Annotated in this window: 160 protein-coding genes; 70 read left to right on the top strand and 90 right to left on the bottom strand. The window is 70.7% G+C overall.

Features of this window, described 5'->3' with window-relative positions:
- On the bottom strand, window positions 1-999 hold a 999-nt coding region (locus K8640_RS33480; RefSeq protein WP_223750783.1), incomplete at its 3' end, for a TIGR02266 family protein.
- A gap of 143 nt (window positions 1,000-1,142) precedes the next feature.
- Between K8640_RS33480 and K8640_RS33475 the strand changes: the two genes are divergently transcribed.
- Window positions 1,143-2,321: a hypothetical protein gene (locus K8640_RS33475; RefSeq protein WP_223750782.1), complete on the top strand. Its 1,179-nt coding sequence runs from the start codon at window positions 1,143-1,145 to the stop codon at window positions 2,319-2,321.
- Between the two features lie 213 nt (window positions 2,322-2,534).
- Window positions 2,535-3,950: a fibro-slime domain-containing protein gene (locus K8640_RS33470; protein ID WP_223750781.1), complete on the top strand. Its 1,416-nt coding sequence runs from the start codon at window positions 2,535-2,537 to the stop codon at window positions 3,948-3,950.
- 58 nt (window positions 3,951-4,008) lie between these two features.
- Here the strand turns inward: K8640_RS33470 and K8640_RS33465 are convergent, their stop codons facing one another.
- Window positions 4,009-5,460, bottom strand: coding sequence for a metallophosphoesterase (locus K8640_RS33465; protein WP_223750780.1), 1,452 nt, complete (start codon window positions 5,458-5,460; stop codon window positions 4,009-4,011).
- A gap of 232 nt (window positions 5,461-5,692) precedes the next feature.
- On the opposite strand from K8640_RS33465, the gene K8640_RS33460 reads away from it, so the two are divergent.
- On the top strand, window positions 5,693-7,300 hold the full coding sequence (locus tag K8640_RS33460; RefSeq protein ID WP_223750779.1) for a DUF3466 family protein: 1,608 nt from the start codon (window positions 5,693-5,695) through the stop codon (window positions 7,298-7,300).
- 57 nt (window positions 7,301-7,357) lie between these two features.
- Here K8640_RS33460 and K8640_RS33455 read toward each other — a convergent pair whose 3' ends face one another.
- From K8640_RS33455 to K8640_RS33445, 3 genes are all read right to left on the bottom strand, one after another.
- Entirely contained in the window at window positions 7,358-7,756 is a 399-nt protein-coding gene (locus K8640_RS33455; RefSeq protein ID WP_223750778.1) for an SRPBCC domain-containing protein, read from the bottom strand.
- Window positions 7,753-8,070, bottom strand: coding sequence for a helix-turn-helix transcriptional regulator (locus K8640_RS33450; RefSeq protein WP_223750777.1), 318 nt, complete (start codon window positions 8,068-8,070; stop codon window positions 7,753-7,755). Before K8640_RS33450 ends, K8640_RS33455 begins: the two co-directional genes overlap by 4 nt.
- An 84-nt stretch (window positions 8,071-8,154) precedes the next feature.
- Entirely contained in the window at window positions 8,155-9,525 is a 1,371-nt protein-coding gene (locus K8640_RS33445; protein ID WP_223750776.1) for a hypothetical protein, read from the bottom strand.
- Between the two features lie 269 nt (window positions 9,526-9,794).
- Here K8640_RS33445 and K8640_RS33440 point away from each other — a divergent pair, with 269 nt between their 5' ends.
- From K8640_RS33440 to K8640_RS33425, 4 genes are read left to right on the top strand one after another with little or no spacing between them, the layout of a single operon-like run.
- Complete coding sequence (locus K8640_RS33440; RefSeq protein WP_223750775.1) at window positions 9,795-10,823, top strand: MoxR family ATPase; 1,029 nt, start codon at window positions 9,795-9,797, stop codon at window positions 10,821-10,823.
- 6 nt (window positions 10,824-10,829) lie between these two features.
- Window positions 10,830-11,708, top strand: coding sequence for a DUF58 domain-containing protein (locus tag K8640_RS33435; protein ID WP_046716420.1), 879 nt, complete (start codon window positions 10,830-10,832; stop codon window positions 11,706-11,708).
- Window positions 11,705-13,807, top strand: coding sequence for a BatA domain-containing protein (locus K8640_RS42965; protein ID WP_223750774.1), 2,103 nt, complete (start codon window positions 11,705-11,707; stop codon window positions 13,805-13,807). Before K8640_RS33435 ends, K8640_RS42965 begins: the two co-directional genes overlap by 4 nt.
- A gap of 11 nt (window positions 13,808-13,818) precedes the next feature.
- The gene (locus K8640_RS33425) at window positions 13,819-14,715 is read left to right on the top strand and encodes a hypothetical protein (RefSeq protein WP_223750773.1); all 897 of its coding nucleotides are present in this window, start codon (window positions 13,819-13,821) and stop codon (window positions 14,713-14,715) included.
- A 6-nt stretch (window positions 14,716-14,721) separates the two neighbouring features.
- On the opposite strand, the gene dbpA is transcribed toward K8640_RS33425, so the two are convergent.
- Entirely contained in the window at window positions 14,722-16,104 is a 1,383-nt protein-coding gene (gene dbpA, locus K8640_RS33420; RefSeq protein WP_223750772.1) for an ATP-dependent RNA helicase DbpA, read from the bottom strand.
- A gap of 91 nt (window positions 16,105-16,195) precedes the next feature.
- Window positions 16,196-16,594 carry a DUF488 domain-containing protein gene (locus K8640_RS33415; protein ID WP_223750771.1) on the bottom strand — a complete coding sequence of 133 codons (399 nt, stop codon included), beginning with the start codon at window positions 16,592-16,594 and terminating at the stop codon, window positions 16,196-16,198.
- 231 nt (window positions 16,595-16,825) lie between these two features.
- Between K8640_RS33415 and nagZ the strand changes: the two genes are divergently transcribed.
- Window positions 16,826-17,890: a beta-N-acetylhexosaminidase gene (gene nagZ / locus K8640_RS33410; protein ID WP_223750789.1), complete on the top strand. Its 1,065-nt coding sequence runs from the start codon at window positions 16,826-16,828 to the stop codon at window positions 17,888-17,890.
- 285 nt (window positions 17,891-18,175) lie between these two features.
- Here nagZ and K8640_RS33405 read toward each other — a convergent pair whose 3' ends face one another.
- The 4 genes from K8640_RS33405 to K8640_RS33390 all read right to left on the bottom strand — a co-directional run bounded on the left by K8640_RS33405 (window position 18,176) and on the right by K8640_RS33390 (window position 20,938).
- A complete protein-coding gene (locus K8640_RS33405) occupies window positions 18,176-18,556 on the bottom strand; it encodes a hypothetical protein (RefSeq protein ID WP_223750770.1) in 381 nt (126 codons plus the stop codon).
- A 98-nt stretch (window positions 18,557-18,654) separates the two neighbouring features.
- Entirely contained in the window at window positions 18,655-19,140 is a 486-nt protein-coding gene (locus tag K8640_RS33400; protein WP_223750769.1) for a hypothetical protein, read from the bottom strand.
- A gap of 283 nt (window positions 19,141-19,423) precedes the next feature.
- Window positions 19,424-20,380 carry a thioredoxin-dependent thiol peroxidase gene (gene bcp / locus K8640_RS33395; protein ID WP_223750768.1) on the bottom strand — a complete coding sequence of 319 codons (957 nt, stop codon included), beginning with the start codon at window positions 20,378-20,380 and terminating at the stop codon, window positions 19,424-19,426.
- Window positions 20,381-20,437: 57 nt separating this feature from the next.
- On the bottom strand, window positions 20,438-20,938 hold the full coding sequence (locus K8640_RS33390; RefSeq protein WP_223750767.1) for a hypothetical protein: 501 nt from the start codon (window positions 20,936-20,938) through the stop codon (window positions 20,438-20,440).
- A gap of 57 nt (window positions 20,939-20,995) precedes the next feature.
- Between K8640_RS33390 and K8640_RS33385 the strand changes: the two genes are divergently transcribed.
- Window positions 20,996-21,643: a hypothetical protein gene (locus K8640_RS33385; protein ID WP_223750766.1), complete on the top strand. Its 648-nt coding sequence runs from the start codon at window positions 20,996-20,998 to the stop codon at window positions 21,641-21,643.
- A 73-nt stretch (window positions 21,644-21,716) separates the two neighbouring features.
- Here the strand turns inward: K8640_RS33385 and K8640_RS33380 are convergent, their stop codons facing one another.
- Complete coding sequence (locus tag K8640_RS33380; RefSeq protein ID WP_223750765.1) at window positions 21,717-23,045, bottom strand: response regulator; 1,329 nt, start codon at window positions 23,043-23,045, stop codon at window positions 21,717-21,719.
- A gap of 114 nt (window positions 23,046-23,159) precedes the next feature.
- On the opposite strand from K8640_RS33380, the gene K8640_RS33375 reads away from it, so the two are divergent.
- The 7 genes from K8640_RS33375 (at window position 23,160) to K8640_RS33345 (ending at window position 29,581) form a co-directional block, all read left to right on the top strand.
- A complete protein-coding gene (locus K8640_RS33375; RefSeq protein WP_141326516.1) occupies window positions 23,160-23,543 on the top strand; it encodes an MXAN_6627.5 family MYXO-CTERM protein in 384 nt (127 codons plus the stop codon).
- Between the two features lie 11 nt (window positions 23,544-23,554).
- Entirely contained in the window at window positions 23,555-24,598 is a 1,044-nt protein-coding gene (locus K8640_RS33370; protein ID WP_223750764.1) for a methyltransferase, read from the top strand.
- 75 nt (window positions 24,599-24,673) lie between these two features.
- The gene (locus K8640_RS33365; RefSeq protein ID WP_223750763.1) at window positions 24,674-26,119 is read left to right on the top strand and encodes a UbiA family prenyltransferase; all 1,446 of its coding nucleotides are present in this window, start codon (window positions 24,674-24,676) and stop codon (window positions 26,117-26,119) included.
- Between the two features lie 13 nt (window positions 26,120-26,132).
- Window positions 26,133-27,524, top strand: coding sequence for an FAD-binding oxidoreductase (locus tag K8640_RS33360; protein WP_223750762.1), 1,392 nt, complete (start codon window positions 26,133-26,135; stop codon window positions 27,522-27,524).
- Window positions 27,525-27,548: 24 nt separating this feature from the next.
- The gene (locus K8640_RS33355) at window positions 27,549-28,286 is read left to right on the top strand and encodes an SDR family oxidoreductase (protein WP_046716433.1); all 738 of its coding nucleotides are present in this window, start codon (window positions 27,549-27,551) and stop codon (window positions 28,284-28,286) included.
- A gap of 64 nt (window positions 28,287-28,350) precedes the next feature.
- Window positions 28,351-28,941 (top strand): Uma2 family endonuclease, encoded by a 591-nt coding sequence (locus K8640_RS33350; protein WP_223750761.1) that lies wholly within the window; start codon window positions 28,351-28,353, stop codon window positions 28,939-28,941.
- A gap of 49 nt (window positions 28,942-28,990) precedes the next feature.
- Window positions 28,991-29,581, top strand: a complete 591-nt coding sequence (locus K8640_RS33345) for a Uma2 family endonuclease (RefSeq protein WP_223750760.1) — start codon at window positions 28,991-28,993, stop codon at window positions 29,579-29,581.
- Between the two features lie 3 nt (window positions 29,582-29,584).
- Here the strand turns inward: K8640_RS33345 and K8640_RS33340 are convergent, their stop codons facing one another.
- Window positions 29,585-30,700: an aldo/keto reductase gene (locus K8640_RS33340; protein ID WP_223750759.1), complete on the bottom strand. Its 1,116-nt coding sequence runs from the start codon at window positions 30,698-30,700 to the stop codon at window positions 29,585-29,587.
- 90 nt (window positions 30,701-30,790) lie between these two features.
- On the opposite strand from K8640_RS33340, the gene K8640_RS33335 reads away from it, so the two are divergent.
- Complete coding sequence (locus K8640_RS33335) at window positions 30,791-31,702, top strand: LysR family transcriptional regulator (RefSeq protein WP_223750758.1); 912 nt, start codon at window positions 30,791-30,793, stop codon at window positions 31,700-31,702.
- A gap of 3 nt (window positions 31,703-31,705) precedes the next feature.
- On the opposite strand, the gene K8640_RS33330 is transcribed toward K8640_RS33335, so the two are convergent.
- The 3 genes from K8640_RS33330 to K8640_RS33320 form a co-directional block, all read right to left on the bottom strand.
- Window positions 31,706-32,482 carry an alpha/beta fold hydrolase gene (locus K8640_RS33330; RefSeq protein WP_223750757.1) on the bottom strand — a complete coding sequence of 259 codons (777 nt, stop codon included), beginning with the start codon at window positions 32,480-32,482 and terminating at the stop codon, window positions 31,706-31,708.
- A 129-nt stretch (window positions 32,483-32,611) separates the two neighbouring features.
- A complete protein-coding gene (locus K8640_RS33325; protein WP_046716438.1) occupies window positions 32,612-33,175 on the bottom strand; it encodes a regulatory protein RecX in 564 nt (187 codons plus the stop codon).
- Window positions 33,176-33,574: 399 nt separating this feature from the next.
- Complete coding sequence (locus tag K8640_RS33320; RefSeq protein ID WP_223750756.1) at window positions 33,575-35,302, bottom strand: alkaline phosphatase family protein; 1,728 nt, start codon at window positions 35,300-35,302, stop codon at window positions 33,575-33,577.
- A 106-nt stretch (window positions 35,303-35,408) separates the two neighbouring features.
- Here K8640_RS33320 and K8640_RS33315 point away from each other — a divergent pair, with 106 nt between their 5' ends.
- Both K8640_RS33315 and K8640_RS33310 read left to right on the top strand, forming a co-directional pair.
- Window positions 35,409-36,350, top strand: a complete 942-nt coding sequence (locus K8640_RS33315) for a LysR family transcriptional regulator (RefSeq protein ID WP_223750755.1) — start codon at window positions 35,409-35,411, stop codon at window positions 36,348-36,350.
- Between the two features lie 387 nt (window positions 36,351-36,737).
- On the top strand, window positions 36,738-38,093 hold the full coding sequence (locus K8640_RS33310; protein WP_223750754.1) for a hypothetical protein: 1,356 nt from the start codon (window positions 36,738-36,740) through the stop codon (window positions 38,091-38,093).
- 3 nt (window positions 38,094-38,096) lie between these two features.
- On the opposite strand, the gene K8640_RS33305 is transcribed toward K8640_RS33310, so the two are convergent.
- Both K8640_RS33305 and K8640_RS33300 read right to left on the bottom strand, forming a co-directional pair.
- The gene (locus K8640_RS33305; RefSeq protein WP_223750753.1) at window positions 38,097-39,206 is read right to left on the bottom strand and encodes an MBL fold metallo-hydrolase; all 1,110 of its coding nucleotides are present in this window, start codon (window positions 39,204-39,206) and stop codon (window positions 38,097-38,099) included.
- Between the two features lie 97 nt (window positions 39,207-39,303).
- The gene (locus K8640_RS33300) at window positions 39,304-40,347 is read right to left on the bottom strand and encodes an SDR family oxidoreductase (protein ID WP_223750752.1); all 1,044 of its coding nucleotides are present in this window, start codon (window positions 40,345-40,347) and stop codon (window positions 39,304-39,306) included.
- Window positions 40,348-40,437: 90 nt separating this feature from the next.
- Here K8640_RS33300 and K8640_RS33295 point away from each other — a divergent pair, with 90 nt between their 5' ends.
- Complete coding sequence (locus K8640_RS33295) at window positions 40,438-41,082, top strand: TetR/AcrR family transcriptional regulator (protein WP_223750751.1); 645 nt, start codon at window positions 40,438-40,440, stop codon at window positions 41,080-41,082.
- An 8-nt stretch (window positions 41,083-41,090) separates the two neighbouring features.
- Here K8640_RS33295 and K8640_RS33290 read toward each other — a convergent pair whose 3' ends face one another.
- The 5 genes from K8640_RS33290 to K8640_RS33270 all read right to left on the bottom strand — a co-directional run bounded on the left by K8640_RS33290 (window position 41,091) and on the right by K8640_RS33270 (window position 46,182).
- A complete protein-coding gene (locus K8640_RS33290) occupies window positions 41,091-42,188 on the bottom strand; it encodes an NAD(P)/FAD-dependent oxidoreductase (protein ID WP_223750750.1) in 1,098 nt (365 codons plus the stop codon).
- A 317-nt stretch (window positions 42,189-42,505) separates the two neighbouring features.
- The gene (locus K8640_RS33285; RefSeq protein WP_255653681.1) at window positions 42,506-44,212 is read right to left on the bottom strand and encodes a fatty acyl-AMP ligase; all 1,707 of its coding nucleotides are present in this window, start codon (window positions 44,210-44,212) and stop codon (window positions 42,506-42,508) included.
- Between the two features lie 44 nt (window positions 44,213-44,256).
- Complete coding sequence (locus tag K8640_RS33280; RefSeq protein WP_141332129.1) at window positions 44,257-44,535, bottom strand: phosphopantetheine-binding protein; 279 nt, start codon at window positions 44,533-44,535, stop codon at window positions 44,257-44,259.
- Complete coding sequence (locus K8640_RS33275) at window positions 44,528-45,103, bottom strand: isoprenylcysteine carboxyl methyltransferase family protein (protein WP_223750748.1); 576 nt, start codon at window positions 45,101-45,103, stop codon at window positions 44,528-44,530. Before K8640_RS33275 ends, K8640_RS33280 begins: the two co-directional genes overlap by 8 nt.
- Window positions 45,097-46,182, bottom strand: a complete 1,086-nt coding sequence (locus K8640_RS33270; RefSeq protein WP_223750747.1) for a type III polyketide synthase — start codon at window positions 46,180-46,182, stop codon at window positions 45,097-45,099. Before K8640_RS33270 ends, K8640_RS33275 begins: the two co-directional genes overlap by 7 nt.
- Before the next feature lie 263 nt (window positions 46,183-46,445).
- Here K8640_RS33270 and K8640_RS33265 point away from each other — a divergent pair, with 263 nt between their 5' ends.
- Window positions 46,446-47,531, top strand: coding sequence for an energy transducer TonB (locus tag K8640_RS33265; protein WP_223750746.1), 1,086 nt, complete (start codon window positions 46,446-46,448; stop codon window positions 47,529-47,531).
- A 54-nt stretch (window positions 47,532-47,585) separates the two neighbouring features.
- On the opposite strand, the gene K8640_RS33260 is transcribed toward K8640_RS33265, so the two are convergent.
- From K8640_RS33260 to glgC, 3 genes are all read right to left on the bottom strand, one after another.
- Window positions 47,586-49,019, bottom strand: coding sequence for an MXAN_6640 family putative metalloprotease (locus K8640_RS33260; RefSeq protein ID WP_223750745.1), 1,434 nt, complete (start codon window positions 49,017-49,019; stop codon window positions 47,586-47,588).
- A 44-nt stretch (window positions 49,020-49,063) separates the two neighbouring features.
- Window positions 49,064-49,945, bottom strand: a complete 882-nt coding sequence (locus tag K8640_RS33255) for an HmuY family protein (RefSeq protein WP_223750744.1) — start codon at window positions 49,943-49,945, stop codon at window positions 49,064-49,066.
- Between the two features lie 266 nt (window positions 49,946-50,211).
- Window positions 50,212-51,459, bottom strand: coding sequence for a glucose-1-phosphate adenylyltransferase (glgC, locus tag K8640_RS33250; protein WP_223750743.1), 1,248 nt, complete (start codon window positions 51,457-51,459; stop codon window positions 50,212-50,214).
- A gap of 304 nt (window positions 51,460-51,763) precedes the next feature.
- Here glgC and K8640_RS33245 point away from each other — a divergent pair, with 304 nt between their 5' ends.
- From K8640_RS33245 to K8640_RS43325, 4 genes are all read left to right on the top strand, one after another.
- Window positions 51,764-52,774, top strand: a complete 1,011-nt coding sequence (locus K8640_RS33245; protein ID WP_223750742.1) for an SIS domain-containing protein — start codon at window positions 51,764-51,766, stop codon at window positions 52,772-52,774.
- Window positions 52,771-53,937 carry an N-acetylglucosamine-6-phosphate deacetylase gene (nagA, locus tag K8640_RS33240; RefSeq protein WP_223750741.1) on the top strand — a complete coding sequence of 389 codons (1,167 nt, stop codon included), beginning with the start codon at window positions 52,771-52,773 and terminating at the stop codon, window positions 53,935-53,937. The genes K8640_RS33245 and nagA overlap by 4 nt, the downstream gene beginning before the upstream one ends.
- A 160-nt stretch (window positions 53,938-54,097) precedes the next feature.
- On the top strand, window positions 54,098-56,125 hold the full coding sequence (locus K8640_RS33235) for a glycosyl hydrolase family 18 protein (protein WP_223750740.1): 2,028 nt from the start codon (window positions 54,098-54,100) through the stop codon (window positions 56,123-56,125).
- Between the two features lie 205 nt (window positions 56,126-56,330).
- Window positions 56,331-59,336, top strand: a complete 3,006-nt coding sequence (locus K8640_RS43325) for an Ig-like domain-containing protein (protein WP_370640427.1) — start codon at window positions 56,331-56,333, stop codon at window positions 59,334-59,336.
- A gap of 64 nt (window positions 59,337-59,400) precedes the next feature.
- On the opposite strand, the gene modC is transcribed toward K8640_RS43325, so the two are convergent.
- The 3 genes from modC to modA are packed head-to-tail and all read right to left on the bottom strand — an operon-like array spanning window position 59,401 to window position 61,903.
- On the bottom strand, window positions 59,401-60,471 hold the full coding sequence (gene modC, locus K8640_RS33225; protein ID WP_223750739.1) for a molybdenum ABC transporter ATP-binding protein: 1,071 nt from the start codon (window positions 60,469-60,471) through the stop codon (window positions 59,401-59,403).
- The gene (gene modB, locus K8640_RS33220) at window positions 60,468-61,145 is read right to left on the bottom strand and encodes a molybdate ABC transporter permease subunit (protein ID WP_223750738.1); all 678 of its coding nucleotides are present in this window, start codon (window positions 61,143-61,145) and stop codon (window positions 60,468-60,470) included. The genes modC and modB overlap by 4 nt, the downstream gene beginning before the upstream one ends.
- Window positions 61,142-61,903, bottom strand: coding sequence for a molybdate ABC transporter substrate-binding protein (modA, locus tag K8640_RS33215; RefSeq protein ID WP_223750737.1), 762 nt, complete (start codon window positions 61,901-61,903; stop codon window positions 61,142-61,144). Before modA ends, modB begins: the two co-directional genes overlap by 4 nt.
- 119 nt (window positions 61,904-62,022) lie before the next feature.
- On the opposite strand from modA, the gene K8640_RS33210 reads away from it, so the two are divergent.
- Complete coding sequence (locus K8640_RS33210) at window positions 62,023-62,532, top strand: MarR family winged helix-turn-helix transcriptional regulator (RefSeq protein WP_141333126.1); 510 nt, start codon at window positions 62,023-62,025, stop codon at window positions 62,530-62,532.
- Window positions 62,533-62,634: 102 nt separating this feature from the next.
- On the top strand, window positions 62,635-64,143 hold the full coding sequence (locus K8640_RS33205; protein WP_223750736.1) for a trypsin-like peptidase domain-containing protein: 1,509 nt from the start codon (window positions 62,635-62,637) through the stop codon (window positions 64,141-64,143).
- Here K8640_RS33205 and K8640_RS33200 read toward each other — a convergent pair.
- Complete coding sequence (locus K8640_RS33200; protein ID WP_223750735.1) at window positions 64,124-64,774, bottom strand: YdcF family protein; 651 nt, start codon at window positions 64,772-64,774, stop codon at window positions 64,124-64,126. The two genes, K8640_RS33205 and K8640_RS33200, sit on opposite strands and share 20 nt — an antisense overlap.
- Window positions 64,775-64,809: 35 nt before the next feature.
- A complete protein-coding gene (locus K8640_RS33195; RefSeq protein ID WP_223750734.1) occupies window positions 64,810-66,171 on the bottom strand; it encodes a hypothetical protein in 1,362 nt (453 codons plus the stop codon).
- Window positions 66,172-66,331: 160 nt separating this feature from the next.
- On the opposite strand from K8640_RS33195, the gene K8640_RS33190 reads away from it, so the two are divergent.
- Window positions 66,332-66,715, top strand: a complete 384-nt coding sequence (locus K8640_RS33190; protein WP_194869560.1) for a hypothetical protein — start codon at window positions 66,332-66,334, stop codon at window positions 66,713-66,715.
- A gap of 110 nt (window positions 66,716-66,825) precedes the next feature.
- A complete protein-coding gene (locus K8640_RS33185; protein WP_223750733.1) occupies window positions 66,826-67,377 on the top strand; it encodes a hypothetical protein in 552 nt (183 codons plus the stop codon).
- Here the strand turns inward: K8640_RS33185 and K8640_RS33180 are convergent.
- On the bottom strand, window positions 67,364-68,206 hold the full coding sequence (locus tag K8640_RS33180) for an endonuclease/exonuclease/phosphatase family protein (protein WP_223750732.1): 843 nt from the start codon (window positions 68,204-68,206) through the stop codon (window positions 67,364-67,366). The genes K8640_RS33185 and K8640_RS33180 overlap by 14 nt on opposite strands.
- A gap of 83 nt (window positions 68,207-68,289) precedes the next feature.
- Window positions 68,290-68,913: an MXAN_6652 family MXYO-CTERM-anchored protein gene (locus tag K8640_RS33175; RefSeq protein ID WP_223750731.1), complete on the bottom strand. Its 624-nt coding sequence runs from the start codon at window positions 68,911-68,913 to the stop codon at window positions 68,290-68,292.
- Window positions 68,914-69,314: 401 nt separating this feature from the next.
- Between K8640_RS33175 and proS the strand changes: the two genes are divergently transcribed.
- A complete protein-coding gene (proS, locus tag K8640_RS33170) occupies window positions 69,315-70,748 on the top strand; it encodes a proline--tRNA ligase (protein ID WP_223750730.1) in 1,434 nt (477 codons plus the stop codon).
- Window positions 70,749-70,817: 69 nt separating this feature from the next.
- On the opposite strand, the gene K8640_RS33165 is transcribed toward proS, so the two are convergent.
- Window positions 70,818-72,062: an adenylate/guanylate cyclase domain-containing protein gene (locus K8640_RS33165; protein ID WP_223750729.1), complete on the bottom strand. Its 1,245-nt coding sequence runs from the start codon at window positions 72,060-72,062 to the stop codon at window positions 70,818-70,820.
- Between the two features lie 102 nt (window positions 72,063-72,164).
- Between K8640_RS33165 and K8640_RS33160 the strand changes: the two genes are divergently transcribed.
- From K8640_RS33160 to K8640_RS33145, 4 genes are all read left to right on the top strand, one after another.
- Window positions 72,165-72,689 carry a metal-dependent hydrolase gene (locus K8640_RS33160; RefSeq protein ID WP_223750728.1) on the top strand — a complete coding sequence of 175 codons (525 nt, stop codon included), beginning with the start codon at window positions 72,165-72,167 and terminating at the stop codon, window positions 72,687-72,689.
- Window positions 72,690-72,692: 3 nt separating this feature from the next.
- Entirely contained in the window at window positions 72,693-73,247 is a 555-nt protein-coding gene (gene thpR, locus K8640_RS33155) for an RNA 2',3'-cyclic phosphodiesterase (RefSeq protein WP_223750727.1), read from the top strand.
- A 343-nt stretch (window positions 73,248-73,590) separates the two neighbouring features.
- Complete coding sequence (locus K8640_RS33150; protein ID WP_223750726.1) at window positions 73,591-74,208, top strand: YiiX family permuted papain-like enzyme; 618 nt, start codon at window positions 73,591-73,593, stop codon at window positions 74,206-74,208.
- An 84-nt stretch (window positions 74,209-74,292) separates the two neighbouring features.
- Window positions 74,293-76,356, top strand: a complete 2,064-nt coding sequence (locus K8640_RS33145; RefSeq protein WP_223750725.1) for a putative metal-binding motif-containing protein — start codon at window positions 74,293-74,295, stop codon at window positions 76,354-76,356.
- 9 nt (window positions 76,357-76,365) lie between these two features.
- Here the strand turns inward: K8640_RS33145 and K8640_RS33140 are convergent, their stop codons facing one another.
- The 8 genes from K8640_RS33140 to K8640_RS33105 form a co-directional block, all read right to left on the bottom strand.
- Window positions 76,366-77,133: a methyltransferase domain-containing protein gene (locus K8640_RS33140; RefSeq protein ID WP_223750724.1), complete on the bottom strand. Its 768-nt coding sequence runs from the start codon at window positions 77,131-77,133 to the stop codon at window positions 76,366-76,368.
- A 125-nt stretch (window positions 77,134-77,258) separates the two neighbouring features.
- Complete coding sequence (locus tag K8640_RS33135) at window positions 77,259-79,478, bottom strand: sialidase family protein (protein ID WP_223750723.1); 2,220 nt, start codon at window positions 79,476-79,478, stop codon at window positions 77,259-77,261.
- Window positions 79,479-79,641: 163 nt separating this feature from the next.
- Window positions 79,642-80,415 (bottom strand): hypothetical protein, encoded by a 774-nt coding sequence (locus K8640_RS33130; protein WP_223750722.1) that lies wholly within the window; start codon window positions 80,413-80,415, stop codon window positions 79,642-79,644.
- 188 nt (window positions 80,416-80,603) lie between these two features.
- On the bottom strand, window positions 80,604-81,359 hold the full coding sequence (locus K8640_RS33125) for an ABC transporter ATP-binding protein (RefSeq protein WP_223750721.1): 756 nt from the start codon (window positions 81,357-81,359) through the stop codon (window positions 80,604-80,606).
- Window positions 81,356-82,240: an ABC transporter ATP-binding protein gene (locus K8640_RS33120; protein ID WP_370640426.1), complete on the bottom strand. Its 885-nt coding sequence runs from the start codon at window positions 82,238-82,240 to the stop codon at window positions 81,356-81,358. Before K8640_RS33120 ends, K8640_RS33125 begins: the two co-directional genes overlap by 4 nt.
- Window positions 82,237-83,301, bottom strand: coding sequence for a branched-chain amino acid ABC transporter permease (locus tag K8640_RS33115; RefSeq protein WP_223750720.1), 1,065 nt, complete (start codon window positions 83,299-83,301; stop codon window positions 82,237-82,239). The genes K8640_RS33120 and K8640_RS33115 overlap by 4 nt, the downstream gene beginning before the upstream one ends.
- Window positions 83,301-84,221, bottom strand: coding sequence for a branched-chain amino acid ABC transporter permease (locus K8640_RS33110; RefSeq protein WP_046716478.1), 921 nt, complete (start codon window positions 84,219-84,221; stop codon window positions 83,301-83,303). The genes K8640_RS33115 and K8640_RS33110 overlap by 1 nt, the downstream gene beginning before the upstream one ends.
- On the bottom strand, window positions 84,222-85,430 hold the full coding sequence (locus tag K8640_RS33105) for an ABC transporter substrate-binding protein (RefSeq protein WP_223750719.1): 1,209 nt from the start codon (window positions 85,428-85,430) through the stop codon (window positions 84,222-84,224).
- Between the two features lie 367 nt (window positions 85,431-85,797).
- Between K8640_RS33105 and K8640_RS33100 the strand changes: the two genes are divergently transcribed.
- Window positions 85,798-86,658, top strand: a complete 861-nt coding sequence (locus tag K8640_RS33100) for a YsnF/AvaK domain-containing protein (protein WP_223750718.1) — start codon at window positions 85,798-85,800, stop codon at window positions 86,656-86,658.
- A gap of 72 nt (window positions 86,659-86,730) precedes the next feature.
- Here the strand turns inward: K8640_RS33100 and K8640_RS33095 are convergent, their stop codons facing one another.
- The 5 genes from K8640_RS33095 to K8640_RS33075 form a co-directional block, all read right to left on the bottom strand.
- Window positions 86,731-88,206, bottom strand: coding sequence for a serine/threonine-protein kinase (locus K8640_RS33095; RefSeq protein WP_223750786.1), 1,476 nt, complete (start codon window positions 88,204-88,206; stop codon window positions 86,731-86,733).
- A gap of 144 nt (window positions 88,207-88,350) precedes the next feature.
- Entirely contained in the window at window positions 88,351-88,650 is a 300-nt protein-coding gene (locus tag K8640_RS33090; RefSeq protein ID WP_223750717.1) for a hypothetical protein, read from the bottom strand.
- An 89-nt stretch (window positions 88,651-88,739) separates the two neighbouring features.
- Window positions 88,740-90,563: a molecular chaperone DnaK gene (gene dnaK / locus K8640_RS33085; RefSeq protein ID WP_141326698.1), complete on the bottom strand. Its 1,824-nt coding sequence runs from the start codon at window positions 90,561-90,563 to the stop codon at window positions 88,740-88,742.
- A gap of 5 nt (window positions 90,564-90,568) precedes the next feature.
- On the bottom strand, window positions 90,569-91,471 hold the full coding sequence (gene grpE, locus K8640_RS33080) for a nucleotide exchange factor GrpE (RefSeq protein ID WP_223750716.1): 903 nt from the start codon (window positions 91,469-91,471) through the stop codon (window positions 90,569-90,571).
- A gap of 96 nt (window positions 91,472-91,567) precedes the next feature.
- Window positions 91,568-92,053: a transcriptional regulator gene (locus tag K8640_RS33075; RefSeq protein WP_223750715.1), complete on the bottom strand. Its 486-nt coding sequence runs from the start codon at window positions 92,051-92,053 to the stop codon at window positions 91,568-91,570.
- A 202-nt stretch (window positions 92,054-92,255) separates the two neighbouring features.
- Here K8640_RS33075 and K8640_RS33070 point away from each other — a divergent pair, with 202 nt between their 5' ends.
- From K8640_RS33070 to K8640_RS43320, 12 genes are all read left to right on the top strand, one after another.
- On the top strand, window positions 92,256-94,532 hold the full coding sequence (locus K8640_RS33070; protein ID WP_223750714.1) for a lamin tail domain-containing protein: 2,277 nt from the start codon (window positions 92,256-92,258) through the stop codon (window positions 94,530-94,532).
- Between the two features lie 276 nt (window positions 94,533-94,808).
- On the top strand, window positions 94,809-95,660 hold the full coding sequence (locus K8640_RS33065) for a polymorphic toxin type 50 domain-containing protein (RefSeq protein ID WP_223750713.1): 852 nt from the start codon (window positions 94,809-94,811) through the stop codon (window positions 95,658-95,660).
- Complete coding sequence (locus K8640_RS33060) at window positions 95,657-95,956, top strand: hypothetical protein (RefSeq protein ID WP_223750712.1); 300 nt, start codon at window positions 95,657-95,659, stop codon at window positions 95,954-95,956. The genes K8640_RS33065 and K8640_RS33060 overlap by 4 nt, the downstream gene beginning before the upstream one ends.
- A 93-nt stretch (window positions 95,957-96,049) precedes the next feature.
- A complete protein-coding gene (locus K8640_RS33055) occupies window positions 96,050-96,478 on the top strand; it encodes an ADP-ribosylation/crystallin J1 (protein WP_223750711.1) in 429 nt (142 codons plus the stop codon).
- A gap of 209 nt (window positions 96,479-96,687) precedes the next feature.
- The gene (locus K8640_RS33050) at window positions 96,688-97,383 is read left to right on the top strand and encodes an RNA polymerase sigma factor (protein ID WP_223750710.1); all 696 of its coding nucleotides are present in this window, start codon (window positions 96,688-96,690) and stop codon (window positions 97,381-97,383) included.
- On the top strand, window positions 97,380-98,126 hold the full coding sequence (locus tag K8640_RS33045) for a hypothetical protein (protein ID WP_194869257.1): 747 nt from the start codon (window positions 97,380-97,382) through the stop codon (window positions 98,124-98,126). Before K8640_RS33050 ends, K8640_RS33045 begins: the two co-directional genes overlap by 4 nt.
- The gene (locus K8640_RS33040) at window positions 98,123-99,853 is read left to right on the top strand and encodes a caspase family protein (RefSeq protein ID WP_223750709.1); all 1,731 of its coding nucleotides are present in this window, start codon (window positions 98,123-98,125) and stop codon (window positions 99,851-99,853) included. Before K8640_RS33045 ends, K8640_RS33040 begins: the two co-directional genes overlap by 4 nt.
- A 26-nt stretch (window positions 99,854-99,879) precedes the next feature.
- Window positions 99,880-101,820, top strand: a complete 1,941-nt coding sequence (locus K8640_RS33035; RefSeq protein WP_223750708.1) for a hypothetical protein — start codon at window positions 99,880-99,882, stop codon at window positions 101,818-101,820.
- The gene (locus tag K8640_RS33030) at window positions 101,817-103,709 is read left to right on the top strand and encodes a hypothetical protein (RefSeq protein ID WP_223750707.1); all 1,893 of its coding nucleotides are present in this window, start codon (window positions 101,817-101,819) and stop codon (window positions 103,707-103,709) included. The genes K8640_RS33035 and K8640_RS33030 overlap by 4 nt, the downstream gene beginning before the upstream one ends.
- 578 nt (window positions 103,710-104,287) lie before the next feature.
- Window positions 104,288-105,808: a hypothetical protein gene (locus tag K8640_RS33025; RefSeq protein WP_223750706.1), complete on the top strand. Its 1,521-nt coding sequence runs from the start codon at window positions 104,288-104,290 to the stop codon at window positions 105,806-105,808.
- Window positions 105,809-105,913: 105 nt separating this feature from the next.
- On the top strand, window positions 105,914-107,575 hold the full coding sequence (locus K8640_RS33020) for an FAD-dependent oxidoreductase (protein ID WP_223750705.1): 1,662 nt from the start codon (window positions 105,914-105,916) through the stop codon (window positions 107,573-107,575).
- Window position 107,576: 1 nt separating this feature from the next.
- On the top strand, window positions 107,577-108,599 hold the full coding sequence (locus K8640_RS43320) for an ATP-binding protein (RefSeq protein WP_223750704.1): 1,023 nt from the start codon (window positions 107,577-107,579) through the stop codon (window positions 108,597-108,599).
- Between the two features lie 3 nt (window positions 108,600-108,602).
- Here the strand turns inward: K8640_RS43320 and K8640_RS33010 are convergent, their stop codons facing one another.
- A complete protein-coding gene (locus K8640_RS33010; RefSeq protein ID WP_223750703.1) occupies window positions 108,603-110,150 on the bottom strand; it encodes an ATP-binding protein in 1,548 nt (515 codons plus the stop codon).
- Between the two features lie 229 nt (window positions 110,151-110,379).
- Between K8640_RS33010 and K8640_RS33005 the strand changes: the two genes are divergently transcribed.
- Complete coding sequence (locus tag K8640_RS33005; protein ID WP_223750702.1) at window positions 110,380-111,768, top strand: ATP-binding protein; 1,389 nt, start codon at window positions 110,380-110,382, stop codon at window positions 111,766-111,768.
- Between the two features lie 149 nt (window positions 111,769-111,917).
- Window positions 111,918-112,415, top strand: a complete 498-nt coding sequence (locus K8640_RS33000; protein WP_046716492.1) for a hypothetical protein — start codon at window positions 111,918-111,920, stop codon at window positions 112,413-112,415.
- Here K8640_RS33000 and K8640_RS32995 read toward each other — a convergent pair.
- Window positions 112,402-113,115, bottom strand: a complete 714-nt coding sequence (locus tag K8640_RS32995) for a DUF2238 domain-containing protein (RefSeq protein WP_223750701.1) — start codon at window positions 113,113-113,115, stop codon at window positions 112,402-112,404. The two genes, K8640_RS33000 and K8640_RS32995, sit on opposite strands and share 14 nt — an antisense overlap.
- Before the next feature lie 119 nt (window positions 113,116-113,234).
- On the opposite strand from K8640_RS32995, the gene K8640_RS32990 reads away from it, so the two are divergent.
- The 3 genes from K8640_RS32990 (at window position 113,235) to K8640_RS32980 (ending at window position 116,616) form a co-directional block, all read left to right on the top strand.
- Window positions 113,235-114,242, top strand: a complete 1,008-nt coding sequence (locus K8640_RS32990) for a Gfo/Idh/MocA family protein (protein ID WP_223750700.1) — start codon at window positions 113,235-113,237, stop codon at window positions 114,240-114,242.
- Window positions 114,243-114,337: 95 nt separating this feature from the next.
- Window positions 114,338-115,906 (top strand): AAA family ATPase, encoded by a 1,569-nt coding sequence (locus K8640_RS32985; RefSeq protein ID WP_223750699.1) that lies wholly within the window; start codon window positions 114,338-114,340, stop codon window positions 115,904-115,906.
- Window positions 115,903-116,616: a hypothetical protein gene (locus K8640_RS32980; protein ID WP_223750698.1), complete on the top strand. Its 714-nt coding sequence runs from the start codon at window positions 115,903-115,905 to the stop codon at window positions 116,614-116,616. Before K8640_RS32985 ends, K8640_RS32980 begins: the two co-directional genes overlap by 4 nt.
- A gap of 161 nt (window positions 116,617-116,777) precedes the next feature.
- Here the strand turns inward: K8640_RS32980 and K8640_RS32975 are convergent, their stop codons facing one another.
- The 19 genes from K8640_RS32975 to K8640_RS32885 all read right to left on the bottom strand — a co-directional run bounded on the left by K8640_RS32975 (window position 116,778) and on the right by K8640_RS32885 (window position 138,006).
- Window positions 116,778-118,070 (bottom strand): SH3 domain-containing protein, encoded by a 1,293-nt coding sequence (locus K8640_RS32975; RefSeq protein ID WP_223750697.1) that lies wholly within the window; start codon window positions 118,068-118,070, stop codon window positions 116,778-116,780.
- A gap of 141 nt (window positions 118,071-118,211) precedes the next feature.
- Entirely contained in the window at window positions 118,212-119,384 is a 1,173-nt protein-coding gene (gene larC / locus K8640_RS32970) for a nickel pincer cofactor biosynthesis protein LarC (RefSeq protein WP_223750696.1), read from the bottom strand.
- Between the two features lie 5 nt (window positions 119,385-119,389).
- On the bottom strand, window positions 119,390-120,142 hold the full coding sequence (gene larB, locus K8640_RS32965; protein ID WP_046716500.1) for a nickel pincer cofactor biosynthesis protein LarB: 753 nt from the start codon (window positions 120,140-120,142) through the stop codon (window positions 119,390-119,392).
- 24 nt (window positions 120,143-120,166) lie between these two features.
- Entirely contained in the window at window positions 120,167-120,766 is a 600-nt protein-coding gene (locus K8640_RS32960; protein ID WP_223750695.1) for a chemotaxis protein CheC, read from the bottom strand.
- Window positions 120,763-123,393, bottom strand: a complete 2,631-nt coding sequence (locus K8640_RS32955; protein ID WP_223750694.1) for a chemotaxis protein CheA — start codon at window positions 123,391-123,393, stop codon at window positions 120,763-120,765. Before K8640_RS32955 ends, K8640_RS32960 begins: the two co-directional genes overlap by 4 nt.
- Before the next feature lie 50 nt (window positions 123,394-123,443).
- Window positions 123,444-123,818, bottom strand: a complete 375-nt coding sequence (locus K8640_RS32950) for a response regulator (RefSeq protein WP_046716503.1) — start codon at window positions 123,816-123,818, stop codon at window positions 123,444-123,446.
- Between the two features lie 75 nt (window positions 123,819-123,893).
- Window positions 123,894-124,316: a chemotaxis protein CheW gene (locus K8640_RS32945; RefSeq protein WP_046716504.1), complete on the bottom strand. Its 423-nt coding sequence runs from the start codon at window positions 124,314-124,316 to the stop codon at window positions 123,894-123,896.
- Between the two features lie 15 nt (window positions 124,317-124,331).
- Window positions 124,332-125,216 carry an MmcQ/YjbR family DNA-binding protein gene (locus tag K8640_RS32940; RefSeq protein ID WP_223750693.1) on the bottom strand — a complete coding sequence of 295 codons (885 nt, stop codon included), beginning with the start codon at window positions 125,214-125,216 and terminating at the stop codon, window positions 124,332-124,334.
- Window positions 125,213-126,556, bottom strand: coding sequence for a methyl-accepting chemotaxis protein (locus K8640_RS32935; protein WP_255653669.1), 1,344 nt, complete (start codon window positions 126,554-126,556; stop codon window positions 125,213-125,215). Before K8640_RS32935 ends, K8640_RS32940 begins: the two co-directional genes overlap by 4 nt.
- Window positions 126,557-126,672: 116 nt before the next feature.
- Entirely contained in the window at window positions 126,673-127,623 is a 951-nt protein-coding gene (thiL, locus tag K8640_RS32930; RefSeq protein ID WP_223750691.1) for a thiamine-phosphate kinase, read from the bottom strand.
- A 28-nt stretch (window positions 127,624-127,651) separates the two neighbouring features.
- Entirely contained in the window at window positions 127,652-129,400 is a 1,749-nt protein-coding gene (locus tag K8640_RS32925) for a hypothetical protein (protein ID WP_223750690.1), read from the bottom strand.
- 110 nt (window positions 129,401-129,510) lie between these two features.
- Window positions 129,511-131,403: a Hint domain-containing protein gene (locus K8640_RS32920; protein WP_223750689.1), complete on the bottom strand. Its 1,893-nt coding sequence runs from the start codon at window positions 131,401-131,403 to the stop codon at window positions 129,511-129,513.
- A 191-nt stretch (window positions 131,404-131,594) separates the two neighbouring features.
- On the bottom strand, window positions 131,595-133,202 hold the full coding sequence (locus K8640_RS32915) for a hypothetical protein (protein ID WP_223750688.1): 1,608 nt from the start codon (window positions 133,200-133,202) through the stop codon (window positions 131,595-131,597).
- A 439-nt stretch (window positions 133,203-133,641) separates the two neighbouring features.
- Entirely contained in the window at window positions 133,642-134,133 is a 492-nt protein-coding gene (locus K8640_RS32910) for an SRPBCC domain-containing protein (protein WP_223750687.1), read from the bottom strand.
- Between the two features lie 16 nt (window positions 134,134-134,149).
- Complete coding sequence (locus K8640_RS32905) at window positions 134,150-134,491, bottom strand: helix-turn-helix transcriptional regulator (RefSeq protein ID WP_223750686.1); 342 nt, start codon at window positions 134,489-134,491, stop codon at window positions 134,150-134,152.
- A gap of 4 nt (window positions 134,492-134,495) precedes the next feature.
- Window positions 134,496-134,918 (bottom strand): VOC family protein, encoded by a 423-nt coding sequence (locus K8640_RS32900; protein WP_223750685.1) that lies wholly within the window; start codon window positions 134,916-134,918, stop codon window positions 134,496-134,498.
- Window positions 134,919-135,088: 170 nt separating this feature from the next.
- Window positions 135,089-135,676 carry an NYN domain-containing protein gene (locus K8640_RS32895; protein ID WP_046716512.1) on the bottom strand — a complete coding sequence of 196 codons (588 nt, stop codon included), beginning with the start codon at window positions 135,674-135,676 and terminating at the stop codon, window positions 135,089-135,091.
- A gap of 111 nt (window positions 135,677-135,787) precedes the next feature.
- Window positions 135,788-137,290, bottom strand: coding sequence for an ATP-binding protein (locus K8640_RS32890; RefSeq protein ID WP_223750684.1), 1,503 nt, complete (start codon window positions 137,288-137,290; stop codon window positions 135,788-135,790).
- The gene (locus tag K8640_RS32885) at window positions 137,287-138,006 is read right to left on the bottom strand and encodes an ATP/GTP-binding protein (protein ID WP_223750683.1); all 720 of its coding nucleotides are present in this window, start codon (window positions 138,004-138,006) and stop codon (window positions 137,287-137,289) included. The genes K8640_RS32890 and K8640_RS32885 overlap by 4 nt, the downstream gene beginning before the upstream one ends.
- Before the next feature lie 289 nt (window positions 138,007-138,295).
- On the opposite strand from K8640_RS32885, the gene K8640_RS32880 reads away from it, so the two are divergent.
- The 5 genes from K8640_RS32880 (at window position 138,296) to K8640_RS32860 (ending at window position 143,708) form a co-directional block, all read left to right on the top strand.
- The gene (locus tag K8640_RS32880) at window positions 138,296-138,832 is read left to right on the top strand and encodes an N-acetyltransferase (protein ID WP_141331932.1); all 537 of its coding nucleotides are present in this window, start codon (window positions 138,296-138,298) and stop codon (window positions 138,830-138,832) included.
- Window positions 138,833-139,117: 285 nt separating this feature from the next.
- Entirely contained in the window at window positions 139,118-141,142 is a 2,025-nt protein-coding gene (locus tag K8640_RS32875) for a type IV pilus twitching motility protein PilT (protein ID WP_223750682.1), read from the top strand.
- A 1-nt stretch (window position 141,143) separates the two neighbouring features.
- Entirely contained in the window at window positions 141,144-142,247 is a 1,104-nt protein-coding gene (locus tag K8640_RS32870) for a type IV pilus twitching motility protein PilT (RefSeq protein ID WP_223750681.1), read from the top strand.
- Between the two features lie 56 nt (window positions 142,248-142,303).
- Complete coding sequence (locus K8640_RS32865; RefSeq protein ID WP_223750680.1) at window positions 142,304-143,122, top strand: hypothetical protein; 819 nt, start codon at window positions 142,304-142,306, stop codon at window positions 143,120-143,122.
- A gap of 61 nt (window positions 143,123-143,183) precedes the next feature.
- Window positions 143,184-143,708, top strand: a complete 525-nt coding sequence (locus K8640_RS32860; RefSeq protein ID WP_223750679.1) for a GNAT family N-acetyltransferase — start codon at window positions 143,184-143,186, stop codon at window positions 143,706-143,708.
- Between the two features lie 22 nt (window positions 143,709-143,730).
- Here the strand turns inward: K8640_RS32860 and K8640_RS32855 are convergent, their stop codons facing one another.
- From K8640_RS32855 to K8640_RS32830, 6 genes are all read right to left on the bottom strand, one after another.
- Window positions 143,731-144,498 carry a hypothetical protein gene (locus K8640_RS32855; protein WP_223750678.1) on the bottom strand — a complete coding sequence of 256 codons (768 nt, stop codon included), beginning with the start codon at window positions 144,496-144,498 and terminating at the stop codon, window positions 143,731-143,733.
- 351 nt (window positions 144,499-144,849) lie between these two features.
- Window positions 144,850-146,613: a hypothetical protein gene (locus tag K8640_RS32850; protein ID WP_223750677.1), complete on the bottom strand. Its 1,764-nt coding sequence runs from the start codon at window positions 146,611-146,613 to the stop codon at window positions 144,850-144,852.
- A complete protein-coding gene (locus K8640_RS32845; RefSeq protein WP_223750785.1) occupies window positions 146,610-147,191 on the bottom strand; it encodes a hypothetical protein in 582 nt (193 codons plus the stop codon). The genes K8640_RS32850 and K8640_RS32845 overlap by 4 nt, the downstream gene beginning before the upstream one ends.
- A 419-nt stretch (window positions 147,192-147,610) precedes the next feature.
- On the bottom strand, window positions 147,611-148,417 hold the full coding sequence (gene map / locus K8640_RS32840; RefSeq protein ID WP_223750676.1) for a type I methionyl aminopeptidase: 807 nt from the start codon (window positions 148,415-148,417) through the stop codon (window positions 147,611-147,613).
- Between the two features lie 64 nt (window positions 148,418-148,481).
- A complete protein-coding gene (locus tag K8640_RS32835) occupies window positions 148,482-148,796 on the bottom strand; it encodes a hypothetical protein (protein ID WP_223750675.1) in 315 nt (104 codons plus the stop codon).
- 114 nt (window positions 148,797-148,910) lie between these two features.
- Window positions 148,911-152,138: a carboxypeptidase-like regulatory domain-containing protein gene (locus K8640_RS32830; protein ID WP_223750674.1), complete on the bottom strand. Its 3,228-nt coding sequence runs from the start codon at window positions 152,136-152,138 to the stop codon at window positions 148,911-148,913.
- Window positions 152,139-152,314: 176 nt separating this feature from the next.
- On the opposite strand from K8640_RS32830, the gene K8640_RS32825 reads away from it, so the two are divergent.
- Window positions 152,315-152,593, top strand: a complete 279-nt coding sequence (locus tag K8640_RS32825) for a LysR family transcriptional regulator (RefSeq protein WP_046718573.1) — start codon at window positions 152,315-152,317, stop codon at window positions 152,591-152,593.
- Here K8640_RS32825 and K8640_RS32820 read toward each other — a convergent pair.
- The gene (locus tag K8640_RS32820) at window positions 152,582-152,905 is read right to left on the bottom strand and encodes a hypothetical protein (protein WP_223750673.1); all 324 of its coding nucleotides are present in this window, start codon (window positions 152,903-152,905) and stop codon (window positions 152,582-152,584) included. The two genes, K8640_RS32825 and K8640_RS32820, sit on opposite strands and share 12 nt — an antisense overlap.
- A gap of 460 nt (window positions 152,906-153,365) precedes the next feature.
- Between K8640_RS32820 and K8640_RS32815 the strand changes: the two genes are divergently transcribed.
- On the top strand, window positions 153,366-155,279 hold the full coding sequence (locus K8640_RS32815; RefSeq protein WP_370640425.1) for a TonB-dependent receptor: 1,914 nt from the start codon (window positions 153,366-153,368) through the stop codon (window positions 155,277-155,279).
- 3 nt (window positions 155,280-155,282) lie between these two features.
- Here the strand turns inward: K8640_RS32815 and K8640_RS32810 are convergent, their stop codons facing one another.
- From K8640_RS32810 to K8640_RS32790, 5 genes are all read right to left on the bottom strand, one after another.
- Entirely contained in the window at window positions 155,283-156,686 is a 1,404-nt protein-coding gene (locus K8640_RS32810; protein ID WP_223750671.1) for a hypothetical protein, read from the bottom strand.
- Between the two features lie 102 nt (window positions 156,687-156,788).
- Window positions 156,789-158,138, bottom strand: a complete 1,350-nt coding sequence (locus K8640_RS32805) for a hypothetical protein (RefSeq protein ID WP_223750670.1) — start codon at window positions 158,136-158,138, stop codon at window positions 156,789-156,791.
- 102 nt (window positions 158,139-158,240) lie between these two features.
- Entirely contained in the window at window positions 158,241-160,238 is a 1,998-nt protein-coding gene (locus tag K8640_RS32800) for an ATP-dependent DNA helicase (RefSeq protein WP_223750669.1), read from the bottom strand.
- Window positions 160,239-160,377: 139 nt separating this feature from the next.
- Window positions 160,378-161,130 (bottom strand): hypothetical protein, encoded by a 753-nt coding sequence (locus K8640_RS32795; RefSeq protein ID WP_223750668.1) that lies wholly within the window; start codon window positions 161,128-161,130, stop codon window positions 160,378-160,380.
- On the bottom strand, window positions 161,127-162,122 hold the full coding sequence (locus K8640_RS32790) for a site-2 protease family protein (RefSeq protein ID WP_223750667.1): 996 nt from the start codon (window positions 162,120-162,122) through the stop codon (window positions 161,127-161,129). The genes K8640_RS32795 and K8640_RS32790 overlap by 4 nt, the downstream gene beginning before the upstream one ends.
- A 212-nt stretch (window positions 162,123-162,334) precedes the next feature.
- On the opposite strand from K8640_RS32790, the gene K8640_RS32785 reads away from it, so the two are divergent.
- The 3 genes from K8640_RS32785 (at window position 162,335) to K8640_RS32775 (ending at window position 164,343) form a co-directional block, all read left to right on the top strand.
- A complete protein-coding gene (locus K8640_RS32785; protein ID WP_223750666.1) occupies window positions 162,335-162,682 on the top strand; it encodes a hypothetical protein in 348 nt (115 codons plus the stop codon).
- 101 nt (window positions 162,683-162,783) lie between these two features.
- Complete coding sequence (locus K8640_RS32780; protein ID WP_223750665.1) at window positions 162,784-163,584, top strand: hypothetical protein; 801 nt, start codon at window positions 162,784-162,786, stop codon at window positions 163,582-163,584.
- A gap of 42 nt (window positions 163,585-163,626) precedes the next feature.
- Window positions 163,627-164,343: an HAD family hydrolase gene (locus K8640_RS32775; protein WP_141326661.1), complete on the top strand. Its 717-nt coding sequence runs from the start codon at window positions 163,627-163,629 to the stop codon at window positions 164,341-164,343.
- A 155-nt stretch (window positions 164,344-164,498) separates the two neighbouring features.
- Here K8640_RS32775 and K8640_RS32770 read toward each other — a convergent pair whose 3' ends face one another.
- Entirely contained in the window at window positions 164,499-164,969 is a 471-nt protein-coding gene (locus K8640_RS32770; protein WP_223750664.1) for a transcriptional regulator, read from the bottom strand.
- 163 nt (window positions 164,970-165,132) lie between these two features.
- Between K8640_RS32770 and K8640_RS32765 the strand changes: the two genes are divergently transcribed.
- The 3 genes from K8640_RS32765 to K8640_RS32755 all read left to right on the top strand — a co-directional run bounded on the left by K8640_RS32765 (window position 165,133) and on the right by K8640_RS32755 (window position 170,284).
- Complete coding sequence (locus K8640_RS32765; RefSeq protein WP_223750663.1) at window positions 165,133-165,993, top strand: calcium-binding protein; 861 nt, start codon at window positions 165,133-165,135, stop codon at window positions 165,991-165,993.
- A gap of 462 nt (window positions 165,994-166,455) precedes the next feature.
- On the top strand, window positions 166,456-167,361 hold the full coding sequence (locus tag K8640_RS32760) for a lipid kinase (RefSeq protein ID WP_324289149.1): 906 nt from the start codon (window positions 166,456-166,458) through the stop codon (window positions 167,359-167,361).
- Window positions 167,362-167,413: 52 nt separating this feature from the next.
- Window positions 167,414-170,284 carry a carboxypeptidase regulatory-like domain-containing protein gene (locus K8640_RS32755; RefSeq protein WP_223750662.1) on the top strand — a complete coding sequence of 957 codons (2,871 nt, stop codon included), beginning with the start codon at window positions 167,414-167,416 and terminating at the stop codon, window positions 170,282-170,284.
- Window positions 170,285-170,316: 32 nt separating this feature from the next.
- On the opposite strand, the gene hrcA is transcribed toward K8640_RS32755, so the two are convergent.
- Entirely contained in the window at window positions 170,317-171,348 is a 1,032-nt protein-coding gene (gene hrcA / locus K8640_RS32750; protein ID WP_046716540.1) for a heat-inducible transcriptional repressor HrcA, read from the bottom strand.
- A 260-nt stretch (window positions 171,349-171,608) separates the two neighbouring features.
- On the opposite strand from hrcA, the gene yedA reads away from it, so the two are divergent.
- Window positions 171,609-172,553: a drug/metabolite exporter YedA gene (gene yedA / locus K8640_RS32745; protein ID WP_223750661.1), complete on the top strand. Its 945-nt coding sequence runs from the start codon at window positions 171,609-171,611 to the stop codon at window positions 172,551-172,553.
- Window positions 172,554-172,669: 116 nt separating this feature from the next.
- A complete protein-coding gene (locus K8640_RS32740) occupies window positions 172,670-174,961 on the top strand; it encodes a hypothetical protein (RefSeq protein WP_223750660.1) in 2,292 nt (763 codons plus the stop codon).
- Window positions 174,962-174,996: 35 nt separating this feature from the next.
- Here K8640_RS32740 and K8640_RS32735 read toward each other — a convergent pair whose 3' ends face one another.
- The 5 genes from K8640_RS32735 to K8640_RS32715 all read right to left on the bottom strand — a co-directional run bounded on the left by K8640_RS32735 (window position 174,997) and on the right by K8640_RS32715 (window position 189,356).
- Window positions 174,997-177,519, bottom strand: a complete 2,523-nt coding sequence (locus K8640_RS32735; RefSeq protein ID WP_223750659.1) for a S8 family peptidase — start codon at window positions 177,517-177,519, stop codon at window positions 174,997-174,999.
- A gap of 20 nt (window positions 177,520-177,539) precedes the next feature.
- Window positions 177,540-178,523, bottom strand: a complete 984-nt coding sequence (locus K8640_RS32730) for an AAA family ATPase (protein ID WP_223750658.1) — start codon at window positions 178,521-178,523, stop codon at window positions 177,540-177,542.
- Window positions 178,524-178,776: 253 nt separating this feature from the next.
- Complete coding sequence (locus tag K8640_RS32725) at window positions 178,777-180,756, bottom strand: PAS domain S-box protein (protein WP_223750657.1); 1,980 nt, start codon at window positions 180,754-180,756, stop codon at window positions 178,777-178,779.
- A 122-nt stretch (window positions 180,757-180,878) separates the two neighbouring features.
- Complete coding sequence (locus tag K8640_RS32720) at window positions 180,879-188,045, bottom strand: HAMP domain-containing protein (protein ID WP_255653666.1); 7,167 nt, start codon at window positions 188,043-188,045, stop codon at window positions 180,879-180,881.
- A gap of 420 nt (window positions 188,046-188,465) precedes the next feature.
- Complete coding sequence (locus K8640_RS32715; protein WP_223750655.1) at window positions 188,466-189,356, bottom strand: hypothetical protein; 891 nt, start codon at window positions 189,354-189,356, stop codon at window positions 188,466-188,468.
- A gap of 136 nt (window positions 189,357-189,492) precedes the next feature.
- Between K8640_RS32715 and K8640_RS32710 the strand changes: the two genes are divergently transcribed.
- Entirely contained in the window at window positions 189,493-190,317 is an 825-nt protein-coding gene (locus K8640_RS32710; protein ID WP_223750654.1) for a hypothetical protein, read from the top strand.
- 83 nt (window positions 190,318-190,400) lie between these two features.
- The gene (locus K8640_RS32705) at window positions 190,401-191,306 is read left to right on the top strand and encodes a hypothetical protein (protein ID WP_223750653.1); all 906 of its coding nucleotides are present in this window, start codon (window positions 190,401-190,403) and stop codon (window positions 191,304-191,306) included.
- A 147-nt stretch (window positions 191,307-191,453) separates the two neighbouring features.
- Here the strand turns inward: K8640_RS32705 and K8640_RS32700 are convergent, their stop codons facing one another.
- Genes K8640_RS32700 through K8640_RS32690 form a run of 3 tightly spaced genes read right to left on the bottom strand, consistent with a single transcriptional unit; the run spans window position 191,454 to window position 192,880 of the window.
- Window positions 191,454-191,750 carry a cyclic-phosphate processing receiver domain-containing protein gene (locus K8640_RS32700; protein WP_223750652.1) on the bottom strand — a complete coding sequence of 99 codons (297 nt, stop codon included), beginning with the start codon at window positions 191,748-191,750 and terminating at the stop codon, window positions 191,454-191,456.
- Between the two features lie 18 nt (window positions 191,751-191,768).
- Window positions 191,769-192,002, bottom strand: a complete 234-nt coding sequence (locus K8640_RS32695) for a hypothetical protein (RefSeq protein WP_223750651.1) — start codon at window positions 192,000-192,002, stop codon at window positions 191,769-191,771.
- Window positions 192,003-192,034: 32 nt separating this feature from the next.
- Window positions 192,035-192,880, bottom strand: a complete 846-nt coding sequence (locus K8640_RS32690) for a 2-oxo acid dehydrogenase subunit E2 (protein ID WP_223750650.1) — start codon at window positions 192,878-192,880, stop codon at window positions 192,035-192,037.
- 113 nt (window positions 192,881-192,993) lie between these two features.
- On the opposite strand from K8640_RS32690, the gene K8640_RS32685 reads away from it, so the two are divergent.
- Window positions 192,994-193,923, top strand: coding sequence for a DUF1684 domain-containing protein (locus tag K8640_RS32685; RefSeq protein WP_223750649.1), 930 nt, complete (start codon window positions 192,994-192,996; stop codon window positions 193,921-193,923).
- Window positions 193,924-194,100 lie beyond the last annotated feature (177 nt).

Genomic DNA, 194,100 nt, shown 5'->3' with positions numbered 1-194,100 from the left:
CGGAGGCGGCGGCGCGGGCGTCTCCTCCACCACGTCACTGAAGTCGAACTCGAACGCGCCACCCGCGGGCTTCGCGGTGGCGGTGGGACGCGCGGGCGTCTCTTCCACCGCGTCACTGAAGTCCAGGTCGAACTCGGGTGCGCCCCCCTTGGGCTTCGCGGCGGAAGGCGCCGGAGCCCCGGTGGCCTCGGACATGTCGAGGTCGAACTCCATCGGGCCACTGGAGCCCGCCGACGAGGACGACTCGTCCTCCACGGAGAGACCGACTTCGATGGGCGCCTCATCGAGCATCTCGCCCTGCGCGAGCGGCGCCTCGTCGAGCGACAGCTCGAACCCGGGCAGCGGCTCGTCCATCAGCGGCGCGGCGGGCGGGGGCGGCGTGCTCGCGATGAGCTCCTCGAGCGGGATGTCCACGTCATCGGCGGGCGCGGCGGGCGGCGGGGAGAAGTCGAAGGGCTCGTCGAGCCCCGGAGCCGCCGGCGCGTCCAGGTCATCGAACAGCGAGTCCAGCGCGGGCCCACGAGGCGCCGCGGCGGGCTTCGCCACGGACGCGGGTGCGGGCCGGGCCTGCACGGGCGCGACAGCCGGCGCGATGGACGGGGCCAGCGGCGCGACGGACGGGGCGATGGCGGGCAGCGGCGAGACGGCGGCCGCGGGGGCCTCCGGCTTGCGCTGCAGGAGCATCATGTCCACCAGCGCGCGGCTGGCCGGGTCCAGCTCGTGGAACTGGAGCCCCATGCCGGGAGGCCCCGCGGGGTCTCCCACTTCACGGACCCAGCGCACGTCGGCGGTGCCGCGCAGCACGCGCACGCCTCCGGCGATCTGCACCTCGAACTTGACGGGTGTCCCCACGGGCTGCGGGGTGCGCGAGCGGATGAACATCCCGCCCGGGCTCAGGTTGGTGGCGAACTCCTCCGCGAAGCTCCCCACGCTTTCATGCTTGAGCTTCACCAACAGACCGACTGCCTTCCGGTCCGTGGTGCGCCTGCCTTGATCCATAACGCACCACCATCGCGGTACACCGCCCCCTTCTCAAGAGGGTTTTGGGGCCTCGGTTGGTTGGCAGGCCGAGGAACCAGGACAGGTGGGCCTGCGGCCTACCTGCACCTTCCTGTAATGTCGTGCGCCGCGAGGAGGCGTCCATGAGCACCATCCCTCTCACCGTCGCGGTGGCGCCGCGCACCGGCTGGCTGGTCGACCGACGCCACGACTTGATTTCCACGGTGGGCGGCGCCTGCGCGAGCCTCATCCTTGTCGGACTTCATGCCGGGGCGGGGGTGAGCAGCCTGGCGTTGTGGTGGGCGTGGGTGTTGGTGCTGGATGGGCCGCACCTGTTCGCGACGGTGTCGCGCACGTACCTGGACGCGCGCGAGTGGAAGACGCGCAGGCGGCTGCTGCTGGGGAGCCTGGGCTGGTTCGCGCTGGGGCCGGTGTGCTTCGGGGTGTCGTTGCTCGTCGGCAGCAAGCTGCCGTTCGTGTTGTTCCTCACCTTCGCCGCGCTGTGGGCGTACTGGCACGTGGTGCGGCAGCACTACGGGCTGATGCGGTTGTACCAGCGCAAGTCGGGGGAGACGTCGCGGGTGGACCAGCGGCTGGACAGCGTGACGCTCTACGTGGGGCTCGTCGCGCCGTTCGTGGCGTTCGCGGTGACGCATCCGGGGGCGCGCAAGCAATTGGGGCTGACGGGGACACCGAGCTGGGAGCCGGTGGTCGCCGCGGCGTGCTTCACGCTGGTGGCGGCGGTGGTGCTCTTGAGCGCGGGGCGTCAGGTGTGGCGCTGGCGGACGGGGCAGCCGGTGAACGGGCCCAAGCTGTTGATGATGGGGGCGGCGGTGGGGCTGTCGGCGGTGGTGTTCTGGCCGTCGGTGTCCGCGCGGATGGACTTCATCATGTTCGCGGTGGCGGTGACGGCGTTCCACAACGTGCAGTACCACGGCATCGTCTGGTTCTATCACCGCAATCGCTATCACTCGGCGGGGGTGGACCCGGCGTCCTTCGGCTGGGCGCCGAAGGTGAGCCAGCGGTTCATCTTCTATGCGGTGTGCGGCATTGCCTTCACCTTGGCGTACCGGGGCCTGGGGTGTGGCTTCGGCGCGCATCCGGGCTGCGGCGTGTTCGACGCGAAGCTCGCGCTGGGCACGGGGCTGACGCTGCGGGACTTCATGGCCGGCTTCATCTGGGGCTTCGCCCTGCACCACTACTACCTGGACCAGCGCATCTGGAGGGTGAGCAAGGATGCGGGGCTGAATCAGGACCTGAAGCTGGACGGCGCCCTTTCCGCTGCCGCACGAAGTCCCCGGCCTCCGGTGCCGCCGGGTTGAAACCCTGTCGTGGCACCCTGGCTTCCGACCTCCCCACGGGCAGTCCCGACGCCCGGATCTACCCGCCGCCCGGCGACCACACTCCCGCACCGGGAGACACATGTAATCCAGCAACCAAAGCAAGCCAACTGATGGTGCGTTCCACGGAATGTCAGACGGCGGGAGCAGGATGCGCCCCGGCTCACGCCTCACCCACCTGGAATCCCATCGACAATGCAGACACTTCCTCAGTCCCCCCGACTGGCGAGCGTGTTGCTCGCCTCCCTCGTCGTCACGCTGTTCGCCTGCGGCCGCGAAGATGACGCCGGCCTCGCTCCGGTGAAGGACCCGTGGCAGTCCCCCGGGATGGAGCTGGAGCCCGGCTGTGGAGAGGCCGACGCCGGCCCCGCCACCGACGCCGGCCCCTCCGAGCCCGACGCCGGACCTCCTGAACCCGACGCCGGCTCCGCCCTCTGTGGCGACGCCATCAAGCACCCCTCCGAGGAGTGCGACGACGGCAACTACAACCTGGGCGATGGCTGCACGCCCCTGTGCAAGCGCGAGCCCCGCTGCCTCAACGGCAGCTGCGAGGCCCGCTGCGGCGACGGCCGGCTCGAGCCCAACTCCTCCGAGACCTGTGACGACGGCAACACCGTGGCCCACGACGGGTGCTCGCCGACGTGCCAGCTCGAGCCGGGCTTCCTCTGCCAGGTCCTCGAGGCGCCGCCCCCTTCCGCGCTGGAGCTTCCCATCGTCTACCGTGACTTCCGCGGCTACGACCTGCCCGCCACGGGCGGCCTGCCGCGCGGCCACATCGACTTCCAGAACAAGAACGGCAGTGAGCGGGGCATCGTGGCCTCCACCCTGGGCCCCGACAACAAGCCCGTCTACGCGAAGGTCGGGGTGAGCTCGCTGACGACGCATGGCCAGTACGCGTTCGACCAGTGGTTCCGTGATGTGCCCAACGTCAACCTGCCGCTCGTCGGCAACCTGCAGCTCACGCGGACGCCTGACAACGAGTACCTCTACGACAACGCGTTCTTCTTCCCGCTCGACAACGCGGGGTGGGTCGCGGCGGGCCAGGAGCCCCTGCGCAACGACTACGGCGCCCCCGCGCGGCCGCGCAACTTCAGCTTCACCAGCGAGACGCGCCACTGGTTCCAGTACAACGGCACCGAGGTCATCCGCTTCCGGGGAGATGACGACGTCTGGGTGTTCGTCAACGGCCGGCTCGCGCTGGACCTGGGCGGCATCCATGGCCCCGAGACGGGCAGCGTCAGCCTGGCCGCGCTCGCCACCCCGCTGGGATTGAACGTGGGCGGCGTCTACCAGCTCGCCGTGTTCCAGGCGGAGCGTCACACCACCGGCTCCTCCTACCGGCTGGGCCTCCAGAACTTCCACTACCCCCGCCAGTACACCGCGTGCATCCCCCACCACCAGCTCCTGTGCGGCAACGGCACGGTGGACCCGGGTGAGCAGTGCGACGACGGCGTCAACGACGGCGGCTATGGCCAGTGCGCCGCGGGCTGCATCTTCGGGCCTCGCTGCGGGGACGGCGTCGTGCAGCTCTCCTCGGGAGAGCAGTGCGACGACGGCAACCTGAACAGCCAGGACGGCTGCAGCGCGTACTGCCAGCTCGAGCTGTTCTGAGTCCCGACGCCGCCGCTTCCGAGGCACTCATTCCTCGGAAGCGGTGGCGTGAAGTGCCTCAGCGCACCCAGGACACGTTGGTGACGGTGAACTTCGAGCCGTCCGTCTTCTCGACGTTCGTGTAGGGCAGGTACACGCGCGACGAGAAGGTGTTCGCGGCGGTGTCGATTTCGATGAGCCGCGTCGGGTTCGAGGACCCGTCGTGGTAGGTGGTCAGCATCTGATGGATGGTGTTGCCCTGCGTGCCCGTCACCGCGCGGTAGGCGTGCGTGCCCACGTGCCCGGAGAAGATGAACCGCACGTTGGGGTACAGCTTGAGCGCGTTGTCGAACACGTACTGGGGGCTGTTGTTGCCGTAGCCGCCGTTGCCCTGTTCGATGGCGCCGCCGCTGTTCTGGTGGGAGTGCGTCAGCACGATGACGTTGTGGTTCGGGTGCTGCGCGAGCACGTTCCGGGCCCACGTCACCGCGTCCGTGCGCGCCCACAGCTCCAGGCTGAGCACCAGCCAGTTCAGCCCGCCCGCCGAGAAGGTGTGGAAGGAATTGTCGCTCTTGCCCGCCTCGAACACGCCGCCCAGCCGGGTGAAGCGCGACGGCGGGAAGTAGGTGTTGAACGTGGTGGTGTTGCGCAGGTTGGCGTTCACGTTGCCGGGGCACGCGCTGCCGCCCGGGCAGGTGGCCGCGGTGTCGTGGTTGCCGATGGCGATGGCGTAGGGAATCCCCGCCGCGTCCAGCTTCTGGAAGGCGTTGCCCGCGCGGACGTACTGGATGTGGTCCGGCGTGTCCCAGTTGGCCATGTCGCCCGTGTGGCCCACGAAGCGGATGTCCAGCGCGGCCTTGTTGTCCGCGAGCCACTGCATGCGGTGGTCGATGAGCGTGGAGCTGGAGACGACCTCGTTCTGGGTATCCGGGACGATGACCAGCGTGAACTTCGTGTCCACCGGCTGCGGCGTCGCGGGGGCCACGTGGAAGCGGATGCCCTGGTCCACCCAGCCCGCCGCGCTGAGCGCCGCGCGCTCCTGGGCGGTGATGGCGAAGCGGTGCTTCCTCAGCGTGTCGTTCGCGTAGCGGTAGACGGGCACCAGGCACGGCGAGGCCGTCGCCGACGCGAAGAAGCCCACGCCCTCGTCGGTGGTGAAGCCGCCCTGCGTCACCAGCTGCTGCTTCTCCGCCGCGTCGATGGTCCAGAAGTGCTCGGTCCGACTCGGGCTGTAGATGCGATACACGGGCGACAGCCCCGTCCCCGTGATTCCCGAGGCCCGGAACGCCACGCCCCGGTCCTCCGTGTAGCCGTACGTCGTTCCCGCGTTCGTCGCCTCATTGGCGTTCAGCGTGTAGAGGCTGTCGCCATTGCTCGGCCGGATGCGGTGATACACGGGCGAACCCAGCGCGGCGCAGTCGAGCGCCGCCTCGCTGGACGCTGTCTCGGCGGGCTCCACGGGCGCGCCACCACCACACGCCCACAGCCCCGCCACCAGCGCCAAGGACCCCACGACTCTCCATGAACCCATGATGTCTCCTCTCGAAGGAACACGACTCGCTGCTCCTCGAAAGCCTCTTCGACCCGATTGACCCAGGCAACGACTTGATTCCTGGTCAATCCAAACATCGATGGCAAACAGGCCAAAACCGGACACGAGACATATGTGCAACACGGTTGCATCAACAATCCTCGCATGACATAACGCCCGTACCTCGAAGGCGCGTGAGCGCTCCGCCCTTCGCACCTCCCCGGGAACAGTCATGCATCCAAGACCCCTCCATCTGGCATTCCTGGCCGTCACGGCCGTCCTCATGGTGAGCTGCGGCTCCTCGGACGAGCCCGGGCCCGACGAGACCGCTGAGTGCAGCGGCCACGGCCACCTGCACGGCGACCACTGTCACTGCGACGAGGGCTACGTCGCGGACGGCCTCACGTGTGTCGTCGCCGAGGAGCCCGTCATCGAGTGCGGAGGCCACGGCCATCTGCACGGCGACCACTGCCACTGCGACGAAGGTTACACCGAGCAGAACGGCACCTGCGTCGTCGCCCCCGAGCCGGGCCTCGACTGCGGCGAGCACGGCCATGCACACGGGGACCACTGCCACTGTGACGAAGGCTACGTCGAGCAGGAGGGCACGTGTGTCGCGGCCCCCGTGACGGGGCCGGACTGTGGCGAGCACGGCCACGCGCACGGCGACCACTGCCACTGCGACGAAGGCTACGAGGAGAAGGAAGGCACCTGCGTGCCCCAGACGGAGCCAGTGCTCGACTGCGGCGAGCACGGCCACAGCCACGGTGACCACTGCCACTGCGACGCGGGCTACGTGGAGGTGAACGGCACCTGTGTCCCCGAGCAGCCGAACCCCGTGCTGCCCACGTACACCATCGTCCCCATCATGTACCCCTCGGGCAGCGGCAGCTTCGCGCTGGAGCTGAACGACGCGGGGCAGGTGGTGGGCAACGTGCGCTCGACGGTCATCACCGGCACGCCGCCGCCGCTCATCGCCTACCGCTGGAGCGAGGAGAGCATCACCGAGCTCGGCATCCTCCCGGGCAGCAACAACTTCAGCCGTGCGTACGGCCTCAACGCGAGCGGCGTGGTGGTGGGCGAGAGCGACAACAACACGCCCCGCGCCTTCCGCTGGGAGAACGGCGTGATGACCGACCTGGGCACGCTCGGCGGCGCGTCCGCGGTGGCGACCGGCATCAACGACAGCGGCGTCATCGTCGGCGGCGCGTCCAACGGCACCACCAGCCGCGCGTTCCGCTGGGTGGACGGGACGATGACGGAGCTGGGCTCGCTGGATGGCCAGGGCAACACGCTGGCCCGCGCGTGGGACATCAACAACGCGGGTGACGTGGTGGGGTCCTCGAAGAACGCGCAGGGCGTCACGCGCGCCACGCTCTGGACGGCCCAGGGCCAGCTGGTCAACGTCGGCGCGCTGGACGTGAGCCTCGCGAGCCAGGCCTACGCGGTGAACGAGTCTCGGCAGGTGGTGGGCTCCGCCGTCATCGGCGCCACGTCGGGCGGCTCGCCCATCTACAACGCCTTCACCTGGAGCGACGGCACCGTCCGGAGCCTGGGCACCCTGTCGAGCCAGCCCACCGCCATCCACAGCGAGGCGAAGGCCATCAACGCGTCGGGCTGGATTGTCGGCTACGTGGGCCAGTACCATGGCAACGCGTCGCTGGGCACCGCCGCCGCCGTGCTCTGGGTCGACGAGCGCATCCACGACCTCAACACGCTGATTCCCGCGGACAGCGGCTGGACGCTCCTGTCCGCCGAGGGCATCAACACCCGCGGCGACATCGTCGGCTTCGGCCGCTTCAACGGCACCAGCACCGCCTTCAAGCTCGTGCGCCAGTAGCCCCGACACAACACCGCGCCCCGTCCGACGACACACGCCGGGCGGGGCGCATGCGCGTCAGAGCTCTTCGGCCACCGGGGCGATGCGCGCGAGCACACCCGGCCAGCCGGGCTTCATCCCCTCGAAGGCGCGCCGGCCCATCGGCGAGTCCAGGTCGAAGCCCTCGTGCGTCAGCTCCAGCCGCGTCCCCGTGCCCTCCGACACCAGCGTCCAGGTAATGGTGGTGTTCAGCGCGAACTGGATGCGGAACAGCCGCTCGGGCTCCACGGCGAGCACCTCGCAGCGCTGCTTGCCCCACTGTCCCATGTCCATCTCGAAGCGGTGGCCCACCTCGGCGCGGATGTCTCCCGGGGCCCACCAGCGCGCCACGAGCGCGGGCTCGGTGAGCGCGCGCCACACCTTCGCCGGTGGCTGCGAATAGACATGGCTGACCCGAATCACTCCGGCTTCCTTCATGAAGCGTCCTCCTCGTCGAGAAGCTGTTCCAGGTCGCCGAGCCGCTGCTTCCAGTAGCGCTCGAACGTCTCCAGCCAGCCGCCGACCTCGGACAGCGGACGCGGGTCCAGGTGGTAGTAGCGCTCGCGCCCCCGAGGCTCCTCACGCACGAGGCTCGCCTTGCGCAAGACCTGAAGGTGCTCCGAGACCGCCGGCCGCCCCACGTCGAAGTGACTCGCCAGGTCCCCCACCTTGCGAGGCCCCTTGCGCAGCTGCACCAGAATCTCGCGCCTCACCGGATTGGCGAGCGCGGAGAAGACATCGACCTTCTGCATGCGCGAAGCAATACGTCGGAAACTTCCGACGCGTCAACTTCTTCCGACGCATCGCCTCGAATGCCCGAAGTGCGCCGGCTCAGGTCACCAGGGCGCGATGCGCCACAGGAGCGCCTCCTGGTTCCACGTCTCCCCTTCACCCTCGCGCAGCCAGCCCGAGGCGACCAGCCCCTGTCCCGGCATCGCCGCGAGCCCCGTCACCGCGAGCGTGCACTGGCCGCTCGGACACTCGCGCGCCCGCAGCACGCGCCTCGCCTGGTCCGAGCCGTCCATGGGATAGCGCGTGAGCACGTCGCCACAGGCCACGGAGACGGCGCCCGTCTCGTCCACGGCCGCGGCCACGCCCTCCTGGGCCTCCTCGCCGCACTCGGGCTGCTTCAGCCAGCGAACCTCGCCCTCCGCGCCCACGGCGAGCACGAACGGCCCCTGCGTCCCCAGCGACGTGCCGCCCCACACGAGCAGCCCCGCGAAGTCGCCCGCCACCGAGACGCCGCCCTGCGGCCCCACCGCCACCGCCGTCACCCGGCCCTTGGCCCCTGGCAGCTCTCGACCCCACACCAGCTTCCCCGCCTCATCGAACTCCAGCACCACGAAGCCGCGACGGCCCTTCGCGCCGAAGGACTCGCCATCCACCTCCAGCGTGTCCTCGAGCTGCCCGGCGAGCACCACGCGCCCCGACGGCGCCAGCGCCACCGCGTGCAGCGCCGTCTCCTCGCCCGTCCCGGTGAAGCGCCGCGTCCAGCGCACCGAGCCGTCCGCCGCGTAGTGCGTCAGCACCGGGTCCTTCAGCGCCCCCACCCACTCCTCACCCGCCACCACCACGCCGCCGTCCGCGTCCGCCACCACCGACTGGGCCTTCTGCCCCACGCGCTGCTGCCACGTCGGCTCGCCGTCCTCGGAGAAGCGCACCAGGAAGCCGTCCTGCGCCGGGCCCAGCCCGAAGTTCGCCGGGTACAGGAACGCGTTGCCCGTGAGGAACACCGCGCCGTCCGGCCCCGGTGACGCCGCCACGCGCAAATCCGACAGGCGCTCGCGGGGGAACTCCCGCGTCCAGCGCGGCGTCCCATCCGCCGCGTACCGCCCCAGCACCACCCCCAGCCGCTCCCCGGCCACCGGCTCGCGGTCCGCGTCCTGCCGGGGCGTCTGCGACACCACCAGCACCACGTCCCCGTCGCGCCCCACGGCGACGCCGGTCCCCGAGTCGTCCTGGGGCCCACCCACCCGGGCCTCCCAGGGCACCTGCGCGCCCTCGCCCTCGGAGGGCGGCCGGGTGCCCGACTTCGGCGGCGTGCCCGAGCCCGAGTTGTCCCCGTCCGTGCCCGGCGCGGCCTCCTCCCCGGGGGGCTCCGGGCTGCCCGGCTCCGAGCCACACGCCAGCCCCACGCCCCACAGGAGGGCCAGCGGCGCGAGCCACCTCCAGCCCTGGAACCAACGCCCCGCTCGCTCTGACCGCATGCGTGCTCCCCGAGCCGCCGCCGTCCTTCGCGAGCCGGCTCTCCGGAGACGGTAAGCAGCGTGTCCGGGACGTGGCATTCCCCCTGCCCCTCGGGGGGAGACACCCGCCCGGGGGGCGTGCAGGCGACTGGGGGCCTCGGGGCCCCGTCCCCCGAGTGTGTGACAGCGGAATAGGCCCCCACTCCAACGGTTGCCACCGCACGACTCGGCCGCTCGGAAGGAGGAAACCGTTGGTCCGGGCGCCGCCCGCGAATTAAGAGACTCCTTCCATGGAAAGCGCCGCCCCCGCCCCACGTCCCGTGCCCGATGCCTCGAGCGACGACCTCCGCGCAGTCGAGGAGCTTGCCCAGGCCCGTAACGCCATCGTCGCTCAAATCGAGAAGCGCGTCGTCGGGCAGCGCGAGGTGGTGGAGCACCTGCTCATCTCGCTCTTCAGCCGGGGCCACTGCCTGTTCGTCGGCGTGCCGGGCCTGGCCAAGACGCTGCTCATCTCCACCCTGGCGGACGTGCTGAACCTGTCCTTCAACCGCATCCAGTTCACCCCGGACCTGATGCCCTCGGACATCACCGGCACGGACATCCTGGAGGAGGACCGCACCACCGGCCGGCGCAACTTCCGCTTCGTGCAGGGCCCCCTGTTCGCCAACATCATCCTGGCCGACGAGGTGAACCGCACGCCGCCCAAGACGCAGGCCGCGCTGCTGCAGGCCATGCAGGAGTACCGCATCACCGCCGGCGGCCGCACGTATCCGCTGGCCCCGCCCTTCCTCGTCTTCGCCACGCAGAACCCCATCGAGCAGGAGGGCACCTACCCCCTGCCCGAGGCGCAGCTGGATCGGTTCATGTTCCTGGTGGACGTGGGCTACCCCACCGCCGAGGAGGAGATTCAAATCGTCAAGAGCACCACCGGCGGCGAGCAGCCGACGCTCGAGAAGATTCTGTCGCCCGAGCGCATCGTCGCGCTCCAGGACCTGGTGCGGCGCGTGCCGGTGCCGGACCACGTGGTGCGCTTCGCGGTGGAGCTGGTGCGCAACACCCGGCCCAAGGAGGCGGGGGTGCCGGACTTCGTGGCGAAGAACGTGTCGTGGGGCGCGGGTCCTCGCGCCAGCCAGTACCTGGTGCTCGCGGCCAAGGCGCGCGCGATTCTCCACGGGCGCTTCGTGGCGACGGTGGAGGACGTGCGCGCGCTGGCGCGTCCCGTGCTGCGCCACCGCGTGCTGCCCAACTTCACCGCGGAGAGCGAGGGAATCACGTCCGTGAAGCTCGTGGACCAGCTCCTCACGGTGGTGAAGGGCTAGCGCCGCGTGCTGCTCGATGCCCAGACGCTGGCCCGCCTCAAGGGCGTGAAGCTGCGTGCCCGCGCGGTGATGGAGGGGGTGCTGTCCGGCCTCCACAAGAGCCCCCATCAGGGGCAGAGCGTGGAGTTCGCCGAGCACAAGGAGTACGCGCCCGGCGACGAGCTGCGCCACCTGGACTGGAAGGCGTACGGCAAGTTCGACAAGTACTACGTCAAGCGCTTCGAGCACGAGACGAACCTGCGCGCGGTGATGGTGGTGGATGCGTCCGCCTCCATGGGCTACCAGAGCGGCGCCTTGTCCAAGCTGGAGGTGGCGACGACGCTCGCGGGCGCGCTGTCGTACCTGCTGGTGCGTCAGCAGGACGCGGCGGGCCTGGCGCTGCTCACGGGTGGCAAGTGGAAGGACGTGCCCCCGCGAGCGTCCGCGGGCCACCTGAACGTGCTGCTCGACACGCTGGATGCGACGGCGGCCGGCGGCACCACGGACCTGGGCAGCGCGGCGGACCACCTGGCGGAGGTGCTGCCCCGGCGCTCCACCGTCATCGTCCTGTCGGATTTGCTCGACGAGAAGCAGGACGCGCTCAAGCGGGTGCTGGCGCTCAGGCAGCGCAAGAACGACGTGTCGCTGTTCCACGTCGTGGACCCGGCGGAGCTGACGTTCCCCTTCGATGACCCCACGCTCTTCATGGACATGGAGGGCGAGGGCCGCATCGAGGTGAACCCGCGTGAAATCAAGGAGAGCTACCTGGAGGAGTTCCACGCCTTCCTGGCGAACGTGAAGGCGTCGTGCGCGGAGGCGGACGTGGACTACGAGCTGGTGCGCACGGACGAGAAGCTGGACGACGTGCTGCTGCGGTACCTGGCGCGGCGCGGGAGGCGCGGGTGACGTTCGGCAATCCGTGGATGCTGCTGGGCGCGCTGGGCGCCCTCATCCCCCTGCTGGTGCACCTGTTCGACCGGCGAAGGCCGCGTCCCCATCCGTTCGGTCCGCTGGCCTTCGTGTTGAGAAGCCAGAAGCGCACCGCCAGCCGCCTCAAGTTGAAGCGCCTGCTCCTGTACGTGCTGCGCACGCTCATCCTGCTGGCCATCCCCATCGCGCTCGCCAGGCCGGAGCTGACGCGCGACGCGCAGGCCGCGCAGGTGGTGAAGGGCCCGGCCGCGACGGCCATCATCCTGGACGCGTCCCTGTCCATGCGCTGGTCGGACGGCACGTCGCTCTTCGAGCGGGGCCGGGACGAGGCGCGCGACGCGCTGAGGGACCTGCTGCCCGAGGAGCCCGCCACGGTGGTGGTGTGCACGGGCTCGCCCGCGGCGCCGCCGCCTCCGGGGTTCGACCGGGCCCGGCTGCGCGCGCTCGTGGACGAGGCGAAGCCGACGTACGGCGGGGCGGACCTGTCGCGCTGCATGGACCTGGCGGCGCGCTCGCTGGAAGAGAACCCGATGCCGGCCAAGCGGCTGGTGGTGGTCTCCGACATGGCGGCCACGGCGTTCCGGCTGGAGGCCCCGCCGCCCACGGTGAAGGGGCCCACGGGCGCGCCGGTGAAGCCGGAGGTGGTGCTGCGCGACGTGGCCGAGGGCAAGGAGACGCTCGCCAACCACGCCATCGTCGACCTCAAGGTGGAGCCCGCGCTGCAGGCCGGCCCGCGCGCGTTCCAGTTCACCTTCACGGTGCGCAACTTCGGGACGGAGGCAGTCAAGGATTTGGAGGCCGCGGTGCGCACGGGCGAGACGACGCTGGCCAAGGGCTTCGTCGACGTGCCCGCCGGTGGCACCACGCAGAAGGCGCTCACGGTGCGCTTCCCGCAGGGCGGCACGGTGGTGGGCCAGGTGACGCTCGCGCCGGACGCGCTGGCGGAGGATGACCGACGGGCGTTCGTGCTGCCGGTGCCCCGCGCGCTCAAGGCGCTGGTGGTGAACGGCGCGCCGCACGCGACGCGCTACCGGGACGAAGCCTTCTTCGTGGACGCGGCGCTGACGGCGCCGGGCTCTCCGGTGGAGGTGGCCGTGCGCGACGCGGAGGTGGGGCTGCGCGAGGACTTCTCCACGTACGACCTGGTGCTGCTGCTCAACGTGGCGGCGCCGAACGCGGAGGAGGCGGCGCGGCTGTCCACCTTCGTGGAGAACGGCGGCGGCCTGTTCGTCAGCATGGGCGACCGGGTGAACACGGAGGACTACAACCAGAAGCTGGGCGCGGTGCTGCCCCGGCCGCTGCGCGTGCTGCGCACCAGCGCGGAGCGCGACACGGACCCGGAGGCGGAGACGAAGGCGGCGCGGCTGGCGCAGGTGAACCAGGAGCACGTGCTCTTCTCGCCCTTCACCGGGCGCGCCGAGGAGGGCCTCGTGGGCGCACGTTTCTACCGCTACATGCTGCTGGAGGCGGACAACCCCACGTCTCCTGGTGCGAGCCAGGTGCTGGCCACGTACGAGGACGGAGCTCCCGCGGTCGCGGTGATGCGCAAGGGCAAGGGCCGCGTGGCGCTGTTCACCAGCACGGTGGACCGCGACTGGAGCGACTTCGCCATCCGCACCAGCTTCCTGCCGCTGATGCAGCGCTTCGCGGCGTACCTCACCGGCTCGCTGGAGGAGCGCGAGGAGGTGCGCGTACGCGTGGGTGAGCTGGCGAGCTTGCGTCCGGAGGGCTCGCAGAAGGTGACGGCGGTGAAGGCGCCGGACGGCTCGGAGCTGCCGCTGAAGGAGCAGACGGAGGGCTCCGTCGTGGCGGGGCCGGTGCTGGAGCCGGGGGCGTACTCGGTGCTGGGCGCGGAGGGGAAGATGGTGCCCGCGCTGTCCTTCGCGGCGACGCTGGACCCGGCCGAGAGCGACTTGACGCGCGTGCCGCAGGAGACGCTCACCGCGTACTTCGGCGAGGAGACGGTGAAGGCGTCCAGCGGCGACGAGGACCGACCTTCGGTGCCGCTGTGGACGTGGCTCATCCTGGCCGCGTGCGTGGCGTTCTTCTTCGAGGGCACGCTGCTGCGCAAATAGACTTCGGGGCCATGATGCCCGGCCCCGACGTCGTCATCGCCTGTCCTCACTGTGGAGCGCCGCACCTGCTCCGCTCACTCGCCACCGGCAACACGCTGGGCATCGCGGGCTGGACGGATGGCTGGTGCGAGGAGCCGCCGATGGCGCTGCGCCCCCCGGTCTTCTCCCGCTGTGCTTCGTGTCACGCGCTGTTCCGGGCCGCCGGGTCACGTCGACTGGGAGAGCTCACGGAGCGCACCGTGCCTCACGAGGAGCCCGTCACCCGCGTCACGCTCGCCCACGCGGGCGGGCGCCGCGCCGAGGTGATGCACCTCTTGAGTCGTGAGCTGGGCAAGTCTCCGACCGAGGCCCGGCGGATGCTCGACAAGCTCCCAGCGCCGCTGGGGGCGTGGGCTGAGGACGTGGCGGGACGACTGGCCAGGCGCCTGGTGGAGCTGGGCGCGCGCGTCTCGCTGGAGTCCACGACAGCGCAGTCGACGCGCTCGTTGCTCCCGCGCGAGTGGAAGGAGGCGCCCAGGTTGGAGCACCCGTCCGAGGCGGAGCTCCAGTTCGTCCTGCGGGAGAACCTGCTGCGGCCCCCCGCGTGGGAGTGGGAGGCGCGCCAGCACCTGTGGTGGATGAGCAACGCGCCCCATCACCAGGGCGCATCCTGGCGCAGCCCGTGGAGGCGCACGCGGGCGGTGCTCAGCAACCTGCACGTGCTGGCCCACCTCGTGACCTCGGACTCGGACGAGAATCGGCTGCTGCGGGTGGAGGCCTTTCGCGAGCTGGAGAAGCGGGACGAGGCCCTCGCGCTCCTGGACTCGGCGCCCTTCCCCGCGCACCTGGCGTACATCGCGGACTTCCTGCGGGGACAGCTGCGCGAGTTCGACTTCGAGGTGCGCAGGCTCCCGCCGCCTCCGGCTTGAGCGCCGTTACTTCACGCGCTCAATCTTGTGCTTGCGGCCCTTGATGCGGCCCTCGCTCAAGCGCTGGAAGGCGATGCGGGACACGCGCCGGGCGACGGCGACGTAGGCGATGTGGTCCTGGATCTCGATCTTGCCCACGTCCGTCGCGGCGAACCCGCCCGCCTCGCCCGTCAGCGCGCCGAGGATGTCGCCCGGCCGCATCTTGTCCTTGCGACCGGCAGAGATGTAGAGCGTCTCCCACTCGGAGCCGAGCGCGCCGGGCTTCATGAAGGTCTCCTCCAGCGCGGCCTGGTCGCCCGTCTCCAGCTTCACGCCGAGGGCCTGTTCGATCTCCTCCACCTTGCGCTCGTCGCGCGGCGTCACCAGCGCGATGGCGAGGCCCGTGCGGCCCGCGCGTCCGGTGCGGCCGATGCGGTGCACGTACGGCTCGGGCTGGAAGGGCATGTCGAAGTTGACGACGGCGTCGAGCGCCTCCACGTCGATGCCTCGCCCCGCCACGTCCGTGGCCACCAGCACGCGCGTGCTGAGGTTGCGGAACTTCGCCATGACGCGGTCTCTCTCGAACTGCTCCAGGTCGCCCTGCAGCCCGTCCACGCTGACGCCCGCGTCGGAGAGCGACTTCGTCAGCTCCACCACCGTCGCCTTGTGGTTGCAGAAGACGATGGCGGACGCCGGCATGTGGCGGTGGAGGACCTTGAGCAGCATCGCCGGCTTGTCCTCCGGCGCGGAGTTGTAGCGAAGCTGGCGGATGGGCGGCGCGGCCTCGGTGTCCTCCACCGTCACGCGCACCGGGTCCTTCTGGAACGCGCGGCTCAGGGCCGCGATGTCCGGCGGGAAGGTCGCGGAGAAGAGCACCGTCTGCCGGCGCGACGGCATGGCGCCGAGGATGCGCTCCATGTCCTCGCGGAAGCCCATGTCGAGCATCCGGTCCGCCTCGTCCAGCACCACCGTGGCCACCCCACGGGTGTCCAGCGCGTCGCGGTCCAGCACGTCGATGATTCGGCCAGGGGTGCCCACCGCGATGTGAGCGCCCTTCTCCAGCGCCTCCAGTTGCGGGCGGATGGGCTGGCCACCCGCGAGCACCAGCACCTGGAGCCCCGGGAGCCTGCGGCCCAGCTTGCGGATTTCGCCCGCCACCTGCGCGCACAGCTCGCGCGTGGGGCACAGCACCAGCGACTGGACCCGACGGTCCTGGAGCCGCACCTGACGCAAGAGGGGCAGCGCGAAGGCGGCGGTCTTGCCGCTGCCCGTACGGGCCTGGCCGACCAGGTCCTTGCCCTGGAGCAGCACGGGGATGCTCTGCGCCTGGATGGGCGTGGCGGACTGGAAGCCGAGCTCCCCCAGGACCTGGAGCAGCGGGGGAGACAGCGCGAGCGTGGCGAAATCCATCAGGGCCTCGATTGAACGGAGGCGCGGAAGGTGCCTCGGAGCATCAGCGCGCCCTTGTAGCAGTCGCCCGGGGTGGAACAAGCCCCCCGCGTCAGTGCACCGTGGGACGACGGCGTGGGCGCCGCCTGGCCGGACGCCGCCGTTGCTTCTCCAGGTAGTCCTTCAGGACGACGGCGCTGTTGTGGTCCTCGTCGCGCGCGCTGTACAGCAGCGTCACGTCGCCCTGGCGGGCCGCCTCGAGGAGGGGCGCGAGCGCCTCGTCGTGCGAGGAGAGCTCCCGGGCATAGCGGCGCTGGAACTCCTTCCAGCGCGCCGGCTCATGGCCATACCACTTGCGCAGCTCCGTGCTCGGCGCCACGTCCTTGAGCCAGCCGTCGAGCTCGAGCCGGGTCTTCTGGATGCCCCGGGGCCACAGCCGCTCCACGAGGAAGCGAGCGCCGTCCGAGTCCCCGGGCTCCAGATGGTGATACACGCGCGCGAGCTGAATCATGGCCTGCCTGCCCCCTGGGTCGATGGATGCCCTCGTCTCACGGGTCCCCTGAGCAAGGTGGAGCGCCCGCGCGCGGACCGGCATCCCGATGGGCCCGGACGCCCCGGGAGTTGACGAGCAGACGACGCCCGGGGCGGCGCGTCGCATTCCGCTCCCCCAGCCCTCCCCGGGTAGTGCGACACTGCGCGGGTGACTGTCTCCGCCCTCTACCGCGACTGTGCCCGCCTGTTCATGGTGGGCTTTCCTGGAACCCGCGTCGACGCCGACCTGGCGTCGCTGATGGATGACGGCATCTACGGCGCCATCCTGTTCAAGCGCAACGTGGGCACGGCCCAGGAGACGGCGGCGCTGTGCCACGCGCTCAAGGTGCGCGCGGGCCGGCCGTTCATCCTCTCGGTGGACCAGGAGGGGGGACGCGTGGCCCGGCTGCGCGGCGCGCCGTTCACCACCCTGCCCCCGATGCGGGAGCTGGGCCAGCGCGGGGACGCGGACGTCGTGGAGCGCGTGGGACGGCTGCTCGCCCACGAGCTGCGCGCGGTGGGCTTCGACTGGGACTTCGCGCCGGTGCTGGACGTGGACACCAACCCGGCCAACCCCGTCATCGGCGACCGGAGCTTCAGCCGGGATGCGGAGGCGGTGGGGCGGCTGGGCGTGGCGCTCGCGCGCGGGCTCGAGGCGGGCGGCGTCGCGTCCTGCGGCAAGCACTTCCCCGGGCACGGCGACACGATGACGGACAGCCACCTGACGCTGCCCCGGCTGCCGCATGATCTGGAGCGGCTGCGGCGCGTGGAGCTGGTGCCCTTCCGGGCCTTCGCGCAGGCGCGGCTGGCGTCGTTGATGACGGCGCATGTCATGTTCGACGCGCTGGACAAGGAGATGCCCGCGACGATGAGCGAGCGCGTGCTGACGGGCGTGCTGCGCCAGGAGCTGGGGTTCGACGGGGTGCTCGTCAGCGACGATTTGGAGATGAAGGCCATCGCGGCGCACTACTCCGTGGAGGAGGCCGCCGTGCGCGGCACGCTCGCGGGGGTGGACCTGTTCCTCGTGTGCCATCAGGTGGACGTGCAGCGGCGCGCCATCGAGGCGGTGGTGAAGGCGGTGGAGTCCGGACGGATTCCGCGCGAGCGCATCACCGAGGCGCATCGCCGGCTGGATGTGCTCGCCGCGCGCTTCGCACACCCGGCGGAGGACCGGCTCGCCACGCTCGGCGGGGCCGAGCATCTGGCGCTCGCCCAGGGGCTCGACAGCGCCTTCGCGGGCAAGGACCCGACCGAGGTCATGCTCGCGTCGCGCTGAGGGCTCGCGGGTGGAGCCCGCTCGGCTCGCCCCCGCGGGCCGTCGCGCCACGCACGTGCCGACGAGGGCGCACGGGGAAGCCCCGTGAGGCCACGTCCAGCTCGTGCGGCCATTTCGCCCAGGGCGCTCGCGGACGAAGCCTTCTTGCGAGGCTACGTCCGAGGGGCGCTGTCCTTCGGATGAATGCTCACGGGCGGAGTGATGCGACCCTGCTCGCGCAGGGCGGCGACCGGGGGTGGACCCGGCTCCCGGGCCCAGGGGGCGCCCGGGCCTGGAGGCAGCGGCTCAGTGTGTGTTGTCGGGAGGTGGAGTCTGGGAGGGCGCTCGCGCCGGAGCGGAGTCCTTCGCCTCCTCGCGGTCCTGCCGGGCCTCCTTCTCCTCCTCACGGCGGATGGCGTCCGGGTCGCCTTGGGCGATTCCGGGCTGCACGCGAGGCGGCACGTTGTTCACGGCGGTGGGCGGAAGATTCTCGCCCACGCGGTCCTGCACCGGGGCGATGTTCGGGCCCGAGCCCCCCGTACCGGGACCGAAGCTGCTCAAGGGCTGGGCCTCGTTGGAGTTGCCCTGGTACCAGGAGCCACCCCAATCCCCGCAGGCGGTGCCCAGCGAGGTGATGACGACCAGGGCCCCAGGCAGGAGCCAACGGCGCGCGGTTCGGTGGTTCATGTGCAATCCCTCCGGCGAGCCATCCGAGGCTCCAGAGGGATGGATACGCATCCCCCAGCCCACGGCGGCGGGGGGATGGGCGAGGGCACGCCGGGCGCCTAGCGGCGCGAGTGGGCGTTGCGGTCCTGCCAGCCGAGCGGGCGGTAGCCCCAGGAGCGGTGGTGGTCCGTGACGGTCCCCGTCATGGCGCCGTCCTCGCCGCCCAGGCCCTGCGCCGTGGGGGAGTAGGTGGCGCTGCCGTAGCGGTCCTGCATCATCTTGCCCGAGTCATCCCAGAGGGACTTGTTCTGCTGACCGTCGAGCTTGGGCGTGCGCGGGTCGATGCTGGAGCCAATCTCCTTGATGGTGCCGTTGTGGCCCCGGTCCGCGGTCATCAACCACGGCGGAGACTTCTCGGGATGCACGTTGCCCTCCATGTCCAGCAGGGCGCTCGGCTGGATGCCACGCTGCGCGAACGCGCCGCCTCGCGGCTCGTCCGGCTGCTTGCCTCCCGTCTCGGGAAGCGCACCACAACCCACGGTCCACAGCGCGCCCATCGTCAGCGCCGCCACCTGGGTCCACCGTCGAAGATTCAGCTCGCGCATGTCCACTCCCTTTGAGGTTCCCGTTCATCGAAGGTGGACACTCGACGGCGTCCACCCACGAAACAGGTACATGGCGGCCCTCGGCCGCTTGCTCAATTAAACCCTCGTGAGCGCGTGCGAACAGTCCTCTTCATGACTTCGTCAGGCGAGGAGGTCCGCGTGACCATCCACGCTTCTTCCTGACAGAAGGTGTATTCGGGCGGATGCGAAGGGTTTGCGAGGGCGGGCCCGGAGCACGCAAGATTTGCGTGGATCGACGAGCCCGCCACTCAGCGAAGCGACTTCACTTCTTCTTCGCGCGAGCTGCCTTCTTCGCGGGAGCGCTCTTCTTCGCAGCCCCCTTCTTCACCGGAGCCGACTTCTTCGCGGCACCCTTCTTGGCGGGCACGGCCTTCTTCGCGGCCGACTTCTTCGCCGGAGCCCCCTTCTTCACGGGCGCGGTCTTCTTCGCCGGAGCCGACTTCTTCGCGGCACTCTTCTTCACGGGCGCGGCCGACTTCTTCGCCGGAGCCGCCTTCTTCGCGGGCGCGGCCTTCGTCACGGGCGCGGCCTTCGCCGGGCGAGCCTCGGGAGCCTCCACCTGGGCCGTGGCACCCGTCCCCGTGTCACGCGGCGCCTTGCGCTTCGGCGCATCGAACCGCGTCACCGGCACTCGCGCCGGAGCGGGCACCGGAGCGCTCGCGACCGGAGCCTCGCGCGCGTCCTCGTCACCCGCGCTCGACTCCTCCACGCTCGGGCTCGAGCCCGGCGCCGGTAACTCCCCCGTGGGAAGGCTCGTGGGCTTCGCGCCCAGCGCGGCGAGCACCTCCACCACGTGCCCGGTCACCTTCACCTTCGGCCACACCTGCTTCACCTTGCCATCCGGCCCGATGAGGAATGTCGCGCGGGTGATGCCCAGGAACTTGCGCCCGTACAGCGACTTCTCGCCCCAGACGCCGTACGCCTCCGACATCTGGTGCTCGGTGTCCGCCAGCAGCGGGAAGGGCAGGCTGAACTTGGTCGCGAACTTCCGGTGGCTCGCGGTGCTGTCCGCGGACACGCCGAGCACCACGGCGCCCGCGGCCTCCAGCGTCGAGTGCTCGTCGCGGAAGCTGCACGCCTCCACGGTGCACCCGGGAGTGTCATCCTTCGGATAGAAATAGAGGACGACGTTCTTCCCCGCGAACCGCGAGAGCGTCACGGTGTTGCCGTCCTGGTCCTGCAGTTGGAAGTCGGGAGCCGCGTCACCTGCTTGGGGCATGGGCATGCGCGTTCCATAGCCACAAACAGGGCACGTTCTCAATCTCCCCCACGCGCGCTACTTCGTCGCGGGCGCCTCATGGCCGTGCTCGTGGCCATGCTCCCCCGGCGGGTGGCTGTGCGACTCGATGCGCACCAGCTCCTTCTGACACTGCGTCAACGCCGCCTGCAGCGGCTCGCGCGCGGCGTCATCCGCCACGCCCAGCTTCTTCGCCAGCGCCTCGCACGCGGCGCGCTTGGCGTCGGAGTCGTCGGTGCCGGGGCCCGTCGCGCCCGGGGTCGCCAGCGGACGCGGGGGCAGCTTGCCCCGCAGGCCCCGGATGGCCGCCAGCCGCTTGTCGGCTTCCGGACGGGAGCGCGAGTCCTTGGGCACCGCCTCCAGCGCCGCGACGACCTCGTCCCAGGCCGGGTCCGTGGGACGCACGCCCTGGTCCACCAGGGCCTGGTACTTCACGTCGGCCTCGCGCAGCTTCTCGGGGCCGGAGTCACACCCGGTGGAGAACACCAGGCACAGGAGGATTGAGAGCGCGGCGGCAGGCCGCTGGAAGGCAGTCCACATGCTGCGTAGGTACCTCCTGCTGGCCTCTGGAGGGAAGCGCGGCTAGGGTGACGGGCCGTGCCGCCCATCCTCCTCGCCTTCCTGCTCGGTCTGTTCCAGGGCCTGCTCCATGCCGTGGGGCCGGACCATTGCGCCGCCGTGGCGACGCTCGGAACCCTGAACGGCGGCCGGCGCAAGGCGGCCATCATCACCGCCTTCCGCTTCGCGCTGGGGCACGCGGCCATGCTGGGCGGCATCGCCGCGGTGTGCCTGCTGGCCGGCGTGGGCCTTTCGGAGACCTTCGAGCGCTGGGCCGAAATCTTCGGCGGCGCCGTGCTGGTGGCGCTCGCCGTCACCGCCCTGCTCTTCCCCAACAGCCTGGACCACGGCCACCCCCACCTGCCCGGCCACGCGAAGGAGCCCCACCAGCACGTGCACACCGTCAGCACCGCCGCCGGCGCGCTGATGGCCGTCAGCGGCGTGCGCTCGCTGCTGCTCGCCCTGCCCCCGCTGCTCGTCGGCGGCAGCATGAGCCTGGCCGCGTGGACCTACCTGCCCGGCTTCGCCCTGGGCATCCTCATCGGCATGGGCGCGGTGGGACTGCTCTTCGCCGAGGGCCTCACCCGCCTCAACGCGCGCATCACCGCCTGGGTCCAGCGCGCGGTGGCGCTGGCCTCCGGCGCGCTCGGCCTGTTCTGGATCGGCTCCCGCCTGACGGGCGGCTGAGCACCTCCCGAAACTCCCTCGGGGCTCCACGGGCGTCCCCTCTCGTCGAGGACGACGCCCGGGCCCACGAGGCCTACGAGCGCTTCTCCAGGATGCCCAGCGACATCATCGCCACCAGGAACCCGTAGACGACGTGCTCGGGGCGGTTGGCGAACGCGAGCAGCTCCGCCACCGTGCGGATGCCGTCGATCTTCGGCAGCAGCTCCGCCTCCCACCGCTCCAGCTCCACCTCGTTGAACTGGTACGAGGGAGCCACCGCCGGGATGAGCCGGTCCTCGGGCTGCAACAGCCGACGCAGGCGCTCCGGCTTGTAGAGCTTCTTGATGCCGCGGACGATGAGGTTGCCGGGGTGCACGTCCAGCTTGATGGACTCCGCGCTGGCCTTCTCCCGGAAGCTCATCACGTACGTGGCTTCATCCCAGGCGAAGAGCGAGTAGATGACCGCCTTCACCTGCTGGCCCACGTAGTACAGCCGCTCGGTGTCCTTGAGCAGCCCGCGCTCCACCAGCACGTCGCCTGTGCGGCGGTTGGTCTGTCCCGCCACGGCGGAGGCGTCCTGGAGCTGCTCGGGCTTGATCTTCCCCACGCGGACCAGGAACTGGCCGAAGCGGTCCGCGAGCAGGTTGGAGAGGGCGAACACGGGCATGCCCTTCTCGAAGTAGACGACCTTCTTCACCTTGCCCTTCTGGATGCCCAGCTCGCCCGTCTCCCGGGACAGGTAGTAGGCGGTGAGCAGCGAGGGCAGGTTGTCCTTCAGCTCGCCCCGGCGGCTGCCCGGCGCGCCCGAGCCCGGGGGCGGCTGGTCCGGGGGACGGCCCGGCGTGGGCGGCCGCACCTGGGTGGCCGGCACCTTCTGCATGGGGCTGGCGGTGAGGTTGGCGCCGCGAATCTCCGCGGTGATGTTGCCGCCGCCCGTCACCTTGATGCGGCCCGTCAGCTCCATGACGTCCTGGGGGCCCTCCTCCTCCACGTCGATGTCCAGCTCCACCTCGAAGGCGTCCTGGAGCGAGCCCGCGGGTGGGGCCTTCTTCTCGGGGGCGAGGACCTTGGTGACGGCCTCCAGGAGCTTCTGCGCCTCGAAGGGTTTCTCGAAGTAGCCGGCCGCCTGGTACTTCTGGCGCGCCTCCAGCGCGTGCTTGCCGCCCTTGAAGACGCCGGTGATGAAGAGCAGCGGCAGCTGCGGGTTGTCCTTGCGCAGCGCGTCCGCCAGCGGATAGCCCATCATGTCCGGCAGCAGGATGTCCAAGACGGCCGCGCCGGGGGGATTCGCCTTGGCCACCTCGATGGCCTGCTTGCCGCGGCTGGCGCCGACGACCTCGTAGCCCGCGTCCTCGAAGAGCTGCGTGAGGAGGGAGAGAAGCTCCGGGTTGTCATCGACGACGAGGATTCTGGGGGCGGCCATCGCGGGCCGTACGCTACCAGATGCCAGCCAGGGGGTGGGACAATCTACCCCCGGCCTCCCCTTTCCACGGTGGATGCATCTGTGCCGCCGGGCGGTTAGGGTGACGACCCCGTCATGGCCTCTCTCCGTCACCTGTTCCGTGCCCGGACCCTCGGTCTGCTGGCGTGCCTGTCCCTCGTGTCCCCCGCGCTCGCGTGGGCCTGGTCCGCCGACGACGCGGGCGCCGACGGGGGCATCATCATCCCCCTGCCGGACGCCTCCTCCGGCGAGGGCGGGCCGGACCGGGACAACCCGGAGGGCGAGGACGGCACGGGGCGGGTGAACACCGTCTGCCGCCACAGCGGCGACTGTTCGGCGCGCTTCACCTGTGACGACGGGAAGTGCCGTTACACGGGTGTGCGCAAGGCGGAGCAGGTAGGCTGTCTGATGGGCGCGGAGGGTGCGCTGGTGCTGGTGGGTCTGGTCGGACTGGCCCGGCCCCGGCGCAACCGAGGATAGGGGACGCGTGCATGCGGCTGGGCCTCAAGGCGGACAACCTGCTGGAGCGCGTGGCGGACTGGCTCAACCTGGCCCCCAAGCCCCTGGCCCATGCCTTCTTCGGGATGATGGCCTCGCGCACGCTGATGGCGGGGGTGCGGCTGGGGGTGTACGGCGCGCTGGCGGACGGCGCGGCGACCTCCGAGGCGCTGGCCGCCCGGCTGAAGCTGTCCCCCGAGGGGATGCGCTCGCTGCTGGAGGCCCTCATCGCCTGTGAGGCGGTGGAGCGTCAGCGCGACGGCCGCTACCGGCTGGCGCCCCGCTCGAAGCGGTGGCTGGACCCGCGCTCGCCCCAGTACGTGGGGGCGTTCCTGGAGTTCAACTACGCGCAGTGGGACTGGTGGAGCCAGGTGGAGGGCGTGGTGCGCACGGGCGAGGCGGTGGACATCCACGGCTTCGCCCCCGAGGACCCGCGCTGGCGTGACTACATCCACGCCATGCACCAGCTCGCCCGGCTGGCGGCCCCCGAGGTGACGAGCGCCATCCCCCTGCCCCGGGGTGCGAAGACGCTCTTGGATCTGGGCGGGGCGCACGGCTGGTTCGCGGCGGAGATGTGCCGGCGCAACCGGGGCCTGAAGGCGACGGTGCTGGACCTGGAGGGCAGCGTGCGCGTGGGGCGGGACATCATCGCCTGCGCGGGGCTGAGCCACCTGGTCACCCACCAGGCCGGGGACATCCTCACCTCGGACCTGGGCGGCCCGTATGACGGGGTGCTGCTGTTCCAGGTGATGCACCACCTGACGCCCGCGCAGAACGTGGCGCTCCTGCGCCGCATCCGGGGGGCGCTGGCGCCCAAGGGGACGCTGGCGGTGCTCGAGTACCTGCGCGAGGACATCCAGGACCCCTCCAGCTCCGCGCCGCTCATCGGACTGCACTACTTCGTGACGTCGGGCGCGGCGGCGTACACGCCCGCCGAGGTGGAGGGCTTCCTGGACGACGCGGGCTATCGCATCGAGAGCAGCCGGCCCATCCGCCACCTGCCCCTGCAGACGTTGCACGTGGCGCGGCTCGACTGAGTCTCGTCCGGGCGGGCACGTCCTTCCGCCCCCTGGAGGAGGCGCCGATGGGCTACCCTGCGCCTCCCGTTGCCCATGGTTCCCGAGACTCCCCTCTCCGCTGATTCGCCAGACGTGGCGCTCGCCGTCGACCTCGACGGGACGCTGGTGCGCACCGACACGCTGCACGAGAACCTGCTCGTCCTCTTCAAGCGCGCGCCCTGGCTGGTGCTGCTCCTTCCCCTGTGGGTCCTCAAGGGCAAGGCGTACTTCAAGGCGGAGGTGGCCCGGCGCGCCGCGCTGGACGCCTCGCTGCTGCCCTATAACGAGGAGCTGCTCGGCTTCCTCCAGGAGGAGAAGGCGAAAGGGCGCAGGCTGGTGCTCGCCACCGCGGCGGACCAGCGCATCGCGCAGGCCGTGGCCTCGCACCTGGGGCTGTTCGCCGAGGTGCACGCGAGCGACGGCCGGGAGAACCTGTCCGGGGCGCGCAAGCTCGCGAAGCTGAAGGCGTCGCTCGGCACGTTCGACTACGCGGGCAACGACGCGGTGGACGTGCCCTTGTGGCGCGAGTCGCGGCAGGTGGTGGTGGTGCACGCGCCCTCGGGCGTGCTGAAGCAGGCGCACGGGCTGGGGCGCGCGGTGCACCGCGTCTTCGAGAAGCCGAGGACGAGCCCCCGCGTCTGGGTGAAGGCGCTGCGCGTGCACCAGTGGGCGAAGAACGCGCTGGTGTTCGTGCCGCTGCTCGCCGCGCACAAGGCCGCGTCGCCGGACCTGCTGCTCAAGGCGGTGTTGGGTTTCGTGGCGTTCAGCCTGTGCGCGTCCAGCGTGTACGTGCTCAATGACCTGCTGGATTTGGACTCCGACCGGCGGCACCCGACGAAGAAGAACCGCCCGTTCGCGGCGTGCACGCTGCCGGTGAGCGTGGGGGTGGTGATGGCGCCCCTGTTGCTGCTGGCGGGCGCGGCGGTGTGTCTGTTGTTGCCGCCCGCCTTCGCGGCGCTCCTGGCGACGTACTACGCGCTGACCCTGGCGTACTCGCTGCGGCTCAAGCAGGTGGTGATGCTGGACGTGCTGGTGCTGGCGGGCCTGTACACGGTGCGCATCTTCGGCGGCTCGCTGGCGGTGGGCGTGCCCACGTCGAGCTGGTTGTTGATGTTCAGCATGTTCCTGTTCCTGTCGCTGGCGCTGGTGAAGCGGCTGTCCGAGGTGCGCAGGCTGCGGCTGTCCAACGAGACCTCCGCGCACGGGCGAGGCTACCTGGCGCAGGACTACGAGCAGCTGGCCAGCCTGGGCGCGGCGGCGGGCCAGGTGTCGGTGCTGGTGCTGGCGCTGTACATCACCTCGAAGGAGGTGACGGTGTACTACGACCACCCCGAGCGGCTGTGGCTCTTGTGCCCGGTGATGCTGTACTGGGTGGGCCGCATCTGGGTGCTGGCGCATCGCGGGCAGGTGAACGAGGACCCGCTCGTCTTCGCGCTGAGGGACCGGGTGAGCTACGCGGTGGGGCTGGTCGCGGCCCTGGTGCTGTGGGCGGCCACGTGAGAGGGCTTGCGCGATGAAGGCACTGGAGTCCTGGGGACGCTATCCCCGAGTCGAGCAGCGCACGCACGCGCTGACGTGGCGCTCGGACGCGCTGCCCGAGGTGTCCGGCGCGGTGCTGCCGCACGGGCTGGGGCGCAGCTATGGCGACTCGTGTCTGAACGGGGGCGGCACGCTGCTGCTCACCTCCGGGCTGGACCGGCTCATCGCGTTCGACGCGGCGACGGGCGTGGTGCGCTGCGAGGCGGGCGTGTCGCTGGACACGCTCTTGCGTCTGGCGGTGCCGCGCGGCTGGTTCCTGCCGGTGACGCCGGGCACCAAGTACGTGACGGTGGGCGGCGCCATCGCCAACGACGTGCACGGCAAGAACCACCACCGTGGCGGGACGTTCGGCCGGTACGTGCGCCGCTTCGAGCTCTTGCGCTCGGATGGCAGCCGCCGGGTGTGCGCGCCGGACGAGAACCCGGATTGGTACGGGGCGACGATTGGGGGCCTGGGGCTCACCGGGCTCGTCACGTGGGCGGAGGTGCAGCTCAAGCCCATCAGCAACCCGTTCGTGTTGCAGGAGACGGTGCCCTTCGGGAACCTGGATGAGTTCCTGGTCGTGGCGCGCGAGTCCGAGGCGGACCACGAGTTCACCATGGCGTGGGTGGACTGCCTGGCGCGGGGCCGGAAGCTGGGGCGCGGGCTGCTCTACCGGGGCAACTTCGCGCCGCCGCAGTTCGACCGGCTGCCGTTGGCGAAGAGCCACCTGTCGCACGGCATGGGGCTGGCGGTGCCCATGGACATGCCGGCGTTCTGCCTCAACCGGCTGTCGGTGTCGGCGTTCAACTGGCTGTACTTCCACCGGCAGAACGGCAAGCCGAAGCAGCGGCTGACGCACTACGACCCGTTCTTCTATCCGCTGGATGCCATCTATGGCTGGAACCGCATCTACGGCCGGCGTGGCTTCCTCCAGTTCCAGTGCGTGGTGCCGTACGCGACGGCGCGCGACGCGCTGAAGGAAATCCTGGAGCGCAGCTCGCGCGGCGCGCTGCCCAGCTTCCTGTCGGTGTTGAAGACCTTCGGTGACATCCCCTCGCCGGGGTGGCTGTCCTTCCCGCGCCAGGGCGTGACGCTGGCCATGGACTTCGCCAACCGGGGGGAGAAGACGTACCGGTTGGTGGAGGACCTGGACAAGCTCACGCGCGAGGCGGGCGGCGCGGTGTATCCGGCGAAGGACGCGCGGATGAGCCCGGAGAGCTTCGCGGCGTACTTCCCGCGCCGCGCGGAGTTCTCGGGCTACATCGACCCGGCCTTCTCCTCGTCCTTCTGGCGGCGGATGAACCCGGTGGCCCTGCCCTTCTCGCTGGAGTCGGAGCGGAAGGGCGGAGCCGCCGCGCCGCAATCCCTGCTTGCGCTTCGCTGACCCCTCTTCGAGATTCCAAGCCCCATGAAGAAAGTGCTCGTCCTCGGCGCCACCAGCGCCATTGCCCAGGCGACGGTGAGACTGCTCGCCGCGCGCGGTGCCTCGCTGTACCTGGTGGGCCGCAACGTGGAGAACCTGGACGCGGTGGCGAAGGATGCCGCCACGCGGGGCGCCGCGAAGGTGGAGTCGAAGGCGCTCGACCTGAATGACTTCAGCGCGCACGAGGCGCTGGTGGACGGGGCGTTCCAGGCGCTGGGCGGGCTGGACGGCGTGGTGCTGGCGCACGGGGTGCTGGGAGACCAGACGGAGGCGCAGCGCTCGTGGGCGGCGACGGAGGCGGTGCTGCGCACCAACTTCCTGAGCGCGGTGTCGCTCCTGACGGCGCTGGCGAACCGCTTCGAGGCGCAGAAGGCGGGCACGCTGGTGGTGATTTCGTCGGTGGCGGGAGACCGCGGCCGGCAGAGCAACTACGTGTACGGCGCGTCGAAGGGCGCGCTGAACGTGTTCCTCCAGGGCCTGCGCAACCGGCTGGCGAAGTCCAACGTGGCGGTGGTGACGGTGAAGCCCGGCTTCGTGGACACGCCGATGACGGCGCACATCCCGAAGAACAAGCTGTTCGCCTCGCCGGAGAAGGTGGCGCGCGGACTCCTGAGCGCGGCGGACGGGCGCAAGAACGAGGTCTACGTCCCCGGCATCTGGGCGCTCATCATGCTCATCATCAAGAGCATCCCGGAATCCGTGTTCAAGAAGTTGAAGCTCTAGCTGTAAACGGACGCCGGGAGCGGCGCTGCTTGTCAGACGGCTTTGCTATCTCCACACTCGGGGCATGGCCTACGGCAAACGCGAAACAGAGGGTGTCGCGACCCTCGCCGACATCGAGGCTCTGCCCGAGGGCGTCGTGGGCGAGATCATCGAGGGAACGTTGTATGTGCATGCCCAGCCGCGTGCTGGGCATATGGACACGCTGGGCGGCCTGTTTGCCGCACTCCGAGGGCCCTTCCAGCAGGGGCGAGGTGGGCCTGGAGGTTGGTGGATTCAAGTGGAGCCCGGTATCCGACTGGAGGGCTCTCCTGAGTTCATTCCGGATGTCGCGGGGTGGAGGAAGGACCGGGTGGCGAGGATTCCGACGGGCTCGTGGCTCGTCGCGCCCGACTGGGCCTGTGAAGTCCTGTCGCCATCGACGCGCGCCTACGACCTGCGCATCAAGCGCCCCTTCTACGCGCGGATAGGCATCAAGCATCTGTGGTTCATCGACCTGGACGCACGCACCTTGCTGGTGAGCGAGCTGCGCGAGGGACAGTGGGTGGAGGTCGGGACCTACTGCGATGAGGACGTCATCCGAGTGCCTCCGTTCGAGGACCTCGAGTTGAGGCTCGGCGAGCTCTGGCCGCTCCTGGAGCCCACCTCCGGGACATAGCCTCCCACGTCGGCTTGTCAGACGACTCTGCTATCTCCACACTCGGGGCATGGCCTACGGCAAACGCGAAACAGAGGGGGTCGCGACCCTCGCCGACATCGAGGCGCTGCCCGAGGGCGTCGTGGGCGAGATCATCGATGGTGCGCTGTACACGCATGCCCGCCCCGGGGGCGGACATGTGTATCTGGGCTTGAGACTCTTCGGCGAGCTGGATGGTCCCTTCCAGCTCGGCAATCCCGGCCCGGGCGGCTGGTGGCTCATGGTCGAGCCCGGCATCCAGGCCGAGGGCTCTCCCGAGTTCATCCCCGACCTCGCCGGCTGGCGACGCGAGCGCGTCCCCACGCTCCCCGAGCGACAGTGGACCACCGTGCCCGACTGGGTCTGTGAGATCCTGTCGCCGTCCACCCGCTCGTACGACGTGCGCATCAAGCGTCCGTTCTACGCGAGGCTCGGAATCCGCCACCTGTGGCTCATCGACCTGGAGGCGCGCACGCTCACCGTGAGCGAGCTGCGCGAGGGCCACTGGAGCGAGGTGGCCGTCCATCACGAGCACGAGGACCTCATCCGCGTCCCGCCCTTCGAGGACCTGCCGCTGCGCTGGAGCTGGCTGTGGCGCTCGCTCCAGCGTCCCATGCCTTGAGGCTCAGCGCGCCGCCGGGCGGAACCACGTGGGCTCCGCTCGCACGGACGTGCCTCCCGTGAACATGCCGCTGGTGAAGAACTCGTTCTCGAAGAAGTGGTACGGGTGGACGAGCTCCGGACGGCTCGCCGCCTCCAGCTTCGCCGCCTGCGCCTCCGGAATCACCACGTCCAGCGCGCGCAGGTTCGCCTCCAGCTGCTCCGGCTTCGTCGCCCCGATGATGGTCGACGCCACGCCCGGCCGCCGCGTCACCCACGCCAGCGCCACCTGCGCCGGCGGCCTGTCCAGCTCCCGCGCCACCTCCAGCAGCGCCTCCACGATGCCCCAGTTGCGCTCCGTGAAGAGCTTCTCGAAGCCCGGGTTCCCTCCCCCCTGGATGGCCGCCACGCGCCCATCCCCCTTCACCACGCCGCGCTCCCGCGTGTACTTGCCCGACAACAACCCCGAGGCCAGCGGACTCCACGGCGTGATGCTCGCGCCCAGCTGCAACGCGGCCGGGATGTGCTCGCGCTCGATGTTGCGCTCCACCAGCGAGTACTCGAGCTGCAACGCGGCCACCCGCTCCCACCCCTCCTTCTCCGCCAGCGTCTGCGCCCGCGCGAAGTACCAGGCCGGCACGTCCGAGAGCCCGATGTAGCGGACCTTCCCCGAGCGCACGAGGTCCGTCATCGTGGACATCACCTCCTCGAGCGGCGTGATTCCGTCCCACGCGTGCAGCCAGTACAGGTCCACGTAGTCCGTCTTCAACCGACGCAGCGACGCCTCCAGCGAGCGCCGGAGGTTCTTGCGCCCATTGCCGCCCGCGTTCGGGTCCCCGGGAATCGTGTTCACGGTGAACTTCGTCGCGATGACGGCGCTGTCCCGTCCGCCGTGCTCCGCGAAGTAGTCCCCGATGAACGCCTCGCTCGTGCCGCCCGTGTACCCATCCGCCGTGTCGATGAAGTTGCCGCCCGCCTCCAGGTAGCGGGCCAGCAGCCGGTGCGCCGTGTCCTTGGGGCTGCCCCAACCCCACTCCGTGCCGAATGTCATGGCCCCCAGCGCGAGCGGGCTCACCCGCAGGCCCGAGCGGCCCAGCAGGTGGTACCTCGACAGCGTGTCGATGCGGTTCGTCGTCGTCATGCGTGCCTCCGTGGATGACCTCAAACTGCCGCCCACGGGCTTTTTCGAGAAGAGACTGGAATCGCAAACACTGTTTAGGATGGCTTCACAATGGCCCTGACACCCCTGAACGAGCTCGCCGCGTTCGTCGCCGTCGCCCGGCACAAGAGCTTCACGCGCGCGGGAAAGGAGCTTCGCGTCTCCACCTCCGCGGTGAGCCAGACGGTGCGCATGCTGGAGGAGCGCGTGGGCGGCGCCCTGCTCTCCCGCACCACGCGCAGCGTGTCGCTCACGGACATGGGGCAGCGCCTGCTGGAGCGCGCGGGGCCAGGACTGGAGTCGGCGCTGGGCGCGCTGGAGCACCTGTCCGCGGACGTGTCCGAAATCAGCGGCACGCTCCGGCTCACGGTGCCCGTGATGGGGCTCGCCACCGTCATCGAGCCTGTCATCCCCCGCTTCATCCAGGAGCACCCCCATGTCCGCGTCGACGTCCGGGTCACGGACCGGTTCGTGAACATCGTGACGGAGGGGCTCGACGCGGGACTGCGGCTGACGGAGTCCGTGGAGCGCGACATGGTGCAGCTGCGCCTGTCGCCCTCCTTCCGCTTCCTCATCGTCGGCTCGCCGGCCTACCTGAAGAAGCATGGGACGCCGACGCGCCCCGCGGACCTGGCGCAGCACGAGTGCATCGGCTACCGCGCCCCCACCACGGGCCTGCCGTACCACTGGGAGCTGGAGCGCGGGCGCAAGCAGCTGCGCATCGCGGTGAAGGGGCCGCTCGTCACGGACGACTCGCAGTTCACGCGGCGCATGGCCGTGGCGGGCGTGGGCCTGGCGTACCTCGCCGAGCCGGAGCTCACCCCGGCGTTGCGCGAGGGGACGCTGCGGGCCGTGATGGAAGACTGGGCACCCTCCGTCCCGGGCCTCTTCCTGTACTACCCCCACCGGGCTCGCGCCTCACCCGCGCTGAAGGCCTTCGTCGCGCTCGCGCGGAAGATGCTTCCCACGCCCACACGCGCCTGAGGCTCACCCCGTGGGCGTCGGCCCCGAAAGGAACGCCAGCGCCGTGCGGACGAAGACCTCACGCCACGCCCCGAAGAGCGGGACATGGCCTTCACCGGGGACGACCCACAAGCGGGACTCCGGAATGGAGCGGTGCAGCTCCACCGTCAGCTCCACCGGATAGAGCGGGTCCTGGTCTCCCTGGACGAGCAGCGTCGGCGCGCGCACCGTTCCCAGGTGCGGCGGCGTGAAGCTCATGTCATCGAAGCTGTCCGCGAAGCCTCGGACATGTCGCCACAGGGCTCGAATCTGCGCGTCTCCGTGTACGTGCTTCGAGCGCAGGTCCGCCCACTCCGCCTCCGAGCGCGACGCATCCGTGTAGGTCGCCATGATGCGGCGGGCCGACGCGGGGTAGTACGGCGTGCTGGAGACCAGCACCATCCGCTCCACGCGCGCGGGTGCTCGCGTGGCGACGTGAAGCAGCGTGTTGCCACCCAGGCTCATCCCGATGGCTCGGCACCGCTCGATGCCCAGCGCGTCCAGGAGCGCGAGGACATCCGTCGCGCACTGGCGCGTGGTGAAGTCCTCCGAGGGATTGTGGCTCCGGCCGTGGCCTCGCAGGTCGGGGATGACGAGCCGGTACTCACGGGCCAGCGCGTCCAGGTCGAACACGTGGCCCCAGTCCTCGCCCGCACCGGTGAAGCCGTGAAGGAGGAGCAACGGAGGCCCCTCGCCCAGCAGCGTGCAGTGCAGCCGCAGGTCCTCCAGCGTGACTGTGCGCGTCTCTCGCGTCGCGTTCATCCCATGCCCCCGTGCGTGACCGGAGACATTCCGGTCGCGCGGGGACGTACGGGAACGCGGCGCGACTTGATAGCTTCGTTCTTTCGCGCAAAACTGCTTCACGGCATCACGGGCCGCGCACGGCCATGCTCAGTCGAGCGACCCGTCGATGATCTTCTTCGCAATCCCGAACGAGAAGCCCGCGCGCGCCAGGGAGGCCAAATCCCTCTGACGGTTCTCCTCGCGCGTCGCCAGGTTCTTGCGAAAGGGGCCCAGGCGCTTCTTCCGGGCCCAGATGCGCGCGGCGTCCTCGTCGGAGACCTCCGCGGTGGCCTGCGCCAGCTTGCGCTGCACCAGGTCCGCGGCCACGCCCTTCATCCGCAGCTTCTGCGCAATCACCCGCGTGCTGCGCCCGGCCGCGCGCAGCGACTGCGCCTTCATGCCCGCGTAGGCGTCATCGTTGATGAGGCCGTTGCGGATGAGCTTCTGCGTGAGCGCGTCAATCCACCCGAGCGCCTCCGCGCGGTCCCCGCCGTGCTCCTTCACCGAGCGGTCCACGCGGCGCACCAGCACGCGCTTGAGCTGGCTCACCGTGGAGGCGTAGCGCTTCAAGTAGTGCAGCGCCGCGTTCTCCAGGTAGCGAGCGGACACCTTCCGGGGTCGCTTCTGCTTCCTCGGGGGCCTGCTGTCCTGTCCGGTCCGGTCGTCTTCCACGCCGCCCTATCTATCAGGGCGGTCCGACGAAGACGCCGCTCGGGTGATACCCCCAGCGAAACGAGGGCGGGCGGACGAGCAGGCCCCCGTCCGCCCCTCCACGGCCGAGGACGCGTGATGGCGGCTCCCGAGCCCCAGCGCGCCATCGCAGGAGGGCGGGCCTCCTGGCGGACCCGCGAAGTCACTGCCCCTCGAGCACCACCACCACAAGCCCTCTTTCTTCCACCTGGCGTGGAGCATCAGCGGGAGAGCGGGCCTGCGGAGTCACAGGGCCTGGAGCACCGCCGCGAACACTCCCCGCATCACGGCCTGGCCGCGCGCTACGAACATGAAGCAGGCGTGCCGATTCGTGGGGGCAGCGCCTCACGGTGGCTTCAGCATCACCGCGAGCCCCTCGCATCACCGTGTAGCCGCAGGCTCCGAGCACGAAGCGGGCGTGCCTGCGCGTGGGGGCAGCGCCTCACAGAGCGGCAGCCCCGAGGCCTCCGGCAGCGTCACGCCCAGCCAGGAGGCCAGCGTGGGCGCCAGGTCCAGTGGCGTCACGGCGCGCCCATGTCGCACGGCGGGCAGCCCCTGGCCGTAGAGGATGAGCGGCACGTGCGTGTCGTACTCGTAGGGCGTCCCGTGCGTGCTCGCATGGTCGTCATCCGGCGCGAGCAGCACATGCGGGTCCGCGATGAGCACCAGCTCTCCCGAGCGCGCGGGCACGTACTCCTGTCGCACCCTCCGGGCGAACCCCTCCGCCCGGTCCGCGCGCACATCCGCCGCGGACACCACCTCCGCGATTCCCGGCACGGCGCGCGCCGCCTTCTTCGCCACCTCGGCCGCCTTCTCCAGCGACACTCCCCGCGCCTTCAACCGCGCCTGTCGCAGATACAGGTGCGGCGCGATGAACGCCTCCACCCAGTCCTCCGCGCCGAAGGCCCCATCCATCGCCGCGTCCACCGCGCGCGTCACCGTCTCCGCCGGCAACCGCTGCTCGGCTCGCGCCGGCGCGGGTGCCATCCCGTGGTCCGCGCTCATCGCGACCAACACCTTCGACAACCCCACCTCGCGGTCCATCGCCTCCAGGAACACGGCCAGCGCCCGGTCCAACCGAAGGAGCATGTCCACCGTCTCGTGACTCTCCGGCCCGAAGCTGTGGCTCACCACGTCCACGCTCGACATGCCGATGGCCAGCAAGTCCCTCGCACCGGGGCGCTTGCCCAGCTGCTCCGCCTTCACTCCCGCGAGCGCGAGCTCGAACAACGTCTCCGCCCCCAGCGGCGTGTACAGGAACGCCTCCTCCGTGGTCAGCGGATGGGGGAACGTCCGCCCCAGTCCCTCGGGCGGGCGCTCGCGCGCGTCATCATCCGGGCCCAGCGAGCCATACACGGACGCCTCCGCACTCCGTGCCCACGCGCCTCCCCTCCGCGAGCCCAGGGCCTGATTGAACTCGGACACCCAGGTCGGCAGCTCGCGCGCATGGTGACGGCTCGTGGTGAAGCCCTTCGCGCCCCACCAGTACGCCTGCCCGCGCTGCCCGCCCAGCATGATGGCCGCGCGGTCCTTCAGTGACACCGACACCACGCGCGAGGAGCCACCGTGCGTCTCCAGCAAGCGGTCTCCCAACGTCGCCACCCGCAGCCGCCAGGGCGACACCCCCTTCCCCTTCGGGTCATCGAGCGGCGGGCTGGCCGGGTCCCGAACACAGCTCACGTCCGCGCCCGTCTCCCGCTCGTACCACTCGTTCGAGATGATGCCGTGCGCTCCGGGGAGCGCCCCTGTCGCGAGCGTCGCGTGCCCCGGACACGTCTTCGTCGTCGCGTACGGATAGCGCGCGGCATCGAAGACGGTGCCACCCTCCAGGAGCCGACGGAAACCGTCCGGCCCCATGCGGTGACGCCAGCGCTCCAGGTCGTCGTAGCGAAGTCCATCGAACACCAGGAACACCACCAGCGACGGCCTCGCCCCCACCTCCTCGCCCGGCGACACCACCGGCCGCGAGCCACCCCGCGGCGGCGCCACCTGCCGCCTCCCCACCCTGCCCGAGGACAGCTCCGACTCCCGCGCCTGCCCCGCTCCGGAGCCCAGCGCCCCCAGCAGACAGCCGACCGACATGAGCACCCGACTCAACGAAGCCGCCATGGTTCCGCCTCCACCACCGCGAGCACCGCGGCGTGGAAGGCATCCTGCGAGCCACGGCCCTCATCCATCCAATGGATAGACTGGATGAATCCCATAGAATGGTTGGATGGACCTGGACCCTCGCTATCTCCAGACCTTCTTCGTCGTGAGCCGGGAGCGCGGCTTCAGTCGCGCGGCGACCGTGCTCCACCGTACCCAGCCCGCGGTGAGCTACCAGGTGCGTCAGCTCGAGGAGCAGCTCGGCACCGTGCTCTTCGACCGCACCACGCGCACGCTCACCCTCACCGACGCGGGCGCGAAGCTGCATGCCCTGTGCGAGCGCTTCTTCGACGAGTTCGGCCGACTCGCGCGCGGACTGCGGACCGGTGACGCACCCGCCGAGCCCCTGCGCATCGCCTCCGTGAGCGGCTTCGGTCGCTACGTGCTCTATCCCCTGCTCGCCCGTCAGCGACTCGCGGCCCCATACTCCCTGCGCTTCCCCACGGCCGAACAGGTCTTCGAGTCCCTGGAGGACGGCGCCTGTGACGTGGGTTTCGTCTACCTGCCCCATGTGTCCAGCCGCCTGCTCACCGCGCCCGTGTGGCGAGAACAGCTCGTGCTCGTCGGGCCCCCTGGCGCCAAGGGGAAGACCTTCCCGCGGCTCGAGGCCTTCGAGGACCTGACCTTCGTCACCTATGACGAGTGCGAGTACGTCTTCGGCAAGTGGTTCGAGGGACACTACGGACGACAGCCCCGCTCGATGCGCGGCACGTACCACTTCGAGGAGCTGGAGGAGGTGGTGGGCACGGTGGCCGCCGGCCACGGCTGGTCCATCCTCCCCGACCACTGCGTCGCCCAGGCCGCGCGCCAGGGCACTGTCGTCATCGCCCCCGCGCCCGGCCGCAAGCAGGTCACCAACCTCATCTACTCCGTGCAACGGGCGAACGCGCCCGAGAACCCCTCGGCGCTCCGGCTCATCGACGCCCTGCGCACCGAGGGCGAGAAGCCCCTGACCGCCGCGCCTCGAAGCCAGCCGCGTCGCCGCCCCACACGACGCTCCGCTCGCTGAAGGGGTCCGACCGAGCAGGGACGGCGGTCTCTGGCGAGACGCCCCGCCGCATCGCGCCAACGCACCGCTCGCTCTCGACGACGAAGCCTCACGCGCGGGGTTCACAAGGCACCTCGGACAAGCCGCGTCGATGACGCACCACTCGCGCTCGACGACGGAGCTGCGCCCGTGAGGTCCCGAAGGCACCTCAGGCAAGCCGCGTCGATGCCACACCGTCGATGCAACCCCTCGTGAGCGCCGACGTCCTCCACCACTCCGAACCCACGTGACCGCCGACGCCCCAGCCCCCGCAACCGCTCGTTCACCACGCGTCGCGTCACCCCACCGGACAACCACCTTTTGAGTCCGCGCGACGCCCCTGGCTACGCTCGGCGGCCCGAGGCCGCCATGACCACCGCCGCCCCCGTCCCTTCCGCGCCCGAGCCCGTCGCGCCCGTGACGCCCACCGTCGCGCCCGAGCCGTCCCTTCCTCCGTGGAGCCTGGCGAAGCGGCTCGGCTTCCGCTTCGTCTGCGCCTACGTCCTCCTCTACGCCTTCCCCTTCCCGGTGTACGTCGTCCCCGTCATCGGCGAGCCCATCTCCGAGGCCATCTCCGACTTCTGGAACCTCGTGGTCCCCTGGGTCACCCGCAACGTGGCCGGCTACCAGGGCGAGCTCTCTCTCGCGCAGACGGGCAGCGGCGACAAGGCCATCGACTATGCCCAGACCGCCGTCTTCCTCGCGCTCGCCCTCGTCGCGACCGGCGTGTGGTCCCTCGTCGACCGGCGGCGTCCGCGCTACGAGAAGGCCCACGCCCTGCTGCACCTCTACGTGCGCTACCTGCTGGCCGTCCCCATGCTGGGCTACGGCTTCTCCAAGGTCTTCAAGTCGCAGTTCCCCATGGCGTCCGTCGAGCGGCTCACCCAGTCCCTCGGCGACTTCTCCCCCATGGGCCTGTTGTGGACCTTCATGGGCCACTCCCCCGGCTACAACCTCTTCACCGGAGGCGCCGAGGTGCTGGGCGGCCTGCTGCTGCTCGCCCGTCGCACCACCACGCTCGGAGCGCTGGTGGTCATCGGCGTCATGTCCAACGTCGTCGCGCTGAACTTCTTCTACGACGTCCCCGTCAAGCTCTACTCCACCCAGCTCCTGCTCTTCGCCGTCTTCCTCACGCTGCCGGACCTGCGCCGGCTCGCCAACGTCTTCGTCCTCAACCGCGCCACCCAGCCCGCGTCCCTCGAGCTCCCCTTCACCCTCTCCCCGCGCGTCCTCTGGGCCTCCCGAGCCGTGAAGGTCCTCTTCATCGGCTGGCTGCTCCACAACAACATCACCAGGGGCCACGAGCGCTACACCCAGTGGGGTGACGGCGCGCCCCCGCCACCCTTCGGAGGCCTCTACAAGGTCGAGTCCTTCACCCGGGACGGCCAGGAGCTCCCGCCCCTGCTGACGGACCCGCATCGCTGGCGCGCCGTGTCCGTCGGCCGCAATGTGGTGGCCGCCCGGCTGATGAATGACGTGCGCCGCTACTTCCCCGTGAAGGAGGGCGAGGCCGGCAAGTCCATCCTCCTCATGTCGGGACGGGGCGACGACGCCAAGCCCGTGGCCACCCTCCAGCGCGAGACGCCGGATGCGGAGCACTTCGTGCTCGAGGGCGAGGTCGACGGCGCGAAGGTCCACGTTCGACTCAAGCAGGTGGACATCTCGAACTTCGAGCTGCGCGGACGCGGCTTCCACTGGGTGCAGGAGAAGCCCTACAACCGCTGACGCCTACCGCTCCGCCGGGCACACGCTCGCCACCGCGGCGGGCGTCCGGGGCAGGGGCTCCACGAAGCGCCCCTCGCCGAAGCCCAGCGCCCAGAAGCGCGGGCGCACCTCCTCGCGCGCGAGCAGCCGCAACAGCAGGAACTTCGCCTCGTCCTGCCCGTCGAAGGCCATGGGGAAGGTGTTGTGGTGCATGGCCACGGACGTGGAGGAGCCGAGCACCTTGTGCGCATCCAGCGCCTCGCGCGGCCCCATGTGCACCGTGTGGAGCACGCGCGGCCGGTAGGCCCCGATCGGCAACACCGACAGCCGCATGGGCCCGAAGCGCGCGGCCATCATCGCGAAGTGCGGACCGAAGCCCGTGTCCCCCGCGAAGAACGCCGGCCCGCCCGTGGTCGACACCACGTACCCGGCCCACAGCGTCTCCGCCTGGTCCGTGAGCCCCCGGTTCGAGCGGTGCTGCGCGGGCACCGCCGTCACCGACACCTCCGGCGTCACCCGCGTGGCCTGCCACCAGTCCAGCTCCTCCACGTGCCGGAACCCCTCGTCATCCAGGAGCGCCTTGTTGCCCAGCCCGACGATGAAGCGCGGCTGGTGCGCCGCCTCCAGCCTGCGCAGCGTGGGCAGGTCCATGTGGTCGTAGTGGTTGTGGCTCACCACCACCACGTCGATGGGCGGCAGGTCCTCGAAGCGGATGCCCGGCGGGTGCACCCGCTTGGGCCCCACCCACGGCACCGGGCTGGGCCGCTCCGAGTAGATGGGGTCCGTCAGCACATTCACCCCGTCCGCCTGGATGAGCACGGTGGCGTGGTTGATGAGCGTGACCTTGAGCTTGCCCGGGCCCACGCGCTCGGGCGGGGGCCTGCCGGGGGGAAGGTCCTCGTACTCGCGCCACGCGCCGCGAGGCTCCTTCAGCGCCGCGCCAATCAGCTCGGACGCCGACAGCATCGGCGCGTCACCGATGTTCTGGAACTTCTCCCCGTCGAAATGCGCCATCGGCGGCCCCCGGTGGCTGGGGCCCGCGAAGAGGCAGCCGCCCACGAGCGGCGCGCAGGCGAGCAGGCCCCACAGGGCGGTCGACGAGGGAAACCAACGGGCCAGGGACGCCTGGGGCATGGGGGCGACGCTCCATCGAAGCCAACGGCCACGCCCTCCGGTCAGGGCGAGGGCGGGTCTCCATCGTAATGGCGGGCACGCGGCCGCGCAGGACTCTTCAGGAGGACGTGGCCACCCGAGGACGCTTCGCGGCGGACGCCATCTGGGGCTTGTGCTCACGCAGCCAGTCCACCGTGTCGCGCAGCGTCTGCTCCAGCGGGCGGAAGCGCACCCCCAGCTCCCGCTTCGCCTTGGACGAGTCCACCCGCAGCTTCGCGCGCATCACGCGCACCCCCTCCACCGTCAGCGCCGTCTCGCCCCCCGTCAGCCGGGCCCACGTCTGCCCCAGCGCGCCCAACATCAGCGCCAGCGCGTGGGGCAGCACCCTGCGCGGCGCGGGGATGCCCGACACCGCCTCAATCGTCCGCGTCAGCGTGCCCAGGTCCACGAACTCGCCGCCCACCAGGTAGCGCTCCCCCGAGCGTCCCTTCTGGGCCGCCACCACGGTGGCCTCGGCCACGTCGCGCGCGTCCACCAGGCACGAGCCCCCCTCGAGCAGGGCCGGCATCTTCCCCGCGGCCAGGTCCAGGATGAGCTGCCCCGCGGCGGTGGGCCCCGCGTCCCCGGGACCGAACATCCACCCCGGCAGGATGTAGACCACGTCCATGCCCGTGCGCGCGCTGAAGGCGTTGAGCTCGCGCTCCGACTCCACCTTGCTCTTGAAGTAGAGGTTGCCGGCGAGCAGCGCCGCGGGCGGCGTCGACTCGTCCCCGGGCGAGCCGTCCGCCTTGGCGCCCACCGTGCCCGAGGAGCTGATGTCCACGAAGCGCTTCACCCCGCGCTGCTGGGCCTCCTCCGCCAGCGCCACCGTGGCCGTCACGTTGATGGCATACAGCTTCGGCCAGTGGTCTCCCGCCGCGTAGTATTCGCGGAAGTACGCCGCCGTGTGGATGACCACGTCACAACCGTCCAGCGCGGCCGCGAAGCCCTTCACGTCCAACATGTCCCCTTCCACCACCTCCACACCGGACAGCCCACCGAGCACCTGGCGCGCCTTCGCCGGCGAGCGCGCCAGCGCCCGCACCGTGTGCCCCCCCGCCACCAACGCCCGCACCACGTTGTTGCCCAACAGCCCCGTGCTGCCCGTGACGAATGCGCGCATCCAGCGGCTCCCCGTTAATGTGAACGATGTTCAAATAAAGGCCGGTCTGAACACTGTCAAGATGAACGGGCGGGCAAGGAGGCTGGGGCAATGACGACCCGGACGAAGAAGGCGGCGGCGCCCAAGCGGCGCACGTACCACCACGGGGATTTGCGGCAGGCGCTGGTGGACGCGACGTTGAAGCTCATCGCGACGGAGGACGTGGGCGCGGTGTCGCTGCGGGAGGTGGCGCGGCGCGCGGGCGTCACGGCGGCGGCGCCGTATCACCACTTCCGGGACAAGGACGCGCTGCTGGCGGCGGTGGCGGAGGAGGGGTATCGGGCGCTCAACGCGCGGATGGACGAGGCGATGACGAAGGCCCGGGCGCCGCGCATCGACGGCCAGCTCAAGGCGCTCGCGCGGTGCTACGTGCGCTTCGCGGTGGAGCACCCGGCGCACTACCGGGTGATGTTCCGGCAGGAGTGGAGCGACGTGGAGAAGTACGCGGGCATCCACACCGAAGGCATGCGCGCCTACGCGCGGCTGCAGGAGCTGGCGCAGGAGGTCCGCGTGGCCTCGGGGGGCAAGGTGGAGATGGACATCCTGGCCTTCACCATCTGGTCCTGGGTGCACGGGCTCGCGTCGCTGTGGAACGAGGGGCCGCTGCGCAAGAAGAGCCAGAGTGACTCCATCGAGCCGCTGCTGGAGCGCTCGTCGGAGATGTTCGTCGGATGGGTGGTGGGCAAGGGGCCGTGAGGCTCGGCTCACCCGACGACGGAGTGGAGGATGCGCTCGAAGAGCCACGGGCTGTGGCCGAGCATCCGGACGATGGGGCGTCGCAGCCAGGGACGGCGCGCCAGCATCAGGAGTGAGCGCGTGGCCCAGGCGTACTTGCGGAACACCTGCTGGAAGCGCGCCTCGTAGGGCTGGAGCACGTCGCGCGTCGCTCCCCTCGCGAGCGCGTCCGGCAGGAGCTCGCCCAGTGACTCCGCGCAGGAGAAGGCGAGGGAGAGTCCTTCTCCGGTGAGCGCGTCCACGTAGCCCGCGGCGTCGCCCACCAGGGCGAAGCGGTCCGCCACGCGCACGCGGGCCACGCGCGCCAGCGGACCCGCGCCTCGCACCTGCGAGTCCGGTGTCGCGGTGGACAGTCTCGCCTCGAGCTTCGGGAAGCGCGACAGCAGCGTCTCGAAGCCCACGCGCCCCTCCACGCCTCCGTCCTCCCAGAGGAAGGCGAGCCCCACGCGCCGGGCGCCCGCGGGCGTGACGTAGGCCTCCACGCCGTTCGCGAAGTGCACCTCGACGTAGGGAGTCCAGGGTTCGAGCTGGAAGTGGCGGCGCAGGCCGAAGCGCCGAGGCCCCTCCGCGTCCAGCTCGAGTCCCTCCGCGCGCCGCAGGGGTGAGGCGAGCCCGTCCGCGGCCACCAGCATCCGCGCCTGGACCTCTCCGTCGACCAGCTCCAGCGTCACGCCGTCGCCGACGCGGCGATGCGACACCACGTGGGTGCGCTCGCGGAGCTCGGCGCCCGCTTCGCGCGCGCGGGTGACGAGCGCCTCGGCGAGCGCCACCCGACGCACGCCGAGCCCTCCTGGCGCGGGGAGGAGCCCCTCCGCCGTGCTGCCATCCTCCTGCACGTAGCGGATGCCCACGAACGGCGCGCTCTGCGAGCGGTCCAGGTGCGTGAGCGCGCCCAGCCGCTCCAGGGCCGCGAGCCCCGCGGGCATGAGCCCCTCGCCGCAGGCCTTGTCGGCCGGGAAGGAGGCGCGCTCCAGCACCACGGTGTTCAGCCCCCGCGTCGCGGCGTGGATGGCCACGGCGAGCCCGGCCGGGCCTCCTCCCACCACCGCGACGTCATACCGACTCATGGCGCGGACTCCGCCAGAGACCTCGCCTCCGCGCAATGGCGCCACATCCGGGAGCCGCGCGGTGCTCGTGCCCGGCCAGGGCCCCGCGTGATGCTCGGCCTCTCGCCACCTGTCGCGCAGGGGACGCTCGGGCGGGCGTCTCCCGCCAGGGCAAAGGCGGCGCGGCGTCTCACGAACAAAGCCTCTTGCCCATCCTCTCCGAGAGTCGACGGCTCACGTGTCGTGCTCCACCCGCGCCATGGCGAGCACGCCGTGCGCCATCTCCGCCGCAATTCCCGCCTGCCTCGGCGGCGACGGCGCTCCGGAGAGTCGACGGCTCACGTGTCGTGCTCCGCCCGCGCCATGGCGAGCGCGCTGCGCGCCATCTCCACCGCCATGCCCACCATGCCCACCTTCTTCGGCGGCGACAGCTCTCCGGAGAGGTGCCGCCGCAGCGCCTCCATCCGACGCAGCTTCCCGCTCGACGTGCGCGGCAGCGTCCCCGGCTCCAGCAGCTTCACCGTGTGCGGACGCACGCCCGTGGCCTCCACCACCGCCGCGCGGATGCGCTCCTCCACCACCTCGTCGGCGTCCGTCCCACCCCGCTCCGCGAGGATGAGCAGCGCCTCGTCCTGTCCACCCTCGGGCGTGAAGCCGAGCGCCACCGCGCACCCCGTGCGCACGCCCTCCACCGACTGGAGCGGCTCCTCGAAGGACTGCGGCGCGTGGTTCGCCCCGCGGATGATGACCACGTCCTTCGCGCGCCCCGTCAGGTACAGCTCCCCCTCCGCGATGAAGCCCAGGTCTCCCGTGTCCAGCCACCCGTCCAGCGTCAGCGCGCGCCGCGTGGACAGCGCATCCCCGAAGTAGCTGCTCATCAGCGACGGCCCACGCGTGAAGACCTTCCCCACGCGCTTGTCCGGCAACACCCCGCCCTGCTCGTCGCGAACCTCCACCTCGAAGCCCGCCACCGGCGAGCCCACGCTCACCAGCCTCCGCGCCCCCTCCTCCACCCGGCCCTCGCTCGCGAGCAGCCCCGGGTCCACGCCCAGCGAGCGGGGACCCCGGCCCTCCGGAGGGAACGTCACTGCCAGCGACGCCTCGGACAGTCCGTACACCGGGCGCAGCGCGCGCGCGGAGAAGCCCCACCGCTCGAAGCGCTCCACGAAGCGCTGCAGCGTCTCCGCGGACACCGGCTCCGCGCCGTTGAGCGCGTGCTTCCACGACGACAGGTCCACGCCCTCCAGCTCCGCGTCCTTCACCCGCTTCAAACACAGGCCATACGCGAAGTTCGGCGCCGGCGAGATGAAGCCCCGGTGCCTGGACACCGCGCGAAGCCACAGCGCGGGGCGCGCCAGGAAGGCCTCGGGCGGAATCAGCACCAGGTTCCCCGGATAGTGCAGCGCCGAGAGCAGACAGCCGATGAGCCCCATGTCGTGGTACAGCGGCAGCCAGCTCACGCCCACCCGGGGACTGTCGGGCGGCACCGGCATCGCCACCTCCAGCGCCCTCAGCTGCGCCAGCAGCGCCCCGTGCGTCAGCGCCACCGGCTTGGGGTCCACCGTGGAGCCGGAGGAGAACTGGACGAGGCCCAGCGCGTTGGCGCCCACCTCCACCTCGCGCCCCTCGTCGTCGCGCGAGACGTCCTCCACCGTGTGGCAGCCCAGGCGGGGACGGGACTTCTCCACGCTCGGGCCCAACAGCAGCCGCACCCGCGAGTCCGTCAGCACCAGGCACGCCTCCGTCACCTGGAGCATCCGCGCCGTCGTCCGGTGGTACTCGTCCAGTCGCCCCAGCCGCACCGGCGGATACAGGGGCACCGGCACCGCGCCCGCGAGCAACGCGCCGAAGTAGGCATCCATGAAGGCCGGCGAGGTGGGCAAGAGCAGCGCCACCCGCTCGCCCTCGCGCACGCCCAGGCGCGACAGCCCCGCCGCCGTGCGCCGCGCGCGTCGGTACACCTCCGCCCAGGACAGCGAGGTCTCCTTCTCGGCCGCGTCCACGAACGTCAGCCGGAAGTCCGTTTCGGCCGTCGACGCGAGCATCGCGTTCACCGTGGGGAACCGCACCGCGGGCAGCGTGGGTCCCCTCACGAACGGACCTCCGTCGCCACGCGCGCGGTGGACAGCACGCGCCGCTCCACCAGCTTCGTCAAATCTCCCACCGTGCGTACCCCCTGCGCGTCCTCCTCCGACAAGCGGATGCGGAAGCGGTTCTCCAGCCCCACCGCCAGCACCGTCAGCCCCAGGCTGTCGAGTTGCAGGTCCTTGAGGAGGTCGAGCCCGGGCTCCACCTCGCCCTTCCACTCCAGCTCCTCGGCGGCGATGCGACGAATCTCCGCCAGGACCTCCAGTTCGAGCTCAGCCACGGGGCACCTCCGGAAGGAAACGGGGACGATGGGAGAACGCCTTCGCGTACACGTCCCCCAGGGCCGCCTCCTCCGCGCGGATGCGCACGAAGAGCAACCCCAGGTTCCCCACCGAGAAGCACACGGCCGTCCACCACGCGCCATGGATGAGCGGCACACACGCCAGCTCCAGCACCACCGCGACGTAGTTGGGGTGGCGCAGGAAGCGGTACGGCCCCCCCTCCACGGGGGGCAGGCCCGGCACGACGATGATGCGCGAGTTCCACCGCGAGCCCAGCGTGGAGATGGCCCAGTAGCGAAGCCCCTGCGCCACGAGCGCGCCGCCGAGCGCCGCCCAGCCCAGCACGCCCGGGAAGGACCGGTGCAGGAGGAACACCTCCGCCACGCACGCGACGAGGAACAGCGTGTGGAACACCACCATGAAGCGGTAGTGACGCTGCCCCGTCTCCACCCCACCCCGCGCGAAGGCCCACGCCGCGTTGCGCTTGGAGAGCACCAGCTCCACGAGCCGCTCCAGCACGAGCGCGCCCATGTACCCCAAGAACACCCCTTGCGTGAGCGTCACCATCGCAAGAGCACCATCTCCGCGCAGAAGCCCGGCCCCATCGCCATCATCAGGCCCCAGTCCCCCGGCTTCGCGTCCGCCTTCTCCAGCGTCTCACCCAGCACGAAGAGCACCGACGAGGAGGACAGGTTGCCCACCTCGCGCAGCGACGCCCACGAGCGCGTGAGCGCCTCCTGCGGCAGCTCCAGGGCCTGCTCGAAGGACTCGAGCACCTTGGGCCCGCCGGTATGCGCCACCCAGTGGCGGATGTCATCGCGCTTCAAGCCGTGGCTCGCGAGGAAGGCGTCCACGTTGCCGCGGATGTGGTCCTTGACCAGGTGGGGCACCTTCGCGGACAGCACGACCTTGAAGCCCGAGTCCACCACGTCCCAGCCCATGGTGCGCTCGGTGTCCGGGTAGAAGACGGAGCGGGAGGCCACCACGCGGGGACCTCGGGCGCCGGGGGCCTGGGCGCCCCGGAGCACCGCGCACGCGGCGCCGTCGCCGAAGAGGCCGGAGGCGATGATGTTGGGGATGGACAGGTCCTCGCGCTGCAGCGTCAGCGAGCACAGCTCCGCGGACACCAACAGGGCGGTGTGCGTGGGGAAGGCGCGCAGGTAGTCGGCGGCGCGTGCCATGCCGGCCGCGCCCGCGACACACCCGAGCCCGAAGATGGGCGTGCGCTTGAAGTCCTCGCGGAAGCGCAGCCGGTTGGCGAGCCGCGCCTCGACGCTGGGGGTGGAGATGCCCGTCACGGTGACGAAGAAGACGTGGTCCACGTCCGTGGGCGTCAACTCCGCCTGCTCGAGTGTCTTGCGCACCACCGACTCGCTGAGGGCGGTGGCCTCGCGAATCCAGGCGTCGTTGCGTTGCTGGAAGGTGACGAGCTCGCGGTACGCGTCGATGGGGAGCGCCAGGTAGCGGCCTCCGACCTGGACGGCGCGGTGCAGGTCCTCCAGGCGCTCCAGGTTGAAGTGGCGCGTGGCCCACAGCTCGCGGAAGGCGGCGATGAGCTGTTCCTGCGAGGCGTAGTGAGGCGGGAGGGCTCTTCCCACGGAGCGGATGAAGGGCGAGCTGCTGTCCTGGCCGGTTGCGCTGTGCATGAAGGTCTCGGGTCCGTGCGGCGCTCAGGGGTACGCTTAGTCGGAAACGCGTGGAGGACGCGACACCTGTCCCCCCGACTGAACGAGTCCCGACGCCGCGGCGCCTTTCAGTGTCACACGGTAGACGGCGGGCTCGCGCGCGTGAAGGCACCGGGCTCCCCGTGTCGCGCGGAGGACAGCGGACCGCGTGCGCCGGGACGACCTTCGACACGCCTTGGGCACACCTTTATGCGCGAGGGCGGCCCGCGCTAGCGTGCGGCGCGATGAGATTCGCAAACTTCGTCCTGGGCGCCGTGCTGTCGGGGCTCTGCGCGTGCAGTCACTCCCGGCTGGGTCCCACTCTGCCCGCGAGCCACGGCCATCTGTCCCGGACCATGGCCCAGCACCTGGATCCGAAGACGGAAGGCCTGGAGGTCCAGGCCGCGCTGGGGGTTCCCTCGCACAGCGTCGAGACGAGCGTCGTGGTGGAGCCCGCCGAGGCACCGGCCATCTTCGCCGAGGCCGTGCAGGTGCTTTCGGGCAAGCCCACGGAGGAGCAGGTGCGGCAGGCCTCCGCGGACCTGTCCGCTGCGTGCGACGCGGCGCTGACACAAGCGTGTGACTACCTGCGCACGAACTTCCAGCCGCCCAGGCGAATCGCGGGTGAGCCGCCAGGGTTCCCCGAGGAGGCGATGCGGGAGCGGGCCATGGCGGTGGTCATTGTCACCTTCCAGCTGGGCGTGGACGGCCTCCCCCGCCATGTGCAGGTGCTGGAGTCGGCGCCGTATGGGCTCACCGAGGCGATGCTGACGTCGGTGAAGGGGATGCGGTTCCAGCCCGCGATGCTGGCGGGGCATCCCATCGAGATTCCGTATCAACTCCAGATGAACACGCGGTTCCCCGGGGCGAAGCTCACGCCCCAGGAGGAGCTGGAATGGGGGCGCACGCGGGCGGCGCACTTCCCGACCAGCCCGGCGGCCTGGGCACATGTGGCGCGCGCCTACGCACGCGACCTGCCCGAGGACCCGCAATACGAGCGCGCCTTGAGGAAGCTCACCGTCCTGGCCCCCAATTACTGGTGGGCCGCGACGGAGCTCGCGTGGTTGCATGCGCGCGCGGGCCGTTACGACGAGGCCGCGCCGCTGGCGCGCGTGGGTCGGAAGATGTCGTCCCACAATCCCTACGCGCTGGAGACGAGCGCCCTCGTCGCCTTCCACCAGGGCCGCTGCCAGCAGGCCGTCCAGGAGCAGCAGCAGGCCGTCGCGAAGCTGCCCGCCAAGTGGCCTCGCGAGGAGCAGGAGCGCTTCCAGCGCGTGCTCACCGACTACCAGCGCCAGTGCGAGACCGCACCCACGCCCGCGAGCCACTGACGCGGCCGCCCATCGCATTCGAGAGGCGCCCCACGAGGAGGCGCCTCACCGCCGCTACGACCGCCGTCGCCGTCCCAACCCCACGAACACCAGCGCCGCCCACCCCAGCGCACCGGGCGCGGCCGCGCAGCCACTGTCGTCATCGTCGGGAGTCTGGGGCACCTCGGTCTCGGGCTCCGGTGTCACCTCGACACACGGCGCGCCGGACGTCTCACCCGTGAGGCACAGCGTGCCGTAGCGGCCCGTGCCCTCGTGGCGGCCATCCACCACCGCGATGATGACCCGGCTCGCATCCAACGCCGTCACGTTCGCGGTCAGCGTCCCCGGCCCATCCACGCGCGTCACCCGCAGCACCGCGGTGTCCGTCACCGCCGCCACCAGCAGGTGCTGCTGCGACGAGTTCGCGACGTCCCGAGGCACATACCGAGCCCACACCCGCTCCGAGCCACCCGGCACCTCGAAGTAGCGCGCCGACGCCGTCGTCAACCGGACGCCCTCCTCCTGATAGGGCAGCGTCTTCACGGCCGGCTTGAGCCCCTCGTAACCGCCACCCCGCGCGTAGCCCTGTGACGCATTCGCCCGCGCGCCCGTGGACAGGTTCCACGTCGAGAACTCCGTGAACGCGGCGTCGAAGCTCAAGCTCCAGTCGCGCCCCAGGAGGCGGTCCACCACCACCGGCCAGCGCGCCTCCGGCGACGTGACGCTCTCCTCCCACAAGCGCAGGATGGCCGCGTCACCCACGCGCTCGCCCAGGTACTGGAAGAACAGGCTCGCGCCATAGCTGAACGACGCCGCCGGCCCCGTGGGGTCCTGCACCAGGCTGGAGTCCGTGCGCGACAGGTACGACGCGGAGAAGTGCTCCAGGTCCTCCAGCGACGCGTCGAACCGCTCGCTCGCCCACACCGCCGTGCCCTCCGTCACCACGCCGCCCATGCCCGTCCGGTACGCGGACTGCACCGCATGGAAGAACTCGTGGCTGGCGAGGATGTCCACCGCCGTCTCGTACGAGGGGTAGTCGTACCCCGCGAAGTCGTTCTCCTGGAGCATGTGCCCCACGCACCGCAGGCCCGACTCCGTCTCGCAGTCGCCCAGCCGGAACGCCCCGTCCGCGACGCCGGCGAAGTCCACCAGGTACACGTCGAACAGGCCGTCCCCGCCGTTGTCCGCCACCGCCGCGTCGCTGCCCGGCAACACGAAGCCCAGGCTCACGTAGAAGTCCGCGACGCGCTCATACGCGCGCCCGACGACCTCGACGGCGTCGGGCACGCCACTGCCATCGGCGTCCCCCGCCGGCACCGCGTTGAGCCCGACGCGGGAGAAGTGGATGCGGAAGCGCCCCTTCGGGGACACCACCGACTCCACCTGCTCACCCGCGCCGAAGCTCGGCGGCACCGCCAGGGGCGAGGTGGGGCGCGCTCCTGTCTGCTGCCCCTGTCGCCCCTCGGTCAACGTCTCCGGACGCTCGTGCGGCGCCCGCGTCGACTCCACGGGGCCACATCCCAGGGCAAGCAGCAGAAGCCACGCCCCGAGCCTCACGGCAGGAACGCCCACTTGATGCGGATGGAACCCGAGCCGCTCGGCGTCGGCGCCGCGCCCGTCTCGTTGCACGTCTGCTGCGCGGCGGGCTCGTAGTAGCCCATCACCTCCAGCTTCACGTGACGACCATCCGCCAGGCGCACCGCGAACACCTGCCCCGTCATCTGCACGCAGCGCACCGGGTACTCCCAGAACGCGCCCAGCGCCGTCTTCGGACCGTTCAGGCCCGAGTCATCCGGGATGAGCGTGCAGGTGCCCGAGGAGTCGTCCCACCACTTCTCCGTCTCGAACGTCCAGGAGGAATCCACCGCCGCCACCTGCGCGAACGTGGTGCCCTCGGCGACCTTCGCCACCGACACGCACGACGGACCCGACGTGCCGCTGTTGACGCGCATCGTGTAGCGACGCACCGCGATGTCCCAGTCCTGCGACACCAGCGCCTGGTGGTCGTGAATCTGGACCTGCTCGGCGCCCGTCGCCGTGAACCGCAGGTACGTATAGGACATCGTCGGGTTGAGACCGCCCGCGGTGGAGTCCACGAACGTCAGGAACTCGCCCGACGTCGTCCCCTCCTCACGCACCACGCCCGTGTTCACCACCGTGCGCAGCGACAGCGTGTCGATGGTCTGCTCGGCGCAGTTCACCGTCGTCGGGCCACACACCTGCGGCCCCGCGTCCGGCGTCCCTGAATCCGGCGTGCCCGAGTCCGGCGTGCCCGCGTCGTCCTGCTGGCCCGCGTCCGGCGTGGGGTTGGGCGTGGGGTCCTTGTCGTCATCTCCGCAGCTCGCCAGCAACGCCAACGACATGACCACGGCGACCAGGACCCACAGGCCCTGCTGTCCGGCGCGCCTCGGCAACGCCTGCTCGGTATGACTCATCTTCGTATCCCTCTTCCCTGAACGGACTGCGTGACGTGCCCACCGGAGCGGGGGCCCCGGCCTTCCTCGTCGAGGGCCCCCTTCACGCGCGCGCACACCGCACGCCCCGAGGGCTCCACCTCACTCGACAGGGCGGCACCCTACTTGATAACGATTCTCATATTCAATATTGGATTTTGAACCCAGAAACCCGGATGAAGACAGGACAAGCCCCGCGAAGGCCTCGGGAGGCCTCCTGGGAGGACGGGGAGCGGAGGCGGCGGGGGCTACTCGAAGCGGTAGCCCTTGGGCACCACGACGATGCCGCTCTCGGTGACGGTGAAGCCCCGGGCGCGGTCGGCGTCCAGGTCGTAGCCCACCTTCGCGTTGGGCGGCACGCGCACGCCCTTGTCGATGATGGCGTTCTTCACCTGGGCATGCCGGCCGATGTCGACCTCGTCGAAGATGACGGAGCGCTGCACGCTGGCGTAGCTGTTCACGCGCGCGCGGCGGAAGAGGATGCTCTCGCGCACCACGCCGCCGGAGATGATGCAGCCGCCGGCCACCATGGAGTTGAGCGCGCGGCCCACGCGGTCACCGGACTCGTGGACGAACTTGGCGGGCGGGCTGTACTCGCTGGCGGTGCGCAGCGGCCACTCGGCGTTGAAGATGTCAAACTCCGGGTTCACCGACACCAGGTCCATGGACGCCTCGTGGTACGCGTCCAGCGTGCCCACGTCGCGCCAGTAGGTGTTGGGCCCCGTCTGGCCGGGGATGGGGTTCCTGGCGAAGTCGTACGCGTGGATGTGATAGCCGTCCTTGAGCGCGCGCGGCAGCACGTCCTTGCCGAAGTCGTGCTGCGAGCCCTCCGACTTCGCGTCGATCTCCAGCAGCTCCGCGAGCACCTTGCTGCGGAAGATGTAGTTGCCCATGCTGGCGAGCGCGGTGTCGGGCCGGCCGGGGATGGGCTTGGGGTTCTTGGGCTTCTCCTGGAACTCCGTCACGCGGCCGCGCTCGTCCACCTGCATGACGCCGAAGCGGTGCGCGTCGGCGAGCGGCGTGGGGTACGCGGCGATGGTGATGTCGGCGCGCTGGGCCTCGTGCTGCTCCAGCATGTGCGCCACGTTCATCTTGTAGATGTGGTCGCCGGAGAAGATGGCCAGGTGCTCGGGGCGGTGGTTCTCCACCAGGTGCATGTTCTGGTAGATGGCGTCCGCGGTGCCCCGGTACCAGACGGGCCCCAGCTCCTCGTACAGGTACATCTGCGCGGGGACGAGCGTGATGAAGTAGTCCGACAACAACACCGAGCCGAAGCGCCAGCCGCGCTGGATGTGCTCCGTCAACGACTGCGCCTTGAACTGCGTCAGGACGTAGATGGAGTAGATGCCGGAGTTGATGAAGTTGTTGAGCGCGAAGTCGATGATGCGGAACTTCGAGCCGAAGGGCACCGCCGGCTTCGAGCGTCGCAGCGTCAGCGGCGCCAGCCGGGTTCCCTGGCCTCCGGCCAGCACCATGCCCAGGATTCGCGTGCCCATGTCGAGGTGTTGCCTCCCTGGCGCCGCAGTATAGGGGGCCCAGGGAGGTTGTCCGTTTTCGCGGCGCGCGGGCTCGGGATGTCCGCGTGCGTCAACGGGGCCGGACTCCCGCCTGGAGCGACGCCTGGAGGGCCGTCCATCGACGGACACTCGGTCCAAGGCGGATGGCTCACTGTCGAGCAGCCGGCCACGAGGAAGTGGAGCAAGTCCGCGTCGCGCCCTATCTCTTGAGCGAGGCCCAGGTGTCTTCGTGGAGTCGAGCGTGAGCGGGACATGGAGTCAGGAGTCGAGTCGATTGCCCATCATGGCGCGCGAGGCAGCGGAGGCTCCCGGGGTCGCCCGGCTCCAGCTGGCACGGAGCGAGGACATGTTCGTGGCGCTGGGGGAGCGGCTGCGGCGCCAGCCACCTCGCTTCGTCGTCACCTGCGCGCGGGGCAGCTCGGACCACGCGGCGGTCTACGGGAAGTACCTCATCGAGACGACGCTCGGCCGCGCGGTGGCCTCGGTGGGCCCCAGCGTGGCGTCCATCTACGGCGCGCACGCGCTGGACCTGCGCGACTCGCTCTTCATCGCCGTCTCGCAGTCCGGGCAGAGCCCCGACCTGCTGCGGCTGACGGAGGCGGCGAAGGCCTCGGGCGCGCTCGTCGTGGGGTTCGTCAATGACGCCTCCGCGCCGCTCGGCGCCTTGTGTGACGTGAGCATCCCCCTGGACGCGGGCCCCGAGCGCGCCGTCGCCGCGACCAAGTCGTACCTGCTCTCCGGCCTCGCGTTCCTGCGGCTGGCGGCGCACTGGTCCGCAAGCCCCGCGCTGCACGAGGCCGTCGCCGCGCTCCCGGAGGCCCTCGCCTCGGCGTGCGCGCTCGACTGGTGGCCCGCGCTGCAGACGCTCGTCGACGCGCAGAGCCTGTATGTCGTCGGCCGGGGCAGCGGCCTGGGCGCGGCGCTCGAGTTGGCGCTGAAGCTCAAGGAGACCTGCCGCCTGCACGCCGAGGCCTTCAGCGCGGCCGAGGTGGCCCACGGCCCGCTCGGCCTGGTGCAGCCGGGCTTCCCCGTCATCGCGCTGGGACAGGAGGACGGCTCCGCCGAGGGCACGCGCGCGGTGGTGCGCCGGATGATGGAGCTGGGCGCGGAGGTGCGCACGGTGCTCCCCGTCCCCGGCGCCGCGACGCTGCCCACCGTTCCTGGTGTTCCCCTGGCGATTGCGCCACTGTGCCAGGTGCAGAGCTTCTACCTGGCGGTCCACCGGCTCGCCACGGCGCGTGGAATGGACCCGGATGCCCCCGCGAACCTTCGCAAGGTGACGGAGACGGTGTGACCAGACACATCCTCACGGGCTCGCGCGTGTTCACCGGCGAGCGCATCCTCGAGAGCCACTCGGTGGTGCTCGACGCCGGACGCGTCGCCGCCGTGGTGCCGCGCCACGAGGCGCCCGTGGGGCTCTCCACCCGCGAGCTGCCCGCAGACACCCTGCTCGCCCCCGGCTTCATCGACCTCCAGGTGAACGGCGCGGGCGGGGTGCTGTTCAACGACTCGCCCACGGTCGACGCGGCGCTCACCATCGCGTCCACGCTGCGCCGCTCGGGCACCACGAGCCTGCTGCCCACGTTCATCACCGATGCACCCGAGCGCACGCGGCTCGCCTGTGACGCCGCGGCGCGCGCGCTGGAGCAGCCCGGGAGCGGCGTGCTCGGCGTCCACCTGGAAGGCCCGTTCATCAGCCCCGAGCGCCCGGGCGTCCATGCGCCGCAGCACATCCGTCAGCCCGGAGCCGAGGACCTCGTGTCCCTCGTCGCGCTCAGCGAGCGACTGGTTCGGGCTGGGGGCAGGTTGTTGATGACGCTCGCGCCGGAGCGCGTGGAGGACCTGTTCCTCCAGAAGCTCAGCGCCTCGGGCGCGGTGTTGTTCGCGGGCCACACGGCGGCGAGCTACGAGCGGACCGTGCAATCACTTGCGTCGGGTGTGCGCGGCTTCACGCACCTGTTCAACGCGATGCCTCCGGTGCAGGGGCGACAGCCCGGCCCCGTGGTCGCGGGCTTCGAGTCCGATGACGCGTGGTGCGGCGTCATCGTGGACGGCGTCCACGTGCACCCGGCGAACCTGCGCCAGCTACTGAAGGCCAAGCCTCGCGGCAAGGTCTTCCTCGTCACGGACGCGATGCCTCCCGTGGGCACGCAGGAGACGACCTTCACGCTGTATGGACACACCATCCTGCGGCGCGATGGACGACTGGTGACCGAGGACGGCACGCTGGCCGGCGCGGACATCGACCTGGCGTCGGCGGTGCGCAACACCGTTCGACTCCTGGGCGTGCCTCTCGAGGAGGCGCTGCGCATGGCCTCGCTCTACCCCGCCCGGTTGCTCGGTCTGGAGTCGCAGCTGGGCGGGCTCGCGCCTGGCCAACGCGCGAACCTCGCGCTGCTGCGTGACGACGTCAGCGTGCTCGCCACCTGGGTGGATGGAAACGAACAGTGGCACTGAGCAGGTGACGCTCGCGTCACTTCCGGTGGCTGCGTGTTCTTCCACTCACACCATTCATTGCGTGAGGCTTTGACCCGGAAAATCCGGTCCACGCCTCCTTCCTGGAAACGAGTTCCCGAGCGGTTCCGGACTCGCGTCCAACGAAGCGAGGAGAGCAAGCATGCGTCGCAGCAAGTGGTTCATTGGACTGATGGTCTCGGCCCTGTCCGCGACCGGGTGCGGAGAGGTCTCCCCGTCACACGGCGAGGGCCAGGGCAGTGTGATGCGCGCGCCGCTCGTCGCCGAGTGGGCGGCGGGCGTCGCCTACGCGACGGGCGCGCAGGTCACCTACGGTGGACGGCTCTATCAATGCCGTCAGGCGCACACCTCGCAGGCGGACTGGACGCCCGTGGCGGTGGCCGCGCTGTGGCTGGATTTGGGACCCGCGGGCGGCGGGGACACCACCGCGCCCACCGTCACGCTGAACGCCAGCTCGACGAACGTCACCGCGCCGGGGACGCTGACCCTCACCGCCACGGCGACGGACAACGTGGGCGTGGACCGCGTGGAGATTCTCGAGAACGGCACCGTGGTCTCCACGAGCCTGAGCTACTCGCGCAACTTCTCCGGCTCCGCGCAGAACGGCTCGTACACGTACACCTTCCGCGCCTTCGACCAGGCCGGCAACGTGGGCACGCGGCAGGTCACCGTGCAGGTGGCCATCTCCGTCCCCGGTGACACCACCGCGCCCACCGTCACGCTGAACGCCAGCTCGACGAACATCACCGCGGCGGGGACGCTGACCCTCAGCGCCACCGCGACGGACAACGTGGGCGTGGACCGGGTGGAGATTTTGGAGAACGGCGCCGTGGTGTCCACGGCGCTGAGCTACTCGCGGACCTTCTCCGGCCCGGCGCAGAACGGCTCGTACTCGTACACGCTGCGGGCGTACGACCAGGCCGGCAACGTGGGCACGAAGCAGGTCACCGTGCAGGTCGCGATTCCGGGACAGCCGGGTGGCGGCAAGCGCATCGTGGGCTACTTCACCCAGTGGGGCATCTACTCGCGCAATTACCAGGTCGCGAACATCCCCGCGGCGAAGCTGACGCACATCAACTACGCCTTCTCGAACATCTCGGCGGACGGGCGGTGCGTCCTCGGTGACTCGTTCGCGGACATCGACAAGGGCGGCGGCTGGCCGGGCGAGTGGAACCCGGGTGCGCTGCGCGGCAACTTCCGCGCGTTCCAGGAGCTGAAGAAGACGCAGTCGCACCTGAAGGTGCTCATCTCGGTGGGCGGCTGGACGTGGTCGACGTACTTCTCGCAGGTGGCGGCGACGCAGGCCTCGCGGGCCGCGTTCGTGAAGTCCTGCATCGACCTGTTCATCAAGGGCCAGTACCCCGGCGTGGACCCGGCGAACGGCGTGGGTGTGTTCGACGGCATCGACATCGACTGGGAGTACCCGGTGGGTGGCGGCCTGCCGGGCAACACCAACAGCCCCGCGGACAAGCAGAACTACACGCTGCTGATGGCCGAGTTCCGCAACCAGCTCAACGCGGTGACGGCGCAGACGGGCAAGCCGTACCTGCTCACCATCGCCACGGGCGCGTCGCCGGACCTGCTGACGAACAAGCAGGAGACGAAGAACCTGTCCAACATCCTCGATTGGATCAACGTGATGAGCTACGACTACCACGGCTCATTCGAGAGCACGGTGAACTTCCACTCGGCGCTCTACCGCGTGACGGGCGACCCGGCGGCGGGGACGGGCTTCTACACGGACGGCTCGGTGGCGAAGATGCTCGAGCTGGGCGTGGCGCCGGACAAGATTGTCGTGGGCGTCCCGTTCTACGGCCGAGGCTGGGGCGGCGTGCCGAACGTGAACAACGGCCTGTTCCAGAGCGGCGTGCCCACCAAGGGCACGTGGGATGACGGCCAGTCGGGCCTGACGGGCGTGTTCGACTACAAGGACATCAAGGCCAACTACGAGCGCGCGGGCTCGGGCTACACCAAGTTCACCCACCCCGAGGCGAAGGAGGCCTACGTCTACAGCCCGACGACGAAGGTGTGGATTGCGTACGACGACCCGTCCACGCTGAACGCGAAGTCGGACTACATCCTGAACAAGAACCTGGGCGGCGCGATGTTCTGGGAGCTGAGCGGCGACGACGGCACGCTGCTCGACACGCTGTACCAGCGACTGCGCTGAAGCCGGTGAAGCACGGGGGGCGGAGCCTGGGTCTCGGCTCCGCCTCCGCGTGCAACCGCGCCCATGCGGGCGGTCTGGCTTCGCGGGAGATGTCCCTCGACCCGCTTGCTCCGCGCCACCACGCCTCGTGTTAGATGGCGCCTGCGAGAAGGCGTCTCGCCAGACAAAGGGGCGTATGAAAAGCAGAGCGATGCCGAGGGGGCTCGTGGTCGCAGTCGTGAGTGGTTGGCTGCTGGCTGCTTGTGGGGGAAGTGGGAACGGAACACCTGATGGCTCGACGCAGCCGGACTCCGGGACGGACTCCGGTACGCCGGTGCCAGACTCGGGCACTCCGGACGCGGGAGCACCCGACGCGGGCCTCGCGGACGCGGGGACACCCGACGCGGGGACACCCGACTCGGGGACACCCGACTCGGGGACACCTGACGCGGGCACCCCGGATGCTGGGACTCCGGAGGACACCACGCCTCCCGACGCGCCGACGCTCGTGGGGACCACGCCCGTCTCCCCCGCCAATGACAACGCTCCTCGCATCCTGGCCAGGACCGAGCCCGGCGCGCGCGTGCGCCTCTACACCGTCGCGGGCTGCTCCGGCGCCATCGCCGGCGAGGGCACCGCGGACACCACGGGCCAGGTCTCCATCCCCGTGACGGTGTCCGACGACGCGTGGGTCTCCTTCCACGGGCTGGCCATCGACCTGGCCGGGAACGTCTCCGCGTGCTCGTCCCAGGGAGTGAACTACCGCGAGGACAGCACGCCGCCGACACTCTCGAACCTCCGGCTGTCGCCCTCGGCGGTCGCCAACGACAACGCCCCGCGCCTCATCGGCAGCACGGAGTCGGCGGCCACCGCCCGGCTCTACCTGGACGAGACCTGCTCCGGGACACCGGTCGACACCCAGGTGGCGGACGCAGCCGGCACGTTCTCCCTGCGCATGTCCGTCACGGACGACAGCGTCACGGGCACGTACGTGTCCACCACCGATGCGGCGGGCAACACCTCGGCCTGCACCGTGGGCCCCGTATATCGCGAGGACAGCACGCCGCCCGCGACGCCAGCCCTCGCCACCATCCCCGTCAGCCCCGCCAACCACAACGCGCCGGTCCTCCACGTCACCACCGAGCCGGGAGCCCAGGTGCGCGTCTTCGCGGGCGCGACGTGTGTGGGAGGAGCGCTCGCCTCGCGGACCGCCGACCATCAGGGTCTGGCCACCCTGCCACTCGCCGTGGGCGACAACAGCACGTCGAGCTACGTGGCCCAGGCGACGGACTCGGTCGGGAACGTCTCGGCCTGCTCCGCGGCGCTGACCTTCGTGGAGGACAGCACGGCACCCTCGGAGCTGGCCGCCACGGTGATGGATGGTCTCACCGGACCGGAGCTCGCCTATCAGAACAGCACCACACGCGCGGCGGCGCGCTGGTCCGGCTTCAGCGACGCGGTGGGCATCCAGCGCTACGAGCTCGCCGTGACGTCCACCCCGGCGTGCCCCGGCAACGCGAGCAGCATCCAGGATGTCGGCGCCACGTCGTCCGCGGAGCTCACGGTGCTCACCCTGGCCGAGCAGCGCTATTACAGCTGCGTGCGCGCGGTGGACGCGGCCGGGAACACGTCGGGCTGGAAGAGGTCGGATGGGTTCATCGTGGACGTCACGCCGCCGCGCGTGGTGTCCGCCACGCCCGCCGCGTCCTCGGCCACGGCCGCTCCCTGGACCGTCATCGAGGTGTCGTTCAGCGAGACGACGCTCGACACCACCAGCGTGACACCGGCCTCGTTCCAGCTCACGGCGGACGGCAAGGCGTTGACCGGAAGCGCGGTGACCTGCGCGGCGGGCAAGTGCACGCTCACGCTGAAGCCGGGGCCGGCGTTCGGCGCGCAGGTGGGCGTGGTCCTCGACGGGGTGAAGGACCTCGCTGGCAACGCGATGACCTCTTCACACAGCTGGGGCTACTCGGTCCGCGCGGCCCAGTGGAGCGCCCCCCAGGTCCTCTCGAGCAACCCGAGCGACCACGCGACCGCCGCGGTGCTCACGATGGACGCCTCTGGTGTGGCGACGTCCCTGTACGTCAACGACGGGCTCCGCGCGCGACGACACAAGCCAGGCGCGGCCTGGGAGACGGACCAGGCCGTGGGCGCGGGGAGCCTCTCCACGTCACTTCCCAACCCGGCCGCGCTCACGACCCTGTCCGACGGCACCCCGCTCGCCGTCGTGGAGGCGTGGCCGGAGGGGAGCTCCAGCATCCGCAGGGCCTACAGTGTCCTCGCCTCGGGCGCCGACAGCAGCGTCCAGAGCTGGAGCGTGCCGCAGGTGCTCGGCGAGAACACGGGGCGCAATGCGGTGGCCACCCGCCTGGTGGCGGCACCCAACCAGGCGGCCCTCGCCTCCTGGGTCGAGGAGAGCTCCACGCAGACCTTCCTGTGGGTACAGCCGTACGCCGGGAGCTCGGGCTGGGGAACGCCAGTCCTCGTGCGCACCATGGACAACGCGACCTGGTCCTATCTGTGGGACGGACATGATGTCGGAGTGGACTCGCGTGGCAACGGGGTGCTGGTCTGGTCCGAGCCCACCGGCCCGCTCCAGTACTCGCGCCAGGGCTTCTGGAGCTGGAGCGCGCCGACGCGTGGCGCAAGCATCGGAGGCCGCTATCCGCAAATCGCCCTGAGCGCGGATGGGACGGGCTTCGCCGTCTGGATTCGCACGTACCTCGGCGTGAACCAGCTGTACGCGAACTCCTTCCATGTCAACTCCGGCTTCGACGACCAGTCGGTAACCCTCCACACGCAGGGAACGTCCCTTGGAGAGCCAACGGTGGCCGCGGATGCGGCCGGCAATACATTCGTCGTCTGGAGTCAGTCGGACGCCAACTCCGACGCGGGGCTGTGGTGTGCTCGTTACGTGAAGGGCTCTGGCTGGCAGCCGGCCCAACTGCTCGCATCGGACTACGGCGGGGGCAATGACCTCCACGTCTCCCCCTCGGGCTCGGCCATGGTCGTCTATGGCGTCGACGAGGGAGCGGCCACGGCCGTCTGGGCTCGACGCTTCGTGCCGGGTACGGGCTGGACCGCCCCCCAGCGGCTCGATTTCGCCACCGTGAAGGGCTACCTCGGCTCTCTCGAGGTGGCCACCAGTCCACTCGGAGGCGCGGCCGTCATCTGGACGCGGCGGGACACGGGCGCGGGCATCAACTCCCTGGTCTCGGCCGTCTTCGAGTAGGCGGCGTCCGTGGATTGCCTCCGGCCCCTGGGACTGCTGGGGCCGGAGGTGAAGAGCGAGCGGCTCACCGCAGACGGCGGCACGCCGCGGTCTTCACCGCGAGGTACACACGGGCGCCCGTGCTCACGCCCAGCTCGCGCACGGAGGCCTCGGTGAGCCGCACCACCCAGCGCACGCCTTCGACGTCCACGGTGGCCGCGGCCTCTCCTGCTCCCGCGCTCTCCACACCCACCACCGTGCCCGCGAGCACGTTGCGAGCGGACACTCCGGACAGCACGCCCATGGAGAGCAGGATGTCGCTCGCCGGCACCGCGTAGGCCGCTCGCGCGCCCACCGCCAGCTCCGGCGCGTCCGGCACCCAGAGCCCCAAGCCCTGCGTCACCCGCAGGCGCGTGCCGCCCTCGTCGGGACGCTCCAACACGCCCTCGAGGATGTTCTCCTCACCCTCCGCCTCCGACGCCAGCAGCCCCCGCGCCGACGCTCCCAACACCTGGGACGCCGGCCCCGCCGCACGCACGCGCCCTTCGTCCAGGAGCACCGCCTCCTTCGCCAATACCCGCGCCTCACCCAGTTGGTGCGTCACGTACAACATCGGCACCCGCGCCTCGTCGCGAACGCGCAGCAGATACGGCAGCACCCGCTCCTTCAGCGTCACGTCCAGCGCGGCCAACGGCTCATCGAGCAGCAACAACGCCGGGTCCGTCGCCAACGCTCGCGCCAAGGCCACGCGTTGCTTCTCGCCTCCCGACAGCGTCGCCGGATAGCGATGCAGCAACGGCCCCAGCTCGAGCAACCCCACCGCCTCGTCGAAGCGCGACGGCCTCCCCTTCCGCGCGCCGTAACGCACGTTCTCTTCCGCCGTGAGGTGCGGGAACAACAGCGCGTCCTGCGGCACGTAGCCCATGCGCCGCGCCTCCGGCGGCACCTCCACGCGCGCCCCACTGTCCAACAGCACGCGCCCACCCACGACGACGCGCCCTCGCGCACCGGACCGCAGCCCCGCCAGCACCTCCAACAGCGACGTCTTCCCCGACCCCGAGCGCCCCAGCACCGCCACCGACGCGCCCTCCAGCCGCGCGTCCACCTCCAACACGAAGCGCGCCAGCGGCAATCGAACCGACAGCTCCAGGCTCACGCGCGCACCCGCCGTCCCCGCCACCGCGTCAGCCCTTCCGTGGCGTACACCGCGACGAACGCCAGCAGCGCCGCGATGCCCGCCAGTCGCAGAGCTTCCGCGTCCTGCCCCAGCTGCGTGTACTGGAAGATGGCCAGCGACAACGTCTGCGTGCGCCCCGGGATGTTCCCCGCCACCAGCACCGTCGCGCCGAACTCACCGAGCGCTCGCGAGAACGCCAGCAGCGCGCCCACCACCACCCCGCGCCACGCCAGCGGCAACGTCACCCGGAAGAACGCTCGCGCCCGCGAATCCCCCAACGTGCGCGCCACCGCCACCAACCGGGGGTCCACCTCCTCGAACCCCGAGCGCGCCGAGCGCACGAGCAGCGGGAACGCCATCACCGCGCTCGCCAGCACCACCGCCCCCGGCGTGAACACCACCTCCACGCCCATCGCATCCAACACGCGCCCCAGCGGCCCCTCGCGCCCGAGCAACTCCAACAACACCAACCCCACCGCCGTCGGCGGCAACACCAGCGGCAGCGCCAGCACCGTGTCCACCACGCCCCGCCCCGGCCCTCGCCAGCGCGACAACGCGTAGGCCACCGCCACCCCGGGCGGAAGGATGACCAGCGTGGCCACCGCCGCCACCGTCACCGTGAACCCCACCAACCCCACCGTGTCGGCCGTCACCGCGCCTTCGTCCCCGCGTCGGCCGGGAGCACGACGAAGCCATGGCGCTGGAAGGCCGCTCGCGCGGGCTCCGTCTGGAGGAACTTCACGAAGGCGACGCCGACCTCCGGCGCCTTGCCCTTCACCAGCGCCGCCACCGGGTAGACGATGCGCGGCGCATCCGCCGACGGCACCTCGAACGCCACCCGCACCTTCTTCGACTGCGCCGCGTCCGTCGCGTACACCACCCCCGCGTCCACCCGCCCCGCCTCCACCGCCGCCAGCGCCCCCCGCACGTCCAACGCCGGCACCACCTTCCCCTCCACGTCCTTCCACGCCCCGACCTTCTCCAACCACGCCTTCGCGTACACCCCCGCGGGCACGATGCCCGGGTCCGCCAGCACCAGCCGCTTCAGCCCCTTCAGGTCCTCCGCCCTGCCCGGCGCCACCTTCGCGCCCACCGGCACCACCACCACCAGCCGGTTCGACAGCAGCTCCACCCGCGAGCCACGCCGCACCAGGCCCGCCGCCTGCACGGCCTCCATCCGAGCCACGTCCGCCGACAGGAACGCATCCGCCGGCGCGCCCGCCATCGCCTGGCGGGCCAAATCTCCCGACGAGCCCAGCGCCAGCACCACCGTGTGGCCCGTGGCCTTCGTGAAGGCCGGCCGCAGCTCCTCGAGCACGTCCGTGGTGCTGGCCGCCGCGAAGACGAGCCCCTCCTCCGCCCGCGCCAACAAGGACACGAGGAACAGGGACGTCACGTACAGCCGAAACATGGTACGCACTCCTGCACGCTCCTCTCACCACCGTCGGCGAAGGAGCGCATTGTCCGCACGGCAGCCCACGCCGTGACAACGGGTTGACCCGTGGGGCCATGCCCGCTAAGCCATACTCCGTGTCCCGGAATATCCATTCTAAAGAGGATGAGGACCTGTCGGCGGACGTGCTGAGGCTCCAGCACCTGCTGCTCGCCATGGGCCGGCGCCGTTCGCTCCGCGACCCCATCGCCGCCACGTGCGAGCAGCTCCAGTTCACCGCGCCCCAGGTCCATGCGCTGCTGTGGCTCGGCCAGGACGGCGCGCTCACGATGGGTGAGCTCGCCCGCCGGCTGGGGGTCACCGAGAAGACCGTCACGGGGCTCGTCGACCGGCTGGAGCGCGAGGGACACCTGGTGCGCGAGCGCACCGCCGAGGACCGCCGCGTCGTGCGTTGTCGGCTCACCACCGATGGCCTGCAGACCTACCAGCGGCTCGAGCGCTTCGTGATGCAGGGCATGGGGCAGTTGCTCCACATCCTCGACGCGGGCGACCGCAAGGCGCTCTTCCGCATCCTGGAGAAGCTCCTGCGCCGCATGGACACGCTGGGTGCGGCCGCGGCCACGCCCTCCCGCGAGCGCTCGGCCTGATGTCCCCCGAGCGGGCGAGCAACACCCGCTCTTGCGTGCCGCCAGCAGCGAGGCGCCCCAACTCACTCCCGTGACGTCGCGTGGGCCCGAGGGAGGAACGTGATGAAGGGATGCAGAAGCACGGGAGTCCTGGCCCTGGTCCTGATGCTGTCGGCCTGCCGACGCGGTCAGGAGGAGGCGCCCGCTCCTCCGCCTGCCTCCACCGGGTCCCCGAGCGCTGAGTCCGCGCCCGCGAAGCAGGTCATGCCGCCGGACATGAACGCGGCGCTCGCGTCCGTCGCGCCGCTGGTCGCGTCGGTGCAGCCCGCGGTCGTCAAGGTGGAGGTGCGGGACGCGGCGCCCACCCGTCGCTCGCGTCCGGGCTCGCCGTGGGGTGACGAGGGTCGGGGTGGGACGTTCGGTGGCGCGCTCCCGTTCGGCTCGCCCTTCGAGGACCCTCGTGAAGAGGGGCCACGCCAGGGGCTCGGCTCCGGCTTCGTGGTGGACGCGCGTGGGCTGGTGCTCACCAACAATCATGTGGTGCAGGGCGCCAGGTCCATCCAGGTGCACTTCTCCGACGGGCGACAGCAGGACGCGAAGGTCGTGGGCACGGACCCGCTCACGGACGTGGCGGTGCTCCAGCTCCAGGGGAAGGTGGAGAAGCTGCCCGTGGTGAAGCTGGGCGACTCGGACGCGCTGCGCGTGGGTGACTGGGTGGTGGCCATCGGCAATCCCTTCGGCCTGGACTCGAGCGTCAGCCTGGGCATCGTCTCCGCCAAGGCGCGCGACATCCAGGCAGGCCCCTTCGACGACTTCCTCCAGACGGACGCCGCCATCAACCCGGGCAACTCCGGCGGGCCGCTGTTCAACCTCCAGGGCGAGGTGGTGGGCATCAACACCGCCATCGCGGGCCAGGGCTCCGGCATCGGCTTCGCCGTGCCCAGCACGCTGGTGAAGCAGCTGCTGCCCCAGTTGGAGAAGGAGGGCACCGTCACCCGGGGATGGCTGGGCGTGGCGGTTCAGGACGTGACGCCGGATCTGGGCGCCGCGCTGGGGGTGCCGGTGCGCGATGGCGCGCTCGTCACCGATGTGACCCAGGGCACTCCGGCGGCTGAGGCGGGGCTGCGTCCGGATGACCTCATCGTCGAGGCGGGGGGACGGCCCATCGCCTCGGGACGCGCGCTCACGCGCACCGTGGCGCTGAAGGCGCCGGGCAGCACGCTGCCGCTCACCGTGTATCGCGATGGGAAGAAGACCGAGGTGAACGTGACGCTGGGCACCCGGCCGGACCTGGAGGGCGTGGCCGCGCGACGTCCCGCCGAGGAGCCCGAGGCACCGGCGCATCAACGCGTGGGGCTCACGCTGTCGGACATGGACCCGAGGCTGGCGCGGGCGCAGGAGCTGCCTCGCGCGGGCGCGCTGGTGACGGACGTCGTCCCGGGCTCCAGCGCCGAGCGCGCGGGACTGGTGCCCGGCATGGTGGTGGTGGAGGCGTCGGGTCGGGCCGTGCGCCGCGCCTCGGATCTGGCGCAGGCCCTGCGCGAGGCCGAGCCCGGTGAGTCCGTGCTGCTGCGCGTGGCGATGCCTGGCGGCGACCGCGTGCTGCGCGCGCTCAAGGCGCCGGAGTCGTGACGTCCGCGGGCGCTCGCGCGAGCAGCACGCGTGGGTGCAGCAGCAGGGCGAGGGCCTCGCGCATCGTCCAGTAGCAGCGGTCCACCCAGCTCAGGTTGCGCTCCGTCTGGAGCGCGGGGCTGGTGAGCACCTCGAAGCCGTTGAGTCGGAAGTACTGCCGCGCGCGCAGCAGGTGATACGGGTCCGACACCACCACCACGCGCTTCGCGCCCAGCTCCCGCAGCAGGGCCGACGTCAGGCGTGCGTTGTCATCGGTGGAGTGGCTCTCCTCCTCCAGCACGCACGCCTCCGGGGGCACGCCCAGTCGGGTCGCCAGCGCCAGCATCGCGCGTGCCTCCGAGGGAGGATGCACGCCCACGCCTCCGGAGAACACGAGCCTCGACGCCACGCCGCGCTGGTACAGCGCCACGGCCTGCTCCGTGCGTGCTCTCAGCGCACCGGAAGGGACACCGCCCGCCAGCACCCGCGCGCCCAGCACCACCACCGCATCCGAGGACTCGGCGCGCTCGCGCTGACCGAAGCGGTCCACCCAGAACGCGAGGCCGAACACACCACACGTCGCCACGCCGACGGACACGACGAAGAGTCGGCGGAGACGACCAGGACGGGAGCGCAGCGACGCAGGAGGCACGCGCCGCACACTATCCGCGAGTCGAAGCGTTTACCTCAGGGCTCGAAGCCACCGAGGAACAGCTCCCACGCGCCCTCCAGCCGCCCCGTGCCCAGGTCCACTGGCCCGAGCTGCGTGCCCAACACCGCGCCCGGCCCCTTCGTCGACAGCGACACGAAGTCCCTCACCGCGTCCGCGTCACCGAGTGCCTCCCGAGGGATGCCCCGCGCCCAGTGCACCACGCCATCCACGCGGTCCAGCTTCACCAGGAACAGGTTCATGCGACTGCCGGGAACACCCGCCATGGGGCCGGTGCCCAAATCATCCCCCTCCTCGTACCGACCGACGACGAGCGCTCCCTCCTGCGCGTCCAACGCGAGGCCCGTGCCGATGAAGCCGAAGTCACGCAGCCAGCGCGGCGCGCCCTCCGGGTCGAACGCCGCCACGAACCCCCTGCCGCCTCCACCCTCCACCCCATGGGTCCGCTCCAGGAACGTGAGCGGCGCGGTGAAGCCTCCCGTCACCAGCACCCGCTGCCCCTGCACCGCCACCCCCGTGGCCCGGCCCGAGCGTGTGTCGAGCCGCCGCTCCCACCGCGCCCGCCCTCGCGCATCCAGCTTCACCAGGAACGGCTGCGAGTCCATGGCCCCACGAACACGCGACGCCTGGAGCGCCCCCGCGACGTAGACCTGTCCCTCCGCGTCCACCGCCGCTGACACCGCCTCGCCCTGCCCTTCGTGCGCATACGTCCAGAGCAGCGCGCCCTTCGCTCCCAGCTTCACCGCGGCGGGAACCCGACCCCGCTTCGCATCAAACACAGAGCCCACCAGCACCAGGTTGCCCAACCCATCCACGTCCGCATGCCGAGGAACCAGCGTGTCCGGCACCCCGAGCGACTCCAGGCTCCGCGCCCGGATGAAGACTCCGTCACGCCCCAGCTCCAGCAGGAACCGGCCCGCCGGCAACGGTCCGCTCCCCAGGTCCGCCCCCGCCACGTTGCGCCCCACCACGAAGACTCGCCCGCGAGCGCTCACCCCGAGCACCTCCGCGAACCCCGGCAACGACAGCGACCACTGACGCTCGCCGCCCGTGCCGTAGCGCGCCACCGCGAAGGTCTCCGGTGTCACCGGCCCCGTGCGAGGGTTGAGCAGCGGACCGAAGAAGTCCGCCACCGCGGCGTCCGAGTTGAGCGCCACCACCACCTCGCCCCGCGCGTCGTGCGCGAGCCCCGCGGCCGACTCGCGCCCCGGCCCCGTCAACGGCCGCACCCACCCCGTCGCCCCCGTCGGACGCGGGCCCCGGGTGACACGCTCGACGCTCGAGTCCTTCTCCGGAGCCGGCAGCTCGTGCCGCTCACAGGCCAGGGCGAGCACCACCACCCCCCAGCCCACCCTCCAGCCCCGTCCGCCATGAAGCATCGCGTCGTGCCCCCAAACCACCTGCGCAGGCCCATGAAATTCCGAGGAAGCGTCGGGCAGGGTGGGGACCGGCGGCTGTCCGGTCGAGGGGCCCCCGGGTGCGAGATGACCAGCCGCATCTGGACGCGGGGCCCGCGCGTGGGCTCCAATCCACCGGGTGATGACCCAGGATGAAGTGGCGAAGGCGCTCTCGGACGTGGAGCTGGTGCCGTGCGCGGAGATGGCGCTGGCGGACGCGCGACGTCTGGTGGACGCATGTCTCGAAGCGGACGTCCCGGCGCTGGTGCACCGCGAGGCGTGCGCGAAGCCGGGTTGCAGCCCGAAGTTCCAGGTGCTGGTGCGCCCCGAGGACGGCGTGCGCGTGGCCACGCTGCTCCAGCAGCGCTGGATGGACAGCATCCAGCGCGAGGGCGTGCTGGCACAGGGCGCCGCGCCCTTCGTGCTGCCCGCGTCCGAGGAGGGCGAGCCCCCCTGCCCCGCCTGCGGCACCGTCGCGCCCCTGGTGGAGGGGGCGTGCGCCGACTGTGGTCTTCAGCTCGAGTAGCGACCGGGCGGCGCCTGCGGCGCGAGCCCGAGCACCCTAACCTTCCCGGAGACGACCGGGACGGACTCCCCGAGCGCGGCCCCGCGCGGGGCAGCAGTGGAGGCACACGGATGGAAGTCAAAGGCGTGGCGTTCCTGGCACGGCAGCAGATGACGGTGCAGGCGCACGGTGAGCAGGCGTGGCGGGACTTCCTGGCGGACATCAAGAAACGCGAGCCCGTCTTCTCCCTGCCCATCCTCCCGGTGACGCGCATCCCGGTGGATGCGTTCCTCCGGTTCAACGAGGAGCTGCTCCAGCGCTTCTATGGCGGGGACCAGGGCGTGTGGTGGCAGTTTGGCGTGAAGTCCGCCGAGTACGCGCTGGGACAGGGGCAGCTCAAGGCGATGTTCAGCCCCGGCGACTTCCGCCGCTTCCTCTTCTTCACGCCCGGCATCTGGAAGGGCTACTTCACCGAGGGCGAGATGGAGGTGCTGCCGGGTCAGGGCTACACGGACCTGCACATCTTCAAGGTGCCCAAGCCGCACGTGTACTTCGAGCTGTCGGTGATGGGCTTCGCGGCGGGCGGCCTGACGTTCCTGGGCGCGAAGAACCTGAAGCACGAGGTGCTCAAGGGCTTCACGCGCAAGGACCCGGACGTGCTCTACCGCTTCAACGTGAGCTGAGCGCGGCGGTGGACGCGGACACGTCCAGGCGCAGGTCCGCCACCACCGGGTAGTGGTCGGACGCGTCCACGCGCAGCACGCGGCTGGCCACGGGCGTGAAGGCGTCACACGCCAGCACGTAGTCGATGCGCAGCGTGGGCAGGAACAGGGGCATGGGGTAGGTGCCCCGTGCTCCGCCCGTAGCGGCGACGACGTCCTTCATCTGCCGGCGCAGCAGGCGCAGCGGGTTCGAGTCCGGGTCGTCGTTGAGGTCGCCCATGAGCAGGTGGGGCCGGGTGTCGCGGGCGAGCAGGTTCGCCACGAACGCGCTCTGGCGCAGGCGCGCGCGGGCGTTGAAGGGTCGGCGGATGAGGTGCGTGAGGTAGACGCTCACCTCGCGGCCATCCACGTTCATCACCGCGTGGGCGAGCGTGCGCGGCTCGGCGCCCTGGGGGTTGGGCAGCGGGTATTGCGCGAGCGCCTCGAGCGGGAAGCGGGACAACAGCGCGATGCCGTACGCGCCGCCGTGGAGGTCCGTGGTGCGGAAGTGCGCGCGGTGGGGCAGGCCGGTGAGGCGCGCGAGGGCCTCCACCTGGTCCACGCCGCCGGCGCGGGCCGAGCCGACGTCGACCTCCTGGAGCGCGACGACATCCGGCACGGAGGCGCGGATGACGCGAGCCACGCCGTCGAGGCCGCGGGCGCCGGACTGGATGTTGAAGGTCATCACCCGCAGCGTCCCGGGCTCGCGGTGCACGGCGGCCACGGGGACTTCGGGGGGGAGCAGGCCGGGGCCGGTCGCACACGCGAGCGGCCCCAGCATGAGCAGCATGGGGAGGAGGCGGAGGTGCATGGGGCGAAGGCGCGATGCTACGTCGCGCCGTCGTCCGTTGTCGCCTCGCCCTCCGGGGCCTGTCCGATGGGCAGGCGGGCGGGCTACTCCTCGCGGCGGCGCAGACGCGCGCCGAGCAGCATCAGCGCCGCGCCGAGCAGGGGCGCGCCGCCGGCGGCGGAGCAGCCACCGCTGTCATCATCGCCGCCGCCGTCGCCGCCACCATCGCCGACCTTGACCTTGAGCTGGGTGCCAGCGGACGCGTCACCGGTGTCCTCGCCGTTGCCGTTGGTGGAGTTGCCGGCGCCGAAGAGGGTGAGGGTGGTGCCGGTGGACGGGGCGACGACGCTGAAGGCGAAGCGCACGGAGCCGTCGGTGAAGGGCTTCGGCTGGGAGTGGGTGAGCTCGCCGGAGAGCTTCTTGGAGTCGGAGCCGCCGGCGGTGAGGGTGGCCTCGCCGTCCACGGCGACGTTGTAGCCACCGCGCACGCCGGGGCCGCCGGTGATGACCAGGGTGTAGCTGCCCGTCTGGCCGGGGTTGAGCGTGGCGGGGCCCTCGATGGTCACCGTGGGCGCGGTGCCCGAGCGCGAGTGGCAGCCGGAGGAGCAGGTCTGCCCGCTCTTGCCGCTGTAGTTGCTCTGGCCGGTGGCGTAGGCGAAGGCGGAGCCGGAGACGAGGCACGCGGCCAGGACGCCGGCGACCTTGAGGGACGGAAGGAACGACTGCATGAAGCCTCCAGGTTGAGGAACCCGAGAAGGAAGGGGGAGACCTTCATACCGCGACGCGGCAACGCTTCCCAGCACTCGCCCGGGAGGGCCCACGTGACGGTTTCGTCGAGGGTTTCGCTCCCGCGCGAGGACTCCAGTCACTCGGTATCAGAGGTCCCGGCCGACACCTCGTAAGGGTGCGCAAGCCACTGGCAAGAGGCGGCTCGAACACATGTCTCACGAGGGGTTCGCGAGGCCGCGGGTGATGGACTCACCGCCCTCCTCGCACCCAGCGGACGTGCCCCGCGTGCCCGTCAGGGTGACACACGGGGGAGGTCCGGAGCGACGGGGCCGTTGATTTCTGGGTGGCCCCATCGTAGGCAACCGTCCTCTTTCCACGACTTTAGAAGGGTGCTCCGCACATGGCCGAGAAGCTCACGCCCCGCGAGAAGGGCTTTTCCGAGTGGTACGTCGACGTGGTCCAGAAGGCGAAGCTCGCCGACTACTCGGACGTGAAGGGCTGCATGGTCATCCGGCCCAACGGCTACGCCATCTGGGAGAACATGCAGCGCGTCCTGGACAAGATGTTCAAGGACCTGGGCCACAAGAACGCCTACTTCCCGCTGCTCATCCCCGAGAGCTACCTCAAGAAGGAGGCCGAGCACGTCGAGGGCTTCAACCCCCAGCTCGCCGTCGTCACCCACGCGGGCGGCGCCAAGCTCGAGGAGCCCTACGTCATCCGGCCCACCTCCGAGACCATCATCAACCGCAGCTTCGCCAAGTGGATCCAGAGCTACCGCGACCTCCCCCTGCTGCTCAACCAGTGGGCCAACGTCATGCGCTGGGAGATGCGCACCCGCCTGTTCCTGCGCACCACCGAGTTCCTCTGGCAGGAAGGCCACACCTGTCATGAGACCGAGGAGGACGCGGAGAAGGAGACCCTCCAGATGCTGGAGGTCTACCGGACCTTCGCCGAGGACTACATGGCCATGCCCGTCATGACAGGCCGCAAGTCCGAGTCCGAGCGCTTCGCCGGCGCCCTGCGCACCTACAGCATCGAAGCCATGATGCAGGACAAGAAGGCCCTGCAGGCCGGCACCAGCCACAACCTGGGCCAGAACTTCGCCAAGGCCTTCGAGACCAAGTTCCAGGGCCGCGACGGCCGCGAGCACTTCGTCTGGCAGACGTCCTGGGGCGTCTCCACGCGCCTCATCGGCGGCCTCATCATGACCCACTCGGATGACTCGGGTCTCATCGTCCCGCCGAAGCTCGCCTCCAACCACGTCGTCATCATCCCCATCTTCGGCAAGGCCACCGACGCGGAGAAGGCCCAGGTCCTGGAGAAGAGCCACGGACTCGCCGCCGACCTGCGCAAGGCGGGCCTGGGCGTCGTGGTGGACGACGACGACAGCAAGGGCCCGGGCTTCAAGTACTTCGAGCACGAGCTCACCGGCACCTGCGTGCGCATCGAAATCGGGCCCAAGGACCTGGCCAAGGGCACCTGCGTCATGGTGCGCCGCGACCTGAAGGTGAAGGAGTTCATCCCGCTCGGCGAGGCCGCCGCCAAGGCCCAGTCCATGCTGGACAGCATGCAGAAGGACCTGTTCCAGAAGGCCAAGGACTTCCGCGAGGCGCACACCTTCGAGGTCAACTCCTACGAGGAGATGAAGGAGAAGGCGGACGCGGGCTTCCTGCTCGCCCACTGGAACCTGGACCCCAAGGTGGAGGCGCGCATCAAGGAGGAGACCGGCCTGACCACGCGCAACCGGCCCTTCGCCCTCAAGCAGGAGCCGGGCAAGTGCATCGTCACCGGTGAGGACTCGCCGGGCCGCATCGTGTTCTCCAAGGCGTACTGAGCCGTCCCTTGTAGACACCGAGGGCCGTGGGAGGAGCCGTGTCGCTCCCCTCGCGGCCCTCGCGCTTTCTCAGCCCACCTCGCGCAGCGCCCGCCGTCCCGGGACGAACGTCGCCACCGGCTCCGTCTTGCCCGCGACGGGCAGCGTCGTGGCCGGCTCGAACGACAGCGAGGGGTCCGCCTCGCACGCGCGGCACGTGGCCTCCGACACCAGCATGGGCACGCCGACCTTCTTCGTCAGGCCCTCGATGCGGCTGGCCAGGTTCACCGCGTCGCCAATCACCGTGTACTCGCGCCGCTGCGCGCTGCCCACGTCCCCCACCACCACGCGCCCGGTGTGGATGCCGATGCCGATGCGCAGCGGCTCCTCTCCGCGCGCCACGCGCTCGGCGTTGAGCGTCTCCAGCGCCTCCAGCATCGCCAGTCCACACGCCACCGCGGAGCGCGGGTGCCCGGGCAAATCCAGCGGCGCGCCGAAGTACGCGAGGATGCCGTCGCCGATGAACTTGTCGAGCGTCCCGCCGTGGCGGAACACCACGTCCACCATGCGCGACAGGTACTCGTTGAGCAGCGCCACCACCTGGGGGCTCTCCATGCGCTCGGACATGGAGGTGAAGCCGCGGATGTCGGAGAACAGCAGCGTCACCTCGCGGTGCTCACCGCCCCCGGCCTCGGAGCCGTGCTGGGCAATCTGCCGCGCGACCTCCGGCGAGAAGTAGCGCCCCAGCCGCTCCAGGCGCATCTCCTCGCGCGCCACCTGCGTCACCAGCCCCAGCACCTGCCGGCCGATGAAGGACGCGGCCGCCGCGCCCAAGGACAGCACCAGCACCAGCCCCGGCAGGAACGCCTCCCACGCGAGGCCCGCCTGGAACACCAGCGCGGCCTCCAGGCCGATGGCGAGCGCGGTGGCCAGCACGACGATGACGGGCGAGAGCGTCACCAGCGACACGAGCACCACCAGCACGATGTACACGCCCAACGTCAGCAGTGAAATCGGCACCGCGTTGTCGTTGTCCACCGCGCCGATGGCAAGCGACTGGAGGACGAAGATGGCGGGCATGTCCAGGAACGCGAGCCCGAGCGCCGGACGGCGTCCCAGCGAGGGCCACCTGCGCGCGCCGGCCCACAGCGCCACGGCCAGCACCAGGTAGGCGACGAGCACGGAGGGCGGCACGCGCCACTCGAGCTGGAGCGCCATCCCCAGCCAGCACACCACGCCGACGGCGCGGACACGGTTGAGCCACTCGCCGACCTGCGCGCGCCACCCGGCCAACCTCCGCCGCAGCGTATCCTCGACCTGGGAGAGCCTCCGCATGCCCCTGTCACGCTAGCCCACCCTCCCCTCGCCCCTCCAGGGAGGTCCGAGACACGAGCCTGGGTCCTCGCGGACGGCTATCCTCGCGGGCCGGAGACATCCATGGCGAGCATCGGTCACGTGGCGGTGGGGCTGGCGTTGGGGAGGTACGAAGCGAACGGCAGGGCGACGAGGCGGCTGCTCGCCTCCATGGCGCTGTTCTCCGCGCTGGCGCTCTTGCCCGACGCGGACGTGGTGGCCTTCGTGTTCCGCATCCCCTACTCGGCGCCCTGGGGACACCGCGGCGCGTCGCACTCGTTCGCCTTCGCCGCGGGCATCGCGCTGCTGGTGGCCCTGGTGGCGAGGTGGCGAGGCGCCTCCGCCACGAGATGGGGAGGGCTCGCGTTCCTCGCGGTGGCGAGCCACGGGCTCCTGGACGCGCTCACCGACGGCGGGCTGGGCGCGGCGCTCCTGTGGCCCTTCTCCAACGCGCGCATGTTCGCGCCCGTGCGTCCGCTGCCCGTGTCCCCCATCGGCGCGGGCATGCTGTCGCCGCGAGGGATGTACGTCGTCGGCGCGGAGCTGCTCGCGTTCATCCCCCTCTGGGCCTATGCGCTCTGGCCGCGCCGGTCCGCGAGGAGGAGCTGAGCCATGCGACTGTTCACCGCCGTCACGCTGGGCGATGTCATCGAGGCGCGCGCCGCCGGGGAGCTGTCGCGACTGCGCGCGCTGGCGCCCACGGCCCGCTTCGTGCGCGCCGAGGGGGTGCACCTCACGTTGGTGTTCCTGGGGGAGGTGGAGTCCTCGCGGCTGCCCGCCATCCGTGAGGCCCTCGCGTCGGTGGGCCCGCGCCACGCGCCGTTCACCTTGTCCGTGGGAGGCGGCGGCACGTTCGGCACGCCGTCACATCCGCGCGTGCTCTGGTCCCACGTGCGCGGAGACGTCGAGGCGCTCGAGGCGCTGCAGACGGACACGGCCGCACAGCTGCTCCCGCTCGGCTTCGAGCCCGAGCACCGCGACTACGCGCCCCACCTGACGCTGGCCCGGGCCAAGGCGCCCAGGGGCGACCCCGCGCTGCTCGCGTGCGCGCAGGCCCTGGCGAGCGTCGAGCTGGGCGAGGGGCGCGTGGACCGGCTCGTGTTGTTCGAGAGCCGAGGGCCCGACTACGTCCCCGTGGTGGAGGTGCCGCTCACGCGCGCGAGCTGATGGCGCGTGGTCGCGCCCCGCTCCAACGCGGTGCCAGCTCACCCGCTCACGCGCGGACTGATGGCGTGTGCCACAAACGAGCCCACACACCGCGCCAACGCGGTGCCAGCTCACCCGCTCACGCGCGGACTGATGGCGCGTGCCCCAGACGAGCCCACGCACCGCGCCGACGCTGCGCCCACTCGTCCGAGCCCACGCACCGCGCCGACGCGGCGCCCACTCGTCCGAGCCACGACGAGGGCAGACTCCCACGGTGTCAGGACGACCTCCCCCGGACGCGCGCTGGCACCACCCCTGCAATCCACCCAGCCGAGCGCACGCAAGCGCCGGAAAGGACGGGCACATGCGGTGGATGATGGGGTGGGCGCTGTGGCTGTGGGGACTCAGCGCGGTCGCGGCGCCACGCGATGCGCTGGAGGCGAAGCTGCGGACGGGGGACATCGTCCTGCACACCTCGCGCTCGCGGCAGTCGCAGGCCATCCAGGTGGCCACGCACAGCCCGCTGTCCCACGTGGGCCTGGTGGAGGTCACCGAAAAGGGCGCCTTCGTGGTGGAGGCCGTGCAGCCCGTGCAGCGCGTCCCCTTCGCGAAGTGGAAGGCGCGCGGCGTGAAGGACCGCATCCTGGTGCTGCGCGCGGAGGACGTCGACGCGAAGACGAAGCAGCGCGTGCTCGCGGCGGCCAAGGCCCATCTGGGCAAGCCGTACGACTGGCGCTTCGAGTGGGGCGACGACGCGATGTACTGCTCGGAGCTGGTGCGCAAGGCGTACGCCCAGGGCGCGGGCGTGGAGTACGGCGAGCTGGAGACGCTGGGCTCGCTCGATGTCGAGGGCCTGCGCAAACAGATGCGTGAGCGCTACGGCGCCAAGGTGCCCCTCGAGCTGACCCTGATAACGCCGGCGAGCCTGGCCCGGGATACCCGCCTGTCTGTGGTTCACTCGGATTTTCCGGAAGTGCCGTAGCAGGGCCTTCCGCATATCCGGGGTGTATTCAACCCCGTCACGCGAACGCGTGAGACAGGGCCCGGAGCAGGTAGACTCCGTCTCATGAGACGCCTCCTGCTCGTACTCCCCTTGGTCCTCATCGTCGGCTGCAAGAAGGACGTCACCCAGGGCGCGGTGAAGGTCACGGTGAACTACACCCGTTTCCTGCCCGGCTGCCTGCGCGTGCAAGCGCGCGACGTGGAGAGCGGCAAGGAGCTCACCCAGGACGTGACGGAGGTGCGCGGGACGCGGGCCCAGGGCGGCACGATGACGGTGGGCGTGGCGCCTCCGACGGACTGGGGAAAGACGGTGGAGGTGCGCGCCACGGCCTTCGAGCAGGCCTGCGTGGGTGACGGCGTGGTCACCGACTCGCAGCGCGTGACGCTGGTGATGGATGCCATCCAGGACACCACGCTGACGTTGCAGGCGGTGGACGCGGACCAGGACGGCTATGTCGACGTGAGCAGCAACGGCACCGACTGTCGGGACGACGTGGCCGACATCAACCCGGGCGTCGAGGAGCGGTGCAACGACCGGGACGACAACTGCGACGGCGTCGGTGACGCGGAGCACTTCCAGCTGGGCGCGAGCTGCTCGACGTCGGATGACTGTCACGGTGTCTACCGCTGCGACCTGACGGACTTCGTCCAGTACTGTGAGACGCCACCGAGCCGCAGCGTGTATCCGGACAACGACAGGGACGGTCACGGACAGCTGGGCTCCGAGCCGCTCCTCGTCTGCAACGCCACGCCCGAGGGCTACACGTCGGGGCCGCCGGACGACTGCAACGACAACGCCTTCAGCGTGCACCCGGGCAGCCAGGACCGCTGCGACGGCGAGGACACCAACTGCGACGGCCGGCTGGACGAGGACTTCCCTCAGCTCACCCAGGCGTGCACGGACGCGTTCCAGTGCGCGGGCGCGCATGCCTGCGCGGAGGACAAGCTGGGGGTCACCTGTGTGTCCACGGTGACGCCGACGGCCTGGTACCCGGACGAGGACGGCGATGGCTTCGGCGCGGCCTCCGGAGAGGTGCGCTCCTGCGTGAAGCCCGCGGGCGTCTGGGTCACCAACAACACGGACTGCAACGACGGCAACGCGCGCACGTATCCGGGCGCTCCGGAGATTTGCGACGGGCTGGACAACGACTGCGATGATCAGCCCGAGAACGCGCAGGCGGTGTGCCCGGGTGGCGCGGCTCCGGCATGGAGCAGCCGGACCGTCACCAGTGGAGGACAGAAGCACTGGTACTCCGCCTCCTCGTGGACGAAGGGCGGCGTGTGGGTGGGCGGCCACGACGACCGGCTCGCGAAGCTGGTGCCGAGCGCCACCAACTTCTCCGTCACCTCGGACACGGGCTGCGGCGCGTCCGACACGCAGTGGCGCGCCGTCTGGGCCGACCCTGGCAACAATGGCCGGGTGTGGCTCGGCTCAGAGGGCGGCAAGAAGGCGCACCAGGACGTCAACGCCTCGGGTTGCACCCAGGTGTCGGACGATGACAAGTGGATCTTCGGCCTGACGGGCGTGAGGAACGGCGGGGTGCTCACGATTCACGGCGCCGCGTCGCCCAATGACACCGACTCAGCGACGACGGGCCAGGCTTTCGCATGGGATGGCGGCGGCACGCTCGACTACAATGCCGCCAACAACCCGCTCCCCAAGGTCGAGGACGTGCATGGCATCTCCCATGCGCACCTGCTGCTGGTGGGCGGGCAGTCGGGGGGCCCGCGGGTCTTCCGGTTCAACCCGGGCAACAGCCGCTGGGAGTCGGAGAACGCCGAGCAGGACACGATTGGAGCCCAGCGCCTGCGAGGCGTCTGGGTGGTCAACGAGCGGGTGGCCTTCGCCGTGGGCGACGGTGGAACGGTGTTGAGGAAGGTCAACGGCACGACGTGGACCCGGCAGACCTTCCCCAACAACCATCAACTGACGTCTGTCATCGCCTTCGGCGCTGGCTCGGCGTACGCCACCTGCGCCAACCAGCACATCTACCGGTACGACGGGCAGTCGTGGACGAATGTCTACTCGGGAGACAGGCGCTACAACGACATCACCGGAACGGGTCCCGATGACCTGTGGGTGGTCGGCAACGACGGGCGCATCGTCCGCTGGCCGGCGTGGCCGTAGCCGCTCGAGTCACCCGCCCCGTCGCGCCACCACGAAGCGGCGGGTGAAAAGGAACGGAGTGCCCCGCGCATGCGCGGGGTACGCCTGACGCAGCCGGGGCCGCAGCTCCTCCACGAAGGCCTGGCCCTCCTCGCCCCCCAGCGCCGCCAGCACGGGGCGCAGCGTCGTGCCCAGCAGCCACTGGAGCACCGCGTCCTCGCCCGGCAGCAGGTGCAGGTACGTGGTCTCCCACGCGTCCACGGACAGGCCCAGGTCGGAGAGCAGGGACTCATAGCGCTCCAGCGTCTCCACGGGCCTGCGTCGCACGGGCGCGAGCTTCGCGGCGAAGCGCGGCAGGCCGCGCACCTCGTCGACGAGCCGATGTGAGGGCGCCTCGAAGTTGGCGGGGACCTGGAAGGCCAGCACGGCGCTCGGGGCCAGCTTCGCCACCAGGCGCCCCATCAACGTCGCGTGGTCCGGCAGCCAGTGCAGCGCCGCGTTCGACACGAGCACGTCCAGCGGCTGCTCCGGACTCCAGTCCGCCAGATCCCCCACCTTGAAGCGCACGGTGGCCGAGGCCGGGCGGCGGCGCGCCTCCTCGACCATCTCCACCGAGGAGTCCACGCCCACCACCCGGGCCCGGGGCCAGCGCTCGGACAGCACGCGCGTGAGGTCCCCCGTCCCGCAGCCCAGGTCCGCCACGTGCGAGGGGGACTGCGCGTCCACGCGCGACAGCAGCTCGAAGAACGGGCGCTTCCGCTCGTCACGGAAGCGCGTGTACTGCGTCGGGTCCCACATGCCTGTCCTCCCGGTGACGCGCCCACGTCACGCACCGGAGGATGTAACCCACGACGTGGGCCCGTGCTCGCACACCGATGTGCACCGTGAGGTGGAGCACTCGGGCCCCACCTCACGCCTCACGCTCAGCGTCGGATGCGCAGCACCTGGAAGCCCGTCCCCGCGCTCCCGAAGCCGCTCACGTTCTCCATCCGCACCACCAGGTCCCCGGAGGGCAGCACGCCCCACACGTCGGCGCGCGCCAGGTCCGCGCCACCCAGCCGCTCATACCGCCGCGCCTCGCTCCACGTCGCCCCATCGCCGCTGGTGAACAGCCGCACGAAGACATCCCCCGCCGCGTGCACGTCCCCGGCGCTGGACCACGCCGTGCCCAGCACCCAGCCACCGCCGGGCGCCGCCGCCAGCGAGTACGCCGGCCCCGGCAACTCGAACACCGTGCTCACCTGCCCCGTGCGCGACACCCGCAGCAGCTTCGGATGCTCGGGCTCGAAGAGCGTCGACTGGCCGAGCAGCAGCGTGCCGTCCGCCAGCACCCCGCCCGCCACGCCGTTGGCCGCGTAGCCCTGCAGCATCGACGTCCACGTCCGCCCGCCATCCGTCGAGCGCAGCACCGCCGCCTGCGTCTTGTTGCTGCCCATCATCGCCCACAGCGCGCCCGTCGCCGGGTCCGCCACCAGCGCATGGCCATGCCGGTGCGCCGTCAGCGTGGAGCGCACACTCCAGCTCGCCCCGCTGTCCGTGCTCGCCCACAGCCGCACCGGCACCGCGGACGAGGTGAACGTCTGGTACTCGAGGAAGAACCAGGTGTTCCCGAGCTGCGCGAAGCTGCGCGGCCCCATCGCCCGGTAGCTGCCCAGGCCCACCTCGTCCCGCCACGTGCGCCCGCCGTCCGTCGAGCGCTTCAGGAAGTACGCGCCGCTGTGACTCACCACCGCCAGCAGCGTCCCGTTCGACATCGCCGCCATCGTCCACAGGTTGCCGCTGTCCTGGCTCCGCGCGGAGAAGCTCACGCCCCCATCCGTGCTCGCCATCAGCCGCGAGCGCTCGCCCCCCACCGCGAGCCCGTACAGCGTGCCGGCCCCATCCACCGCGAGCAGCTCGTGACTGGAGGAGGAGCGCACCACGTCGAGCGAGAACGGCCCCTCCCCCGGCGGCTCCTCGTCCCGCACCCACGCCACCCGCGACACCGTGCCCCGCGAGCTCGCGTCCGGCGCCTCGCCATACAGGCACGGCACCTCCGCGCTGTCCGAGGGCAGCACGTCCACCGCGTTGGGGTAGCCCTTGAACGTCGCGTCCCCATCCAACGTCACCGCGCTGCCCAGCGTGCCCTCCGGCGAGAGCACCCTCGCGCGCAGCTCGTAGTGCGCGTTGAGCACGCGCATGCGGTTGTAGAAGATGTAGAGCGAGTCCCCCACGCGGGTGACGGCGGCCTGGATCGCCCAGTCCGACGTGCCCTCCACCAGCGTGCGCGGACCGAAGGACGTCCCGTCGAAGCGCCGGTGGTACAGCCGCTCCTGCTCGTCCTTGTAGACCAGGTGCATGCCGCCCCGGCCGTCCGCCACCGCGCTCAGCGCCGCGCCATGGTAGATGCCGTCGGAGAACGCCTCGCGCACGGGCGCCCAGGTGCCCGTCGGGTCCTCGTCGTCACGCACGCGCATCCGCGTGGGCACGAAGCCGTCATGCATGGCGTAGACGAAGACCAGCCGCGTCCCCACGCTCAGCAGCCGTCCTCCGCCGCGCCTTCTCACCTTGTCCAGCGCCTGGTGCCCACCGAAGCTCTGCCCCCCGTCCGTGGACACCGCCACCACCGCCGTGGAGCCGCCGTCCGACTCCAGCCGGAAGGCCTGCACCCACAGCCGCCCCTTCGAGTCCCGCGCGAGCAGCGCCCGCGAGTAACCCGTGCTCGCGTCCGCGTTCATCACCCGCACCGCCGGCTCCGGCGTCCACGTGTCCGCGCCGGACTGGTAGCGCCACCACTGGAACCAGACGTCATGCCGGCTGGAGGGCTCCAGCTGTGGCCCCTCGTAGGAATACACGAGCGCCACGTCCCGCCCCACCGCGAGCAGCTCCGCCCGGTCCGCGTGCGTGGCATCCGACTGGATGTCGCCCACCCGCCGCACCGTGCGCAGCGCGTCCTCGGAGCGGTAGAGCACCAGCCCCTTGGACTCCACGTTGCCGTGCTGGATGGCCACCAGCAGGCTCGCGGGACGACCACTGCCTGTCTCGACTCGAACGATGTGGCGCTGCGCCGGGAGCGTGAGGGCATTGCCCCCGCTCACCGGTACCAACGCCGTCCCGCCCGCCGCGAGCACCGCGGCGAGCAAGGCCCCTGCAAGCCCTGTCATGAATCCCCTCCCCGGACATCCGAGGAGAGAATGTGGGCGAGCACCTACCGAGGGAAGTCACCCCGCAGCGTGCGGGCCCCCATCCGTTGAACAGCAACGGGGCCCGTGTCGCCGGCTGCACGCTCCCCAGCGAAGGGAGCGCGGCCCGGGGCGAGCCCTCCGACTACTTGGCGCGACGACGCTTCGCGGGGGCGGGAGCGCCCGCATCCGGGGCACCGGCGTCCGGAGCGGTGGCCTCGACAGCGCCTGCGTCCGGGTCCGTGCCACCGTCACCCACGCCACCATCCGCGCCCGCCGCGCCCGCGCGCGGAATGGCCGGAGGAGGATTCACCAGCCCCAGCGAGCCCAGGAAGTCCTCCGCGCCCGGCGCGCCGATGCTCGGGTTGTAGAGGACCAGCATGGTGTAGAGGCGCGGGCCCACCAGGTAGTTGCGCGCGCGCACCTCGCCGTTGGGCGAGGACACCGTGTAGGACTTGCCGGGGTAGCCATCCAGCGTGAGCTCCTGCTCGTTGCTGACGGTGCCCTTGAGCTGGTTGGTGAGGCCGTCGCGGCCCTCGTTGAGGAACGCCTCGGGAGGACGGCTCGCGACGACCTTCTCCGGGTAGTCCGCGGTGCTGATGGAGTAGATGACGCCCTCGGCGGTCTGCAGCGAGTACGCCGCCGTGGAGACCTCGCCCGCGGGGATGTTCACCTTCTGGCGCTGGACCTGGGGCTGGCCCGGCATCTTCACGGTGAAGCCCTCTTCGGCCGTCACCTCGGTCAGCTGCGGGCCCGCGGCGGCGGCCGGCTGGCCCCCCGACTCACCGCCCTCGTTCGGCAGCTCCTCGATGGTGGAGGTCGCCTGCTGGTTGGGGTCGGTCTTCTGGGCGCTGACGCACGCGAGTGAAATCAGCGACAGGGTGGCAAGGGCGGCAAGGAGGCGAGACAACGAAGGCATGGGCGCGCTTCCTGAAATTTGGTGTGGGAGATGAACGCGGTGCGTCGGACGACGCTAATAGAACTGCTCGACTTCTGACTACCCGAGATTGGGACAGCCGCCAGTTTCCAGGTGTCACGCACACCCCAGAAGCGTCCGCGGCCGGACGGAAGCGGGCGCTTCGGAGGCTGAAAATCGGCCTCCGGAAGCTATTCACCCAGGTAGGCCCGGCGCACCTCCGCGCTCTCCAGGAGCGCCTTGCCGGGGCCCGCCATCGCCACCTCGCCCGTCTCCAGCACGTAGCCGTAGTGGGCGCAGTTGAGCGCCAGGTGGGCGTTCTGCTCCACCAGCAGCACGCTGACACCCGTCTGGTTCACCTCGCGCAGGGTGCGGAAGATGGTCTCCGTCACCTGCGGGGCGAGGCCCAGCGAGGGCTCGTCCAACAAGAGCAGCTGGGGCCGGCTGAGCAGCGCGCGGGCGATGGCCAGCATCTGCTGCTCGCCGCCGGACAGCGTGCCCGCCATCTGGGTGCGCCGCTCCTTGAGCACGGGGAAGAGCGTGAAGCTCTTCTCCATGTCCGCCTTCACCTCCGCGGTGTCGCGGCGCAGGTAGGCGCCCAGCTCCAGGTTCTCCAGCACGGACATGTTGGGGAAGATGCCCCGCCCCTCCGGCGCGTGCGCCATGCCCCGGGGCACCAGCTGGTGCGCCTTGAGGCTGGTGGTGTCCTGGCCGCCGAAGCGAATCTTCCCGGCGCTGGCCTTGAGCATGCCGCTCACCGCGCGCAGGGTGCTCGTCTTGCCCGCGCCGTTGGCGCCGATGAGGGCGACGACTTCACCCTTGCCCACCGTCAGCGACACGCCCTTCAGGGCCTGGATGGCGCCGTAGTGGACCTTGATGCCCTCCACCGTCAGGAGCGGCGCGAAGGCCTGGCGCTCACCCAGCGTCTTCACCTGCGCCTCGCTCACGCCGCGCCTCCGTGACTCTCCAGGTAGCTGTCGCCCAGGTACGCCTCGATGACCTTGCGGTCGCTGCGCACCTCGGCGGGCGCCCCGCGCGCGATGGTCTCGCCGTGGTCCAGCACGGTGATGCGCTCGCAGATGCCCATCACCAGCTTCATGTCGTGCTCGATGACCAGCACACCCAGCTTGAAGTCGTCGCGCAGCTTGCGGATGAGCACCATCAGGTCCGCCTTCTCGCGCGTGTTCATGCCGGCGGCGGGCTCGTCGAGCAGCAGCACCCGGGGCTGGCTGCCCAGGGCGCGGGCAATCTCCAGCCGGCGCTGCTCACCGTAGGGGAGGTTTCGCGCCTCCTCGTCGCGGCGGTGCGACAGGCCCATGACCTCCAGCAGGTGCTCGGCCTGCTCGGTCAGCCGCCGCTCCTCGCGCTGGAAGCCCGGGGTGAGCAGGAGCGAGCGCCACCAGTCCGCGTAGTTGTGGGCCGCGTTGCGCAGCTTGGAGCCCACGCTGAGGCTGGACTGGTGCAGCGCCGTCTGAGCACGGCAGGCCACCTTCACGTTGTCCAGCGCGGAGAGCGCGCGGAACAGGCGGATGTTCTGGAAGGTGCGCGCCACGCCCAGCAGGTTGATTTGATGCGGCTTGCGCCCGTTGACCTGCGTGCCACTCACGCGCACCACGCCCTGGGTGGGCTGGTAGACGCCCGTCAGCACGTTGAACGCGGTGGACTTGCCCGCGCCGTTGGGGCCGATGAGGCCCAGCAAGTCCCCCTGCCGGATGGACAGGTGGAAGTCGGTGAGCGCCTTGAGGCCGCCGAACTGGATGCTCACGCCGTCCGCCACCAGCACGGGCTCGGGGGACGTGGAGGAGAGGGCCGTCACGTTCGCGCTCACGCCAGCCCCCGGCGCTTGCGGGGCAGCCACCGTGGCAGCACGTCCCAGATCTCCTTCGTGCCGAACAGGCCCTGGGGCCTGGCGAGCATCAAGACGACGAGCAACAGGCCGTAGATGGGCATGCGAATCTGGTCCACCCGCTGCGCCAGGCTGCCCTCGGTGCCCAGCGCGCCGAACAGGGAGCGCATGCCTTCGGGCAGCAGCGTCAGGAAGATGGCCGCGACGAAGGCGCCCGTGGTGGAGCCCAGGCCGCCCAGCACCACCATGACGACGATTTCCATCGAGCGCACGAAGGTGAAGGAGCCGGGGTTGATGATGGGCACGAAGTGGGCGAACAGGCCGCCGGCGATGCCCGCGAAGAACGACGAGAAGACGAACGCGCGCACCTTGTAGCCGGTGGTGTCCACGCCCATGGCCTCGGCGGCCACCTCGTCCTCGCGGATGGCCCACAGGCTGCGGCCGTGGCTGGAGCCGGCGATGCGGCGCGCGGCCAGCACCACCAGGAACACCCAGAAGAACACCATGCCGGGGCTCGAGTACTGGGGGATGCCCGACAGGCCCAGCGCGCGGCCGAACGCGTCCGTGTTCTGCACCACGACGCGGATGATTTCGCCGAAACCCAGCGTGACGATGGCCAGGTAGTCACCGCGCAGGCGCAGGGACGGCAGGCCCACCAGGAAGCCGCACGCCGCCGCCGCGACGCCGCCCGCGAGCAGCGCCACGGTGAAGAGCACCTGGTCGCTGGCCGCCACGGGGAGGAAGGACAGCGCCACCTCCTTGAGCTGCAGCGAGCAGTACCCGGCGATGTACGCGCCCACGGCCATGAAGCCCGCGTGGCCGATGGAGAACTGCCCCGTCATCCCGTTCACGATGTTGAGGCTCACCGCGAGGATGATGTTCACGCCGACGACGGACAACAGGTACGTGGCGAAGTCGGAGCCGCTCAGCGCCCACTGGAACAGCACCAGCGTGGGGATGGCGACGAGGACCGGCAGCACGCCACGCAGCGAGGGCGGCACGAGCGTGCGGGCCTCGGGGATGGGAAGCGCGGGGGTCTCCATCAGACCTTCTCCGCGGCGACCCGGCCGAACAGGCCACCGGGCTTCACGAGCAGCACCAGGATGAGGAAGCCGAAGGCCACCGCGTCGCGCCAGGTGCTGGCCGCGTAGCCGACGACGAACTCCTCCACCAGCCCCAGCACCAGCGCGCCCACCACCGCGCCCGGCACGTGGCCGATGCCGCCAATCACCGCCGCGACGAAGGCCTTGAGGCCCACGTACAGGCCCATCAGCGGGCTCACCGACGTGTCCTTGATGGCGTAGAGCAGGCCCGCGCCCGCGGCCAGGCCGCTGCTGAGCATGAACGTCAGCGCGATGACCCGGTCGGTGGGAATGCCCATCAGCGCCGCCACCCGGTGGTCCCAGGACACCGCGCGCATGGCCCGGCCGAAGCGCGTGCCGAACACCAGGTACTGCAGGCCCACCATCAACCCCACGGCGATGAGGAAGCTGATGACCTGCCAGTTCCACACGACGACGTCGCGGTCCCCGATGATGAGCCACTCGGTGGGCTCGATGATTTCGGGGAACGCGCGGGGGCTGGCGCCCGGCAGGAAGCCGATGTCCAGCTGGAAGCCGTAGGACAGGGCGAAGGAGATGCCGATGGCGGTGATGAGCGCTGTCAGCCGGGGCTTCTCGCGCAGGGGACGGTAGGCGAAGCGCTCGATGAGGAAGCCCATGAGCGCGCAGCCCAGCATGGCCACCGCGAAGACGGCGGCAATGCCCAGGAACGAGCCGCGCGCCTCGCGTCCAATCGCGAACGCGGTGGCGTAGCCCATGTAGACGCCGACCATCATGACGTCGCCGTGGGCGAAGTTGATGAGCTTGAGGACGCCGTACACCATCGTGTAGCCGAGCGCGACGAGCGCGTAGATGGTGCCGGCGGCCAGGCCGTTGATGAGGTGCTGGAGGAGCTGCGCCATTTAGGGATTGATGGTCGTCACGTACTGCGTCTTGCCATCCCCGACCTTGAGGACGACGGCGGACTTCACGGCGTTGCGCTTCTCATCCAGGGTGACGGTGCCCGCCACGCCCGGGAAGTCCTTGGTCTGGGCAATCGCGTCGCGCACGGACGGGCCGCTCAAATCCTTGGCGCGCTTGAGCGCTTCAATCGCCACGCGGGCCGCGTCGTAGCCCAGCGCCGCGAGCGCGTCCGGGACGCCGCCGTAGGCCGCCTTGTAGTCCGCGATGAACTTCTGCACGCGGGGGTCCGGGTTGTCCGGCGAGTAGTGGTTGGAGAAGTAGCTGCCGGTGATGGCGCTGCCACCCAGCTCGAAGAGCTTCTCGGAGTCCCAGCCGTCGCCGCCCATCAGCGGCACCTTGAGGCCCACCTCGCGCGCCTGGCGGGCGACGACGCCCACCTCGCTGTAGTAGCCCGGCACGTAGATGCCATCCGGCTGCGTCTTCTTGATGGCCGTCAGCTGCGCGCGGTAGTCGGTGTCGCCCTGGCTGTAGCTCTCCGTGGTGGCGATCTTCCCGCCCATCTCCGTGAACTTGCGCGTGAACACGCCCGACAGGTCGATGGAGTAGGCGCTCTTGTTGTCCTGCAGCACCGCCACCTTGCCGAGCTTCAGGTCCTCGCGGGCGAACTTCGCCATCACGAAGCCCTGGAACGGGTCGATGAAGCACACGCGGAAGATGTAGTCGCCCTTCTCCGTCACCGTGGTGTTGGTGGACGAAGGGGTAATCATGGGCACGCCCGCCGCCTGCGCCTTCTCCGCCATGGCCAGCGAGTTGGACGAGGCCACGTCGCCCAGGATGAGCACCACCTTGTCCTGGGTGATGAGACGGGTGGTGGCCTGCGCGGCCTCCTCCGGCTTGCTCTGGTTGTCGTAGACGCGGATCGCCAGCTTCTTGCCGTTCACGCCGCCGGCGGCGTTGGCCTCCTTGAGCGCCAGCTCGATGCCGTTGCGCGTGGAGATGCCGAACGTCGCCTGGCCGCCGGTGAGCGCGCCCACCTGGCCCAGCAGGATGGTGTCCGCGCCCGCGGGCGTGCCGCCGCCGGGGCTTGGGGCCTGTCCCTGCGCGGCCTGCGTGCCGGCCTCACCAGAAGGGGTGGGCTGCGTCTTCTTCTCGCAGGCGGCCGCCAAGACGGCGAGCGCGGCGAGCAGCATCGGGGCAAGGCGTCGCATGCGGAGCAATCCTCCTCAACAGGGGGTGCTGCGAGTCAAAGCCCCGGTTTTCTAGGGGAGCCCTCTCCATGGGTCAAGCGCGCTGCCAGACAGGCCCTCCCCCCACGTACCCTCCGTGCGGCGCGTCACGCGAGCCCCCGTCGAGGGCGGAGCGCTCGAATCCCAGGCTCCCGCGTCATCCCACCCGCTTCGCCGGGGGTGCCCGGAAAGTGGACAGGGCCGGAGTTCGCGCGGGCGGGCGGGCATGGGGCCAGCGGCGACCACGGGGGCGAGCCCTGAGCACGCATGTTGGCGAGACACTGTTCATCCGCGGACCCGCTCCCACCTTCCCGGTGATGCAGCAGGAGGCATTCAGGAGGAGCCAGCCATGCTCAAGAACAAGAAGGACGTACGCGAAGGGATGGTTGTCCGCAGCATCGACGACGAGAAGCTCGGCAAGGTCTTCGCCATCGGCGACGACGCGTTCCACATCGAGAGAGGCCTGTTCTTCCCCAAGGACTACCGGGTCTCCTTCACCGAGGTGAGCGAGATTCGCAACGGGGAGGTCATCCTCAACCGCGGCAAGGAGGCCCTGCAGCAGGTCTCCGAGGCGGAGCGCACCCGGAGCGGCGCGGACCTGGGCACCGCCGGCGCCATGGGGCTGGCGTCCGAGCGCTCGGTGACGGAGACGCGCGTGCGGGAGACGGACCTGAACGCGGGCCGGGCCTCGGTGACGCCGCTGCCCACCACGGGCTTGAAGGAGGACGTCGGCTACCAGGCCAACATGAAGGCGGACACGGAGCTGCGGCGCGCCAAGACGGAGTGGAACGACAACCGTGACATCTCCATCCCCGTCCACCGGGAGCGGCTGAGCGTGGAGAAGCACGACATGCAGGCCGGAGAGCTGCGCGTGCACAAGGAGATCGTGGAGGAGGAGGAGGTGGTGAAGGTCCCCCTGCGCCACGAGCGGGTCCGCGTGGAGCGGCGGGCGGTGACGTCGGACACGCCGGTGACGGGCGCGTTCAAGGACGAGACCATCGTCGTCCCCCTGCACGCCGAGGAGGCGGAGGTCATCAAGCGCCAGGTGCTCGACGAGGAGGTCGTCATCCACAAGGACGTCGTCGAGGAGGAGCGCCGCTTCACCGAGCGGGTGCGCCACGAGAACGTGGACATCCGCACCGAGGGCGAGGTCGACGCGCCGCGCACCCTCAACGCGACGTCCGACGACCCGTCGCTGCGCCGCTCCTGAGGCATCGGTCGCGTGAAGTGAAGGCATGGCACCCGGCCACCGCTCCCCGACAGCACGGGGGCGGTGCCGGGGTCAGCGCGCGGCCTTCTTCTGGGGCTGGGGCGAGGGACGCGGGCGCGGCTCGGTGTCCACGTCCTCGATGTCCTGCTCCACCGCGGGCGGTGACACGCCCAGGCGGCCCTGCGCCTCGGTGCGGTCCAGCTGCTGCAGCTCGCGCAGCCGGTCCGGGAAGTGCCGGGCCATCAGCCGCGCCAGCTCCGCGTCCTTCACCGGCGTGAGGGCGTCCTGCAGCCGCTCCGCCATCTCCAGGGCGTCGGAGAAGCGCGCCGTGGGCGACTTGGCCAGGGCCATCTCCAGCACGTCCCACAGCGGCTGGGAGATGGAGTCCGGGCGCGTCAGCCGCTCGTCGCAGATGGCCTGCATGGAGCGCAGCTCGTCGCCCCGGTCGAACGCCCGCTTGCCGGTGAGCGCCTCGTAGAGGATGAGCCCCATCGCGAACAAATCACTGCGCGCGTCCAGCCGCTGCCCCCGCGCCTGCTCCGGGGACATGTACAGGGGCTTGCCCTTCACGATGCCCGGCAGCGTCATGGTCCGCTGGGCGCGCGCCTTGGCCACCCCGAAGTCGAGAATCTTCACCCGCCCGTCGAAGCCCACCATCAGGTTGTGCGGGGACAGGTCGCGGTGCACCAGGTGCAGCGGCTTGCCGTCCTCGCCCTTGAGCGAGTGCGCCGCCTGCAGGCCGTGCAGCGCCTGCACCACCACCGCCACCGCCTGCTCGGGCATCAGGGGCCCCCGGCGCGCGCGCAGGAGCCGGTCCAGGTCCACGCCCCGCACCAGCTCCATGGCGATGAAGTACGCCCCCTGCGCCTCGCCGAAGTCGTACACGTGCACCAGGTTGGGGTGCGCCAGCCGCAGGCCGATGCGCGCCTCGTCCAGGAACTGCTGGACGATGGCCGGGTCCGCCGTCAGGTGCGGGAGGATGCGCTTGAGGGCCACCAGCCGGCCCAGCCCCTCGGGGCCCCGGGCCCGCGCCACCAGCACCTGGGCCATGCCGCCGGTGCCCAGGGGCGTGAGGACCTCGTACTTGCCGATGCGCCCGCGCGGCACCGGCGTGTCGTCCATGGCCAGGTCGTCCAGCCGCTCCAGCGGGCCCTGCCCGTCCGTCAGCGCCAGGAAGGCCAGCACCGACGTGTCGAGCTGCTCGCCGATGGCCTCCACCAGCTTCATCACCAGCCCGCCGCCGTCCGGGAAGGCGCCCTCCACCGCGAGCCCCATCCCGCCCAGCTCCAGCGTGCCCAGCTTCAGCCGGGTGCAGAAGAGCATCCGCCCGTTGGGCAGCCGGCGGGGGCCGCGCCAGAGCGCCGCCTCGAACACGTCCGCGCCCAATTCGCCCAGCACCCGCGTCAGCACGGGCCCCCGGGTGCCGCGCAGGGACACGAAGCCCGCGGGCGCATGCACCATGCGCGCGCACTGCGTGAGGAAGACGTCCAGGCCCGCGTCCAGCGTCAGGCCGCGCTGGAGGCAGTCCTCCAGGATGTCGTCCGCCATCCGCTGCACGGCCACCAGCCCACGCAGGAACGCGACCTCTGTCTCCAAGGAAGGGAATTCCACCCCCCCATTACAACCTGGGAGGGATTCCCCGGGAAGCCAGGGACCAAGAACAGCGTGCGTGGGTCAACGACACCGCGTGGGCTAGACGCGCTCGCGGTCCTTCAGGGCCGTGGCGCCGGGCGGCAGGCGCTCGGAGGGGCTGGTGGGGAGCACCACGCGGCGGTCCTCGATGAGGCCGTGGGCCTCCAGCACGCGCTCCAGGTAGGCCACGCGCTCGCGCAGCAGGGCGTTCTCCGGGTGGGAGCCCAGCTGAGCCTCGCGCAGGCGGATGAAGGCCTCCAGCACGGGCTTGAGCGAGAAGCGCAGCGTCAACCCCAACAGGGGGATGCCGCACGTCATCGCCACCACGAGCACCATGACGACGCCTTCGACTGGATCCATGACTGAGACCTCGGAACGGACAGGGGGTGACTGACTCTACGCCGGAAGGGTTCCGGCGATTGCATCCCCCCGCCCGCGAGGCGGGTGCTTCAGCTCGCCTGGCCCGTGTAGATGGCGTCGGCGATGCGGTAGGCGCTGCCCTCCAGGCGCTGGAAGGCCTCCTTGAGGGCGACCGGGTCGGAGGTGTTGAGCAGGCCCTTGAGCCGCTCCAGGTCCGACTTGATCTCCTCGCGGTCCTTCTCCGACAGGAGGCTGGCGTACTCCTCCAGGCTCTTCTCGGTGGTGTAGATGAGGCCGTCCGCGTTGTTGCGCAGCTCCGCCAGCTCCTTCTTCTTCTTGTCGTCGGCGGCGTGCGACTGGGCGTCGTTGATCATCGCCTGGATTTCGGCCTCCGACAGGCCGGAGTTGCTCACCACGCGCACCTGCTGGACCTTGCCGGTGCCCAGGTCCTTGGCGCTGACGTGCACGATGCCGTTGGCGTCGATGTCGAACGACACCTCAATCTGCGGCACGCCACGCGGCGCCGGCGGGATGCCCACCAGCTCGAAGCGGGCCAACGTCTTGTTGTCCGCCGCCATCTCGCGCTCACCCTGGAGCACGTGCACGCTCACCAGCGGCTGGTTGTCCACCGCGGTGGAGAACACCTGGCTCTTCTTGCAGGGGATGGTGGTGTTCTTGTCGATGATCTTGGTGAAGACGCCGCCGGCCGTCTCGACGCCCAGGGACAGCGGCGTCACGTCCAGCAGGAGGACGTCCTTCACCTCGCCCTTGAGCACGCCGCCCTGGATGGCCGCGCCCACGGCGACGACCTCATCCGGGTTGATGCCCTTGTGCGGCTCCTTGCCGAAGAACTCGCGCACCTTCTGCTGCACGCGGGGCATGCGCGTCATGCCGCCCACCAGGAGCACCTGGTTGACGTGCTGCGCGGTCAGGCCCGCGTCCTTCAAGGCGATCTTGCAGGGCTCGATGGTGCGGTCGATGAGGTCCGCCACCAGCGCCTCGAAGGTGGAGCGGTCCACCGTCTCCGTCAGGTGCTTGGGGCCGGAGGCATCCGCGGTGATGAACGGCAGGTTCACCTCCGTCTCGGGCGCGCTGGACAGCTCGTGCTTGGCGCGCTCGGCGGCCTCCTTCAGGCGCTGCAGCGCCATGCGGTCGCGGCGCAGGTCCAGGCCGTTGTTCTGCTCGGCGAAGCGCTTGGCCAGGTAGTCGATGAGCCGCTGGTCGAAGTCCTCGCCGCCCAGGAACGTGTCGCCGTTGGTGCTCTTCACCTCGAAGACGCCGGCGGTCAGCTCCAGGATGGAGATATCGAACGTGCCGCCGCCCAAATCGTACACGGCCACGCGCTCGGTGCCGCCGTCCTTGACCTTGTCCAGGCCGTACGCGAGCGCCGCGGCGGTGGGCTCGTTGATGATGCGCAGGACGTTGAGACCCGCGATGCGGCCGGCGTCCTTGGTGGCCTGACGCTGGCTGTCGTTGAAGTACGCGGGGACGGTGATGACCGCCTCGGTGACGGGCTCGCCGAGGTAGTCCTCCGCCGTCTGCTTCATCTTCATCAGGACGATGGCGGAGACCTCCGGCGGGCTGTGGCCCTTGCCGCGGATCTCCACCCAGGCGTCGCCGTTGGGGCTCGCGGCCACCTTGAAGGCGCTCACGCCGATGGCCTTCTTGGCCTCCGGCGAGTCGAACTTCCGACCGATGAGCCGCTTCACGGCGAACACGGTGTTCTCCGGGTTGGTGATGGCCTGCCGCTTGGCAATCTGGCCCACCAGCCGCTCACCGGAGTCCGTGAAGCCCACCATGGAAGGCGTGGTGCGGCTGCCCTCGCTGTTGGGGATGACCACCGGCTCGCCGCCTTCCATGACGGCGACGCAGGAGTTGGTGGTCCCCAGGTCGATTCCAATCACCTTGCCCATGATGCTTACTGGCTCCCCCCGGAAGTGCTGTCCGTGTGCTGCTCGGGTGCTTCGGCCCGCGGCTCGGCTTCCGCCGGAGGTGAGTCCTCGGCGGGCGCGGGGGTGGATGAGGCGGCGGCGTCCACGACGGGCGCGGCGACGGCCTCGGGCGCGCGCGCGACGACGACCATGGCCGGGCGCACCAGGCGCTCGTTGAGGAAGAAGCCGCGCACCACCTCGTAGACCACGTGGCCCGCGGGCGTGTCGGCCGTCTCCACCTGCTGGATGGCCTCGTGCATGCGCGGGTCGAACGGCTGGCCCTTGGCGCTGAAGGACTTCACGCCGTGGCGGCCGAGCGCGTCCTCGAAGGACTTGCGCGTCATGGCCACGCCCTTCTGGAAGCTCTCGATGTCGGGCGACTTGGTCGCGGCCTCGAGCGCGCGGTCCAGGTTGTCCATCACCGGGAGCAGGTCCTTGAGCAGCTTCTCCGAGCCGAAGCGCTGGACCTCCTCCTTCTCCTTCTGCGCGCGCTTGCGGTAGTTCTCCAGGTCCGCGGCGGCGCGGACCATGCGGTCCTGCGCCTCCTTGGCGCGCTCGTGCGCCTCGCGCAGCCGCTCCATGGTCTCGCGACCCTTGGCCTGGCTGAACTCGACCTGCGCCTTGAGCGACTCCACCTCCTGACGGAGCTGGGCGACCTCTTCCGCGGTCGCGGAGGGCGCTGGGGAGTCCTGGGGAGGCACGGAATCCTCGGGGGCGACGGAGGCGGCCGCGTCCTCGGAAGCAGCGGCCTGGGGGGCCTCCACCTCGATGACGGTCACCTCTTCATCCTCCATGCGACGCTCGACGCTGCGGACCGCCGCGTCGATGACGTCCTGCCCGATTTCCGCCTGGATGCTGTCCTTTTCACTGGAGCCGGCCACGGCGCGCACTATCTCACGCGCCGCACACCGTTCCAACTGGCGGCAATGACTGACGGAACCGGAACCGGAAGTCCGGACCTGTCTGATTCAAGGCCGGGCGGAACTTCACGCTCCGGCGGTGGGCTTCTTCGCACGACCGACGGTCTTCTTGGAAGTTGGGGCGGCCTTCTTGGCGGCCGGGCGGCCGCTGGCCTTCTTGCGGCCGATGGACTTGGTGCCGGGGGCGGCCTTCTTCGCGGCCTTGGGTTCGGGCTTGGGGCGCGGGGCCCGGGGGGCCTCGGCGTCGGCGGCCTCGGACTTCGTGGTGCCCGGCGCGCCCGCCTCGCCCTCCTCGGGACGGAAGGCGCGCTCCACGGCGCCCTCGACCTGGCGCACGGCGGTTTCAATCTTCTCCGCGGCGACCTTGGTGGTGCTGGCGGCCCAGGTGCGCAGCTGCACCAGGCCCTCCTTCACCTTGGCCTGCTTGTCCGGGTCCTTCACTTCCTTGAGGAGGCGCTGGGCCTCGCCGCGCAGGTCATCGGTGGTGCGCTTGAGCTCGTCGCCGGTGCGCTTGAGGAACTCCATCAGGTGCTTGTCCCACTTCTCGGCCATTGCGCAGGTCCTCTCGTCCGGGCGGCGGCGCCCCCCGTGGGTTTCGCGGCCCTCGAATATGTCACGGACATCCCCCGGCGCCATTGCAGTTCCCCGAGGGGACACGTCCCGCGAGCATCCCCCCACGGGATACGGCTAGAGTGTCTGATTCCATATAGGGGGAACGGCCGAGCCCCCACCGCTTCTCGGGGAGACCACCTTCATGTCCATCCAACGCGCGGTCGGGATGCTGCTCATCCTGACCTTCCTGGGCGCCTGCTCCGGCGGGGACGACCCGAACCCCGGCAGCGGCCCGAAGCTGCCCAACATCTCCGCGCTGACCGACACCACGGTGGGCGCGCCCTACGACACGCGGATCACCGCCACGGGGGGGACGGCGCCCCTGCGCTACACGCTGAAGTCGGAGGTGCCCCCGGGCTTCTCGTTCTACTCGACGGACGGGCGGCTGACGGGCCCGGCGAGCGCCGCGGGGGACTACTCCCTCCAGGTCGACGTGGTGGACGTGGAGAAGAGCGAGGACTCGCGGACGTACACCCTCAAGGTGTGGCCGGCGCCGGCGCTCGTGGGCGCGACGCTCACGGCGGCCGTGGCGGGCAATGGCTACACGTACACCTTCGGTGGCGTGGGCGGGCGGCCCCCGGTGACGTTCTCCGTGGTGGAGGGCGCGCTGCCGGAGGGCCTGTCGCTGTCGCAGGACGGCGAGGTGACCGGCGTCGCGACGCTCGCGGGCACGACCAGCTTCACGGTGAAGGTGGAGGACGCCAGCGGCATCGCCGCGCAGGCGCGCTACTCGCTGGAGGTGAAGCCGGGCACGGGCACGCCGGACGGAGGCGGGACGGATGGCGGCCCCTCGACGAGCTTCCCCCTGTCGGTGGGCAACTGGAACATCGAGTGGTTCGGCCACACGGGACAGGGGCCGTCGGACGAGGCGCTCCAGCTGGCCAACGTGAAGACGGTGATTGCCGGCGCGGGCGTGGACGTCTGGGGCCTGGCGGAGGTGGTCGACGCGGCGCACTTCGAGGCGCTCAAGGCCCAGCTGCCCGAGTACGACGGCTTCCTGGCCAGCGACCCGCTCGTGTCGTCCGGCTCCTTCTATTACGACGCGGACGAGCAGAAGCTGGGCATCCTCTACAAGAAGGGCCTGGTGCAGGTGCGCGAGGCGCGCATCGTGCTGGGTTCGAGCGACTACTACTTCGCGGGCCGGCCGCCGCTGCGGGTGGACCTGCGCGTCACCCGGTCCGGCACGAACGTGGACCTGTCCGTGCTGATGCTGCACATGAAGGCCACGAGCAACGGCACCGAGTCGGCGGACTACGAGCGGCGGCTCGAGGCGGGGCAGCTGCTCAAGGGCTACCTGGACAGCAGCATGCCCACGCAGCGGGTGATGGTGGTGGGCGACTGGAACGATGACGTGGACGTCTCCACCGTCAACAACCGCGACACGCCCTATCGGAACTTCGTGGACGACGCCGACAACTACCGCTTCGTCACCCAGGAGATGTCCGTGTCGGGCATCGGCTCCACGGTGAGCCGCAACACGTTCATCGACCACCAGCTGGTCAGCAACGAGATGCTGGAGTCCTACGTCCCGGGGTCCGCCGCGGTGCTGCGCCCGAGCATCACCCGCTATGGCACCACCACGTCCGACCACTACCCCATCATCAGCCGCTACAACTTCGGGCAGGTGACGGCGCGCACGCTGAAGGTCACCGCGCCCAACGGGGGCGAGGTGCTCGCCGCGGGCAGCACGTTCGACATCACCTGGACGGCCTCCGGCGTGCAGAACGTGCGGCTGCAGTACTCGCTCGACAACGGCGTGGTGTGGAGCGACATCGCCACCTCCGTGCCCGCGGCCTCGGGCAGCTTCACGTGGACGGTGCCCTCGGAGGGCTCCTCCACCGCGCGGGTGCGCATCAACGACGCGGCGGACTCCACCCTGGCGGACATCAGCGATGCCCCCTTCACGCTCAACCGGCCCGTGCCCACCCTGTTCATCAACGAGTACCTGCCCCAGCCGCTGCCGGTGAGCGAGGGCGGCCCGCCGGACTACGACAAGATGTTCGTGGAGGTGCGCAACACCGGCACTGCCGCGGTGAACCTGGGCGGCTACTCGCTGCATGACGACGAGTCCCGGCGCGGCGACAAGCCCGCGCGCCACGTCTTCCCCGCGGGGACGATGCTGCAGCCGGGCGCCGTCTACACCGTGTATGGCGACGCCTCGGCCGTGCCCATGGGCGTGCCCAACACCGCGGGCGCCAACGGTGGCGACGGACTTCGCTTCAACCGCTCGAACGACTCCGCCTACCTGGTCCGTCCGGACGGCTCCGAGCAGGACCACGCCTCCTACGGCAGCACCACGCTGGGCGTCTCCTTCAACCGCAACCCGGACGGCACGGGCGCGGGCGAATGGGTGCGCCACGATTCGCTGTCCTCCTCGCTCGCGTCCCCGGGGCGGCGTGTGGACGGCTCCGCCTTCTGAGTCGCGCTGAAGGCCACGCGGGCGACGGGCTCTCGCAAGCCCGGACGGCCAGCATCGACGGCGGGAGCCTTCGACCTCGTCCGCGCCCCATTGGCGCGGGGTGGGTCGGAGCGCTCCCGCTTCAACATCGACCCAGGCGGGTCTTCCCATCCCACGATGGAAGTCTTTGAAAGGAATCAGGGCAAACCCCTGAATCAACTGGCCTTTCCCCAAACGCAACTCAAGGTCAGGTGTGAGGGATAATCTCCTCAAAGCCAGTCGAGCCGGAGAAGACCGATGTCCCTCCCTCCCTTGTCCACGCGTCGTCCCCCCACGCCTGTCACCTCGCGAGAGGAGGCCCCGCGTGAGGTGCCCCGGACGGAGCCCACCGCGCCAGCGATTGCGCCTCGGGCGCAGCCTCCGGCGGAGTTCCGCGGCGTCTCCAGCTTCGACCCCGCTCCGGCGGGAGAGCGTCGACAGGTCGCGCAGGCGGTGACGGGCGCCGCGCCGAGCGCTCCCGCCGAGGCGCCGCGCGCGAGCTGGGCCCAGCGGGTGGGCAGTTGGGCGGCGGACACGGCGCGGGGCTACGCCACGGGCGCCGCGAACCTCGTGCTGGACTCGGCCAGCCTGGTGAACGCCGGCGTCAACCGGGGCCTGGGGGCCGCCGGCATCGACTTCCGCTTCCGCACCGACCTGGCCATCCAGCCCCGCTCGCAGGCGGAGGCCGCCGCGCAGAACGCCGTGAGCCTCTCCTCGATGCTGCTGGGAGGCGTCGGGGCGGCCCGCGCCGCGGCGGGTGCCATCGCCCCCCGCGTGGGTGGAGCGGCGGCGGCCGCGGGCGTGGAGGGTGTGGCCGCGCCCGCCGCGGCGAGGGTGCTGCTGGAGGAGGCCAAGCAGGGCAAGCACATCGTCGGGCACCAGAACTACATCCCGGGCCGCAGCCCCTTCACGCACCCCAACCCGCAGGGCCTGCTGGACCGCTTCTCCGGCCAGGGCCAGCCCGTGGGCAGCGTCGCGCGCGGTCAGCCGGGCTTCCGGGAGCGGGTGGACTTCGGTGAGGTCATCGGTCAGGTCAACGGCCAGCCGACGACGCGCGGAATCATCCACTACTCGAGTCAGGGCGCGCATATCGTCCCCGCCAATCCATGAGCACCCCCAACCGAAGCAGCCTGGTCCACCTGTCGCTGCAGCGGGCGCTGCTGGGAGCCATCCCCTCCCGGCTGCGCGCCGTCACCGTCCGCTTCGATGACACCAGGCTGCACTTCGAGGCGTTCTTCGACGGCGCGATTCGCGACGAGGACCGCGAGACGATGTCCGAGGTGGAGACCGAGCTCATCGCGGACTTTCCCGACGACCACGAGATCTCCCACGAGTTGATCCGCCTGGACCCCCCGGCCCTGATTCCCAAGGACCGGGCGTGGGTGTACTACCGCCAGGAGTCGTAGCCCTCGGAAGCGGTCAGGGCGTCACGCCAGCCCGCGTCGACGGCACGCCATGCCTGTCCCGGCATGGCCCCGCCCTTCCTCGAGGAGACGCCCATGGTGGAGACGCTCACGCTGTACCGCCCGGTGGGGCTGAAGGAGGCGCAGCTCGTCCGGGAGGTCGACGGCCGAGGCTTCCCTCCCCGGCTGCCGGACCAGCCCTTCTTCTACCCCGTGATGAACGTGGACTACGCCCGGCAGATTGCCCGGGACTGGAACGCGCCGGACGCGGGCAGTGGCCACGTGGGCTTCGTCACCGCCTTCGACGTGGAGGCCCCCTTCCTCGCCCGCTACCCCGTCCGCACCGTGGGGGCCAGGCTCCACCAGGAGCTGTGGGTCCCCGCCGAGGAGCTCGCGGAGTTCAACGCCCACCTCGTGGGCCCCATCCGCTTCCTCGAGGCCTGGTTCGGCCCGGACTACCAGGGCCCCGCCATCCCCTGGGTCCCCGCCGGCGACCCGCACACCGTGGCCCGCCCGGCGCGCTGAAGCCAAGGGCCCGGGCCCGTCCAGCCTGAAGTGCCGCCGGGAGGGAAAGCCCCCTCCCGGCAACTATTTCCGACCCGCCACGCAAGGAAATCGACCCCTCTTCGTTGAGGTGGACGACCCATTTCGAGGGCACGCTCCGTATCCTTTTTCGAGGATGACGGCTGGCCGGGCATTGGGCTCGGACTCGGCTCGCGTGGGTCGGAGACACCGTGCTGCCAGGCAATGACCGCTCCGTCCTGGAGTCCTTCCGTCGTGGGGACACCACCGTCCTCACCCAGGTGTACCGCGCCTATTCGCCGGAGGTGCTGCGCTACCTCTCACGACGGTTCGCGGTGGGCGCGGAGGGAGGAGCCAGCCGCACCATCTCCCTGTCCGCGCTGGACCTGGACGCGGCCCACCAGGAGACATTCGTGCGCGCGTTCCGCCCCAACATGCGACAGGCCTACGACGGGGTCCGCCCCTACCTGGGCTTCCTGCTGACGGTGGCGCGCTCCACGGCCATCGACCTGATGCGCGCATCGGGGCGGGTGTCCCGGGAAGCGGTGTCCCTGGACGAGGCGCCGGAGCTCGGTCAGCTCCCCAACGAGGGACGCAGCCCGGAGGAGGAGGCGCTGGGCACCGAGGTGCGCGAGCTGGTGCGCCGCTTCCTGGAGTCCCAGCCCGAGGAGGCCCGCGCGCTCGCCCAGCTGCGCTTCGTGGACGGGCTGTCCCAGGAGAGCGCCGCCGAGCAGCTGCAGCTCACCCGCGGAGAGGTCCGGGTGCGCGAGCGGCGGCTGCGCACGCAGTTCACCGAGTACCTGAAGACCTCCGGCTGGTTGGAGACGGCGGCGGAGCCCGGGCGCATGGAGCTGGGTGTGCTCCTGGCGACCCTCGCCCTGTGCGCCATAGGGAGCATCCCATCATGAGGTGGTACGAGCGACACATCGACGCGGGACTGACGCGACAGGCCCAGGGTGAGCTGCCCTCGCCCCAGGCCGCCCGCCTGCTGCGCCATGCGCATCTGTGTCACCGATGTGGCCCGCTCTATGAACGCTGGGCCCGGGCGCAGCGCGCCCTGGAAGGCTCGCTGGAGGCGCCCTCCTCCGTGGAGCGGCACGCGCTGACGGAAGGCGGCCTGGAGGCGGCGCTCGCGGCGGCCGCGCCCCTGGAGGCGCCCGCGCGCTGGCCCTCGCTGACGGCCCTGGGCGGCGCGCTGGCGGCGGTGGTGCTCGCGGTGGTGCTCACGTCGCTGCCCCGGGACGAGTTCCGCTCGCGGGGCCTGGGCACGCCCCCACCCGGCGTCGCGCTGCGCATCTTCTGCGCCACGCCCGGCCAGCCGCTCAAGGAGCTCCACGCGAGCGAGGCCTGCCCCGCCGGCGCCATGCTCGCCTTCGCCGCCGGAGGACAGGCGCCCTACACCCACGTGGCCCTCCAGGTCCGCGGCACCCAGCGCGCGGAGCTGATGGCCGGGCCCTTCGTGCTGACGGGCACCCCGGGTCAGGAGGCACCGCTGGAGCTGACGGTGCCCCTGCCGGAGACGGTGGGCGAGGCGGAGGTGACCGCCGCGTTCGCCGGCAGCCCGTCCGCGGCCCTGGCGGCCTTGCGAGGGGAGGAGCAGGGGGGGGCAGTGGTGCTCAAGCAGACACTGAGGGTAGAGGAAGGTCCATGAACAAGCTGGGAGTGCTCCTCGGGGTCGCCGCGCTCTTCGCAGCCCGCGACGCCTCGGCGGATGCCCTGGTCCGACGTGCCCTCGTGATTGCCCACAACGGGAGCGACGACCCGTCGCTGCCCGCGCTGCGCTTCGCCGACGATGACGGCGTGCTGTGGGCGGAGACGCTGCAACGGCTGGGCGTGGAGACGACGCTGCTGGTGGACCCCGACGCGGCGACGCGCGCGGGGGGACGGCCCGTGCTCGCGGGCGCGCGGCCGCCCACGCCGGAAGAAGTGAAGCGCGAGGTGGCCCGGCTGCGCGCCGCCAGCCTGGCCGATGACGAGGCGGGCCGCGCCACGGACGTGCTCGTGGTGTACGTGGGCCACGGCAACACGGACGAGGCGGGCCGCGCCTACTTCACGCTGGCCGGGGGCCGGCTGGACAAGTCGAGCCTCTACGCGGACGTGGTGGACCCGCTCGCCGCCGACTACGTGCACCTCATCGTGGACGCGTGCCGCGCCTCGGGTGTCGTCGGCAGCCGCGGCGGGCAGACGGAGGCGGCGGTGCTGGCGGAGCTGCGCGGCATGCTCGCGCGCGAGCAGCTGGCCACGCGCCCCATGGTGGGCGCCGTGTTCGCGGAGAGCGACGACGGCGAGACGCACGAGTGGTCGCGCATCCGCGCCGGCGTCTTCAGCCACGTGGCGCGCTCGGGCCTGTTGGGCGCCGCCGACATCAACGGCGACGGGCAGGTGGAGTACAGCGAGCTGGGCGCCTTCGTGTCCGCGTCACTGCAGGGCGTCAAGGGCCTGCCCGCGCGGCTGAGCATCCACGCCTTCGCGCCCACCGGCGAGCCGCGCCGTCCGCTCGTCGGCGCCGCGCCCGCGGGCCCCAGCCTGGTGCTGAGCTCGAACTTCGGCCAGTCGCGCGTGTCCGTGGAGGACGCGGAGGGCCGGCGGCTCGCGGACGTGCGGCGCGCGGAGGACCAGTACGTGATGCTGCGGCTGCCCGAGCGCGACGTGTACTGGCTGCGCACCCCCACCAGCGAGGCGCGCATCACCCTGGCGGAGCTGAGCCAGGGGGTGCTGGACTTGAAGCCACGCGAGCTCCAGGAGCGTGGCCCCGCCGAGGAGGCGCTGCGCCGGGGCCTGTTCGCGGTGCCGCTCGACAAGAACTTCTATGACCAGTATGTGGCCGCCGCGGGCCTGGTGCCGGTGGACTTCTCCCGCGCCTTCCCGCCGGCCGAGGGCGGCGGCTTCGTGCCCCGCTCGCTCGTGTTGACGGCACCCCACCCGTTCTTCTCCGGCCTGGAGGTGGGGCTGGTGGGCCAGCAGGCGCCGCTGGGGCTCGACGCGTACGCCACCGGCCCCAGCCTGTCGTGGCGAAGCCAGGGCGACTCGAACTTCTATTACGGCGGGCGCGCCAGCTACACGGTGATGCCCAAGCGGTTCGAGAACGTGCGCACGCACCGCGCCACGGTGCTGGCGCTGGTGGGCACCCGGGACGTGCGGCGCACCCCGCTGTTCGTGGAGGCCGGAGCGGGCTGGGGCATGCTCGGGGTGTCGTCGCCGAACAAGCGCATGGGGGACCTCACCGTCTCCACGGGCCACCTCGCGGCGGGGGCGTCGGGACGGCTCCTGGGCATGCACCTGCGGCTGGCCGCCACGGCCTCCGCGGACCGCGTCACGCTGGATGGCGATGACGCGTGGGACACGATGTTCGGTCTCGAGCTCGCGTTCCGACGCTGAAGCGCCGAGCGGCCTCAGGGGGCCTCATGATGCGACGTCTGGGAGTGACGCTGCTGGGCCTGCTGCTCGCCGGCTGCGACGGAATCAACCTGTCGCAGCTCACCTGGCGCTACCCGCCGCTGACCCGCTTCGAGGTCGAGCCTCCCGGAGGCCGGTGCCCGTTCGGTGGGGACCGGGTGCTCACCGGCATCGACCAGAACGAGGACGGGCTGCTGACCGGCACCGAGGTCATGTCGGAGCACTACGACTGCGACGGCCAGCCGCTGGCCTGGGTGACGCAGGCGCGCCCCGTGGAGCCCACCGATTCGTGCCCCCTGGGCGGCGTGAGCACGCGCTCCGGACTGGACCAGAACCGCGACGGCGAGCTGAGCGACGCGGAGGTCACCCACGAGCGGCTCGACTGCACGGGCGTGTATCCGGTGAACGTCCGGGTGCGGGGCGTCGCGGAGGGATATCCCGCGTGCGAAGGAGAAGGCGCGCTGGTGGAAGCGGGGCCCGACCTGGATGGCGACGGCCAGCTCGGGGCCATCGAGCGGAGGTCCCTGGCGGTGCACTGTGGCGAAGCCCCCTCGCGAATCCTGGCGCGGCTGGAGAGCGAGCCCGTCGGGGCGCGCTGCGCGATGGGCGGCCACCGGGTGGACTCCGGAGCGGACCAGAACGCCGACGGCGTCCTCCAGGAGCAGGAGGTCACCCAGCGCAGGCGGGTGTGCCAGGGAGCGCCCATCCTCGACGGAGACCTCTTCGCGACCACCGCGGAGGACTTCGCGCTGCTCAAGACGCTCGTCCGCATCGAGGGCTCGCTCGTGCTCTTCCGCACGCCGCTGGAGCAGCTCGTGCTGCCGCGATTGGCGGAGATCTCCGGCGGGTTGATCGTGTCGGAGAACGCCGCGCTGACGCGCCTGGAGCTGGACGCGCTGCGCTTCGTGGGCAACGAGGTGCAGATCTTCGTCAACCTGGAGCTCACGGTGCTGCGCTTCGGCGCGGCGACGCAGCCCCAGCCGGTGTGGCTGGAGAACAACCTCTCGGTCTGGAACAACCCCCGGCTGGAGAGCCTGGACGGGCTGCGCAGCGTGCGCGTCCGTCAGGACCTCTTCCTCGCCTACAACGACTCGGCGCAGAGCCTGGTGTCGTGGGACCTCACGGACCTGGGGGGGACGCTCTCCGTCGCCGACCACAAGAGCCTCAGCCGCCTGCCGTTCCAGAACCTCCGGACGGTGGGGGGCTCGCTCGCCATCCACAACAACCCGGTGTTGACCACGATGAGCTTCCCCGACCTGCTGGAGGTGGGGCAGTCCATCGACATCGGCAACAACGCCTCGCTCAGCCGCTTGTCGGGGCTGTCGTCCCTGCGCGCGGTCCATGACGTCTTCATGGTGAGCAACAACGAGTCCCTGCACTCCATCGACGCGATGCCGGGGCTCAACCACGTGGGCTCGCTGATGCTGATGAACAGCCCTCGGCTGGAGGCGTTCGACTTCACGAACCTCCAGTCCATCCGCGGCCAGCTCGTGGTGGCCTACTGCCCGAAGCTGTCGAGCCTGGGCGCCTTCCCGCGCCTGGAGTCGGTCGCCGGCCTGGAGCTCCTGGACAACGCCTTGCTGTGGGATGTCTCGGGCCTGGACCGCGTCCGGAGCCTGCGCTCGCTCGTGGTGCGGGACAACGCCTCCCTGCAAGGCCTGGCGGGCCTGCGCAAGCTCCTGTCCGTGTCGGACCTGACCATCCAGGACAACCCCCGGCTGCTGACGTTGGACCTGGACGGGCTGACGGAGGTCGGCGCCACGCTGACCATCCAGCGCAACCCGTCGCTGCCGTCATGTCTGGCGAACCAGCTGGCGGACCGCGCCCTCCGGGGCGGGACGCGCACGGTCCAGGACAACGACGAGCAGACGCCCTGCTCCTCGCCCCTGCTCCTCCCCGGAGAGCCGGTCGCGGCCCGCGGGGCCGCCGCTGGAGAAGACGCACCATGAGATGGACCTGGCTGGCCCTGCTGCCGCTCGCGGCGGGGTGTGACTCCCTGCGCATCCGCGACCTGATGGACCACCCGACAGCGCTCAGCCGGGAGGTGGTGGAGCTGCCCGGCGAGAGGTGTGAGCTGGGAGGCCGCGACGTGCTGGTGGGCACGGACGACAACCGCAACGGCGTGCTCGACGACGAGGAGGTCACGGGCTCGACGCTCGTCTGCGCCATCGCCGAGACGCAGATGCGGGTGGAGCAGCAGCCGGTGCCCCCGGGCGAGCGGTGTCCGGGCGGGGGGTGGGTCACCCGCGCCGGCCACGACTTCAATCAGGACGGCGTGCTGGACACGCCCGAGGTCGCCCGCGAGGTGTATTCGTGCCGCGACATCGCCGAGGCCCAGCTGCTCACGCGCACGCGAGCGGCCACGCCCTCCTCCCGCGTCTGCCTGGAGCCCACCACGCTCACCGTCGTCGAGGCGGGCCACGACGAGGACGGCGACGAGGTGCTCGGCGACGACGAGGTGCGCACCCGCCTGGAGGTCTGCGTGGAGACCTCCCGCCTGCTCATCACGCGCGCCTGGGAGCCGACGTGCGCGGCCGGGGGCACCCGCGTCAGCGCGGGCATGGACCTGGACGCGGACGGGGTGCTCGACGACGAGGAGGTGCTCGCCTCGAATCCCATCTGCGAGGACCTGAACACGTTCGACGGCACCTTCGTCATCCGGGGGCCGGTGGACGTGGCCGTGCTGAAGGGCATCTCCCGCATCCGGGGCAACCTGGAGGTGAGGACGGGCAACACCCCGGTCGCCGAAATCCAGCTCACCGCGCTGGAGGTCGTCGACGGCACGCTGTACGTGCAGGACAACGCGTCCCTCACGCGGCTGGAGCTCCCCGGGCTGCGCTTCATCGGCCAGGGGCTGAGCGTGCTGAACAACGCCGCGCTGGAGACGGTGACGGTGGGCGGCGCGACGGGACAGACCTCCTGGGTGGGCACCCATCTGGAGGTGGCGCACAACCCCCGGCTCCAGAGCCTGGACGGGCTCCAGTCGGTGGTGCCGCGGGGCGGCGTGCTCATCGAGGACAACGCGCGGCTCACCCACTCGTCGGAGGGCCTGGGACTGCGCGCCATCCAGACGCTGACGGGCTCGCTGCGCATCAAGGACAACCCCGCGCTGGAGCTCCTGCCGCTGCCCAACCTGACGAGCGTGGCGCAGAGCGTCCTCATCGAGAACAACGCGCGCCTGACGACCCTGGAGGGCACGCGGCTGGAGCACATCGGCAAGAACCTGGAGGTGACGAACAACCCCGCGCTGCGCACGCTGACGGGGCTGGGGGCGCTGCACACCATCGGGGTGACGCTGGAGGTCCGGCTCAACGCGGCGCTCGTCGACAGCCACGGGCTGGGCTCGCTCGCGCAGGTGGAGAGCATCTTCTTCTCGCGCAACGACGCGCTGGCGTGGTGGGGGAACATGCCCCGGCTGCAGGGCATGCGAGGCACCCTCTCGCTGGAGGCCCACGCGCGCCTGGTGGAGGTGCGCGGCATGGAGTCGCTGCGGATGCTGTCGTGGCTGAGCCTCTACAACAACTCCGCGCTGACGACGCTGACGGGGCTTGCGGGCGTGGAGCGGCTGACGGGGCTGGCCTCGGAGCAGAACGGCGCGCTGACCAGCCTCGCGGACCTCAAGGGCCTGCGCACCCTGGAGTCGCTGATGCTGCTGGACAACCCCGTCCTGACGGAGCTGGGGCTGCCCGCGGTGCAGCAGGTGTCGCGGTACTTCTCCATCCAGCGCAATCCCCAGCTCCCCACGTGCCGGGTGAGGGCCTTCGGCGAGCGCGTCTACACCGGTCCGGGGAACGTCTACCTGGTGGCGGGCAACGACGACGCGGCCACCTGTCCCTGAAGGCGAAACGTCGTGCGAGCCGGGCCTCCGTGCCCGGGAAGAAAGGGGGCTCCCATGCGGTGGTACTGGCTGGTGCCGCTGGCCTGGCTGTGCGGCTGTGATGACATCCGACTGGGCAGCTTCCTCGAGTCGCGCCCGACGTTGAGCCGCAAGGAGGGGGTGCCACCCGGCGAGCACTGCGCGCACGGCGGGCAGGTGGCGTACGCGGGCGAGGACCTCAACGGCGACGGCCTGCTCGCCGACGACGAGGTCACCCGCGCGGAGTACCTGTGCACGCCCGCGCCGCCCCAGGCGAGGCTGCGCACCCGCGGCGAGCCCGCGGGCGAGCACTGCGAGCATGGTGGTCTCGCGGTGGAGACGGGCGTGGACACCAACGCGAACGGCACGCTCGAGGACGACGAGGTGGACGACGTCGACTACTTCTGCGCCACCCCCCTCCCGGCGTGCTGGTGCACCTGCGGCGCGAGCCCATGGGTGAGACCTGCCCGCTTGGAGGACAGGTCACCCAGGCGGGGCTCGACGCGAACGGGGACGGACTGCTCCAGGCCGGTGAAATCTCCCGTGAGGTCGTGGGCTGCATGGAGCCCGCGCGGGTCCTCTCGCGGCTCGAGGCCCTGGGCGTGGGCGGTGCATGCGGCACCCAGTCCAGGTACGCGGTGGAGTCGGGACCGGACCACGACGGCGACGGCGCGCTCGACGACGACGAGGTGAGGGCCGTCAGTCAGCTCTGCGCCTCGACGATGAACACGCTGTCGTGGCGCCATGCCGACGAGCCCGCGGGGATGAACTGCGTCTCTGGCGGCGTCGTGGTGGCGGCGGGCAATGACCTCGACCAGGACGGTGTGCTCCAACAGAGCGAGGTCCTCGACGTCGCGTATGTCTGCCATCCCTCCGCGACCTACGACGGCGACTATGTCGTGACGACGGACGCGGACGTCGCGGCCCTCCAGGGCATCTCCCGCATCCGGGGCGACCTCGTCGTCTCCTCTCCCAGCCTCCTCGAGCTCGCGCTGCCAGGCCTGGAAGCCGTGGACGGAAGCCTGCGCATCCAGTCGAACCCACAGCTCTCCCGCGTGGTCCTGACCTCCCTTCGCTTCGTGCGCGAGGACCTGTCGTTCTCCGACCACGACGTCCTGCGGCTGGTGTCGCTCGGTCCCACCAACGCTCCCGTGCCGCAACCCGTGTATGTGGGCGGCTCCCTGCGGGTGGAGCGGAACCTCCAGCTGCCCTGGGCCGGTCTGTCCTCGGTCGCGCCGCGCAAAGGTCTGCGGGTGACGGACAACTTCTCCCTCCTGGAGCTGGGCCCCCTGCCCTTCGTGGACACGCTCTCGGGGGACGTGGTCATCGAGCGGAACCGGCTCCTCAGGAAACTGAAGCTCTCCCAGCTCACCCACGTCGGCGCGAACTTCTTCCTCCGGGACAATCCCAGCCTGACGTCGCTCGAGGGGCTGGACCTGCTGCGCGGCGTCGGTGGCGACTTCTCCGTGATGGAGAATGGCCTGCTGGCAGACGTGGCGGCGCTGACCCGCCTCGAGGCCGTGGGCGGAGCCTTCGTGCTGGAGACCAACGCGAACCTGAAGCACGTCAGCCTGCCCCGGCTCTCCCGGGTCGAGGGCCTGTTCATCACGCAGAACCCGGCGTTGACCACCCTCGGCCCGCTCCCCGCCCTGCGGGACACGGGGCACGCCTTCGTCCTCGTCCTGAACGACAACCTGGACCTCGTCACGGGGCTCGAAGGGCTGCGCGCCTTGAACGGCACGCTCGCCATCGGCGGCAACCCGAAGCTCACGAGCCTCATGGCCTTCGAGCCCCTCGAATCGCTGACCCACCTGCAAATCAACGAGAACCACGCACTGCCGAGCCTCGCGGGCCTGCACAACCTCCGCACCCTCGACACGCTGTCGGTGCGCGAGAACCCGGCCCTCACCGAGTTCGGGCTCCAGGCCCTGACGCAGGTCCGGAGCTCCTTCGTGGTGCGCGACAACCCCCAACTGTCCCAATGCCACGTCACCGCGAGAGCGGACGCCGTCTTCACCGGCCCCGAGGACGAGCGCTCCCTCTACGGCAACGACACGACGGCGGTGTGCACGCCCCCTTGAGCCCCGCCCGCTGACGCCCGCCCTCCGAGCGCGCCACGGGCCGCCCGTCCCGTCGCCTGGGGCACGAAGCCGCGCCGATGCGCTCCTTCCCGGAGGAGCGTGCGCATGGCCAAGCCCGTCATCCTCGCGGTGGACGACGACACGGAGGTGCTTCGCGCGGTGGAGCGCGACTTGCGGCGCCAGTACGGCCGCGAGTACCGGGTGCTCAGCTCGGACCGGGGAGAGGCCGCGCTGGAGACGGTGCGCCAGCTGCGGCTGCGCGGCGACCCGGTGGCGCTCTTCCTGGTGGACCAGCGCATGCCGGGCATGTCCGGCGTGGAGTTCCTGGAGCAGGCGAAGACGCTCTACGACGAGGCCCGGCGCGTGCTGCTCACCGCGTACGCGGACACGCAGGCGGCCATCCACGCCATCAACGAGGTGCGGCTGGACCACTACCTGCTCAAGCCCTGGGAGCCGCCCGAGGAGCGCCTGTACCCGGTGCTGACGGACCTGCTGGAGGAGTGGTGGGCCCACCACCCGCCGACCTTCGAGGGCATCCGCGTGCTCGGCAACCGCTGGGCCCCTCGCTCGCATGCGCTGCGCGACTTCCTGGGCAGCAACCAGGTGCCCTACCAGTGGCTCGACGTGGAGGGCAGCGACGAGGGCCGCCTGCTGCTCGCGCAGGCCGGAGGCGCCGCCGTGGAGAAGCTGCCGCTGGTGCTCTTCCCGGACGGCACGCGGTTGATGGGCCCGTCCACCCTGGAGGTGGCCGAGCGCATCGGCTTGAAGGTGCGCGCCACCAAGCCCTTCTACGACCTGGTCATCATCGGCGGAGGTCCCGCGGGGCTGGCGGCCGCGGTGTACGGCGCGTCCGAGGGGCTGGGCACCGTCATGGTGGAGCGCAGCGCGCCGGGAGGACAGGCGGGAACCAGCTCGCGCATCGAGAACTACCTGGGCTTCCCCGCGGGGCTGAGCGGCTCGGACCTGGCGCGGCGCGCGGTGGCGCAGGCCGCGCGCTTCGGGGTGGAGATACTGACGCCGCAGGAGGTGAGCCACCTGCGCGTGGAGGACCCGTACCGCATCGTCACGCTCGCGGACGGCACGGAGCTCAGCTGCCACGCGCTGCTGCTCGCCATGGGCGTGCAGTGGAAGAAGCTCTCCACGCCCGGCATGGAGGCGCTCACCGGAGCGGGCGTCTACTACGGCTCGTCGCGCACGGAGGCGCTGTCGTGCAAGGACGAGGAGGTCTACATCATCGGCGGCGCCAACTCCGCCGGACAGGCCGCGCTCTACTTCGCGCAGTTCGCCCGTCGGGTGACGCTGGTGGTGCGGGGGGACTCGCTGGAGAAGGGCATGTCCCATTATCTGGTCGAGCAGGTGCGCTCGCTCTCCAACGTCACGGTGCTGCTCGACACGGAGGTGACGCGCGTGGAGGGCGGCGCGCATCTGGAGTCCGTCACGTTGGCCACGCGCGGACAGCCCGAGCGCACCGTGCCCGCGAGCACGCTGTTCGTGATGATTGGCGCGGTGCCCCGGACGGAGTGGCTGGACGGGCTGGTGGCGCGCGACGAGCGCGGCTACATCCTCACCGGCCCGGACCTGATGCCGGCCGGACAGCGGCCCAAGGGGTGGAAGCCGGAGCGGGCGCCCTTCCTGCTGGAGACGAGCGTGCCGGGCATCTTCGCCGCGGGCGACGTGCGCCACGCCTCCATCAAGCGCGTGGCCTCCGGCGTGGGCGAGGGCTCCATCGCAATCTCCTTCATCCACCAGTACCTGAGCGAGGTGTGACGTGTCCGTGGACCCGAAGCAGCCCCAGGAGCGACTGCGGTGCCTGGAGCACACCGTGCTGCGCCAGGAGAAGCTGGCCGCGCTGGGGCGTCACGCGGCGGGGCTCGCGCACGAGATGAACAACCCGGCCTCCGCGGGCCGACGCGCCACCGAGCAGCTCACCCAGGCCATGGACGCGCAGGAGGACCTGTCCGTCGCGTTGGACCAGTGGCGACTGACACAGGCCCAGCGACAGCTGCTGCTGCGCACCTGTCGCCAGAGCCAGGGCCGGGGCGCGACCCGCGACATGGACCCGCTCACGCGCGGAGACGCCGAGGACGCGCTGGCCACGTGGATGGACGCGAAGGGCGTGGTGAACGCGTGGGACCTGTCACCCACGTTGCTGGACGCGGGCATCGGCGAGGCGCAGCTGGCGCCGCTCACCCAGGCCCTGCCCGCCCAGGCGCTCCCGGACGCGCTCGCGTGGCTGGAGGCCCTGGTGCGTACGCGCGCGCTGCTGGCGGAGGTGCGGCAGAGCACCACGCGGCTGTCGGAGCTGGCGGGCGCGGTGAAGTCCTATACCCACGCGGGCAAGGAGCAGCCCGAGCCCGTGGACGTGCACGAGGGGCTGGAGAACACGCTGCTCCTGCTCAACTACAAGCTGAAGCACGGCGTCGAGGTGAAGCGCGAGTACGACCGGAGCCTCCCGCGCGTGCAGGCGCTGCCCGGGATGCTGAACCACGTGTGGACCAACCTGGTCGACAACGCCATCGACGCCATGGGCGGCAAGGGCCACCTCACGGTGCGCACCGCGAAGGACGAAGACTCCCTCCTCGTGGAGGTGGTGGACGATGGGCCCGGGGTTCCGCCCGAGCTGCTGCCACGCATCTGGGAGCCCTTCTTCACCACCAAGCCCATGGGCCAGGGCACCGGCCTGGGCCTGGACATCATCCGCCGCGTCATCGTGGACCGGCATCACGGCGACGTTCGCGTGGAGTCGAGGCCGGGCCGCACCGCCTTCCAGATACGCCTGCCCCTGAAGTGAGGCTCACGCGCCGCGCAGCTCCTCGGGCTCCGGACGCTGACGCGGCGAGGGCGCGCGCGGACGCGCGGGCTCGGGGATGAAGGCACCGTCGAGCTCGAAGGGCAGACGGACCTGGAAGCACGTCTCGCCGGGGCGCGAGGTGACGATGACCTCGCCCTGGTGGAGCAGCGACACCACGCGGTGGGTGATGCTCAGCCCCAGGCCCGTGCCCTCGCCCACGCCCTTCGTGGTGAAGAACGGGTCGAAGATGCGCGGCAGCACCTCGGGCGGAATGCCGGGCCCGTCGTCCACCACCTCGACCACCACGTGGTCCGTGTCCCGGTGCGTGCGCAGCCGCAGCGTGCCGCCGCCGTGCTCCTTGATGGCGTCAGCCGCGTTCTCGATGAGGCTGGTCCACACCTGGTTGAGCTCCGTGCCGTACGCGGTGATGGGCGGCAGGCTCCGGTCGTACTCGCGCACCACATGGACGCCGCGCAGCCGGTGGCCCAGCACCGCCAGCGTGCTCTCCAGTCCGTCATGGACGTCCACGCGCTGCAGCGGAGCCTCGTCCAGGTACGTGTACGCGCGGGCCGCGTTCACCAGCGAGGCGATGCGACCTCCGGCCTGCCCCACCTCGTCGAGCAGCACGGAGATGCCCCGCGTGGCGGCCACCCAGCGCAGCGTGCCCTTCAGCACCTCGCCCGACAGCGACGCCAGCTCGTGCTCCAGCTTCTCGAGCGACAGCCCCGACTCCACCAGGTCCGGCGCCATCACCCAGGCCTCCTCCACGCCGCGCGCGTCCAACCAGCGCGCGAGCGCGTCCTCCGCGTCGCCCTTGTCCAGCGGGTTGAGCGTCTCGGGTGACACCGAGCCGCGGGCCTCCAGCGCGCGCACCTGGGGCTCGGACAGCGTGCGGCAGTCCAGGGACAGGGCCAGCGAGGGCAGCTCGCGCAGACGGTCGCCCAGCGCGCGCACACCGCGCATCACGGCGGACACGGGGTTGTTCAGCTCATGCGCCAGCCCCGCCGCGAGCGTGCCCAGCGAGGCGAGCTTCTCCTGCTGGAGCGAGATGGACTGGAGCGCCTTCATGCGCTCGGCCATCTTGCTCAGGATGCGCTGATTGGCCGTGGGACAGTCCGCGAGCATCCGCCAGAAGGACGGGTGCGACAGCCGCAGGAGCCGACAGTGCGTGAGCGCGCGGCTGCTGGCGAGGAAGCACTGGCCGAGCAGCAGCGGCACCTCGCCGAAGAAGTCGCCCGCGCGGAACACGGAGATGAGCGTCTCCACGCCGCCCACGGTCTTGGTGATGCGAATCTCGCCCTCGAGGATGAGGTAGAAGGAGGCGGGCTCGCCCTCGTGGCCCAGCCACTCCTGGGGTTGGAGCTCCAGGTGGGTGGACTCGGCGCGCAGGCGCTCGGCCTCCTCCTCGTCCACTTCCGAGAAGAGGGTGCTGCTTCGCAGCTCCGCGAGGAAGCGCTCCGCCGCGTCTCCGTCCTCCGCGCTCGCCAGGGTGGGACGCGGCACCGGACCCGGGGCGTCGGGGCGTGGCGGGGGAGCGACATGCGGCTCCATGCGGAGGCTCCTTTTCGACGGGGTTCCCCCGAACAGTGCGCCCCGCCCTCCGTGCCCGCCGTCCTCCGCGCTCCGCTGTCCGCCTCCCGGAGGAGCCCTCGGGCGGCGGCTGCCTGCCCTGTCCGGATGTGGGTGGGCGATGCGCGCACCGGACGTTCGGACGATTCCGGGCCTCGGGTGCAGGTGGAGATGGACACCCTTCCGTCCACCCAGGCAGCATCCAGGCGACATGGGAAGCGAGGACATCGTCACAGCGCTGCGCCGGGTACCGCTGTTCTCCCGGCTGGGCGACGAGCAACTGCACTGGGTGGCCAGCCATGGGCGGCAGCTCCACTTCCCAGCGGGGGCCCGCGTCGCCGCGCAGGGCGACCCGGCGGACGGGCTCTCCATCATCCTCGAGGGCCGCACGGTGTGGGCCCGCCGCGTGGGCGAGCAGGACACGCCCACCGGCGCGCTGGAGGCAGGCGACATCTTCGGGGAGCTCATCCTCTTCCTGAACTCGCCCTACCCCACCACCGGGCACGCGCACACGGACGTGCGCCTGCTGAGGTTGGAGCCCGCCGCCTTCTGGGAGCTCTTGCGACTGGCGCCGTCCTTGAGCCGGGGGCTGATGGAGGTCGCGGCCCAGCGCACCCAGCCGCAGGAGGTGGTGTCCACGCAGCAGCCGCTGGCGTTGAAGCCGGGGCAGATGGTGGCGGGGCTCGCGCCGGAGCTGGGCAACCCCGCGGCGTCGGCGAACCGGAGCGCGTCGCGGCTGCGGGACACGCTGCGGCTGGTGTCCGCGCGGGCGATGGCGCTCGGGCAGCATGGGCTGTCCTCCGCGCAGCGCGGGGCGCTCTTGGCCCTGCCCCGCGAGGCCGCCGACCGCGCGCGGGCCACGCCGGCGCTGGAGCCGCTCGCGCGCACGCAGCGCGAGGAGGAGATCGGCTCGTGGCTGGAGCTTCGCGGGATGACGGACGCGTGGGACGTGGCGCCCGCGCTGGTGGCCTCCGGGCTGGATGTGGCCTGGCTGGACTCGGTGGCGCGCCGCGTGGGTGAGGCGCTGCTGCGCGACACGCTGTCCTGGTTGGTGGCCGCGGTGAGCGGTGACGTGCTGCTGGCGGAGGTGGAGCGCGGCAGCGCGCGGGTGCACGCGCTGGTGGAGGGCGTGAAGGCCTACAGCTTCATGGACCGGGCGCAACCCTCCGAGGTGGACGTCCACGAAGGCCTGGAGAACGCGCTGTCGGCGCTGCGTCACCGGCTGGAGGGAGACCACGTCCGCATCGAGCGGCAGTTCGCCTCGGACGCGCCGAAGCTCCAGGCGGAGGCCCACGCGCTCGACGAGGTGTGGACGCAGCTGGTGCTCAACGCGCTGGAGGCGCTGGGGGAGCGGGGCGGCACGCTGCGGCTGCGCACGTGGACGGAGGCGCGGGGGCTGGTGGTGGAGGTGGCGGACGACGGGCCCGGCATCCCGAAGGACTTGATGCCGCGCATCTTCGAGCCCTTCTTCAGCACGAAGCCGAACGCGGCGGGGCTGGGGTTGGACATCAGCCGGCGCATCATCGAGCGGCATGGCGGGGACGTGCGCGTGCTCTCCGCGCCGGGGCACACGCGGGTGCAGGTGCGGCTGCCGGCGTGAGGGCGGCTGTCATCCGGCGCACGCGCGGAGCATCCACCGGGTGACGGAAGCGCACGGCGAGCGTCGAGCCGTGCACGCAGGCGGAGGCCTGAGACTGGCTCCGGGCGCGGCATGAAGGTGGAGTGTGTCCCCGTCAGGGGGAGCACTCCATGTCCGGCGAAATCCAGGGCGCCTGGTTCAAGGCCATCCTCGGCTCGATGACGGCGGCGGCGTCGCGTTTTCCCACGCACCAGCGCACCATCAACGGCATGCGCGACGACACGTGGTACGCGTGGGAGGACTACGTGCACATCATGCGCGAGCTGCACAAGTCGCTGGGAGACCGGGCGGTGGAGGCCATCGCCCAGCGCTCGGGGATGCGCACGTTGCCGCTGGCGCGGGCCAAGGGCTTCGACTCGGTGGAGAAGGTGTTCGGAGACTTCGACTCGGTGCTGCGCTCACTGGTGAAGGGGCTGCCCTCGACGGACAGCGCGCGCACGGTGGCCTTCATGCCGCTGGCGGCGGAGCTGGAGAGCGGCTCGCGGCTGCCGGCCCCGCTGCTGTTGGGGACGTTCCGGGGCTTCCTGATGGGCTTCGGGAAGATTGTCACCGAGGCGAAGACGACGCCTCGCATGGGGATGCAGCGCTACTCGCTCAAGTGGATGTGACGCGGGCGCGGGTCACCAGGCGCTCCACGCTCCTCAGGTGGGCGCGGCCGAAGAGGAGCATGGCCAGCACGGCGCCGCAGAGGGCGAGGAACATGTCCCACTGCGCATCCCAGATATCGCCCTGGGTGCCGAGGAACGCGTCACCGCCGGCCGGGTCCAGCGCGAGCGCGGCCCACCACTCGAGCAGCTCGTAGAAGGCGCTGATGGCCAGCGCCACCGAGCCGGTGAGGAAGTTGAGCCACCCTCCGCGACGCAGCGGCGTGGAGCGCAGCAGCACCTCGCGGATGATGAACGCGGGGAAGAAGCCCTGCACGAAGTGCCCCAGCCTGTCGTAGGGGTTGCGCGACAGCTCCAGCGCGTCGCGCACCCAGTTGCCCAGGGGCGTGAGCGCGTAGGTGTAGTAGCCGCCGTAGGTCAGCACGAGGATGTGCAGGAAGACGCAGACGTAGACCCAGCGCGACATCGGGAAGCGGCGGAACGTGGCGGCCAGCGCCATCATGCCGGCGAGACCGGGGCCCACCTCCAGCAACCAGTTGAGCTTGCCGGCGGGGCTGAGGAAGAACGTGGCGACGAGGATGGGCGCGAGCACGGCCGCGAGCAGCAGCGGGGTGCGCGCCTCCTCACGGGACCCTCGCACGGGCGGATAGAACGGCGCGACGCTGTCGACGGCGGGAGCGTCGAGCGGGACTGCGGGCTGCATGGCGGGCCTTTGCTCGGTCATGTCCGGACTCGGGGAGGACGGGCGCGGCGCAGCATGGCATGGAGATGGAACGGGCGTCGCCGGGTCGCTCGCGAGTCATCTCTGGCAGGCTGCGCCGCATGACGACGCGCATCGGCATCATCGGCACCCGGTGGGGACTCATGCACGTGGGCGCGTTCCGCGCGGCGGGCGCGCAGGTGGTGGCGCTGTGCGGCCGCTCCCCGGAGTCCACGCGCGCGGTGGCCGAGCGTGAGGGAATTCCCCTCGCCACCACGGAGGTCCATGAGCTGTGTGCCGCCGTGGACGCTGTCGTGGTCGCGAGCCCCGATGCACAGCACGCGACGCACCTGCTCACGGCCCTCGAAGCCGGGCGCGCGGTGCTGTGCGAGAAGCCCCTCACGCGCACCGTCGAGGACGCGCGGCGCGTCGTCCTCCGCGCCCGTGCCCTGTCGAGCCCCAGCGCCGTCAACTTCCCCTATCGCATGCTGCCACCCGTACGCGCGCTGAAGTCCTGGCTCTCGGGACGCAAGGTGCAGCACCTCGTCGTCACGCTGCGCACCGGCTTCGTCCCGCGCCATGAATCCAACGTCGAGGACGCCTCGGGAGACTGGGGCGGCCTGTCCCACGTCCTCGATGCCGCGCTGTGGCTGACGGACGCGACGCCGCTGTGGGTACAGGCCACGCTCTCCGGGCGCCCCATCCACACCGCCGCGCTGCACGTCGGGCTCTCCAACGGCGCGGTCCTCGTCCTCACCCACGCCGCCTGCGCGGAGCCCGGAATCCACGGGGGCTGGAGCCTGCTCGGCCAGGACTGGGAGGTGGGCTTCTCCGCGGGCTATGTGCCCGCGCGCGAGGGCTGGTGCATCTCCCCCATCCGAGGCTTCGAGCACGGCGGTTGGAGCGACGTCGCCCCCGGCGCCGAGCCCCACCCCGGACAGCTCGAACCCTGGGCCCAGGCCCACGTGGAGACCGCGCGCCGGTTCCTCGGCCTGCGAGGTCACGCGCCTCGCGACGGGCTCGCCACCGTGGAGGATGGTGCCCTCGTCCAGGAGGTCCTCGCGGCGGCGCTCCGCTCCGACTCCGAGGGGCGTCGAGTCCCCATGACGCACACCTCCAAGCACGGGTGACCCCCACCCTCGCGCTCGCTCCCCTGTCGGGCGCAAGCCATTGCAGGGGGCCCTCGTTTTCGTCTGGCGAGGGGGCCCACTAGAGTAGCGGGGGAATGTCGTCCCCCACCCCTGGCAGCGCCAACGCCCACCGTCCCGCCGAGCCGTGGCTCGAGGAGCTCGACATCCTCGTGCGGGCCCGCTACCCGCTGCTCTACCTGGTGTCGTGGGAGGAGCACCGCGTGGACGCCATCCTCGCGGAGCTGGCGCGCGCGCATGGCAAGGCGCTGTTCCAGTGGTCCATCACCAAGGGCCTGCGCGCCTCCGGCACCACGCGCGCCGCGCCGCTGCCCGACGACACGCGCAACCCCCTCGACGCGCTGGCCGCCATCGAGAAGCTGGGCGAGCCCGCGCTGGTGGTCCTCAAGGACTTCCATCCCTACCTGGAGGAGAAGGGCGTGGTGCGCGCCCTGCGGGAGCTGGCGCACTTCCTCAAGAGCACCTTCACCACCCTCATCCTCCTGTCGCCCACGCTGCTCATCCCCGTGGAGCTGGAGAAGGAGGTCTCCGTCATCGACGTGCCCATGCCCGGGTACAACGACTTGCTCAAGCTCCTGAGGGAAATCGTCGCGGTGGTGCGCCGCACGAACAAGGCGACCATCGAGCTGTCGCGCGAGCACGCCGACCAGCTCATCAAGGCCGCGCTCGGGCTGACGATGTCGGAGGCGGAGAACGCCTTCGCCAAGGCCATCGCCCATGACGGCAAGCTGGGCCCCGAGGACATCAAGCGCATCCAGGACGAGAAGCGCCAGGTGATTCGCAAGAGCGGGCTGCTCGAGTACTACCCGCCCGAGGAGTCCCTGGGCAACGTGGGCGGCCTGGAGTACCTCAAGGCCTGGCTGAGCCAGCGCACCGCGGCCTTCGGCGAGCGGGCCCGACAATTCGGCCTCCCCGAGCCTCGGGGGCTGCTGCTGCTCGGCGTGCAGGGCTGCGGCAAGAGCCTCACCGCGAAGGCCATCAGCGCGCACTGGAACCTGCCGCTCCTGCGCCTGGACATGGGCCGCATCTTCAGCGGGCTCATCGGCTCGTCCGAGGAGAACCTGCGCAAGGCCATCCGCGTGGCCGAGGGCGTGGCGCCGGTGGTGCTGTGGGTGGACGAAATCGAGAAGGGGCTGTCGGGCGTGGCCTCCTCGAGCACCGCGGACAGCGGCGTGTCCGCGCGCGTCTTCGGCACGCTGCTCACGTGGCTCCAGGAGAAGACGGCGCCCGTGTTCGTCGTCGCCACCGCCAACCGCATCGAGGGCCTGCCCCCGGAGGTGCTGCGCAAGGGCCGCTTCGACGAGATCTTCTTCATCGACCTGCCCGAGCAGGCCGAGCGCGAGGACATCTTCCGCATCCACCTGCGACGCCGGAAGCGCGAGCCCTCGGACTTCGACGTGGCGGAGCTGGCCACGCTCACCCAGGGCTTCAGCGGCGCCGAAATCGAGCAGGTGGTGGTGGCCGGTCTGTATGAAGCCTTCGCGGAGAACTCCGAGCTGGCGCAGCAGCACCTGGTGCGCACCCTGCGGGACACCTTCCCGCTGTCGGTGACGATGCGGGACGAGATTCGCCGCCTGCGCGACTGGGCCAAGGGGCGCACGCGTCCGGCCTCGTCCTCGGGCGCGCTGGTCGAGAGGGCGCCATGAGTCCCAAGCTGTCGCGCTTCCTGCACCTGGAGAAGGACCGGAGTGAGCGCTCGAAGCGCGAGCAACCCTCCCAGTTGCAGGACGGTGGCCGCCGCTTCGAGGACATCGCCGAGCGCGGCGCGCTGCCCCAGGGCGACGTCCCCGAGGCCCACCTGGAGCGCTTCAAGGCGGAGGCCCCCGTGGTGCTGGAGCCGCGCGCCGCGAGCCTGGAAGAGGCCTGGGATTTCCCGCGCTGCGCCATCTGCGACTCCGACAACGGTCGCTTCGCGAAGCTCTGTCAGCAGTGCGGCGCGGACCTGGGGACACCGCAGCAACTGGAGCATCGGGCCAGGCTCGCGGCGGAGCGGCGAGAGGCGCGCGCCCGTGAACTGGGCGAGGAGCGACAGGGCGCGCTCGAACGGCTGGAGCAGGAGCGCCGCGCGGACTCGGAGCGCTACGCGTATCTCTTGGAGAAGCTGCGCGCCGAGGAGCAGTCCTACCGGGGCTGGCGCATCTTCGCGCGGCACTCCACCGTGGGCACGGGGCTGCTGGCGCTGCTGCCCAACACGCTCACGCGGTGCCTCACGGTGGCGGGCTGCGTCGGCGTGTGCGCGGGCCTGATGCGCTTCGGGACGGGCAACACCCGCGTGGTGGGCGCCTGGCTGCTCATCGTCTTCGTGCTGCTGTTCGTGCCCAGGTCGGCGTTGCGCCACCGCTGGCGCCTGCGCTGACCGCCGCCCTCTTCGAGCCGGAGAAGGAGCGCGCTCGCGACTGCTGCCGCCGCTGGCGCCTCCGTCGAGCCAGCGAGGCACCGCGTGCGCACGGTTCCTCGCGGTGCTCGCGCTGACCGCTCCCCCTTCGCACCGAGGAAGCGGTCGCGCTCACACGGGCACTACCCGCCGGTGGTCTCGGTCTCCGGGGTGCTCGCCCCGTTGACGGCGATGGCGCCGGCGTTGCCGCGCATGAAGGCATCCAGCTCCGCGGGAGACAGCTCGATGGGAGCCGCCGTCGGCTTCGTGTGCGCGGGGTCGCAGACGATGAAGTTGCCCTCGGGCGTCCTGCCCACCACGGCGACCAGGTGCTGGGTGGAGCCGTGCTGGCCCTTCCACGTGTCCGCCTTCTGGTGCCACTCGTCGGGCACGCCATTCCGCAGGTCCGGCGCGCCGTCATTGTCGCTGTCGACGTAGAGGTTCCCCTCGGGGCTCACCAGCGCCTCGGGCGTCCCCTCCGGGGCCGGCTTCTTCTCCACGAAGGTGCCGGAGATGACCACGGTGCTGCCGTTGTCGATGGCCGTCATGATGGCCGTCGAGTTCGCGGCCACGCTCGACGTCGTCCCACCCGCCGCGGCCACCGCGTTCTCCACGTCCTTGAAGCCGGTGAACGTGGAGTTCTCGTTGCCCGTCCCATCCAGCGAGTACGCCAGCGTGCCGTCCTCCTTCGTGTAGACGCCGTCGCTGTCCGTGTCGTCCGCCTGGTTGCCCCAGTAGCGCACCGCCAGCACGTCCGCGCCCGTGGTGCCGTTGTGCTCGATGCCTGGGATGGCCGGAATCTCCAGCCCCTCGTTGAGCAGCGCCGTCAGCGTGGAGGAAGGTCCGCAGTTGGCGTTGCTGGCGTCGCCGCCCACCTCCTTCTCGGCGGCGAACTGGTTGACGAAGACGCTCTGGTACGCGGCGGCGGCCGGCGTGGTGATGCCACCCGTGGCGGCGGGCTGCGCGGCCTCCTCCGCCGTCAGCTCCCGCGTGAACTCCGCGCTCACCCAGCCCGTCTCCCCGCCGGGCCCGCGCACGTAGATGAAGCCGTTCTTCTCCGACGACCCGCCATCCGGCGGCGTGGCCACCTCCAGCCGCGCGCCCGAGGGGAAGCTGCCCGTGGGCTTCTGGGACGTCCCCGCCTCGGGGCGGAGGTTCAGCGTGTCATCCCCCGTGGTCACCGTCCGCTTGTCCCCCGGCTGCACCTGCCCATCCCCCTGGTTCGCGGAGACCGGGGCGGCGGTGACGGGGGTGGCGGGAGGCGGGATGACGGTGGGGCTGCCGAGAATCACCGTCGGCGGCGGCATGACGTTCAAGGCCACCGGAGCCCGGGCGGGCTTGCCCTGCTCGAACGAGGACACCGCGAAGTCCACCACCGCCTTGGCCGCCGGCTGCATCGCGGGCGGCACCGCCTGCTGGACAGTGGCGTTCGCCACGGTGCGGATGATAGGACCCAGACCCCTACGAATTGCATCAGTCATGTAATTTCCCCCTCTGCTGAAAACATTCTACTCGAAATGTTTTCGCATGACCAGGGCCCGGCGTTCATCCGTCATCTGGACGCGGGCTGAGTCACGTCAGGAGGGGAGGCCGAGCGCCACCAGGGCGGCGGCCACCACCTGCTTCACGGGGACCCCGGCGGCCTCGGCGACGCGGCGGCAGTCCTCGAACTCCGGATGCGCGTTGAGGACGGCGCCGTCCCGCAGGCCGCGCTTCACGCGCACGCGCCCCCACGGCGTCTGCACCTCCACCCAGTCGCGCGCCAGGGCCTGACGCTCGACGCGGTGGTAGCGCACGCCCAGGGACGTGGACTCCCGCAGGAGCAGGTCCACCGTGGTGTCGCGCAGGCCGCCCTCCACCAGCGCGCTCAAGAGGTGGCCCGGGCGGCCCTTCTTCATCACGACGGGCGCCACCCACGCGTCCAGCGCGCCCACCGCGAGCAGCCGCTCCACCAGGTGCCCCAGCAGCTGCGGCGTGGCGTCGTCCAGGTTGGCCTCCACCACCCACAGGCCCTCGGTGCGCGAGTCCTCCAGCCGCCCCAGCGACGCGCGCAGCACGTTGGGCCTGTCGCGGAAGTCCTTCGTGCCCACGCCGTAGCCCACCTTCTCGACGATGAAGTCGGGCGGGTGGCCAATCTTCGCGAGCACCTTGAGCAGCGCCGCGCCGGTGGGCGTGGTCAGCTCACCCACGCCCTCGAAGCGCACGGGCACGTCGCGCAAGAGCTCCAGCGTGGCCGGCACGGGGATGGGCATCATGCCGTGCGCCACGCGGATGGAGCCGCTGCCCAGGGGGGGCGGCGCCGCGTGGACCTCCGGGTCACCCAAGAGCTCCAGCACCACCGCCGCGCCGCAGATGTCGACGATGGAGTCCACCGCGCCCACCTCGTGGAAGTGGATGTCGTCGATGGAGACGCCGTGCACCTTCGCCTCGGCCTCGCCAATCGCGCGGAACACCGCGAGCGCCCGCTCCTTCGCGCGGGGCGGCAGCGTGGACGCGGACTCGATGAGGCGGCGGATGTCCGCGTAGGCGCGGTGCGGATGGGCCTCGCGCGCGTCCAGCACCACGTCCAGGTGCGTGCCGCTGATGGCGTGGCGCACCGCGCGGCTCACCGCCAGCTTCCAGCCCGGGACGCTCAGCCCCCGCAGCGCCGCCTCAATCGCCGCGGGCTCCAATCCCAGGTCGATGCCCGCCGCCAGGAACATGTCCCCGGCGATGCCGCCCACCGGCTCCAGGTAGAGGATGCGCCGCATGCCGCTCACCGCCGCCCCTTCGTGCGCGAGACGAGCGCGGCGTAGAAGCCCCCGCCGAAGCCGTTGTCGATGTTCACCGTCGCCACGTTGGAGGCGCACGAGTTCACCATCGCCAGCAGCGCGGACACGCCCTTGAAGTTGGCGCCGTAGCCCACCGACGTGGGCACCGCGACGATGGGGATGCCGACGAGCCCGCCCAACGCGCTCGCCAGCGCGCCCTCCATGCCCGCCACCACCACCGCGGCGTGGCACTCCTGAATCTCCTCCCGGCGCCGCAAGAGCCGGTGGATGCCCGCCACGCCCACGTCGTAGACGCGGCGCACCTCCGCGCCCATGGCCTCGGCCGTCACCGCGGCCTCCTCCGCCACGGGGATGTCGCTGGTGCCCGCGGTGACGATGGCCACGCGGCCCGCGCGCACCTTGCCCTGCTTGAGATGGAAGATGCGCGCCACCGGGTGGTACAGGCCCTTGGGGAAGCGGGCCACCAGCGCCTCCGCCTTGTCCGGCTGCAGCCGCGTCACCAGCACCGTCTGCTTGCGCTCCACCAGCGCGCCGACGATGCCCAGCAGCTGCTCCACCGTCTTGGGCTCGCCCAGCACCACCTCCGGGAAGCCGAAGCGCAGGTTGCGGTGGGTGTCGAGCGTCGCGTACCCCAGCTCCGCGAAGGGGAGGTCCTTGAGCTTGCCCACGGCGTCATCCACCGAGACGCGGCCCGACTTCACGCTCCCCAGGAGCTGCTTCAGCGCCTTCTCATCCATGGCGCCCCTGTACCCCGAAACGGGCTACACGCCCAGCCGCGCCAGGAGCGCCCGGGAGCTGTCGCGCTCCAGCACCAGCAACAGCTGCCCGCTCACCGGGGGCGTGGCCGCCGCCATGAAGCGCGCCTCCAGCACCACCACGCGGCCAGGGTCGCCCTCCACCTGCCCCACCGCCGCGCCCACCAGCTCGCGAGCGCTCGCCCGCCGCAGCGTGGGCACCGACGGCATCAGCCGCCAGGACGTCAGCTTGCCGATGGCGGACAGGCACGCGCTCGCGACGATGTTCGCCGCCTCCGACACCGCGCTGTCGCGCTCGGCCTGCCCGCACTCCTGCGCGCCCAGCAGCAGCGTCTCCAGCGCCTGCGCATCCGAGGCCGGCAGGGCCAGCATCAGCACGCCCCTCAAGGCGCCCGTGATGGCGAGCCAGGCCGCCACCGCGGACGCGTCGCCGCCCAACAGCCCCGCGGCGTCCTCGGGGCCGGTGAGCACCACGCGGGGGACGGACAGGTCCACCTGACGTCCGCCCATGAGCCGGGAGAGCGCGTTGGCCGCATGGCCGCAGCCGATGTTGGCCACCTCGCGCAGGGCATCGAGCTGCGCATCGCTGGGAAGAGGCAGGCTCACGCGGACAGTAACCTCGGAACATCCAGGATGAAGACCGGACGGCCGCTGCCGAGGATGGTCACCCCGGAGAGGCCGGGCAACAGGTCCAGCGGGCGCGACAGCGGCTTGAGCACCACTTCCTCCTGGCCGAGCAGCCGGTCCACGCCCAGCGCCACCCGTCCGGAGTCCCCCTCCATCACCACGAAGGGCCGCACCCCGCGCAGGCCGGGCGCCGGCACGCCGACGAGCGAGTCCAGCGCGTGCACGGGCAACAGCGAGTTGCCGTGCGGCAGGAGCGCCGTCTCGCGGCTGCGGCTGAGCGCGTCGCTGTCCGCCTCCGTGGCGCCCACCACCTTGGCGATGGGCAGACCGAAGACCTCCTCGCCCACCTCCACGAGCAGCAGGTGCACCACCGCCACCGTCAGCGGCAGCCGCAGCGTGAAGCGCGTGCCCCGGCCCGTCTCGCTGTCGATTTCGAGCGTGCCACCCACGCTCTCCACCACGCGCTTGACGGCGTCCATGCCCACGCCTCGGCCGGAGATGTCCGTCACGTCCTTGGCCGTGGACACGCCCGGCAGGCACGACAGCATGAAGGCCTCGCGGTCCGTCATCCGCGCGGCGGCCTCCGGGGTGAGCAGGCCGCGCGCCACCGCGGCGGACTTCAGCTTCGCGGGGTTCATTCCGCGGCCGTCGTCCTCCAGCTCGATGATGACGCGGTCCCTGGCGCGCTTGACGGCCACGAGCACGCGCCCGCGCGGGCCCTTCTTCGCGGCGACGCGCTCCTCGGGCGACTCCAGGCCGTGGTCGATGCAGTTGCGCAGCAGGTGCAGCAGCGGGTCCGCCAGCTCGTCGAGGATGGCGCGGTCCAGCTCGATTTCGGCGCCGGTGATGACCAGGTCGACCTCGCGCTCCTTGCGCCGGGCGATGTCGCGCGCCGCGCGGGGGAGCCGGTCGGTGATGAGCGACAGCGGCGTCATGCGCGCCGTCATCACCTTGTCGTGCAGGTCCTTCACCAGCGTGTGCAGCCGGTAGACGCCCTCCTCCAGCGCGGGGCGCACGTTCTCCGGCAGCACCTTGCCCACCTCGCGCAGGCGCGCCGTGGCGAGCATCAGCTCACCCACGGTGTCGAGAAAGTAGTCGAGCAGCTCCGTGCGCACGCGCACCGTGCGCGACGAGGAGTCCGCGCCCACGCCGCGCCCCGCCTCCGCCGCCGACGCCGGGGCGACCACGGGGAGGGGGACCGCCACGGCGGGCTTCACCGAGACGACGTCCACCTCGGCCACGTTCTTGAGCGACTGCTGGATGCCCGCCTCGCCCACGGACGTCTCCAGCTCCAGCTGGATGTAGCCGTCCGGGATGCGACCGGCCTTGAGCTCCTCGAGCGCGGGCCGCAGGTCCACCAGCGTGCCCAGCGTGGTGAGCCGCTTGTGCACCAGGAAGGCGCGCACGCCGGGCACCTGGCACGTGGGGGAGATGCGCAGCCGCACCGCCCAGCGCTGCGTGCCGCCTTCGGGGCGCTCGCCGGGCAGCGGCGCCGTGGAGGCCGCCTTGAGCGCCGTGCCCAGGTCGTTCAACGCCACGTCACCGAGTCCGAGCGGGGCTCCCGTGGACGCGTTGCCGTGCGGAGAGGACGCGGGCGCGCCGATGCCGAGCACCTCGCGCACACCGCCGACCCCCGGGTCCAATGAGGTCAGTCGGGGGGGGACCGGCGACTGGGGACCGAGGTCCGCGCCGCTCGTGCCCGTGGGGCCGTTCGATGGGGAGGACGTGCCGGGAGCGGCACCGGACGCAGAGGCTGGACCACTGGCCGTGCCGCCCGGTGAACCGTTGCCGCCCGTCGAGCTCACGCCGCTCGTCGAGCCTGCACCGTCACTCGCGCCGCCAGACGAGCCCGCACCACCTGCCGCGCCCGTCGCGCCCCTGCTGCCCGCCCCCGGGCCGCCGGTCGTGCCCGAGCCACCCCCGCCAGCACCACCATCCGTCGAGCCCGCGCCGGAGGAACCACCACCCGTGGCACCCGAACCACCCGTCGAGCCCGCGCCAGAGGCGCCACCACCGCCTGCGCCGGAGCCACCCGTCGAGCCCGCGCCCGAACCACTCGCGCCGGAGCCACCCGTCGAGCCCGCGCCCGAACCACTCGCGCCAGAGCCACCACCCGCCGTGCCCGAGCCACCACCGGAGCCACCCGAGGACTCCCCACCGTCGGAGCCCTCCGGCTTGAGCACGGTCACCTTGGCGACGCGCGTGGCGGTGGGGGCGTGGCCCGTCATCGTGGTGACGCGGGCGGCGAGCTGCGCCAGGAGCGGGGCGGCTTCATCCGGAGGATGTCCCTCGGCCACGGCGCGCACCTGCGCCAGCAGCGTGTCCGAGGCACTCAGCAGCAGGTCCACCAGGTCCCGGTCCAGCCGGCTGCGGTCCTGCCGCACGGCGTCCACCAGGTCCTCCACCCGGTGCGCCAGAATCGCGATGGGCTCGAAGCCCATCGACGACGCCATGCCCTTCACGGAGTGGGCGTGGCGGAACATCGAGTCCACCGCGCTCGAGGACCCCTCGCGCTCCAGCTGTACCAGGTCCCTGCCGAGCGCCTCGAGGTGCTCGGTGGCCTCCGAGATGAAGAGGCCCAGGTAACGGGACATGTCCATCGTCATGCCCGACCTCGTTCAGAAAGCGCCGAGTGACCGCCCGCGGGCGACGTCGCTCACGCCCCTCCCACTCCCAGGACCTTCTTCACCACACCCAGCACGTCCTCGGCGCGGAACGGCTTGACGATGAAGTCCGAGGCGCCCGCCTCGATGGCCTCCATCACCAGGCTCTCCTGACCGAGCGCGGAGCACATGATGACCACCGCGCTGCTGTCGTGCTTGATGATCTCCCGCGTCGCCTCGATGCCGCTCTTGAACGGCATGACGATGTCCATCGTCGTGAGGTCGGGCTTGAGCTCCTTGTACTTCTCCACGGCCTCCAGGCCATTGGCCGCTTCGCCGACGACCTCGAACCCTCCAGACGCGAAGATGTCCTTGATCATGTTGCGCATGAAGATGGCATCGTCGACGACCAGGACCCGCTTAGCCATGTGAAGAACTCCGCCTCCGAATCGCCTAGCCTAGAGGAGCGCGCACACTAGCACCCGCGCTTTCCAGGGGGCTACTCACTTGGAATGGGTGAACAAGGCAACCACCGCGGCGTCCAGTCCCTCCGGGTCCAGCACGGTCACTCCCAGCCCACCCAGCCGGGCGACGCCACGGATGGCCGGTGTCGACTTCCCCGGCGCCGTGCTCACCCGCTCGACCGCCTCGATTCCATCCACATCCGTCACCAACAGTCCCAGATCCCTCCGGCCGCGGTCCAGAAGAACCACGCGGGACGGGGGCGAGGCCCCATCCGGGAGCCCCAACAGCTGGCGCAGCTCCACCACCGTCACCACCCGGCCCCGCAGGTTCATCACCCCGGTAATCGCAGCCGGCGCGCGCGGCACCCGGGTGAAGCGCTCCGGAGGCACGACGACCTCCCGCACCGCCGACAAGGGCAGTCCGTAGCGCTCCTTCTCCACCCGGAAGATGACGTGCCGCACAGAGGTCGTGTTGTATCAGCTTTGCATTGAGCGGGACGCCGTGGCGCGTCGCGCCGTGCGGGGCCGCTTCCCCCCGGGCGCCACTTTCCTCGCGGACGGTTTGCCTGCCGCCGCAGCCACCTTCTTGCCAGGACGCTTCACCTGCGCGCCCGAGGTCTTCGAGCCTGCGGGTGCCGCATTCACCCCCACGGCCTTCGCCTCCACGCCCGTCGACTTCACGTTCGCGCTCACCGTCTTCGGCTTCGTGGCGGCTGGCTTCAGCTTCGCGTCCGACGACTTCACGTTCGCGCTCGCCGACTTCGCCTTCGCACCAACCGCCTTCACCTTCGCGCCCGTCGACTTCGCCTTCGCGCTCACCGTCTTCGGCTTCGCGGCGGCGGGCTTCAGCTTCGCGTCCGTCGCCGTCACCTTCGCGCTCGCCGTCGTCAGCTTCGCGGCGGCGGGCTTCACCTTCGTGCCCGACGACTTCGCGCCCGACACCGTCGACTCCGCGCCCACCGCCTTCGTCTTGCTCGCGGCGGACTTCTTCACCACGGACGCACCGTCCCCCAGGGACTTGGGCGCCACGGCGCGGAAGCTCTCCTGGATCCACAGGGCCATCAGCTCCACCGGGACCTCCTGTCCGGGGGAGAAGCGCGCCGTCACCCAGCCGCTCTTGCCCAGGCCGTAGCCCGTGGGCTCGGCGAACGGGAGCATCAGCGCCGCCTCGTTGGACGTGGGCAGCTTGGTGGTGACGCGCAGCCCCTCCTCGTCGAGCACGAGGATGGCGAACATCTTCCCGCGCACCTTCGCGGTGCGGTGTCCCCAGGGGAACTCCTCGGTGACGTCCGGCAGGGCGAGCATCACCTCGCGCAGCCGCGCCTCCGCGGCGCCCAACACGACGGTGGCGCCCTGGCTCATGGCCCCAGACGGAAGCTGCGCACCACGCTCTGCAGCTCGACGGAGAGGTTGGTCAGCTCGCTCGCCAGCGACGTCATCCGCGACACGGCGGCCGTCTGCTCCTGGATGACGGACTGGATGGCCTCGGTGGAGGCGGCGTTGTTGCGCGCCACCAGCTTGATCTCCTCGATGGCCTTCACCATCTCCTCGCTGCCCTTGTGCTGCTCGCGGGTGCTCTCGGAGATGAGGTGCACCTTCTCGGAGCCCTTGCGGATGGTGTCGGTGATGGCGCCCATGGAGCGCACGATGTTGGTGAGGTCCTCGCGGCCCTCCGCCAGCTCCGCGATGCCCTCCTTCATGGCGCTCACCACGGACGTCGACTGACCGGAGATGTCGCGCGCCAGCTTGGAGATCTGCTCGGCGGAACGGCCCGCGCTCTCCGCCAGCTTGCGCACCTCGTCGGCCACCACCGCGAAGCCTCGGCCGTACTCACCCGCGCGCGCCGCTTCAATCGTCGCGTTGAGCGCCAGCAGGTTCGTCTGCTGCGCCACCTGGGTGATGGCGTCGACGATCTTCGAGATCTCCTGCGTCTTCTCGCCGAAGGCGAACACCTGCTGGCTGGCGGACTCGATGCGGTTGAAGACCTTCTTCACCTTGTCGCCGGCCAGCCGCGCCGCCTTGGAGCCATCCTCCGCCGCGCTGCTCGTCTCCGCCGTCGTGCGCGCCGCGTCCTCCGCGCTGCCCGTCGTGCGCTGGATGCTGCTGGCCATCTCCGTGATGACCTTGGAGGCCTTGGACACCAGCTGCGACTGCGTCTCCGCGCCGCCCGCGATGATGTTCATCGACGAGCCCACTTCCTCCGTGGAGCCGTTGACGTTCTCCGCCGAGCGCTGCAGGTCGATGGCCGTGTCGGCCACGCTCTTGGCCGTCTCTTGGATCTTGCCCACCAGCTCGCGCAGGTTCTCCTGCATGCGGATGATGGCGCCCGTCAGCTCGTCGATTTCGTCGCGCGTGCTGCCGCCCTCGGCGGCCACCGGCTTGGACAGGTCGCCCTGCGAAATCTCGTACGCGGAGTTGCTCAGCACCTTCACGCGCGTGACGCGCGCCAGCAGTGACGGCAGCGCGAAGGCGGCCAAGCCCGTGATTCCGATGGCCCCGAGCATCCGGATGGCCACCTTCCACTCCGCCACCTGGTCCAGGCCCAGCATCTCGACCAGCCCTTGCGCCAGCGGCTCCGAGGCGACCATCCAGATGGTGAGCGCCAGCCCCAGCACCACGTAACCCTTGGTGATGCTGGACTGGAGGGAGACCACCTTGGTCGTACGACGCCCGTCCACCGCGGCGCGCACCAGGCGCTGCAGGGGCTCGCGGCGAGGCGTCAATCCGGGGGCAGTGTCGTCACGTAGGGGACGGCGCACGGGATGCTTTCGGGGGAGGGGCGGAAGCGCCCTGGGTTTAGCCTTGCTGTCGGGCAGGGTCAATCCACCCGGGAGGCTTGTCGGAAGTGGTCGAACCCGCCCGGCCGGCGCACGTCGCGTCCGGACTCGTCGTGGATCACCCACCCCACCCCCTCCGAGAGCGCCCCCACGCGCGTCACCGGATGGCCGCCCCGAGCACACGCCCGCTCGAAGGCACGCCCCCGCGCCGAGGGGACGGCCATGAGCAGCTCGTAGTCCTCCCCGCCCGCCAGCGCCCCCTCGGGGCCCAGCTCCCGCCGCACCGCGGCCGACATCGGCAGCTTCGCCAGCTCCACCACCGCGCGCACCCCCGACGCGGTGCACAGGTGACCCAGGTCCTGTGCAAGACCATCGGAAACATCCAGTGCCGCGGATGCGAAGCGCGCGGCGAGCTGGCCCAGGGCGACGCGAGGTCGGGGTCGGCGTTGGCGTTGGACGCTGGCGCCGCGCTTCACCCCGGCGCGCAGGTGGGCGAGCCCCAGCCTCGCGTCGCCGAGCGTGCCGGACACGTAGAGCCAGTCACCGGGCCGGGCCCCCGCGCGGGTGAGCGGAGGGCGGGAGAGCTCGCCGGTGGCGGTGATGGTGATGGACAGCTCGCGCGCGGAGGTGAAGTTGCCGCCCACCAGCGCCACGCGGTGCTCGCGGGCGAGCGCCGCCATGCCCCGGGCGATGCCCGACAGGTGCGCGGGAGGGAAGTCCCTGGGCAGCGCGAGCGCGCAGACGAACCAGCGCGGCGTGGCGCCCATGGAGGCCACGTCCGAGAGGTTCACCGCGAGCGCCTTGTGGCCGATGTCCGCGGGGGAGAAGGACGCGCGGGTGAAGTGCACGTCCTCCACCACGGCGTCGGTGGTGACGCACAGCGCCCCGCGCGAGGGCGCGAGCACCGCGCAGTCGTCCCCGGGGCCCACCGGCACCCGGGCCTTGGGGAAGTGGCCGAGGAAGCGGCGGATGAAGTCGAACTCACCAGGCATCGTCCGACAGCAAAGACCAAGGGCGCGTCTATTGGAAGACGCTGAGGCCCACGCCGGGCACCTCGCCCCCGTGCAGCCAGGTGGCCACGGCGTCGCCCCGCGCGCCCACGGCCACGTGCGCAAAGCCCGTCTGTGCGGAGGTCTCCGTGTCGAGCCAGGTCGCGGGTCCCCAGCCTCGGCCGAGGACGTAGCGACTGGCGGCGATGCGCCGGCCGCCCTCGACCTCCTGGGTCCAGACGGCGAGCGACTCCCACGGGCTCACCGACACCACCCGCGGGTCCAGGGCGACGAGCCCCTTCGGCGGCGGGGCCACGTCCTCGCGCGGACGGAAGCCGCGGGCGAAGTCGAAGGGCCGGCTGGACAAGCGGGTGACGCCGTCGCGCGCGCGGGGCCAGACCACCAGGGTGCGTCCCTCCCGCTCCGCGGTCGCCTGGGCCGCGCCGGAGCTGCCGAGGACCTCCTCCAGGCGCTCGGGCGTGGACCAGCCCGAGCCGGGCACGAAGCGCCGCGCCCACAGCTCCACCTCCACCTCTCCCAGGCCGCTCCACAGCGCGAGCGCCGTGCCGCCCGGCCCCGCCACGGGCTCCGCGTAGAAGCCGTCCACGCCTGGAGGGCTCAGGCGCTCCGCGGCGCTCCAGCCCTCGGAGGGGGTCCACCGGCTGAACCACGCCACGGGGATGCCCTCCAGCTCGTCGAAGCGGTCCCACCCCACCACCACGTGGCCGTCCGAGCTCACCGACACCCGAGGCGCCAGGGAGAAGCCCGGCGCGGGCGTGTCGATGCGGCGCGCGGGCTCCCAGCCCGTCGCGGGCGAGCCGCGGGTGGTCCAGACGTTCTCGCTGAACGTGTCGCCGTCGAACTGCGTCCAGATGACGGTGAAGCCGCCCGCCGCGTCGCGCGCGAGCTCCAGGTGCGTCGCGTCTCCCAGGGGATGCGCCAGCACACGGTCCGCCTTGCTCCATCCCTCGCCCGGCACGTGCCGCGCGGACCACAGCTGCGTCGCCGTCGAGCCCTCGCTCTGGAGCCACATCAACAGCACGCGGCCCTCGCCGTCGGCGACGACCTGCGGCTGCCGCACCCGGAGCTCGTCGTCCGGGAGCTCGCGGAAGAGGTCCACCTTGCGCGCGGAAGACCATCCCGTGGTCGGCGTGTACTCGCTGGCCCACAGCCACGCGTCGAGTCCGTCGCTCTCGGTCCACACCGCCATCGCGCGGCCGGACTCCGTCACGGCCACCCGGGGCGTCGCCACCTCCAGGCCCGGAGTCCCCACGAGACACGGCGTGGCCCACCACGAGCGGCCCGTCAGGTCCACCGCGGTCTGCGCCGATGGCGCCACGGACGAGAGCCCCGTACGAGCACTCCACGCCTCGAGCCGCTCGGAAGTCCCCGCCCGCGAGAGCTCCGCGTGGGTTCGCCACGAAGCGAAGTGCTCAGGCGCTTCCACAGACAACGCGCGCGCGCGCCCCTCGCCAGCCCGCCACGCCTCGGGCGACCCCGACGACCCTACCCGCGCAAGCCCCGCACGGGCGCTCCCCGCCTCGAGCCGCTCGGGCGCTCGCGCCCCCACCGCCGACGGCGTGCGCGCGAGCCCCACGCGGGCCCTCCACGCCTCGAGCCGCTCGGGCGGGCGCACCCGCAGCGGCACCTGACCGGGCCTCCCGGGCTCCACGGCGGCGGGACGCTCCGGACAGAAGCCCGGCGGCGGTGGCCGGGGTGGCGCGTCTCCGCAGGCCAGCAAGCCCATCACCAGCACGCTCATCACCACCGTGTTCCGCATCCGTGCTCCTGTCGTCACCAGGTTGTCTCTCGTGCCCACCCAGACAGAACGCCCCACCGGCGCCAGGCGCGTCGGTGGGGCGGCGGTGCTTGCTTCCTCGAAACCGCGAGCTAGCGCTGACCCGCCACGAACGCGGGGGCCAGGGCGTAGTCCTTGTGCCACGAGGCCGGCAGACGCTCGAGCGTCTCGCGCGAGTCCGCCACGGGCGCCGTCAGCTCGCCCTGCATCGCGTTGTCACCCACGCGGAAGCCGTTGGCGAACATCGTGTTCGCGTGCTTCCCCGCGCGCGCCAACTCCTCGGTCGTCCCCAGGCTGAAGTTGTAGACCTTGCCCGTGTACTTCTCGCGCGTGACGGAGGTCAGCGTGGCCACGCCCTCGCGGGTGCTGACCTGGTCCGCCACCTTCAGCTTGCCGGCCGCCAGCGGCTTGCCATCCGCCATGATGACCGGGTGCTTGTCGGTGAGGCTGACCGCGTGGCCCTTGTCGTCACGCAGGTTCACCATCGCGTCGCGCTCGCCACCCACCTGGACGTCGCGCACGGTGAGCGTGTCCCCCTTCGCGTTCGTCACGATGCGCTGGCCGCGCTTCACCGACTCCACCGGGACGACGCTGCCATCGGCCAGCACCACCTGCGTGCCCTCCGCCATGCAGGAGTTCCACACCTGCACACCATAGCGATAGCGCGAGTCGGACAGCATGCGCACCGTCACCGAGGCCGGCGTGTTCGCCGCCGTGCCGCAGTTCACCTTGGTGCTCACCGTGATGACGTACTCCACCGGCTGGTTGATGATGGTCTGCATCGCGCAGTTCTCGACGCCCGTGCCCGCGATGGACGTCTCCCGCGTCAGGTCCGCCAGCAGCGTCACGTTCGCCGTCTGGCTGTTGATGGAGCCGGCGAGGAAGGGCGTCAGGTCCGCCTGGCTCATGCAGGTGCCGCCCGTGATGGGCTTGACCAGGCGCACCTTCGAGCCCGGGAGGATCTCCTTGATGACGCAGGCGATGCCGTTCTTGCTGCCCGCGTTGAAGGTGAACTTGGTGGGCACGTAGACGTGGCTCCAGTCCCACGGGCGCGTCAGGGGGAAGTTGTTGCTGGCATCCCCCACCCACGAGGCCGTCACGGCGGGGTTGCGCAGCGCGATGCTCGTCGGGGTGTTGGCCCCCGAGGGCGCCAGCGTGGCGCCCACCGCGGCGTAGTCACAGTCGATGCCGCCGCGCATCTGGCACAGCTCCGTGTTCAGCTTGCCGCTGTTGGGCACCGACAGCCGCGGGTGCTCGAGCGCCAGGTCCGCGCCGCCCGTCGTCGTGCTCGACTGGCCGCGCACGAAGGTGACGACCTCCTCGCCCGTGTTCTCGTTCATGGCGATCATCATCGAGTCGAGGATGACCTGCCGGTCCTGGTTCACCGGGATGGCCGGCCGCACGATGACGTCGTCGAAGCTCTGGCCGGCCGCGTACTCCTCGCCGGAGGCCGAGTCCACCACCGTCGTCTGCGTCTCCGCGTTGTTCGCGTTGAAGGCGACGATGTCCGTGTACACGTAGCTGGCGCCGTTGAGGCACGCCGCCCAGGGGTTGCTCTCGTAGACGCGCACCGAGCCGCTGGTGACGCCGCGGGTCAGGTTGAGGAAGTGGTCACAGCCCCAGTTGTTGGCCAGGGGCGCCGCCTGCGTGCCCGCGGCCTGGTGCGCCAGGGCCTTCCTCTGCGCCAGCGCCAGCCGCTCGAAGAGCCGGGGCGCGTTGGCCACCGTCTTCCCGGAGCCGCGCAGGCGGTTCATCACGAAGCGGTACTGGGCCGGGTCGGCCAGGTCGATGGCGATGCTCTCGCCACCGGCGCCCCGGGTCTTCTCCTCGAAGACGCGGCGCATGTACTGCGAGTCCTCCACCAGCGTGGCCCCGTCCAACCCCCGGTCCGGGGAGCGCAACGGGCCGGCCCAGGCGGACGTCGCGAGCGCGACGAGCGGCAGGGCCGCGGTAACAGGCACCGAGAAACGCGAGCACGGCTTCATGTGTAACCCCCTCTGCTGCAGTGGACTGCCGACGACGACAACCACACCGACGACACTCAGACCTGCGTGTGGACCGCTGCCCCCCAGGGCGGGCCTGTCTGCCGAAAGGCCCGCGCATGACCGCTACGGCCAGGCGTCCCGACGGGCGCGGGGGTGCGACGACCGCCCGCCGGGACACCTGGAGTCGCTGACTACTGCGCGTTGCAGGCCAGGCCGCAGACGTCCTGCGCCGCCTCCACGCAGATGACGTCCCAGGAGCCCGAGCAGCAGAACGGGTCGCCCTCGCACACCGCCGCCGCGCACGGCGAGCAGTGGGTGGCGATGGGGTTGCCCGGGTTGCACACGTTGTGGCACGGGCGCGGGCGGCTCAGGTACTCCTCCAGGACGGCCTTCCTGTGCGGCAGGAAGACGTTGGTGAGCGCCGGGGAGATGCGGAAGCGCGTGCCCTCGGGCCCCTCCTCCGTCAGCTCGCTCACGTGGGTGAAGCCCAGCGAGGCGGGCCACACCACGCCGCCGCCCAGGTTGTTGCCGTTGCTCAGGTCGTGGCAGCCCGCGCACGACAGCGCCTTGGCGCGGGACACAATCTGGTTGGGCGTCAGCGTGCTGCCGATGCGGGTGAGCTCGTTCTGGATGAGCGTGCGCAGCGCGGAGGCGTTGTTGCCGAAGTGGAAGGTGTAGTTGTTCTCCGTGCCCTGCGCGTCGGACTGGCCCGCGTTGAACTGGTCCTGCACGTCCATGTTGAAGAGGTTGACGTCGTTGCGCGCCAGCGCCTCCACCTGGCTGGCGAAGAAGAAGCGGAAGTCCTCGGCCCGGGCGTGCGTGGACGTCGGGCTGAACAGCGGGCCGAACGGGTTCACCTTGTCCGTGGAGAGGATGGCCCTCAGCGACGTGCACGTGCCGGCCAGACACGTCTTCTGCAGCTTGAACTCACGCAAGAGCCAGTTGGCCTGCATGAACTGGTTGGTGCGAATCTGGCCCGCGACGGTCGCCGGGTCCGCGCCGTAGTTGTCGATGTGCACCACCGGCCGGAAGCCCGGCAGGCCCTGCAGATAGAACGCCCGCAGCTGCTGGGTGCGCGAGGCCACGTCCGGGTTGGTCGTCAGCCGCTGCCAGAACTCCGCCACCGGCAGGCACCCGTCCAGCCCCTCGTCCTGGTGGGGGTTGGGCAGCACGGCCTCGAAGATCATGAAGTTGCGCTGGCCGGCGTTGGTCTCTCCGGACCTGCGCGCGAAGACGATGCGGTACTCGCCGCAGTTGGAGCCGTCCGCGGGCGCCAGGTCGAAGCGGTTGAACAGGCCCACCGCCCGGTAGCCCTGCGTCGCGACGTTGAACGGGTCCTGGCCGGCCTGGGCGCCCTCCGCATTGCGGCACTGGTACGGGAAGCTGTTGAAGACGGACTGCGAGCCCGACATCTGGTCGTTGCAGTGCTGGTTCGGGTTGATCTGCCCCGGCGTCGGGTTCTGCGTGTCCCAGAGCTGGCGGTAGAGCTTGAGGCCCGTCATCCCCGCCACGCCGCTCTGCACGGCGAGCTGGTCCATGACCTCGCGCAGGGAGAAGTTGTTGACGATGGCCGTCTCGGTGACGATGAGCGAGCGGAACGTGTTGACCGTCACCGTGTTCATCGCCGACTTGTCGCCGGAGGCGAGCAAGAGGCCGATGCCGCCGCGCTCGGAGTGCAACGGCGCGGGCCGCGCGGCGGGTGGGGCCTCGGCCTCCACCACGTCCTCCTGCGTGCTACAGCCGGCGAGAGCCAGAATCGATGCCAAAGCAAGACACGAGCGCCGGATGCGCTTGTCCATATGCTCCCCCTCTTCGGATTGACACAACTGGTTTCACCACGTCTGTCCAACGCGCGCCCTTATGAAGCATTCAACAAATATTTACAAGACAGAATCGGATTCACCACAAATCCCACCCAGCCATCCATGCGGGTGCTCTACGGAATTCCCACGACATGTGAGGACTTGACCCTGGGTGCGTCAAGACTGCACGCGCAGGCGCACCCAATGGGACGCACGCGGCGTCAGGAGCGGACGCGCCGGGTCCCGAGCGGACACGCGCGCCCGCGTCCCGGACGCACGCGAGGGCGCGTCCGGTGAGTACGCGAGACATGTGTCAGAGGGTTGTCCGCGGGCAGGCGCGCGCGACGGGGCTCGGGGCCACACGTTCGGACGCCAACAGCATACATGCCCGCGAGGGCGGCATCTGGAATTTTATGACAGGGCTAATCGCTGACAGTCATTCAACGCGTGGCGTCGGGCGGGAGGCCACGGTGCGCAGCGCGGTGGTGAGGCCCGCCCACCACATGCCCATCATCGCGAGGAAGGCGGCGACGTCCTGGCCATGACGCACGGGGTGGTCGGGGCGCAGCGACTCCCAGCCGCGGTGCTCCAGGACGACGCGGGTGCCGCCCTCGGCGGACTCGAAGCGCACCTCCACCTCGGTGAGCTCGCCGGGCGCGAAGTTCCTGCCGCGCCACTCGAAGCGCAGGTGGAGGCCCGGCTCCCACGCCAGCACGCGGCCAATCTCGAAGACGCCCTCGGCGTCCTCCTCCACCAGCCGGCCTCCGGCGCCGCCCTCGAAGCGCACCACGCTGTCGGGCGAGCGGGAGCCCCGGAAGCGGGGCCCCTTGCGCCACCAGAGGTTGGTCTCCTCGGTGAAGACTTCGAAGGCCACCTGGGGCTCCAGTCTGAGGAAGGTCGTCACGCGGGCGGTCTGCGGCGTCGTCATCTCGGGGCCTCGAGGCTCAGGTCTTCTTGCGGGTGCGTTCGGCGTGGGCCTTGAAGGCGGAGAGCTGGTCGCTCCAGAAGGACTCCACCTCGTCGAGCCACGCGCGCAGCTCCCCGAAGCGCTCGGGGCGCAGCCGGTACACCTTCACCCGGGCGTCGTCCTCGAGGGCCTCCTCCTCCACCAGCCCCGTCTTGCGCAGCACGCGCAGGTGACGGGACATGGCGGGCGCGGACATGTCGAAGGCGGCGGCCAGCTCGCCCGCGCGCCGGGGCTCCTCGCAGAGCAGGTCGATGACCCCTCGACGGGTGGGGTCGGCCAGCGCGGCGAAGGTCTCATCCAGGCGACGGGCGGCTCCCATGGCGTCAGCCCTTGGAGGACATCCGCTGGGCGAACCACCAGGAGTGGCCCTCCAGGTCCTCGGCGCCGTAGCCCCGGTCCGTCCAGTAGTCCTCGCCGTAGTCCGTGGTCTTCGGCTCCTGGGTGATCCGGGCGCCCGCGGCCTTGGCCCGCGCGCAGTGCGCGTCCACGTCATCCACGTACACCATCAGGTAGCACGCGCTCGTGCTCCCCGTCGTGCGGCCCGGGAACTTGGGGGAGACCGAGTTCACCAGGATGACGGCCTCGCCATACACGAGCTCCGAGTGGACGATGACGCCCGGCGCGCCCTCCACCTTCAGCCGCGTCTGGAAGCCGAAGGCCTTCTCCAACCAGTCGATGGCCTTGGGCGCGTCCTCGTAGAACAGCCCGGGACTGATGCGTGAGAACCCCTCGGGAACCGGCTTCATGGCGTGTCTCCTTGGCGAACGAATCGTTAACCGCTGGGGCAATATTTAACGCCATCGTTAACCATCCGCAAGCGCGACGCGCACGGCGAGGGGCGCGGCTCGCGAAGCGTGTGGAAAGTCGGCCGGGCCCTCGGTGGGGCTCCGGCCGGCGGTGCGCGGGGAGCGGCGCGCTAGACGAACAGCATCGGGTCGAACTCGTCCACGTTGACCGGCAGGAGCCGGGGCAGCGGGCGCTGGAACACCTTCGCGTTGAGCTCCAGGTCGACAATCTTGAGGCCCGCGGGGACCAGGTCCCGGAAGCGCTGGCTGACGTACTCGCGCAGGCCGAGCACGGCCACCTGGCGCTTCTCCTCGAGCATGGGCTTGAGGGCCTCGGCGAAGTCACCGCCGTCGTGGCTGGCCAGGCCCACGGCCGCCTTGGGCCGCTGGGTGCGGATGGTCTCCAGGAGCTTGAGGATGCCCAGGTCCACCACCTTCTGGTCCGGCCGTCCGTAGAGCAGCGCCACCTCGCAGCCCGCGGACTTCAGCGCGCGGATGAAGCCAATCATCACGTCGGGCAGCTGCTCGCCGCGCGCGTTGAGCACCACCACGCAGCGCACGGGCGCGGGGAAGTACGTCTCGCAGAAGGCGACCAGACGGTCGAACTGCACGCGGTCCTGCGACTCGGGTTTACGGCCGACGACGTTGGAGACGGCCCAGTCGATGTTCTCCGCATCGATGAGCACGTAGGAAGCGGCGGAAGGACGTCCGGTGAGCATGGGCGCGGACAATACGCCCGGGCGATGCCTTCCGGGGGGATTGCGTGTGACACGTCCACGACGCGCCACGTCCCGCGCCCGGGAAGGCACGGTCCCGGTCGACCTCCCGCGTCAGAAGCGGTCGGGCCCCGGGGGCAGCTCGGGCACGGGCGCGGGGGCGGCCAGCAGGCCGTGCTCGGGGATGGGCGGCTGCATGGGCAGCACCACCGTGAAGCGCGAGCCGCGCCCGAACTCGCTCTCCACGAACACCTTGCCGCCGTGGCCCTCCACCAGGCTCTTCACGATGGCCAGGCCCAGCCCCGCGCCGCCGTGCTCGCGCGTGGAGCTGCCGTCCACCTGATAGAAGCTCTGGAAGATGCGCTCGAACTGGTCCTCGCGGATGCCCACGCCGGTGTCCTCCACGCAGACGCGGTAGCCGGTGAGGCCCAGCGCGTCCTGGACGCCCGCCTCCGACATCACCACCGACACCCGCCCTCCGGACGACGTGAACTTCAGCGCGTTGGCGAGCAGGTTCACCAGCACCTGGCGCAGCTTGTCCGCGTCGCCCGCCAGCCGGGGCCTGGGCACGGGCGGCAGGCGCACCTCCAGCTCCACGCCCTTTCTCTGCGCCTGGGGCAGCACGCTGGAGACCGCCGTCTGGATGACGCTGGCCAGGTCCACCGGCCCCACCGACAGCCGCAGCTTGCCGGCTTCAATCTGGCTCAGGTCGAGGATGGACGAGATGAGGTTGAGCAGCGACTCGCCCTTCTCGACGATGGTGCGCACGTAGAGCAGCTGCTCGGGGTTGAGCACGCCGGCCAGGCCCTCGGCGAGCATCTCCGAGTAGCCGATGATGGACGCCAGGGGCGTGCGCAGCTCGTGGCTCACCGTGCCCAGGAAGGTGGACTTGAGCCGGTCCAGCTCCTTGAGGCGCGTGTTCACCTGCGCCAGACGCGAGTTCTGCGCCTCCAGCTCGCGGTGCGTCTCCAGCATCGCCTCGATGTGCAGCTGCGTCGTCAGGTAGGTGCGGTGGCCGCTGGCGACGAGCGCGGCGAGCACCTGACCGAAGTGCGTCAGCACCTGCACCACGGTGCGCTCGGGCGCGCGGCGCACCTTGGACACCAGCTCCTGGGCGCGCGTGAGCTCCAGCGCGGGGATGTCCGTGAGCGTGTCCGGGAAGTCGCCCAGCTCCTCGGGGGTGAAGGGCCCCAGGATGACGCGGCCCAGGAAGTCGCCCTCCCAGCGCACGGGCATCACCAGGTAGCGCAGGCCGGTGAAGCACGGCAGCGCGATGAGGCCCGCCTCCTCCGCGCCGTCGCCCTGGGCCACGCGCGCGCCGTTGAGCGGGACGACGGGGCCGTCCTTCACGCGCGCCACGGTGGCGGTGCAGCGCGAGCGGCCGTCCGGGAAGGAGAAGACGTACGCGCAGAAGTCGCCGTGGCCCACCTTCACGTCGGCCAGCTTGGTGCCGCGCGCGTCGAGCACCTTGATGCCCACGCGGTACAGCTCGCTGAAGCTCTTCACCACCTCCGAGAACGACGGGAGGTCCAGCATCTCTCCCAGGGACAGCCGGCGCTGGAGCACGGACTCGCGGCGCGAGCCCTCCGGGGGCACGCTGCCCTGATAGCCGCTCATCGCCCGCCCCCCACCTGCTCGTCGCGGGTGACGGCGGCGTAGCGCCCGGCCAGCGCGGTGCCCGACAGGTCCATGCGGCCGAAGACCTGGGACAGGAACTCCGCCTCGGTGAGGCCCACGTTGCGCGCCAGGTGCGCGCGCGCGTCCAGCCGCCGGTAGGCCGCCTGCGCCACGGCGTGGAAGGTCTCCAGCACGCCCTCGCCCTTGAGGGCCACCGCGCCCACCACGGCCTCGCCGCCGCGCTTGCGCGCCTCCTCCAGCTCCGCGTCCGTGCGCGCGTCGGGCAGGTCCCGCTTGTTGAACTGGATGACGACGGGCACCTGCGCGGGGTCCAGCCCGTTCTCCTTCATGTTGTCCTGCAGGTTGCGCCAGTAGGCGTTGTTCTCCGCCGTCGCGCTGTGCCGGCTGTCCGCGATGAACACCACCGCGTCGGCCCCCTGCAGCACGATGCGCCGGGTCGCGTTGTGGATGACCTGCCCGGGCACCGTGAAGAGCTTCACCTTCACCTTGAAGCCCGAGGACGTGGAGAAGAAGACAGGCAGCAGATCGAAGAACAGCGTCCGGTCGTCGTGTGTGTCCACCGTCAGCAACCGCCCCCGGACCTCCGGGTACGCGCGGGCGTGGAGCTGACGCAGGTTCGTCGTCTTCCCGCTGAGTCCGGGACCGTAGTAGACGATCTTGAGCGTCAGCTCGCGCTGGGCGTGGTTCAGTTGCAAGGGGTGCTCGGGCAGGCGGAGTCGAGGGGAGGAGAGGCCAGCCCTCCGGTGACGACCAGGGTTTTTATAGTGGGAACGCCTGCTTCGCGGAAGGCCGGCCGGATGGCGGCCGTGGAAGCGGGGCCTCTGCCCTGGAATGGCGCCGGCGAAGGTGGGGTTGACCCGAATCCGACCCTCTCGTGCCAGGGGGAGGCAAACTCCTCACTTGAGAAGACAATGTGCGCGGAATCACCGCGTGCACCGGTGGCGGGGGTGCGGTTAGGATCGCAGCGCGACGGAGGAGATGGCGATGACGATGAAGCAGGTGGACCCGGGCGTGGAGATGGCCCCAGCCCCGGTGCTGGATGTGGTGGGCCTCCCCAACGACCTGATGGCGGCGGTGAAGTTCACCCTGCCCACCGACGAGGACATGACGGCGGTGGCGGCCCTGCGCGCCAGCTCCGAACCCTGGAAGAGCCGGGGTGAGACGCAGGAGGACAGCCTCAAGGCCCTGACCCAGCTCAAGCCCTTCATCCACGTGGCCCGGCTGCAGAGCCAGATCGTCGGCTACGTCACGGTGGAGCGCGACGGCCCGGTGCCCGGCGCTGCCTACCTGCGCAACATCGTGGTGAAGCCGGAGCTGCGCAAGAAGGGTCTGGGGATGGTGGTGCTGGAGCAGGCGCTCCGGGCCGCGCGGGACATGTACCGCAAGACCATTGCCCTGCGCGTGGACCCGTCCAACGCGCCCGCAGTGGGCTTCTACCGCAAGGCGGGCTTCACCACCGTGGCCACGGTGGTGTCCAAGAAGTCCGGCAAGCTGCGGCTCCTGATGTCGCGCGAGCTGTAGTCCCGCGCCCATGGTGTACCTGGCGGGAGGCCGCTTGCCTCCCGCCCTCGCTCCGAGCGGGCCCTCAGGGGCCCCGGAGCCCCCTCCCCCACCCTGGCGAATCGACTCCGTCCACCGCTGACAGGTGGGTGTGGGGCCCACTGCGCGTGGCGACGGCAGGCGGGCGTGGCGCGGGGGAAGAAGCGCCAGGATGGACCGGGGGGTGGGCGCATTCGACGCGTTGTCGACTATCCTGCGGACCACCCCCGCGCTTCGCGCTTCGCCCCAGCCCGAGTCGACTTCCGCATGAGACCCCTTGCTGAGCTGTTGCGCCATCTGTCGCGGCCTGGAGTGACGGAGCTGACCCTGGCCACGGGCCGACCGCCGATGATTCGGGGGAGCAGTGGCTATGAGCCGGTGGACCCGGCGGCGGTGACGACGGAGGACGTCGTGCGCGCGCTGCAGGCCATGGTGGGCGTGGCCCGGGCCTCCACCGTGTCGGATTCACCGTCGCAGTGGTCCGTCAACGCCAACGGGTTGGGCGCGCTGTCCATCGCCGCCCAGCGCCGGGGCGACCTCATGCACCTGAGGCTGTCGCGCGCGGCGGAGGCGGGCGCCACGGCGGCGGCTCCGGCCGCATCGACCGCGGCGGCTTCTGCGACCGCGCGAGCTCCCGCCGCGGCCGTGCAGGGCGCGACAGGGTACGGCGGACAAGCCGCTGCTTCGGCGGGCGCCTCCGCGCAAGGCGCGGGACAGGGCGCGGCAGGGTACGGCGGACAAGCCGCTTCGGCGGGCTACGCCGCACAAGGTGCGGGACAGGCCACGAGCGCGGCAGCCGGGTACAGCGCACAGTCGGCTGTGAGGAACGTGGCCACCGGGGGCCACGGCGCGCAGGCCGCGTCACCGGGCGCGGCGGCCGGTTACGGTGCGCAGGGCACCACGGGACAGGCCACGTCGCCGGGCGCTTCAGCGGGTTACGGCGCGCAGCCCGCTTCGGCGGGCTACGGCGCACACGACGCGGGACAGGCCTCGTCACCGGGCGCATCGGCGGGCTACGGCGCACAGGGCGCGGCGGCGCAGAACACCGCGACCGGGTATGCCCCCTCGCAGGGCGGGTATTCGAGCGCGGGCACGCAGGAGGCCGCGCGGACCCTCGCGGCGTCGCGGCTGACGGGTGGGGCCCGGGACCTGGCGGTGGTGCTGGAGCAGGGCCGCAGCGTGCGCGCCAGCGACGTGCACGTGGTGGCCGAGCGCCCCGTGCTCTTCCGCCTCGCCGGGGACCTGGTCCCCCAGGGCGGCGTGCTCGACGCCGCGCGCGTGGAGGGCATGCTGCTGCCCGTGGTGCCGGAGCGGCTGCGCGCCGTGCTGGAGCGCGACGGCAGCTGCGACTTCTCGCTCGACTCGCCGGAGATGGGGCGCTTCCGCGTCAACGTCTCGCGGCACCGCACGGGCCTCAAGGGCACCTTCCGCGTCATCGCCCGCGACATCCCCACGCTCGAGTCGCTCGGCCTGCCCCAGGACATCGCGAAGGCCACGCACCACCACCAGGGCCTCATCGTCATCACCGGCCCGTCCGGCCATGGCAAGACGAGCACCCTGGCCGCGCTGGTGGACCTCATCAACAGCCACACGTCCCACCACATCCTCACCGTGGAGGACCCGGTCGAGTTCGTGCACCCGCGCAAGAAGGCGCTCATCAGCCAGCGCGAGGTGGGCGCGCACACGCGCACCTTCGCCAGCGCGCTCAAGGGCAGCCTCCGCGAGGACCCGGACGTCATCGTCGTGGGCGAGCTGCGCGACACGGAGACGGTGCGCATGGCGCTGGCGGCCGCGGAGACGGGCCACCTGCTCATCAGCACCATGAACACGCCGAGCGCGGCGAAGACCATCGACCGGCTCATCGACCTGTTCCCGCCCGCGGACCAGCAGCAGGTGCGCCTGTCGCTGTCGAGCGGCCTGCGCCTCATCGTCAGCCAGCGGCTGATGGCGAGCGCGGACGGCAAGAGCATGGTGGCCGCGGCGGAGGTGCTGCCGGGCTCCGTCGCGCTGGGCAACCTCATCCGCGACAACAAGACGTACCAGATTCCCTCGCTGCAGCAGCGCGGCAAGAGCCTGGGCATCGTCCGCTTCGAGGACTCGATGGCGGACCTGGTGCGCGCGGGCAAGGTGAAGCTGGAGGTGGCCAAGGGCTTCGTGGACAACCCGGACGAGCTGGAGGCGGTGGTGACGGGACGCAGGCCGGGCACGGCGGTGGCCGCGCCGGAGACGCCGCAGGACAGCGCGCGGCTGCTCAGCAAGATGGGCTCGCTGATGGGAAGGAAGGGGGGCTGAGATGAACACGCCACGCATCGCCCAGTTCTTCGACATCCTTCTGGAGCAGAAGGGCAGCGACCTGCACCTGAGCGTCGGCTATCCCCCCATGGGCCGCATCCGCGGGGAGCTCACGCCCCTGCGCGAGGCGGCGCTGACGACGCAGGAGCTGGAGGGGCTGCTCTTCGAAATCGTCAACCCGGCGCAGAAGCGACAGATTGTCGAGGAGCTGGACCTCGACTTCGCCTACGGCTACGGGACGAAGGCGCGCTTTCGCGCGAACTACTTCTACAAGCAGACGGGCCTGGGCGCGGTGTTCCGCACCATTCCGAGCAAGGTGCTCACGCTCGACGACCTGAAGACGCCCGACATCGTGCGCAAGCTGGCCGAGCGCCGCAGCGGCCTGGTGCTGGTGACGGGACCGACGGGCAGCGGCAAGTCCACCACGCTCGCGGGCATGGTGAACCACATCAACCAGACGCGCCCGGCGCACATCCTCACCATCGAGGACCCGGTGGAGTTCGTCCACGAGTCCGCGAAGGCGCAGGTGACGCACCGCGAGGTGGGCCCGCACGCGTCGAGCTTCGCCACGGCCATCCGCTCGGCGGGCCGCGAGGACCCCAACGTCATCCTCATCGGCGAGCTGCGCACCAACGAGACGATGAAGCTGGCGCTCCAGCTGGCGAGCTTCGGCGTGCTGGTGTTCGCCACGGTGCACACCAACAGCGCCCCGGCGACCATCGACCGCATCATCAACTCGTTCCCCGCGGACGAGCAGGCGCAGGTGCGCGGCATGCTCGCGGAGAGCCTTGCGGGCATCGTCGCCCAGCAGCTCATCAAGACGGCGGACGGCAAGGGCCGCGTGGCGGCGCTGGAAATCCTGGTGGGCGGCGCGGCCATCGCGGCGATGATTCGCGAGGGCAAGGTCTTCCAGATTGCGTCCAAGATGCAGGCGGGCCAGGGCCAGGGCATGCAGACCCTGGACATGCACCTGGAGCGCATGGTGCGCGACAACGTCATCACGCCCGACGCGGCGCTGGAGAAGGCCCAGGACAAGGAGAACCTGGCCAAGGTCATCCAGCGGCTCAAGCCGGACTGGGTGCTGCCGGAGTCGATGAAGGCGTAGCGCCCGTGTCAGGAATGCCGTGGCATTTCGTCCCTCGCGCCCGCGAGAGGGGCGACATGCTCTACGGCGACGAGAAGTCCTTGCAGATGGCGCGCAGCCTGTTGCCCTCGCAGTGGCGGGAGCAGGCCCGTTGGTATCGGGCCAGCCAGAGCCGGAGCACGCGGCGCGCCGTCCGGGTCCGCGTCTCCCGGCTGGCGCTGGAGCCGGACCTCTTCGAGGACTGCGCCGACCTCGACGAGGATGCCGCGTCGAAGATGGGCTGGGTGGTGCACCGTCGACGCCGGTCCGACAAGGTGAACCCGTTCATCCGCTGGGCGAAGCACCGCACCGCCGAGGAGCCGAGGGACTCCCGCCTGAGTCGCATCCGAGGCGTCGTGCCGGAGGGCCTCATCGGCGCCCACGCGCTCGACCATTTGCGTGGCGACGAGCATTTCATGAGCACCGCGGACCTGGCCTCCTGGGAAGCGCGGCGATGGGTCAGCAAGAACCGGTGGCGCTCCGAACGGGGGTTGATGGCGCAACTGCTGCGGCGACTGTTGCGCATCGCTGGAGGGCAGAAGACTTTCAACGGGTACCTCAAGCGAGCCTCCGCCAAGGGCTGGAGCAAACGACTCGGGCACGATGGTCAGCGCCACACGGTCTTTCACGGCGACGACTCACTCCGGCTGTTGATGGGGGTGCACGACGTGCTTCCTTTCCTGGACGCCATCGAGGTCCACGCGCGCACACCCCGAGACTGGAGCCGGCCTCAAAGACCCGCGTCGACCCGGGGGCCTGCGCTGGACTTCCTTCGCGCCTTCCACCGCCACACGTTCGACCTGGACGCCACGCTCAGGAGCCTCCCGGTCCCCAAGCTGACGAACCTGCCGCCCTGAGACTCCTGGTGCGCGTGCGAAGTCGGTGGTGGGCGACAGGTCCCTGAACCAGGATGGGCGCATGATTCACGGTCTGGAGCAGGTGGACACCGAGCGGCTGCGGCTGCGCGCCTTCCGCGAGAGCGACGTGGAGGCGATGTTCGAGCTGCACAGCGACCCGAGGACGAACCTGGTCGATGCCTCCGCCGCGATGAGTACGCGGGAAGAAGCGCGGGAGCTGCTGTCGCGGTGGCTGGGGGATTGGGCCGAGCGGGGCGTGGGGTACTGGGCGGTGGAGCGGCGCGAGGCGCCCGGCGTCGTCGTGGGAGTCGGGGGTGTGCGGCACAAGCCGCTCGAGGGGCGGACGGTGTTGAACCTGGCCTATCGGTTCTTCCCGTCCACGTGGGGCTCGGGGTTCGCGACCGAGGTGAGCCTGGTGGCGCTGGAGAAGGCGCGGCTGCACCTGCCGGAGGTTCCGCTGGTCGCCATTATCCATCCCGACAACGTGCCCTCCGTCCGCGTGGCGGAGCGACTGGGGCTGCGCTTCGAGCGCATCATCCCCTACGGGACGGGAGACGTTCCCCACCGGCTGTACGTGGTGGGGTGAAGTCCCATCGAAGCACCTTCTTCTACAGGCGCGCGCGCAGGCCCTCGCGGAACAGCGTGAACACGGCCTGGCCGCAGCGGTCGGAGGCATCCGCGCGGGCCCTGGCCACGCGGACCTCGTAGCGGAGGCCCTTCAACAGCAACTGCTTCGTCTCTCCCACGGAGACCGTGACAGGCGCCGAGTCGCGTCCCCGTGGTCCCTCGAAGCGCAGCCTCGCGCCACGGGTCCGCTCGCCCGGCTTCGCTTCACAGCCCGCCAGCTCCCAGTGCACCTTCAGCTCCGGCACGAGCCCCGGAGGCAACAGGACCTCTCCGTCCGGCGTCGTGGGCGCGCTCGGCACCGTGAGCAACAGCAAGCGCCCCTGTTCGTCTCGGAGCGTGTCACCCGCGAGGAGCGCGGGTTGGTCGCCATCACCGGACAGACAGCTCGCGGGCTCGCGATGACTGGCCCACGTCAAGATGCGCCCGGTCAGGTCCGCCAAAACCTCCGGCACCGTGAGCCCGTAGCTCACGCCTCCGTGCACTTCGCCTTTCGCGTACTGGAGGACCGAAGCCCACTGGTCCGCGTGGCGGTAGGCGCCTCGCAGCTGTCGGGCCACCTGGAACTGACGCTCCAAACGAGGCCCCTCGCGCTCGAGCGCCAGCGTCTCCGGCTCCTCCTTGAAGGCCACCTCCACCCTCCCCTCTCGCCACAGCTCGTCACAGGCCCGATGCGAGTCGGTCGTCGCGGAGGAGCCCCAGGCGGGCGACGCGGCCCTGGGCGTTCGGACCTCCGGCGACGCCATGACCATGGCGCCCGCTTCCCGAGAGACAGGCGCGCGACCGCCATCGTTCGAAGAAGGAGAGGACCCACCTGACGCTGTCGTGGACGACTCGCCAGCGTCCGACCGCGCGGGCTCTGTCCGGGACAGGCACGCTGTGTGGGCGAGCGCCAACACCAGTCCCCCACTCGCGACGAGCACGCGCGACGCCGCGCGCCACCTCGGCCGCCCCCAACCGTCACATGCGACCTCTCGCCTCATCATCGCGGATGCCCTTTCATCGCCCGGACGGTTCCACGCGCAACATGAGCGCGGGGCCACTTCGAGGGGCCTCGCGAGGCACGCGTCTCGTCGTCCCGCCTGGCCTCCGGTCCGGGCCCATCAGAGACACTCCGCGTACAGCAGCGTCCCGTCCGCGGACACGTGGAAGTCCCGCCCCTCCACCCGCCCCCGCGCCAGCAATCGCTCCCGCTTGCGGCGGACGTCCTCACGCCTGCGGCTCACCGAGCGCTCCTCGTGCGGAACCCGAGGCTGGAACCGCGCGGGCCCGCCCTTGTCATCCGGCGCGTACCGCGTGAGCAGCGAGCGCTTCACGCCGCGCTCCGCGCCGTCATCCGCGTCCCCGTCGTCGGTGAAGTCGACCTCCAGCGAGCCCCACTCGCCCACGTCACAGTCACACGAGCCACACCCCGGGAAGCTGCATCCGAGGAACCCGTCCCGACAGGAGACACACTCGTACTTCGGCGAGGAGCCACACGTCGCGCAGCCGTTGTCGCCGAACGAGTACGAATGCCAGCCGGAGTGACTCACGCCCGTGAACTGGTAGCGGTAGTTCATCACGCTGTCGTGCACCACGCTGTACTGTCCCCCCACGTCGTTGCCGTTGTGGTCCAGGTCCAGGTTGTGCCCCAGCTCGTGGATGAAGGTGCCTCGCTGCTCCTGGATGCTCGGGCTGCTGAAGCAGCCCATGCTGACGATGAGGTCATTGCCCAGCATCTCCGCCTTGCCCGAGGAGCACGTGCTGAGGCTCGTGTGCCGGTACGCCCACATCGCATAGTGGAAGTACGGCCGGCGCTCCGGGTTCGTCGACGAGAAGTGGCTGCCCTTCAGTGAATAGAAGTCCACGCCGCCCGTGCAGCTCCCGTAGCAGACCACCTCGCTCCACGGCAGCGGGTTGTCGATGAAGGCATGCAGCCGCACGCTCCCACCCGAGTCCTGCGCGAACACCGCCGCCGCGTCCGCCACCAGCCCCGCATAGGGCTGCCGGGTGAGGTACGGGTTCGTCGGGTGCTGCATCCAGTCCACCTCCACGAAGATGTCCCGCTTCGTGGGGCTCCCCCACTCGGAGAAGGAGAAGCCGTCGTTGCCGAACACCTCCAACGTGTCCGGGATGCCGTCCCCATCCGAGTCCTCCTCGTCGACCTGCAGCCCGAGGAGCGGCTCCAGCGCGTCCGACAGGCCGTCCTCGTCATCATCATTGTCGTCGAAGATGGTGGACCAGAGCTCCTCGTCGTGGATGAAGCTCGCCGTGCCCGTGCTCCCGGGGAAGCGGCCCACCACCACGCGCTGCGTGCCCACGTTCTGCGTGCTCGCCGCGGTGACGAGCGGGTAGTACTTGGGGCCGCTGTCGTCATCGTGCTGCAGGTACTCGGTGTTCGAGCGCAGCAGGAAGAGCAGGTGGTCTCCACCTCCCGGCGTGGCCGCCGAGGCCCGGAAGGTGTCCTTCGCATTCCACGCGAAGAGCACCGGCACGCCCCCGAAGGGCTGATTCGTCAGGATGCGCTCGTTGTTGCGGTACACGCTCGCCGTGCCGCCGCGCCCGTCCGCGTAGGCGCGAACCCAGACGCGGTAGTAGCCCGTGTCCGGCGCCACGAAGGTCACGCACGAGCGCGTCCCGCCCAGGCAGTCATCGCTCACCGCCACCTGGCTCCAGCCGTTCCTGTCCCGCAGCACGTGCAGCACCGTGTCCGGCGCCGAGCCCGAGAGCTCCCGCGTCTCGAACGTGTAGCTCTGTCCGGCCTCCAGCCAGGTGCTCAGCCAGATGAAGCTGCCCCAGTCCCTCGGGGCCACGTAGTGCGGCCCTGCCCACGCCAACATCGGTGCCAGCAGCACGACCGCGCGCAGCGCTCCCATGAAACCCTTCATCGCGTCTGCTCCCCCTGGAAGAACCATTCCTTGAACGTGTCCTGCGCCCGGGCTCGGTCCTCGGGCGAGAGCTCTCGCCACTTCTCCTGCTCCCGCGCGAGCGCCTGCCGGTAGCGGGCATCCACCTCGCGCGCCCGCGCATCCTCCGCGAGAGGGGCGGAGAGCTTCGCGACCAGGTCGAGCGCCGCGTGGTAGCGCCGCTCCAGCCGTGCGCGCGTCTCGGGGGTGGCGTCCATGAAGGCCCGCTCCGTGCGCGCCACGAGCGCGGACAGGTCATCCACCGACTCCTCGCGCAGCAGCGCCTGCTCCTCCGCCGTCAGCTGCACCAGCGCGTCTTTCGCGAAGCGCGCCAGCGCGGAGTCCGGGGGCACGAGGCCCGCGACCTGGACCGTCGCTCCACCCGCGCCCTTCACCTGCTCCACACGGAGCCCGGGCTCCGGCATCGCCTTCGGAGGGTCGTTCGTCGCGGGTGATGGGGACGTGGCCACCGCAAGAGGCTCTGCGGCTGGCGCCTCACGCCGCCCGGGTGGCACCGACACGCAGATGCCCAGGGTGACGAGCACCGCGCCCAATATCACTCCACTCAAGCGTGCTCGTGCGCGCATCCGCCCCCCTCGCGCCTGATGCTAGCACCCGTCCCAGGCCACGCGGCGGCAGGGCCACCTCCGCCCGGTCTCCAACACCTCGTGCTCATGCCAGGACATGCCCTCACGGGATGAATCCTCTCTCACCCGACACATGCCCTCCGGCCCCATGGCCGACGGGACCTCAACGCGCCTGGCGGAAAAGCTTCGGTCGCCCGTGACCAGGAGCGGCCCTCTCGCTCAACGGACACCCGCTACCGTGTGGAGCTTGTTGTCCGCGAGCTTGACGTCCCCCTTCCGGCACCTCCCCTCCCTGGAGCCGCAAGAGGCCGGCGCGAAGACATGCGACGAGGCCCTTCAGCTGGTGGGGCTCGACAGGCGTCCTGCTCAACGAAGACGCGTCGAAGCCCCGCTCACGGGTGCGCCCCGGCGGACGCCGGCATCGGACCCACTGAGAGCGGGAGGCCCGGATTGGGCGTGAGAATCTCGCAGCCCTCGCGCGTCACCAGCACGGTGTGCTCGAACTGCGCGGAGAGGCTGCCGTCCACCGTCACCACCGTCCACTCGTCCTCCAGGATGCGGATGTCGGGACGCCCCAGGTTCACCATCGGCTCGATGGTGATGACCATGCCCGAGCGCAGGGTGATGCCCGTGCCCTTCTTGCCGAAGTGCGCGACGTGAGGAGGCCCGTGCATCGAGCGGCCGATGCCGTGCCCGCCGAACTCGCGCACGATGCTGCACCCCTCCTTCTCCGCCAGCTCCTGGATGGCCGCGCCGATGTCGCCCAGCTTCGCGCCATGGCGCACCACGGAGATGCCGATGTCCCGACACCTGCGGGCCACGTCCACCACGTGCCTCGCGTCCGCGGACACCTCGCCGATGCAGAACGTGGCGGAGGTGTCCCCGTGATAGCCATTCAGGTTCGTGGTGACATCCACGTTGATGATGTCACCAGGCGCCAGCCGCTCGTTCGGGTCCGGCACGCCGTGACAGACGACGTGGTTGCGGCTGGTGCAGACCGTGGCCGGAAAGCCGTGGTAGCCCAGTTGGCTGGGGATGCCGCCCCGCCGCGCCGTGTCCTCGCGCACCCACTGGTTGATGTCCTCGGTGGAGATGCCCGGCGCCAGCCGCCGCGCGACCCAGGCGAGCGTGCCGGCCGCCGCCGCGCCCGCCAGCCGCAGACGCTCGACCTCCGCGTCCTTGAAGAGTGGAGTTCCCATGGCGGGACAAGGTGACCGTCCCGCCCGGGAGCGTCCAATGCTGTTTCAGCATCGTCCCCGGACGTCAGGGCGTGTAGCAGTTGAACTGCATGGTGTAGACCGCCCAGAACTCCCTGTCGTCGATCTCCCGGCAGTCACCCCGGGTCTCGACGACGTTGCAGAAACCCTGGGGACAGATGGCATTGGCCTTCACCCGGGCTTCGATACGCGCGGTGGTATAGGCCCCCGCACAGGAGAAGCCAGAGCCGTCCCCCATGGTGCCGTGCAGCGAGGTGCCGCAGGCGAGCGCCTGCGAAGCCCCCGCCGTCTCCGGGACGAAGTCCTCCTCACCCGGGTCTCCTCCGTTGCACGCGGCCACGAGAGGAAGCAACAGAGACATCCCCAGACGCCAGCTGTGTCGTGTCATCCGAGCGAGGCTAGCGAGCGGACCCTCCGGGCCTCCATCGTGGAAACCCACGCCAGGATGCCCAGTGACAGCGGCCTGGCGTGAGTCCTACTCGGCCTCGTCGGCGAGCGATTTCCAATCGAGTCGAGGCGTGAGCACCAGCGTGCCTTCCCTGGGCACGTCCACGTCGCTGACGTGGAAGCGTGGCAGCGCCTTGCTCGTGAGCAGGAGCGTGGCCCGGCCCGCGGGGACGTGTCGGAAATACAGCGCGTCCTCCCCCCACTGCGCGCTCAGGCCCGGGGCCATGCACGCCCCCAACTCCTCCTCCTTCGTCGGATGCGCGACGCCCCCCGGCACCAACGCGACGCTGAGGTCTTCGTGGTAGGGCACCACCAGCTTCACGGTGGCACCCGCCGTCAGGGCCTGGAAGGAGACGGAGGCCCGGCCGCGCTCGGGGACCACCACGCGCTGGGGAAGGAACGTGGGGGACTCCTGCTCCGTGTACCGCGCGGGAAGCACCGAGACGACCCAGGTGCCCGGGGCCAGCCCACCCCTCCAGGCCTGTCCCCGTTCGAGAGGACTCGTGGCCCAGTCTCCATCCGGGGCACTGAAGTACGCCACGTAGCCGTCCAGGGGGCGGCCGTGGGCATCCTTCGCCGTCACGCTCACGAGCGCCGTGGGCTCCAGTCTCGCCGTCACCTCCTCCTGCCCCTCGCCCACCGACAATCGCAGCACATGGTGGCCTGCCGGCTCACGGAGCGTCAGGGTGAGCGGCCCCGGCGCCAGCTCCTGTTCCTTGAAGAGGAACAGGCCTTGCGCATCCGAGAGCGTCTCCAGCTCCCTCGACTCCGCAGCCGCGGCCTGCGCGCGCGCGGAGACGGTGACTCCCGCCAATGGCTGGTCCGTCAGGGCATCCACGACGCGGCCTCGGAGACGACGGCCTCGCTCCAGCCTGATGTCTCCCAGGTCGAGGTCCGGCGCCTGCGGGCCCCCGTCGATGAGGCGCTCCGCGGAGCGCAGTCCCTCGGCCGCGAAGAAGTACCGCCTGGAGGAGACGTGAGGATTCCGGGGGAACGAGAACGTCCCATCCTCGGACTCCACCAGCTCGCCTCCCGCCATGAAGCGACGAAGGGGACTTCCGTCGGGGCCGACGACGCGTCCCCGGACCCGGGCCTGGCGGTCCATCACCAGCCGCAGCGGCGTCGTGCCGGAGGGCACACGGAGCGCGGGCTCGTAGAGCTTGTCCTGGATGATGAGGCTGCGGTGGACACCGCCGTGGGTCTGGAGCACCGCCTGCGTGGCGGCATCCAGGCGCAGCGCGTAGCCGGGCTTGAAGGCCGTGATGGCGTGCGCGCTGGGGCCAAGCCCTCGCAGCACGAAGCGGCCGCTCGCGTCGGTGGGAACGCCCCGGTCGAAGCGCTCCACCATCTTGAGGATGGCGGGCCCCCCCGGGGGCAGCGCATCGCGCGGTTCGGCGCGGACGAGGACCCCTTCGAGGGGGGCTCCCTCGGCGTCGACGACAAGGCCCTCTCGCGTCTGCCCCTCGTCGAGGCGCAGCTCCACGCGCGTCACCGCATCGGCCGCGACCTCCACGTCGCTCCAGGCCCGCTGGTCCACGCTGTCCGTCGTCCGCTCCACGACCACCCGGTAGCGTCCCGGAGCGAGTCCCCGGCGCGTGAACCGCCCCTGGGTATCCGTCCTCGTCGCGTTCAGCCTGAGCTCATCCGTGAAGAGCTTCAACACCACGGCGCCCCCGACGAGCGGGTGTCCACGCCCATCCACCACGTGTCCCTCCACCGTCGCACCGACGCGCACGATGATGTGCACGTCGCGCGCTGGCACCTTGACGAGGACGGGCGCGTCGAGGAAGTCCGGTGTGTCGACGACGACCTCGTAGTCACCAGGCTCGGAGGCATCCAGCGTGAAGCGGCCCTCGGCGTCCGTGGTGTCGTCCTCGGTCTGCTCCGGACGACTCCCCTCCCCGACCCAGCGGAGCCCGACGGGGACGTGGGTGACGGGATGTCCCGCCCCATCCGTGACCCGTCCGGTGAGGGAGTACGCGCGCGCCAGCGTGAAGTCCTGCGTGCCCGTGTCCGCGGACACGAGGCGCTGCTCGGCCTTTGACGGCTCGAGCCAGCCCTTCGCCCGGAGGGTGAAGTCCCAGGCTCCGGGTTCCACGGGGCCCAGGCGATAGCGCCCCTGCGCGTCGGTGACGGCCGTCAGCGGCTCGCCCTGCTGCGCCGAGGAGGCCAGCTTCACGCTCACGCCCTCCAGCGGCTGGGAGGCGTCGTCGAACACCGTGCCCTCGACGTGGAGCGCGCTGCCCAGCTCCAGCGTCACGTCGCGAAGGGAGGACGCACCGAGGTCCAGTCGGGTGAGGGCGTAGAGACCTTCGTGCTCCGCGGTGAGGGTGTGGTGCCCCGTCGAGAGCTCGAAGGTGAAGGCGCCTCGGGCGTCCGTCCTTGTCTTCGTGGCCTTCGGATTCTCGGGGGCGCTGGTCCGGAGGGCGCGGACCTCCACGTCCTTCACGGGCACACCGCGGGACATCACGCGTCCGGAGACAGCGCGCACCGGACGCAGCTCCAGGTCCCATCCCGAGGTCCCCGTCGTCACCGCCGGGGACCAACCCTCTTTCGACGCGAACACGAGATAGTCTTCGCGTGGCAGGGGACCGAGCTGGAAGCGCCCCGCGTTGTCGGTGCGCGTGTCGAAGAAGCGCGTGTGCCCGCGGCTCACCACGGTGATGGAGACGTCGGGCAGCGGTGCGCCTTCGCTCGTGACCTTTCCTTGTCGCTGCGTGCTCGCCTCGAGCACCAGTTGCACACCCCGGCTCCCTGCTGGAATGCCCGGGTGCACGGTCGCGCCGCTCCCGGAGAGGACCCAGAGCGACTGAGGGCCCTCGGGAAGCCCCTCCAGGACGAAGGTGCCGTCCCGCGTCGACACCGCCTGCGCGAAGACGGGCGCCTCGCCTTCGCGCGCGAGGAGCCGCTGCACGATGAGGTCCTCCGTCCACGGCAGACACCACGGCAGGCTCCGCGTGCGCGGGAAGACGGACACCACCTCTTCAGCCGGGTCCCCCGGCCCGGGAGGCGGCGTGTCCTCGGGGCACGGCAGCGCTGAAATCGTCTCGCCCTCGATGGGCCAGGAGGCGGAGACCCGGGCGCCGGTGACGGGCTGTCCCCACGCGTCCACGACGGTGCCCTGGATGCGCAGCCCCGCGGCGGCGGGGGGCCTGGGGGGCGCGGTGCGAGGGAGCGTGCCGCCCGAGCGGGTTCGGGTGTTGCCCTCGGGCTGGGACTGCTCGGGGCCCAGCAGCTTCCATGAGAGGAGCGCCATCGCTCCCAGAATCAGGAGCGTTCCCCCTATCCACCCGCGCATGCTCCAGTTCCTGCCGTCCGACATGAGGGATTCGAGGATATCAGCGGGCGGCCGGTCGCCCTCCTGCTGGATTCGGAACAGGGGCGGGGGATGGGGGGTGCACGTCGGGGGGAGGTCTCGATAACGTGGGGGTCGTGAGCATCACGCACCTCCAGTCCTTCGTCGCCGTGGCCGAGGAGAAGCACGTGGGCCGTGCCGCGCGTCGGCTCCACCTGACGCAGCCGCCGCTCAGCCGGCACATCCTCGCGCTGGAGGATGAGCTGGGCACCCGGCTGTTCGAGCGCACGCGCCAGGGCATGCGCCTGCTGCCGGCTGGCGAGGTCTTCCTGCACCACGCGCGCCGCATCCTCGCGGAGGTGGACACGGCGGTGCTCACGGTGCGCGGGCTCGCGCCGCGTGAATCAGACGGGTGACGGCTCCCCCGCGACTTCCAAGGGCAGCGACAGGGTCTCTCCTCGGTGAACGAGGGCCGCGGCTCGAACCCATTGCCGCACCTGGTGGGCGCTGAGCGGCAGCTCGCGGAAGAGCCGGTACGGAGAGAAGTCACCCACCGACATGTCGAGCAAGGGGCTCTGCCCCACGCGCTCGGCGCGCAGCTCATGGCGGAGCCCCGCCACTTCGATGACGAGCGCACAGTCCAGCGCGTCGAGTCTCCGGACCTCGAGGATCCGCAGGACGCCCCCCGTGCCGTGCCCTCCCCGCTGCGTCTCTTCTGACGTGGACATCGGGTGCTTCTCTCCGCCTCGCGTCGCCCATCGGACGAAGTCACACGGGACCAGGACCGCTCGCCATGGTCAAGCCATGACTCGGTGCGCGCCCCGCGCATACTGAGGCACCTCGCCTCCCACCGGAAGGGACCACCCGAACATGCCTCGCAGGTCGTCTCGCCTCACCTCGTCGAAGCTCCGTGGGTGCCTCCTGCTTCCAGGTGCGCTGCTCGCGTCCGCGACCTGGGCCCAGTCCGCCGACCCCGAGACGAATCCCCCGCCGCTTGACGTTGTCACCGCCGCGTCGACTCGCACGACCCCGACGGCGCACGAGGGTCCTCACCTCCCTGGCCATGTCGTCGCGCAACCCGCGTCCACGAGCAAGACACCCGTCGACGACACACCTGAGCCCGCGGAACCCGACTCGACCTCGCGCACCGTCGTCACGGGCACGCGGCTGCCGCGTCCCATCCGCGACGTGCCCGCCACCACCGTGGTGCTGCCTCGCGAGGAGATCGACCGCAGCCCCACGCTGACCCAGGACACCCTGGTCCGCTCGCTGCCGTCCGTCGCCACCTTCCGTCGGACCCCGAGCCTCGTCTCCGACCCCACCGCGCAGGGACTCAACCTGCGCGGCCTCGCGCCCTCCGGCGTCGCGCGCACGCTCGTCCTCCTCGACGGTGTCCCCGTCAACGACCCGCTCGGAGGCTGGGTCTTCTGGCGCTCGCTTCCACGACTGGGCCTGGAGCGCATCGAGGTCGTCCCCGGCGGCGGCTCCGCCCTCTACGGCAGCTCCGCGCTCGGCGGCGTCGTGCAGCTCATCTCCCGTCCCATCACCGGCCCCGCCCTCGACGCCGACGTCTCCTATGGCAACCGCGGCACCGGCCTCGTCTCCGCGCGCGGCGCCCAGCGCTGGGGCCCCGTCGCCGCCGCCCTGGAGACCGAGCTGCTCACCAGCGACGGCTACCGCATCGTCAGCCCCGGCCAGCGCGGCGCCATCGACGGCGACACGCCCAGCAACCACGTCGTGCTCAACGGCCGCGTCGAGGCCCAGCCCACCGACACGCTCACCCTCTCCGCCCGCGCCAACCTCTTCCGCGAGAACCAGAACGGAGGCACCCGCTTCACCACCGCCCGCGTGGAGCTCGCGCAGTTCGGCGCGAGCGCGCGCCTCCAGACCGAGGCCCGCGGCACCTTCACCCTCGACCTCTTCGGCCGCGCGCTCCGCTTCGAACAGGACCGCGCCCGCGTGGCGCAGGACCGTGCCACCGAGGTCCGCGCCGCCTCCCAGGACGTCCCCGCCAACGACCAGGGCGCCTCCCTCGTGTGGACCGCGCCCGCCTGGAGCGCGGGCGGTACCCATCAACTCTCCACGGGGCTCGACGCCCGCCGCATGGCCGGCACCTCGCAGGAGCAGCTCTTCCCCGCCACCCAGGCCCCCGAGGCGCTCGTCGCCCGCGAGGCCGGCGGCACCCAGTGGAGCGGCGGCCTCTTCCTGCAGGACCTCTACGCTCCCATCCCCGCCGTGGAGCTGTCCGCCGCGCTCCGCCTGGATGCGTGGCGCAACACCCGCGGCCAGCAGCGCGTGGAGCGCGTCAACGGCGCCACGGACACCACCCGGTACGACGACCGCACCGAGCACCAGCTCAGCCCACGGCTGGGCCTGCGCGTGCGCCCGTGGGACCCCGTCACCTTCCGCGCCTCCGGCTATCGCGCGTTCCGGGCCCCCACCCTCAACGAGCTCTATCGCCCCTTCCAGGTCGGCACCGTCCTCACCGCCGCCAACGCGGACCTCTCCGCCGAGCGCCTGTGGGGCGCCGAGGCCGGCGTCGAGGTCGAACCCCTGCGCGCCCTCACCGCGCGCGTCACCGGCTTCTGGAACGTGCTCGAGGACCCCATCACCAACGTCACCCTGCCGGGCAACGCGGGCCGACAGCGCCAGAACCTGGGGCGCGCCCGCGTGCGCGGCGTGGAGGCCAGCGTCGACTGGCGACTGTCACGCCGCTGGACCGCGCTGCTCGCGTACACCTTCGTGGACCCCACTGTCACCGAGGCCCCCGGTCAACCCGAGCTGGTGGGCCGCCAGCTCGCGCAGGACCCCAGGCACCGCGGCGCCGCCAGCCTCACCTTCGAGGACCCGCGCCTGTTCACCACCACCGTGCAGCTCCGCGTCATCGGCCCCCAGTTCGAGGACGACCTGAACGAGCGCGGCATGGGCGGCGCGCTCGTGGTGGACGCCGCCGTCAGTCGACGGCTCTTCTGGAAGGTGGACCTGTTCGCCGCCGTGGAGAACCTCTTCGACCGCGAGTACCTGGCCGGCCGCGCCGGCGTGGACACCCTGGGCCCGCCCGTGCTCGCGCGCGTGGGCCTGCGCCTCAGGGATGCGCCGTGAGCCTCACGGACACTGGCGGAAATAGTCCACGCGCCGCAGCGGCCTGGCCCCGACCTCCGGCACGAACACCGAGGTGAGCATCACGTGCACGCGCTGCCACGCGTCCAGCTCCATGAAGGCCCCTCCGTAGTCGCGTCGGTCCGGCCCCACATTGGCGTCCAGCGTGGCCTTCACCCAGCCCTGCTGCGTCTGGACCCAATGGGCCAACGGCCCCGAGAGCCCCGACATCAGCAGGTGCACGGCGCCCGAGCTGTCCACCGCCATGCTCTCGAGCGGATGGACCCCCGGCTCGATGAGGCTCGTGTTCCAGTTCCCCTGCTCATCCCGAACGGCCAGCCAGGTCCCACCGGAGGAGCTCCACGCGACGTGCGGGACACCGGAGGAGGACAGCGCGAGGAGCGGGTCTCCCCACACCTCGGCGACGACCTCCGACACCCAGGTGCCCGAGGCGTTCGTGGCGTAGTGGAGGCGCTTCTGCGGATACCCCTCGTAGACCAGGTGGGCCTTGCCTTGCCCGTCCACCTTCAGCGAGGTGAAAGCAGACCGGTCCAGGGCCCGCAGGCCCGTGTCCTCCACCACGAGCGCCCCCGGAGGCCCATGCGTGTACATGAGGCGGTGCTCCGCGCCGATCCACGTGGACAGCGCATGGAGTTGGCCTTGCGCGTCCAATTCGAGGCTCTTCACCAGACCGCTCGCCATCCGCGTCTCGACCCAGCGGCCCGACGTGTAGCGGAAGAAGTGCGTGGGGACATCCGTGGCGCCCTGCGCGAACTGCGGACTCAGGGCCACGTGGACCTCGCCCGAGGCGTCCACTCGGATGCCACCCGGCCAGGGCGGCGGCCCCATGAAGCCCGTCCTCGGAAACGTACGCCAGGGCTTCGTCGTCGGCACCCGCACGATGTCGTCGGTGAACTCGATGAGGTACGCGTCACCGTCCGCGTCGAGCGCGAAGTGCGCGTAGCCCTTGGTGCCCTCGGGCAACAGGTTGCGCTTCTGCCAGCCCTGCTCGCACGCGCTCCAGGCCGACATGCGCGCGTCGACGCCCGCATCACTCAGCACGGGGCCATCCGGGTTGTGCGGCCACCCTCCCGCGTCCGGCGTCCCGCCATCCTCATCCACCCCGCCGTCCGCTGGAGGGAGCAGCTCACCGCCATCCCCCTGCCCGCCATCCTCCCCTGCATCCGGTCCGGCGTCCCGCATCATGGGCGGAGGTCCCGCGTCGTCTCCGGCGTCGAGGCCCGTCTCCGGCTCGCCGCCATCATCCCTCCCCGCGTCCCGGCTCTTGCCGCCAGCGTCCTCCTGGAGCCCGATCCACTTCTTGGGGTCGATGATGGGCTCACACGCGCACAGCCCCACCGAGACACACAGCAGGACGAGACGCAGTCGGAGAGAGGGCGAGCGGTCCACGAGCAACCTGGGGAGCGGAGACGGACCCGAGGGCCACGTCGGTGATGAAGGAAGCGAGAGGGAACTGTATCCGAAATCACGCGGGGGCCCAGGCGGGCCCATTCACTGACATTGCCGATAGGAGTCCATGGTTCGCAGCGGCCTGCCGCTCACCTCGTCGGGCTTCAGCCACGTGTGCATCACGTGCGCGCGGCCCTGTGAATCCAGCTCCATCGACGACCCCGTCGCGGAAGGAGGAAAGCCGAGGGGCTCGGGGCCGAGCCTCGTCCGCACCCAGCCACCACTCGCGTTGCTCAGGTGCAGCGGCGAGCCGTCCCACACCGTCAACAACAGGTGCACAACACCCGTCGGGCTCACGGCCAGCGCCTCCATCGAGGCCCTTTCGTCGCCGACGGACACCGCGGTCCATCCCGTCTGCGCGTCCCGCGAGGCCAGCATGATGTGGGTGCTGTCCATCCAGGCGATGTACGGCGTCCCCGAGGGCGACAGCGCGAGGTAGCCATCGTCCCCCTGCGAGGAGACGGGCTCCTCCACCCAGGCGCCGGACGCGTTCGTGGCGTAGTGGATGCCCCGGGGCTTCCTCGGGATGAAGGCCACATGCGCGTGTCCCCGGGCATCCAGCTGGAGGCTCGCCCGGTAGATGTCGTCATCGAGCACGAGCCCCGTCTCCTCGACCACCAGCGCGTCCGGCGGTCCATGTGTGTACAGGAGGCGGTTCTCCGGGCCGATCCACGTGGACATCGCGTGCAGGTGTCCGCGCGAGTCCACCTCCAGGTCCCACAGCAACCCGCCAGGCTTCACGGTGTGGACCCACCGGCCCGCAGTGTAGCGCAGGAAGTGGACGGGGACGTCCGTGTCGCCCTCGAGGTAGCGCGGGCTCAACGCCACGTGGACCTCTCCCGTCGGACCCACGCGCACGCCGACCACGTAGGGCTGCGGCCCCAACCACCCCGTCCTCGGGAACGTGCGCCAGGGCTTCGTCGTCCCCACGCGCAGGATGTCGTCGGTGTGCTCGATGAAGTACGCGTCACCGTCCGCGTCGAGCGCGAAGCTGCCGTACCCCTTGGTGCCCGCGGGCAGCACGGTGCGCTGCTGCCAGCCCGCGTCGCACCCGCTCCACTCGCTCATCCGCACGTCGACGCCGCCGTCTCCCAGCACCGGGCCGTCGTTCCCGACGCCACCTCCCGCGTCCCCCGCGTCACCGGGGCCGCCATCGGCGCCGCCGTCCTCGCCCGGCGTGGGCTCGCCGCCGTCCTCCCCCGCGTCCTCACCCGGCGTGGGCTCGCCGCCGTCCGCTCCGGCGTCATCGACATCCGGGTCGTCATCCACGGCGCCCGCGTCGGGCGGCTTCGCGATGGCCCAGGGCGACAGGACGATGGGCTCACACGCCACCACCCCCGCCACGGCGGCGAGCAGGAGCACTCTCGAGCAGAGCAGGACAGCCCAATCCACGAAACACCCTGGGAGCGGGGACGACAGGAGGGGACACACCCCGCCAGGGGCATACGCAGCGGGCGATTTATCCGGGCCATTTCCGCCCGGAAAATCCGCCGCTCAGTCCACCGGCCGCAGGATGCGCAGGGGGCGCACCGGGCCGTTGAACCAGCGGCTCAGCTCCACCAGGTCATCCACCCGGCGCGCGTCCGGGAGGCTGTCCAGGAACACCTGCCCGTACGCCTTGGTGCGGATGCGCCGGTCCAGCATCGTGACGATGCCCTTGTCGGACTGTGTGCGAATCAGCCGGCCGAAGCCCTGGCGCAAGGCCAGCGCCGCCTGGGGCAGCTGGTACTGCTCGAAGGGCTCCTCACCCCGGGACTGCAGCTGCTTGATGCGCGCGGCCACCAGCGGGTCTCCCGGCGAGGCGAACGGGAGCCGGTCGATGATGACCAGGCTCAGCGCGTCCCCGGGCACGTCCACGCCCTCCCAGAAGCTGTGCGCCGCGAAGAGCACGCTGGGCGTGTCGCGGAACGCCTCCAGGAGCTGCGCCTTGGGACGCTCACCCTGCAGCAGGGCTTGATACGGCAGCCGCCCCGCCGTCAGCTCGTACGCGCGCACCATGTTGCGCAGCGACGTGAAGAGCACGAAGGCGCGCCCGCCCGTCACCTCGCACAGCCGGATGATTTCCTCCGCCGCCGCCTCGATGAAGCCCGGCGCGGTGGGGTCCGGCAGGTGTGTGGGCAGGTACAGCGCGGCCTGGCGCGGATAGTCGAAGGGGCTGGGCACCGCCAGCGTCCGCACGCGCGTCACCGTCTGGCCGTCCTCGCCGTACAGCCCCATGCGCCGGGCGAAGAAGTCGAAGCGGCTCTCCGCCGCCAGCGTCGCGGACGTGTACACCACGGTGTCGAGCGCGCCGTACATCCGCTCGCGCAGCTCCTTCGCCACGTCGATGGGACTGGCGCGCAGGAACAGGCCCTTGCCGCGCTGCTCCGCCCAGTACACGTGGTCCGTCGACTCCGCCTTCTCCAGGAAGGTGAGCTGCTCCTCCAGTTCGTCCGCGCGGCGCGTGATGGCCGCCAGCTCCGGCTCGCGCTCGCCCGCGGTGAAGGCGGACAGCGCACCCAGCCCCTCGCGCACGCCGCCGAGCGCGCTGGTGAGCTTCGCCATGCCCTCCGCCTGGAGCGTCACCGACGCCTCGTGGCCGGACAGCCCCAGCGCGCGGGGCGCCTGCGCGAAGAAGGCGTCCGCGCCGGTGCGCAGCCGGGCCGCCAGCGCGCGCAGCATGGCGTGCCGCGAGTCCTCCTCCTTCAACGCCGCCACCGCGTCGCGCGCCAGCTCCTCCAACCGGTAGTTGGAGACGCCCACGCCGAAGTGCCCGCTCGCCGCGTCCTCGAGCGCGTGCGCCTCGTCGAAGATGACCGCCTCGTAGAAGGGCAGCACGCCCTCGGTGCGCCTGCCGGAGCTGCGCAGGGACAGGTCCGCGAAGAACAGGTGGTGGTTGACCACCAGCAGGTCCGCGCCCTCCGCGCGCTTCCGCATGCGCGTGACGAAGCACGTCTCGTACAGCGGGCAGCGCGTGCCCACGCACGTCTCGGACGTGGTGGACAGCCGGGGCCAGGCGCTGAAGGACTCGGGCAAATCCAACTCGCCGCGGTCGCCCGTCTGCGTGTCCTCCGCCCAGGCCTTCAGCTTGGGCCAGTAGCGCGACTCCTCGCGCGTGGCGAACTGCGGGTCCTTGGAGAACGCCTCGTAGCGGTGCAGGCAGAGGTAGTTGTTGCGCCCCTTGAGGTAGGCCGCCTCGAAGGTGAGGCCCATCTTCTCGCGCAACAGCGGCAGGTCCTTGAAGAAGATCTGGTCCTGCAAGGTCTTCGTCGCCGTGGACACGACGACGCGCCGGCCCGACAAGAGCGCGGGCACCAGGTAGGCGAGCGTCTTGCCCGTGCCCGTGCCGGCCTCCGCCAACAGGTAGCTGCGCTCGGCGAAGGCCCGCTCCACGGCGCGCGCCATCTGGAGCTGCTCCGGGCGGTGCTCGTACGCCGGCAGCGCCACCTGGAGCGCGCCCCCCGGACCGAGCAGGCCATCGACGGACAGAGTGGGAGAGACGGGGAGCGTCATCGGGAGTGGCCAGCCTCGCGCAAGCGGCCCGACACGATAGCAGCCACCCGCGTCCGGAGCCCGTTTCCGACCACCCGCGAGCGCCACGGCCCGCACGGCCGGCCGCCTGGCGACGGGGCGTTTCGCGCCGGAGGATTCGTCAGGGCACGTCGCCGGACAGGAGCACGCCGACGCGCTGGATGATGAAGGCGGACATCAGCAGCACCACCAGGAAGAGCACCGCGATGGCCACCCCGCGCATCCGCCGCGACAGCAGCGACGCCCCCGCGCCCTCCACCTCCGTGGGCACCACCACCGTGGCGCGGCGGACGATCTCCTCCCGCGCCCGCTGCGCCACCGCGTCGTCCGGCGCCCGCGCCAGCCGCACGCGGTACAGCCGGCCCGCCGTCGCCAGCTCCCCGCGCCCCATGGCCAGGGTCAGCAGCCGGTCATGCGCCTCCCACTGTCCCCACTCCCCCGCCAGCCGGCGCCACTCCTCGCGCAGCGCCTCCGAGGGCTGGTGCTCCGACTCCACGAAGTTGGCGTACACCAACCCGCACTGCGAGCAGGACGTGTCCACCTCGCGCCGCGTCGACACACACTTGGGGCAGTGACCGGGCGGCGGCACGAAGAGCGCTTCGTCGTCCAGCGGCGGCGCCGCGGCCACCGCGCCCCGCACCACCCGCAGGGCCGGAGCACCGGCGCGCGCGGCGGACTCCAACACGGGCTCCTCCGCGGGCCTCGCGCTGGCAAGCGGCTCGCCGCCCACCGACGGCGTCACCGCCAGCGGCTGCGCGGCCCGGGCGCGACTCTCCGCGCCGCACCGCTGACACGACACCACCAGCCCTCCGGACTCCAGCCGGTAGGACTCCAGGGGGATGAGCCGCTCGCACGCCTCGCACTGGAACTTCATGACACCACCTGACGCAGGGGCACGGGCATCGCGCAGCCGATGAGGGCCAGCAGGCACAGCGCGCAGATGAGCTTGCGCGTGGGGCTGAGCGGCTCCTGCGGGTACACGACCTCCGGATGCCCGAAGCCCACCACCTTGCTCGTCACCAGGAGCCACAGCCCCCAGGACGCGGTGACGAAGAGCGTGAGGAACAGCAGCACGGCGGCCATCAGCCGCCCCACCCAGTGCGCGTGACGCCCCAGCACCGCGAACGCCAGGTGCCCCCCATCCAGTTGCCCCATGGGCATCAGGTTGAGCAACGTGACGAGCAGACCGAACCAGCCCGCGATGACCACCGGATGCACCAGCACGTCCTTCCCCTCCGGCAGGGGGCCCAATGCCAGCCACGTCAGCCCCTGCATCAACAGGCTGTCACCAAACAGGGTCTGCACGCCATGGAAGGCTTGCTCCGGCGCGGGCGGCGCGTGGGTCACCTTCGCCATCACCCAGGTGAAGAGCTCCTTGCCGTAGACCCACAGCGAGGACTCGCCGGGGAACTGCGAGGCGACCTGCGGCGCGTCCACCACCGCCGAGTGCGACAGCCCCCAGTAGAGGATGGGCAGCGCGACGACCAGCCCCGCCAGCGGCCCCGCCGCGCCGATGTCCACCAACGCGTTGCGGTGGGGGATTCGGTCGCGGATGCGGATGACCGCGCCCAGCGTGCCCACGCCCAACACCGGCAGCGGGATGAAGTACGGCAGCGACGTGTCCACCCGGTGCAGGCGCGCCAGCACGTAGTGACCCATCTCGTGAGAACCGAGAATCGCGAGCAGAGAAAGGCTGAACGACAGCGCGCGCGTGGCGGCCTCGGTGGAGACCTCGTCGGGCGAGTACGGGCGCTGGAAGTGGAAGTAGAGCAGGTAGGACGTGAAGGTCGTCGCCACCGTCAACAGCAGCAGCAAGAGGTGCAGCCAGTACCTGGGCGCGGGACGTGCGACGGGGACGGAGTCCATTCAGGGAGCCTCGGGTTCTGGGCTAGCAAGGCGAGGTGCGCATTACAACGCGGGCGCGCATCCACCATGGCCATACAGTGTGTCCGGACGGACCTTGACATGGGGTCGACATCTGGTACGACCGCGCCCGCTTGAAGGTCACTTTCAAACGGACGTGCGCCCTCGTGGGTGCTCGTCCACCGGACAAGCGACACTCACTAGAGGGGAAAACCATGAAGAAGCTCATCCTGTCGGCCGTTGCCGCGTCCAGCCTCATCGGCTGCACCAGCGTCGAGAGCGCCGTTGTCTCCGGGACCGAAATCGCCGCCAACGGTGAGGCCGTGGCCGTCATCCAGACGAACGCGCTGGGCCTGACCGCCATCTTCCACATCATCGACATCGTCCAGAGCGACCTGGACACCGTCGTCAACAAGCTCCTCATCGCCGAGGCGAAGGCCATGGGCGCCTCCAAGGTCGACCTGAAGTCGGCCAGCACCACGCCCCGCCACGGCATCTACGCCCTGTTCGGCACCATCATCGGCGTGACCTCCTCCACGGCCACCGGCGTGGCGGTGAAGTAGTCAGGCAGCCGGCCCTTCAGGGTTCGGCGACCTCGGGAGGCCCCCTGGCGACAGGCGGGCCTCCTTGCTTTTCAGCCCTCCTCCTGCCCCACTCGCGCCCCATGTCCCCTCGCCTCTTCGTGTGCTGTGTCGTGCTCGTCCTCGCGGGCTGCTCTCGGAAGTCGGACGACGTCGCGGCGCTGGCCTCGCAGGTGAAGACGCGGCTGGTCGAGCGTGACCAGAAGCTGTCCGGCTACGGCATCATCGGGATTGTGAAGGACGAGGGCCAGGACGCGGTGCCCTTCACCTTCGAGCACCGCGCGCCGGACCGCATGCGCGGCACGCTGGGCGAGCCCCCCGCGCGCATCTTCTCGTGGGACGGCACGCACCTGTTCGAGCAGCTCGACGGGGAGAAGCGCTTCACCACGTTCAAGTCGGAGCTGCCTCCGGCGAAGCTCGCGGGCTTCCTCACGCAGACCTTCAGCGCCTTCATCCCCGAGGGCTTCCGCGCGCCGCTGGTGTCGCACGGGGCCACGCTGCGCCGGGTGAAGCACGCGCGCGCCGAGGAGGCCGTGGAGCTCTCGTTGTCGCTCGGCGGCGAGGCCCAGGGAGTGGAGCTGGTGTACGTGCTGCGCTGGCCGCAGCTCGACTTCCTGACCAAGCGCTCGCGCTCGCCGGACGGGACGGAGGCGGAGGTGCGGATGGAGGAGGAGCACTGCGACCCCCAGCTGGGCCTGTGCGTGCCGAAGCGGCTGAGCCGCTGGTTGGGAGGCCGCAAGGTGGGCGCGACGACGCTCATCCAGCTGGAGCTGACGAAGCCGCCGCCCAACGACGCCTTCACCCTCGTGGCGCCCGAGGGCTACGATGTGAAGACGCGGACACTCGTGGAGGCCACGGAGGAGAACCCTCCCTCGGGCGGTTGACCCTCGACAGGTGCGTCCCCACTTTCGCCCGGGAGGCGAGTGATGGTGGAGAACGTCATCTTCGACGTGGATGGAACGCTGGTGGACTCGGTGGACGAGCACGCCGAGGCGTGGCGACGCTCGTTCCTGCATTTCGGACGGGATGTCCCCTTCGCGCACGTGCGCAGCCAGATTGGCAAGGGCGCCGACCAGCTCATCCCCGTGTTCTTCAACGACGAGGAGCTGGAGCGCTTCGGCAAGGAGATCGAGGAGTACCGCTCCAAGCTGTTCCTGGACGAGTTCCTGCCCAAGGTGCGGCCCTTCCCGCGCGTGCGGGAGCTGTTCCAGCGGCTGCGTCAGCAGGGGCGGCGGCTGGCGCTGGCGTCCAGCGCGAAGGACGAGGAGCTCAAGCACTACGTGCGGCTGTGCGGCATCGAGGGCCTGTACGAGGCCAAGGCCAGCAAGGACGAGGTGGACAAGAGCAAGCCCCACCCGGACATCTTCGAGAGCGCGCTGGCGCGGCTGGGTCGCCCGGACGTGAGCACCGCGGTGGTCGTGGGGGACACGCCCTACGACGCGCTCGCCGCCGGCAAGCTGGGCCTGCCCACGGTGGGTGTGCTGGCCGGGGGCTTCCTGGCCGAGGACCTGCGCGCGGCGGGCTGCCGCACGCTGGTGAAGGACGCGGGGGAGCTGCTGCGGCTGGCCGAGGAGTCCTCGGTGGAGTGGCCGTGGAACGGGCCGGGCGCGTCGCCCGCCGCCAAGGATGAAGAGCCGCGCTGAGCGCGTGCGCCGATGCGCCGCCGGACTCCGGACGGCGCATCGGGTCCTGCTCTCCCGCTGGCGCGCGTCAGGCACCTCGTCGAGCCTGGCTCGAAACGCATGACAGGCCAGGCGCACCGCCTCACTCGAGATGGAGGCGCCTGACCTGGGGACTGCTACTTGCGCGAGCGCCCACGGCGCGAGGTCCGCCGGGCGGTGGTGCCGCGACGGCTGGTGGTCTTGCGCGCCGTGCCGCCGCGAGAGCGGCTGCTCGTGGATGAGCGACGGGCCGTGGCGCGCCTGGCGGCCGTGCGGCGCGCGGTGGACTTGCTGCCGGAGCGCGTGGCGCGCGTGGGCTTGCGCGCGGTGGACTTCCGGCTGGACGTGGCGCGCTTGGTGGCCGTGCGGCGGCCTCCCTTGCTTCCGGCCTTGCGCGCGTTGGCGCGGGCCTTGGGACGACGGCGCGCCGCCTTCGCCTTGCTGCCGGAGCCGCCCTTCATGCCGCCACCGGTGAGCTTGTTCACCGTGGCCCAGGCCCGAGCCTCCGCGGTCTTCTCCGAAGTGCCCTTGTCCTCGTAGCCCTTCTCGATGTGCTCGGCCATCCGCTTCTGTTTCGCCGTGTACTTCGCCTTGCTTCCTCGTGCCATGCGTCGCCCTCCGGGCTGTGTGCTCCACCGGCACAGGGCCGGCCTTGCCTGGAAGGTGCGCAGCCGCCCATGCACAGGGAAGGGGCGCGGCAACTTCTTCCCACCCAAGGGGTTCGAGCCGTGCGAGGCCGGACACCGCGGCCCCTCACCCGGAGCGCATCCGATGAACCGACGCACCCGCATCCTCGCCGCCACGCTGCGCCTCGCCCTCGCGTGGGGACTGACCGCCTGCGGCCCCGAGTCGGACGAAGCCGCCGCGCCCCATGTCCGCGAGGCCGCGTCCTACCTCGCGCTCGCCGAGGAAGAGGGCGGGCTCGGCGAGGACGCGGTGGTGGACGCGGACACGCCACGGCTGGAGGCCATGGTGGAGGAGGAGTTGGAGGACGGGCGGACCGAGCCCACGGACACCGGTGACGTGTGCGACTTCGAGGCGCACCGCGCTCGAGTCGTGGCCCGCCATGACGAGAACGCGGATGGTGTGCTGGGACGGCGAGAGCTTCGCGCGCTGCGCGTGGACCTGGGCGAGCGACGCGACAGCCTCGACTCCCGACGGGTGCACGAGGGCCGGCGTGTCCGACCGCAGGCCTTCTGGCGTGTGCGCTGGGTCTTCGACCAGGACGCGGACGGCGCGCTGTCGCCCGAGGAGCGCGCCGCGCTGGGGGATGCCATGGAGGCACGTTGCCAGCGCCTGCGTGCGCAGCGACGGGAGCAGTACGACACGAACGGCGATGGCGTCCTGGATGAGACCGAGCGACGGGTCGTGCGTGAGGCGCGGCGCGCCCGCTGGGAGCTCCTGCGACGGGAGCGGCTCGAGACGTACGATGTGAATCGCGATGGTGTGCTCGATGCATCGGAGCGCGCGACGCTGCGCAAGGCGCGCGTGGAGGCGGCCTGGAAGCGGCGCGCGGAGGTGCTCACCACGTACGACACCGACGCGGACGGCGTGCTGAGCACCGCGGAGGCCTTACCGCTGAGAGAAGCCCTTCAGCAGCGCATCACCGAAGGCCACGACGCGGAGCGCTGAGCCGCTGCGTCCGCGCGCCGCCGAACCGGCACGAAGCTGCGGGGCCCACCCGCTGCGGCGGACAGGGTCGCTCGAACTCCTCCACCGACACGAAGCCGCTGCATCCGCCCGCTGCGGCCGCCAAGCCCGTGCGACGCGAAGCCACTGCGTCCACCCGAGGCTCCTCCCTACGGGAGATCCCCATGAGCCCGGCCCCACGCATGGAGCCATGACGTCCTCCGTCATGTCGGGCGGGCCCGCAGGCCCACACCGAGCCCTTCACCCTCCGGATGGAGGGCCTGGCCCCAGGAGGAGGCTCCCGGCCCCGCGCTCGCCGCGAGCCTCGTCCTCCGGGGCCCGCTGGCCTCGCGGACGGGGCGTGCACATCTTGCCGACCACGCGACAAGGAGAAGGTCCCTGGAACCCGCGCTCATCGAGCCTCCCCGCCGGCTGCCTCTCGACGAGGGCCCCGCGGCTTTGGTCGTGAACACGCAGTCCCGCTCGGGCCGGGAAGCCTATGCGCTCGCCAGGAGCGCCCTCGCCTCCCGGGGTGTCGTGCTGGCGGAGAGCCATGCGTTGTCCAGAAGCGGACGACTGCGCCGCGTGCTGGAACAGCTGCTCGAGCGGGGCACGCGCCGCATCCTCGTCGGAGGTGGAGACGGGACGCTGAGCGGCGCGGTGGGCCACCTGCTGGGTCGCGACGTGACGCTCGGCGTGCTGCCGCTGGGCACGGGCAACGACTTCGCGCGCTCGCTGGGAATCCCCGCCGACGTGGAGGCCGCGTGCGACGTCATCGCCCGGGGCTACGCGGCGCGCGTGGACGTGGGCCTCGCCAACGGTCGCCCCTTCCTCAACGCGGCGAGCCTGGGCCTAGCCACCGCCATCGCCAAGCGCCTGACGAAGCGACTCAAGCAGCGCGCCGGCGTGCTCGCCTATCCCGTGGCCGCCGCCGCCGAGGTGATGGACCTCAAGCCCTTCCGCATCCGGCTCAAGGCGGACGAACAGGAGGTGGAGATGGACGTGCTCCAGCTCGTGGTGGGCAATGGCCGCTACCACGGCGCGGGCATCATGGTGGCGCCGGACGCGCGACTGGACGACCGACGGCTGCACGTCTACGCCATCGAGGCCCCGTCGGCGAGCTCGGGCCGCGACGGCACGGGCCTGGGCCAGCTCCAGGACCTGGCCACCCTGGCGCGCGTGGCCCTGTCGCTCCGCAGCGGAGAGCATGTGGACCACCCCGCCGTCACCTCGCTGCGCGCCGCGCGCCTCTACGTCGAGGCCACGCCCGCCCAGGAGATCAACGCGGACGGGGAGCTCATCGGGATGACGCCCATGCGCTTCGAGGTGGCCCCCGCGGCGCTGCGCGTCTACGCCCCCGCGCCCTCCTGAATTCCGAATTGTTTCAGGGTGGCTTACGCTGGCCTCTCCGCGAGGACGAGCCATGCGACAGCGTTTCCACCGTCCCTTCATCATCGCCGCCTTCCTGGCCCTCTGCGCCGTGCTCCTGCTCTGGCTCCGAGTCCCGCATCAGGGCGAGGCGGCCCCCGCGAAGGAGCCCACCCCGCCTCGCCCCCTCAACGGCGAGACGACGCGGCCCGCCCCTGGAAGCTCCGCGCCCGCCACGCCGCGTGACACGCCGGTGACGCCCGACGAGGGCGCCTTCCTCGTGCGCGTCACCGGGCCCCAGGGGCCCCTGGCGGGCGCGAAGGTGCGCGCCTTCCGCCGGCCTCCCGATGAACGCCGCGAGCCCACGTGGCGACTCACCAGCGAGGGGACCACGGGCCCGGACGGCACCGTCCAGCTCCCCGCGCGCCCCGGTGACTATCTCGTCACGGCGCAAGCCCCGGGCCACGCCCCCGCGCGCCGCGAGGCCACCCGCCCGGAGGACCTGCCCCAGACGGTGGTCGAGCTGACGCTGACCGAGGGCGTGACGTTGCGAGGCCGCACGGTGGAGGAGGGCGGCGGTGAGCCGGTGCCCCTGGCCGAGGTGACGCTCCATCCCTACCCGGGCACGGCCTTCTCCTGGGCCCAGCCCGTGGAGCTCGCGGAGGAGGCGGCCACGGCGACGAGCGACGGCCGTGGCCAGTTCGAGCTGTCCGGCCTCGCGCCCGGCCGCTACCGGCTCACCGCGCAGGCGCCCGGCTTCAGCCGCCGCGAGCTGCTCTTCCTCCACGTCCCGCAGCAGGGGGAGCTGGTGGTGGGGCTGTGGGGCGCGGGCACGCTGGAGGGCTATGTCGTGGACGCGAAGGGGCAGCCCGCCCCTGGCGCGCGGGTGCGGGCCACGGGAGGCCTGACGCCCCTGGAGACGACTTCGAGCGAGGGCGGCGGGTTCGCGCTGGAAGTGGGCATGGGCAACTGGGTGCTGACCGCGCAGCGTGGCGACGCGGTCGGTCGCGCGCCCGGGACGTTGTTCGTGGGCCCCGGCCAGACGCTGCGCGGCCTCACCCTCACGCTGGGCGCCGAGGGTGGCCTGACGGGCGAGGTGCGCTCCACCGACGTCGCCTTCCCGGTGCGCTCCGCGGAGCTGGTGGTGCACCCCGCGGACAGCCAGGGGGAGCTCGCGCGCACGACGCTCGGCGGTGGCGGCATCTACCGGCTGGGACTGCCTCCAGGCAGCTACGACGTGGTGGTCCAGTCGCCGGGCTTCTCGCGAGGCATGAAGGCGAACGTGGAGGTCGGCACCGGCGTCTTCACGCAGCTGGACTTCGAGCTGGAGCCCGCGAGCGCCAGCCTGCAGGGCATCGTCCAGGACGCGCGCGGCACGCCCGTGGAGGGCGCGGAGGTGCGCCTGGACGCGGGCCGCCGCTCGGGTGTGGCGGCGCGCACCACGCACACCGACGCGAGGGGCGCGTTCGCGTTCCGGGAGCTGGTCCCCGGACAGGTGCACGTGCGCGCGCGGCGCGAGGGCGTCCAGGGATGGACGGAGAAGGTGGAGACGCTGCTGCCGAAGCGGTCTGTCTGGACGACGCTGGTGCTGGCGGACACCGGCATGGTGCAGGGCCGCGTGACGCAGGCGTCCGGCAAGCCTCCGTCCGAGCCCGCGCTGGTGCGCGCCGTGGCCCGCACGTCGACGGGCGGCGGCGCGGCGAACATCAGCTACGCGGAGACGGACGCGCAGGGCGTGTACTCGATGGAGCTGCCCGCGGGCGTGTACCAGCTCACCGCGGTGCTGCCGCGCGCGCGCTTCATCTACTTCCAGGACGATGACCCCAGCGTCACGGTCCATGCGGGGAGCGCGGTGCAGCAGGACCTGGTGCTGCTCGAGGAGCGCGGCATCTCCGGCACGGTGCGCGAGCCCTCCGGCGCCCCCAGTCCCTTCGCCATCGTCGCGGCGGTGCAGGGCGGTGACATGCCCTTCATCCTGCGCGTGCAGGCAAACGAGGAGGGCACGTTCGAGGTCCCCACGCGTCCCCAGGGCGCGCCGCCGCTCGCGGAGCTGGCGGCGTACAACGCGGGACGCACGGTGAGGGTGCCCTCGGTGAGCGAGGGTCAGGGTCTGGTGGAGCTGCGGCTGAAGCCGGCGGCGCGCCTGCGCGGGAAACTGGTCGCGAAAGGGGGTACCCCCCCGGATGGCTTCACGTTGACGCTGACGGAGGCGAGCGGCGAGGAGCTGCCCTGGGAGGCGGAGGCGCCGTCGACGCGGCACTTCACGGGTGACACGTTCGAGCTGCTCGACGCGCCGGGACAGGCGCTGAAGGTGCACGTGCGCGCGAGAGACGGGCGCACGGGCTCCGCGCAGGTGGCGCTGACGCCGGGCGGCGCGAGCGAGGTGGAGGTGGAGCTCGAGGGGACGGGCGCCGCGGGAATCGCGGGGCGCGCGGTGTGGGCGCGCAATGGGGGACCGGCCGCGGGCGTGGCGGTGTTCCTGGACCAGCCCGTGTCCGCGAAGCCCGACACGCACACCGGCCCGGACGGACGCTTCCAGCTCCCGGACGTGCGCCCCGGGCCGCACACGGTGCGCCTGATGCCGTTCGAGGGCCGCGTGGAGACGCGCGCGGTGAAGGTGAAGCCGGGCGAGACGACGGACGTGGGCGACGTGACGGTGTCTCCGCGCCGCGCGCAGCCGGGCACGGTGGGGGCGGGCTTCAGCGAGGCGCGCGGCTCGGTGGAGGTCGCGTGGCTGACGCCGGACGGGCCCGCCGCGCGCGCGGGCGTGGTGGTGGGAGACCGGCTGGTCTCCGTGGATGGCCTCGTGGTGAGGGACCGCGCGGAGGCGGAGGCCAGGACACGGGGCACGCCGGGCTCACCCGTGCGGCTCCAGGTGCGACGCGAAGGTCAGGAGCGCGAGCTGTTCGCCACCCGCGCGGAGTAGGCCGCGCGGCACGCGCCCGTCCCTGCGTCGGACTACACCTTCTCCAGCACGCGCGAGAGCACCTGCGCGGTGAAGTTCACCAGCGGAATCACGCGCCGGTAGTCCATGCGCGTCGGGCCGATGACGCCCACCGTGCCCAGCACCTGCTCCTGGTTCCCATAGGGGCTGGCGATGACCGTCACGTCACCCGCGGCCGAGAAGTCGCTCTCCGCGCCGATGAAGATCTGCATCTCGTTCGCGCGCTGCACCCGGTCCAGCAGCGACAGCAACCGGTGCTTCTCATCGAGCGCCTTGAACAGCGCTCGCATCCGCTCCACGTCCGCGAACTCCGGCTGCTCCAGGAAGGAGCCGGTGCCCTGGATGAGCACGCGCTCCGTCGTCGGCAGGTCCGTGGCGGCCGCGCCCAGCTTGAGTGCCTTCGCCGTCAGCGCGTTGTAGAGCGCCTGCTCCTGGTCCATCTCCGCGCGGATGCGCTCGCGCGCCTCCTCGAGCGGCACCTCGTGCAGCAGCTCCGACAGGAAGTTGCTCGCCCGCATCAGCTCGTCCGAGGTGATGGGGAAGTCCACCGTGATGGCCTTGTTGACCACCTGCCCGCTCTGCCCGACGAGGATGGCCAGCACCCGGTCCTCGCGCAGCCGGACGAACTCGATGCGCCGGAACACCGCCGAGTCGGGCCGAGGCGTCACCACCACGCCCGCATGCCGCGTCAGCGAGTGGAGGATGCGGCTCGCCTCGCCCAGCATCTCCTCCAGGTTCGCCTCATGGAACAGGCCCGCGTGGATGAGCTCCCGGTCCCTGGGCGTCGGGTCCTTCAGCTTGACGAGCGTGTCCACGTAGAAGCGGTAGCCCGCATCCGTGGGGACCCGGCCGGCCGACGTGTGCGGCTTCTCCAGGAAACCCAGCTCCTCCAGGTCGGCCAGCACGTTGCGCATGGTCGCCGAGGAGACCTCGAACCCAGGGCGCCGGGTGAGCTGCTGGCTGCCCACCGGCCCGCCCGTGGAGATGTACTCCTGCACCACGGCTCGCAGGACTTCCTTCTCGCGTTCACCCAGCTCTTCGGACATCCAGGCGCTCTCACTTGGGAGCCCGTGGCCCACCACCTCGCGGCCACCGCTCCAACACCCAAGTGTAAGAAAGCGCGTCCGCGGGTTCAATCCACGCCCCATCCGCCGAGCGGCCGACAGCGGGCCCCCACCGCGCCCCGTCCGCCAGCGTCCGAGCGGGCGTGCACTCGCACTGTATCGCCCGGGAGAACGACCGACTGTGGGGTATGGCAATGCTCACATGGCCGACGGGGTGTGCCGACGCTACAAGCCGCGCCACCGTGACCGCCTCATCCGCCGCGTCATCCCTGTCCACGCCTCCCGCCCCCACCCTCACCTCCGTCTCCCTCGCGGACACGCCCACCCCGAGCGCCCCGCGCGGCCGCCTCCTCTTGTGCCTGGTGACGCTGTACCTCGTTTGGGGGTCCACCTATCTGGCCATCCGCTGGGTGCTCCAGGGAGGCATGCCGCCGTTCCTCGCGTCGGGGACGCGGTTCCTGCTGGCGGGGACGCTGATGTTCGCGGCGCTGTGGCTCAAGGGCACACCCGTGCCCACCGGGCGACAGTGGGGCGCGAGCGCGGTGGTGGGCACGCTGCTTCTGGGCGTGGGCAACGGCGGGCTCGTCTTCGCGCAGCAGTGGGTGCCCTCGGGCGTGGCGGCGCTGGTGGTGGGCAGCCTGCCCATGTGGTCGGCGCTGTTCGGTGGGCTCTTCGGACAGTGGCCCGGGAAGCTGGAGCGCTGGGGGCTGGCGGTGGGCTTCGGCGGCATCGTGCTGCTCAACCTGGGAGGTGAGCTGGGCGGAAGCCTGCTGCCCACGCTGGTGTTGCTGGTGTCGCCGGCGAGCTGGGCGCTGGGCTCGGTGCTGGGCCGGCGCATGCCCATGCCCACGGGCATGATGGCGCCCGCGGCGCAGATGCTGTGCGGCGGCGCGCTGATGCTGCTCTTCGGGCTGTTGCGCGGCGAATCGTTCGACGTGATGCCGGAGCCGCGCGCGTGGGCGGCCTTCGCGTACCTGGTGACGTTCGGCTCGCTGGTGGGCTACAGCGCGTATGCGTACATGATGCGGCACGCGAGCCCCTCGCTCGCCACCAGCTACGCGTACGTCAACCCGGTGGTGGCGGTGCTGCTGGGCGCGGTGTTCGCCGGCGAATCCCTGAGTCCCCTGGCGTGGGTGGCCATGGCCGCGATTCTTGGCGCCGTGGTGCTGCTGACACGCAAGCGCTGAGGGACGACGTTCGCGGACCCGCCGTGCCCGGGGGGACACACGTGCGGTGTCAACCCGGGCCGACGAGGCCAGACGGCGCTTGACGTGGGTTGTGTCTCGGGCTGTTTAACGGAGGGATGGAATCCCTTCGCGCGCTCTGCCTCGCCTGCCTGCTCGTGACGGGCGTGTCCACCGCCGCTCCCGTCATCCAGGTCCCCGAGGGAGGCCCGAGCGTCCCCGTCACCGCCAAGGGCACGCTGTGTGGCCCCGTGAGGGCCGGCTGGACGCTGTCGCCGGACGGACGCTCGCTCAAGCCTCCCGCGCGCGTGGAGCAGGATGACGCGCGCATCCTCGAGCTGAAGGTCGCGCCCACGGGTGGCCAGTGCGAGACGACGGAGGAGCGCGTCACCGTCATCGCCACCGGCCCCTTCCCGCGCGTGGACGCGGCGGGCACCAACTTCTTCCCCGACGAGGGCCGGGTGGAGCTGCGCGGCACGGGGCTGTCGCACGTGGGCGTCGCCTGGAGCGGCACGCCGCGCACGGTGGCCGAGCCGACGTTGATGGAGGGTCAGGACGTGTGCCTGACGCCATCCGTGGAGCGAGGCCCGGGCAACTGCACGGTGCCGGTGGCGCGCGGGCTGCCCACGGACGCGGCGCTGTACTGGACGCCGCCGCATGGGCGCTGGGGCAAGGACGTCACCACGTTCGATGCGTCCGGCAACGTGGTGGACCCGGAGACCTTCCGCCTGCGTCCCGGGCGCGTGGTGCTCACCCAGCCGCTCATCCAGTCGGCGGGCGTGGACGTGTCGCGCGGGCCGGGCTTCGTGGCGCTGAGCCACTCGGAGGCGCTGGCGTCGGTGGACTGCGGTCCGGTGCGCTGCGAGGTGAACGAGGGCTCGGTGTCCTTGCGCAACGTGCCGGGCGTGGACGTCAGCGTGACGCTGCGGCTGAGGCTCGCGCCGCGCATCTACTTCGCGCGCGGCGAGGCGCTGGACCAGGTGCTGGTGGAGACGCTGCCGGTGCTCGCGTGTCCGCTGACGGCGGTGGACGGCACGGTGCTGCGCGACGCGGAGAACTCCGCGATGGTGGTCCGCCTGGACGTGTCCTGTCAGCACGACCCGCGCAAGCTGCTCTGGGCCATGAACGACCAGCGCGCCCGCGTGGAGCGCGTGGTGAAGGCCTCCGACGGCACCTACGTGCTCCTGCGCACCGGCGGCACGTCCGAGCAGCAAGTGACAGTGAGCGCGCAGACGTCGCGGGTGGAGGGCTCGGTGGTGGCGTCGGACACGACGAGGACGCAGCCGTTGCCGGTGCCCAGGGCGTCGCTGGAGCTGGGCGACCAGGGCACCATCGACTTCATCCCCATCAACCGGCCCGCGGAGCTGCACGTGGCGGCCAGCGGCGAGCAGGGCCGCTTCGTGCCGCGCCCCGTGGCGGGCGCGTACACCGTCACGACGCGCGACGGGACGACGTACGTGCAGGGCGAGCCCACCGCGGGCGGCTTCGTGTCGCTGCGCTTCGGCTATCAGCTCTCCACGCTGCCGGGGGAGCTGGCCACCACGGACCTGGTGGTCGTCACGGAGCGGGTGCAGCGCTCGGTGCGCGAGGCGAGCGTGCCCATCCGGGTGGAGAGCGTGGTGGAGCTGGTGTGCGCGGACAAGGACGGCAAGGACCGGGTGCTGGAGCCCAGCCGTCCGCACCGCATCGACTACGCCATGCGCAACTCCTGTCGGGTGGTCATCCACCGCGAGCGGCTCAAGCCCGAGCAGGGCGCGCAGGAGGTGGTGCTGCGCATCGGCGTCACCAAGCCGGATGGTTCGGCGCGCGGGGAGAGCCAGGTGGAGCAGCGCATGTTGCTGCGGCCGCAGGGGGAGACGCGCACGATTCCGGTGCCGGGGCAGCTGGGCCAGTTCGACCGGATTCTCGTGCAGGTGTCGCTGGTGGCGGACGAGTCGCGCTATGCGCTGAGCACGGCGGACCGCTCGGGGCTGCCGTCGGCGCAGTGGACGGCCATCGTCAGCGGCGGGCGGCTGCGGCTGTACACGACGGCGACGATTCCGGCGGGTCTCTACCGGGCCACGGAGCCCAGCGGTCAGCTCATCCTCAACTTCGGCGTGGTGTCGCGCCTGGCGCTCTTGAATGACGAAGGCCAGGAGCGGCTGCTCGGCTTCGAGATGGGGCTGATGGGCATGGGATTGATTCCCCAGTCCGGCGACATCGAGTTCCCGCCGACGTTGGCGGTGGTGATGGGGCTGAGCTTGCGGGTGCCCATCGGTCCGGGCGCGGCGGTGGGCGCGCAGGCGTGGGTGGCGCGGGAGTTCCGCGACGACATCACCCGCCGCTCGGACGGCTCCGTCGTCGACTCGAGCCGCTGGTCCTTCATCTTCGGACCCAGCATCTCCGTGGGCAACGTGGGCTTCAACCTGTGACGCGAGGGGGCGCCCTCGCGCCCCTCGTCAGCAGGCTACTGCTCGGTATCGACCGGCAAGCCGACCTCTTCCGCGACGGGCGTCCAGATATCGGCTTCGACGCCGGGCGTCTCAATCGACACGATGAGCGCGTACCGCGCGCCCTGCTCACTCCGGTCCCGCCTGGGCTGGTCTTTCCACCATCCGCTGACCGGGTAGACGGCGATGACGCCTCGCTCGGCGAGGTCCGCTGCGGAGCAGCCCTCCAGGATGTCGGAGTGGAGGGATCCTCGATTCCGAGACTGTTCACCGAGGTACCATTTGTCGGAATCCCCACCGTACGACGGTCGCCTCTCGCCATCTTCGAGCGCCTTCTGGTTGAGCCGCTTTCGGAACTCCTCCATCGACTCGGTGCGTCCCTTCACATCGAAGCGCAGCCCGTGCGAGGCATAGCGGTGACGGTGCTTCCATCCTCGACGCCCAGGATTTGGCTCGATGAAGTAGGAGAGCGTCACGCGCAGACGAACCCGTGCACCTCCGAGCCCCTGTAGCACCGCGCGCGGCCACGGCAGCTCGAAGAACTGAATCTCGCGCATCTTCCCCTCTTCGAAGGGGCGGATGCTCGCCTGGGCAATCAACGTGAGCGCGTCATTCGCGCTACGCAGGGCACGGTCGCTGTTCGGCACTCCAAACCCGTATCGACGGACAAGGCGAGCACGCGCTCGTTTTCCGCTGGCACCTTGGAGACTCGCGCGCATTTGCGAAGTCCACTCCGCGGAATGCACCAGCAGTGCCCGCACGGACTCAGGCCACAGCGTTGGGTATTCAGCGGCGATGAACGAGGACAAGCGCGCCGCCTGTGCTGTCGCCGCACTGGTCGCCCAGCTCAACACGAAGGACTGCTCCGCCGGACGGAAGTAGGTGGAAAGCAGACTCAGGTCGGGACATGGAAAATCAACCTCCCCTTTCGCGCTCTTCATGACGTTGCCAGCCTCGAAGACCACGTCGGGTTTGATGGGCCAGGCCTCCGCGAAGAGCAGGCTCGTCGTACTCCAAGGCGACAATTCTCCGGGTCTCGCTACGGGCGACATATGCGACCACGTCGGGTCGTTGATGACCGCCTTCTCGGTGAATCCGCCCACGGTGAGCGCGTTCCACGCTTGCCCTGGGTCGTGTATCGAGTCGGTGTCACTGTTCTCGATGTGATTCACATGCAACTCGCCTACGTTGCCAGCACAGAGGACGAAAAGACGCCTCGCAGCGTCGACGCCATCATCGAGGTACTCGAGCCCTTGCGTGCTCGGGTCGAACATACGACCGGCGGCAAGCGCATCGACTGCTGCGGACCACGACGTCGGCTGCCCTCGGTCGCGCCCATCCGTCGTGGAGATCGCCATCGAAAAGCAGCGCCTGCGCTCGGGTGCCTGGATTTCGACACGGTTCACGGCATCCGCGGTGATAGCCCCATAAAGGTCCGGAGGGTTCTTCCCTTCGGGCGGCAGAATCTTCACGGACTCGAGGTGATGACGGAGCGGGACGGGCTGACGGCTCGCGAGGTGCGGTGTGAGGTCACCGAAGAGCGCGAGACCTGCCATCTCGGTGCCATGCCCGTGGTGGTCATGTGTCCCCCACTCAGTATCGAAAGCATGGCAATCAGCGGCCTGCAGGGAGGCCGAGAGGAGCGGGTGCCCTCGGTTCACTCCCGTATCGAGGATACAGACTGCGGGCGCGCGCGCGGATGCAGGTGTGGTGCGTCCAAGCAGGTCCCTCCCCCAATCCGCTTGCTCGACCGGCGAAGAGTCGACGATGCCCGTCGCCACCTCCTTCGCCTTCCGGACCTCGGCCACATCGTTGAGGACATCGATGGACGCCGAAAGCCGTGCCGGTGACGCCCGCACGAGCGTGACGATGCGGTCCTCGAACTGGAGTCGCCTGGACGCAACGGCGAGCGACTGGTGCACCGCGAACTCCATGAGGCGCGCAAGCTCACTCCCATCCTGACGGCGCAGCCACACCTCCCACCAGATGACTTCGTTATCTTGAGGGTAGACCTCGGTCGCATCAGTCCATAATCCCCGCAAGGTGGCGAGACGGAGAGTCGCCACGGGGTCGAGCATGTCCTCGTGACGCCGCTCTTTCTTCGCCTTCGGAGCGCTCTTCGCGTAATCCTCGAACCGCTTGAGGAAGTGCGTCACCTTGCCGTCAGGAACAAAGACCGTCGCACGCTCAATGCGTCGAGGCTCAGGCTCCTCCGTCTGCGCGTGAGTGACGGCGACAAGCTCGATACCCTGGCGAATATCTTCGAGCGAGCTGAGCTGGAGAGGTACCCCGGGCTGACTCTCGAACTGCACATAGAGTCCAGGCTCGGCGCCATGCACGTCGAAGTCGACTTCGGCGCGACGCTGAGTCGCTTCGACAACGGCAACATTGAGCGCATGCGTGAGTGCCTCGCCGTGCCGGGTACGACCCTCGGGTGGAGGCACCTTCTTCTCGGGAATGTCCTTCCCGTAAGGTTTGTACGGAGCCGCTTTAGGCCGCCCAGGAACGAGGATGTGCTTACGGTTTCGAGGAGCCGGCACGCGTCAGTTCTCCTGACTCGCTAGGCATGCGTGTCACGACGCTCACGCAGAGCAGCCCTGAGCTCCGCGTCACTCACTGCGGTGCGGTGGTCGAGGATTGCGTTCTTGGCGGCCTGCTCGCAGGCCATCGCAATCTCCCCATGGCTCAATCCCTCAGCCGACTTCTCTACTGCATCCCAGTCGACCCCACCGGTATCCAGCATGGCCAACCGGTTCCGCATCACCCGCGTCGCAATCTCCGCCGTGGGCAACGCATATTCGAGCACAGCGTCGAAGCGACGGAAAAGAGCACGGTCAAGCAGTCCAACGTGGTTGGTCGCGCCCAACACGAGGCTGTCGGACTCATCTTGCTCCAGAAACTGGAGGAACGAGTTGAGCACGCGGCGAATCTCGCCGACATCATTCCTACCGCCGCGCTCGCTACCCAGTGCATCGAACTCGTCGAAGAAGTACACGCCCCGGGTCGACAGAATCGCGTCGAAGACGAGCCGGAGCTTCGCCGCGGTCTCACCCATGAACTTCGTGATGAGCCCGTCGAGCTGGATGCTGAAGAGCGGCAGCCCCAGCTCCCCAGCGAGCGCGGCCGCGCTCATCGTCTTACCCGTCCCCGGCGGTCCCACCAGCAGCAGCTTCCGCATCGGCGAGAAACCATGCTCGCGCAAGCGGTCACGCTCACGCTGCTCGGTCAGCACTCGCTCGAGCCGACCCTCCAACGAAGCAGAGAGCGCCATCGTGCTCAGGCGCGTCTTCGGATAGCCGACTGTCAGCAGTCCCGCGAGCTCGCCACGAGGTTGGGCCAGGGGAACAGCTTTCGCACCCCGAGAAGGAACCGTCGGCGCGCGTGCCTTGACCTGGTCGACGAGGTCACGCAGTTCCTGGGCGAACTTGCCATGCCCGCTGCGCGCGGCCTGAGCCGCGACCTGGATTGCAATCGCGTAGAACCGGGCATCATCGCCATCGGCATGACTTCGGATGAGTGCCTTGACTTGCTCTGCGCTGGCCATGACGGCTTCGTTGTACCCTGAACAGTCAGACAGGGACCATTCGGTTCCCATGATACCACCCGTGAATTCTGAACCCGAAGCCGAGGAACTGCACATTCTCGGCCAGGGGCCAGGGCGACATCGGGACAGCCAAGGCTCGCGCCACTCCGGTGGAAACCCAGCGTGACAGGGGCGTCCTGAGCGCCGAGCAGACTCCCGAAGGAGTCCCGCCCGCATACCCTACTTCCATCCGACGGGACGCTCGCGCCCCTCGTCAGCTCGCCGTGCGCGGGCCCGGCTGCGTGTGGTGCACGCCCGGCACTTCCGTCTCGCGCGGCAGCCACACGTTGAAGGTGGAGCCCTGTCCCGGCACGCCCGGGGACTCCACCCAGATGCGGCCGCCGTGCTGCTCGACGATGCCCTGGCTGATGGTGAGCCCCAGGCCCAGTCCGCCGTACTTGCTGCCGTGCGCGCGGCCGAAGCGCTCGAAGATGAGCGCCTGCTTGTCCTTGGGAATCCCCACGCCGCTGTCCTTCACGGACAGGTGCACGCCCTCGCTCCCCTCCCCCGTCAGCCGCACCAGCACCGCCCCGCCCTCCGGCGAGTAACGGATGGCGTTGGACAAGAGGTTCGTCAGCACCTGGTCCAGCCGCCCGCGGTCCCAGATGCCCTCCAGGTTCTCCGGCGTCTCCACCTGGATTTCATGCCCCTGCGACAACACCGCCATCCGGTCGCGCGTCTCGTGCACCAGCTGGCTGAAGTCGAACCGCTCCAGCTCCAGCGACAGCCTTCCTGCCTGCAGCCGGCTGATGTCCAGCAGGTCCTCGACCAGCTTCGCCATCCGGTCAATCTGACGGTTGATGATTTTCAGCGACTTGCCCGGCCCCGCCTCCGTCTCGCCCCCCAGCTTCAGGAGCGCCAGGTGCGCGTGCCCCTTGGCCGCCGCCAGCGGCGTGCGCAGCTCGTGGCTCGCCGCCGCCAGGAACGCGTCCTTCGCCTCGCTCGCCAGCCGCAGCGCCGTCTCCGCGCGCTGCCGCTCGGTGATGTCGCGCGCCACGGAGATGAACCGCCCGGGCCCCTCCGCCGCCGACACGAACTGGAGCACCACCTCCACCGGCACCTCGCTGCCATCCCGCCGCCGGTGCGTCGTGGAGTACGTCTGGCTGGGCAGCGTCCCACTCACCAGCGGCGCCAGCAGCTTGCGGAAGCCCGCCTCGTCGAACGCCCCCTCCACCTCCAGCACCGACAGCCCCACCAGCTCATCCGTGGTGCTCGCCAGCTGCTTCGCCGCGCCCGCGTTCGCGTACGTCAACGTCAGCGAGTCCGGCGAGAACATCAGGACGCAGTCCAGCGTCGCGTCCAGCGTCATCTTGAAGCGCCCCAGCGCCTCCTCGGCGCGGCGCTTGTCGTCGATGTCCGTGGCCACCGCAATCCATCCCACCACGTGGCCCGTCTCGTCCCGCTCCGGCACCGCGCGCGCCAGGTGCCAGCGATACACACCGTCGAACCGGCGCAGGCGGAACTCGCGCTCCACCCGCTGACTGGAGCGGATGGCCGTCTCCCACGCCTGCCGCATCTCCTCGCGGTCCACCGGGTGCACGAACTCCAGGAAGGTGCTCAAGGACAGCGGCTGCTCCTCGTGGATGCCCGTGTAGTCACGCCCCGCGCGGTTCGCGTACGTGAACGAGCCGTCCGCGCGCGCCGCCCACATCACCTCCGGCAGCGACTCGGTGAGCCGCCGGTAGCGCAGCTCGCTCTGGCGCTCCATCGCCTCGCGCTCGCGCTGACGCAGCAAGGCCGCCTGCCGCTGGATTTGCTGCTCCTTGAGGAACAGGTCCACGAAGACGCTGACCTTCGAGCGGAGGATTTCCGGGTCGAAGGGCTTGAGCAGGTAGTCCACCGCGCCGTGCGCGTAGCCCTTGAAGATGTGGGCCGCGTCGCGGCTGAGCGCGGTGAGGAAGATGATGGGGATGGTGCGGGTGCGCTCGCGCTGCTTGATGAGCGTGGCCGTCTGGAAGCCATCCAGCCCCGGCATCTGCACGTCCATCAGGATGACGGCGAAGTCGCGCTGCAGGAGGAACTTGAGCGCCTCCTCGCCGCTCGTCGCCTTGACGAGCTCCTGCCCCAACGGCTCGAGGATGGCCTCCAGCGCCAGCAGGTTGGACGGGTGGTCGTCCACCATCAAGATGCTCGCCCTGGAACGGGTGCTGCTGTCCTGCGGGCGTTCGGCGGAGATGTGTTCGCTAGGCGTCATTGAAATAGGAGCAAGGTATGCCCCGACCGTTTACTGGCCGGACAGGCTAGGCGCGGCCTCCGCCGGTCAAAAGCCCGGCAAAGACGAGTCGTGCGCTAGCCATCAATCGGACCCTCTCTTCGTCATGCCGATACCCACAGACGGATGAGCTCCAGAAGCTTGTCCGTATCCACCGGCTTGGGCAGGTAGTCGCTGGCCCCTGCGGCCATGCACTTCTCCCGGTCGTCCTTCAGCGCCTTGGCCGTCACGGCGATGATGGGGAGGCTGGCGTACCGGAGGTCCTTGCGGATGGCCCGCATGGTCTCGTACCCGTCCATCTCCGGCATCATCACGTCCATCAGGACGACATCCACGTCGCGGTGCTGCTCGAGCGTCTCGATGGCCGCCCGCCCGTTCTCCGCGAAGACCACCTGCATGCCGTGGTTCTCCAGCACGCTGGTGAGGGCGAAGATGTTGCGCATGTCGTCATCGACGACGAGCACCTTCTTGCCAACAAGCTCGGACTCCTCCTCGTTGCGCTGGGCCAGCGCCGCCCGCGCCCGGGGAGGCAGATTCTGGTCCAGCCGGTGCAGGAACAGCGCGGTGTCGCTGAGCAACTGTTCGGGACTCTTCGTTCCGCTCTTGAGGATGACACTGCCGGTGTAGCGGCGCAGGCGGGCCTCGTCCTTGGGCGTGAGCTCCTTGCCCGTGTAGATGACGATGGGCAAATCCCGGAAGCGCTGCTGGGTCTTGACCTCCTCCACCAGCTTGATGCCGTCCATGTCGGGCAGCAGCAGGTCGATGACCAGGCAGTCGTACTCACCCTCCTCCAGCTTCTGGAGGACCTCCTGGCCGGTGGCCACGGCCGTGACGACGACGTCACCTCCCTCGGCGAGCAGGCTGACCAGGCTGCTGCGCTGGACGTCGTCGTCCTCGACGAGCAGCAGCCGGCGCTCCTTGCGCTCCAGGAAGCGCGCCAGCTGGTTGAACACCCGCTCCAGCCCTTCCTTGCTGACGGGCTTGGTGAGGTAGCCGAACGCGCCCTGGGCGTTGCCCAGGTGCTTGTCCATGACGCTGATGATGTGGACGGGGATGTGGCGCGTGCGCGGGTTGCGCTTGAGCCTGTCGAGCACGCTCCAGCCGTCCACCACGGGCAGCTGGATGTCGAGCGTCACCGCGTGCGGCTGGAACTCGTTGGCCATGGACAGGCCGGTGTCGCCGCGGGTGGCGACCAGGGCCTTGAAGCCCTTCTCACGCGCCAGCTGCACCATGATGCGGGCGAACTTCAGGTCGTCCTCGATGATGAGCAGGACGCGGTCACCCTCGCGGATGTGGTCGCGGTCATCCTCCACCGCGAGCGGCGGCAGGAGCGAGTCCACCGGGGGCGGCAGCGCGGCGTCCAGCACGTGGCCGCTCTCCGCCACGGCGGGAGGCACCGGCGCCGGCGCGGGAGGCAGCGGGGCCTCCGGCACCACGTTGCTGCCGCGGGGCATCAGGGGCTCGAGCGGCGCGGGCATGGCGGGCAGGGCCGGCAGGCCGTCGTCGTCGGGGCCCACGTACTCGGGCGGCAGGTACAGCGTGAAGGTGCTGCCCTTGCGCGGCTCGCTGCTGACGTGGATTTCGCCGCCCAGGAGCTTGGCGATTTCGCGGCTGATGGACAGGCCCAGGCCCGTGCCGCCGTACTTGCGGGCGGTGGAGCCGTCCGCCTGCTGGAAGGCCTCGAAGATGAGGCGCTGCTTGTCCTTGGCGATGCCGATGCCCGTGTCCGACACCGCGAAGGCGATGACGTAGCGCGAGCGCTTGAGCACCTCGTGCTCCAGCCGCGCGCCGGGCTCGGCCAGCTTCACGGTGAGCTTCACGCTGCCTTCGTCGGTGAACTTGAAGGCGTTGGAGAGCAGGTTCTTGAGCACCTGCTGCAGCCGCTGCGGGTCGGTGCGGATGGCGCGCGGGGTGCCCTGCGCGACCTCCACGGTGAAGGCCAGGTTCTTCTGCTCGGCCACCGGGCGGAAGCCGCGGTCGATGAACTGGTTGAGCTCCGTGAGGACGATGTCCCGGGGCTCCACCTGCATCTTGCCGGCCTCCACCTTGGACAGGTCGAGGATTTCGTTGATGAGGCTGAGCAGGTCTCCGCCGGACGCGTAGATGGTGTTGGCGTACTCCACCTGCTTGGTGGAGAGGTTGCCGTCCTTGTTGTCCGACAGGAGCTTGGCCAGGATGAGCAGGCTGTTGAGCGGCGTGCGCAGCTCGTGGCTCATGTTGGCCAGGAACTCGCTCTTGTACTTGGAGATGACGGTGAGCTGCTCGGCCTTCTCCTCCAGGCTGACGCGGGCGCGCTCGACCTCGTTGTTCTTCTCCTCGACGCGGCGGTTCTGCTCCTCGAGCAGCTTCGCCTTCTCCTCCAGCTCGCTGTTGCTGCGCTTGAGCGCGTCCTGCTGCTGGGTGAGCTCGCGCGACTGGCTCTGCAGCTCCTGAGTGAGCCCCTGCGACTGCTGCAGGAGCTGCTCGGTGCGCATGTTCGCCATGATCATGTTCAGGACCACGCCGATGCTCTCGGTGAGCTGGTCCAGGAAGATTTGATGGATGGCGCTGAAGGTGTGGAACGAGGCCAGCTCGATGACCGCCTTCACCTCGCCCTCGAAGAGCACGGGCAGGACGATGATGTTGAGCGGGGCGGACTCACCCAGGCCGGAGGAGATGGTGATGTAGTCCGGCGGGACGTGGGTGAGGAGGATGGTCTTGCGCTCCAGGGCGCACTGACCGACGAGCCCCTCGCCCAGACGGAAGCGGTTGGCGATGTGCTTGCGCTCCCGGTAGGCGTAGGTGCTGGTCAGCTTGAGCACCGGCGTCCCGGAGTCGGTGTCCATCAGGAAGAACGCGCCGTGGTGGGCGGAGACCAGCGGCGTCAGCTCGCTCATGATGAGGCGGCTGACGGCGTCCAGGCTCTTCTGGCCCTGCATCATGCCGCTGAACTTCGCCAGGTTCGTCTTGAGCCAGTCCTGCTCCTGGTTCTTCTGCGTGGTCTCACGCAGGTTGACGATCATCTGGTTGATGTTGTCCTTCAGCGCGGCGACCTCGCCCTCGGCGACGACGGTGATGCTGCGGGTGAGGTCACCCTTCGTCACCGCGGTGGCCACGTCGGAGATGGCGCGCAGCTGGCTGGTCAGCGTCCCGGCGAGCTGGTTCACGTTGTCGGTCAGCTGCCGCCACGTGCCGCGAGCGCCGGGCACGCGGGCCTGGCCGCCCAGCTTTCCTTCGATACCGACCTCGCGGGCCACGGTGGACACCTGCTCGGCGAAGGTGCCCAGCGTGTCCGTCATGTTGTTGATGGTGTCCGCGAGCGCGGCCACCTCGCCCTTCGCGTCGACGATGAGCTTCTGGGTGAGGTCACCGTTCGCCACCGCCGTCACCACGCGCACGATGCCGCGCACCTGCGTGGTGAGGTTCGAGGCCATGAAGTTCACGTTGTCCGTGAGGTCCTTCCACGTGCCGGCCACACCGGGCACGCGGGCCTGGCCGCCCAGCTTCCCCTCGACCCCCACTTCGCGGGCCACGGTGGACACCTGCTCGGCGAAGGTGCCCAGCGTGTCCGTCATGTTGTTGATGGTCTCCGCGAGCGCGGCGACCTCGCCCTTCGCCTCGACCACCAGCTTCTGCTTGAGGTCGCCGTTGGCGACGGCCGTCACGACCTTGACGATGCCGCGCACCTGCGTGGTGAGGTTGCGGGCCATGAAGTTCACGTTGTCCGTGAGGTCCTTCCACACGCCGGACACGCCGCGCACTTCCGCCTGACCGCCCAGCTTTCCTTCGGTGCCGACCTCGCGCGCGACGCGCGTCACTTCCGAGGCGAACGAGTTGAGCTGGTCCACCATGATGTTGATGGTGTCCTTCAGCTCGAGGATCTCACCCTTGGCGTCGACGGTGATCTTCTTGGACAGGTCTCCGTTGGCCACCGCGGTGGTCACCAGCGCGATGTTTCGCACCTGCGCGGTGAGGTTGGAGGCCATCGAGTTCACGTTGTCGGTGAGGTCCTTCCACGTGCCGGCGACCCCGGGCACCGCGGCCTGACCACCGAGCTTGCCGTCCGTGCCGACCTCCTTGGCGACGCGGGTCACCTCGGCGGCGAACGCGCGGAGCTGGTCCACCATCGTGTTGATGGTGCTCTTGAGCTCGAGGATCTCGCCCCGGGCCTCGACGGAGATCTTCTGCGACAGGTCGCCGTTGGCGACGGCCGTCGTGACCTTGGCGATGTTTCGCACCTGGTCGGTGAGGTTGCCGGCCAGCACGTTCACGTTGTCGGTGAGGTCCTTCCACACGCCGGCGACCCCGGGCACCGCGGCCTGACCACCCAGCTTGCCCTCGGTGCCGACCTCCTTGGCGACGCGAGTCACCTCGGACGCGAAGCCTCGGAGCTGGTCCACCATCGTGTTGATGGTGTTCTTGAGCTCCAGCACCTCGCCCTTCACGGAGACGGTGATCTTCTGGGACAGGTCGCCATTGGCGACGGCCGTCGTGACCTTGGCGATGTTTCGCACCTGGTCGGTGAGGTTGCCGGCGAGCACGTTCACGTTGTCGGTGAGGTCCTTCCACACGCCGGACACGCCCTTCACGTCGGCCTGTCCGCCCAGCTTTCCTTCGGTGCCGACCTCCTTGGCGACGCGCGTCACCTCGGCGGCGAACGCGCGGAGCTGGTCCACCATCGTGTTGATGGTGCTCTTGAGCTCCAGCACCTCGCCCTTCGCGTCGACGGTGATCTTCTTCGACAGGTCGCCATTGGCGACCGCCGTCGTCACCTCGGCGATGTTTCGCACCTGGGCCGTGAGGTTGTTGGCCAGCAGGTTCACGTTGTTGGTGAGGTCCTTCCACGTGCCCGCGACGCCCGGCACCTCGGCCTGGGCGCCCAGCTTGCCTTCCACGCCCACCGTGCGGGCGACGTCCGTCACCTGCTGCGCGAAGATGGACAGGGTCTGCGTCATCGCGTTGATGGTGTCCGCGAGCGCGGCGATCTCACCCTTCGCGTCCATCATCAGCTTCTGGGTGAGGTCACCGTTGGCGACCGCCGTCACCACGCGCACGATGCCGCGCACCTGGCTGGTGAGGTTGGACGCCATGAAGTTCACGTTGTCGGTGAGGTCCTTCCAGACGCCGGACACCCCGCGCACCTCGGCCTGACCGCCCAGCTTCCCTTCGGTGCCGACTTCCTTGGCGACGCGGGTCACCTCGGACGCGAAGCCTCGGAGCTGGTCCACCATCGTGTTGATGGTGCTCTTGAGCTCCAGCACCTCGCCCTTGGCGTCGACGGTGATCTTCTTGGACAGGTCACCATTGGCGACGGCCGTGGTGACTTCGGCGATGTTGCGGACCTGGTCGGTGAGGTTGTTCGCGAGCAGGTTCACGTTGTTGGTGAGGTCCTTCCACGTGCCCGCGACGCCCGGCACCACGGCCTGGGCGCCCAGCTTGCCTTCCACGCCCACCGTGCGCGCGACGTCCGTCACCTGCTGCGCGAAGATGGACAGTGTCTGCGTCATCGCGTTGATGGTGTCGGCCAGTTCGGCGACCTCGCCCTTGGCCTCCATCTTCAGCCGCTGCGTGAGGTCACCGTTGGCGACCGCCGTCACGACCTTGGCGATGCCGCGCACCTGGGTCGTGAGGTTCACGGCCATCACGTTCACGTTGTCGGTGAGGTCCTTCCAGGTGCCGGAGACGCCCTTCACCTCGGCCTGACCGCCCAGCTTGCCGTGGGTGCCGACCTCGCGCGCCACGCGCGTCACCTCGGAGGCGAACGAGTTGAGCTGGTCCACCATCGTGTTGATGGTGTTCTTGAGCTCCAGAATCTCGCCGCGCGCGTCCACGGTGATCTTCTTGGACAGGTCGCCGTTGGCCACCGACGTCGTCACCAGGGCGATGTTGCGCACCTGGGTGGTGAGGTTGGAGGCCATCGAGTTCACGTTGTCGGTGAGGTCCTTCCACACGCCGGCAACGCCCTTCACGTCGGCCTGACCGCCCAGCTTGCCGTCGGTGCCCACCTCGCGAGCGACACGCGTCACCTCGGAGGCGAAGGCGCGCAGCTGGTCCACCATCGTATTGATGGTGTCCTTGAGCTCCATCACCTCGCCCTTCACGTCGACGGTGATCTTCTTGGAGAGGTCACCCTTGGCGACGGCCGTCGTCACGTCGGCGATGTTGCGCACCTGGGCCGTGAGGTTGTTGGCCATCAGGTTGACGTTGTCGGTGAGGTCCTTCCACGTGCCGGCGGCGCCGGGCACCTGGGCCTGGGCGCCCAGCTTGCCCTCGACGCCCACCGTGCGCGCCACGCTCGTCACCTGCTGCGCGAAGACGTTGAGCGTGTCCGTCATGTTGTTGAGCGTGGAGCCCAACGCGGCGATTTCGCCCTGCGACGGCACCATCAGCTTCTGGGTGAGGTCGCCGTTGGCGACCGCCGTCACCACCTTCACGATGCCGCGCACCTGCGTCGTGAGGTTGGACGCCATGAAGTTCACGTTGTCGGTGAGGTCCTTCCACGTGCCGGAGACACCGGGCACCGCGGCCTGACCGCCCAGCTTTCCTTCCGTGCCCACCTCGCGCGCCACGCGCGTCACTTCGGAGGCGAAGCCATTGAGCTGGTCCACCATCGTGTTGATGGTGCTCTTGAGCTCGAGCACCTCGCCGCGCGCGTCCACCGTGATCTTCTTCGACAGGTCGCCGTTGGCGACGGCGGTGGACACCTCGGCGATGTTTCGCACCTGGGCCGTGAGGTTGTTGGCCATCAGGTTCACGTTGTCGGTGAGGTCCTTCCAGACGCCGGAGACGCCCTTCACCTCGGCCTGACCGCCCAGCTTGCCGTCGCTGCCGACCTCGCGCGCGACGCGCGTCACCTCGGCGGCGAACGAGTTGAGCTGGTCGAGCATCGCGTTCACGGTGGTGCCGATGCGCAGGAACTCGCCCTTCACCGGCTGGCCGTCGATTTCCAGGGCCATCTTCTGGGTGAGGTCGCCCTCGGCCACGGCCACCAGCACGCGCGCGACTTCCGTGGTCGGCTGCACCAGGTCGCCGATGAGCGCGTTGATGGAGTTGATGCTCGTGGCCCAGTCGCCGCGCCCGTCGCCCAAGGACACGCGCTCGGCCATGCGGCCCTCGCGGCCGACGACTCGCGCCACGCGCACCATCTCGTGCGTCATGGCGGAGTTGAGGGTCACCACCGCGTTGAAGGCGCGGGAGATGTCGTCCATCACCGGCACGGAGGTGAAGTCCGGCAGGCGCACGGAGAAGTCGCCGCCTTGCACGGCCCGCAGCGCGGCGAGCAGCGTCTGCATGGGGTCATCCCCGCGGATGCGCGCGCCCGGCGTCCTCGCGCCGCCGCCTCGGCCGCCCGTCTGTCTGCCGCCGTCCTCGGCGGCACGGCCGCGCGTGCGCTCGGACTCGACGCGGTTGGCCGCGAGCTGCGGGCTGGACGCCGCTTCGCTCCGGGGCTTGCGCGTCGAGGCGCGCTTCCTGCCATTGCCGTTGGAGCTGGGAACCTTGGTGTCGTCCACGAGGAGAACCCTTCTGATCGGGATGAACGCCGCGAGCCGAGACCTCGCAGCGGACGGGCAGGAGCGAATCTCCTGTGAGTTCGCGGGCTTGTCGAATCAAAGCCCCGGTCCTCCAGGTGATTTGTCGCTTACTGAACTTCGAGCCCGGGCGATGGATACCGCGCGTGAAACATGCGGAACCCACAGCCTCTGTCCAACATGTCAGGGCGGCGGCGCCGTGCAGGGAAAACCGTCGCAGCCCTGGACATAAAGCGGCCGACCGGAGAGCCGGCGAGCAGGGGCCAACGCGCGGCCCTCGGGCACGGGAGTCCGCTCCCCCGTCCGCACATCGAGCGAGAACGACGGCGCCCCGGTCGGGGAACAGCCGATCATCAACTGCTCGGGTGCGTCCAGCCACCACATCGTTTCCACCTGACAGGGGACATCGAGGGGGCGGTGGGAGAGGGAGCGGGTGTCGTAGACGCGGAGGTGTCCGTCGGAGAGCACGGCGGCCAGCACGCCGCCGGCGCCCACGGAGAGCCGGGCGGTGGAGGCGGGGACCTGGGTCTGCGCGAGCACGGAGCCGTTGGAGGAGACGGAGACGAGCTGCCCCGAGGCATCGAGGGCGAGCATGCCGTGCGCGTGTCCGGCGAGGGCGATGGGCTGGAAGTCGCCCATGGGGACGAGGGTGGCGCCGTCCTCGCGCAGGAGGCGGTTTCCGGCGGAGAGCCACAGGTGGTTGTCCGCGTCGAAGGCGATGGCGAGCGCGCCGGTGAGGTCATGGCGCGTGGTGGCGTTGGCGGGGCCGCAGGTGGCGACGGAGTGGGCGCCGAAGACGGCGGCGCGCGAGGCATCGGGCGAGACGGCCCAGCCGAGCCGGGCCTCGGGGTGGGCCTTGAAGAGACAGTGGTTGAGGGCGCCGAAGTTCGGGTCCGTCGTGGGGGAGGACACGAGGTAGGGCAGGCTGGTGGTGGCGACGTAGAGGAGCAGGCCCAGGGAGACGGCGGAGGCGAGGGTGAGGGGCCAGGGCCTGAGGCTGCGCGCGCGGGTGTTCCTGGCGGGAGCACGCGCGTTCTTCCTTCCCGTGGTCACCGCGCTCTCGCGTCCGCTCAAGGTGACTCCTCGCTGCCTCGCGCCGCCCGGCCCTACGCATAGCGCCCGGCCTGTCTCCAGGCCACTCCCCCCGAGGTGCATCCCAGCACATCACGGAATGGACTCGGGTGCCTGCTTGCTTCATGCGGAGCAACGGATGATTGGGGCAGGACTGGTCCGCGCGTTGCACAGCGGGCCGGCCATGCGTCGCATCCTCCCCGCGCGGGCACGACTGTGGCTGCTGGGCCTCATCCTCGTGGCGCCGCTGGCCACGGTGGAGTGTGTCTATCGGTACGCGCTCACGCGCCTCCCGGAGCTGCCTCCTTCGCCCACCCAAGGGCTCACGCCCTCCGCGCGTCAGCGGGTGACGTGGTGGAGGGATTTCTCTCCTGACACGGAGCGCGTGCAGCCCGTGTGGTCCTGGACCGTGGTGCAGGGGCTGCTTCGCGTCGCGCTCTCCCCACCCTCGCTCGGAGAGGGGCTCATGCCCGAGGGCTTCGAGCACGCGCGGGACGCGGCGGACCGCTGGCTCCGCGTGTTGAAGGCTCGCGACTCGGTTCGATATCGGGGACTCGAGCGGGTCGCCCTGGCCATCTGGCTCACGCGCCACTGGGATGAGGCGGACTGGCGGGTCGCCGCCATCGAGTCACGGTGGCACGCGTCGAGCGTGAGGCGCGGCGTCCCCGTGTTCCTCGCGCGAAGCTGGACCCAGCTCCCCGTCGAGGACCTCGCGTTGCTCATGGCACTGGGGCAACTCTCCTGGCGCGTGGACCCGTGGTGCGAGCGGGAACAACTCCATGCGGTCCGTGATGCGCTGCTGTGGACGCTGCATGACCGCGAGGGGCTCGATGAGCCGGCGCTGGCGACGGCCCTCCGCGCACCGCTGTTCCTCACGGTGCGCCCCATCGACTGGGGAACTTGTGGACAACCCGCGCTGACACGCGTGCTGGAGTCTCGGGTCACCACGCCGCTCCCCGAGTAGCCACGGGGCCGAGCCCTCCGTGAGGCTCGCTTGTCGCTGGCCGTCCTCGCCTCAAGTTTGAGCACGAGGAAAGGACCCCACCCATGCGACGAGCGCTCTGCACCGCGGCCCTGACGTTCAGCTTCCTCTTGTCTCCTGTCGCCCTCGCCCAATCAGCGGGCAGCGGAGCGGGCGCAGGGACGTCCTCTCCATCCCAGTCGGGCGTCGGCGCCAACCAGGCACCTGGCACCTATCCGTCCGGGACCTTCTCCGTCGTTCCCTATGGGTCCACGGGCGCTGAAGACATCTCCAGCACGACCACCACCACGCAGGCGACCGGTGGCGCTGGCAACACCTCGAACACCAACGCTGGCGGCACGGACACAGGCAACAATGCGTCGGATGCGCGCGGAACGGGCGGCTCTGGCAACAAGGACTCCGTGCCCGCCGGTCGCCCCGAGCCCACGCGCCAGGGCACCGAGCCGCGAGATGCGGCGGGCGATGCACGAGGCGGCAGCGCGGAGGCAGCCGCGTCCGGAGAGGACCTGAGCCAGAGAGACCTGACCCGAGAGGTCGCCATGCTTCGCAACGATGTCCTGCGACTCCAGCGACAGGTCAACGCGCTCCGAGGCGGACATGCCAATGACGATGACTCGGGGAAGCAGCAGGACGGCACGGGAGGCTCGGGCCCAGCGAGCGCGCCTCGACAGGACGCCTCCGCCAATGACACCGGCGACGTGAACGCCGACCCCGAGAAGACCATCGTCGCGAACGTCGTCATGCGCGGACAGGTGACCTCGGCCACCCAGGACCGGATTGTCATCAAGGACTCGGAGACCGGGGACCTCTACGACCTGCGCGTCGGCGAGGACACCCGCATCGTCCGCAACGGGCAGCGCATCTCGACGCAGGGCCTGCGACAGGGCACCGCCGTCCAGGCCGCCTACAACCTCATCGCGGATGGCACCTCCGACGCGACCCGAATCCAGGTGACACCGCGCTCGCGCTGATTCCCGGCGGAGGCGCTCACGTCAGGCCCCGGCGCAAGCACCTCTCGCTCACGCGCGAACCATGAGCTGGGTCCGCGTCCTGCCCGCGCGGGCGCCTCGGCGCGCGGCCTGCGCGCCTCGTGTCGCCAGCTCATGTGCGAAGGAGCTTCACCGCTCGCGCGCGAACCGCTCGATGCGCACAATCGCCAGCTCCATCTTCTGGCGCGCCGAGCTGTTCGCCGAGTGCACGCGGACTCGCGGAGGAACGAAGCCTCGCGTGGCCACCGCTTCCTCCAGCCACAGCAGCACGTCATACCCGGTGCCGTGCTCGTCATCCCCGAGGTCATGGTCGAGGCTGAGCTCGACCACCTGTCCTCCCTCGAGCAACGCGATGGCCTCTTCCGGCCAACGGACAGCCACCCAGCCCTCGGGAGCGGGCCGCTCGTCATCCAGATACACTCTCACCGCGTCACCCCAGGCGAGTCAGCGTCCGCCGTCCTTCGACGGCTTGCCCTCGGCGAGCTGACGCATCTTCGCGGCGAAGGGGCTCTCCCCCTCCGCCCGGTTGGGACCGCCCGCCAGCCGCTGCCGCCGAGCCATCGCCAGACCTCCCTCCGCGGGGCCCTCGAGGGCCTCCTTCTCGTAGCGGTCCTGCCCTCCGAGCGCGCGTCCCACGGGACGAGCGGAAGCAACACGGCGGTTCGTATCCACGGGCATGACCAGACCTCCAGCGGTGACGACGCCCCGTTCTACCCCACCTGCGTCCCGCTCGCAGCCCCCAGGGTCTCCTCGGGCGACTCCAGCACCTCCCCGACATGCCGGAGCACCCGCGCCACCACCTCCACATCCAGCGCCCGCGCATCCCACGTACACGTCAGCGTCATCACCTTCCCCGGCACCAGCTCCCCCGCCTCCACCACCGGCTCGGTCCGCACGGAGCACGGCGCCAGCACCAACGGCACCCGCGTGTACGGCACGGTCGCCACGTAGCCCCGTTCGAGCCCCAGCGTGCCCAGGCTCGTCACCACCACCGAGCCGAACGGGTCCCTCGGCATCCCCACCCAGCGCAGGTCCACGTTCAGCGTGAACCACACGAAGGACAGCAGCCGCAGCGCCCACCCCATGAACATCCCCGGGATGCGATACGAGCGACGCTTGCCCCGCTCGATGACCGCGTCCTCCCGCGAGCGCACCCGCCCCACCACGCCCTCCATCGCCCGCACGAAGTCCGCGAGCGACAACGTGTCCGCGCGGTGCACCGTGGCCGTCGTCAGGTCCACGCGCCCCGACGGCTCGGGCTGCACCACGAGCACGCACACGCCCACGTCGACGCGCGGAGACGGACTGCCCCAGCGCATGAGCACGTTGGCCTCGGGGTACAGCCGCAGCGCGTCCGCGGCGGCCTTGGCCACCAGGTGTGTCACGGTGAGCCGCTGCCCCGTCCGCTCGCGCCACGCCTCCAGGAACACGAGCGCGCGCTCCATGCGCACCTCGAGTGCGGCATAGGACGTCGGGTCCCGAGGCGCGCCCCAGGCCCCCAGGGCGAGCTTGCGGAAGGCCCCAGGAGGCGGCGCCGGCTTCAGGTCGAGGTCCACGAAGAGCCCGGGCTTCGCATGGAGTCCAACGCTCCTGCAACCCCACCCTGCGCGGCGGAGGGCACCCTGTTAGACAGGTCGTCCGCAGCCAGCCCTCCACCGAGGCCCCCGACATGACGCCCATCGCCCTGGCCCTGTCCCTCGCCCTTCACGCCGCGCCGGCCCCCAAGGCCGCGCCCCCGAAACCCGCCGCCCCCGCCAAGAACGTGCCCGCCCCCACGACGCCCGAAGACATCACCGCCGCCACCCGCACGTGGCACGAGCAGCGCCTCCAGCGACTCCAGTCCGAGGACGGCTGGCTGTCCCTCGTGGGTCTGTTCTGGCTGGAGGAGGGCGCGCAGACCGCCGGCTCCGCGCCGGACAACAAGCTGGACTTCCCGGACGGCACGCCGCCGAAGCTCGGCACCTTCACGCGCAAGGGGAAGGAGGTCTCCTTCCAACCCGAGAAGGGCGTGCAGTTCACGCGCAACGGCGAGCCCTTCACCGGCGGCGCGTTGAAGACGGACGAGCAGGGCTCGCCGGATGTGCTGAAGCTCGGCAGCCTCAACTTCCACGTCATCCAGCGCGGCGACAAGGTGGGCGTGCGGGTGAAGGACTCGCAGTCGCCCGCGCGCACGGGGTTCCACGGCATCCCCACGTACCCCGCGAGCAACGCCTGGCGCGTCACCGCGCGCTTCGAGCCCGCCGAGACGCCGCGCATGCTCCAGGTCCCCAACGTGCTGGGCACCACGGAGGAGATGAAGGCCCCGGGCACGCTCGTCTTCACGGTGGCGGGCAAGGAGTACCGCCTGACGCCGGTGGAGGACGGCTCCAACCAGCTCTTTGTCATCTTCGCGGACGAGACCAACCGCGATTCGACGTACGGCTCGGGCCGCTTCCTGTACGCGGACATGCCGAAGGACGGCCAGGTGGTGCTCGACTTCAACCGCGCCTACAACCCGCCCTGCGCGTTCACCCGCTTCGCCACCTGCCCCCTGCCCCCGCGCGGCAACCGCCTGGCCCTGCGCGTGGAGGCCGGTGAGAAGCGCTACGGCGACCACTGAGCCACGGACGAAAATCGACTCATCCCACGGGCCGGCTCCGCATCCATCGCGGGCCGGCCCGTTCATTTTTCATCGTGATTCCAAAGAGATGGAAGCCTCAGACTCGACTTTCGCCATTTTAGAGCGAGGGAGAGAGCGCGGCGGTCTACTCCGCGCTCTCCAGAGATGGCGGGGCGC

It is taken from the genome of Myxococcus sp. XM-1-1-1 (genome assembly GCF_020037095.1).
In the GTDB taxonomy this organism is placed as follows: domain Bacteria; phylum Myxococcota; class Myxococcia; order Myxococcales; family Myxococcaceae; genus Myxococcus; species Myxococcus fulvus.
Note: the sequence above shows the minus strand (reverse complement) of the source record. Positions and strands in the feature narration are given on the sequence as shown.

Excerpts from the sequence above, each read along its gene's own strand:
- K8640_RS33235 (WP_223750740.1), top strand. The coding sequence starts at position 54,098 with ATGCGTCGCAGCAAGTGGTTCATTGGACTGATGGTCTCGGCCCTGTCC.
- K8640_RS32775 (WP_141326661.1), top strand. The coding sequence starts at position 163,627 with ATGGTGGAGAACGTCATCTTCGACGTGGATGGAACGCTGGTGGACTCG.
- K8640_RS33335 (WP_223750758.1), top strand. The coding sequence starts at position 30,791 with ATGGCCCTGACACCCCTGAACGAGCTCGCCGCGTTCGTCGCCGTCGCC.
- K8640_RS33275 (WP_223750748.1), bottom strand. The coding sequence starts at position 45,103 with ATGGTGACGCTCACGCAAGGGGTGTTCTTGGGGTACATGGGCGCGCTC.
- K8640_RS33100 (WP_223750718.1), top strand. The coding sequence starts at position 85,798 with ATGCTCAAGAACAAGAAGGACGTACGCGAAGGGATGGTTGTCCGCAGC.
- K8640_RS33145 (WP_223750725.1), top strand. The coding sequence starts at position 74,293 with ATGAGACGCCTCCTGCTCGTACTCCCCTTGGTCCTCATCGTCGGCTGC.
- K8640_RS33030 (WP_223750707.1), top strand. The coding sequence starts at position 101,817 with ATGAGATGGACCTGGCTGGCCCTGCTGCCGCTCGCGGCGGGGTGTGAC.
- K8640_RS32730 (WP_223750658.1), bottom strand. The coding sequence starts at position 178,523 with ATGGCCAGCGCAGAGCAAGTCAAGGCACTCATCCGAAGTCATGCCGAT.
- larC (WP_223750696.1), bottom strand. The coding sequence starts at position 119,384 with ATGCGGCGCATCCTCTACCTGGAGCCGGTGGGCGGCATCGCCGGGGAC.
- hrcA (WP_046716540.1), bottom strand. The coding sequence starts at position 171,348 with ATGTCCGAAGAGCTGGGTGAACGCGAGAAGGAAGTCCTGCGAGCCGTG.
- K8640_RS33180 (WP_223750732.1), bottom strand. The coding sequence starts at position 68,206 with ATGCACCTCCGCCTCCTCCCCATGCTGCTCATGCTGGGGCCGCTCGCG.
- K8640_RS32755 (WP_223750662.1), top strand. The coding sequence starts at position 167,414 with ATGCGACAGCGTTTCCACCGTCCCTTCATCATCGCCGCCTTCCTGGCC.
- K8640_RS32720 (WP_255653666.1), bottom strand. The coding sequence starts at position 188,045 with ATGCAGACGCTGCTCGCCGCGCTGCGGGCCGTGCAAGGCGGCGACTTC.
- K8640_RS33315 (WP_223750755.1), top strand. The coding sequence starts at position 35,409 with ATGGACCTGGACCCTCGCTATCTCCAGACCTTCTTCGTCGTGAGCCGG.
- K8640_RS32905 (WP_223750686.1), bottom strand. The coding sequence starts at position 134,491 with ATGGGAGCCGCCCGTCGCCTGGATGAGACCTTCGCCGCGCTGGCCGAC.
- K8640_RS33255 (WP_223750744.1), bottom strand. The coding sequence starts at position 49,945 with ATGAGTCATACCGAGCAGGCGTTGCCGAGGCGCGCCGGACAGCAGGGC.
- K8640_RS32705 (WP_223750653.1), top strand. The coding sequence starts at position 190,401 with ATGCGACGAGCGCTCTGCACCGCGGCCCTGACGTTCAGCTTCCTCTTG.
- K8640_RS33265 (WP_223750746.1), top strand. The coding sequence starts at position 46,446 with ATGAGATTCGCAAACTTCGTCCTGGGCGCCGTGCTGTCGGGGCTCTGC.
- proS (WP_223750730.1), top strand. The coding sequence starts at position 69,315 with ATGGCCGAGAAGCTCACGCCCCGCGAGAAGGGCTTTTCCGAGTGGTAC.
- K8640_RS32695 (WP_223750651.1), bottom strand. The coding sequence starts at position 192,002 with ATGCCCGTGGATACGAACCGCCGTGTTGCTTCCGCTCGTCCCGTGGGA.
- K8640_RS33060 (WP_223750712.1), top strand. The coding sequence starts at position 95,657 with ATGAGCACCCCCAACCGAAGCAGCCTGGTCCACCTGTCGCTGCAGCGG.
- K8640_RS33290 (WP_223750750.1), bottom strand. The coding sequence starts at position 42,188 with ATGAGTCGGTATGACGTCGCGGTGGTGGGAGGAGGCCCGGCCGGGCTC.
- K8640_RS33445 (WP_223750776.1), bottom strand. The coding sequence starts at position 9,525 with ATGCGGTCAGAGCGAGCGGGGCGTTGGTTCCAGGGCTGGAGGTGGCTC.
- K8640_RS33460 (WP_223750779.1), top strand. The coding sequence starts at position 5,693 with ATGCATCCAAGACCCCTCCATCTGGCATTCCTGGCCGTCACGGCCGTC.
- K8640_RS32835 (WP_223750675.1), bottom strand. The coding sequence starts at position 148,796 with ATGTCTCTGTTGCTTCCTCTCGTGGCCGCGTGCAACGGAGGAGACCCG.
- dnaK (WP_141326698.1), bottom strand. The coding sequence starts at position 90,563 with ATGGGCAAGGTGATTGGAATCGACCTGGGGACCACCAACTCCTGCGTC.
- K8640_RS33365 (WP_223750763.1), top strand. The coding sequence starts at position 24,674 with ATGGTTCCCGAGACTCCCCTCTCCGCTGATTCGCCAGACGTGGCGCTC.
- K8640_RS32990 (WP_223750700.1), top strand. The coding sequence starts at position 113,235 with ATGACGACGCGCATCGGCATCATCGGCACCCGGTGGGGACTCATGCAC.
- K8640_RS33415 (WP_223750771.1), bottom strand. The coding sequence starts at position 16,594 with ATGATTCAGCTCGCGCGCGTGTATCACCATCTGGAGCCCGGGGACTCG.
- K8640_RS32910 (WP_223750687.1), bottom strand. The coding sequence starts at position 134,133 with ATGACGACGCCGCAGACCGCCCGCGTGACGACCTTCCTCAGACTGGAG.
- K8640_RS33020 (WP_223750705.1), top strand. The coding sequence starts at position 105,914 with ATGGCCAAGCCCGTCATCCTCGCGGTGGACGACGACACGGAGGTGCTT.
- K8640_RS33115 (WP_223750720.1), bottom strand. The coding sequence starts at position 83,301 with ATGGAGACCCCCGCGCTTCCCATCCCCGAGGCCCGCACGCTCGTGCCG.
- K8640_RS33465 (WP_223750780.1), bottom strand. The coding sequence starts at position 5,460 with ATGGGTTCATGGAGAGTCGTGGGGTCCTTGGCGCTGGTGGCGGGGCTG.
- K8640_RS33450 (WP_223750777.1), bottom strand. The coding sequence starts at position 8,070 with ATGCAGAAGGTCGATGTCTTCTCCGCGCTCGCCAATCCGGTGAGGCGC.
- K8640_RS33345 (WP_223750760.1), top strand. The coding sequence starts at position 28,991 with ATGGCCTACGGCAAACGCGAAACAGAGGGGGTCGCGACCCTCGCCGAC.
- K8640_RS33340 (WP_223750759.1), bottom strand. The coding sequence starts at position 30,700 with ATGACGACGACGAACCGCATCGACACGCTGTCGAGGTACCACCTGCTG.
- K8640_RS32780 (WP_223750665.1), top strand. The coding sequence starts at position 162,784 with ATGTCCCCTCGCCTCTTCGTGTGCTGTGTCGTGCTCGTCCTCGCGGGC.
- K8640_RS33400 (WP_223750769.1), bottom strand. The coding sequence starts at position 19,140 with ATGCGCGAGCTGAATCTTCGACGGTGGACCCAGGTGGCGGCGCTGACG.
- K8640_RS32865 (WP_223750680.1), top strand. The coding sequence starts at position 142,304 with ATGCTCTACGGCGACGAGAAGTCCTTGCAGATGGCGCGCAGCCTGTTG.
- K8640_RS32925 (WP_223750690.1), bottom strand. The coding sequence starts at position 129,400 with ATGCGGAACACGGTGGTGATGAGCGTGCTGGTGATGGGCTTGCTGGCC.
- K8640_RS32920 (WP_223750689.1), bottom strand. The coding sequence starts at position 131,403 with ATGAAGCCGTGCTCGCGTTTCTCGGTGCCTGTTACCGCGGCCCTGCCG.
- larB (WP_046716500.1), bottom strand. The coding sequence starts at position 120,142 with ATGGATGAGAAGGCGCTGAAGCAGCTCCTGGGGAGCGTGAAGTCGGGC.
- K8640_RS33205 (WP_223750736.1), top strand. The coding sequence starts at position 62,635 with ATGAAGGGATGCAGAAGCACGGGAGTCCTGGCCCTGGTCCTGATGCTG.
- K8640_RS33175 (WP_223750731.1), bottom strand. The coding sequence starts at position 68,913 with ATGCAGTCGTTCCTTCCGTCCCTCAAGGTCGCCGGCGTCCTGGCCGCG.
- K8640_RS33300 (WP_223750752.1), bottom strand. The coding sequence starts at position 40,347 with ATGCGCGCATTCGTCACGGGCAGCACGGGGCTGTTGGGCAACAACGTG.
- K8640_RS33035 (WP_223750708.1), top strand. The coding sequence starts at position 99,880 with ATGATGCGACGTCTGGGAGTGACGCTGCTGGGCCTGCTGCTCGCCGGC.
- K8640_RS32785 (WP_223750666.1), top strand. The coding sequence starts at position 162,335 with ATGAAGAAGCTCATCCTGTCGGCCGTTGCCGCGTCCAGCCTCATCGGC.
- K8640_RS32875 (WP_223750682.1), top strand. The coding sequence starts at position 139,118 with ATGAGACCCCTTGCTGAGCTGTTGCGCCATCTGTCGCGGCCTGGAGTG.
- K8640_RS32890 (WP_223750684.1), bottom strand. The coding sequence starts at position 137,290 with ATGAGCGGCTATCAGGGCAGCGTGCCCCCGGAGGGCTCGCGCCGCGAG.
- K8640_RS33165 (WP_223750729.1), bottom strand. The coding sequence starts at position 72,062 with ATGCGGAGGCTCTCCCAGGTCGAGGATACGCTGCGGCGGAGGTTGGCC.
- K8640_RS33055 (WP_223750711.1), top strand. The coding sequence starts at position 96,050 with ATGGTGGAGACGCTCACGCTGTACCGCCCGGTGGGGCTGAAGGAGGCG.
- K8640_RS33010 (WP_223750703.1), bottom strand. The coding sequence starts at position 110,150 with ATGGAGCCGCATGTCGCTCCCCCGCCACGCCCCGACGCCCCGGGTCCG.
- K8640_RS32765 (WP_223750663.1), top strand. The coding sequence starts at position 165,133 with ATGAACCGACGCACCCGCATCCTCGCCGCCACGCTGCGCCTCGCCCTC.
- glgC (WP_223750743.1), bottom strand. The coding sequence starts at position 51,459 with ATGGGCACGCGAATCCTGGGCATGGTGCTGGCCGGAGGCCAGGGAACC.
- K8640_RS33105 (WP_223750719.1), bottom strand. The coding sequence starts at position 85,430 with ATGCGACGCCTTGCCCCGATGCTGCTCGCCGCGCTCGCCGTCTTGGCG.
- K8640_RS33130 (WP_223750722.1), bottom strand. The coding sequence starts at position 80,415 with ATGCCTTCGTTGTCTCGCCTCCTTGCCGCCCTTGCCACCCTGTCGCTG.
- K8640_RS32895 (WP_046716512.1), bottom strand. The coding sequence starts at position 135,676 with ATGCTCACCGGACGTCCTTCCGCCGCTTCCTACGTGCTCATCGATGCG.
- K8640_RS32795 (WP_223750668.1), bottom strand. The coding sequence starts at position 161,130 with ATGAAGTTCCAGTGCGAGGCGTGCGAGCGGCTCATCCCCCTGGAGTCC.
- K8640_RS32880 (WP_141331932.1), top strand. The coding sequence starts at position 138,296 with ATGACGATGAAGCAGGTGGACCCGGGCGTGGAGATGGCCCCAGCCCCG.
- thiL (WP_223750691.1), bottom strand. The coding sequence starts at position 127,623 with ATGCCTGGTGAGTTCGACTTCATCCGCCGCTTCCTCGGCCACTTCCCC.
- K8640_RS33185 (WP_223750733.1), top strand. The coding sequence starts at position 66,826 with ATGGAAGTCAAAGGCGTGGCGTTCCTGGCACGGCAGCAGATGACGGTG.
- K8640_RS32850 (WP_223750677.1), bottom strand. The coding sequence starts at position 146,613 with ATGAAGGGTTTCATGGGAGCGCTGCGCGCGGTCGTGCTGCTGGCACCG.
- K8640_RS32710 (WP_223750654.1), top strand. The coding sequence starts at position 189,493 with ATGATTGGGGCAGGACTGGTCCGCGCGTTGCACAGCGGGCCGGCCATG.
- K8640_RS32725 (WP_223750657.1), bottom strand. The coding sequence starts at position 180,756 with ATGACGCCTAGCGAACACATCTCCGCCGAACGCCCGCAGGACAGCAGC.
- K8640_RS33135 (WP_223750723.1), bottom strand. The coding sequence starts at position 79,478 with ATGACAGGGCTTGCAGGGGCCTTGCTCGCCGCGGTGCTCGCGGCGGGC.
- K8640_RS33110 (WP_046716478.1), bottom strand. The coding sequence starts at position 84,221 with ATGGCGCAGCTCCTCCAGCACCTCATCAACGGCCTGGCCGCCGGCACC.
- K8640_RS32915 (WP_223750688.1), bottom strand. The coding sequence starts at position 133,202 with ATGGACAAGCGCATCCGGCGCTCGTGTCTTGCTTTGGCATCGATTCTG.
- K8640_RS32685 (WP_223750649.1), top strand. The coding sequence starts at position 192,994 with ATGACGCCCATCGCCCTGGCCCTGTCCCTCGCCCTTCACGCCGCGCCG.
- K8640_RS33070 (WP_223750714.1), top strand. The coding sequence starts at position 92,256 with ATGTCCATCCAACGCGCGGTCGGGATGCTGCTCATCCTGACCTTCCTG.
- K8640_RS33350 (WP_223750761.1), top strand. The coding sequence starts at position 28,351 with ATGGCCTACGGCAAACGCGAAACAGAGGGTGTCGCGACCCTCGCCGAC.
- K8640_RS32900 (WP_223750685.1), bottom strand. The coding sequence starts at position 134,918 with ATGAAGCCGGTTCCCGAGGGGTTCTCACGCATCAGTCCCGGGCTGTTC.
- K8640_RS33160 (WP_223750728.1), top strand. The coding sequence starts at position 72,165 with ATGGCGAGCATCGGTCACGTGGCGGTGGGGCTGGCGTTGGGGAGGTAC.
- K8640_RS32770 (WP_223750664.1), bottom strand. The coding sequence starts at position 164,969 with ATGGCACGAGGAAGCAAGGCGAAGTACACGGCGAAACAGAAGCGGATG.
- K8640_RS33090 (WP_223750717.1), bottom strand. The coding sequence starts at position 88,650 with ATGGATCCAGTCGAAGGCGTCGTCATGGTGCTCGTGGTGGCGATGACG.
- K8640_RS33005 (WP_223750702.1), top strand. The coding sequence starts at position 110,380 with ATGGGAAGCGAGGACATCGTCACAGCGCTGCGCCGGGTACCGCTGTTC.
- K8640_RS33455 (WP_223750778.1), bottom strand. The coding sequence starts at position 7,756 with ATGAAGGAAGCCGGAGTGATTCGGGTCAGCCATGTCTATTCGCAGCCA.
- K8640_RS33405 (WP_223750770.1), bottom strand. The coding sequence starts at position 18,556 with ATGAACCACCGAACCGCGCGCCGTTGGCTCCTGCCTGGGGCCCTGGTC.
- K8640_RS32870 (WP_223750681.1), top strand. The coding sequence starts at position 141,144 with ATGAACACGCCACGCATCGCCCAGTTCTTCGACATCCTTCTGGAGCAG.
- dbpA (WP_223750772.1), bottom strand. The coding sequence starts at position 16,104 with ATGGATTTCGCCACGCTCGCGCTGTCTCCCCCGCTGCTCCAGGTCCTG.
- K8640_RS33140 (WP_223750724.1), bottom strand. The coding sequence starts at position 77,133 with ATGTGGGACCCGACGCAGTACACGCGCTTCCGTGACGAGCGGAAGCGC.
- K8640_RS33000 (WP_046716492.1), top strand. The coding sequence starts at position 111,918 with ATGTCCGGCGAAATCCAGGGCGCCTGGTTCAAGGCCATCCTCGGCTCG.
- K8640_RS33440 (WP_223750775.1), top strand. The coding sequence starts at position 9,795 with ATGGAAAGCGCCGCCCCCGCCCCACGTCCCGTGCCCGATGCCTCGAGC.
- K8640_RS33270 (WP_223750747.1), bottom strand. The coding sequence starts at position 46,182 with ATGCACAGCGCAACCGGCCAGGACAGCAGCTCGCCCTTCATCCGCTCC.
- K8640_RS33045 (WP_194869257.1), top strand. The coding sequence starts at position 97,380 with ATGAGGTGGTACGAGCGACACATCGACGCGGGACTGACGCGACAGGCC.
- K8640_RS33040 (WP_223750709.1), top strand. The coding sequence starts at position 98,123 with ATGAACAAGCTGGGAGTGCTCCTCGGGGTCGCCGCGCTCTTCGCAGCC.
- K8640_RS33380 (WP_223750765.1), bottom strand. The coding sequence starts at position 23,045 with ATGGCCGCCCCCAGAATCCTCGTCGTCGATGACAACCCGGAGCTTCTC.
- K8640_RS33295 (WP_223750751.1), top strand. The coding sequence starts at position 40,438 with ATGACGACCCGGACGAAGAAGGCGGCGGCGCCCAAGCGGCGCACGTAC.
- K8640_RS33025 (WP_223750706.1), top strand. The coding sequence starts at position 104,288 with ATGGAGCCCGCGCGGGTCCTCTCGCGGCTCGAGGCCCTGGGCGTGGGC.
- K8640_RS32860 (WP_223750679.1), top strand. The coding sequence starts at position 143,184 with ATGATTCACGGTCTGGAGCAGGTGGACACCGAGCGGCTGCGGCTGCGC.
- K8640_RS33150 (WP_223750726.1), top strand. The coding sequence starts at position 73,591 with ATGCGGTGGATGATGGGGTGGGCGCTGTGGCTGTGGGGACTCAGCGCG.
- K8640_RS32985 (WP_223750699.1), top strand. The coding sequence starts at position 114,338 with ATGTCGTCCCCCACCCCTGGCAGCGCCAACGCCCACCGTCCCGCCGAG.
- K8640_RS33190 (WP_194869560.1), top strand. The coding sequence starts at position 66,332 with ATGACCCAGGATGAAGTGGCGAAGGCGCTCTCGGACGTGGAGCTGGTG.
- K8640_RS33245 (WP_223750742.1), top strand. The coding sequence starts at position 51,764 with ATGGCGCGCGAGGCAGCGGAGGCTCCCGGGGTCGCCCGGCTCCAGCTG.
- K8640_RS33475 (WP_223750782.1), top strand. The coding sequence starts at position 1,143 with ATGAGCACCATCCCTCTCACCGTCGCGGTGGCGCCGCGCACCGGCTGG.
- K8640_RS33355 (WP_046716433.1), top strand. The coding sequence starts at position 27,549 with ATGAAGAAAGTGCTCGTCCTCGGCGCCACCAGCGCCATTGCCCAGGCG.
- K8640_RS32855 (WP_223750678.1), bottom strand. The coding sequence starts at position 144,498 with ATGGTCATGGCGTCGCCGGAGGTCCGAACGCCCAGGGCCGCGTCGCCC.
- K8640_RS32830 (WP_223750674.1), bottom strand. The coding sequence starts at position 152,138 with ATGGCGCTCCTCTCATGGAAGCTGCTGGGCCCCGAGCAGTCCCAGCCC.
- K8640_RS32940 (WP_223750693.1), bottom strand. The coding sequence starts at position 125,216 with ATGAGCCAGGGCGCCACCGTCGTGTTGGGCGCCGCGGAGGCGCGGCTG.
- K8640_RS33375 (WP_141326516.1), top strand. The coding sequence starts at position 23,160 with ATGGCCTCTCTCCGTCACCTGTTCCGTGCCCGGACCCTCGGTCTGCTG.
- K8640_RS33370 (WP_223750764.1), top strand. The coding sequence starts at position 23,555 with ATGCGGCTGGGCCTCAAGGCGGACAACCTGCTGGAGCGCGTGGCGGAC.
- nagZ (WP_223750789.1), top strand. The coding sequence starts at position 16,826 with ATGGTGGGCTTTCCTGGAACCCGCGTCGACGCCGACCTGGCGTCGCTG.
- K8640_RS32820 (WP_223750673.1), bottom strand. The coding sequence starts at position 152,905 with ATGTCCACGTCAGAAGAGACGCAGCGGGGAGGGCACGGCACGGGGGGC.
- K8640_RS33195 (WP_223750734.1), bottom strand. The coding sequence starts at position 66,171 with ATGCTTCATGGCGGACGGGGCTGGAGGGTGGGCTGGGGGGTGGTGGTG.
- bcp (WP_223750768.1), bottom strand. The coding sequence starts at position 20,380 with ATGCCCCAAGCAGGTGACGCGGCTCCCGACTTCCAACTGCAGGACCAG.
- K8640_RS33310 (WP_223750754.1), top strand. The coding sequence starts at position 36,738 with ATGACCACCGCCGCCCCCGTCCCTTCCGCGCCCGAGCCCGTCGCGCCC.
- K8640_RS33065 (WP_223750713.1), top strand. The coding sequence starts at position 94,809 with ATGTCCCTCCCTCCCTTGTCCACGCGTCGTCCCCCCACGCCTGTCACC.
- K8640_RS33390 (WP_223750767.1), bottom strand. The coding sequence starts at position 20,938 with ATGTGGACTGCCTTCCAGCGGCCTGCCGCCGCGCTCTCAATCCTCCTG.
- K8640_RS32950 (WP_046716503.1), bottom strand. The coding sequence starts at position 123,818 with ATGGCTAAGCGGGTCCTGGTCGTCGACGATGCCATCTTCATGCGCAAC.
- K8640_RS33305 (WP_223750753.1), bottom strand. The coding sequence starts at position 39,206 with ATGCCCCAGGCGTCCCTGGCCCGTTGGTTTCCCTCGTCGACCGCCCTG.
- K8640_RS32995 (WP_223750701.1), bottom strand. The coding sequence starts at position 113,115 with ATGCAGCCCGCAGTCCCGCTCGACGCTCCCGCCGTCGACAGCGTCGCG.
- K8640_RS33470 (WP_223750781.1), top strand. The coding sequence starts at position 2,535 with ATGCAGACACTTCCTCAGTCCCCCCGACTGGCGAGCGTGTTGCTCGCC.
- modA (WP_223750737.1), bottom strand. The coding sequence starts at position 61,903 with ATGTTTCGGCTGTACGTGACGTCCCTGTTCCTCGTGTCCTTGTTGGCG.
- K8640_RS33075 (WP_223750715.1), bottom strand. The coding sequence starts at position 92,053 with ATGGCCGAGAAGTGGGACAAGCACCTGATGGAGTTCCTCAAGCGCACC.
- K8640_RS33360 (WP_223750762.1), top strand. The coding sequence starts at position 26,133 with ATGAAGGCACTGGAGTCCTGGGGACGCTATCCCCGAGTCGAGCAGCGC.
- K8640_RS32790 (WP_223750667.1), bottom strand. The coding sequence starts at position 162,122 with ATGGACTCCGTCCCCGTCGCACGTCCCGCGCCCAGGTACTGGCTGCAC.
- K8640_RS32980 (WP_223750698.1), top strand. The coding sequence starts at position 115,903 with ATGAGTCCCAAGCTGTCGCGCTTCCTGCACCTGGAGAAGGACCGGAGT.
- K8640_RS33095 (WP_223750786.1), bottom strand. The coding sequence starts at position 88,206 with ATGGCGGACGACATCCTGGAGGACTGCCTCCAGCGCGGCCTGACGCTG.
- K8640_RS32800 (WP_223750669.1), bottom strand. The coding sequence starts at position 160,238 with ATGACGCTCCCCGTCTCTCCCACTCTGTCCGTCGATGGCCTGCTCGGT.
- map (WP_223750676.1), bottom strand. The coding sequence starts at position 148,417 with ATGGGAACTCCACTCTTCAAGGACGCGGAGGTCGAGCGTCTGCGGCTG.
- K8640_RS33285 (WP_255653681.1), bottom strand. The coding sequence starts at position 44,212 with ATGCTCGCGTCGACGGCCGAAACGGACTTCCGGCTGACGTTCGTGGAC.
- K8640_RS33425 (WP_223750773.1), top strand. The coding sequence starts at position 13,819 with ATGATGCCCGGCCCCGACGTCGTCATCGCCTGTCCTCACTGTGGAGCG.
- K8640_RS33330 (WP_223750757.1), bottom strand. The coding sequence starts at position 32,482 with ATGAACGCGACGCGAGAGACGCGCACAGTCACGCTGGAGGACCTGCGG.
- K8640_RS32740 (WP_223750660.1), top strand. The coding sequence starts at position 172,670 with ATGGAATCCCTTCGCGCGCTCTGCCTCGCCTGCCTGCTCGTGACGGGC.
- thpR (WP_223750727.1), top strand. The coding sequence starts at position 72,693 with ATGCGACTGTTCACCGCCGTCACGCTGGGCGATGTCATCGAGGCGCGC.
- K8640_RS32955 (WP_223750694.1), bottom strand. The coding sequence starts at position 123,393 with ATGACGATGGACATGTCCCGTTACCTGGGCCTCTTCATCTCGGAGGCC.
- K8640_RS33320 (WP_223750756.1), bottom strand. The coding sequence starts at position 35,302 with ATGGCGGCTTCGTTGAGTCGGGTGCTCATGTCGGTCGGCTGTCTGCTG.